The organism is Kitasatospora purpeofusca (assembly GCF_042691725.1).
Lineage (GTDB): Bacteria > Actinomycetota > Actinomycetes > Streptomycetales > Streptomycetaceae > Kitasatospora > Kitasatospora purpeofusca_B.
Window position 1 is genome coordinate 7,352,843 of sequence record NZ_CP170483.1, and the last position, 228,548, is coordinate 7,581,390.

At 73.8% G+C, this 228,548-nt stretch carries 182 protein-coding genes, 6 rRNA genes, 1 pseudogene and 3 riboswitches (2 of these 192 running past the window's edge); of the genes and pseudogenes, 106 read left to right on the forward strand and 83 right to left on the reverse strand.

Features of this window, described 5'->3' with window-relative positions; all coding sequences use genetic code 11:
• Positions 1-245, forward strand: partial view of a MarR family winged helix-turn-helix transcriptional regulator gene (locus ACFCLZ_RS31775; RefSeq protein ID WP_380281332.1) — the final stretch only. 622 nt of this gene lie to the left of the window's left edge; the window shows 245 of its 867 coding nt (coding positions 623-867); its start codon lies beyond the left edge, outside the window; its stop codon occupies positions 243-245.
• Positions 246-449: 204 nt separating this feature from the next.
• Here the strand turns inward: ACFCLZ_RS31775 and ACFCLZ_RS31780 are convergent, their stop codons facing one another.
• Positions 450-1,313: an aldo/keto reductase gene (locus ACFCLZ_RS31780; protein WP_380281333.1), complete on the reverse strand. Its 864-nt coding sequence runs from the start codon at positions 1,311-1,313 to the stop codon at positions 450-452.
• 271 nt (positions 1,314-1,584) lie between these two features.
• Between ACFCLZ_RS31780 and ACFCLZ_RS31785 the strand changes: the two genes are divergently transcribed.
• The 11 genes from ACFCLZ_RS31785 (at position 1,585) to ACFCLZ_RS31835 (ending at position 12,392) form a co-directional block, all read left to right on the forward strand.
• Positions 1,585-3,414, forward strand: a complete 1,830-nt coding sequence (locus ACFCLZ_RS31785) for an ABC transporter transmembrane domain-containing protein (protein WP_380281334.1) — start codon at positions 1,585-1,587, stop codon at positions 3,412-3,414.
• The gene (locus tag ACFCLZ_RS31790) at positions 3,411-5,183 is read left to right on the forward strand and encodes an ABC transporter ATP-binding protein (RefSeq protein WP_380281335.1); all 1,773 of its coding nucleotides are present in this window, start codon (positions 3,411-3,413) and stop codon (positions 5,181-5,183) included. Before ACFCLZ_RS31785 ends, ACFCLZ_RS31790 begins: the two co-directional genes overlap by 4 nt.
• A gap of 133 nt (positions 5,184-5,316) precedes the next feature.
• Positions 5,317-5,559 (forward strand): LapA family protein, encoded by a 243-nt coding sequence (locus ACFCLZ_RS31795; protein ID WP_380281336.1) that lies wholly within the window; start codon positions 5,317-5,319, stop codon positions 5,557-5,559.
• Positions 5,556-6,338 carry an amino acid ABC transporter ATP-binding protein gene (locus ACFCLZ_RS31800; protein ID WP_380281337.1) on the forward strand — a complete coding sequence of 261 codons (783 nt, stop codon included), beginning with the start codon at positions 5,556-5,558 and terminating at the stop codon, positions 6,336-6,338. Before ACFCLZ_RS31795 ends, ACFCLZ_RS31800 begins: the two co-directional genes overlap by 4 nt.
• 19 nt (positions 6,339-6,357) lie before the next feature.
• On the forward strand, positions 6,358-7,260 hold the full coding sequence (locus ACFCLZ_RS31805) for a glutamate ABC transporter substrate-binding protein (RefSeq protein ID WP_380286350.1): 903 nt from the start codon (positions 6,358-6,360) through the stop codon (positions 7,258-7,260).
• 14 nt (positions 7,261-7,274) lie between these two features.
• Entirely contained in the window at positions 7,275-7,919 is a 645-nt protein-coding gene (locus tag ACFCLZ_RS31810; protein ID WP_380281338.1) for an amino acid ABC transporter permease, read from the forward strand.
• Positions 7,916-8,785, forward strand: a complete 870-nt coding sequence (locus tag ACFCLZ_RS31815) for an amino acid ABC transporter permease (protein WP_380281339.1) — start codon at positions 7,916-7,918, stop codon at positions 8,783-8,785. The genes ACFCLZ_RS31810 and ACFCLZ_RS31815 overlap by 4 nt, the downstream gene beginning before the upstream one ends.
• A gap of 136 nt (positions 8,786-8,921) precedes the next feature.
• A complete protein-coding gene (locus ACFCLZ_RS31820) occupies positions 8,922-9,827 on the forward strand; it encodes a LysR family transcriptional regulator (protein WP_380286351.1) in 906 nt (301 codons plus the stop codon).
• Between the two features lie 100 nt (positions 9,828-9,927).
• Positions 9,928-10,494: a cysteine dioxygenase gene (locus ACFCLZ_RS31825; protein WP_380281340.1), complete on the forward strand. Its 567-nt coding sequence runs from the start codon at positions 9,928-9,930 to the stop codon at positions 10,492-10,494.
• Between the two features lie 7 nt (positions 10,495-10,501).
• Entirely contained in the window at positions 10,502-11,560 is a 1,059-nt protein-coding gene (locus tag ACFCLZ_RS31830; RefSeq protein ID WP_380281341.1) for a YeiH family protein, read from the forward strand.
• 124 nt (positions 11,561-11,684) lie between these two features.
• On the forward strand, positions 11,685-12,392 hold the full coding sequence (locus tag ACFCLZ_RS31835) for a spermidine synthase (RefSeq protein ID WP_380281342.1): 708 nt from the start codon (positions 11,685-11,687) through the stop codon (positions 12,390-12,392).
• Positions 12,393-12,425: 33 nt separating this feature from the next.
• On the opposite strand, the gene ACFCLZ_RS31840 is transcribed toward ACFCLZ_RS31835, so the two are convergent.
• The 4 genes from ACFCLZ_RS31840 to ACFCLZ_RS31855 all read right to left on the reverse strand — a co-directional run bounded on the left by ACFCLZ_RS31840 (position 12,426) and on the right by ACFCLZ_RS31855 (position 18,462).
• Positions 12,426-14,717 carry a glycosyl hydrolase family 18 protein gene (locus ACFCLZ_RS31840; RefSeq protein WP_380281343.1) on the reverse strand — a complete coding sequence of 764 codons (2,292 nt, stop codon included), beginning with the start codon at positions 14,715-14,717 and terminating at the stop codon, positions 12,426-12,428.
• Between the two features lie 299 nt (positions 14,718-15,016).
• A complete protein-coding gene (locus ACFCLZ_RS31845) occupies positions 15,017-16,903 on the reverse strand; it encodes a hypothetical protein (protein ID WP_380281344.1) in 1,887 nt (628 codons plus the stop codon).
• A 133-nt stretch (positions 16,904-17,036) separates the two neighbouring features.
• Complete coding sequence (locus ACFCLZ_RS31850; protein WP_380281345.1) at positions 17,037-17,906, reverse strand: TetR/AcrR family transcriptional regulator; 870 nt, start codon at positions 17,904-17,906, stop codon at positions 17,037-17,039.
• A 10-nt stretch (positions 17,907-17,916) separates the two neighbouring features.
• Positions 17,917-18,462, reverse strand: a complete 546-nt coding sequence (locus ACFCLZ_RS31855) for an NUDIX hydrolase (protein ID WP_380281346.1) — start codon at positions 18,460-18,462, stop codon at positions 17,917-17,919.
• Here ACFCLZ_RS31855 and ACFCLZ_RS31860 point away from each other — a divergent pair.
• A complete protein-coding gene (locus ACFCLZ_RS31860; RefSeq protein ID WP_380281347.1) occupies positions 18,461-19,744 on the forward strand; it encodes a serine hydrolase domain-containing protein in 1,284 nt (427 codons plus the stop codon). The two genes, ACFCLZ_RS31855 and ACFCLZ_RS31860, sit on opposite strands and share 2 nt — an antisense overlap.
• Before the next feature lie 18 nt (positions 19,745-19,762).
• On the opposite strand, the gene ACFCLZ_RS31865 is transcribed toward ACFCLZ_RS31860, so the two are convergent.
• From ACFCLZ_RS31865 to ACFCLZ_RS31875, 3 genes are all read right to left on the reverse strand, one after another.
• On the reverse strand, positions 19,763-20,086 hold the full coding sequence (locus ACFCLZ_RS31865; protein WP_380281348.1) for a nuclear transport factor 2 family protein: 324 nt from the start codon (positions 20,084-20,086) through the stop codon (positions 19,763-19,765).
• 231 nt (positions 20,087-20,317) lie between these two features.
• On the reverse strand, positions 20,318-21,841 hold the full coding sequence (locus ACFCLZ_RS31870) for an aldehyde dehydrogenase family protein (protein ID WP_380281349.1): 1,524 nt from the start codon (positions 21,839-21,841) through the stop codon (positions 20,318-20,320).
• A 238-nt stretch (positions 21,842-22,079) separates the two neighbouring features.
• Positions 22,080-23,027, reverse strand: coding sequence for a terpene cyclase (locus ACFCLZ_RS31875; protein ID WP_380281350.1), 948 nt, complete (start codon positions 23,025-23,027; stop codon positions 22,080-22,082).
• A gap of 294 nt (positions 23,028-23,321) precedes the next feature.
• Between ACFCLZ_RS31875 and ACFCLZ_RS31880 the strand changes: the two genes are divergently transcribed.
• The 7 genes from ACFCLZ_RS31880 (at position 23,322) to ACFCLZ_RS31910 (ending at position 34,101) form a co-directional block, all read left to right on the forward strand.
• Positions 23,322-26,366: an ATP-binding protein gene (locus tag ACFCLZ_RS31880; protein WP_380281351.1), complete on the forward strand. Its 3,045-nt coding sequence runs from the start codon at positions 23,322-23,324 to the stop codon at positions 26,364-26,366.
• 189 nt (positions 26,367-26,555) lie between these two features.
• Complete coding sequence (locus ACFCLZ_RS31885) at positions 26,556-27,641, forward strand: aldose epimerase family protein (protein WP_380281352.1); 1,086 nt, start codon at positions 26,556-26,558, stop codon at positions 27,639-27,641.
• A gap of 308 nt (positions 27,642-27,949) precedes the next feature.
• Positions 27,950-29,227 (forward strand): extracellular solute-binding protein, encoded by a 1,278-nt coding sequence (locus tag ACFCLZ_RS31890; protein WP_380281353.1) that lies wholly within the window; start codon positions 27,950-27,952, stop codon positions 29,225-29,227.
• Between the two features lie 110 nt (positions 29,228-29,337).
• On the forward strand, positions 29,338-30,339 hold the full coding sequence (locus ACFCLZ_RS31895; RefSeq protein ID WP_380281354.1) for a carbohydrate ABC transporter permease: 1,002 nt from the start codon (positions 29,338-29,340) through the stop codon (positions 30,337-30,339).
• 37 nt (positions 30,340-30,376) lie between these two features.
• Positions 30,377-31,288 carry a sugar ABC transporter permease gene (locus ACFCLZ_RS31900; RefSeq protein ID WP_380281355.1) on the forward strand — a complete coding sequence of 304 codons (912 nt, stop codon included), beginning with the start codon at positions 30,377-30,379 and terminating at the stop codon, positions 31,286-31,288.
• Positions 31,289-31,349: 61 nt separating this feature from the next.
• Positions 31,350-33,056 (forward strand): alpha-amylase family glycosyl hydrolase, encoded by a 1,707-nt coding sequence (locus ACFCLZ_RS31905; RefSeq protein WP_380281356.1) that lies wholly within the window; start codon positions 31,350-31,352, stop codon positions 33,054-33,056.
• Positions 33,057-33,081: 25 nt separating this feature from the next.
• The gene (locus tag ACFCLZ_RS31910; RefSeq protein WP_380281357.1) at positions 33,082-34,101 is read left to right on the forward strand and encodes a LacI family DNA-binding transcriptional regulator; all 1,020 of its coding nucleotides are present in this window, start codon (positions 33,082-33,084) and stop codon (positions 34,099-34,101) included.
• 58 nt (positions 34,102-34,159) lie between these two features.
• Here ACFCLZ_RS31910 and ACFCLZ_RS31915 read toward each other — a convergent pair whose 3' ends face one another.
• The gene (locus tag ACFCLZ_RS31915; protein WP_380281358.1) at positions 34,160-34,360 is read right to left on the reverse strand and encodes a hypothetical protein; all 201 of its coding nucleotides are present in this window, start codon (positions 34,358-34,360) and stop codon (positions 34,160-34,162) included.
• A 171-nt stretch (positions 34,361-34,531) separates the two neighbouring features.
• Positions 34,532-35,818 (reverse strand): transglycosylase family protein, encoded by a 1,287-nt coding sequence (locus tag ACFCLZ_RS31920; RefSeq protein ID WP_380281359.1) that lies wholly within the window; start codon positions 35,816-35,818, stop codon positions 34,532-34,534.
• Positions 35,805-36,003, reverse strand: a riboswitch (cyclic di-AMP (ydaO/yuaA leader). (Overlaps the previous gene by 14 nt.)
• A gap of 233 nt (positions 36,004-36,236) precedes the next feature.
• Between ACFCLZ_RS31920 and ACFCLZ_RS31925 the strand changes: the two genes are divergently transcribed.
• On the forward strand, positions 36,237-38,471 hold the full coding sequence (locus tag ACFCLZ_RS31925; RefSeq protein WP_380281360.1) for a hypothetical protein: 2,235 nt from the start codon (positions 36,237-36,239) through the stop codon (positions 38,469-38,471).
• Between the two features lie 60 nt (positions 38,472-38,531).
• On the opposite strand, the gene ACFCLZ_RS31930 is transcribed toward ACFCLZ_RS31925, so the two are convergent.
• Positions 38,532-39,446 (reverse strand): hypothetical protein, encoded by a 915-nt coding sequence (locus tag ACFCLZ_RS31930; protein WP_380281361.1) that lies wholly within the window; start codon positions 39,444-39,446, stop codon positions 38,532-38,534.
• Positions 39,447-39,959: 513 nt separating this feature from the next.
• On the opposite strand from ACFCLZ_RS31930, the gene ACFCLZ_RS31935 reads away from it, so the two are divergent.
• The gene (locus ACFCLZ_RS31935) at positions 39,960-40,214 is read left to right on the forward strand and encodes a DUF397 domain-containing protein (protein WP_380281362.1); all 255 of its coding nucleotides are present in this window, start codon (positions 39,960-39,962) and stop codon (positions 40,212-40,214) included.
• A 376-nt stretch (positions 40,215-40,590) separates the two neighbouring features.
• On the opposite strand, the gene ACFCLZ_RS31940 is transcribed toward ACFCLZ_RS31935, so the two are convergent.
• Positions 40,591-41,118: an ATP-binding protein gene (locus ACFCLZ_RS31940; protein ID WP_380281363.1), complete on the reverse strand. Its 528-nt coding sequence runs from the start codon at positions 41,116-41,118 to the stop codon at positions 40,591-40,593.
• A gap of 419 nt (positions 41,119-41,537) precedes the next feature.
• Here ACFCLZ_RS31940 and ACFCLZ_RS31945 point away from each other — a divergent pair, with 419 nt between their 5' ends.
• Complete coding sequence (locus ACFCLZ_RS31945) at positions 41,538-42,248, forward strand: helix-turn-helix domain-containing protein (RefSeq protein ID WP_380281364.1); 711 nt, start codon at positions 41,538-41,540, stop codon at positions 42,246-42,248.
• An 84-nt stretch (positions 42,249-42,332) separates the two neighbouring features.
• On the opposite strand, the gene ACFCLZ_RS31950 is transcribed toward ACFCLZ_RS31945, so the two are convergent.
• Together ACFCLZ_RS31950 and ACFCLZ_RS31955 are read right to left on the reverse strand one after the other, a co-directional pair.
• Positions 42,333-42,911 carry a TetR/AcrR family transcriptional regulator gene (locus ACFCLZ_RS31950; protein WP_380281365.1) on the reverse strand — a complete coding sequence of 193 codons (579 nt, stop codon included), beginning with the start codon at positions 42,909-42,911 and terminating at the stop codon, positions 42,333-42,335.
• A gap of 290 nt (positions 42,912-43,201) precedes the next feature.
• Positions 43,202-44,725 carry an MFS transporter gene (locus tag ACFCLZ_RS31955; RefSeq protein WP_380281366.1) on the reverse strand — a complete coding sequence of 508 codons (1,524 nt, stop codon included), beginning with the start codon at positions 44,723-44,725 and terminating at the stop codon, positions 43,202-43,204.
• 88 nt (positions 44,726-44,813) lie between these two features.
• Here ACFCLZ_RS31955 and ACFCLZ_RS31960 point away from each other — a divergent pair, with 88 nt between their 5' ends.
• Complete coding sequence (locus tag ACFCLZ_RS31960; protein WP_380281367.1) at positions 44,814-45,245, forward strand: MarR family winged helix-turn-helix transcriptional regulator; 432 nt, start codon at positions 44,814-44,816, stop codon at positions 45,243-45,245.
• 40 nt (positions 45,246-45,285) lie between these two features.
• Here ACFCLZ_RS31960 and ACFCLZ_RS31965 read toward each other — a convergent pair whose 3' ends face one another.
• The 5 genes from ACFCLZ_RS31965 to ACFCLZ_RS31985 all read right to left on the reverse strand — a co-directional run bounded on the left by ACFCLZ_RS31965 (position 45,286) and on the right by ACFCLZ_RS31985 (position 49,727).
• Positions 45,286-46,248 carry a M56 family metallopeptidase gene (locus tag ACFCLZ_RS31965; RefSeq protein WP_380281368.1) on the reverse strand — a complete coding sequence of 321 codons (963 nt, stop codon included), beginning with the start codon at positions 46,246-46,248 and terminating at the stop codon, positions 45,286-45,288.
• A gap of 161 nt (positions 46,249-46,409) precedes the next feature.
• Positions 46,410-46,991, reverse strand: a complete 582-nt coding sequence (locus tag ACFCLZ_RS31970) for a DUF5134 domain-containing protein (RefSeq protein ID WP_380281369.1) — start codon at positions 46,989-46,991, stop codon at positions 46,410-46,412.
• 191 nt (positions 46,992-47,182) lie between these two features.
• Positions 47,183-47,959, reverse strand: coding sequence for an amino acid ABC transporter ATP-binding protein (locus tag ACFCLZ_RS31975; RefSeq protein ID WP_380281370.1), 777 nt, complete (start codon positions 47,957-47,959; stop codon positions 47,183-47,185).
• A complete protein-coding gene (locus ACFCLZ_RS31980; RefSeq protein ID WP_380281371.1) occupies positions 47,956-48,858 on the reverse strand; it encodes an amino acid ABC transporter permease in 903 nt (300 codons plus the stop codon). The genes ACFCLZ_RS31975 and ACFCLZ_RS31980 overlap by 4 nt, the downstream gene beginning before the upstream one ends.
• Positions 48,855-49,727 (reverse strand): ABC transporter substrate-binding protein, encoded by an 873-nt coding sequence (locus tag ACFCLZ_RS31985; RefSeq protein ID WP_380281372.1) that lies wholly within the window; start codon positions 49,725-49,727, stop codon positions 48,855-48,857. The genes ACFCLZ_RS31980 and ACFCLZ_RS31985 overlap by 4 nt, the downstream gene beginning before the upstream one ends.
• 263 nt (positions 49,728-49,990) lie before the next feature.
• Between ACFCLZ_RS31985 and ACFCLZ_RS31990 the strand changes: the two genes are divergently transcribed.
• The 7 genes from ACFCLZ_RS31990 (at position 49,991) to ACFCLZ_RS32020 (ending at position 59,568) form a co-directional block, all read left to right on the forward strand.
• Positions 49,991-51,391 carry a DUF6421 family protein gene (locus ACFCLZ_RS31990; RefSeq protein ID WP_380281373.1) on the forward strand — a complete coding sequence of 467 codons (1,401 nt, stop codon included), beginning with the start codon at positions 49,991-49,993 and terminating at the stop codon, positions 51,389-51,391.
• Complete coding sequence (locus ACFCLZ_RS31995) at positions 51,388-52,146, forward strand: SDR family NAD(P)-dependent oxidoreductase (protein WP_380281374.1); 759 nt, start codon at positions 51,388-51,390, stop codon at positions 52,144-52,146. Before ACFCLZ_RS31990 ends, ACFCLZ_RS31995 begins: the two co-directional genes overlap by 4 nt.
• Complete coding sequence (locus tag ACFCLZ_RS32000) at positions 52,143-53,237, forward strand: threonine aldolase family protein (RefSeq protein WP_380286352.1); 1,095 nt, start codon at positions 52,143-52,145, stop codon at positions 53,235-53,237. The genes ACFCLZ_RS31995 and ACFCLZ_RS32000 overlap by 4 nt, the downstream gene beginning before the upstream one ends.
• 440 nt (positions 53,238-53,677) lie before the next feature.
• Positions 53,678-55,201, forward strand: a 16S ribosomal RNA gene (locus ACFCLZ_RS32005).
• A gap of 256 nt (positions 55,202-55,457) precedes the next feature.
• Positions 55,458-58,578, forward strand: a 23S ribosomal RNA gene (locus ACFCLZ_RS32010).
• 87 nt (positions 58,579-58,665) lie between these two features.
• Positions 58,666-58,782: ribosomal RNA gene (gene rrf / locus ACFCLZ_RS32015) — 5S ribosomal RNA — on the forward strand.
• The 16S, 23S and 5S rRNA genes sit together here, the layout of an rRNA operon.
• 96 nt (positions 58,783-58,878) lie before the next feature.
• Positions 58,879-59,568 (forward strand): hypothetical protein, encoded by a 690-nt coding sequence (locus ACFCLZ_RS32020; RefSeq protein ID WP_380281375.1) that lies wholly within the window; start codon positions 58,879-58,881, stop codon positions 59,566-59,568.
• A gap of 28 nt (positions 59,569-59,596) precedes the next feature.
• On the opposite strand, the gene ACFCLZ_RS32025 is transcribed toward ACFCLZ_RS32020, so the two are convergent.
• The 3 genes from ACFCLZ_RS32025 to ACFCLZ_RS32035 form a co-directional block, all read right to left on the reverse strand.
• A complete protein-coding gene (locus ACFCLZ_RS32025; protein ID WP_380281376.1) occupies positions 59,597-60,814 on the reverse strand; it encodes a hypothetical protein in 1,218 nt (405 codons plus the stop codon).
• 173 nt (positions 60,815-60,987) lie between these two features.
• Positions 60,988-61,758, reverse strand: a complete 771-nt coding sequence (locus ACFCLZ_RS32030) for a lysophospholipid acyltransferase family protein (RefSeq protein ID WP_380281377.1) — start codon at positions 61,756-61,758, stop codon at positions 60,988-60,990.
• Between the two features lie 234 nt (positions 61,759-61,992).
• Entirely contained in the window at positions 61,993-62,418 is a 426-nt protein-coding gene (locus ACFCLZ_RS32035) for a DUF4395 domain-containing protein (protein WP_380281378.1), read from the reverse strand.
• A gap of 259 nt (positions 62,419-62,677) precedes the next feature.
• On the opposite strand from ACFCLZ_RS32035, the gene ACFCLZ_RS32040 reads away from it, so the two are divergent.
• The 7 genes from ACFCLZ_RS32040 (at position 62,678) to ACFCLZ_RS32070 (ending at position 70,407) form a co-directional block, all read left to right on the forward strand.
• Positions 62,678-63,091, forward strand: a complete 414-nt coding sequence (locus tag ACFCLZ_RS32040) for a TlpA family protein disulfide reductase (RefSeq protein ID WP_380281379.1) — start codon at positions 62,678-62,680, stop codon at positions 63,089-63,091.
• 390 nt (positions 63,092-63,481) lie between these two features.
• Positions 63,482-64,267: an electron transfer flavoprotein subunit beta/FixA family protein gene (locus ACFCLZ_RS32045; protein WP_380284351.1), complete on the forward strand. Its 786-nt coding sequence runs from the start codon at positions 63,482-63,484 to the stop codon at positions 64,265-64,267.
• A 45-nt stretch (positions 64,268-64,312) separates the two neighbouring features.
• Entirely contained in the window at positions 64,313-65,275 is a 963-nt protein-coding gene (locus ACFCLZ_RS32050) for an electron transfer flavoprotein subunit alpha/FixB family protein (protein WP_380281380.1), read from the forward strand.
• 181 nt (positions 65,276-65,456) lie between these two features.
• Positions 65,457-66,881, forward strand: a complete 1,425-nt coding sequence (locus ACFCLZ_RS32055) for an acyl-CoA synthetase (protein WP_380281381.1) — start codon at positions 65,457-65,459, stop codon at positions 66,879-66,881.
• Positions 66,882-67,097: 216 nt separating this feature from the next.
• A complete protein-coding gene (locus ACFCLZ_RS32060) occupies positions 67,098-68,033 on the forward strand; it encodes a C40 family peptidase (RefSeq protein WP_380281382.1) in 936 nt (311 codons plus the stop codon).
• A 358-nt stretch (positions 68,034-68,391) separates the two neighbouring features.
• Complete coding sequence (locus tag ACFCLZ_RS32065; RefSeq protein ID WP_380281383.1) at positions 68,392-69,459, forward strand: NUDIX domain-containing protein; 1,068 nt, start codon at positions 68,392-68,394, stop codon at positions 69,457-69,459.
• A 93-nt stretch (positions 69,460-69,552) separates the two neighbouring features.
• Positions 69,553-70,407: a DUF4184 family protein gene (locus ACFCLZ_RS32070; protein ID WP_380281384.1), complete on the forward strand. Its 855-nt coding sequence runs from the start codon at positions 69,553-69,555 to the stop codon at positions 70,405-70,407.
• Positions 70,408-70,508: 101 nt separating this feature from the next.
• Here ACFCLZ_RS32070 and ACFCLZ_RS32075 read toward each other — a convergent pair whose 3' ends face one another.
• Positions 70,509-71,873 (reverse strand): dipeptidase, encoded by a 1,365-nt coding sequence (locus tag ACFCLZ_RS32075; protein WP_380281385.1) that lies wholly within the window; start codon positions 71,871-71,873, stop codon positions 70,509-70,511.
• A gap of 211 nt (positions 71,874-72,084) precedes the next feature.
• Between ACFCLZ_RS32075 and ACFCLZ_RS32080 the strand changes: the two genes are divergently transcribed.
• Entirely contained in the window at positions 72,085-73,332 is a 1,248-nt protein-coding gene (locus tag ACFCLZ_RS32080; protein ID WP_380281386.1) for a geranylgeranyl reductase family protein, read from the forward strand.
• Positions 73,333-73,407: 75 nt separating this feature from the next.
• On the opposite strand, the gene ACFCLZ_RS32085 is transcribed toward ACFCLZ_RS32080, so the two are convergent.
• Complete coding sequence (locus ACFCLZ_RS32085) at positions 73,408-75,705, reverse strand: glycosyl hydrolase family 18 protein (protein ID WP_380281387.1); 2,298 nt, start codon at positions 75,703-75,705, stop codon at positions 73,408-73,410.
• A 214-nt stretch (positions 75,706-75,919) separates the two neighbouring features.
• Positions 75,920-76,912, reverse strand: a complete 993-nt coding sequence (locus ACFCLZ_RS32090; RefSeq protein ID WP_380281388.1) for an ArsR family transcriptional regulator — start codon at positions 76,910-76,912, stop codon at positions 75,920-75,922.
• A 75-nt stretch (positions 76,913-76,987) separates the two neighbouring features.
• Between ACFCLZ_RS32090 and ACFCLZ_RS32095 the strand changes: the two genes are divergently transcribed.
• Positions 76,988-78,304 carry an MFS transporter gene (locus ACFCLZ_RS32095; RefSeq protein ID WP_380281389.1) on the forward strand — a complete coding sequence of 439 codons (1,317 nt, stop codon included), beginning with the start codon at positions 76,988-76,990 and terminating at the stop codon, positions 78,302-78,304.
• Between the two features lie 5 nt (positions 78,305-78,309).
• Here the strand turns inward: ACFCLZ_RS32095 and ACFCLZ_RS32100 are convergent, their stop codons facing one another.
• A complete protein-coding gene (locus tag ACFCLZ_RS32100) occupies positions 78,310-78,732 on the reverse strand; it encodes a RidA family protein (RefSeq protein WP_380281390.1) in 423 nt (140 codons plus the stop codon).
• A 107-nt stretch (positions 78,733-78,839) separates the two neighbouring features.
• On the opposite strand from ACFCLZ_RS32100, the gene ACFCLZ_RS32105 reads away from it, so the two are divergent.
• Positions 78,840-79,409 (forward strand): Uma2 family endonuclease, encoded by a 570-nt coding sequence (locus tag ACFCLZ_RS32105; protein WP_380281391.1) that lies wholly within the window; start codon positions 78,840-78,842, stop codon positions 79,407-79,409.
• Positions 79,410-79,539: 130 nt separating this feature from the next.
• Positions 79,540-80,313 carry an enoyl-CoA hydratase family protein gene (locus ACFCLZ_RS32110; protein ID WP_380281392.1) on the forward strand — a complete coding sequence of 258 codons (774 nt, stop codon included), beginning with the start codon at positions 79,540-79,542 and terminating at the stop codon, positions 80,311-80,313.
• A gap of 18 nt (positions 80,314-80,331) precedes the next feature.
• Here the strand turns inward: ACFCLZ_RS32110 and ACFCLZ_RS32115 are convergent, their stop codons facing one another.
• Positions 80,332-81,087: a maleylpyruvate isomerase family mycothiol-dependent enzyme gene (locus ACFCLZ_RS32115; RefSeq protein WP_380281393.1), complete on the reverse strand. Its 756-nt coding sequence runs from the start codon at positions 81,085-81,087 to the stop codon at positions 80,332-80,334.
• A gap of 128 nt (positions 81,088-81,215) precedes the next feature.
• Between ACFCLZ_RS32115 and ACFCLZ_RS32120 the strand changes: the two genes are divergently transcribed.
• Positions 81,216-81,974 carry an acyltransferase gene (locus ACFCLZ_RS32120; protein WP_380281394.1) on the forward strand — a complete coding sequence of 253 codons (759 nt, stop codon included), beginning with the start codon at positions 81,216-81,218 and terminating at the stop codon, positions 81,972-81,974.
• A 261-nt stretch (positions 81,975-82,235) separates the two neighbouring features.
• Here ACFCLZ_RS32120 and ACFCLZ_RS32125 read toward each other — a convergent pair whose 3' ends face one another.
• Both ACFCLZ_RS32125 and ACFCLZ_RS32130 read right to left on the reverse strand, forming a co-directional pair.
• Positions 82,236-82,817, reverse strand: a complete 582-nt coding sequence (locus tag ACFCLZ_RS32125) for a HutD family protein (RefSeq protein WP_380281395.1) — start codon at positions 82,815-82,817, stop codon at positions 82,236-82,238.
• Positions 82,818-82,860: 43 nt separating this feature from the next.
• The gene (locus tag ACFCLZ_RS32130; protein WP_380281396.1) at positions 82,861-84,132 is read right to left on the reverse strand and encodes an MFS transporter; all 1,272 of its coding nucleotides are present in this window, start codon (positions 84,130-84,132) and stop codon (positions 82,861-82,863) included.
• A 116-nt stretch (positions 84,133-84,248) separates the two neighbouring features.
• Here ACFCLZ_RS32130 and ACFCLZ_RS32135 point away from each other — a divergent pair, with 116 nt between their 5' ends.
• From ACFCLZ_RS32135 to ACFCLZ_RS32145, 3 genes are all read left to right on the forward strand, one after another.
• Positions 84,249-85,439 carry an ROK family protein gene (locus ACFCLZ_RS32135; RefSeq protein ID WP_380286353.1) on the forward strand — a complete coding sequence of 397 codons (1,191 nt, stop codon included), beginning with the start codon at positions 84,249-84,251 and terminating at the stop codon, positions 85,437-85,439.
• Between the two features lie 105 nt (positions 85,440-85,544).
• Positions 85,545-86,675, forward strand: coding sequence for a PLP-dependent cysteine synthase family protein (locus tag ACFCLZ_RS32140; protein WP_380281397.1), 1,131 nt, complete (start codon positions 85,545-85,547; stop codon positions 86,673-86,675).
• Positions 86,676-86,895: 220 nt separating this feature from the next.
• Positions 86,896-87,480, forward strand: a complete 585-nt coding sequence (locus tag ACFCLZ_RS32145; protein ID WP_380281398.1) for a TetR/AcrR family transcriptional regulator — start codon at positions 86,896-86,898, stop codon at positions 87,478-87,480.
• Between the two features lie 12 nt (positions 87,481-87,492).
• On the opposite strand, the gene ACFCLZ_RS32150 is transcribed toward ACFCLZ_RS32145, so the two are convergent.
• The 11 genes and pseudogenes from ACFCLZ_RS32150 to ACFCLZ_RS32200 form a co-directional block, all read right to left on the reverse strand.
• Complete coding sequence (locus ACFCLZ_RS32150; protein WP_380281399.1) at positions 87,493-87,813, reverse strand: DUF6191 domain-containing protein; 321 nt, start codon at positions 87,811-87,813, stop codon at positions 87,493-87,495.
• A gap of 58 nt (positions 87,814-87,871) precedes the next feature.
• The gene (locus tag ACFCLZ_RS32155; protein ID WP_380281400.1) at positions 87,872-90,277 is read right to left on the reverse strand and encodes a right-handed parallel beta-helix repeat-containing protein; all 2,406 of its coding nucleotides are present in this window, start codon (positions 90,275-90,277) and stop codon (positions 87,872-87,874) included.
• 317 nt (positions 90,278-90,594) lie between these two features.
• Positions 90,595-91,473: an MOSC domain-containing protein gene (locus tag ACFCLZ_RS32160; protein WP_380281401.1), complete on the reverse strand. Its 879-nt coding sequence runs from the start codon at positions 91,471-91,473 to the stop codon at positions 90,595-90,597.
• A 299-nt stretch (positions 91,474-91,772) separates the two neighbouring features.
• Positions 91,773-92,573 carry a DUF6643 family protein gene (locus ACFCLZ_RS32165; RefSeq protein ID WP_380281402.1) on the reverse strand — a complete coding sequence of 267 codons (801 nt, stop codon included), beginning with the start codon at positions 92,571-92,573 and terminating at the stop codon, positions 91,773-91,775.
• 538 nt (positions 92,574-93,111) lie between these two features.
• Positions 93,112-93,522 (reverse strand): annotated as a pseudogene (gene mscL / locus ACFCLZ_RS32170) (large conductance mechanosensitive channel protein MscL); the annotation flags it as partial.
• A gap of 138 nt (positions 93,523-93,660) precedes the next feature.
• Entirely contained in the window at positions 93,661-94,854 is a 1,194-nt protein-coding gene (locus tag ACFCLZ_RS32175) for a DegT/DnrJ/EryC1/StrS family aminotransferase (RefSeq protein WP_380281403.1), read from the reverse strand.
• On the reverse strand, positions 94,851-96,437 hold the full coding sequence (locus tag ACFCLZ_RS32180) for a hypothetical protein (RefSeq protein WP_380281404.1): 1,587 nt from the start codon (positions 96,435-96,437) through the stop codon (positions 94,851-94,853). Before ACFCLZ_RS32180 ends, ACFCLZ_RS32175 begins: the two co-directional genes overlap by 4 nt.
• Positions 96,437-97,513 carry a GNAT family N-acetyltransferase gene (locus ACFCLZ_RS32185; RefSeq protein WP_380281405.1) on the reverse strand — a complete coding sequence of 359 codons (1,077 nt, stop codon included), beginning with the start codon at positions 97,511-97,513 and terminating at the stop codon, positions 96,437-96,439. The genes ACFCLZ_RS32180 and ACFCLZ_RS32185 overlap by 1 nt, the downstream gene beginning before the upstream one ends.
• A gap of 91 nt (positions 97,514-97,604) precedes the next feature.
• Positions 97,605-98,777: a glycosyltransferase gene (locus tag ACFCLZ_RS32190; RefSeq protein ID WP_380281406.1), complete on the reverse strand. Its 1,173-nt coding sequence runs from the start codon at positions 98,775-98,777 to the stop codon at positions 97,605-97,607.
• A complete protein-coding gene (locus tag ACFCLZ_RS32195) occupies positions 98,774-100,597 on the reverse strand; it encodes a hypothetical protein (protein WP_380281407.1) in 1,824 nt (607 codons plus the stop codon). Before ACFCLZ_RS32195 ends, ACFCLZ_RS32190 begins: the two co-directional genes overlap by 4 nt.
• 414 nt (positions 100,598-101,011) lie before the next feature.
• Complete coding sequence (locus tag ACFCLZ_RS32200; RefSeq protein ID WP_380281408.1) at positions 101,012-102,142, reverse strand: glycosyltransferase family 4 protein; 1,131 nt, start codon at positions 102,140-102,142, stop codon at positions 101,012-101,014.
• A gap of 325 nt (positions 102,143-102,467) precedes the next feature.
• Between ACFCLZ_RS32200 and ACFCLZ_RS32205 the strand changes: the two genes are divergently transcribed.
• From ACFCLZ_RS32205 to ACFCLZ_RS32225, 5 genes are all read left to right on the forward strand, one after another.
• Positions 102,468-103,601 carry a glycosyltransferase family 4 protein gene (locus tag ACFCLZ_RS32205; protein WP_380281409.1) on the forward strand — a complete coding sequence of 378 codons (1,134 nt, stop codon included), beginning with the start codon at positions 102,468-102,470 and terminating at the stop codon, positions 103,599-103,601.
• Between the two features lie 104 nt (positions 103,602-103,705).
• Positions 103,706-104,389, forward strand: a complete 684-nt coding sequence (locus tag ACFCLZ_RS32210; protein ID WP_380281410.1) for a thiol:disulfide interchange protein DsbA/DsbL — start codon at positions 103,706-103,708, stop codon at positions 104,387-104,389.
• Positions 104,390-104,615: 226 nt separating this feature from the next.
• Positions 104,616-105,524, forward strand: coding sequence for an ABC transporter permease (locus ACFCLZ_RS32215; protein ID WP_380281411.1), 909 nt, complete (start codon positions 104,616-104,618; stop codon positions 105,522-105,524).
• A complete protein-coding gene (locus ACFCLZ_RS32220; protein ID WP_380281412.1) occupies positions 105,514-106,713 on the forward strand; it encodes a polysaccharide ABC transporter ATP-binding protein in 1,200 nt (399 codons plus the stop codon). The genes ACFCLZ_RS32215 and ACFCLZ_RS32220 overlap by 11 nt, the downstream gene beginning before the upstream one ends.
• Before the next feature lie 3 nt (positions 106,714-106,716).
• Positions 106,717-107,916: a glycosyltransferase family 4 protein gene (locus ACFCLZ_RS32225; RefSeq protein ID WP_380281413.1), complete on the forward strand. Its 1,200-nt coding sequence runs from the start codon at positions 106,717-106,719 to the stop codon at positions 107,914-107,916.
• Positions 107,917-108,228: 312 nt separating this feature from the next.
• Here the strand turns inward: ACFCLZ_RS32225 and ACFCLZ_RS32230 are convergent, their stop codons facing one another.
• The gene (locus ACFCLZ_RS32230; RefSeq protein ID WP_380281414.1) at positions 108,229-109,407 is read right to left on the reverse strand and encodes a glycosyltransferase; all 1,179 of its coding nucleotides are present in this window, start codon (positions 109,405-109,407) and stop codon (positions 108,229-108,231) included.
• A gap of 18 nt (positions 109,408-109,425) precedes the next feature.
• Here ACFCLZ_RS32230 and ACFCLZ_RS32235 point away from each other — a divergent pair, with 18 nt between their 5' ends.
• Positions 109,426-110,196 (forward strand): glutamate racemase, encoded by a 771-nt coding sequence (locus tag ACFCLZ_RS32235; protein WP_380281415.1) that lies wholly within the window; start codon positions 109,426-109,428, stop codon positions 110,194-110,196.
• A 1,859-nt stretch (positions 110,197-112,055) separates the two neighbouring features.
• Here ACFCLZ_RS32235 and ACFCLZ_RS32240 read toward each other — a convergent pair.
• Positions 112,056-113,207 carry a polysaccharide deacetylase family protein gene (locus ACFCLZ_RS32240; RefSeq protein WP_380281416.1) on the reverse strand — a complete coding sequence of 384 codons (1,152 nt, stop codon included), beginning with the start codon at positions 113,205-113,207 and terminating at the stop codon, positions 112,056-112,058.
• Positions 113,208-113,652: 445 nt separating this feature from the next.
• Between ACFCLZ_RS32240 and ACFCLZ_RS32245 the strand changes: the two genes are divergently transcribed.
• The 6 genes from ACFCLZ_RS32245 to ACFCLZ_RS32270 all read left to right on the forward strand — a co-directional run bounded on the left by ACFCLZ_RS32245 (position 113,653) and on the right by ACFCLZ_RS32270 (position 118,236).
• Positions 113,653-113,922: a hypothetical protein gene (locus ACFCLZ_RS32245; RefSeq protein ID WP_380281417.1), complete on the forward strand. Its 270-nt coding sequence runs from the start codon at positions 113,653-113,655 to the stop codon at positions 113,920-113,922.
• Between the two features lie 273 nt (positions 113,923-114,195).
• Positions 114,196-115,038: a polysaccharide deacetylase family protein gene (locus tag ACFCLZ_RS32250; protein WP_380281418.1), complete on the forward strand. Its 843-nt coding sequence runs from the start codon at positions 114,196-114,198 to the stop codon at positions 115,036-115,038.
• Complete coding sequence (locus tag ACFCLZ_RS32255; RefSeq protein WP_380281419.1) at positions 115,031-116,215, forward strand: glycosyltransferase; 1,185 nt, start codon at positions 115,031-115,033, stop codon at positions 116,213-116,215. Before ACFCLZ_RS32250 ends, ACFCLZ_RS32255 begins: the two co-directional genes overlap by 8 nt.
• Positions 116,216-116,258: 43 nt before the next feature.
• On the forward strand, positions 116,259-117,023 hold the full coding sequence (locus tag ACFCLZ_RS32260) for a sugar transferase (protein WP_380281420.1): 765 nt from the start codon (positions 116,259-116,261) through the stop codon (positions 117,021-117,023).
• Between the two features lie 26 nt (positions 117,024-117,049).
• Positions 117,050-117,676: an acetyltransferase gene (locus tag ACFCLZ_RS32265; protein WP_380281421.1), complete on the forward strand. Its 627-nt coding sequence runs from the start codon at positions 117,050-117,052 to the stop codon at positions 117,674-117,676.
• A gap of 71 nt (positions 117,677-117,747) precedes the next feature.
• Positions 117,748-118,236: an NUDIX domain-containing protein gene (locus ACFCLZ_RS32270; RefSeq protein WP_380281422.1), complete on the forward strand. Its 489-nt coding sequence runs from the start codon at positions 117,748-117,750 to the stop codon at positions 118,234-118,236.
• Positions 118,237-118,248: 12 nt separating this feature from the next.
• Here ACFCLZ_RS32270 and ACFCLZ_RS32275 read toward each other — a convergent pair whose 3' ends face one another.
• Together ACFCLZ_RS32275 and ACFCLZ_RS32280 are read right to left on the reverse strand one after the other, a co-directional pair.
• The gene (locus ACFCLZ_RS32275; RefSeq protein WP_380281423.1) at positions 118,249-119,178 is read right to left on the reverse strand and encodes an NAD-dependent epimerase/dehydratase family protein; all 930 of its coding nucleotides are present in this window, start codon (positions 119,176-119,178) and stop codon (positions 118,249-118,251) included.
• Positions 119,179-119,322: 144 nt separating this feature from the next.
• Positions 119,323-119,967: a PTS-dependent dihydroxyacetone kinase phosphotransferase subunit DhaM gene (locus ACFCLZ_RS32280; protein WP_380281424.1), complete on the reverse strand. Its 645-nt coding sequence runs from the start codon at positions 119,965-119,967 to the stop codon at positions 119,323-119,325.
• Between the two features lie 229 nt (positions 119,968-120,196).
• Between ACFCLZ_RS32280 and ACFCLZ_RS32285 the strand changes: the two genes are divergently transcribed.
• From ACFCLZ_RS32285 to ACFCLZ_RS32295, 3 genes are all read left to right on the forward strand, one after another.
• Positions 120,197-120,415 (forward strand): DUF397 domain-containing protein, encoded by a 219-nt coding sequence (locus ACFCLZ_RS32285; protein WP_380286354.1) that lies wholly within the window; start codon positions 120,197-120,199, stop codon positions 120,413-120,415.
• Positions 120,416-121,112: 697 nt separating this feature from the next.
• Positions 121,113-121,607 carry a hypothetical protein gene (locus tag ACFCLZ_RS32290; protein ID WP_344329109.1) on the forward strand — a complete coding sequence of 165 codons (495 nt, stop codon included), beginning with the start codon at positions 121,113-121,115 and terminating at the stop codon, positions 121,605-121,607.
• A 411-nt stretch (positions 121,608-122,018) separates the two neighbouring features.
• On the forward strand, positions 122,019-123,278 hold the full coding sequence (locus ACFCLZ_RS32295) for an acyl-CoA dehydrogenase family protein (RefSeq protein WP_380281425.1): 1,260 nt from the start codon (positions 122,019-122,021) through the stop codon (positions 123,276-123,278).
• Positions 123,279-123,302: 24 nt separating this feature from the next.
• Here the strand turns inward: ACFCLZ_RS32295 and ACFCLZ_RS32300 are convergent, their stop codons facing one another.
• On the reverse strand, positions 123,303-124,532 hold the full coding sequence (locus tag ACFCLZ_RS32300) for a phosphotransferase (RefSeq protein ID WP_380281426.1): 1,230 nt from the start codon (positions 124,530-124,532) through the stop codon (positions 123,303-123,305).
• 476 nt (positions 124,533-125,008) lie between these two features.
• Between ACFCLZ_RS32300 and ACFCLZ_RS32305 the strand changes: the two genes are divergently transcribed.
• Positions 125,009-126,493, forward strand: coding sequence for a hypothetical protein (locus ACFCLZ_RS32305; protein WP_380281427.1), 1,485 nt, complete (start codon positions 125,009-125,011; stop codon positions 126,491-126,493).
• Between the two features lie 13 nt (positions 126,494-126,506).
• On the opposite strand, the gene ACFCLZ_RS32310 is transcribed toward ACFCLZ_RS32305, so the two are convergent.
• Positions 126,507-126,857: a PAS domain-containing protein gene (locus ACFCLZ_RS32310; RefSeq protein WP_380281428.1), complete on the reverse strand. Its 351-nt coding sequence runs from the start codon at positions 126,855-126,857 to the stop codon at positions 126,507-126,509.
• Positions 126,858-127,138: 281 nt separating this feature from the next.
• Between ACFCLZ_RS32310 and ACFCLZ_RS32315 the strand changes: the two genes are divergently transcribed.
• A complete protein-coding gene (locus ACFCLZ_RS32315; RefSeq protein WP_380281429.1) occupies positions 127,139-128,659 on the forward strand; it encodes a HEAT repeat domain-containing protein in 1,521 nt (506 codons plus the stop codon).
• Between the two features lie 108 nt (positions 128,660-128,767).
• On the opposite strand, the gene ACFCLZ_RS32320 is transcribed toward ACFCLZ_RS32315, so the two are convergent.
• Entirely contained in the window at positions 128,768-129,613 is an 846-nt protein-coding gene (locus ACFCLZ_RS32320; protein ID WP_380286355.1) for an undecaprenyl-diphosphate phosphatase, read from the reverse strand.
• A 255-nt stretch (positions 129,614-129,868) separates the two neighbouring features.
• Complete coding sequence (locus tag ACFCLZ_RS32325) at positions 129,869-130,588, reverse strand: class I SAM-dependent methyltransferase (protein ID WP_380281430.1); 720 nt, start codon at positions 130,586-130,588, stop codon at positions 129,869-129,871.
• Between the two features lie 137 nt (positions 130,589-130,725).
• On the opposite strand from ACFCLZ_RS32325, the gene ACFCLZ_RS32330 reads away from it, so the two are divergent.
• The gene (locus ACFCLZ_RS32330; protein ID WP_380281431.1) at positions 130,726-131,274 is read left to right on the forward strand and encodes a DUF4396 domain-containing protein; all 549 of its coding nucleotides are present in this window, start codon (positions 130,726-130,728) and stop codon (positions 131,272-131,274) included.
• Positions 131,275-131,375: 101 nt separating this feature from the next.
• Here the strand turns inward: ACFCLZ_RS32330 and ACFCLZ_RS32335 are convergent, their stop codons facing one another.
• Positions 131,376-131,909: a PadR family transcriptional regulator gene (locus tag ACFCLZ_RS32335; RefSeq protein ID WP_380281432.1), complete on the reverse strand. Its 534-nt coding sequence runs from the start codon at positions 131,907-131,909 to the stop codon at positions 131,376-131,378.
• Between the two features lie 126 nt (positions 131,910-132,035).
• Here ACFCLZ_RS32335 and ACFCLZ_RS32340 point away from each other — a divergent pair, with 126 nt between their 5' ends.
• Entirely contained in the window at positions 132,036-132,797 is a 762-nt protein-coding gene (locus tag ACFCLZ_RS32340) for an alpha/beta fold hydrolase (protein ID WP_380281433.1), read from the forward strand.
• 46 nt (positions 132,798-132,843) lie between these two features.
• Positions 132,844-133,767, forward strand: coding sequence for an aminoglycoside phosphotransferase family protein (locus tag ACFCLZ_RS32345; RefSeq protein ID WP_380281434.1), 924 nt, complete (start codon positions 132,844-132,846; stop codon positions 133,765-133,767).
• On the opposite strand, the gene ACFCLZ_RS32350 is transcribed toward ACFCLZ_RS32345, so the two are convergent.
• The 4 genes from ACFCLZ_RS32350 to ACFCLZ_RS32365 all read right to left on the reverse strand — a co-directional run bounded on the left by ACFCLZ_RS32350 (position 133,764) and on the right by ACFCLZ_RS32365 (position 137,053).
• The gene (locus tag ACFCLZ_RS32350) at positions 133,764-134,654 is read right to left on the reverse strand and encodes a biotin-dependent carboxyltransferase family protein (protein WP_380281435.1); all 891 of its coding nucleotides are present in this window, start codon (positions 134,652-134,654) and stop codon (positions 133,764-133,766) included. The genes ACFCLZ_RS32345 and ACFCLZ_RS32350 overlap by 4 nt on opposite strands.
• Before the next feature lie 523 nt (positions 134,655-135,177).
• Positions 135,178-135,819: a 5-oxoprolinase subunit PxpB gene (gene pxpB / locus ACFCLZ_RS32355; RefSeq protein ID WP_380281436.1), complete on the reverse strand. Its 642-nt coding sequence runs from the start codon at positions 135,817-135,819 to the stop codon at positions 135,178-135,180.
• The gene (locus ACFCLZ_RS32360; protein ID WP_380286356.1) at positions 135,816-136,580 is read right to left on the reverse strand and encodes a LamB/YcsF family protein; all 765 of its coding nucleotides are present in this window, start codon (positions 136,578-136,580) and stop codon (positions 135,816-135,818) included. Before ACFCLZ_RS32360 ends, pxpB begins: the two co-directional genes overlap by 4 nt.
• Before the next feature lie 95 nt (positions 136,581-136,675).
• Positions 136,676-137,053, reverse strand: coding sequence for a hypothetical protein (locus ACFCLZ_RS32365; RefSeq protein WP_380281437.1), 378 nt, complete (start codon positions 137,051-137,053; stop codon positions 136,676-136,678).
• Between the two features lie 198 nt (positions 137,054-137,251).
• On the opposite strand from ACFCLZ_RS32365, the gene ACFCLZ_RS32370 reads away from it, so the two are divergent.
• From ACFCLZ_RS32370 to ACFCLZ_RS32385, 4 genes are all read left to right on the forward strand, one after another.
• The gene (locus ACFCLZ_RS32370; protein ID WP_380286357.1) at positions 137,252-138,787 is read left to right on the forward strand and encodes a hypothetical protein; all 1,536 of its coding nucleotides are present in this window, start codon (positions 137,252-137,254) and stop codon (positions 138,785-138,787) included.
• A gap of 97 nt (positions 138,788-138,884) precedes the next feature.
• Positions 138,885-139,760, forward strand: coding sequence for a hypothetical protein (locus ACFCLZ_RS32375; protein ID WP_380281438.1), 876 nt, complete (start codon positions 138,885-138,887; stop codon positions 139,758-139,760).
• Between the two features lie 109 nt (positions 139,761-139,869).
• A complete protein-coding gene (locus tag ACFCLZ_RS32380) occupies positions 139,870-144,453 on the forward strand; it encodes a hypothetical protein (RefSeq protein WP_380281439.1) in 4,584 nt (1,527 codons plus the stop codon).
• Between the two features lie 19 nt (positions 144,454-144,472).
• Positions 144,473-145,237 carry a metallophosphoesterase gene (locus tag ACFCLZ_RS32385; RefSeq protein WP_380281440.1) on the forward strand — a complete coding sequence of 255 codons (765 nt, stop codon included), beginning with the start codon at positions 144,473-144,475 and terminating at the stop codon, positions 145,235-145,237.
• Here ACFCLZ_RS32385 and ACFCLZ_RS32390 read toward each other — a convergent pair.
• Positions 145,213-145,644: a hypothetical protein gene (locus ACFCLZ_RS32390; protein ID WP_380281441.1), complete on the reverse strand. Its 432-nt coding sequence runs from the start codon at positions 145,642-145,644 to the stop codon at positions 145,213-145,215. The two genes, ACFCLZ_RS32385 and ACFCLZ_RS32390, sit on opposite strands and share 25 nt — an antisense overlap.
• A 215-nt stretch (positions 145,645-145,859) precedes the next feature.
• On the reverse strand, positions 145,860-146,555 hold the full coding sequence (locus tag ACFCLZ_RS32395; RefSeq protein ID WP_380281442.1) for a FadR/GntR family transcriptional regulator: 696 nt from the start codon (positions 146,553-146,555) through the stop codon (positions 145,860-145,862).
• Between the two features lie 150 nt (positions 146,556-146,705).
• On the opposite strand from ACFCLZ_RS32395, the gene ACFCLZ_RS32400 reads away from it, so the two are divergent.
• Both ACFCLZ_RS32400 and ACFCLZ_RS32405 read left to right on the forward strand, forming a co-directional pair.
• Entirely contained in the window at positions 146,706-147,260 is a 555-nt protein-coding gene (locus ACFCLZ_RS32400) for a gluconokinase (protein ID WP_380281443.1), read from the forward strand.
• Complete coding sequence (locus ACFCLZ_RS32405; RefSeq protein WP_380281444.1) at positions 147,257-148,657, forward strand: gluconate:H+ symporter; 1,401 nt, start codon at positions 147,257-147,259, stop codon at positions 148,655-148,657. The genes ACFCLZ_RS32400 and ACFCLZ_RS32405 overlap by 4 nt, the downstream gene beginning before the upstream one ends.
• Positions 148,658-148,737: 80 nt before the next feature.
• Here ACFCLZ_RS32405 and ACFCLZ_RS32410 read toward each other — a convergent pair whose 3' ends face one another.
• The 7 genes from ACFCLZ_RS32410 to mmuM form a co-directional block, all read right to left on the reverse strand.
• Positions 148,738-149,193, reverse strand: coding sequence for a hypothetical protein (locus ACFCLZ_RS32410; protein ID WP_380281445.1), 456 nt, complete (start codon positions 149,191-149,193; stop codon positions 148,738-148,740).
• Positions 149,193-153,212, reverse strand: coding sequence for a DNRLRE domain-containing protein (locus tag ACFCLZ_RS32415; protein WP_380281446.1), 4,020 nt, complete (start codon positions 153,210-153,212; stop codon positions 149,193-149,195). The genes ACFCLZ_RS32410 and ACFCLZ_RS32415 overlap by 1 nt, the downstream gene beginning before the upstream one ends.
• A gap of 281 nt (positions 153,213-153,493) precedes the next feature.
• A complete protein-coding gene (locus ACFCLZ_RS32420) occupies positions 153,494-155,089 on the reverse strand; it encodes an FAD-dependent oxidoreductase (protein WP_380281447.1) in 1,596 nt (531 codons plus the stop codon).
• A 146-nt stretch (positions 155,090-155,235) separates the two neighbouring features.
• Complete coding sequence (gene glpK, locus ACFCLZ_RS32425) at positions 155,236-156,756, reverse strand: glycerol kinase GlpK (protein WP_380281448.1); 1,521 nt, start codon at positions 156,754-156,756, stop codon at positions 155,236-155,238.
• Between the two features lie 91 nt (positions 156,757-156,847).
• Positions 156,848-157,585 carry an MIP/aquaporin family protein gene (locus tag ACFCLZ_RS32430; protein ID WP_380281449.1) on the reverse strand — a complete coding sequence of 246 codons (738 nt, stop codon included), beginning with the start codon at positions 157,583-157,585 and terminating at the stop codon, positions 156,848-156,850.
• 333 nt (positions 157,586-157,918) lie between these two features.
• On the reverse strand, positions 157,919-158,683 hold the full coding sequence (locus ACFCLZ_RS32435; protein WP_380281450.1) for an IclR family transcriptional regulator: 765 nt from the start codon (positions 158,681-158,683) through the stop codon (positions 157,919-157,921).
• Positions 158,684-158,858: 175 nt separating this feature from the next.
• Positions 158,859-159,806: a homocysteine S-methyltransferase gene (gene mmuM / locus ACFCLZ_RS32440; protein WP_380281451.1), complete on the reverse strand. Its 948-nt coding sequence runs from the start codon at positions 159,804-159,806 to the stop codon at positions 158,859-158,861.
• 152 nt (positions 159,807-159,958) lie between these two features.
• Between mmuM and ACFCLZ_RS32445 the strand changes: the two genes are divergently transcribed.
• The 3 genes from ACFCLZ_RS32445 to ACFCLZ_RS32455 are packed head-to-tail and all read left to right on the forward strand — an operon-like array spanning position 159,959 to position 163,661.
• On the forward strand, positions 159,959-160,915 hold the full coding sequence (locus ACFCLZ_RS32445; protein ID WP_380281452.1) for an NUDIX domain-containing protein: 957 nt from the start codon (positions 159,959-159,961) through the stop codon (positions 160,913-160,915).
• Positions 160,912-161,463 (forward strand): NUDIX domain-containing protein, encoded by a 552-nt coding sequence (locus tag ACFCLZ_RS32450; protein ID WP_380281453.1) that lies wholly within the window; start codon positions 160,912-160,914, stop codon positions 161,461-161,463. Before ACFCLZ_RS32445 ends, ACFCLZ_RS32450 begins: the two co-directional genes overlap by 4 nt.
• Positions 161,464-161,522: 59 nt before the next feature.
• Positions 161,523-163,661: an acetoacetate--CoA ligase gene (locus ACFCLZ_RS32455; RefSeq protein WP_380281454.1), complete on the forward strand. Its 2,139-nt coding sequence runs from the start codon at positions 161,523-161,525 to the stop codon at positions 163,659-163,661.
• 85 nt (positions 163,662-163,746) lie between these two features.
• Here ACFCLZ_RS32455 and ptsP read toward each other — a convergent pair whose 3' ends face one another.
• A complete protein-coding gene (gene ptsP, locus ACFCLZ_RS32460; protein WP_380281455.1) occupies positions 163,747-165,417 on the reverse strand; it encodes a phosphoenolpyruvate--protein phosphotransferase in 1,671 nt (556 codons plus the stop codon).
• 101 nt (positions 165,418-165,518) lie between these two features.
• On the reverse strand, positions 165,519-165,968 hold the full coding sequence (locus ACFCLZ_RS32465) for a PTS glucose transporter subunit IIA (protein ID WP_380281456.1): 450 nt from the start codon (positions 165,966-165,968) through the stop codon (positions 165,519-165,521).
• 670 nt (positions 165,969-166,638) lie between these two features.
• Between ACFCLZ_RS32465 and ACFCLZ_RS32470 the strand changes: the two genes are divergently transcribed.
• From ACFCLZ_RS32470 to ACFCLZ_RS32535, 14 genes are all read left to right on the forward strand, one after another.
• Positions 166,639-168,161, forward strand: a 16S ribosomal RNA gene (locus tag ACFCLZ_RS32470).
• 255 nt (positions 168,162-168,416) lie between these two features.
• Positions 168,417-171,536: ribosomal RNA gene (locus ACFCLZ_RS32475) — 23S ribosomal RNA — on the forward strand.
• A gap of 87 nt (positions 171,537-171,623) precedes the next feature.
• Positions 171,624-171,740: ribosomal RNA gene (gene rrf / locus ACFCLZ_RS32480) — 5S ribosomal RNA — on the forward strand.
• Positions 171,741-171,837: 97 nt separating this feature from the next.
• Entirely contained in the window at positions 171,838-172,458 is a 621-nt protein-coding gene (locus ACFCLZ_RS32485) for a CDP-alcohol phosphatidyltransferase family protein (protein WP_380281457.1), read from the forward strand.
• A gap of 124 nt (positions 172,459-172,582) precedes the next feature.
• Positions 172,583-175,078 (forward strand): sugar phosphate nucleotidyltransferase, encoded by a 2,496-nt coding sequence (locus tag ACFCLZ_RS32490; RefSeq protein ID WP_380281458.1) that lies wholly within the window; start codon positions 172,583-172,585, stop codon positions 175,076-175,078.
• 141 nt (positions 175,079-175,219) lie between these two features.
• The gene (locus tag ACFCLZ_RS32495; RefSeq protein ID WP_380281459.1) at positions 175,220-176,338 is read left to right on the forward strand and encodes a DUF881 domain-containing protein; all 1,119 of its coding nucleotides are present in this window, start codon (positions 175,220-175,222) and stop codon (positions 176,336-176,338) included.
• Positions 176,335-176,667, forward strand: coding sequence for a small basic family protein (locus tag ACFCLZ_RS32500; RefSeq protein ID WP_380281460.1), 333 nt, complete (start codon positions 176,335-176,337; stop codon positions 176,665-176,667). The genes ACFCLZ_RS32495 and ACFCLZ_RS32500 overlap by 4 nt, the downstream gene beginning before the upstream one ends.
• A 241-nt stretch (positions 176,668-176,908) precedes the next feature.
• Complete coding sequence (locus ACFCLZ_RS32505; RefSeq protein WP_380286358.1) at positions 176,909-177,805, forward strand: DUF881 domain-containing protein; 897 nt, start codon at positions 176,909-176,911, stop codon at positions 177,803-177,805.
• Positions 177,806-177,920: 115 nt separating this feature from the next.
• On the forward strand, positions 177,921-178,799 hold the full coding sequence (locus tag ACFCLZ_RS32510) for an FHA domain-containing protein (RefSeq protein WP_380281461.1): 879 nt from the start codon (positions 177,921-177,923) through the stop codon (positions 178,797-178,799).
• A 179-nt stretch (positions 178,800-178,978) separates the two neighbouring features.
• Entirely contained in the window at positions 178,979-179,674 is a 696-nt protein-coding gene (locus ACFCLZ_RS32515) for a MerR family transcriptional regulator (RefSeq protein ID WP_380286360.1), read from the forward strand.
• Positions 179,675-179,760: 86 nt separating this feature from the next.
• On the forward strand, positions 179,761-180,237 hold the full coding sequence (locus ACFCLZ_RS32520; protein ID WP_030062493.1) for a bifunctional nuclease family protein: 477 nt from the start codon (positions 179,761-179,763) through the stop codon (positions 180,235-180,237).
• Positions 180,238-180,498: 261 nt separating this feature from the next.
• Complete coding sequence (locus ACFCLZ_RS32525; RefSeq protein ID WP_380281462.1) at positions 180,499-181,161, forward strand: MerR family transcriptional regulator; 663 nt, start codon at positions 180,499-180,501, stop codon at positions 181,159-181,161.
• A gap of 108 nt (positions 181,162-181,269) precedes the next feature.
• On the forward strand, positions 181,270-181,986 hold the full coding sequence (locus tag ACFCLZ_RS32530) for a vancomycin high temperature exclusion protein (RefSeq protein WP_380286361.1): 717 nt from the start codon (positions 181,270-181,272) through the stop codon (positions 181,984-181,986).
• 52 nt (positions 181,987-182,038) lie between these two features.
• Positions 182,039-183,460, forward strand: a complete 1,422-nt coding sequence (locus ACFCLZ_RS32535) for a DNA polymerase IV (RefSeq protein ID WP_380281463.1) — start codon at positions 182,039-182,041, stop codon at positions 183,458-183,460.
• 160 nt (positions 183,461-183,620) lie between these two features.
• Here ACFCLZ_RS32535 and ACFCLZ_RS32540 read toward each other — a convergent pair whose 3' ends face one another.
• Together ACFCLZ_RS32540 and ACFCLZ_RS32545 are read right to left on the reverse strand one after the other, a co-directional pair.
• Positions 183,621-185,111, reverse strand: a complete 1,491-nt coding sequence (locus ACFCLZ_RS32540) for an MFS transporter (protein WP_380281464.1) — start codon at positions 185,109-185,111, stop codon at positions 183,621-183,623.
• Between the two features lie 147 nt (positions 185,112-185,258).
• Positions 185,259-186,506, reverse strand: coding sequence for a PRC and DUF2382 domain-containing protein (locus ACFCLZ_RS32545; protein ID WP_380281465.1), 1,248 nt, complete (start codon positions 186,504-186,506; stop codon positions 185,259-185,261).
• Between the two features lie 214 nt (positions 186,507-186,720).
• Positions 186,721-186,824: riboswitch (glycine riboswitch) on the forward strand.
• Between the two features lie 240 nt (positions 186,825-187,064).
• Here ACFCLZ_RS32545 and gcvP point away from each other — a divergent pair.
• The gene (gene gcvP / locus ACFCLZ_RS32550) at positions 187,065-189,965 is read left to right on the forward strand and encodes an aminomethyl-transferring glycine dehydrogenase (RefSeq protein ID WP_380281466.1); all 2,901 of its coding nucleotides are present in this window, start codon (positions 187,065-187,067) and stop codon (positions 189,963-189,965) included.
• 88 nt (positions 189,966-190,053) lie between these two features.
• Here the strand turns inward: gcvP and ACFCLZ_RS32555 are convergent, their stop codons facing one another.
• Both ACFCLZ_RS32555 and ACFCLZ_RS32560 read right to left on the reverse strand, forming a co-directional pair.
• Entirely contained in the window at positions 190,054-190,245 is a 192-nt protein-coding gene (locus tag ACFCLZ_RS32555) for a DUF5999 family protein (RefSeq protein WP_266273201.1), read from the reverse strand.
• A gap of 354 nt (positions 190,246-190,599) precedes the next feature.
• Positions 190,600-191,220, reverse strand: coding sequence for a hypothetical protein (locus ACFCLZ_RS32560; protein ID WP_380281467.1), 621 nt, complete (start codon positions 191,218-191,220; stop codon positions 190,600-190,602).
• A 369-nt stretch (positions 191,221-191,589) separates the two neighbouring features.
• On the opposite strand from ACFCLZ_RS32560, the gene ACFCLZ_RS32565 reads away from it, so the two are divergent.
• A complete protein-coding gene (locus tag ACFCLZ_RS32565) occupies positions 191,590-193,095 on the forward strand; it encodes a glutamate--cysteine ligase (RefSeq protein ID WP_380281468.1) in 1,506 nt (501 codons plus the stop codon).
• Positions 193,096-193,200: 105 nt separating this feature from the next.
• The gene (locus ACFCLZ_RS32570; RefSeq protein WP_380286362.1) at positions 193,201-193,995 is read left to right on the forward strand and encodes a CPBP family intramembrane glutamic endopeptidase; all 795 of its coding nucleotides are present in this window, start codon (positions 193,201-193,203) and stop codon (positions 193,993-193,995) included.
• On the opposite strand, the gene ACFCLZ_RS32575 is transcribed toward ACFCLZ_RS32570, so the two are convergent.
• The 6 genes from ACFCLZ_RS32575 to ACFCLZ_RS32600 all read right to left on the reverse strand — a co-directional run bounded on the left by ACFCLZ_RS32575 (position 193,973) and on the right by ACFCLZ_RS32600 (position 199,711).
• Complete coding sequence (locus ACFCLZ_RS32575; protein WP_380281469.1) at positions 193,973-194,503, reverse strand: HAD domain-containing protein; 531 nt, start codon at positions 194,501-194,503, stop codon at positions 193,973-193,975. The two genes, ACFCLZ_RS32570 and ACFCLZ_RS32575, sit on opposite strands and share 23 nt — an antisense overlap.
• Before the next feature lie 111 nt (positions 194,504-194,614).
• Positions 194,615-195,901, reverse strand: coding sequence for an MFS transporter (locus ACFCLZ_RS32580; protein ID WP_380281470.1), 1,287 nt, complete (start codon positions 195,899-195,901; stop codon positions 194,615-194,617).
• Between the two features lie 83 nt (positions 195,902-195,984).
• Complete coding sequence (locus ACFCLZ_RS32585) at positions 195,985-196,686, reverse strand: dienelactone hydrolase family protein (protein ID WP_380281471.1); 702 nt, start codon at positions 196,684-196,686, stop codon at positions 195,985-195,987.
• Positions 196,687-196,812: 126 nt separating this feature from the next.
• Positions 196,813-198,225: a sugar porter family MFS transporter gene (locus ACFCLZ_RS32590; RefSeq protein ID WP_380281472.1), complete on the reverse strand. Its 1,413-nt coding sequence runs from the start codon at positions 198,223-198,225 to the stop codon at positions 196,813-196,815.
• A gap of 118 nt (positions 198,226-198,343) precedes the next feature.
• On the reverse strand, positions 198,344-199,015 hold the full coding sequence (locus ACFCLZ_RS32595) for an FMN-binding negative transcriptional regulator (RefSeq protein ID WP_380281473.1): 672 nt from the start codon (positions 199,013-199,015) through the stop codon (positions 198,344-198,346).
• A 12-nt stretch (positions 199,016-199,027) separates the two neighbouring features.
• Complete coding sequence (locus ACFCLZ_RS32600; RefSeq protein WP_380281474.1) at positions 199,028-199,711, reverse strand: pyridoxamine 5'-phosphate oxidase family protein; 684 nt, start codon at positions 199,709-199,711, stop codon at positions 199,028-199,030.
• A 34-nt stretch (positions 199,712-199,745) separates the two neighbouring features.
• Between ACFCLZ_RS32600 and ACFCLZ_RS32605 the strand changes: the two genes are divergently transcribed.
• Positions 199,746-201,110: an aminotransferase class I/II-fold pyridoxal phosphate-dependent enzyme gene (locus ACFCLZ_RS32605; RefSeq protein WP_380281475.1), complete on the forward strand. Its 1,365-nt coding sequence runs from the start codon at positions 199,746-199,748 to the stop codon at positions 201,108-201,110.
• Between the two features lie 91 nt (positions 201,111-201,201).
• Here the strand turns inward: ACFCLZ_RS32605 and ACFCLZ_RS32610 are convergent, their stop codons facing one another.
• On the reverse strand, positions 201,202-202,560 hold the full coding sequence (locus tag ACFCLZ_RS32610; protein WP_380281476.1) for an NAD(P)/FAD-dependent oxidoreductase: 1,359 nt from the start codon (positions 202,558-202,560) through the stop codon (positions 201,202-201,204).
• A 191-nt stretch (positions 202,561-202,751) separates the two neighbouring features.
• Between ACFCLZ_RS32610 and ACFCLZ_RS32615 the strand changes: the two genes are divergently transcribed.
• The 3 genes from ACFCLZ_RS32615 to ACFCLZ_RS32625 all read left to right on the forward strand — a co-directional run bounded on the left by ACFCLZ_RS32615 (position 202,752) and on the right by ACFCLZ_RS32625 (position 204,603).
• On the forward strand, positions 202,752-203,507 hold the full coding sequence (locus tag ACFCLZ_RS32615; protein WP_380281477.1) for a HipA family kinase: 756 nt from the start codon (positions 202,752-202,754) through the stop codon (positions 203,505-203,507).
• Positions 203,508-203,671: 164 nt separating this feature from the next.
• Positions 203,672-204,064 carry a DUF3037 domain-containing protein gene (locus ACFCLZ_RS32620; RefSeq protein WP_380286363.1) on the forward strand — a complete coding sequence of 131 codons (393 nt, stop codon included), beginning with the start codon at positions 203,672-203,674 and terminating at the stop codon, positions 204,062-204,064.
• Between the two features lie 92 nt (positions 204,065-204,156).
• Complete coding sequence (locus ACFCLZ_RS32625; protein ID WP_380281478.1) at positions 204,157-204,603, forward strand: MarR family winged helix-turn-helix transcriptional regulator; 447 nt, start codon at positions 204,157-204,159, stop codon at positions 204,601-204,603.
• Here the strand turns inward: ACFCLZ_RS32625 and ACFCLZ_RS32630 are convergent.
• Positions 204,600-206,819 (reverse strand): HelD family protein, encoded by a 2,220-nt coding sequence (locus ACFCLZ_RS32630; RefSeq protein ID WP_380281479.1) that lies wholly within the window; start codon positions 206,817-206,819, stop codon positions 204,600-204,602. The two genes, ACFCLZ_RS32625 and ACFCLZ_RS32630, sit on opposite strands and share 4 nt — an antisense overlap.
• Before the next feature lie 118 nt (positions 206,820-206,937).
• Between ACFCLZ_RS32630 and purB the strand changes: the two genes are divergently transcribed.
• A complete protein-coding gene (purB, locus tag ACFCLZ_RS32635) occupies positions 206,938-208,368 on the forward strand; it encodes an adenylosuccinate lyase (RefSeq protein WP_380281480.1) in 1,431 nt (476 codons plus the stop codon).
• Positions 208,369-208,475: 107 nt separating this feature from the next.
• On the opposite strand, the gene ACFCLZ_RS32640 is transcribed toward purB, so the two are convergent.
• Positions 208,476-210,002 (reverse strand): MFS transporter, encoded by a 1,527-nt coding sequence (locus ACFCLZ_RS32640; protein ID WP_380281481.1) that lies wholly within the window; start codon positions 210,000-210,002, stop codon positions 208,476-208,478.
• 311 nt (positions 210,003-210,313) lie between these two features.
• Positions 210,314-210,480, forward strand: a riboswitch (cyclic di-AMP (ydaO/yuaA leader).
• Between the two features lie 3 nt (positions 210,481-210,483).
• Here ACFCLZ_RS32640 and ACFCLZ_RS32645 point away from each other — a divergent pair.
• Positions 210,484-211,455 carry a peptidoglycan DD-metalloendopeptidase family protein gene (locus tag ACFCLZ_RS32645; RefSeq protein ID WP_380281482.1) on the forward strand — a complete coding sequence of 324 codons (972 nt, stop codon included), beginning with the start codon at positions 210,484-210,486 and terminating at the stop codon, positions 211,453-211,455.
• A 385-nt stretch (positions 211,456-211,840) separates the two neighbouring features.
• The gene (locus tag ACFCLZ_RS32650; RefSeq protein WP_380281483.1) at positions 211,841-213,409 is read left to right on the forward strand and encodes an APC family permease; all 1,569 of its coding nucleotides are present in this window, start codon (positions 211,841-211,843) and stop codon (positions 213,407-213,409) included.
• A gap of 22 nt (positions 213,410-213,431) precedes the next feature.
• Here ACFCLZ_RS32650 and ACFCLZ_RS32655 read toward each other — a convergent pair whose 3' ends face one another.
• The 4 genes from ACFCLZ_RS32655 to ACFCLZ_RS32670 form a co-directional block, all read right to left on the reverse strand.
• Positions 213,432-214,193 (reverse strand): DUF2470 domain-containing protein, encoded by a 762-nt coding sequence (locus ACFCLZ_RS32655; RefSeq protein WP_380281484.1) that lies wholly within the window; start codon positions 214,191-214,193, stop codon positions 213,432-213,434.
• Between the two features lie 146 nt (positions 214,194-214,339).
• Positions 214,340-214,747 (reverse strand): RidA family protein, encoded by a 408-nt coding sequence (locus tag ACFCLZ_RS32660; RefSeq protein WP_380281485.1) that lies wholly within the window; start codon positions 214,745-214,747, stop codon positions 214,340-214,342.
• Between the two features lie 70 nt (positions 214,748-214,817).
• On the reverse strand, positions 214,818-215,570 hold the full coding sequence (locus ACFCLZ_RS32665) for an IclR family transcriptional regulator (RefSeq protein ID WP_380281486.1): 753 nt from the start codon (positions 215,568-215,570) through the stop codon (positions 214,818-214,820).
• Positions 215,567-216,808, reverse strand: a complete 1,242-nt coding sequence (locus tag ACFCLZ_RS32670) for a sugar kinase (RefSeq protein WP_380281487.1) — start codon at positions 216,806-216,808, stop codon at positions 215,567-215,569. The genes ACFCLZ_RS32665 and ACFCLZ_RS32670 overlap by 4 nt, the downstream gene beginning before the upstream one ends.
• A gap of 178 nt (positions 216,809-216,986) precedes the next feature.
• Between ACFCLZ_RS32670 and ACFCLZ_RS32675 the strand changes: the two genes are divergently transcribed.
• The 6 genes from ACFCLZ_RS32675 (at position 216,987) to ACFCLZ_RS32700 (ending at position 225,276) form a co-directional block, all read left to right on the forward strand.
• On the forward strand, positions 216,987-218,294 hold the full coding sequence (locus ACFCLZ_RS32675; protein ID WP_380281488.1) for an amino acid deaminase: 1,308 nt from the start codon (positions 216,987-216,989) through the stop codon (positions 218,292-218,294).
• A 62-nt stretch (positions 218,295-218,356) separates the two neighbouring features.
• Positions 218,357-219,973 (forward strand): amidohydrolase family protein, encoded by a 1,617-nt coding sequence (locus tag ACFCLZ_RS32680; protein WP_380286365.1) that lies wholly within the window; start codon positions 218,357-218,359, stop codon positions 219,971-219,973.
• 213 nt (positions 219,974-220,186) lie between these two features.
• Positions 220,187-220,840: a bifunctional 4-hydroxy-2-oxoglutarate aldolase/2-dehydro-3-deoxy-phosphogluconate aldolase gene (locus ACFCLZ_RS32685; RefSeq protein WP_380281489.1), complete on the forward strand. Its 654-nt coding sequence runs from the start codon at positions 220,187-220,189 to the stop codon at positions 220,838-220,840.
• Positions 220,841-221,120: 280 nt separating this feature from the next.
• A complete protein-coding gene (locus ACFCLZ_RS32690; protein ID WP_380281490.1) occupies positions 221,121-222,716 on the forward strand; it encodes an alpha-amylase family glycosyl hydrolase in 1,596 nt (531 codons plus the stop codon).
• Between the two features lie 142 nt (positions 222,717-222,858).
• Positions 222,859-223,971 carry a hypothetical protein gene (locus ACFCLZ_RS32695; RefSeq protein ID WP_380281491.1) on the forward strand — a complete coding sequence of 371 codons (1,113 nt, stop codon included), beginning with the start codon at positions 222,859-222,861 and terminating at the stop codon, positions 223,969-223,971.
• A gap of 324 nt (positions 223,972-224,295) precedes the next feature.
• The gene (locus tag ACFCLZ_RS32700) at positions 224,296-225,276 is read left to right on the forward strand and encodes a hypothetical protein (protein WP_380281492.1); all 981 of its coding nucleotides are present in this window, start codon (positions 224,296-224,298) and stop codon (positions 225,274-225,276) included.
• A gap of 34 nt (positions 225,277-225,310) precedes the next feature.
• Here the strand turns inward: ACFCLZ_RS32700 and ACFCLZ_RS32705 are convergent, their stop codons facing one another.
• Both ACFCLZ_RS32705 and ACFCLZ_RS32710 read right to left on the reverse strand, forming a co-directional pair.
• Positions 225,311-226,057, reverse strand: coding sequence for a (2Fe-2S)-binding protein (locus ACFCLZ_RS32705; protein WP_380281493.1), 747 nt, complete (start codon positions 226,055-226,057; stop codon positions 225,311-225,313).
• 215 nt (positions 226,058-226,272) lie between these two features.
• The gene (locus ACFCLZ_RS32710) at positions 226,273-227,622 is read right to left on the reverse strand and encodes a serine hydrolase domain-containing protein (protein ID WP_380281494.1); all 1,350 of its coding nucleotides are present in this window, start codon (positions 227,620-227,622) and stop codon (positions 226,273-226,275) included.
• Between the two features lie 228 nt (positions 227,623-227,850).
• Between ACFCLZ_RS32710 and ACFCLZ_RS32715 the strand changes: the two genes are divergently transcribed.
• Positions 227,851-228,548, forward strand: partial view of a sensor histidine kinase gene (locus ACFCLZ_RS32715; RefSeq protein ID WP_380281495.1) — the 5' portion only. It continues 574 nt past the right edge of the window; the window shows 698 of its 1,272 coding nt (coding positions 1-698); its start codon is at positions 227,851-227,853; the stop codon falls past the right edge of the window.

Below are 228,548 nucleotides of genomic sequence, written 5' to 3' on the forward strand. Positions count from 1 at the left end.
CCTCGCTGGACAAGGCCACGATGGCCGAGATGGTCAGCCGGCTGGTCCGGCGCGGCCTGGTCCAGCGGCGCCGCGACCCCTCGGACGGCCGGCGCAACCTGCTCTCGCTCTCACCGGCGGGACAGGACCTGTTGCACCGCTCGGCCGCGGGCGTGGCCCGGGTTCAGCAGCTGCTGCTGGCGCCGCTGGAGGAGGAGGAGCACGAGGCCGCGCTCGCGCTGATCGCCAAGGCGGGCCGGCTCTAGCCGGACCGCTGAGGTTGTCAGCCAAAACGATTCACCAGTCGGCCGCCGGTCGGTCGCCAGTCGTCCGCCGGTCGATCCGGGCCCGCCGACCCCGGGCCGGTGACGGTCTCCACGGGTCAACGCGGTGAAGGCCGCCCTCCCCCGAGCGGGGAGGGCGGCCTTCGCCGTTGACGCGCGGTCGGGCGGCCGGAGCCGCCGGGGCGGTCAGTTCCAGTCGAAGTCCTGCGGGTCCGGGCCGATCCGGGTGCCGGTGGCGATGCCGGCGATCGCGGCGAGGTCCTCGGCGTCCAGCTCGAAGCCGGCGACGTCCAGGTTCTCCTTGATCCGCGCGGGGGTGACCGACTTCGGGATCGCGACGATGCCGCTCTGCAGGTGCCAGCGGAGCACCACCTGGGCGACGGTGCGGCCGTGCTTGCCGGCGATCCGGGCCAGCTCCGGCTCGGAGAGCAGCTCCTTGCCCTGGCCGAGCGGGCTCCACGCCTCGGTGGCGATGCCGTGGCGCGCGTGGAAGGCGCGCAGCTCCTCCTGCGGGAAGTACGGGTGCAGCTCGACCTGGTTCAGCGCCGGGAGGAGCGAGGACTCCCCGGCGATCCGGGTGAGCTGCTCGGTGCCGAAGTTGGAGACGCCGACCGAGCGGACCCGGCCGTCGGCCTTCAGCTGCTCCATCGCCTTCCAGACGTTGAGGTAGCTGCCGTGCATGGGCCGGGGCCAGTGGATGAGGTAGAGGTCGAGGTACTCCAGGCCCAGCCGGTCCAGCGAGGCGTCGAACTCGCGCAGCACGGCGTCACGGCCCTGCTCGCCGGACCAGTCGCGGGTGCCGGAGTTCCACAGCTTGGTGGTGATGTAGAGGTCCTCGCGGGCCACGCCGCCGGCCAGGGCCTCGGCGATCGCCTTGCCGGTGCCGGACTCGTTCTCGTAGATCGCGGCGGTGTCGATCGAGCGGTAGCCGGCCTCGATCGCGGTGCGGACGGCGGCGGTGGCCTCCGCGTCCGGAACCTGCCAGACCCCGAAGCCGAGCTGGGGGATCCGGGTGCCGTCGTTGAGCGTGACGCTGGGGATGTTGCTCACGGAAGGAGTGCCCTCTCCTGGTCGTCCCTGTGGGTTCTGATGGGGCAACCGGCGCGGTGGCCGGAACTGTTCCCCGTCCGGGAAATTTTCCGGCGCGCGCTACCGGCGCATGCACAACCCTACGTCGCCGACCGGGCGCCCGGAAAACCTGTTGCGCAGGTCACATTCGAGTTGGCAGGCTCGCTGCCATGACCTCCTGACGAACCCACCGCCGTGACCCTACCGGCCGCCCTCCGCTCCCTCCGCCCGCACCGCCCCGCAACGGAGCGTCATGCTGCTCAAAACCCTCCCCCTGGCCGATCCGGGTCGGCCCGAACTCTCCTCCCCGTCCGCCTTCCTGCGCCGGCTCCAGCGCGACCAGCGGCGCGGGCAGGTGCTCGCCACCTGCTGGTCGCTGCTGGAGATGGGCTGTCAGGCCGCGCTGCCGGTGCCGGTCGGCCTCGGCGTCCAGGCCGTCGTCGACGGGGACTCCGGCGCCCTGTGGCGGGCCGGCGCGTTGGCCCTGGCGCTGGCCGCGGTGTCCGCGCTCGGTACCGTGCTGCTGCACCGCCAGTCGGTCTGGAACTGGATCCACGCCGTCACCCAGGTCCGTCAGCTGGTGTCCCGCCAGGCCTCCCACCTCGGCGCCGGGCTGTCGCGGCGGATCGCCACCGGCGAGATCGTCGCGGTCGGCAGCGGGGACGTCGAGAAGATCGGCTGGTACGTCGAACTCGTCGCCCGGCTGCGCGGCGCGGTCGCCGTCTGGCTGGCGACCAGCGCCGCCGTGCTCGTCGTCGAGCCGGCGCTCGGTCTGGCCGTGCTGCTCGGGGTGCCCGTGCTCGCCGCCTCGGTCTGGCCGCTGCTCGCGCCGTTGGAGCGCCGCTACGGCGAGCAGCGCGCCCTCGGCGGCAAGGCCACCGAGCTGGCCGCCGACACGGTGGCCGGGCTCCGGGTGCTGCGCGGGATCGGTGGCGAGGAGCTCTTCCTCGACCGCTACCGGGCCGCCTCGCAGAAGGTCCGCGCGGCGGCCGTCCGCTCGGCCCGGATCCGCTCCCTGATGCAGGCCCAGCAGGTGCTGCTGCCCGGCCTCTTCGTGGTCGGCGTCACCTGGTACGGCGTCCGGCTGGCGGCCGACGGGCGGATCTCGGTGGGCACCCTGGTCGCGGTCTACGGCGCGACCGCGTTCCTCGCCGCGCCGCTGCGGATCCTCGGCGAGGCGGCGCACGCCCGGAGCGTGGCCAAGGTCTCCGCCGCGCGCGCCGTCCGGGTGCTCTCGCTGGCCCGCACGGAGGGCGCCGGGGACGCCGGGCTCGCCGACCCGGCCCGCTCCGACCTGTTCGACCCGGTCACCGGGCTGACCGCCCGGGCCGGTGAGCTGACCGCGGTGGTCTGCGGCGACCCGGACTTCGCCGGCGCGCTCGCCGAACGGCTCGGCGGGCACGTCCCGCCGGGCGAGGAGGGGCCGGCGCAGCCGTCCGTCCGCCTCGGCGGCACCGAGCTGGACGCCGTCCCGCTGGCCGAGGCACGGGCCGCGGTGCTGGTGCACGACAAGGAGCCGGTGCTGCTGTCCGGCACCCTGGCGGCGCTGTTCGACGTTCCGGCCTCCGGCCGGGTCGATCCGTGGGAGGCGCTCGCCGCGGCCCGCGCGCAGGACGTGCTCGACGCGCTGGCGGACGGTTCGCCCGGGGCCTCGGCCGAGGTGATGGCGGCGGAGATCACCGAGCGGGGGCGGTCGCTGTCCGGCGGTCAGCGGCAGCGGCTGGCGCTGGCCCGGTCGCTGCTGGCCGACCCGCCGGTGCTCGTGCTGGACGAGCCGACCAGCGCGGTCGACGCGCACACCGAGTCCCGGATCGCCGCCGGGTTGCGGAAGAACCGCGAGGGGCGCACCACGGTGGTCTTCGCCACCAGTCCGCTGCTGCTCGACCGGGCGGACCGGGTGGTGCTGATCCGCGGCGGCCGGGCGGCGGTGGCCGGCGTCCACCGCGAGCTGATGCGCGAAGAGCCGGCCTACCGGGTGGTGGTCACCCGCGCCGAGGAGCCGGGCGCCGACGGCGGAGCGGCCGAGCGGGCCGTCCCCGCCCCGACGGGCGACCACCGGAGCGAGTCGAGGAGCGACGCATGAAGCCCCCCGCCCACCAGGAACAGCGGCCGGCCACCACCCTGCCGGTCGGCTCGCCCGCCGCCGTGCGCGCGTACGTGCGACTGCTGGCCCGGCGCCACCGGGGAGCCTTCTCGGCCGTGGTCGCCCTGCACTCGGTGGCCACGGTGACCGGGCTGGTCGGCCCCTGGGTGCTCGGCACGCTCGTCGAGTCACTGACCGCCGGAACCGCCGGGTCCACCCTCGCGGTCGCCGTGGCCTGGTACCTGCTCGCGCTGGCGGCGCAGTCCGCGTTCACCTGGTGGTCGCGGCTGCGCGGCGCGGTGCTCGGTGAACGGGTGCTGGCCGACCTGCGGGAGGACTTCCTGGTCCGTTCGGTGGCGCTGCCCACCGGGGTCCTGGAGCGGGCCGGTACGGGGGACCTGGTCTCCCGGGGCACCACCGACATCGACCGGCTGGACAAGTCGGTGCGCCAGGCGGTGCCGGAGCTGGCGGTGGCGATCGTCTCGCTGCTGCTGGTGCTCGGGGCACTGGTGGTCACCTCGCCGCTGCTGGCGCTCTCCTCGCTGATCGGCCTGCCGGTGCTGCTGGTCTCCTCCCGCTGGTACTTCCGGCGCGCCCCGCAGTCCTACCGCAACGAGTCGGCGGGGTACGCGGCGGTGAACTCCGTCCTGGCCGAGACGGTCGACGCGGGGCGGACGGTCGAGGCGCTGCGGCTGGGCGAGCAGCGGATCCGGCTGACCGACCGCAAGCTGACGGAGTGGATCGCCTGGGAGCGGTACACGCTCTGGCTGCGCTCGGCCTGGTTCCCGACCATCGACGCGACGTACACGCTGGCCGTGCTCGGCCCGCTGGTGCTGGGCGGGCTGTTCGCGCTCCGGGGCTGGATCACCGTGGGCCAGCTGACCACCGGGGTGCTGTACGCCCAGGCACTGGCGGCGCCCGCCGACCTGCTCCTGCGCTGGTACGACGAGCTGCAGATCGGCCAGGCCTCGCTGGCCCGGCTGGTCGGCGTCCAGGAGGTGCCGCGGGCACCGGGCGACGACGAGGTCCGCCCGAGCGGGCGCCGGGTCGAGGCGCGCGACGTGCGCTTCGGCTACCGGGAGGGCGCCGACGTACTGCACGGCATCAGCTTGGACGTCGCCCCCGGCAGCCGGGTCGCGCTGGTCGGGCCGTCCGGCGCGGGCAAGTCCACCCTGGGCCGGCTGCTGGCCGGGATCTACGCGCCCGGCCGGGGCAGCGTGACCCTCGGCGGGGCGGCGCTGTCGCGGATGCCGGCCGAGCGGGTGCGCGCCGAGGTCGCGCTGGTCAACCAGGAGCACCACGTCTTCGTCGGGACGCTGCGCGACAACCTGCGGCTGGCCGCGCCGGGCGCCGACGACGCCGAGCTGCGCCGGGCGCTGGACGCGGTGGACGCCGGGGCGTGGGTGGACGCGCTGTCGGCCGGGCTGGACACCGAGGTCGGCTCCGGCGGCACCGCGCTGACGCCGCCGCAGGCCCAGCAGGTGGCGCTGGCCCGGCTGGTGCTGGCCGATCCGCACACCCTGGTGCTGGACGAGGCCACCTCGCTGCTGGACCCGCGGGCCGCGCGGCACCTGGAGCGTTCGCTCTCCCGGGTGCTGGAGGGCCGGACGGTGATCGCCATCGCGCACCGGTTGCACACCGCGCACGACGCGGACGTGATCGCGGTGGTCGAGGACGGGCGGATCAGCGAGTACGGCAGCCACCCGGAGCTGGTGGCGGCCGGCGGTCCGTACGCGGCGCTCTGGCGCTCCTGGCGCGACGAACGCTGATGCCGGCCGCCGGCCCGCCGGCCGCTGACGGAGGGTGACGGGGGGTGGCCCGCGCGGGGCGAGATCGCGCCGCGCGGGCTCCTCCCGGCCGCGTATACGGGCAAATTCCCCCAAGCACCCTCAGAATGCTCGGGTGACCAAGATTTCGGACTCCTCCGGTGCCAAGCGCAGTGAGATCGGCGGGATTCCCACCCGCTACATCGGGATCGGCGTCATCGTCGTCCTCGCGGTGTGGTTCCTGTTCGCCAACCTCGACAAGGTGAAGATCCAGTTCTGGGTGTTCACCGTGACCGCTCCGCTCTGGATCGCCCTGCTGGCCACCCTGCTCGCCGGCGTGGCGCTCGGGTGGCTGCTGAAGGGACGGCGCGGGAAGTGAGCGCCGCCGCCGAGCCGCCCGCCGCGCCCGGGCCCGGCGGCTTCACCCCGCTGATCGAGCTGCACGGCGTCAACAAGCACTTCGGGACGCTGCACGTCCTGCAGGACATCGAGCTGACCGTTGGCCGGGGCGAGGTCGTGGTGGTGATCGGCCCCTCCGGCTCCGGGAAGTCCACGCTCTGCCGGGCCATCAACCGGCTGGAGCCGGTCGAGTCGGGCTCCATCGTGATCGACGGCCGGCCCCTGCCCGAGGAGGGCAAGGGGCTGGCGCGGTTACGTGCCGAGGTCGGGATGGTGTTCCAGTCCTTCAACCTGTTCGCGCACAAGACCGTGCTGCAGAACGTCTCGCTGGCGCAGATGAAGGTGCGCGGGCGGGGCCGGGCGGAGGCCGACGCCAAGTCCCGGGCACTGCTGGAGCGGGTCGGGCTGGCCTCGCAGGCGGACAAGTACCCGGCGCAGCTCTCCGGCGGCCAGCAGCAGCGGGTGGCGATCGCCCGGGCACTGGCGATGGACCCCAAGGCGCTGCTGTTCGACGAGCCGACCTCGGCGCTCGACCCCGAGATGATCAACGAGGTGCTGGACGTGATGCGCCGACTGGCGCACGAGGGCATGACGATGGTCGTGGTGACCCATGAGATGGGGTTCGCCCGCGCCTCCGCCAACCGGGTGGTCTTCATGGCCGACGGACGGATCGTCGAGGACCGCGCCCCGGAGGACTTCTTCGGTGCCCCGGAGAGCGAGCGCGCCCGGGACTTCCTCTCCAAGATCCTGAAGCACTGAGGCCGGGCCCGTGAAGAGGATCGTGACCCTGGCGGCCGCGGCCGTGCTGCCGGCGGTGCTGCCGGCCCTGCTGCTGTCCGGCTGCGGCAAGGCGGGCACCCCGCCGCCCAAGGGGCCGCAGCCCAGCGCGCTGCCCAGCTACCAGGTGGCGACCGGCACCCCGGTGAGCGGCTCGCCGACCCTGGACGCCGCCCGCGGGCGCGGGCACCTGGTGGTCGGCGCCAAGGAGGACCAGCCCTACCTGGGCCAGAAGAACCCGGCCACCGGCGAGTACTCCGGCTTCGACATCGAGATCGCCAAGATGGTCGCCGCCGACCTCGGGTTCGGCCCGGACCGGATCGAGTTCAAGACCATCGCCTCCGCCAACCGCGAGACCGCGCTGCAGAACGGCCAGGTCGACTACTACGTCGGCACCTACACCATCAACGACAACCGCAAGAAGCTGGTCGGCTTCGCCGGGCCGTACTTCCTGGCCGGGCAGTCGCTGCTGGTGCGCAGGAACAACAAGGACATCAACGGCCCCGAGGACCTGGACGGCAGGAAGGTCTGCTCGGCGGCCGGCTCCACGCCGTACCAGCGGATCCAGAAGCAGTACCCGAAGGCGAAGCTGATCGGCTACGACACCTACTCGGCCTGCGTGGACAACCTGATCACCTCCCAGGTGGACGCCGTCACCACGGACAACACCATCCTCCTGGGCTACGCGGCCAAGGTGCCCGACGAGCTCAAGGTGGTCGGGCCGCTGTTCTCCCAGGAGCCGTACGGGATCGGCACGCCGAAGAACGACACCGTGCTGCGCGCCGCCCTCAACGACGCGCTGGCGCACCACGAGCAGAACGGCGACTGGAGGAAGGCGTTCGACGCGACCCTCGGTCTGTCCGGGGAGCCGGCGCCCGCCCCGCCGCCGATCGACCGGTACTGAGGAGGGGCCGGGCTGTGAAAACGCTGACCGACAACTGGTCGACCTACTGGCATGGCTTCCTCGGCACCCTCGAGCTGTTCGCGGTGAGCGCCGTGCTGGCGCTGGTGCTCGGGGTGCTGATGGCGAGCTTCCGGGTCTCACCGGTGCGGCCGCTGCGGGTGTTCGGCACCGTGTGGGTGACCCTGCTGCGCAACACTCCGCTGACCCTGCTGTTCTTCATCGTCGTGCTGGGCCTGCCGCGGTTCGACATCACCCTGCCGTTCTTCACCTTCGCGGTGCTCGCGCTCGGCTGCTACACCTCCGCGTTCGTCTGCGAGGCGATGCGCTCGGGCGTCAACACCGTGCCGGTCGGGCAGGGCGAGGCGGCGCGCAGCCTGGGCATGACCTTCGGCCAGACGATGGGGCTGGTGGTGCTGCCGCAGGCGTACCGCTCGGTGGTGGCCCCGATCGGCAGTGTGATGATCGCCCTGGCGAAGAACACGGCGATCGCCGGCTCGTTCAGCGTCACCGAACTGCTCGGCACCTACCGGACCATCAACGAGCTGGGTTACAGCATCGTCTGGACCTTCGTCTGGATCGCCGTCGGCTACCTGATCATCACCCTGGCCATCAGCGCCGTGTTCAACCTGCTGGAACGACGACTGGCGGTGTCGCGATGACGGTGGAATCCTCGGCGCTCTACGACATCCCCGGCCCGAAGGCGCTGGCCCGGCACCGGCTGTACGGCGGCATCGCGCTGCTGGCGATCGCCGCGCTGATCGGCTGGATCGTCTACATGCTCTTCCACACCCACCAGTTCACCGCGGCCAAGTGGACGGCCTTCCAGTACGAGGGCGTCCAGGACCTGTTGCTGCGCGGGCTCGCCAACACCCTCAAGGCCTTCGGCTGGACGGTGCTGTTCGCCCTGCCGTTCGGCGCGCTGTTCGCGGTCGGGCGGCTCTCCGACCACCGGGTGGTGCGCGCGCTGTCCACCCTGGTGGTGGAGTTCTTCCGGGCCATGCCGGTGCTGGTGATGATCTTCTTCATCTTCGTCGCCCTCAAGGTCGCCCCGCTGTGGGCGCTGGTGGCCGGGCTGGTGTTCTACAACGGCTCGGTGCTCGCCGAGGTGTTCCGGGCCGGCGTGCTGGCGGTGCTCAAGGGCCAGCGGGAGGCCGCCTTCGCGCTCGGCCTGCGCAAGTACCAGGTGATGGCGTACGTGCTGGTGCCGCAGGCCGCGCGGGCGATGCTGCCGGCGATCATCAGCCAGCTGGTGGTGGCGCTCAAGGACACCTCGCTGGGCTTCCTGATCACCTACGAGGAGTTCCTGCACGCCGGCAAGCTGATCGCCACCAACCTGGACTACGACCTGCCGTTCATCCCGGTGGTGATGGTGATCGCGCCGGTCTACATCGGGATGTGTCTGCTGCTCTCCTGGTTCGCCCACTGGGTCGAGCGGCGCAGCCGGCGCAGCCCGAGCGCGCGCGGCGGGGCCCCGGTGGCGCCGGCCGAGGTGTCGATGGGCCTGCCGCCGTCCGCCCGGCCCTGAGCGGGCGGGGCGGACGGGGTCGGGCGGTTCAGCGGTAAACCATAGGTGCAGCCGAGGTCTGGATCGATACCTCCAAACTCTGCTTATGATTGCCGGGCAGCGACACGACGGCCGGGCGGAGGGACATATGGAGCCGGTGTTCGACTCACGGCACATCAGGACCTTCCACGAGGTCGTCCGGGCCGGCTCCTACTCGGCGGCCGCCCGCGAACTCGGCTACACCCAGCCCGCCATCACCCAGCAGATGAAGGCCCTGGAGCGCACCGTCGGCCTGCCGCTGTTCACCCGGGCCGGGCGCGGGCTGCGGCTCACCGAGGCCGGCGAGGCACTGGCCCGGCACGCCGAGCAGATCCTCGACAGCCTCTCCGCCGCCCAGCAGCAGCTCGCCGCGCTGGGCCGGCTGCGCGCCGGACGCGTCCGGGTCTGCGCCTTCCCCAGCGCCAACGCGACCCTGATACCGGAGGCGATGGCCCGGCTGCTCGCCGAGCACCCCGGCGTGCGGGTCGAGCTCCTGGAGGCCGAGCCGCCGGACTCGGTGCAGCGGCTGCTGCGCGGGGAGTGCGACATCGCGCTGGCCTTCCGCTATCCGGGAGCGCCCGCCGAGGTGCCGGCGGAGCTGGACGAGATCCCGCTGATGGAGGACCTGCTGACGGTGCTGCTGCCGGTCGGCCACCCGCTCGGGCGCCGGCACGCCGTCCGGCTGGCCGACCTCGACCGCGAGCGCTGGATCGCCGGCTGTCCGCGCTGCCGGGCCAACCTGCTGCAGGTCTGCGCCGAGCAGGGCTTCGCCCCGGACATCGTGTTCTCCACCGACGACAACCTCGCCGTGCAGAGCCTGGTCGCCGCCGGGGTCGGGATCGCGCTGATGCCCGCCCTGGTGCTCTCCTTCATGTGCCACCGCAAGGTCACCGGCCGGGCCGTCGAACCGCACCTGCGGCGCGAGGTCAGCGCGTACGTGCTCCGCGAGCACCGGCGGATCCCGGCGACCGCGCTCGTCCTGGACCACCTGCGGCAGGCCGCCGCGGCGCGGGTGGGCTGCTGAGCGGCGCCGCTCCTCGCGCGCGCATCGATAAGCGGTGATGGGGGGAGAGCGAAGGAACCCTCCTTGGACGTGATGGGTCGGCGGCGGCGAACCTGCTGGCATGACAACGTCAGCCACGGTCGGCCGCGGCCGGCTCACCGAGCGCATGACCGCACTCGTCGGCGAGATCCGCGCGGTCGTGGACCGCGGCCTGCCACCCGAACTCACCGCCTACCTGGTCGGCGAACGGCTCGCCCCGCACCTCGGCGACGCCGAACTGCTCACCGCGGACCAGCGCGAGGGCGACCCGGAGCGCTACCGCCAGCACGTCCTGCACGCCGAGAGCGACGGCTCCTTCTCCGTCGTCGCCCTGGTCTGGCTGCCCGGCCAGTACACCCCGATCCACGACCACGTCTCCTGGTGCGTGGCCGGCGTCCACCAGGGCCAGGAGAGCGAGACCCGCTACCGGCTGGTCTCCGACGGGCGCGCCGCCCACCTCGTCGAGACCGAGCACGTGGTCGGCCCGGTCGGCACCGTCGCCGCCTTCGCCCCGCCCGGGGACATCCACCGGGTGCGCAACGCCTGCGGCACCACCGCCATCTCCGTACACGTGTACGGCGCCGACGTCTCCCGGCTCGGCACCAGCATCCGGCGCGTCTACCGGCTGCCCGCCGGCGAACAGCGCTGAGCCCCGGATGGCCCTGACCCTCCGGGACCGCGCGGTCCGCCCGTCGCGCACCCGCGTCCTGCCCCCGCTCGGCGGGGACGCCCCCGGCCTGCTGCTCGCCGCGCTCGGCGTCGCCGCCGCGATCGCCGTCCACCAGGCCGTCCCCGCCGTGCCCAAGCTCACCGCCGCCGTGCTGCTCGGCGTCGCCGCCGCCCACCTGCCCGGCCTGCGGCCGGTGGTCCGCGGTGTCGCCCGGCCCGGGCTCTCCACCGCCGGCAAGCGGCTGATGCGCGTGGGCATCGTGCTGCTCGGCCTCAAACTCGGCCTGGACGATGTGCTCGGCCTCGGCTGGGCGACCGTCGCCATGGTGCTCGCGGTGGTCACCGCCACCTTCGCCGGCACCCTGTGGCTCGGACGCCGGCTCGGCCTGCCCGGCGACCAGCCGCTGCTGGTCGCCACCGGCTACTCGATCTGCGGCGCCTCGGCGATCGGCGCGGTCAGCCAGGCCGCCGGCAGCGAGGAGGAGGACGTCGCCGCCTCCGTCGCCCTGGTGACCCTCTGCGGCACCCTGGCCATCGTCGTGCTGCCGCTGCTCCAGCACCCGCTCGGCCTGGACGCGAGCGGCTTCGGGCGCTGGGTCGGCGCCGGCGTCCACGACGTCGGGCAGGTGGTCGCCACCGCGCAGAGCGGCGGGGCGGGCGCGCTGCGCGAGGCGGTGCTGGTCAAGCTGATGCGGGTGGTCCTGCTCGCGCCGCTGGTCGCCGGGGTCGCGGTGGCCGTCCGGCGCTCGCACCGGCGCGCCGGCACCGAGCCGGCGACCGGCAAGCGGCCGCCGCTGGTGCCGCTGTTCGTCGCCGGGTTCCTGGCCATGATCGCGCTGCGCACCACCGGGGTGCTGCCCGAACGGGCCCTCGCCCTCGCCGGGGACGCCCAGGAACTGCTGCTCGCCGCCGCGCTGTTCGGGCTCGGCAGCGCCGTCCATCTGCCGACCGTGGTGCGCACCGGAGGCCGGCTCGCCCTGCTCGGGCTGGGCTCCTGGGTGGTGGTCGCGGGCGTCTCCTACGCCGGGGTGCTGGCCACCACGTAAACGGGGGGCGTTGTGCGGTGGTCGGGGCTATTGTCGGGCGGATGGTCCGGTTCGCGGGCCCGAGGGGCCCGACCGCGAACCGGCCCGTGCACCCGTGTCCCCGAGCACCGTAGAGGAACGCCGCATGTCGACCGCACTGCCCGAACGGGACGGCTCCGCGGCCGTCGTCACGCTCGACCGGCGCGAGGGCCCGTTCGGGGAGGTGGTGCTGCGCCGCCGCGGCGGACACTACGAGATCATCGCCAACGGCTGCTTCCTGATGGACACCGTCGACGGGCGCTCCGAGCGGCTGCTGGTCACGGCGGCGCTGGACGAAATGGACCGCACCGGGCCGGTGGCGGAGCCCGCGGTGCTGATCGGCGGGCTCGGCGTCGGCTTCTCGCTGGCCCACGCGGCGGCCGAGCCGCGCTGGGGGCGGATCGCCGTGGTGGAGCGCGAGAGCGCGGTCATCGACTGGCACCGGGGCGGCCCGCTGGCGGCCTTCTCGGCCGGCGCGCTGGACGACCCCCGGGTCGAGGTGCTGCACACCGACCTGCTGGAGCACCTGGCCGGGGACGGCGGCGCCCGCTACCACGCGCTCTGCCTGGACGTCGACAACGGCCCGGACTGGACGGTCACCGACGCCAACGCCGGGCTGTACGGCGCGGACGGGCTGGCGCTGCTCCGGCGCCGGCTGGAGCCGGGCGGGGTGCTGGCGGTGTGGAGCGCGCGGCCGTCCGCGGCCTTCGAGGAGGCGCTGCGGGCGGGCGGCTTCACGGACGTGGCGACCCGTGAGGTCGCGGTGGCCCGGGGCGTTCCGGACGTCGTGCACCTGGCCCGCCGCGCGCGGTGAGCGCGTGACGGGCCAGGTGGTGGCGGGACGGGGCTACTTCAGGCCGTTGTCCACCGCGGCCATCAGCTCGCCGTTCGGCGTGTCACCGTCGAAGGCCCAGACCATCGCGCCGGCCAGCCCCTGGGACTTGATCCAGGCGGTCTTGCGGGCGATCTCGGTCGGGTCGTCGTAGGTGTAGAAGACGGTCCCGTTGTAGATGTAGGCATGGCCGGCCACCGGGTCGCGGTAGATGGTGTAACCGCCGCTGGTGGCCATCTCCTTGAGCTTCTTGTAGTCCTCGAAGCCCGCCTCGTAGGTGCCCGGGCCGGGGCCCGTCGCGGTCTGGAAGAGGCCGTTGGTGGTGCCGCGCGGCACGCCCGTCCAGCCGCGCCCGTAGAACGGGATGCCCAGCGTGAGCTTGCTCTTCGGGGCGCCGCCGTTCACGTAGGCGCCGATCGCGGCCTCGGAGCTGAACTGGCGGGCCGGCGGGTTCGGGTCGCCGGCGGCGACCTTGATGCCGGACTGCTGGTTGGTGACCATCTCCCAGCCGCCGTGGTAGTCGTAGCCCTGGATGGTGGCGAAGTCGAAGGCGCCGAACAGGCCCGGGATGTCGATGCCCGCGGTGACCTTCGCCGGGTCGGCCGGGAGGAAGGCGCTCAGCGTGTAGTGCTTGTTGGTGGTGGCGCCGAGGGCGTCCAGCTGGCGGCGGAACTCCTGGGCCAGCAGGGTGTAGTTGGCCTTGTCGGCGGGCCGGAAGATGTTCCCGGTGTGCCCGTCGGAGTTCGGCCACTCCCAGTCGAGGTCGATGCCGTCGAAGATGCCCGCCGCGCTGCCCGCGCCGCCGCGGCCGTCGATCACCGGCAGGTTGCCCTTGATGTACATGTCGATGCAGGAGCTGACCAGCGCCTTGCGGGAGGCGTCGGTGGCCGCCGCGTCGGAGAAGTACTTGCTGTACGACCAACCGCCCAGCGAGATCTGGACCTTGAGGTTGGGGTACTTGGCCTTGAGCTGCTTCAGCTGGTTGAAGTTGCCCGCCAGGTTCTGGTCCCAGGTGTCGGTGGTGCCGGCCACCGAGGTGCCGGCGTCCCAGCCCCTGCCGAAGTCGGCCCAGGCGTCACCGGCGCCGTCGCCCGCGTTCGGGTCGTTGTCCGGCCCGGCCGCCTTGTTGGTGATGAAGCACTGCTTGGTGCTCGGGTGGATGTTGGCGAAGGCGTAGTTGATCACCGAGAGCCGGCCGGCCGAGCCCGAGGTGTCGAGCTGCTTCACGCTGTAGCCGCGGGCGTAGATGCTCCACTGGGTGAAGTAGCCGATCTTCAGCGCGCCGCCGGTGCCGCCCTTCTTGGTGCGGGCGGTCACCGCGCCGGAGACCGGCGAGACGTTGCCGGCCGCGTCGCGGGCCTTGACGGTGAAGGTGTACTCGGTGTCCGGGGCGAGGCCGCCGACGGTGCCGGAGGGGCTGGTGACCGTGGTGACCACGCCGTTGCTCGCGGTGATGTCGTAGGCGGTGACGCCGACGTTGTCGGTGCTGGGCGTCCAGCTCAGCGAGACCGAGCTGGAGTCCGAGCCGGTGACCGCCGGGGTGCCCGGCGTGGTCGGCGCCTCCTTGTCGTCGATCGGCGGCGGGGTGGTGACGCTCACCGGGCCGGCCGCCGCCGAGCGGTTGCCCGCCGCGTCGAAGGCCTGGACGGTGAACTGGTAGGTGGTGCCGCCGGTCAGGCCCTGCACGGTGACGGCGGTGGTGGCGCCGTCGGTGGTGGCCACCTTGGTGCCGTCCTTGAAGACGTCGTACCCGGTGACGCCGACGTTGTCGGTGCTCGCCGTCCAGGAGAGGGCGGCCGTGGTCTGGGTGACGGCGCCGGACGTCAGGGCGCCCGGGACGGTCGGCGGGGTCAGGTCGTCGCCGCTGCCGTCGCACGGCTTGCCGTTCAGCTTGCAGTTCGCCAGGGGCTGGTAGGCGCCCGAGTAGGCGATGTTGAAGCCGACGTTGTAGGTGCCGCCGGCCGGCAGGGTCGAGGCCCAGCCGGGGTTCTTCACCGTGATGTGGGAGGCCGCGGCGGTGTACGAGGCGTTCCACAGGCCCGCGACGGTGTTGCCGGTGGGCAGGTCGAACTCCAGCGTCCAGCCGTTGACCGGGGCGCTGGAGCCGTTGGTGATGGTGTAGCTGCCCTCGTAGCCGCTGCCCCAGTCGCTGCCCTTGGTGAGGGTCGCGGTCACCGACCCGGCGGCGGCCTGCGCGGCCGCGTCGGCGGCGGCGTGGGCCAGGGTGGCGGGGAGGGCTGCGCCGAGCAGGGGAACGAGCAGGGTCCCGGCCGCGATGAGCGGCAGGCTGATCCGACGTCTGCGCATGGATGTGGCTCCTGTCCTGGGGTCCCGGGCAGGCCCGGACGCCCCGTAACCCGTGGGGAGGTGTCAGGTGCGTGGAGCAGCGTGCTCCGGGCCATGGGGGCGGCGCGGAACCGGTCCTCGGGCCGTCGGGGTGCCACGGAGGATCCTGAGCCGAGAGTAGGGAGCGGACGGGTGAACTGGCAATAGGTCTGTACCACTTGTCGATCGTGGACATGATCGCGGGGCGGACGGCGAACGCCCTGACGACGGGAATCGTCAGGGCGTTCGCGCTGCGGCGGCCGGGGTGCGGCGGTGTGGGATCAGCCGAAGGGGTCCCGCTCCGGAGCGGCGGCGGGCGGCGGCGGGGCCGGGGCGGCGTCGGGCTGCGGGGCGAAGGGGTCGAAGTCCGGCGGCGGGACCATCACCGGGGTGCCCTTGGCGGGGCCCGGGCCGGTGGCGGGGGCGGCCGGCGGGGTGCTGGGCGGTGGCGGGACGGCCGCCGGCCGGGGGGCCGGGACGGTGGTGCCGAACGGGTCGCCGGGCCGGTCCGCGGCGGTCACCGTGCCGAACGGGTCGGCCGCCGGGGCGGTCGCGGGCTGCGGGGCGGTGGGCTGCGGTTCGGCGGCCGGGGTCCCCAGGATGCCGAAGGGGTCGAAGTCCGGCGGAGGAACCGTCACCGGCGTGCCCTTGGACGGCCCCGGGGTCCCGGGGGCCTCCGGGGCGGCCGGTTCGGCGGCCGGGGTGCCGAGGATGCCGAAGGGGTCGAAGTCCGGCGGCGGGACCATGACCGGCGTGCCCTTGGGCGGGGCGGGCGGCCGCGCGGCGTCGTCCGGCACCAGGATCGGCTGGGCCGGGGTCGGGTCGGCGACCGGGGCGAAGGGGTTGAAGTCGGCCGGCGGGATGCGGACCGGCGTGGCGTCCTCCTCGGGCGCCGGAGCCGGAGCCGGAGCCGGAGCCGGGGCGGGCGCCGGGGGAGCCGGGGGCGCGGCCGGGGCGGGTACGGCGACGGGCGCCGGGGCGAGCGGGGTGGCGGGCACGCCGTCCCAGCCGAACTGCACGCTCTTCAGCAGCTCGGCGAAGACGTCCGTGTACAGCTCCCAGTCCTGCGGCTGGGCGGTGGTCAGCTGCACGCAGAGCACCGAGACGCCGTCCGGCAGCGGGACGAACGCCTCCACCACCGAGGTGACCGCCCAGCGGCGCCCCCCGTCGGCGGCCAGCGGGCCCGGCACCGGGACGCTGCGGGCCTCGACCAGGACGGCGGCCGGCCCGGCGGGCAGCAGCACCGTCCAGACCTCGGCGTGGCGCCGCACGGTGGCCAGTTCGGTGGCGAGCCCGGTGATCGGCAGCGGGTGGCGGGCCAGCGAGACGACCAGGGTCGCCTCGGTCGGCCGGCCGTCCAGGTGGAAGGCGCCGACGCCGGCGTAGACGGCGCCGGCGGCGGTGACGGTGTCCGCCAGGGCGGCGGCGATCAGCGCGAAGTCGCGGCGCTCGCCGGCGACGGCGCCGCTGAACAGCTCCTCGGCGGTCTCGGCCAGGTGCGCGGTCAGCGCGGCGGCGGCCGCGCCGGTGGCCGGGGCGACTGCGTGGCCGGCCGGGATGCCGTCCACCGGGCCGGTGCGCACGGTCCGGGCGGAGACCCCGGGCGGGCCGTCCGGCGCGGTGAGGGTGTGGAAGCCGGGCGGGACGACCAGGCGGACCTCGGCGCCCGCGCCGGTGGGCAGTTCGACCGGCCGGCGGGTCTGCTGCCCGCCGGCCAGGGCGGCCAGCGGAGCGGCGAACGGGGGGCGGAGCTTGGGGTCGGCGGGCTCGCCGGTCACCGGCAGCTCGAAGGACTCGGCGGTGAGCGCCTCGGCGGATCCCCCCGCCGCGCCGCGGACCGGCCCGGCGGCGCCGTAGCGGGCCAGCAGCGCGCCGGTCACCAGCGGGGCGAGCGCGGCGCCGGTGCCCGGGCGGGCGGTGCCGGCGGTGACCACGGTGCCGAGCCGGTCGACGGCGGTGTGCACCGGGCCGTTGGGCGCCAGCGGCAGGTGGAACAGGGCGTCGGCGGCCGGGTGCGCGGCGGCCCGCAGGGCGGTCAGCGCGGCCGCGGGGTGGCGCGAGGTCCGCGCGCCGAAGAGGGCGTCGGTGAGGCTGCCGAGCGTCGCGGAGACCCGCTCCGCGGCCGCGAAGGGGCTGGCCTCCGTGCTGAACTGGCCGTCCTGGGTCAACTGTTGAGCCCCCCGCTCCGCTCGCTGTGCGTTCGTGGTCCGTGGACCCCGGCCCGGGGGTGACCGGCGGGCCGTCAGATCCGTGCACATTCCTATCAGAGGCCGCCGACGCGGCAGAACCGGCCGTCCGGCGTCAGCCGGCGGCCTGCTCGGCGGGGCCGGGCCCCGCGGGGCTGGGCTTGGTGGGGCCGGGCTCGGTGGGTCCGGCGCCGGCGGCCAGGGCGGTGAGGGCGCCCGCCAGGCCCGGGACGGCCAGCAGGCCCGCCAGGTCGTGCACCAGCCGCCCGGTCGGGCCGTCCGGTCGCTCGTCGGCGAAGAAGCCGGCCAGCTCGGCGGCCAGCGCGGGCTCCCGGGCGGCGGTCAGGGTGAGCGCCGCCACGAACTCCTGCACCAGGTGCAGCTGCAGGTCCTCCAGCGGCACCGAGCGGTCGGCCAGCCACTCCAGCGAGGTGATCTCGGCGTTGGCGATCCAGGCCCGGACGGCCAGCCGCAGCCCCGGGCTGGGCGAGGGCAGCGCCAGGTGGCCGAGGATCTGGTCGTGCGCGGCCTTCCGGACCTCGTCGATCACCGCCGAGGTGTTGGTGCTGGCCGTCACCGAACCGCCGCGCAGCAGCGCCGCGAAGCCGGGGCCGTGGCTCTGCACGAAGTCCAGGTAGCGGCCCATCACCCGGTACAGGCGCTCGGAGAGCGGTCCCTCGGCCGGCTCCTCGAACCGCGCCGACAGCTCCCGGCCGGCCCGGCGCAGCGACTCCTCGTAGATCGCCTGCTTGCCCGGGAAGTAGTGGTAGACCAGCGGCCGGGAGGCGCCCGCGGCGGCGGCGATGTCGTCGATCGACACCTCCTCCGGCGGGCGGTGGCTGAACAGCTCCAGCGCCACGGCGATCAGCTGCTCGCGCCGCTCGTCCACGCTGAGCCGCCGGCGCGGCCGCCCGGCGGGCTCCGGACGGTCGCCGCCCGCGGGCACGGAGGCGGGGGAGGGGGCCGACGGCGTGCGGGGTGCCATGCGCGCCACCCTATCCGCCCGGTCGGGCCCGGTGGTGCTCCAGGTAGCGGCGGTAGGCCTCGCGGCCGTCGGGGACGAACACGTCGCGGTCCAGGCGGGCGGCCAGTTCGGCCGGGGTGAGCCAGGCGTGCCAGGCCACCTCGGACTCCTGCGGGGCGACCGGGCCGTCCCAGTCGGCCTCGTGGACGTCGGACCACCAGGCGAGGCCCTCGCCGCGGAACAGGAAGCGCAGCAGCGGGCGCGGGGCGATGCCGGTGACGCCCAGTTCCTCCTCGGCCTCGCGGACGGCGGCCTGCTCGTAGGTCTCGCCGGCGCCCACCACGCCGCCGACGAACATGTCGTGCGCGCCGGGGGCGAAGAGCTTGGTGTCGGTGCGCCGGTGCACGAAGATCCGCCCGGCCGGGTCGCGGACCAGGACGAAGACGCACCGGTGGAGCAGCCCGCGCCGGTACACCTCCCCGCGCGGCGCGGTGCCGATCACCCGGTCGTGCTCGTCGACGACGTCCAGCAGTTCGTCGGCGGGATCGGCGGGATCGGTCTGCGCAGGCTCGGTCATGACCGACAGGTTAGGGTTTCCGGGCGATCCATGGGCGGACGAACGACGGGAACGGCGCGCGGTGGTGGAGATCTGGGGCGAGACGGCCGGGGGCTTCGAGCCGGTGCGGGAGGCCTTCGCGCGCAACTTCCGCGAGTACGGGGAACTCGGCGCGGCGTTCGCGCTGTACGTGCGCGGCCGCAAGGTGGTGGACCTGTGGGGCGGCGACGCCCGGCCCGAGGTCGGCGGGCGGCCCGCGCCGGCGGTGCCGTGGACGGCGGACACCGCGCAGGTGCTGCGCTCGGTCACCAAGGGGCTGACCGCGGCCACCGCGCTGCTGCTCGCCGAGCGCGGGGAGCTCGACCTGGACGCCCCGGTGGTCGCGTACTGGCCGGAGTTCGGGGCGGCCGGCAAGGGCGGTGTGCCGGTGCGCTGGCTGCTGTCGCACCAGGCCGGGGTGCCCGCCCTGGACGTGCCGCTGCGGCTGGAGGACGTGCTCACCTGGGAGCGGGCGGCGGCCGCGGTGGCCGCCCAGGCGCCGGCCTGGGAGCCCGGCACGGCGCACGGCTACCACCCGTACACCTTCGGCTGGCTGGTCGGCGAGGTGGTGCGCCGGGTGAGCGGACGCACCGTCGGCCGGTACTTCGCCGAGGAGATCGCCCGGCCGCTCGGCCTCGACCTGTGGATCGGCCTGCCGGCCGGCGCCGAGCCCCGGGTCGGCCGGCTGGTCGACCTGCCCGCGCCGCCCGCCGCCCGGACCGGCCCGAGCGGGCTGCGGCTGCGGGCCAAGCAGTCGGTGCGGGAGGCGTACCGGAACCCGGCCTCGCTGACCGCCCGGGCGTTCGCCTCGGTGCGGCCCGGGGTGGACCTGAACGACCCGGCGGTGCAGGCCGCCGAGATCCCCGGCGCGGGCGGGATCGGCACGGCGCGCTCGGTGGCCCGGTTCTACGCGGCGCTGATCGGCGCGGTGGACCGGCACGGCAGCGGCGGCGGGACGCTGCCGCCGCTGCTCGGGCCCGAGGTGCTGGCCCGCGCGGTCGGGCCGGTGGTCAGCGGCCCGGACCGGGTGCTGATCGTCAACTCGACGTTCGGACTGGGCTTCTTCCGGCACAGCCCGACCGCGCCGATGGCCTCGCCGGCGAGCTTCGGCCACCCGGGGCGGGGCGGCTCGCTGGGCTTCGCCGACCCGCAGCTCGGGATCGGGTTCGGCTACGTCACCAACGGCATGCAGCCCGGGGTCACCGGGGACATCCGCTCCCGCACGCTGATCGGGGCGGCGCGGGAGTGCCTCGGGGTGTCCTGAGGCGGAGCGGGCCGGTGATCAGGCCTGGCCGGTCTCGAAGCGGCTGATCCGGCCGTCCTCGACGGTGAAGCGCCAGGCGGTGCGCATCTCGCCCCAGGTCTCGTTGCGGTAGTCGGCGATCAGCGCCCGGCCGCCGTCGGACTCGGTGCGGACCTCGATGTGGCCGCGGACGGTGAAGATCTCCCGGTCGATCCAGTCCTGGAGGTCGCGCTCGGAGCCGTCGTCGGCCATGGTCGCCCCCGGGGCGAGCAGGTCGACGAAGGCCTGCCGGTCGCCGGCGTTGATCGCGGTGACGGCGGCGCGCACGGTCGGGTCGGAGAGTTTGGCGGGGGCGATGGTCATCCGGTCTCCCAGGAGTCGCAGCGGGTCGGGACTCCTGTTTAGGGCGTCGGCCGGGACGCGCCGCGCATGTCGGCGGCGCGTCGGGGATTTCCCGGGATTCATGTGCTTGGATCCCGGTACGGGTGTTTTGCCCCCAGGGGTCCCCGGCCGGGCCACGGGGAGTGGCGTACGCAGTGGGAGGCCGGCCGGCCCGGCCTCCCACTGCGCGTTCGCGGCGCCGCGCGGCCGCGGCTAGAACAGGCCCAGGGCCTGCGGGGAGTAGCTGACCAGCAGGTTCTTGGTCTGCTGGTAGTGCTCCAGGACGGCCTTGTGGCCCTCCCGGCCGATGCCGGAGTTCTTGTAGCCGCCGAACGCCGCGTGCGCCGGGTAGGCGTGGTAGCAGTTGGTCCAGACCCGGCCGGCCTGGATGGCGCGGCCCGCCCGGTAGGCGGTGGTGCCGTCGCGGGTCCAGACGCCGGCGCCGAGCCCGTACAGGGTGTCGTTGGCGAGCGCGACCGCGTCGTCGAAGTCCTCGAAGCGGGTCACCGCGACGACGGGGCCGAAGATCTCCTCCTGGAAGATCCGCATCCCGTTGACGCCCTCGAAGACCGTCGGCGTGACGTAGTAGCCGCCGGACAGCGAGCCGCCGAGGTCGGCCCGCTCGCCGCCGGCCAGCACCTTGGCGCCCTCGGCCTGGCCGATCTCGACGTAGGAGAGGATCTTGCGCAGCTGTTCGTCGCTGGCCTGCGCGCCGACCTGGGTCTCGGTGTCCAGGGGGTTGCCCTGGCGCATCGCGCGCACCCGCTCCAGGCCGTCGGCGAGCAGCCGGTCGTACACCGAGGACTCGATCAGCGCCCGGCTGGGGCAGGTGCAGACCTCGCCCTGGTTGAGGGCGAACATCGCGAAGCCCTCGACGGTCTTGTCGTAGAAGGCGTCCTGCTCGGCGGCGACGTCGGCGAAGAACAGGTTGGGGCTCTTGCCGCCGAGCTCCAGCGAGACCGGGATGAGGTTGCCGCTCGCGTACTGCGCGATCAGGCGGCCGGTGGTGGTCTCGCCGGTGAAGGCGATCTTCCGGATCCGGTCGCTGGAGGCGAGCGGGCGGCCGGCCTCCAGGCCGAAGCCGTTGACCACGTTGAGCACGCCCGGCGGCAGCAGGTCGGCGGTCAGCTCGGCCAGCAGCAGGACGGAGGCCGGGGTCTGCTCGGCCGGCTTCAGCACGACCGCGTTGCCCGCCGCCAGCGCCGGGGCGATCTTCCAGACGGCCATCAGGATCGGGAAGTTCCACGGGATGATCTGGCCGACCACGCCCAGCGGCTCGTGGAAGTGGTACGCCACGGTGTCCTCGTCCAGCTGCGAAACGCCGCCCTCCTGGGCACGCAGCGCGCCGGCGAAGTAGCGCAACTGGTCGACCGCCAGCGGCAGGTCGGCGCCCAGGGTCTCACGGACCGGCTTGCCGTTCTCCCAGCTCTCGGCGACGGCGAGCTTCTCCAGGTTCTGCTCGATCCGGTCGGCGAGCCGCAGCAGCACCTGGGCGCGCTCGGCGGGCGGGGTGCGGCCCCAGGCTGGGGCGGCCGCGTGGGCGGCGTCCAGCGCGGCCTCGATGTCCTCGGCGGTGCCGCGGGCGACCTCGGTGAAGACCTCGCCGGTGACCGGGCTGGGGTTCTCGAAGTACCGGCCGAGGACCGGTGGCGTCCACCGGCCGCTGATCCAGTGCTCGTAACGGGGGCGGTAGCTGACGATGGATCCGGGCTGCCCGGGGGGCTGGTAGACCGGCATGCTCTGGTGCCTCCTCACGCTGTCGGGGCACCGCTGCGGCGCGCGGGCCGAAGCGGTGCGCCGGGCCGCGCAGGGAGCGGCCCGGCGGAGGGTACGGACACACGCGGGTCGGGCGCACCCCGTGCCGGGGGCGTCCGCCGGGCAGCACCCTAACCGGGGAAGGGCCGGTTCGGCTACGGTCCGTGCGGCCTCGGTCGACGGAGGGTGGCGCGTTCCGGCCGGTCCCGGTCACGGGTCGTCAGGCCTCCTGGTAGCGGCCGGTGCGACGCTCCCAGCTCAGGTAGCCGGCCAGCCAGGTGACCAGGCCGTCGGCGTAGCGCTGGGCGACGATCCGCTCCACCCGGGCCAGGCCGAGCTCCCGGTACACGTCGGGCAGCCCCTGGTACAGCTCGCGGGAGCGCTCGACCATCAGCTGCGCCTCGGCCATCACCACGGCGCACGCCTCCTCGGCCGAGCAGTCGCGCTCCCGCCGCACGATCATCACCAGGTTGTTGACGTCGCCGCGCGGCGCCTCCAGCGGGAAGGACCGCACGTCGTTGGTGAGCGAGGGGATGTCGGCGGCGAGCTGGCGCAGCTGACGCAGCACCGGGTGGTGCAGCACGGCCGGCGGCACCTCGAAGCGGCCGAGCCGCTCGATCATGTCGAAGATGGTCTCCATCGCGGCGGTGCCGCGCCGGAGCACCTGGTAGCCGGCCCGGTCCGGCGGGCGCGGGCTGATCCGCCCGGCCGCCTCGGCGGGGTGGGAGGCGAGGTAGTACTCCCAGTTGTACGCGGCGCGCGCCTGCCAGCGCGCCGGCATGCCCTGGACGCTGCGCTCCCACAGGTCGGCGAAGGCGGTCTCCACGGGGGAGCCGCGGTCGGCCTGCGCGCCGTGCAGGACGGCGATCAGCCGGTCGCAGATCGGGGCGACCTCGGTGGGGCGGCGGCCGAGCGGGCCGTCGAACTGGTCGTCGAAGAGGAAGTAGAAGCCCATGAGGTCCGCGGCGAGCGCGAGTTCGTCGGGCCCGGCGTCGGGGTAGCCGAGCGCGGCGAGGTCGACCACGTCCCAGTGGGCGTAGGACGGGTGGGTCGGGTCGGGCAGCAGGGGGTGGCGGGTCAGCCAGGCGCGGTGCAGTTCGGTGGCGTACGGCCCGTGGTCGCTGCGACGGTGCGGGAACGGAATCTGAAGTGAGGTGTCGTCAGACATCGGACTCCCGGGGCTGCGAAGGTTGGGGTCACTGATGGATATTGATCGTGTTCACGGAGGAGTTGGGGTGGCGGTGCCGGAAGGTGGGGCATGGCCATGGCATGATCAACTCGACTGGCGGGGCGTAGAGTATCTGATGCAATGATCCGACGTTAGGGATATAGGGCAATTGCCCTCGGCGGGCCCCCCAAACCCTTCAACTCGCCCCTCGCCAGCGTGAATGCAACGCACCAGGCCCCCTGCGGCGCTAACCTCGGCTCCACGAGCAGGGATCGGCGAGGCGGAGGCACGACGGTGACCGAGCGGGACAGGGATTTCCGGGCGGAGGCGACGCCCGGCGCGCGGGAGGCGGAAGGCGCCCCCAACCGCATCAGACTGCGCGACCGCGACGCCGAACTCCGCTCCGCCGAGGCCGCGGTGGACAAGCTCTGCCGCGACTTCGCGGCCGGCGGCACCGAGATCGGCGAGCTGCTCACCTTCTCCGGCCGGCCCGGCATCGGCAAGACCAGCCTGCTGCACGAGGTCCGCCGGATCGCCAAGCTGCGCGAGGGCGCCACCGTCCTGTTCGCACGCGGCGGCGAGCGCCAGTTCAACGAGCCGTACCACGTGCTGCGCCAGCTCCTCCAGCCGGTGCTCGGACGCCTGGAGCCGGACGAGTTCGGCCAGGTGATGGGCACCTGGGAAGAGGTCGTCGGACCGGCGATGGGCCTCAAGCAGCCCAGGAAGGGCGCCCGCCGCCTCGACCCGCAGGGCGTCCGCGACGGCCTCGACTTCGTCCTCACCCAGCTCGCCCCGCGGCGCGCCCCGCTGGTGATGATCGTCGACGACCTGCACTGGGCCGACCCCGAATCGCTCGGCTGGCTGGCCCAGTTCGCCGTGCGGGCCCGTGAACTGCCGGTCCTGCTGGTCTTCGCCTACCGCGACGACGGCGCCGACTGGCACGCGGAGTCCCAGGAGCACCAGCGCGCGGTCGCCGGGCTCGCCACCCGCCGGCACGAGCTGAGCCGGCTGTCGCTGGTCGCGGTCACCGACATGATCCGCGCCGAACTCGGCGAGAAGGCCGAGGACGCCTTCTGCTACGAGTTCTGGAACGTCGTCAACGGCAACCCCTTCCAGGTCGTGGCGCTGCTCGACCAGGTGCGCGACCAGGAGCTGGAGCCGGTCGAGGAGAACTCCCAGCAGCTGCGCGAACTCGCCGTCGACGCCACCGGGATGACCCTCAAGTCCTGGCTGGACCGGCTCGGCGCCGCCACCCTGCGCTTCGCCTGGGCCGCCGCGATGCTCGGCATCGACATCCGGCAGGACCTCGCCACCCGGATCTCCGCCCAGACCGCCGAGGGCGCCCGCGAGTCCGTCAAGGAGCTGCGCAAGCAGCGCGTCCTCACCACCACCCCGAACGGCAACCTCGAGTTCGTCCACCCGCTGATCGCCAGCTCGATCTACAACACCATGCCCGAGGCCACCCGCACCGGCATGCACGGCGTGGCCGCCGCCGAGATCGAGAACGCCGGGCTCGGCCTGCTCGCCGCCTCCCGCCACCTGGTGGAGACCTTCGCGGGCGAGGGCGACGACCGCACCGTCCGCAAACTCCGCCGGGCCGCCTCCGAACACCTGCTGATCGGCGCGCCCGAGGCCGCCCAGCGCTGTCTCCACCGCGCGCTCGCCGAGCCGCCGGACGACCAGGACCGCGCCGAGGTGCTGTACGAGCTGGGCTGCTCCGCCCTGCTCACCGACCCCGTCGCCACCGTCAACCAGCTGAAGCTCGCGCTCGACCCGGAGGAGGGACCGCTGCGCCCCTCGATGCGGATCGACGCCACCTTCCGGCTCTCCGAGGTGCTCGCGCACAGCGGCGAGCTGCGCCAGGCCGCGGTGGTCTGCCAGGAGGAGGCGGAGCGCACCACCGGGGACCCGGCGGGCCGGCTGCGGCTGGAGGCCGCGTCGTTCATGTGGCACGCCTACCGCAAGTCCGAGGAGGACGGTCCGGCCCGTTCCGCCCGGCTCGGCGCGCTGTGCGAGAGCCTCACCGGGCGGGAGGCGGCCGACCGGGCCGTCCTGGCGCTGCGGGCCTGGGACCTCACCCTGCGCGGCGAGCCCTCGGCCGAGGTGCTGCGGCACGCGGACGCCGTGCTGGACAACGGCCGGCTGCCCAAGGGCCTCGGCTGGACCGACAACACCTGGGGCTTCGAACTGCCCGCCACGCTCGGCCTGTCCTACACCTACAGCGACCGGATCGCCCAGGCCGAGCGGCTCTTCTCGGACGCCATCGTCCAGTTCGAGGTGGCCGGCTGGAGCGGTGCCCACCGGGGCTTCGCCTACTTCCTGATGGGTCTGGCCCGGTTCCGGCGCGGCCTGCTCGCCGAGGCGGAGGACTTCCTGCGCCGGGCGCTGCGGCTCTCCGAGCGGATCAGCGGCAAACTGCCGCTGGCCTGGGACGCGGTCGGTGTGCTGATCGACACCCTGATCGCCCGCGGCCGCAGCCGGGAGGCCTGGGAGCTCGCCCTGGAATTCGGCTTCCACCCGCCGTACCACCCCACCGCGATGGTGCTGCCCGATGCCGCCTCGCTGTACGGGAAGCTGCTGCTCGCCGTCAACCGGCCCGCCGGTGCGGCCGCCGCGCTGACCGAGGCCGGCGCCCAGCTGGACATCCGGGGCTGGCACAACACCGTCTGGGCGCCCTGGGCCGGGCACCTGGCCATCGCGCTCGCCCAGGACGAGCCGGAGCGGGCCCGCGCCTACGCCCGCCGCTCGGTCGTCGAGGCGGAGCGCTTCGGCACCGCCTCGGCGATCGGCACCGCGCTGCGGCTGCACGCCCAGATCGAGGACGGCCAGCAGGCGGTCGAGCTGCTGGAGCAGGCGGTGACCCACCTCGGCCAGTCGCCGGCGGGCTACGAGCACGCCGTCGCCCTGGTCGACCTCGGCGCCGCACTGCGCCGGGTCGGCCGGCTGGAGGACGCCCAGGAGTACCTGTACCAGGGCATCGAGCTGGCCCAGCACTGCGCGGCGGACGGGCTGGTCGACCGGGCCCGGCGGGAGCTGGCCAACTACGGCCTGCGGCCCAACCGGCTCGGCGACGCGCGCGAGACGCTCAGCCAGCCGGAGTGGGACATCGCCGAGCTGGCCGTGCGGGGCGTGCCGCCGCAGCGGATCGCCGATCACCTGGCCCTGCCGCTCAGCCTGGTCAACCGCCGGCTGGCCGCCGTCTACCGCAAGGCCGGCAGCGGCCCCGACGGCCTGGCCGCCGCGCTCGGCCTGCCCCCCGCGCAGCGGGACGGCTCCGACCCGCTCGACGGGCCGGGCGGGCCGGACACCGTCGGGGACGGGCTCGGCCTCGGCCGCTGACACTCCGGCCGCTGACTCCCCGGCCGCCGGCACCCCGGCGCACGCAGCACCGGACGGCGCGCGGGCACTCGATGAGCGCCCCCGCGCCGTCCGACCTGATTAGGCTGACGCCGACCCGGGCCCACGCGGGACCCGGTACCCCGGCGAAGGGCGGGCGCGCTCCCGTGGCCCGCCAGTGAGGAGCAGGCCATGGCGACGCCCCCGGCGAACGGGCCGCAGACCACCAGCGTGCGGCGCGAGCCCTTCGAACCCTCGGGCGCGGGCGCCGCGATCGAGCGGTGGACGCTGCGCGCCGGCCCGTACGAGGCGAGCGTGCTCACCCTCGGCGCCACCCTGCACACCCTGGTCGCCCCCGACCGCGACGGCCGCCCCGCCCAGCTGCTGCTCTCCACCGACCGGCTGGCCGACATCCTCGGCCCGGCCCGCCACTACGGCACCGTGGTCGGCCGCTACGCCAACCGGATCGACCGCAGCAGCATCACCGTCGACGGCGAGGAGCACCCGCTCGCCCCGACCGGCGGCGGGATCACCCTGCACGGCGGCCCGGACGGCTTCGCGCACCGGATGTGGGCGGCCGAGGAGGTGCCCGGCGGCGTCCGGCTGACGCTGCACAGCCCGGACGGCGACCAGGGCTTCCCGGGCGCGCTCGACGTCACCGTCGACTACACCCTCGACGCCGGCGGCGAGCTGGCGATCCGCTACCACGCGGTGACCGGCGCGCCGACCGTGGTCAACCTCACCAACCACGCGTACGTCAACCTGGCCGGCGAGGGCTCCGGGGACGTCCTCGGCCACCTGCTCACCCTGGACGCCGACGGCTACACCCCCGCCGACGAGCGGCAGATCCCGTACGGCCGGATCGAGCCGGTGGCCGGGACGCCGTTCGACTTCACCACCGCCCGGCCGATCGGCAAGTCGGTGCACGACGGCCACCCGCAGCTGACCGGGCCCGGCGGCTACGACCACAACTGGGTGCTGCGGCCCCGTCCGGCGGACGGCGGCCCGGTCCGGGCGGCGCGGCTGGAGGAGCCGGTCAGCGGACGCACCCTGGAGGTGCTGACCACCGAGCCCGGCATCCAGGTCTACACGGCCAACACGTTCCACGGTGCGGTCACCGGCGCGAGCGGGGTGCCCTACGGGCCGTTCGCCGGAATCGCGCTGGAGACCCAGCACTTCCCGGACTCCCCGCACCACCCGGCCTTCCCGAGCACCGAGCTGCGCCCGGGGGAGGAGTTCCGCTCGACCACCGTGCTGCGCTTCGGCACCACCGGCTGACGGGGGCGCTGCAAGCGCCTTTCACCACGGAGGGTGGCCCCGGCGGTCGAGGCCGACCGGGGCAAACCGGACAAAGTGCCGCCAACTCCTCGGCCGTCAACTACTGTGCGGCAACGTGGAGGACACGCGGGTGTAACGATCGCCGTTTCTTGCAGAAACTTGCTGCAAGGGGTTTCCGTCGCTGTTGCCCCGCTGTTAACTTCCTTGCGAGCCCGGCGGCAGCAACGGTGCGGTCGGCGTGAGGCAAGGCAGCCATTATGCGCCTGTCTCCGAACAATTCGGGCACCCCCACCCTCCAAGGAGTTCAAATGCGGCGTGGCATCGCGGCCTCTGCCCTCGTTGTGGCCCTCGCGGTCTCGATGGCTGCCTGTGGCAGCAGCGGCTCCAGCTCGGACGGCAAGGCCGACGGGCCGGTCACCCTCACGTACTGGGACACCTCGAACGCCACCAACGAGGCGCCCAACTACCAGGAGCTCGTCAAGAAGTTCGAGGCCGCCAACCCGGGCGTCAAGGTCGACTTCGTCAACGTGCCGTTCGACCAGGCGCAGAACAAGCTCCAGACCGCGATGGGGGCCAAGGGCGCTCCGGACGTGTTCCGCTCCGAGGTCGGCTGGACCGCCGCCTTCGCCAAGGCCGGCTACCTGTCGCCGCTGGACGGCACCCCGGCCGCCGCCGACTCCGCCAAGTTCCAGCCCAGCCTGATCCAGCAGGCCAGCTACGAGGGCAAGCTGTACGGCGTGCCGCTGGTGACCGACACCCTCGGCCTGCTCTACAACAAGGAGCTCTTCGCCAAGGCCGGCATCACCGCCGCCCCCACCACCTGGGACGAGCTGAAGACCGCCGCCGCCGCGGTCAAGGAGAAGGCCGGCGTCGACGGCTTCTGGCTGAAGGCCGCCGACGGCTACTACGCGATGCCGTTCCTGTTCGGCGAGGGCACCGACACGGTCGACGCCAAGGGCAAGAAGATCACCGTCGCCGGCCCGGAGGCCGTCAAGGCCGTCGAGACCTACAAGTCCCTGTTCACCGCGCCCGGCACCGCCAAGGCCGACGTCACCACCGACGCCTACGCGCACATGATGGACGCCTTCAACAGCGGCAAGGTCGCGGCGATCGTCCAGGGCCCCTGGGAGATCACCAACATCTACAAGGGCTCCGCCTTCGCCGACAAGGCCAACCTGGGCATCGCCCCCGTCCCGGGCGGCTCCGCGGGCAAGGGCGGCGCCCCGACCGGCGGCCACAACATCTCCGTCTACGCCGGCGCCGACAAGGCGCACAAGGCCGCCGCCGAGAAGTTCGCCGCCTTCATGACCTCGGCCGAGAGCCAGGCCTTCATCGCGCAGAAGAACTCCACCCTGCCGACCCGCGAGGACGCCTTCACCCCCGAGGTCAAGGCCGACCCCGGCATCGCCGGCTTCCAGTCCGTGCTGTCGAGCGCCAAGCCGCGCCCCGAACTGCCCGAGTACAGCTCGCTGTTCGCGTCGCTGGGCACCAACCTCGGCAAGATCGTCCAGGGCACCGCGACCCAGGACGGCCTGAACACCGTCGCCACCGACTACGCCAAGCTCCTCCCGGGCTTCGCCAAGTAGTCCCCGCCGCAGCCGCCCGGCCCGCCCTTCCCCGGCGGGCCGGACGGCCGGACCCGTAGCAGCAGTCGCCGAAGCGAGGCGGCGGACCTCCCCCGAGAAGGTGTCGAACAATGTCAGTCGCCGTGCAGGGCGCCACCGGCCAGGGCGGCCGGCAGCGTGATCCGCGTCCGGGCCTGATGGAGCGCGTCAAGCGCTCGTACGCCAAACACTGGTACGCCTACGCGATGATCGCACCGGTCGTGCTGGTGCTCGGCGTCCTGGTGCTCTACCCGCTCGCCGAGGGCATCTGGCTCACCCTCACCGACGCCAACAGCCTCAACGTCGCCCGCAAGATCGGCGCCAACGAGATCCCGGCCGGCTACAAGTTCGTCGGCTTCGACAACTACGCCGACATCCTCTGGGGCCCCGGCTCGTACGACCGCTTCTGGTCGCACTTCGTCTGGACCATCGCCTGGACCGCCCTGTGCGTCGGCCTGCACTACACGATCGGCCTGGGCCTCGCCCTGCTGCTCAACCAGAAGCTGCGCGGCCGCGCCGTCTACCGGATGCTGCTCATCCTGCCCTGGGCCGTGCCGACCTTCGTCACCGTCTTCTCCTGGCGGCTGATGCTCGCCGACGGCGGCGCCGTCAACGGCCTGCTCTCCGCCCTGCACCTGCCCGAGCCGGGCTGGCTGGACGACCCCACCGCGCAGAAGGCCGCCGCCGTCCTGGTCAACACCTGGGTCGGGGTGCCGTTCATGATGATCTCGCTGCTCGGCGGCCTGCAGTCGATCCCCGCCGAGCTGTACGAGGCCGCCGAGATGGACGGCGCCACCGCCTGGCAGCGCTTCCGCCACGTCACCCTGCCCGGCCTGCGCACCGTCTCCTCGACCGTCGTGCTGCTCGGCATCATCTGGACGTTCAACCAGTTCGCCGTCATCTTCCTGCTGTTCGGCAACGGCGCCCCCGACGCCCAGCTCCTGGTCACCTGGGCCTACCGGCTCGGCTTCGGCCAGCAGCCCCGGGACTACGCGCAGTCCGCCGCCTACGGCGTCATCCTGCTCTCCATCCTGGTCGTCTTCACCGCCTTCTACCGCCGCTGGCTCGCCCGCAACGAGCGGGCGAACGGCTGACCCCGGCGAATCCAGCGACCACGAAGGAGGCACATTGATGAGCACCACCACCGACCGACCCACCCCCCTCGCCGCCCGGCCCGCGGCCCCCGCCGCCCGGCCCGCCAAGGCCCGCCCGCGCGGCGAGAACAGCCCGCTCGCCCGGACCCTGATGCACGGCGCGCTGATCCTGGCCAGCCTGATCGCGCTGTTCCCGGTGGCGTGGATCCTCTACGTCTCGTTCGGCCCGGACAAGACCGACTACCTGCACCCCGGCGAGATCCTCGACAAGCTGACCCTCTCGAACTACCACACGGTGCTGTTCGACACCGACTTCTTCCAGTGGTTCGGCAACGCCTTCCTGGTCTCCGGCATCACCACCGTGTTCGGCGTGCTGATCGCCGCCTCCACCGGCTACGCCGTCTCCCGGATGCGCTTCCCCGGCCACCGGCCGCTGATGTGGTCGCTGCTGGTCACCCAGATGTTCCCGATCGCGGTGCTGATCGTGCCGATGTACACGATCCTGTCCGAGCTCGACCTGCTGGACAGCTACGCCGGCCTGATCCTGGTCTACTCGACCACCACCGTGCCCTACTGCGCCTGGCTGATGAAGGGCTACTTCGACACCATCCCGGTGGAGATCGACGAGGCCGGCCGGGTCGACGGGCTCACCCCGTTCGGCACCTTCTGGCGGCTGGTGCTGCCGCTCGCCCGTCCGGGCCTGGCGGTCGCCGCGTTCTACTCCTTCCTCACCGCCTGGGCCGAGGTCGCCTTCGCCTCCACCTTCATGCTGAGCTCCGACAAGTACACCCTCGCCGTCGGGCTCCAGACCTTCGTCAGCGAGCACGACGCCCAGTGGAACCTGATGGCCGCGACCGCCGTGCTGATCGCGATCCCCTCCTCGGTCCTCTTCTACCTGGTGCAGCGCCACCTGGTGACCGGTCTGACCGCCGGCGCATCGAAGTCCTGACCGACGTCCCCGCCGACGTCCCGACCGCTCCGCCCGCCCCACTTCCCAAGGGATACCGTCCATGACCCAGAACCTGGCCGACACCTCCCGGCCCGCCGCCGACGCCACCGCTCACGAGGCCGGGGCCGCCGCGGACAGAGGCTGGTGGCGGGACGCGGTCATCTACCAGGTGTACCCGCGCAGCTTCGCCGACTCCAACGGCGACGGCATGGGCGACCTGCCCGGCGTCCGCAGCCGCCTGCCCTACCTGCGCGACCTCGGCGTGGACGCCGTCTGGCTCTCGCCGTTCTACGCCTCCCCGCAGGCCGACGCCGGCTACGACGTCGCCGACTACCGCGCCGTCGACCCGATGTTCGGCACCCTGCTGGACGCCGACGCGCTGATCCGCGACGCCCACCGGCTGGGCCTGCGGATCATCGTGGACCTCGTCCCCAACCACTCCTCCGACCAGCACGAGTGGTTCAAGCGCGCCCTGCGCGAGGGCCCCGCCTCCCCGCTGCGCGACCGCTACCACTTCCGCCCCGGCAAGGGCGAGAACGGCGAACTGCCGCCCAACGACTGGGAGTCCATCTTCGGCGGCCCGGCCTGGACCCGCACCGGGAACCCGGACGGCACCCCCGGCGACTGGTACCTGCACCTGTTCGCCCCCGAGCAGCCCGACTTCAACTGGGAGAACCCGGCGGTCGCCGACGAGTTCCGCTCCATCCTGCGCTTCTGGCTGGACATGGGCGTCGACGGCTTCCGCATCGACGTCGCCCACGGCCTGGTCAAGGCCCCCGGCCTGCCCGACCTCGGCGGCGCCGACCAGCTCAGGCTGCTCGGCAACGACGTCATGCCCTTCTTCGACCAGGACGGCGTGCACGCGATCTACCGCAGCTGGCGCGAGATCCTCGACGAGTACCCGGGCCAGCGGATCGGCGTCGCCGAGGCCTGGACCCCGACCGTCGAGCGCACCGCCAACTACGTGCGCCCCGACGAACTGCACCAGGCCTTCAACTTCCAGTACCTCGGCACCTCCTGGGACGCCGCCGAGCTGCGCGCCGTGATCGACCTCTCGCTCGACTCGATGCGCCCGGTCGACGCCCCCACCACCTGGGTGCTCTCCAACCACGACGTCACCCGGCACGCCACCCGGTTCGCCAACCCGCCCGGCCTCGGCACCCAGATCCGCACCCCCGGCGACCGCGCGCTCGGCCTGCGCCGGGCCCGCGCCGCCACCCTGCTGATGCTCGCCCTGCCCGGCTCCGCCTACGTCTACCAGGGCGAGGAGCTCGGCCTGCCGGACGTCACCGACCTGCCCGACGAGGTCCGCCAGGACCCGTCGTTCTTCCGCCAGGCCGGCCAGGACGGCTACCGCGACGGCTGCCGCGTCCCGATCCCGTGGTCCGGCACCGAGGCCCCGTACGGCTTCGGCCCGGCCGCCGGCGGACCGTCCTGGCTGCCGCAGCCCGCCGAGTGGGCCGCGCTCAGCGTCGAGGCGCAGACCGGCGACCCGACCTCCACCCTGGAGCTGTACCGCTCGGCGCTGGCCCTGCGCCGGGCGCGGCCCGAACTCGGCGCCGGTACGGACGTCGAGTGGCTGGAGAGCCCCGAGGGAACCCTGGCGTTCCGCCGCGGCTCCTTCGTCTGCACCGTCAACACCACCGGCGCCCCGGTCCGGATACCGGCCCCCGGCCGGCCGCTGCTCACCTCCGCCGGCGCCGACCCGGTGGTGGCGGACGGCGAGGCGGTGCTCGCCGCCGACAGTACCGACTGGTGGGCGGTCTGACGTGGTTGCAATAGGCTCTGGGACCGTGACTACGGCGCGACTCTCAGACATCGCGGCGCAGGCGGGGGTCAGCGAAGCCACCGTCTCCCGCGTGCTCAACGGCAAGGCCAACGTCTCGGCCACCACCCGGCAGACCGTGCTGGCGGCCCTGGACGTGCTCGGCTACGAGCGGCCCACCCGGCTGCGCCGGCGCAGCGCCGGGCTGATCGGGCTGATCACCCCGGAGCTGAGCAACCCGATCTTCCCGGCGCTGGCCCAGGTGATCGAGCAGGCGCTGAGCCGGCACGGCTACACGCCGGTGCTCTGCACCCAGACCCCGGGCGGCTCCACCGAGGACGAACTGGTCGAGATGCTGGTCGACCGGGGCGTGGCGGGCATCGTCTTCGTCTCCGGTCTGCACGCCGACTCCACCGCCGACCACGACCGGTACGCCCGGCTGGCCGGGCGCGGGGTGCCGTTCGTGCTGATCAACGGCTACAGCGAGCGGATCGACGCGCCGTTCATCTCGCCGGACGACCGGGCCGCGATGTGGATGGCCGTCCAGCACCTCGCCGAACTCGGCCACGAGCGGATCGGCCTGGCCGTCGGCCAGCAGCGGTACGTGCCGGTGCTGCGCAAGATCGAGGGCTTCACCGCCGCCATGCGCGAGGTGCTGGGGCGCACCCGGGAGGAGGCCGCGGAGCTGGTCCACCACACGCTGTTCAGCGTGGAGGGCGGGCACGCGGCGGCCGGGGCGCTGCTCGACAAGGGCTGCACCGCGATCGTCTGCGGCAGCGACATGATGGCGCTCGGCGCGATCCGGGCGGTCCGGCAGCGGGGCCTGACGGTGCCGCAGGACGTCTCGGTGGTCGGCTTCGACGACTCGCCGCTGATCGCCTTCACCGAGCCGCCGCTGACCACCGTCCGCCAGCCGGTGGAGGCGATGGCCACCGCGGCGGTGGACGCGCTGCTGGAGGAGGTCGGCGGGAACGCCGCGCAGCGCGGGGAGTTCATGTTCCAGCCGGAGCTGGTGATGCGCGGTTCGACCGGCGCCCGCGCGCGCTGAGGGACCACGGCCGAGGGCCCGGGAGCACACTGCTCCCGGGCCGCTTCGGCGTTCCCGCTCAGCCCTCCTGGACGGTCGGGCGGTCCTGGGAGACCCGGTGGGCGTCGGCGGCGTCGCCGGTGCGGGTCCCGGTGCGCCGGCCCCGCTCCAGGTAGTCGCGGAGGATCAGTTCGACGGCGTCCTGAGGGCTGCTGGTGCCGGACAGCAGCATCGCGTCGATCGCGAGGTCGGCGTCGAGCGAGACGGTGACCTGGGCCATGGTGACTCCTTCTCCGATGCAGGACGCCAGCATGCCCGCTGCGGCCCGGATCCGGCCATGGCCGTCCGGTGCCCGGGCCTGGCGCTGCTGACCCGCGGCGGCGCGTCCGGGCGTGCCGCCGCCCCGGGGAGGAGCGACCGGACTCTCCCCGGGGGCGGCGGTGTGGCGGGATCAGACCCGGCCGGCGAAGTCCGGGGCCCAGTTGGCGACGCTCTGGACGCGCACGCCGGAGCTCGGGTTGGCGGCCTCGACGTACTTGCCGTCGCCGATGTAGAGCGCGACGTGGTAGACGCCGGAGTCCTTGCCGTTGTTGGACCAGAACAGCAGGTCGCCCGCCTTGAGGCCGTCCAGCGGGACGTGGGTGGACGCGGCGGCCTGGTCGGCGGCGATGCGCGGGACGGAGATGCCCGCGGCGCGCAGCGCGGCCTGGGTCAGGCCGGAGCAGTCCCAGCCGCCGTTGCCGGTGCCGCCGTAGACGTAGGCCTGGCCGACCTTCGACTGGGCGAAGGCGACGGCGGCGGCCATGCTGCCGGTGGCGGTCGGGGCCGGGGCCGGGGTCTCGGCCTGTGCGGCGGGCTTGCTCGCCGGCTTGGTGGCCGGCTTGGTGGCCGGCGCCTGGGCCTGGGGCTTGGTGGCCGGGGCCTGGGTCCCGCCCTGCGACCCGCCCTGGGCACGGTTGAACCAGTCGAAGCCCTGACGCTCACCGAGGGTCAGGTGCTGGCCCGGGTAGATGGTGTGCGGGCCGTCGGCCAGGGTGGCGCGGTTGAGTTCGTACAGGCGCTGCCAGCCGCCCTGGACCTGGTGCTCGTCGGCGATGCTGGACAGCCAGTCGCCGGCGGCCACGGTGTAGTCCTCGGCGCTCTGCGGGCCGGCCTGCTGACGCCCCTGCCGGCCGTCCTGGCGCTGCTCCGGGGCGGCGGCGGTGCCGGAGGCGGCCGGGGCCTGGCTCTGCGGCCCGGTGGTGGGCTTGGCGGCGGGGGTCTGCGCGGCCGGCTTGGCGGCCGGGGCGGGGGTCTCGGCGGCCGGCTTGGCGGCGGCGGAGGTGTCCACCGCGGCCGGGGTGCCGCCCTTGGTCAGACCGGCCTGGACCGAGCAGACCGGCCAGGCGCCGGGGCCCTGCGAGGCGAGGACCTTCTCGGCGGTCGCGATCTGCTGGTCCTTGGTCGCGAGGTCGGCGCGCGCGGCGTACGAGGTGCCGCCGAACGCGGACCAGGTGGAGTTGGTGAACTGGAGGCCGCCGTAGAAGCCGTTGCCGGTGTTGATGCTCCAGTTGCCGCCGCTCTCGCACTGGGCGACCTTGTCCCAGGTGGCGACGGAGGCGGCGGAAGCGGTGCCGGTGGTCAGGCAGGGGATGGTGAGACCGATGCCCGCGACGCCGAGGGTGGCGATCGCGCGACGGGTACGGCCGGACAGTCGGGTGCCGTTGGTGGGCAGCATGAAGACGCGGTCCTCTCCCACGCCTGCGAGGTGAGCTGTCGGATTCGGGCTGGAGTTGCCCGGCCGCGCTGTGGACGCGGCTTCACCCCTAGCCCGGGTCCGGTCCGTGGACCGGTCCTGGGCGAACTACCTGTGGTTCCCCCGCTCCTGCCGTGGTGCATTGCGCTGCCAGCGCGCCCGACGGCAGGACTCGGCGTCGCGGACGTGCTGGGTTCGTGTGGCCACGAACGGAGAGCACGTTAAGCAGAGGCGCATTCAAACCGCAAACATGTGTGACGCTCGTCACGGTTTACGGAATCCATGCGGAACGGCTGTCCTTCATGATCAGAAATGACCGATTTCCCGCAACGCCGGTCGCGGCCAACGCAACTGCCTATGCTTCAGAGCGTCGGCAGTGCGCCGGCACGCCGCAGCCGTCTGGGGAGAGGGCTACGCACCGATGGGCATCGACGAGGAGCCGGACGCCTCCCGCCCGGCCGCCCGGCCGCGTGGAGCACATCGCCGGGCAAAGCACCGCAGAGCGGACATCCCGCCCGAACTGTCCCGAACTCACCTGACCCGCCGGGCACTACTGCGCTGGCTCGCCGTCGGCACCGCCTTCGCGGCGATCAGCGGCGAGGAGGTCCTGCGCCGCTCGCTGACCGGCGAGACCCGGCTCGTCACCCCGGCCGCCGTCATCGGGACGACCCCGACCGAGGCGGCCGGCCCGATGGGCCCCGACGGCGGCCACGGTGGCACGCCGCCCGACGGCACCGGCCCCGCGGGCGACGGAGCCCCCGAACAGCCCGCCCCCGCGCCCACCGTCGACCAGGGCGGCCGCCGCTGGTCCGACCGGGCCGGCTGGGGCGGCAGCCCGCCGGGGCCGCGCAGCGCCGTGCGGATCACCGACCGGGTCCTGCTCGACACCGACGCCGAGGTCGGCTCCCTGCTGGTCGAGCCGGGCGGCGCGCTCACCTTCGCCGCCGACCGCACCGTCACCCTCGCCGCCGCCGGCAACGTCGAGGTCCGCGGCACCCTCGCCCTAGCCCCCGACGGCGGCCACGTCCACGCCCTGCGCTTCCCCGGCGTCGACGAGAAGCGTTTCCAGGGCGACGGCATGAAGGTGGTCGACACCGATGTCGGCCTCTGGGTCACCGGCGCCGGCTACCTGCGGCTGGACGGCGCGGCCAAGACCGCCTGGGTCCGCGCCGAGGGCGAGCTCAAGGCCGGCGAAACCGTCGTCAACCTGGCCGCCCCGCCCGCCGGCTGGCTGCCCGGCGACGAACTCGCCGTCACCCCGACCGGTCCGCCCGACCAGGAGGGCTTCGCCGCCCGCTACGACCTCGCCACCATCCGGTCCGTCAGCGGAGCCGCCGTCACCCTGGAGGCCCCGCTGCGGTACGCCCACCCCCGGGTCGCCGCCGGAGGGGGCGTCACCGTCGGCGCCGAGGTGCTCAACCTGACCCGCAGCGTCCGGGTCGAGGGCACCGCCGAGGGCCGCACCCACGTCCACCTCACCAGCTCCCGCCGTGCCGACGTCCGGCACACCGCGCTGCGCTGGGTCGGCCCGCGCGCCGACACCAAGGAGACCTGGAAGGGCCCCGACGGCGCCGCCCCGGTCACCGCACCGGTGCTCGGCCGCTACGGGCTGCACTTCCACCGGCTCGGCAACGCCACCCGCGGCACCGTCGTCGAGGGGGTCGTGGTCCGCGACGCCGGCAGTCACGCGTACGTCCCGCACGCCAGCCACGGCATCACCTTCCGCGGCTGCATCAGCCACGAGACCTGGGAGGACGCCTACTGGTGGGACGGTCCGCTGGACACCCGCACCCCCCAGCAGCCCTCCGACGACATCGTCTACGAATCCTGCGTGGCCTCCCGCACCCTGCTGGAACCCAACCCCCGCGCCTACCGGCTGACCGGCTTCAACCTCGGCGCCGGCACCGGCGGCAAGGCGCTGGACTGCGTGGCGGTCGGCGTGCAGGGGGCCAACGGCGCCTCCGGCTTCGAGTGGCCGGAGAACAGCGAGGGGGTCTGGACCTTCCAGCGCTGCCTGGCCCACAACAACCTGCAGGACGGCATCTTCGTCTGGCTCAACGCCAAGCAGCACCACGTGGTCACCGAGTTCGCCGCCTACCACAACGGCGGCTGGGGCATCGAGCACGGCGCCTACCTCAACGACTTCGACTACACCGCGAGCGTGCTGTACGGCAACGCGGGCGGGGGAGTGGCGCTGCACTCGCTCGGCCGGGACCGGGGCACCGTCTTCGACGGACTGCTGATCGACGCGGCCGGGCGCAGCGACTTCGCGGTCTCCACCGCCCGGCACGAACTCGCCGGGGAGTCCGTCACCTTCGGCCGCTGCCGGTTCACCGGCTACCGCCGGGCCGGGATCGCGTTCCGTGCCGGGGCCGACGGCAAGCCGGACGACGTGCTGGTGCTGGACTGCGAGTTCGGCGGCAACGAGCTGTGGCTGGACCCGGAGGCCGGACCGCCCAAGAACATCCTGCTGCGCCGGGCCGGGTCCACCGAGGTGCTCCAGGTGCGCCGGGCGGGCGAGGAGGGCACCGCCCAACCCCAGTGGAACGCCGCCGCGGTCCCGGTGCCCACCCTGGCCGGCCAGTCGCGGCCGGTGCAGGTGCCCGCGCTGAAGCTGAAGGACGCCGCCGCGCCCACCACCCGGGTGGGGCGGTAGGAACAGCGAGGAGGGCTCGGAGCGGTGCGTCCGTTCCGGGCCCTCCCGCGTGACGGGGTGCTACTGGGCGGCGTGCCGTCCGACGCCGCGCGGGCCGTCCGGCCCGTCGGCGTCGGCCTCGTCGGCCGCGGCCCCGGGGTCGGCGGCGGGCAGCGCGGCCAGGTAGGTGGAGGCGACCAGCTGACCCACCGCCTGGTAGGCGCCCAGCGGCGCGGCCGACGGGCAGCCGGACTCCTCGGCGGCCGCGGCGAGCAGCTCGGCGTCCGCCTCCGGGCCGATCACCAGCGGGGCCAGCGCCGGGTTCTGGGCGCCCATCTCCTTGAGGTGGGCGACGGCGTCGGCGACCGAGCCGGGCAGGTCCAGCGCGGCGGCGACGACCGGCACGGCGAGCCGGGCGGCCAGCAGCATGCCGGTGATGCCGGCGGCGTCGGCCGCGGCCTGTCCGCCGACGGTGGTGAGCACCACGCCGTCGGCGGCGGTCGCGATGGCGAACAGCCGGGCCCGGTCGGCGCGGGCCAGCCCGGCCTCGGAGAGGCGGACGTGGACGCCCTCGGCGAGCAGCGGGTGCGGGCCCAGCGCGTCGGTCACGTGGGCGCCGTAGCGGGCGGCGAGCGCGTGCAGTTCGGGCAGGAAGTCGTGCGGGCCGGGCACCAGCGGCACCACGACCGGCACGGGCAGGCCGGCGGCGGCCGCCTCGGCCAGCAGCTCGGCGACGGTGCGCTCGCCGTCCGCCCCGTCACCGGAGGGCAGGTAGCCAGCGGCGGTCCGCACGCCGTTCTGCTCGCTGCGGACGATGGACAGCAGCTCCTCGACGACGGGCCGGGAGTCCGGCCCGGCGGCCGCGGGGACGGCGAGCAGCAGGGCCGGGGAACCGGCCGGGATCTCGGGGCGCTCGGGACGGCGGTGGCGCCCCCGCGCACGGGAGCCTGGAGTGCGGACGGGCAGTGGCGCGCCCGGGATGGCTGCGGTGCTCATGGCGGAGATCGTAGGACATCGCTCCGCCCGGTCCGCAGTCGGCTGCCGAACCGGGCGGGACGGCCGCCGCGAAAAGCGGACATAACCGGCCCCTGGGCGGCAGTTCTCCCGGTACCCGGTCAGATGCGCCGGAACGGGAACCGCGTTGCCGCTTCCGCGCGTGAGATGTCTCACAGCGCGCGGGCGGCCTGACGGAGGGTCACGGAAGGGCGACTCCCGGCGTTCGAAGATCAACAATCGGCGGGTGGTCGCCTACGGGCGGTCATCGACGTCCGGCCGATTCAGTCGGCTATGTCCGTTTACGTACCGTCAGGCGGGGCCTCGTGATGAGTTCCGGTTCGGTGTCGAAAAGGCCGTGCACCTGCAACGTCCCGTGCTGATGCACGTGCACTGGAGCTATCATCACGTCAAGTGAGGCGGTGTACCGGGCCGGTACGGGGCCGGTCCGTCCGTTCGGCTGGGGCCGGGGCGCCGAGCTGAACGACCCACTCCGGAGCTCTTCGGGAGATTTCTATGCACGACACGCACGACACGTACGACACGTACAACGGGATGGCCGCTACCGACCTCGAGGGCGTGGTCTGGCAGAAGAGCCTGCACAGCAACTCCCAGGGCAACTGCGTCGAGTTCGCCGCCCTTCCGGGGGGCGAGGTGGCGATGCGCAACTCACGCTTCCCGGACGGTCCGGCCCTCATCTACACCCGGGCCGAGATCGCCGCACTGCTCCTGGGGGCGAAGGACGGGGAGTTCGACCACCTGGCGGTCTGACCGGCCGCCGGCTTCACCATCGGGGGGCCGTCGTGGGTGCTGACACCACGACGGCCTTTGTCTTTCTCCGGATCCCGGCTCGGGTGTTCGCCGGGATCCTCGTCCGGGCCGCCGTCCGGGGTCCGGTCGGGGACGCCCGGGGCCACGCCCCCGAACGCGCCGGGAACGCCACGGCTCCCGCCCGCCGCCGTGCCGAGCCGCCGCACGCGGATCGGAGGGACGTCACCGCCGGGGGCTGCCGGTGCCCGCTGCCCGAGGGCCGCCGGTCGCCGCTGCCGGGGTGTCGTTCGCCGTGCTGTGGTGGTTCCCGAGGTCGTGCTGCTCGGACGCGGTGCCGCCCGTGCGTCGCCGTACGTCGTCGCCGTACGTCGGCCGGTCAGGCCGAGCGCCGGTGCCGCCCGCCGAACTCCGCCACCGGGGCAGGAGTCGCCCGCTGCGCCTCCTCCGCCTCGAACAGCGCCCAGACGACCTTGCCGCCGCCCAGCGGGTGCCAGCCCCAGGAGCGGCTGAACGAGTCGACCAGGTGCAGGCCCCGGCCGGACTCCGCCACGAAGTCCGCCTCCCGGGCCACCGGGCCGATACTGCTGGGGTCGCTCACCGCGCAGACCACCTGGGGGGCGCGGTGCACGAGGCTTATTCGGATCGGCAGCCGGCTCTCCGCCGCCGGTTGCCCGGGAAAGTCGTAGTCGTCCGCCGCGGTGGGACACGCGCCGATCGCGTGCCGCAGCGCGTTGGTCACCAGCTCCGAGGCCACCAGCGCGACATCGTCGAAGAGCTCGCCCAGCCCCCAGCGCTGCAGGGCGGTTCTGGCGAAGTCGCGCGCGGTTCTGACAGCCTCATAGCGGGGAGCGAGCGTACAGGTGACCACATGGGGGTCGACTGCCAAAGCCGTTCCGGTGCTCATGAAGAGCTCCTCCCATAAGGGGGCGGACACGGCTGGACCCGCCGGGGTCATGCCGGTCACCTCCGACTCGCTCGGCCGCGCGGCCGCCCCTCGACCCGACCAGGCGCGCGCGCACGAGGGCCCGGAGGCGCGGGGGCGCTGCCGGGCCGGTGCACGGAATCGCGCGTGGGGTCGACGCGGAGCCCGCGGGATTGCCAGGGATGTGCAGGTGCACGTGCACCATCGTGCTCTGCGCTCACTGCAGATGCAAGAGTCGATTCACGTGCAGTCGTTCAAATGGCATATGCAAGCGCCGGATGCACGTGCATCCTGGTGCGTGGAGCGCAGAACTGATAGGAACATCCGTCAGTATCGGCACCGTGAGCGCTCAACTGATGGCAGACTGTGCGCTGTTTGCCCTAGGTGGAGGTTAGGACCGCATGACCACAGTTCAGCCGGGCGGCGGCTCGATGGTCCGCCGGATCCTCCTCGGCTCCCAGCTGCGCCGGCTCCGCGAGACGCGCGGCATCACCCGCGAGGATGCGGGCTACGCGATTCGCGCCTCCGAGTCCAAGATCAGCCGCATGGAACTCGGCCGGGTCAGCTTCAAGGAACGTGACGTCGCCGACCTGCTCAGCCTCTACGGCGTGGACGACGGCCTCGAACGCGAGGCACTGCTCGGCCTGGTCCGCGAGGCGAACAAGTCGGGCTGGTGGCACAGCTTCAACGACGTCCTGCCGGGCTGGTTCCAGACCTATGTCGGCCTGGAGGAGGCCGCTGCCCTCATCCGTACCTACGAGGTCCAGTTCGTCCCCGGCCTGCTCCAGTCCGAGGAGTACGCACGGGCGGTTTTCGGCCAGAGTCGGCCGGTGATCAGCGAGGAGGAGGTGGAGCGCCGGGTCAGCCTGCGCATGCGCCGTCAGAAGCTGGTCACCGAGGGCAACAGCCCGCGGCTCTGGGCGGTCATCGACGAGGCCGCGCTGCGCCGGCCGGTCGGCGGGCCCAAGGTGATGCGCGGCCAGGTCCAGTACCTGATCGACGCCGCCGAGCAGGCCAACGTGGTCATCCAGGTCATGGAGCGGCTCTGCGTGGACAGTCTCACGCCCGAGCGCACCATCGACCTGCTGGCCTCGATCCTGAAGGAGCGCTGAGCGGGAGCCGGGAGGCGACTGGGAAAGCGGGAAACCGGGAGACGACCGGAGCACGACGCAGGAGCGGCCGCCGGCCGCCGCGGGTCAGCCGCGGGCCGGCGGCCGCTCCCGTTCCGGCGGGAGGGGCTGTGGCGGGCGGCCCAGCTGCCAGGGCAGGTCGTAGCGGCGGAACAGATCGGCGCGGATCGGGGCCAGCGAAAGCTCCGCCCCGGGCAGCAGCACGCCTATGCAACCGCCCATCAGCGCGCTGCGCAGCACCGCGTGCTCGGCCGCCGGGTCCGGCGCCCCCCAGTCGCGCAGCAGTCCCTGGAGGATCGCGCCGAGCCGCTGCTGCTCCGGGTCCTGGACGAAGGCGCCGGTGTCCGGGTCGAGGATCAGCGCGAGGTGCGAGCGCATCACCCGCGGGTGGTCCATCGCCAGGCCGAGCACCGTGTCGATGGCCCTGGCCAGCCGGGCCTCCGGGCCCGCGTCGGGGGCCAGCTCGTCGAGCGCGGCGGAGAGCGACTGGTGCATCATCCGGTGGGTCGCGGACTGCATCAGCAGCCGTTTGCCGTCGAAGTAGTAGGACAGCAGCCCGCGCGCGAGTCCGGCCCGCTCGGCGATGTCGGTCAGCGTGGTGCCGGCGTATCCGCGCTGTTCCACCAGCTCGACGGTGGCCCTCATGATGCGTCGCCGGGAGCGCTGCCGCATCTCCTCATTGACCGAATCCCCGCGAGGTGCCATCGTGTCTGCTCCGTACGTTCGTTGGCTGGCGGCCAATATACTGGCCGGGCCGGCGACCGAACCGGGGCGGCCGGCCCTTGGTCGGGCGGCCCTGTTCGGTCCGTACGGAGGCGCCGGCCCTACCAACACGGGGGTTTGGTAGAGCCGGCGCCTGGTCCGACGGCGAGGTCCGGACTCCGGCGCGAGGCCCCTTCGGTCGAAGGGCCCCTGCCGTCGTCGGCGCTTGTGGGTCAGTTCTTGCTGAGGACCTCGCCGCGCCGCTCAGCCAGGTCTTCCCGGCCTACTGACGGATAATCATAATCCGGCACCTGCCGTGGAGTTGCCTTCTTCCGCCGGTCGAGCACGGCGCCGGCGGCGGCGATCACCAGACCGACCAGCGCGACCCCGGTGACGAAGAGCAGTGCGGGCCGGTAGCCGTCCAGCTGGGCCTGGGCGTCGGTGCCCCCGCCGGTGCCGGCGGTGATGATCGCGGTGGCGCCGGCCAGCACGACCGCGGTGCCCACCTGGATCGCGGTGTTCACCAGCCCGGAGGCGAGCCCCTGCTCGTCGTCGGCGACCCCGTCCGTGGCGGCGATGTTCACCGAGGGGAAGGCCAGCGCGAAGCCGATGCCGAGCAGCACGATCGACGGCAGCACCAGCACCGGGTAGGAGCCGTGCTCGTCCAGCCGCAGGAACAGCGCGAACGCGCCGGCCAGGGCCAGCAGGCCGATCGGCAGCAGCCGGCCGGTGCCGAAGCGGTCCACCACCGGCCCCATGAAGGGCGCGGAGAGGGCGACCATCGCGCCGGCCGGGAGCAGCCCGAGTGCCATCGTCAGGGCCGACCAGCCGAGCAGGTCCTGCAGGTAGAGGGTGACCACGAACTGGAAGCCGCCGTACGCGCCGGCCATCGCGAAGGCGATCACATTGGCCCGGGCGACCCCGCCGTTGCGGAAGATGCCGAGCCGCACCAGCGGGTGCGCGGTGCGGCTCTCGACGACCAGGAAGGCGGCGACGAGCAGCACCACGACGGCGAGCGAGCCCAGGGTGCGGGCGCTGAGCCAGCCCGCACCCTGCGCCTCGGTGGCGGTGAAGACCAGTAGCAGGACGGAGCCGGTGCCGGTGATGGCGCCGAGCACGTCGTAGCGGCCGTGCGCCTTCTCGTCGGCCGGGCGGGGGAGCAGCCGGACGGCGAAGACCAGCGCGATCAGCGCGATCGGGACCGGCACCAGGAAGGTCCAGCGCCAGCCGACCGAGGTGAGCAGCCCGCTGAGGACCAGGCCGAGCGAGAAGCCGCTGGCGCCGCAGGTGGTGTAGATCGACAGGGCCCGGTTGCGGGCCGGGCCCTCGGGGAACGTCGTGGTGATGATCGACAGGCCGGCCGGCGCGGTGAAGGCGGCCGCGACGCCCTTGAGGAAGCGGGTGACGATCAGCAGCCCGCCGTCGTCGACCAGGCCGCCGAGCAGGGAGGCGGCGGCGAAGACGGCGAGTGCGGTCAGGAAGACCCGGCGACGGCCGAGCAGGTCGGCGGCGCGGCCGCCGAGCAGCAGCAGGCCGCCGTAGCCGAGCACGTAGCCGGAGACCACCCACTGCAGGGTGGAGGTCGAGAGGTGCAGTTCGGAGCCGATGGACGGGAGGGCGACACCCACCATCGAGACGTCCAGGGTGTCCAGGAAGAGTGCGGCGCAGAGCACGATCAGGGTGCCCCAGAGGCGAGGTGTCCAGTGGCCCCCGGCGGCTGACGGTGCGTCGGGTGTCGTGGCGGTCGCTGTGGTCATGGCGCAAGACACTACATGCACATGCATCTAATGCAAGTGAATAAGATGTTAACGCATAAGTTGCTTCCGCTTGTGATACCGTGGCGGCGTGGCTGAACTCGACTCCCCGGCGGAGGCAGGTCTGGTCGCCCAGTGGCGCGACCTGCTGGCTCGGCATGCCCAGACCGCCTGCCTGCTCGACCGCGAACTCGGCGAGAAGCACGGCCTCGGCATGAGCGAGTTCGAGGTGCTCGAACGCCTCGTCGAGGGTTGCGACGGCACCGGCGGCGGGCTGCGGGTCCAGGAGCTGGCCCCCACCGTGCACCTCAGTCAGAGCGCGCTCTCCCGGCTGATCGGCCGGCTGGAGAAGGCCGGGCTGGTCGCCCGGGCGATGTGCGCCGCGGACCGGCGCGGCATCGAGGTCGCCCTGACCGGCGAGGGCCATCGGCGCTACCTCGAGGCGCGCCCGCTGCACCGCGAGGTGCTCTCGCTCACCCTGGCCGAGGGCCCGACGGGCGCCTGCGGCTCGATCGCGGACTGACCTACCGCCAACTCGCGGGCCGCGGGCGGCGGTTGTGCGGTCAGCGCAGGGCGAGCAGGCCCGGCGCGGCGGCCAGGGCGACGACCGCGGCGGGCGCCGCCACCGCGGCCAGGGTCAGCCGCAGCCGGTTCGGCACGGACAGCCGCGGCCGCCCCGCCAGCAGCCGGTCCACCCGCTTCGGGGACTGCGCCAGCCCCGGCGGACAGGAGCCGAAGACCCCGCGCCCCAGATTGATCTCGGCCAGCGCCAGGGCCGTGGTGTGCCGCCCGTGCCGGCGCGCCGCCCGGTCGTCCGCCGCCAGCTCCACCAGCTCGCCCACCTGGTCCCGGAAGGCGCTGAACACCCCGACCCCGGGGAACCCGGAGGCGAGGGCCTGGGCGCCCTGTGCCAGCCAGTGGTGCCGGGCCCGGACGTGCCCGCGCTCGTGGCTGAGAACCGCCGCCAGCTCCCGGTCGGTCAGCTGGCGCATCGCCCCGGTGGTCACCACCAGCCGGGAGTCGCTTCCCGGCAGCGACCAGGCCTCCGGGCGGACGTTCTCCAGCACCACCAGCCGCTCCCGGCGCGGCCGGGCGCCCTGGCCCGAGGGCGGCTCGATCGACTCGGGCAACGGCGGTGACAGCTCGGCCAGTTGGGCGTGCCGACGGGCACGCAGCGCCTTCGCCGTCCGGACCTCGCGGGTCAGCGCGACCACCGTCTGCAGACCGCCCGCCGCCAGTACCGCCGCGCAGAGCCGGCCCCAGCCCTCCGCGTTGTGCAGCCCGTACGCGGCCTCCACGCCGTTCGGCGCACAGGAGAACAGCACCCCGCGCAGGGCGGGGAGGGCGGCCATCGCGGCGAGCACCAGGCTCAGCGCGCAGCACAGCAGCACGGCCACCACCAGGCACTGCCAGACCAGCAGCGCCAGCACCGGTTCGCGCTCCACCCAGCGCGCCCGGGTCAGCAGCCGGGGAGCGGCGGTGGCGAGCAGCAGTCCGAGCAGCAGCAGGCCGAGCAGGGCCGTCATGGCATGGGCTCCCCGAGGACGCACGGAGCGCGACAGTGCGCTTCCCGCCAACTTATGCGCTGCCGGGGCGGGGCGGTACGACTTTCGGCCACCCGTGACCAACGCCACGGCCGCGCCCCGGCGTGGCGGGTTCCGGTGGCTGTCCGGGAGCTGTTCGGCGGCTACATGGTCAGGAGCATGGCGAACATGCCGATCACCACCGACAGCCGGCAGGCCCGGGGCAGTCCGGCCGCGGCCACCGGCACGGTGCCGCCGGACCCGCTCAGCAGCCGGCTGCCGGACCACAGCGCGTACCCGCCGAAGTAGGCCAGCAGCGCGCCGGTCAGCGCCGGCGAGCCCGCCGCCGCGTGGTGCCCGGCGTGGCCGGGGCCGGCCGTCATCGCCAGCGCCATGTACGTCATCGCCAGCGCGCCGACCGCGTGGTGCAGCCGGTGCGCGCGCCGGGCCGGGCGGCGGACGGCCGCGACCAGCAGGAGCACCGCGGGCGGGCCGTACACCCAGGCCCACACCTCGCCCGGCACGGCCGTCCCGGTCACCGCCATGGCCGCCGTCCCGCAGCCCATCAGTCCCTCGGCGAGGTCCGACTCGTGGGCGCGCAGCCGCTTCGGCCCGGCGTCCCGCGCGGAGCCGGCCGCGCCCTGCGCCGGTGCGCACGGGGCGCGGCGCAGCCGGGAGAGGCAGTAGCCCCCGGAGGCGGCGGTGAGGGCGGCGAGCAACCAGCTGACCAGGTTCGGACCGTGCAACGGCGGCCTCCCGGGCGGCGCGGACGGGCGTCCCGTCCACGGTCGCGGCTCGGCGTGGCCCGCAGCAGGGCGCGTACGGGGGCGCACGGAGGTGCCGGTCGTGGTGCGGCCGGCCGTCAGCGCCGGTCGCCCGCGCGGGTGGTGGCACGCCGGTCGGTCGCCCGCCCGCCCGCTCGGCCGGTCGCCCGCCGCTACCGGGCGAGCCGGCCCGAGGCGATCACCCGGCTGAGGAACCGCCGGGTCCGCTCCTGCCGCGGTTCCCCGAACAGCTGCTCCGGCGGCCCCTGTTCGAGCACCACCCCGCCGTCCAGGAAGCACACCCGGTCGGCGACCTCGCGCGCGAACCCCATCTCGTGCGTGGCGAGCAGCATCGTCATGCCCTGCTCCTTGAGGTCCCGCACCACCGCCAGCACCTCGCCGACCAGCTCCGGATCGAGCGCGGCGGTGATCTCGTCGAGCAGCAGCAGCCGGGGCCCGGTGACCAGCGCCCGGACGATGGCCACCCGCTGCTGCTGTCCGCCGGAGAGCCGGTCCGGGTACTCCCGGGCCTTCGCGGCCAGGCCCAGCCGGTCCAGCAGCTCCAGCGCCCGGTCCCGTGCCTCGCCGCGCGCCACGCCGTGCACCCGGCGCGGGGCGAGCGTCACGTTCTCCAGCACCGTCAGGTGCGGGAACAGGTTGTAGGCCTGGAACACCACGCCGATCCGCCGCCGGACGGCGTCCTCGTCCACCCGAGGGTCGGTGATCTCCGCGCCGTCCAGGAAGACCGCCCCGTCGTCGATCCGCTCCAGCAGGTTGACGCACCGCAGCAGCGTCGACTTGCCGCAGCCGGACGCCCCGATCAGCGCCGTCACCGAGTGCTCCGGGACGGTGAGGTGCACCTCGCGGAGCACCGGCGGGCCGGCGCCGAACCCCTTGCGCACGGCCTCCAACCGCAGGACCGGCCCGGCGCCGGCGGGAGCGGCCGTCACGACATCCCTCCTTGGTCCCGGCGGCGGTTCATCCGGGCGGTCAGCCAGCCGGTGAACCGCGTCAGCGGGATGGTCAGCACCACGAAGACGAGCGCCGCCACCAGGTACGGGGTGGAGTTGAACGAGCGGCCGTTGATGATCTTCGCCGCGTACACCGCGTCGATCACCCCGCCGATCGACACCAGACCGGTGTCCTTCTGCAGGCTGACCAGGTTGTTGAGCAGCGGCGGCACCACCCGTCGCACCGCCTGCGGCAGCACCACGAACCGCAGCGCCTGGGCGTGCGACAGGCCCAGCGAGCGGGCGGCGGCCAGCTGGCCCGGGTGCACCGACTCGATCCCGGCCCGGAACACCTCGGACACGTACGCCGTGTACGTCAGCACCAGCGCCGCGCCGCCCAGCCACAGCGGGTCGGTGGTCACCCCGGTCAGCCGCAGCGCCGGGACACCGGTGATCATCACCAGCAGGCAGATGATCATCGGCAGGCCGAGGAAGAAGTCCACGTACGCGGTGGCCAGCAGCCGCACCGGCAGGAAGACCGGCCCGCGCAGCGTGCGCAGGGCCGCGAGCACCAGGCCGAGCACCAGGATCAGCACCCCGCAGACGGCCATCAGCTCCAGGTTGATCCGCAGCCCCTTGAGCACCTCGGGCAGCGCCTGCCGGGCGTACTCGGCGCTGAGGAACGACCGCCGCACGGCCGGCCAGCCCGGCGAGCCGACCAGCAGCGCGAGCAGCGCGCCGGCCGTCACCATGGTCGAGGCGGTGGCGATCAGCGCCGAACGGCGGGCGCGCCGGCGGCGGTAGGCCTCGTGGGCCAGCCGCCGCGCCGAGGGCCGGTACCGGTCCGGGGCGGCCGCCTCCTTCGTGACGGACGCGCCCGCCGCCTCGTCGGCGCTCACCGGAGAACGGGGGCCGCGACGGCGTCGGACAGCCACTCCTTCTCCAGCCTCGCCAGCGTGCCGTCCGCCCGCAGCGCGTCCACCGCGGCCGAGACACAGCCTGTCAGCCGCGACCCCTTGTCCAGCACCAGCCCGAACTGCTCGCCGCCGCCCGCCCCGGCCAGCTGGCCGACGACCTGAGCCTGCGTCACCTCCGCGCCGGTGATGTAGAAGGCCGTCGGCAGGTCCACCACCAGCGCCTCGACCTGGCCGTTGCGCAGCGCCGCCTTCGCGAGGTCGTTGGAGTCGAAGACGGCGGGCTGCGCCGTCGGCCGGATGGTGCCGGTGATCGCCTCCAGGCTGGTGGTGCCGACCTGCGCGCCGAGCTTGACCCCCTTCAGGTCGGCCAGGCCGCGGGCCGAGGCGGCCTTGGAGTTCTTCAGCGCGATCACCGCCTGCCGGACGTCGTAGTAGCCGGAGGAGAAGTCGACCGCCTGACGGCGCTCGGCGCTGATCGACACCTGGTTGACGTCGAAGTCGAAGTCCTTGGGGCCGGGCGCGGTCGCCTTGCCGAACGGCGTGACCACCCAGGACACCTTCTCCTTCGGGTAGCCGAGCTTCGCCGCGACCGCGTACGCCACCGCCGACTCGAAGCCCTTGCCGTTCTCCGGCCGGTCGTCCGTGAACCACGGCTGGTAGGCGGGCTTGTCGGTGCCGACGGCCAGCGTCCCCGCCGTCCGGGTGGGCAGCGCGCCGGGCGCGCAGTCGGCGGCGCCCGAAGCCGACGCGCCAGGGCCGGCGGCGGGCTCCTCGGCGGCGCAGCCGGTGACCGCGGCCAGCACGGCTGTGGCGAGCAGGACGGCGACGGCGGAGGTGCGGGGGAGGGGCATGGCGGTGCTCCTGGGCGCGGAGGGTCGGACCGGTTGGGTGGGGAACCTCCCCCGGTGGCGGGGCCCGGACACGCGCGGCATCGTCGCCTTGGGAGGCTTCGCCCCGCGCTGTCCGGAAGATCCCGTCGACTGTTCACGCGCCCGCCACACGCGCTCCGGCCGCCGCTCACCGCAGATCCGCCGCCAAGACCCCCCTTGAACAGAAGAACCTTTCGTACTTATGGTGGTCTCGTTGAAAACCCTCCTGTCGAAGTGAGTCCCCGATGCAGAATCTTTCGCCAAGGCTCGCTGTGGCGGCCGACGCCCCGGTCCAGAACCTCGCCGAGCACCCGGCCTGGCTGCGTCTGAAGGACGCCGTCGAGTCCCTGCGCCCCCTGCAGTCCAAGGACGGCTCCATCGACCTGTCCGCCGTGCAGCGCCACACCGTCGACCCGCTGGTCGCGACCGTGCGCACCGCCGTCGCGGAGCTGGCCCCGCACTTCCCGCACGACGCCGGCTACCTGGCCGCCGTCGACGCGGACCTGGCCAAGTGGGCCGACACCGGCTACCGGGAGCCCGACTTCCTGGACTCGCTGCTCGCCTTCCAGCCCGCCGACCAGCGCGAGGACGGCCTGCAGCACCTGGTCGTCTTCCCGATGTACACCCAGAACGGCAACCCGGACCGCAACATCGAGGCCGTCCTGCTGAACGTCGTGTGGCCCGAGTGGCTGGCCGAGCTGGAGCGCACCCGCTTCGACAACCCGATGTTCGTGCCGATCACCTTCAATGACTTCACGGCCGGCTACGACACCAACTCCGCCGTCCTCTTCCCCGAGACCGTGGCCGTGCGCAAGGCGCCGGAACGTTTCACCTGGGGCGGCATCTTCTGCGACCGCGAGGCCGCCCGCTTCCGCGTCGTCTCCACCAACGCCGTCGAGCTGCTCGGCCTGGACATCCCCGCCGACGCCGCGAGCCTGCTGGAGGACCAGGAGCGCTCGCAGCAGACCTTCGTGCTCTGGGACCTCATCCACGACCGGACCCACAGCCACGGCGACCTGCCGTTCGACCCCTTCATGATCAAGCAGCGCAGCCCGTTCTGGATGTACGGCCTGGAGGAGCTCCGCTGCGACCTCACCACCTTCAAGGAGGCGGTGAAGCTGGAGTCCGAGGGCAACGAGCACGCCCGCGACGTCCAGTACGCGATCCTCTTCGACCGCCTCTTCCGCTTCCCGGTCACCGGCGACCGCGTGCGCAACTACGACGGCATGGGCGGCCAGCTGCTCTTCGCCTACCTGCACAAGCACGACGCGCTGACCTGGCGCGACAACCGCCTCAGCATCGACTGGGACCGCGCCCCGCAGGTCACCAACGCGCTGTGCGCCGAGATCGAGACCCTCTACCGCGACGGCATCGACCGCCCCAAGCCGGCCCACTGGATCGCCGCCTACGAGCTGGTCTCCCGCTACCTCACCCCGCACCCCGCCTCCACCTGGGCGAAGGGCACCGAGGCGCTCCCGTTCGACATCACCGACGGCAAGGCGCTCAACAAGGCGCTGTGCGACGCTGTGCTCCCCGACGAGTTCCCGCTGAGCATGTTCTACGAGGCCCTCTCGAAGAAGCTCGGCGGAGTCATCGCCTCGACCGCCGGCATCACCGGTGCCGGCCTGCAGGGAGTTGCCGCGTGACCACCGCACCCAAGGGACCGCTGACCGGCAAGGTCATCGCCGTCGCCGGAGCCAGCGGCCCGGCCGGCCAGGCCGTGCTGCGCCGCCTCGCCGCCGACGGCGCCACCGTCATCGGCGCCGACATCGACGCCCGGCGCCTGGAGTCCGCGCTCGACGGCGTGCGCGTCGCCGTGCGCGGAGCCCGGCTCAGCGGCCAGGTCATCGACCTCCTCGACCCGCAGGAGGTCCACGACTGGGCCGACCACCTGGAGGCCGAGCACGGCCACGTCGACGGCGTGTTCCACCTCGTCGGCGGCTGGCGCGGCAGCAAGACCTTCTTCGACAGCCGCCTCGACGACTGGGACTTCCTGCACGACACCGTCGTGCGTACCCTCCAGCACACCTCGCTGGCGTTCCAGCCCGCCCTGCTCCGCAGCGAGTCCGGCCGGTACGCGATGATCTCCGCCGCCGCCGCCCACAAGCCCACCGCGGGCGGCGCCGCCTACGCCGCCGCCAAGGCCGCCACCGAGGCCTGGACGCTCGCCATGGCGGACTCCTTCCGCAAGGAGACCACCGCCGAGGACGGCAAGCCCACCGCCGCGGCTGCCATCCTGGTGATCAAGGCGTTGGTCAGTCCCGAGATGCGGGCCGAGAAGCCGGACGCCAAGTTCGCCGGCTTCACCGACACCGCCGACCTCGCCGCACACCTGGCGGGCCTCTGGGACCGCCCCGCAGAAGAACTGAACGGACAGCACCTGTGGCTGACAGCCCAATGACCGACATCTCCGCGACCGACCCCTCCGGCCGCACGGACGCGGTACGGCGGCACGACCCCGCCGTCCGCGGTTTCGCCAGCGACAACTACGCCGGCGTGCACCCCGAGATCCTCACCGCGATAGCCCTCGCCAACGGCGGCCACCAGATCTCCTACGGCGAGGACGACTACACCGTCCACCTGCAGGACGTCTTCCGCCGCCACTTCGGCGAGCAGGCGGAGGCCTACCCCGTCTTCAACGGCACCGGCGCCAACGTCGTCGCCCTGCAGGCCCTGCTCCCGCGCTGGGGCGCGGTGATCGCGGCCGATACCGCCCACATCAACGTGGACGAGGGCGGCGCGCCGGAGAAGATGGGCGGCATCAAGCTGCTCACCGTTCCCACCCCGGACGGCAAGCTCACCCCCGAGCTCATCGACCAGCAGGCCTGGGGCTACGGCGACGAGCACCGCGCCCAGCCGCTCGCGGTCTCGATCACCCAGAGCACCGAGCTCGGCACCCTCTACACCGTGGAGGAGATCCGGGCGATCGTCGACCACGCGCACCAGCTCGGCATGCTGGTCCACGTGGACGGCTCGCGCCTGGCCAACGCGGCCGCCTCGCTCGGGGTCCCGCTGCGCGCCTTCACCACGGACGTGGGCGTCGACGTGCTGTCCTTCGGCGGCACGAAGAACGGCCTGCTGTTCGGCGAGTGCGTGGTCGTGCTCAACCCCGAGAAGGTCCGGAACATCAAGTTCCTGCGCAAGACCTCGATGCAGCTCGCGTCGAAGATGCGCTTCGTCTCGGTCCAGTTCGAGGCGCTGCTCTCCGGCGACCTCTACCTCCGCAACGCCGGCCACGCCAACGCCATGGCCGGCCGCCTGGAAGCGGCCGTCCGCGGGATCGACGGCGTGACCGTCGTCCGCCCGGCCCAGGCGAACGCGGTGTTCGCGATCCTCCCGCGCGAGGTGAGCGAGCGGCTGCAGAAGCGCTACCGCTTCTACTTCTGGAACGAGCACACGGGCGAGGTCCGCTGGATGTGTTCCTTCGACACCACGGAGGCGGACATCGACGCCTTCGCGGCGGCCATCGCCGAGGAGATGGCCCGCGCCTGAGGCCGGCTCCGACGGCCGATCGTCCCGTCCTGCGTCAGCAGGGCGGGACGATTTGCATGTGGCGTGCCGCCTCCCATACAGTTCCGGAGTCGCCGCGAGAGAGCGGGGACAAGCGGAAAGCGAAGTCCGATGAATGAAACTCCGGAAAACGGAGCGGAAAACATCTGATAAGCTGGAAACACGAAAGAACGAAGCGCCCGGAGGGCCGGTGTGAAAGCCGCCTGATGGAAGCGTCCGTTCCTTGAGAACTCAACAGCGTGCCAAAAGTCAACGCCAGATATGTTGACATCCCCGGCCTCGGACTTGTTTCGGGGTTGGAGATTCCTTTTGAAATAACACTAGCGAGGACGCAGTGCGCGGGATCACCTAATTCCGGTGGTTGCCGTGCCGCTCAACGCGGGTGTGAACCGGCTCGGTTAAATATCGGGGCCGGGTAATCATTCACGGAGAGTTTGATCCTGGCTCAGGACGAACGCTGGCGGCGTGCTTAACACATGCAAGTCGAACGGTGAAGCCCTTCGGGGTGGATCAGTGGCGAACGGGTGAGTAACACGTGGGCAATCTGCCCTGCACTCTGGGACAAGCCCTGGAAACGGGGTCTAATACCGGATATGACCTGGGACCGCATGGTCCTGGGTGTAAAGCTCCGGCGGTGCAGGATGAGCCCGCGGCCTATCAGCTTGTTGGTGGGGTAATGGCCTACCAAGGCGACGACGGGTAGCCGGCCTGAGAGGGCGACCGGCCACACTGGGACTGAGACACGGCCCAGACTCCTACGGGAGGCAGCAGTGGGGAATATTGCACAATGGGCGAAAGCCTGATGCAGCGACGCCGCGTGAGGGATGACGGCCTTCGGGTTGTAAACCTCTTTCAGCAGGGAAGAAGCGCAAGTGACGGTACCTGCAGAAGAAGCACCGGCTAACTACGTGCCAGCAGCCGCGGTAATACGTAGGGTGCGAGCGTTGTCCGGAATTATTGGGCGTAAAGAGCTCGTAGGCGGCCTGTCGCGTCGGATGTGAAAGCCCGGGGCTTAACCCCGGGTCTGCATTCGATACGGGCAGGCTAGAGTGTGGTAGGGGAGATCGGAATTCCTGGTGTAGCGGTGAAATGCGCAGATATCAGGAGGAACACCGGTGGCGAAGGCGGATCTCTGGGCCATTACTGACGCTGAGGAGCGAAAGCGTGGGGAGCGAACAGGATTAGATACCCTGGTAGTCCACGCCGTAAACGTTGGGAACTAGGTGTTGGCGACATTCCACGTCGTCGGTGCCGCAGCTAACGCATTAAGTTCCCCGCCTGGGGAGTACGGCCGCAAGGCTAAAACTCAAAGGAATTGACGGGGGCCCGCACAAGCAGCGGAGCATGTGGCTTAATTCGACGCAACGCGAAGAACCTTACCAAGGCTTGACATATACCGGAAACGGCTAGAGATAGTCGCCCCCTTGTGGTCGGTATACAGGTGGTGCATGGTTGTCGTCAGCTCGTGTCGTGAGATGTTGGGTTAAGTCCCGCAACGAGCGCAACCCTTGTTCTGTGTTGCCAGCATGCCTTTCGGGGTGATGGGGACTCACAGGAGACTGCCGGGGTCAACTCGGAGGAAGGTGGGGACGACGTCAAATCATCATGCCCCTTATGTCTTGGGCTGCACACGTGCTACAATGGTCGGTACAAAGGGCTGCGATGCCGTGAGGCGGAGCGAATCCCAAAAAGCCGGCCTCAGTTCGGATTGGGGTCTGCAACTCGACCCCATGAAGTTGGAGTTGCTAGTAATCGCAGATCAGCATGCTGCGGTGAATACGTTCCCGGGCCTTGTACACACCGCCCGTCACGTCACGAAAGTCGGTAACACCCGAAGCCGGTGGCCTAACCCGTAAGGGGAGGAGCCGTCGAAGGTGGGACCAGCGATTGGGACGAAGTCGTAACAAGGTAGCCGTACCGGAAGGTGCGGCTGGATCACCTCCTTTCTAAGGAGCAATATGCCGCTTGCAGGCGAATGTCCTGCACGGTTGCTCATGGGTGGAACGTTGACTATTCGGCACGGTTTCGGACTTGTCTCCTAGTACTGCTTCGGCGTGGAAGAGAGTCATGGTCTGGGTCGTGTCGGGCACGTTGTTGGGTCCTGAGGGAACGGAAACGTACCTCAGTGATGCCGGTCCCATGCTTTGTCAGGTGGGTGTCTGGTCGTTGTTTGAGAACTGCACAGTGGACGCGAGCATCTGTGGCCAAGTTTTTAAGGGCGCACGGTGGATGCCTTGGCACCAGGAACCGATGAAGGACGTGGGAGGCCACGATAGTCCCCGGGGAGCCGTCAACCAGGCTTTGATCCGGGGGTTTCCGAATGGGGAAACCCGGCAGTCGTCATGGGCTGTCACCCATACCTGAACACATAGGGTATGTGGAGGGAACGCGGGGAAGTGAAACATCTCAGTACCCGCAGGAAGAGAAAACAACCGTGATTCCGGGAGTAGTGGCGAGCGAAACCGGATGAGGCTAAACCATGAGCGTGTGAGACCCGGCAGGGGTTGCGCTGATGGGGTCGTGGGATTTTTCTTGATCGGTCTGCCGGCCGGTCGGCGAGTCAGAAACCGTATGGATAGTCGAAGGACATGCGAAAGGTCCGGCGTAGAGGGTAAGACCCCCGTAGGCGAAATCTGTACGGCTCGTTTGAAGAACTCCCAAGTAGCACGGGGCCCGAGAAATCCCGTGTGAATCTGGCGGGACCACCCGCTAAGCCTAAATATTCCCTGGTGACCGATAGCGGATAGTACCGTGAGGGAATGGTGAAAAGTACCGCGGGAGCGGAGTGAAATAGTACCTGAAACCGTGTGCCTACAAGCCGTGGGAGCGTCGTTGTGGTCTTCGGACCATGGCCGTGACTGCGTGCCTTTTGAAGAATGAGCCTGCGAGTTTGCGGTGTGTAGCGAGGTTAACCCGTGTGGGGTAGCCGTAGCGAAAGCGAGTCCGAATAGGGCGTTTGAGTTGCATGCCCAAGACCCGAAGCGGAGTGATCTAGCCATGGGCAGGTTGAAGCGGAGGTAAGACTTCGTGGAGGACCGAACCCACCAGGGTTGAAAACCTGGGGGATGACCTGTGGTTAGGGGTGAAAGGCCAATCAAACTCCGTGATAGCTGGTTCTCCCCGAAATGCATTTAGGTGCAGCGTCACGTGTTTCTTGCCGGAGGTAGAGCACTGGATAGGCGATGGGCCTCACCGGGTTACTGACCTTAGCCAAACTCCGAATGCCGGTAAGTGAGAGCGTGGCAGTGAGACTGTGGGGGATAAGCTCCATGGTCGAGAGGGAAACAGCCCAGAACACCGACTAAGGTCCCTAAGCGTGTGCTAAGTGGGAAAGGATGTGGAGTCGCAGAGACAACCAGGAGGTTGGCTTAGAAGCAGCCACCCTTGAAAGAGTGCGTAATAGCTCACTGGTCAAGTGATTCCGCGCCGACAATGTAGCGGGGCTCAAGCACATCACCGAAGTCGTGTCATTGCAGCATGAAGGGCCAACGCCTGCTGTGATGGGTAGGGGAGCGTCGTGTGCCGGGTGAAGCGGCGGTGGAAACCAGTCGTGGACGGTATACGAGTGAGAATGCAGGCATGAGTAGCGATACAAGAGTGGGAAACTCTTGCGCCGATTGACCAAGGGTTCCTGGGTCAAGCTGATCTGCCCAGGGTAAGTCGGGACCTAAGGCGAGGCCGACAGGCGTAGTCGATGGACAACGGGTTGATATTCCCGTACCCGCTTTGAAGCGCCAACGCTGAACCGAGTGATGCTAAGCCCGTGAAGCCGTCCCGGAGTCTTCGGACAAAGGGGAGTGGTGGAGCCGGCGATCCAACCTCGTATTAGGTGAGCGATGGGGTGACGCAGGAAGGTAGTCCAGCCCGGGCGGTGGTTGTCCCGGGGTAAGGGTGTAGGCCGTGAGGTAGGCAAATCCGCCTCACATTAAGGCTGAGACCTGATGCCGAGCCGATTGTGGTGAAGTGGATGATCCTATGCTGTCGAGAAAAGCCTCTAGCGAGTTTCATGGCGGCCCGTACCCCAAACCGACTCAGGTGGTCAGGTAGAGAATACCGAGGCGTTCGGGTGAACTATGGTTAAGGAACTCGGCAAAATGCCCCCGTAACTTCGGGAGAAGGGGGGCCATTCCTGGTGACGAGTCTTGCACTCCGAGCTGGGGGTGGCCGCAGAGACCAGCGAGAAGCGACTGTTTACTAAAAACACAGGTCCGTGCGAAGCCGTAAGGCGATGTATACGGACTGACGCCTGCCCGGTGCTGGAACGTTAAGGGGACCGGTTAGCTCCATTTCGGTGGGGCGAAGCTGAGAACTTAAGCGCCAGTAAACGGCGGTGGTAACTATAACCATCCTAAGGTAGCGAAATTCCTTGTCGGGTAAGTTCCGACCTGCACGAATGGCGTAACGACTTCTCGACTGTCTCAACCATAGGCCCGGTGAAATTGCATTACGAGTAAAGATGCTCGTTTCGCGCAGCAGGACGGAAAGACCCCGGGACCTTTACTATAGCTTGATATTGGTGTTCGGTTCGGCTTGTGTAGGATAGGTGGGAGACTTTGAAGCCGTGACGCCAGTCATGGTGGAGTCGTCGTTGAAATACCACTCTGGTCGTGCTGGATGTCTAACCTGGGTCCGTGATCCGGATCAGGGACAGTGTCTGGTGGGTAGTTTAACTGGGGCGGTTGCCTCCTAAAGAGTAACGGAGGCGCCCAAAGGTTCCCTCAGCCTGGTTGGCAATCAGGTGTTGAGTGTAAGTGCACAAGGGAGCTTGACTGTGAGACTGACGGGTCGAGCAGGTACGAAAGTAGGGACTAGTGATCCGGCGGTGGCTTGTGGAAGCGCCGTCGCTCAACGGATAAAAGGTACCCCGGGGATAACAGGCTGATCTTCCCCAAGAGTCCATATCGACGGGATGGTTTGGCACCTCGATGTCGGCTCGTCGCATCCTGGGGCTGGAGTAGGTCCCAAGGGTTGGGCTGTTCGCCCATTAAAGCGGTACGCGAGCTGGGTTTAGAACGTCGTGAGACAGTTCGGTCCCTATCCGCTGTGCGCGTAGGAGTGTTGAGAAGGGCTGTCCCTAGTACGAGAGGACCGGGACGGACGAACCTCTGGTGTGCCAGTTGTTCTGCCAAGGGCATGGCTGGTTGGCTACGTTCGGGAGGGATAACCGCTGAAAGCATCTAAGCGGGAAGCCTGCTTCGAGATGAGCACTCCCACCTCCTTGAGAGGGTAAGGCTCCCAGTAGACGACTGGGTTGATAGGCCGGATATGGAAGCCCTGTGAGGGGTGGAGTTGACCGGTACTAATAGGCCGAGGGCTTGTCCTCAGTTGCTCGCGTCCACTGTGTTGTTCTGAAACAACGACCCCCACACGTCTGGTCACGGTGTGGGTGCGGTTGACAGTTTCATAGTGTTTCGGTGGTCATAGCGTGAGGGAAACGCCCGGTTACATTCCGAACCCGGAAGCTAAGCCTTACAGCGCCGATGGTACTGCAGGGGGGACCCTGTGGGAGAGTAGGACGCCGCCGAACAAATTTTGAGAAGAACCCCCGCCGGTATTCCGGCGGGGGTTCTTTGCGTTCGGCAGCCCCCTGGTGGTGACGGCCCGTCAGTTCTAGTCTGGCGCGATGATGACGCGAACCGGTACTCGTAAAGGCGCGGCGATGCTCGGCGCTGCCGGGGTGATGCTGGCGGCGCTGACGGCGTGCAGCAGCAGCGGCGACGGGAAGGACCAAGGCGCGAAGCCGCCCGCGGGGTGGTACCGGGCGGCCGATGACCTCTGCAAGGAGATCGGTCGCGTCGGCCTGCCGGGGAAGGAGAGCGACGGGCGCGCCTCGGACGGGCCGCCGGGCGGGTCGGACGAGGGGATCTGGCGCTCGTGCCGGGCGGAGAGCACCGGCGGCGAGCGCGACGAGTACTGGAAGCTGGACATGGACGTCCGTACGTACGACAAGCAGGAGGTCGCGTTCGGCTGGTACCAGGCGGGTCTCCACAATGCCGAGTCGCCCAGGGAGACCCTTTCCCCCGACGCCCGCAGGCGGTTCGAGAGGACGGCTTCGATCGGAGAGGCCGGCCATCGCGTCGTGGTGCGGGACGAGACGAGGAAGGACCTGGTTTGGAAGGCCGCGTTCGTCGACGGGAACCTGATCGTCCGGCTGGAGCTGGAGTGCTACGCGGGCAGCACCGCCGACGCGGAGGCCGTGAAGGCGGTGAACACCTGTGAGACGCAGGCCCGTTCGCTGGGCGAGGAGCTGATGAAGCGGGTGCAGTCGAAGCTCCGGGTGGGGGATCTGACGGCTCGGCCGACGCTCTCCTGAGCGGGTGCCGGCCGAGCCGCCGTCGGGGTCAGCTCTGCGGCTGGGCCGTGCCCCAGTTGGGGCGGCCCTCCCCGGGGCCGGGGGTGTCGGTGACCCGGGCGACGCCGGAGCCGTCGGCGCGCATGGTGTAGAGCTCGGAGGTTCCGCCGGCGGGGGCCTGGGCGAAGGCGATCGCGGTGCCGTCGGGGGAGTAGGAGGCGACGCCGTAGGTGATGTCGGACGGGCCGGGGGTGAGCGCCTCGACGGCCGTGCCGTCGGGGTGGACGGTGTAGATGCCGCCGCCCGGGGCGTTGTCGGGGTCGGCCGGGTAGGTGGTGAAGACGATGCGGCTGCCGTCGGGGGACCAGTTGGCGCGGTCGCCGGCCCGCAGTTCCCACGGGGTGAGGCGGCGCAGGCCGGTGCCGTCGGCGTTGACGATGTAGAGCGCGCGGCTGTTGGCGGGCTGGCCGGTGGCGCTGGTCCGGTAGGAGAAGACGAGCTGCTTGCCGTCGGGGGACCAGGCCGGGTCGGTGACGGTGCCGGAGTACGGGGTGTCGTTGGTGAGGAAGGTGATCCGCTGGGCGGTGGTGCCGTCGGGGGCGATGACGTAGAGGTCGCTGTACTGGATCTGCTCGGTCGTCGGGTCCGAGGTGCCCCAGGTGCGGGTGAAGGCGAGCTGGTTGCCGTCGGGGGACCAGGAGGGCGCGGTCTCCGTCTCGTTGAGGCATTCGGGGGTGCCGGCCTCGCAGAGCGATCCCAGCTGACGGGCGTTCTGGCCGTCGGCGCTCGCGGTCCAGATCCGGCCGGGGGAGTCGCCGCCGGTGCGGTCGAAGGCGAGCGTGGTGCCGTCGGGGGACCAGGAGGGATGGTCGTCGCGGGTCCGGTCGGCCGGCTGGGTGAGTTGCCGGCGGGTCCTGCCGTCGGCGGTGACGGAGAAGATCGCGCTGGTGAGGCGGTCCTGGTCGAGGAAGACCCGGCCGGCGATGAGGCCGTTGAGGGCGGGCGGGGCGGTCGGGGTCGCCGCGTCGGCGCCGACCACGCCGGCGGTGGCGTCGGCGACGGCCGGTTCGACGGCCGGGGTCGGGGTGGGGGACGGGGATTCGGCGCGGATCTCGCTGAGCGGGATCTCGCCGGGCTGGGCGCCGCAGCCGGTGAGCAGGGTCCCGGCGAGCAGCAGGCCCGCACCGGCGCGGTGGCGGGTGCGGGCCCTGGTGGTGGTGCGGTGGGTGGTGGTGGTGTCCGAGAGCCGTGTCCGTGTGCGGGTCATCCGCGTCTCATCTCCGTCTCCGATCCGTCCGGCGAGGCCGGGCGTGAGCCCCCCGAAGGAGCTGTCACTGTGTCAGATCGGAGCGAGGCGGACGGGGCGACACGCGACGGTCCGCGTCCGCTCGGGGACGGAGAGTCATCCGTTCGCGGGGGCGGGGCCGGGGTCGGCCCCGGTCAGCCCCGGGCGGCGCGGCTTTCGGCCTTGGCGACGGCCTCCGCCTCGTCCTCGGCCTCGGCGACCTCCAGGGTGGGGGCCGTCCCGCCGAGCTGGGCCGGCAGCCACCAGGTGTCGTCGGGGCCGGAGGGCTTGCCGGGGTACTCGCGCTGGGCGCGGTCGAGCATCTCGGACATCGCGGCGCGCAGTCGGCGGGTGACCATGACGGGCTTGTCCTCGGGCGTCAGCACGATCGGTTCGCCGATCATGATGGTGACCGGGACGTGCCGCTTGGTGAGGGTCTTCGGGCGGCCCTTGGTCCAGAGCTGCTGGGTGCCCCAGAGGACCACCGGGAGCAGCGGGGCGCCGGAGTCGGCGGCCATCCGGGCGGCGCCGGTCTTGAACTTCTTCAGCATGAAGGAGCGGCTGATGGTGGCTTCGGGGAAGACGCCGACCACCTCGCCGGCCCGCAGGGCGCGGACGGCGGCCTCGTAGGCGGGCTGGCCGTCGGTGCGGTCGACCGGGATGTGCTTCATGCCGCGCATCAGCGGGCCGGAGACGGCGTGCTTGAAGACGTCGTCCTTGGCCATGAAGCGGGTCTTGCGCTTGCCGCCGCGGTAGGCGCCGAGGCCGGCGAAGAGGAAGTCGAGGTAGCTGATGTGGTTGCTCACCAGCACCGCCCCGCCCTCGGCGGGGATGTGTTCGGCGCCGACGATCCTGATGCGCACGTCGAGTGCGCGGAAGACGGTCAGCGCGGCGCCGATCACCGGCGGGTACACGAGGTCTGCCACGGTCAGTCCTGACTTCGACGGGCCTGGCGGCCCGGTACGGCGGGGACCCGCGTGCCGTAGGTGGGGGCCGACCGGGGGCACGGCACACCGCGGCGGCCACGGGCGATACACGACGATGATCCCCCGAACGGGTGCCCGCTGTCACCTGAGCCGTCCGGCCGGGGTGGCTCGGGCGGTGTGATGTGCGCGATGAGGCCGGGCGGGAACTTTTCCCGCCCGGCCGTCCGGTCGGTTTCAGGCGGCCAGGCCGGCCCTGCTGCGGGCGCGGTGGACCAGCGGGTAGAGCTCGCAGCCGAGGCAGTAGCCGAAGGCGGCGTTGAGGAAGGCGGCGGCCAGGGCGAACCCGGTGGCGAGCAGGCCGAGCCAGCCGATTCCGGTGAGCAGGCCGGTCGTGCCGACGGCGGCGAAGACCAGGCCGACGCCCTGGGCGAACCGGGGCGGGCGTTCGTCCTCCGTCTCGGCGGGCGGGGCCAGCCGGGGGCGGACCAGGGTGCGGTAGAGCCAGCCGTAGGGGGAGCGGCGCAGTCCGCCGAGGGCGCCGAGGGCGAAGACGAGGGTCTGGGCGGCGAGCAGGACGCCGCTGCCGGTGAGGAGGACGGCTGCCAGGACGACGGTGGTGAGGGCGGCGGCGAAGCGCGGCCCCCGGGGATCGATCTGCACGGGGACTCCGGGGCGGGGAGGGGTGAGGGGGCGCGCGGCGGCGCGGGCGCCCGGGGCGGCCTGGGGGCGCGTCAGCGACAGCGCGAGGCCGTGGCCCGGCACAGGTCGACCACCCGGCGGGTGGTCAGCAGCGGCTGTGCGGGGCGGTCGGAGTCCACGTGGTGATCGTACGCGGGCCCGGGCGCACCGGTCGAGGGGGTCGGGGCGGGACCGCCGGGCCCCCTGCCGGCGGCGCGCCGGGGCGGGGCAGACTGGGGGGATGACCGGGTTGGTGGTGTGCGTTGTCGCGCTCGTGGCCGCGAGCGCGTTCGGGCTGCTGCGGGCGAAGCGTGACGGGAGGCTGCGGGTGCGGGCGAGGGACGGGGCGGTGCGGCTGTCGGCGGCGGAGCTGGGGGAGCCGCTCGGGGCGCGGGCGACGCTGGTGCAGTTCTCCACCGCGTTCTGCCAGCCGTGCCGGGCCACCCGGCGGGTGCTGGCCGAGGTGGCGGGGATGGTGGACGGCGTGGCGCACGTCGAGCTGGACGCCGAGGAGCGGTTGGAGATGGTGCGGCGGCTGGACGTGGTGCGGACGCCGACCGTGCTGGTGCTGGACGCCGGGGGCCGGGTGGTGCGGCGGGCGGCCGGGCAGCCGCGGAAGGCGGATGTGATCGCGGCGCTGGGCGCGGCGCTCTGAGCCCCTGGGCGGCCGGGGCGGTCGGCGCCGGGGTGCGGGCGGGGGCGTGCGGGGTGCTCCCGAGGTGAATCGGGTGACGGAAGGGCAGCCCCGTCGGGTGGAGCCGGGGGCGGGCTGGGGCAGGATGGCTCCGACGGCGGCGCGGCCGTCCCGCGGTCCGTACCGGACCGGAGGTCTCCCCGGGGCTGCCGAGGGGGCCCGCGGGGCGCCCGGCCGGGACCGCGCGGCGTAAGCTACTGGTGAGTAGTGACCGTCGGGCTACTGGCGGGTATGCTGCCAGGAAGTTCCGGACCGGCACGGGAACGCGCTGCCGGGGAGCGGGCGCGAGCCGTGTTCGCGCCCGTTTGCACAGCCGCAGCCGCCGGACGAGACCAGTACAGGAGACAGGCCGTGAGCTTGAGGATCGTTGTCTGTGTGAAGTACGTGCCGGATGCGACGGGTGACCGTCGTTTCTCGGACGATCACACCACCGACCGGGAGGGCGTGGACGGCCTTCTGTCGGAGCTGGACGAGTACGGCGTGGAGCAGGCGCTGCGGATCGCGGAGGCCCATGAGGGTTCCGAGGTGACGGTGCTGACGGTGGGGCCGGACGACGCGAAGGACGCGTTGCGCAAGGCGCTGTCGATGGGTGCGGACAAGGCCGTGCACGTGAACGACGACGGCATCCACGGGTCGGATGCGGTCGGGACGTCGGCGGTGCTGGCGAAGGCGCTGGAGAGGACCGGGTTCGACCTGGTGGTCGGTGGTATGGCGTCGACGGACGGTTCGATGGGCGTGCTGCCGGCGCTGCTGGCGGAGCGGCTGGGGGTGGCGCAGGTGACGCTGCTGTCGGAGGTGTCGGTCGAGGGCGGTGTGGTGAAGGGCCGTCGTGACGGTGACGCGGCGACGGAGCTGGTGGAGGCGGCGCTGCCGGCGGTGGTGTCGGTGACGGACCAGTCGGGTGAGGCGCGGTACCCGTCGTTCAAGGGGATCATGGCGGCGAAGAAGAAGCCGGTGCAGTCGTTGGACCTGGACGATCTGGGTATCGAGGCCGGCGGGGTGGGCCTGGCGGGTGCGTGGACGGCGGTGGAGTCGGTGGCGGCGCGTCCGGCGCGTACCGCGGGCACGGTCGTCAAGGACGAGGGCGAGGGCGGCAGGGCGCTCGCCGGCTTCCTCGCCGACCAGAAGTTCATCTAGTCCCCCCCGTTCGCGCATCCAACGATCGATCAGGAGCAATGAATCATGGCTGAGATCCTGGTTCTCGTGGACCACGCCGACGGCGCGGTCCGCAAGCCGGCCCTGGAGCTGCTGACCCTGGCCCGCCGCATCGGCGAGCCCTCCGCCGTCGTCCTCGGCGCCGGTGACAAGGCGGCCGAGCTGGCCGCCAAGGCCGCCGAGTACGGCGCCGTGAAGGTGTACGTCGCCGACGGCGCCGAGTTCGCCGACCTGCTGGTCGTCCCGAAGGTGGACGCCCTGGCGCAGATCGCCGGGGCGGTGCGGCCGGCCGCGGTGCTGGTCACCTCCTCCGGCGAGGGCAAGGAGGTCGCCGCCCGGGTCGCCCTGCGGATCGGGTCCGGCATCATCACCGACGCCATCGACCTGGAGGCCGGTGACGGCGGTCCGGTCGCCACCCAGTCGGTGTTCGCCGCCTCCTTCCAGGTGAAGTCCACGGTGTCGCACGGCGCGGCGGTCATCACCGTCAAGCCGAACGCCGTCGCCCCGGAGGCCGCCCCGGCGGCCGGTGCGGTGGAGAGCGTGACCGTGGCGTTCACCGGCAACGCGGCCAGGGTCGTCTCGCGCACCCCGCGGGTCTCCACCGGGCGTCCGGAGCTGACCGAGGCCGCGATCGTGGTCTCCGGCGGCCGCGGTGTCGGTGCCGCCGAGGGCTTCGGTGTCGTCGAGGAGCTGGCCGACGCCCTGGGCGCGGCCGTCGGCGCCTCGCGCGCCGCCGTCGACGCCGGCTGGTACCCGCACAGCAGCCAGGTCGGCCAGACCGGCAAGCAGGTCTCCCCGCAGCTCTACATCGCGGCGGGTATCTCGGGTGCGATCCAGCACCGGGCCGGCATGCAGACCTCGAAGACCATCGTGGCCGTCAACAAGGACCCCGAGGCCCCGATCTTCGAGCTGGTCGACTACGGCGTCGTCGGCGACCTGTTCGCGGTGCTGCCGCAGCTCACCGCCGAGGTCAAGGCCCGCAAGGCCTGATCCGGCGCAACGCATCGGCGCGGGGGCGCGCCCGGGATTTCCCGGGCGCGCCCCCGTTGTCCTTCGCCCGGACGCCCGGCCGGTGGGCGGCGGCCCGTAGAGTCGGTCGGCGGCGCGGGTCGGGGACCGTCGCGCGCAGCGGACCATCGAGGACATCGTGGACAGGGGCGAGGGCGGACGCATGACACTCTTGACGGCACTCCAGGGCGGATCCGGCGACGCGGCCGACGCGCTGCGGATCTCCGACGGCCCCGGGCTCTCCCGCGAGCAGCTGCTCGGCGCGGCCACCGCCGTCGCCGACCGGGTGGCCGGCGCCCCCGCCCTCGCGGTGCTCGCCCGGCCCACCGCCGAGACCGTGGCCGCCGTCGTCGGCGGGCTGCTCGCCGGGGTGCCGGTGGTGCCGCTGCCGCCCGACTCGGGGCCCAAGGAGCGGGCGCACATCCTGCGCGACTCCGGCGCCGCCCTGCTCGCCCACGCCGCCGCCGACACCCCGCCGGACGACGCGGGGATCGCCGGCCTCCCGGTGGACCTGCGCGAGCGGTCCGCCACCACGTACGCCGAGCCGGACCCGGCGGCCACCGCCTTCGTGCTCTACACCTCCGGCACCACCGGCGCGCCCAAGGGGGCGATGATCGGCCGCGCCGCCGTCGCCGCCGACCTCGACGCGCTCGCCGACGCCTGGCAGTGGACCGCCGAGGACACCCTGGTGCACGGCCTGCCGCTGTTCCACGTGCACGGGCTGGTGCTCGGCGTGCTCGGCGCGCTGCGCACCGGCAGCCGGCTGGTGCACACCGGGCGCCCGACCCCCGCCGGGTACGCGGCGGCGGGCGGCAGCCTCTACTTCGGCGTGCCGACCGTCTGGTCCCGCCTGGCGGGCGACCCGGAGGCGGCCGCCCGGCTCGCCTCCGCCCGGCTGCTGGTCTCCGGCAGCGCCCCGCTGCCGGTCCCGGTGTTCGAACGGCTCGCCGCGCTGACCGGCCACGCTCCGATCGAGCGCTACGGCATGACGGAGTCGCTGATCACCGTCTCCACCCGGGCCGACGGCGAGCGCCGCCCGGGCAGCGTCGGCCTGCCGGTGGCCGGAGTGCGCACCCGGCTGGTCGGCGAGGACGGCGGGCCCGTCCCGCACGACGGCGAGAGCGTCGGCGAGCTCCAGGTGGCCGGTCCCACCCTGTTCCGCGGCTACCTCAACCGGCCGGACGCCGACGCCGAGGCCTGGACCGCCGACGGCTGGTTCCGCACCGGGGACGTCGCGGTGATCGGGCCGGACGGCTTCCACCGGATCGTCGGGCGCGCCTCCGTGGACCTGATCAAGAGCGGCGGGTACCGGATCGGCGCCGGCGAGGTGGAGGCGGCGCTGCGCGACCACCCGGCGGTGGCCGACGCCGCGGTGGTCGGCGTGCCGGATGAGGACCTCGGGCAGGCGATCGTGGCGTACGTCGTTGCGGACGGTTCCGTGACGGGTGACCAGCTGACGGCCTTTGTGGCGGAGCGGCTCTCGGTGCACAAGCGGCCCCGCCGGGTGGTGCTGGTGCCCGAACTGCCCAGGAACGCCATGGGCAAGGTGCTGAAGAAGCAACTGCTGGCGCAGTCGGCAGCCGAGTGACGGGCGGTCATCCGGCGCCGGGTCGGATGACGGCCGCTCACCTTCCGTGAGCCTTCCTTTGGCGCACTCCACTGCGCGCCGTGAGCGGACGCATGCCTAACGTGACAATCGGCGCGGCCGGGGCCGACGAGGTCCCGCGCACCGCGTCCAGCGTTCAGCTCCCAGCGTTCGGCGCGATCGTCGCGCCAGGCGCGATCAGCGAAGGAAGACAGCAGCATGACGACCGTCAACACCGGCGCACCGGATGCCGCCGACGACGCGACCGGGCAGCACACCGCCGCCTCCTCCCCCCGGCCGGCGGCGGGTGCCCGCCCCTCCCGTGCGGCGCGGATCCGCCGGGGGATAGGCATGGCGGCCGTGATCGCGGCCGGCGCCGGCGTGATCGGCCTCGGCACCGGCGTGGGGACCGCGGCGGCCGAGCCGGCGCCGGCCCACGCCGGGTGGGACGGCTCGCGGTACTGGTTCAAGGACAGCCAGGGCCGCTGGCGCTGGACGGCGCACTACGACGTCTACCTGGCGCGCAGCGGTGGATCGGCCCCGGCGGCGGGCACCGCCTCGGGGACGTCCACGGCGAAGGCCGCCGGCTCCTCCGGGGGGATCACCCAGGGGTGGGACGGGTCGCGGTACTGGTTCCGCAACAGTCAGGGCCAGTGGCGCTGGACCTCGCACTACGACGTCTACCTGGACCGTACCGGCGGGTCGGCCACGGGCTCGGCGTCCGCCTCCTCGTCGTCGGACCCGGCCTCCTCGTCCGACACGGCCTCCCCGGCCGCGGCTGCGGCGGCGGACGGTGACGTCGAGGCGGCGGTGCAGTACGCGCTCGCGCAGCTGGGCAAGCCGTTCCGGACGGCCGGCAACGGGCCGGACGGCTACGACTGCTCGGGTCTCGTCCAGCAGTCCTTCCGGCGCGGCGGCATCTCCCTGCCGCGGGTCGCCAACGACCAGTACGCGGCCACCACGCCGGTGACGGCCGGGCAGTTGCGCCGCGGCGACCTGCTGTTCTGGTCGGACGACCGCAGCGCGCGGGGCATCCACCACGTGGCGATCTACCTGGGCGACAACCAGTACGTGGAGGCCGCCCGGCCCGGTACCTCGATCCGGGTCTCGCGGATCAGCAGCGGCTACTACCCGACCCACATGGGCCGGCCCTGAGGCCTGTCCGCGCCGCCCCGCCGGTGCCTGGCCACGGCGGCCCGCGCACCGGCGGAGCGGGGGCCCTGCGCTCGATGGGGCGCGGGGGGTGCGGCGGGGGCGCGCGCGAAAGGGCCGGACTCCGGTGCCCAGGGGTGTGCGCTCCGGCGCGGCTGGGGTCGTACGGGAATCGTCGCAGGCACTCTGACCTGGTCACATGCCCCTGACAAACGGAACGGGGAACCGCCATGAGCGGCGTGGACGTAGAGGTATGGGGACCGGCGCGGCGCGGGTACCACCTCGGGTGGCGCTGGTTCGACTGACGGGGGCGCCGCCCGGTGCGATCGGCGCCGGGGGAGGTCGAGAACAGGGGGCGTGAGTGATCGTCTGGGTCAATGGGACGTTCGGGGCGGGCAAGACGAGCGCCTGCCGCGCGTTGGTGGAACTGCTGCCCGGCAGCATGCTGTTCGATCCCGAGCTGGTGGGCTTCGGACTGCGCACGATGCTGCCGGCCGACCGGATGGCGGCGGTGTCGGACTTCCAGGACCTGCCGGCCTGGCGCCGGCTCGTCCCCGAGACGGCGGCGGCGCTGCTCGGCGAGGTGCCAGGGCCGCTGGTGGTCCCGATGACGCTGCTGCGGGAGGACTACCGGGACGAGATCTTCGGGTCGCTGGCCTCGAACGGCATCGCCGTGCACCACCTCGTCCTGGACCCTGAAGAAACGATCCTGCGCCAGCGGATAGCCCAGCGCGAGGAGGTCCCGGACGACCCGGAGCGCAGCGAGCGGATCCGCCAGTGGTGCCTGGAGCACCTGCCGCGCTACCGCGCCGCCCGCCGCTGGCTGCGCCGCGACGCCCGGCTCGTCGACACCTCCGGCCTCACCCCGCGCGAGACCGCGGCCCGGCTCGCGCAGCTGGTGGACGACGGCTCGGCCCGCTGTCCGATCGTGCAGTCGCCCGACCCGACCGGGGACACCGTGGCCGCCGCCGTCCTGTTCTTCGACGAGCAGGACCGGGTGCTGCTCGTCGATCCGGTCTACAAGCCGGACTGGGAGTTCCCCGGCGGCGTCGTCGAGCGCGGCGAGGCGCCCACCGACGCCGCGCTCAGGGAGACCGCCGAGGAACTCGGCCTGCGCCTCGACCCCGCCGCGCTGCGGCTGCTCGCCGTCGACTGGGAGCCGCGCACCGGACCGCACTGCGGCGGGCTGCGCCTGGTCTACGACGGCGGGCTGCTGGACGCCACCGCCCGGCAGGGGCTGCTGCTTCAGCAGGAGGAGCTGCGCGGCTGGCGGTTCGTCGGCCTGGAGGAGGCCGCCGGGCTGCTGCCCCCGGGCCGGTACCGGCGGCTGGCCGCCGCGCTGGACGCCCGCCGCAGCGGGGAGCTGCGCTACCTGGAGGCCGGGCGCCGGGCCGGGGTGGGGCTGGCGTCGGCCGCCGACGCGGCGTGAGCGCGGGCCGCGCGCCGCGTACGGGCCGCGCGCGCCCCGCGGCCGGCCCGGCCCCGGGCGACGGCGCCCGCCGCGGGGCGGCAGGATGACGGCATGCCGTTCACACTGAGTCACCCCGCCGCCGTACTGCCCCTGCTGCGCGCGGCGGGGGAGCGCGGTCCGCTGGTCGCGTCGGCGCTGGTCGCCGGGTCGCTGGCGCCCGACCTGCCGTTCTTCGCCGAGTCGCTGCTGCCCGGGGTGTACCGGCACGGCGGCACGACGCACCGCTGGTGGGCGGTGCCGACGGTGGACGTGGTGCTCGCGGCCGGGCTGGTGGCGGGCTGGCACGGGCTGGTGCGCGGGCCGCTGGTCGCGCTGCTCCCGGGCCGGTGGGCGGGCGCGGCCGAGGCGCTGACGGCCCGCCGGGCCGGGCGGGGGCGGCCGTCGGGTGCCGACCTCGGGTGGTTCGCGCTCTCGGCGGCCGTCGGTGCGGCGAGCCACGTCGGCTGGGACGGCTTCACCCACGCCGGACGGTTCGGGTCCCGGCTGCTGCCGGCGCTGGAGCGGCCGGTGGCGGGCGGCCCGCCGCTGTACGAGGTGCTGCAGTACGGCACCTCGGCGCCCGGGCTGGCCGCGGTGGCGGGGTACGCGGTGCGGGCGGCCCGGGCGGTGGAGCCGGTCCGCCCGGGCGTCGAGCTGTCGGACCGGGCCCGGCGGGCGGGTGCGGCGGTGCTGGGGGCGGCCACCGCGGCGGGGGTGGTGCACCGGCTCGTGCCGCTGCGGCGCGGACCGCTCGCGGAGCTGTGCTTCGGGGCGGGGGCCGGCCTCGCGGCCGGTGCGGTCGGCTGGGCGCTGGGCCGGGCGGCCGTGGCGGGGGTGCGGGGGCGCGCGGGGAGTGGTTCGCCGCGGCCCACGGGCTCGTGGGCGCCGGTTCGCGCGGGCGCGTGGGGGCACGGAGGCGGCGTGTGACGGCAGGGGCCGCGCCGTCACGGGTGGACGGCGCGGCCCGGGAGCCCGAGGTGCGGGCGGGTGGTGGCACGGCTCCCCGTGCCGGACCGTGTGCCGGACCGTCAGACGGTGCGCAGCTCGGCGTAGCGGCGCAGGAAGAGCGCCTCGGTGAGGGCCATCCGCTCCAGCTCCAGCGGGTCGACGCTCTCGTTGACGGCGTGGATCTGGGTGGTCGGTTCCTCGACGCCGATCAGGATGATCTCGGCCTGCGGGTAGAGGGTGCGCAGCGTGTTGCAGAGCGGGATCGAGCCGCCCTCGCCGGAGGCCACCATCGCGGTGCCGAAGGCCTCGGCCATCGCCGCGCCCATCGCCTCGTAGGCCGGGCCGGAGGTGTCGGCGCGGAACGCGGCGCCGTTGCCCTGCCGCTCCACGGTGACCCGGGCGCCGAACGGCACCCGGCCCTCCAGGTGGGCGACCAGCGCCTCCTGGGCGGCCGCGGTGTCCATGCCCGGCGGCACCCGCAGGCTGACCGAGGCCTTGGCGGAGGCCTGCACGGAGGAGGTGGCGCCGATCACCGGCGGGGCGTCGATGCCCAGCACGGTGACCGAGGGGCGGGCCCAGAGCCGGTCGGCGACGGTGCCGGTGCCGGTGAGCGCGACGCCGTCCAGCACCTTGGCGTCGGCGCGGAACTGCTCGTCGGGGTACTGCACGCCGCTCCAGCTCTGGCCGGCGGCCAGGCCGGCCACGGCGACGTCGCCGTTCTCGTCGTGCAGCGAGGCGAGGACCTTGACCAGGGCCTGCAGGGCGTCCGGGGCGGCGCCGCCGAAGGCGCCCGAGTGCAGGTTGCCCGCCAGCGTGCGGACCGAGACGTCGACCACGGTCATGCCGCGCAGCGAGGCGGTGACGGTGGGCAGGCCGGGGGCGAAGTTGCCGGTGTCGCCGATCACGATGGCGTCGGCGGCGAGCAGTTCGGGGTGGGCCTCGGCGTAGCGCTCCAGGCCGCCGGTGCCCTGCTCCTCCGAGCCCTCGACGATGACCTTCAGCCCGACCGGGTAGCCGCCGTCCACCTGGCGCAGCGCCCGAAGGGCCGTCAGGTGCATGAGGATGTTGCCCTTGCAGTCGGCGGCGCCGCGTCCGTACCAGCGGCCGTCGCGCTCGGTGAGCTCGAAGGCGGGGCTGAGCCAGGCGTTCTCGTCGAGCGGCGGCTGGACGTCGTAGTGCGAGTAGAGCAGCACGGTCGGGGCGCCGGCCGGGCCGGGGAGTTCGCCGTAGACGGACTGGGTGCCGTCGGGGGTGTCCAGCAGCCGGATGTTCGTCAGGCCCTCGGCGGCGAAGGCGTCGGCGACCCAGCGGGCGGCCTTCTCGCACTCCTCGACCGGGAACTGGCGCGGGTCGGCGACCGAGGGGAAGGCGACCAGGTCGGCGAGGTCGGTGCGGGCGCGGTCCATGAGGGACCGGACGGCGTCGGCCAGGGGCTGCTGCGGCATCGGGTGCTCCGGGGAGGGCTGGTCCGTCCGAGGGGGTGGTGCGGGCGAACGGCGCTGACGGTGGGTAGTGCCGATCATAGGCGGAGCCGGTCGGGGGCCGTCGGGGAGCGTCGGCGGGCGCCTGGCCGGACCCGGCCGACCGGGAATTCGGTCGCGCGTTCGGGGCGGTGCGGCCGACGGCGGCGGGGGTGGCCGCATAGGATTGCTGCCCGTGACTGACTCCGGAAGCCCCGATTCTCGTAGCCCGCTCGACGCCGAGGCCGACGGGCCGGACCGGCCGGACCCGCTGGACGGCGTCTGGGACGTCGTCGTGGTCGGCGCCGGCCCGGCCGGCGCCTCTGCCGCGCACGCCGCGGCCGTGCAGGGCCGGCGCGTGCTGCTGCTCGACAAGGCCGAGCACCCCCGGTACAAGACCTGCGGGGGCGGCATCATCGGCCCCTCCCGGGACAGTCTGCCGCCGGACTTCAGCCTGCCGCTCCAGGACCGGGTGCACGCCGTCACCTTCGCGTACCGCGGCCGGTTCACCCGGACCAGGCGCTCCCGGCGGATGCTGTTCGGCCTGGTCAACCGGGACGAGTTCGACCTGCGCCTGGTCCAGGCGGCCAAGCAGGCCGGGGCGGTGCTGGTCACCGGAGTGACCGTCACCGGGGTCGAGCAGCGCGGCGGCGAGCACCGGACGGCGCTGGTCACCGCCTCCGACGGGCGCGGATTCGAGGCGCGCGCGGTGGTCGGCGCGGACGGCAGCGCGAGCCGGATCGGCCGGCACGTCGGCGTCTCCTTCGACCAGATCGACCTCGGCCTGGAGGCGGAGATCCCCGTCCCGGCGGACGTCGCCGCCGACTGGGCGGGCCGGATCCACCTCGACTGGGGCCCGCTGCCCGGCAGTTACGGCTGGGTGTTCCCGAAGACCGAGTCCAGCAGCCTGACCGTCGGGGTGATCTCGGCGCGCGGCGACGGCGAGCGGACCAAGCAGTACCTGGCCGACTACATCCGGCGGCTGGGCCTGTCGGGCTTCCCGCCGAGCGTGGAGTCCGGGCACCTGACGCGCTGCCGGGCCGAGGACTCGCCGCTGTCGCGCGGCCGGGTCCTGGTGGCCGGCGACGCGGCCGGCCTGCTGGAGCCGTGGACCCGCGAGGGCATCTCGTACGCGCTGCGCTCGGGCCGGCTGGCCGGGGAGTGGGCGGTCAAGGTGGCCGAGGCGGGCACGGCGGCCGAGGTCCGGCGCGAGGCGCTGAACTACGCGTTCGCGATCAAGGCGGGCCTGGGGGTGGAGATGCGGGCCGGCAAGCAGATGCTGAACGCCTTCGAGCGCCGGCCGTACCTGTTCCACGCGGCGGTCTGCCTGGTCGACCCGGCGTGGCGGGCGTTCGCCCGGACCACCCAGGGGCACACCACCTTCGCCCAGGTGCTGCGGCAGTACCGCTCGGCCCGCCGCCTCGCCGCGCTCGCCTCGCGCTGAACCGGCGGGGGGACGACGTGACGCCGGGTCGGGCGGGTGGTACCCGCCCGACCCGGCGTGCGCGGATCGCCGGGGCTACTTGAGGCCGCCGTCGAGGGCGTTGATCAGGGTGCCGCCCGGGGTGTCACCGGTCATGTCCCAGATCATCGCGCCGAGCAGGCCCTTCGATTTCAGCCAGGCCGTCTTCTTGCCGATCGACCAGGCGTCGTCGAAGGTCCACCACTGTCCGCCCGCTCCGGTGTAGCCGTAGGTCGCCACCGACTGTTCGTCGTGGTAGACGGAGAGGCTGGGGAAGGTGGTGATCAGGTTGTTGTACCCGCGGGTGCCGGCCTCCTCGGCGAACTGGCCGGGGGCGGCGCCGGTCGCGCTCTGCCACTCGCCCTTGACGCCGCCGTCCGCGACGCCCTGCCAGCCGCGGCCGTAGAAGGCCAGGCCGATGGTGAGCTTGCGCGGGTTGACCCCGGCGTCCAGGTAGGGCTTGACGGCCCCCTCGACGCTGAAGTGCGTGGTGTACGGGTCCTGGGCGTCCTGGTAGAGGTTGCCCTGGTGGCCGGTGCGGTTCGGCTCCCACGAGTTGTCGCTGCCGGCGCCGTGGAAGTCGTAGCCCTGGATGTTGGCGATGTCCAGGTAGTTGAAGATCTTCGAGAGGTCCCAGCCCTGGTTGACCTTGACCGGGTCGGCCGGGGTGAAGGCGGTCAGCAGCTTGTGCGAGCCGCCGAGCGCGTCGAGCTGCTTGCGGAACTCGGCGAGCAGCGCGGTGAGGTTGTCCTTGTCGTTGGCGCTGTAGTGGTTGCCGGCGTGGCCGTCGGGCGAGCCGGGCCACTCCCAGTCGATGTCGATGCCGTCGAAGATCCCGGCCGCGACGCCGTCGCCGCCCGCGCCGTTGTAGACCGGCAGGTTGCCCTTGATCCAGACGTCGATGCAGGACTTGACGAACTTCTGCCGGGACGCGTCGGTGGCCGCCGCGTCGGAGAAGTACTTGGAGTAGGTCCAGCCGCCGATGGAGGCGACGATCTTCAGGTTCGGGTACTTGGCCTTGAGCTTCTTCAGCTGGTTGAAGTTGCCGCGCAGCTTGCCCCAGCCGTCGTCGGCCACGCCGTCGATCGACTGGGCGGCGCTCATCGGGCGGGCGTAGTCGGCGTCGGCGTCACCCGCGCCGGTGCCCTGGTCGGGGTCCTGCGGGTTGGACGTGGTGCCCCTGGTGACGCCGGCCATGCAGGTGAGGTTGACCGGGTCGATGTTCTCGAACGCGTAGTTGATGACGTCGAGCTTGGCGGCGCTGCCCGAGGTGTCGAGGTTCTTCACGAAGTACTGGCGTCCGTAGATGCCCCACTGGGTGAAGTAGCCGACCCGGGCGTACTTGCCGGCGCCGACCAGGTCGGAGGTGGTGACCTTGAGCGCGGTGGAGGCGGGGGAGGCGTTGTCGGCGCCGTCCCGGGCCTTGACGGTGAAGGTGTAGGAGGTGGACGGGGAGAGGCTGCCGACGGTGGCGGTCAGGGTGGAGCCGGTCACCGTGCGGACCAGGGTGCCGTCCTGGTAGACGTCGTACGCCGCGACCTTCAGGTTGTCGGTGGCGGCGTTCCAGGCGAGCGTCACGTCGCTCGAACCCACCGCCGTGGTGCGGAGGTTGGTGGGCGCGGTGGGCGGCGTCGGGTCGGTGGCCGGGTCGAAGGTGGAGGCGGTGACCGGCGCGCTCGCCGGGCCGAGGTTGCCGCGGGTGTCCTTGGCGCGGACGGCCAGGGTGTAGCTGGTCGCCGGGGTGAGGCCGGTGACCAGCGCGTCGGTGGTGGTGCTGGAGCCGACCACGGTGCTGCCGTTCAGCACGTCGTAGGAGGCGACCGGGAAGTCGCCGCCGGTCGCGGCGGGCCACTTCAGCGCGAGGCTGTGGGCCGTCGAGTCGGTCACCGTCGGGGTGCCCGGGGCGGACGGCAGGACGTCCGAACTGCCGTCGCACTTGTCGCCGTTGATCCGGCAGCCGGTCGGCGCGCCGATCGGGCCGTTGGCGACGAACCAGAAGCTGTAGGGCTCGGTGGTGCTGTGGGCCGGGACGTTGGCGTTGTAGAACGCGGCGACGGCGGTGACGTGGCGGCCGTTGACCGTCGCGGTGCCGTTGTAGCTGTTCTGGATGGTCACGCCGGCCGGGAGGTCGAACTCCAGGGTCCAGCCGTTGACGGCGGCGGCGTTGTCGTTCTTGACGACGTAGGTGCCCTTCCACCAGGAACCGCTGTTCTCACTGGTGAAGGCGGCGGTGAGCTTGCCGGCCGCGTTGGCCGGGGTGGCCCCTGCGGTGATCGCGGCCACCGGGAGGAGCAGGACGGAGAGCAGCGCGAGCAGCCTGTGGCGTCCTCGGCGCATGCGGGATCGAACGGACATGGTTCTCCCTGCGACTGTGGGGGTTGGACAGGGTGACGCCGAACCGTACGGGGGTGGTGCAGGGGTGTGCGGGGTGATGCGGGGGTGATGCCGGGGTGGTGACATGCCCACCGCCGTGGGGAGACGGGGGCATGGGCACTGTAGGAGGTACAGACCAATGCGTCAACAGGTCTGTACCACTGAAGAGTTGGCCGGATCCGCCGGACCGGGCCGCTCAGCTGCGCCGCGGGCTGCCGGAGAGCTCGTCGCCGAGCGCGCTGCGGCTGTACAGCACCGAGCGGCCGTGCCGCGCCCGGGTCACCAGGCCGGTCGCGTGCAGCACCGCCAGGTGCTGGCTGACCGCGCCCGGCGTGACGCCCAGCCGGTAGGCGAGGTCGGTGGTGGAGGCCGGTTCGGCCAGCAGCGCGAGCAGCCGGGCCTTCGGCGCGCCGAGCAGCTGCTCCAGCGCGCGCGGGGTCGCCGGCGGCCGCGGGCCGGCCATCCCCGCCTGCCCGCGGGCCGGGTAACTGATCTGCGGCGGACGGTCGTTGCTGATCATCGTGATCGCGCCGCGGGCGAAGAAAGTCGGCACCAGGACCAGCCCCCGGCCGTCCACCGTGATCTCGCCGTCCCAGTCCTTCCAGCGACGGTCGATCGACAGGACGCCGTCCGTCCAGCGCAACCGGTGGTCGAGGTCGGCGAACAGCGCCGCCGCGCCCTGCCGGGTGAGCACCCGCGACCGGTAGACCAGGTCGGCCTCCAGCACCGCCCGCGCCTGCGGCCACCACGCGGGCGCCAGGCAGCGCTCCCAGTACTCCTCCAGCGCGTCGGCGATCCGCGCCAGCAACCGGGCCGGATCGGCCAGCCCGGCCGCCAGCACCGCGGGCAGCGGCTGGTGGTGCGGCAGGAAGGTCTGCTCCAGCTCCGGGCGCAGCTGCTCCGGCGGCAGCGCCCGGACCGTGCCCAGCTCGGTGCGGAAGTCCGGCCACGGGGTCGCCGGACGGGGCGTCAGGAAGTCCGGGACCCAGCGGTTGTCGGCGACCAGGGAGAGCAGCAGCGAGGAGTCCAGCCGCTCGAAGGCGGGCCGCAGCCGCTCGAACGCGGCGGACTGCAGGGCGTAGAAGCCCGGGTGGGTCCACATCCGCAGGCTGAGCGCGGCCTCCTGGATCGGCGAACAGGCGAACCAGGTGGTGGCGAGATCGGCCAGGCCGAGCTTGAACCGGTGCACGCCGTCCCCCTGGATGTTTGAGGGCCAGCCTAAATCAGTACGGCCCGGCGGCGGTGCCGGGGTGGGATCGTGGGCATGACCACCCCACCGGCGGCGACCGCCGCACCGAGTTCCGTGCTGCCCGCGTCCAGGGCCTCCCGCCTGCTGCACCCCGACCCGACGGTGCGCCGGCTCGCCCGGATCACCCTGCTCAACACCCTCGGCAGCGGCCTCTCGCTCTCCGTCGGCGTGCTGTTCTTCACCCGCTACCTCGGCCTGAGCGCGGCGCAGCTCGGCCTCGCGCTCACCGCCGCCGGGCTCTGCGGGGTCCTCGCGAGCGTCCCCGCCGGGCGGGCCGCCGACCGCTGGGGGAGCCGGCCGGTCCTGGTGGCGCTGGTCGCGCTCACCGGCCTCGGCACCGCCGGCTACACCGCGGTCGGCGGCTACCCGGCGTTCGTGGCGCTCGCCTGCCTGGTCGCCGCCGCCGACCGGGGCGCGGCCGCCGTGCGCAACGCCCTCTACGCCGAGGTGCTGCCCGCCGACAAGCGGGTGGCCGGGCGGGCCTACCTGCGGGTGGTGACCAACGTCGGGCTCTGCCTGGGCACCGGCGTCGGCGCGATCGCGCTCCAGGTGGACTCGCGCCCCGGCTACCTGGCGGCGATCCTGGCCGACGCGGCCTCGTACCTGGTGGCCGCGGTGCTGTTCCACCGGCTGCCGGTGCCGGGACGCGCGGGCGGGGCGGACGAGGCAGGTGGGGCAGGTGGGGCGGGCGGCGACCGGGGTGCGGCGCGGTCGGGCCGCGAGCGCAACCCGGCGCTGCGCGACGGGCCGTTCCTGCTGGTGACCGCGCTCAGCTCGGTGCTCGGCCTGCAGTTCGCGATGCTGGAGGTCGGTGTGCCGCTGTGGATCGTCCAGCAGACCGACGCCCCCCGGATCACCGTGGCCGCCACCCTGGTCGTCAACACCGTGCTGGTCATCGCGTTCCAGGTCCGCGCCACCCGGGGCACCGAGCACCCGGCGGCCGCCGCCCGGGCCTGCGGCCGGGCCGGGCTGCTCCTGGCCGCCTCCTGCCTGGTGATCGCCCTCGCCCACGGCGCGCCCGCCGCGCTCGCGGCGGTGGTGGTGCTGGCCGGCGTCGCGCTCCAGGCGGTCGGCGAGGTGCTGGGCCAGGCCGGCGCCTGGGCGCTCAGCTACGACCTGGCCGGCGAGCGGGCCCACGGCGCCTACCAGGGCGTCTTCAACGCGGGCACCGCCGCCGCCCTGATGATCGGCCCGGCCGTGGTCTCGACCGCCGTGGTCGGCCACGGCCTGATCGGCTGGGCCGCCCTCGGCGCGCTGCTCGCCGGCGCGGGCCTCGCGATGGGCCCCGCCGTCCGGTGGGCCGGGCGGCGCGGCGAGGCGGTGCCGAGCTGAGGGACCTACTCCGGGACCACCGCGAAGGCCTCGATCTCCATCAGCACCTCCGGCAGGAACAGCGCCGCGACCTGCACCGCCGAGGAGGCCGGCAGCGGCAGGTCCCCGAGCGCCTCGTCCCGGGCCTCCCGGACGGCGGGCATGTCCGCCATGTCGGTGACGAAGTACGTCAGCTTGACGACGTGCGAGAAGTCCGCCCCCGCGGCCGCCAGACAGCGCCGCAGGTTCTCGAACACCTGCCGTGCCTGCGCCTTCGGGTCCCCCACCCCCACCAGCCGCCGCTCCTCGTCGAACGCCACCTGCCCCGACACCGCCACCAGCCGCCCGCTCGCCGTGACGACCTGGGTGTACCCCGTCCCCGGAGCGACCCCGGGCGGCTCGGCGATGTGGGTCAGGGGGGCGGCGTTGCGCTGCGATTCCATGGTCATACGACCATCGTGGCCGACGGCTGATTGCCGCACCAGGTGTTTACAGTCGGTAGGCTGGTCCTGCACCTGCGGTGACGAGAGCGTCGAGCCGGGAGGAGAGTGTTTTCATGAGCACGGCCCCCCACGTCCCCGGCGACTACAGCACGGTGAGCGATCCCGAGCGGGCGCTGAAGTACGCGATCCAGCACGTCGCGGGCCGCCGCGCCGAGATCGTCGAAGGGACCGTCAGGCTGCTGTCGCCGTCGTGGGCGCACGAGAGCGCCGCCGAGGTCGTCCGCCGGCAGTTGACGCCGCGGTTGGAGGAGCTGGCGCTGGTGTCCTGCTCCGGCGATCTCGACCTGCCCGGGTCGGAGAACTGGTACGTTCCCGACCTCGCCGTCGTGCCGGCGGACCTGGCGGCGAAGACGGAGGGCGCGCTGCTCCCGGACCGGACGCTGCTGGTGGTGGAGGTCAGCTCGCCGTCGAACGCGGAGACCGACCGGACGGTCAAGCGCCGCCGCTACGGCCAGTACGGGGCGCCGCTCTACCTCCTGGTCGACCGCCAGGCCCGCACCTGCACGCTGTTCAGCGGGCCCACCCGGCTCGGCTACGCCGTCGAGGACGGGCCGCACCCGTTCGGGACGCCGGTCGGGCTGCCGGAGCCGTTCGGCCTCGACCTCGACACGTCCCGGCTCTGATCCGCCCCGGCCTTCCGAGGGGGCTGGTCCGGGGGAGGGTGGGCATGTCAGAGTCGTCCGGGCGCGCGCGGCTCACGGGCGGCGGGCGACCGTTGCGACCCACCCTCAGCCGGAAAGCAGGACCGCACCGATGACCAGCGAAGCGCCCCTCGTCCGTGTCGCCACCGAGGACGCCGTCACCACCCTGACGCTCGACTCGCCGCACAACCGCAACGCGCTGTCCACCCGGCTGATGGCCGAGCTGACGGCCGGGCTCGCCGGGGCGGCGGCCGATCCGGAGGTGCGCGCGGTGGTGCTGACGCACGCGGGCAAGGTGTTCTGCGCCGGGGCGGACCTCTCGGAGGCGACCGGCGCCGATCCGACGGTCGGGCCGCGCGGGCTGGTCGACCTCCAGCGGGCCGTCGTGGACTGCGCCAAGCCGGTGATCGCCGTGATCCACGGGCACGTCCGGGCCGGCGGGCTCGGGCTGGTCGGCGCGGCCGACCTGGCGCTCGCCGGGCCGGCCGCCACCTTCGCGTTCACCGAGGTCCGGCTCGGGCTCGCGCCGGCCGTCATCTCGCTGCCGCTGCGCCCCAAGCTGGACCCGCGCGCGGCCTCCCGCTACTACCTGACCGGCGAGGTCTTCGACGCCGCCGAGGCCGCCCGGATCGGCCTGGTCACGCAGGCCGTCGACGCGCCGGAGGCGGCCGAGGTCGCGCTCAAGGGCCTGCTGGACGCCGTGCGGCTGGGGTCGCCGCAGGGCCTCGCGCAGTCCAAGCGGCTCGCCAACGCCGAGGTGGTGCGCTCCTTCGAGCAGGACGCCGACGAACTGGTGGAGCTGTCGGCGCGGCTGTTCGGCTCGGAGGAGGCGCAGGAGGGCATGCGCGCGTTCCTGGAGAAGCGTCCGGCGCGCTGGGTGCGCTGACGCGCCCCTACACGCGGGTCAGCCGATGGCCGCGCCCTCGCGCCACAGGTCGAGCAGCGTGTCGTCCCCGGCGGCGGCCACCCGTCCGGTGCCGCCCGGCAGGCGGTTCCAGAGCAGCAGGTAGAGGTCGCGGGCCGGGCCGGTGAGCGTCAGGTCGGCCGGCCGCTCGGCGAGTTCGACGCTGATCGGCTCCGGGCCGATGGTCAGCAGCCATCGGCCCGGGCCGTCGCTCGCGCTGATCTGCATCGTCCGCGGGCGCTCGCTGCGGGCCTTGGAGCGGCCGAGGGTCAGGAAGCCGGCCAGCAACTCGTCGATGCCGTCGTGGGCGAACTCCGCGTCGACGTGCGGCCCCTCGACGCCGGCGGCCGCGTCGGCGTCGATCCGGTGCACGGCCGTCTCGTGCGCCTGGCGGCGGGCCCAGAACGCGAGCGGGCTCGGCGTCGGGAGGAAGGTCCAGCAGTCCAGGTCGGCCGGGGCGGCGGTGAGCGTGTCGACCAGCGTGGCGTGGCCGGTGCGGAACCACGCGACCAGGTCGGCGTCGTCCGGCTCCGGCCCCCAGGCGACCTGCTGGCGCTCGGCGTCCATCGGGGCGCTCAGCCGGTCGCGGACGGTGACCGTCGCCCAGCGGTGCACCTGGCCGAGGTGCAGCACGAGGTCGCGCAGCTGCCACTTCGGGCAGGTCGGGACGGGGGCGGTGAGGTCGGTGCGGGCGGCGGCGTCCGCGAGCAGGGTGCCCTCGCGGCGCAGTGCGTCGAGGTGCGTGGTGATCTCCATGACGGTGAGTCTGGCAGCAGTGGCGGATTCCGGACACCGTTTTCCGAACAAAGGTTCGAGACGGCCGGGGCGTGTGACCTTGGCCGCCCTCCCGTCGGACGGGCCCTACGGGCCGGTAACGTGAGCGCATGCCGATCACGCGTTCCCTGTTCAGCGCCGCCCGGGCCGGTGGCCGGCGAGCCGCGGGCCAGCTCGTCCACCGGGGCTGGCAGTGGGTGCAGCGGGCCGGCGCGGTGTCCAGCGAGAACCCCGGGCCGTACCGGTTCCGCGAGTTGGGCGCGGGGACGAAGCTGACCTTTCCGCTCGGCGCGGTCTTCAACGAGCAGTGGATCACCATCGGGCCGTTCTCGATCATCGGCGAGCGGGTGACCATCAGCGCGGGCTTCCTGCCCGGGCTCGACCTCGGCCCCGAGCCGATCGTACGGATCGGCGGCGGCTGCGTGATCGGCCGGGACAGCCACATCGTCGGCCACCAGTCGATCGTGCTCGGCGACGACGTGTGGACCGGCCCCGGCGTCTACATATCCGACCAGGCGCACGAGTACCGGGCCACCGATCTGCCGATCGGCAAGCAGTGGCCGCGCAACGAGCCGGTGGAGATCGGCTCCGGCAGTTGGATCGGCACCGGCGCGGTGATCCTGCCCGGCGCCCGGCTGGGCCGCAACGTGGTCGTCGCGGCCGGCTCGGTGGTGCGCGGCGAGGTGCCGGACCACACCGTGGTCGCGGGCGCCCCGGCCAAGGCGGTCCGCCGCTGGACGCCGGAGGAGGGTTGGCAGCCGCCGTTCCGCACCGAGCCGCCGCGGCCGCTGCCGGGCGACCTGACGGCCGCGCAACTGCGGGCGCTGGCCGGGTGGGACCTGCGGCCGCCGGGCGAGCCGGGGGCCTGAGCGGGCCTCGGGCGGGTCTGCGCGGTGCGTTGGGCGCGTTGGGCGGACCGCTCGGCGTCGCCCACCGGCTCATCGGGCCGGTGACGGCCGGGTCCGCTCCGCCGGGGAGGCGTTCGCGCAGCTCCGCTCCGGGGATTCCCGGCGCCCGGCCCACGGCCCGCACCGCATCCCACCCTCGCGGTGTCCGTGCAGGCCGGACCACTCCGGGCGGCGCGGTTCGCGAGCATCCGGAGCGGCTGCGGCTGCGGCGGTCCGAGGCCGTCAGGTCTGCGGTGTGCCGCGGAAGGTGACGACGGCGGTGAGGCCGCCGGGGCGCAGTTCGTGGGTGGCCGGGGTGGTGAGGAGGGCGGCGTCGTAGCGGGCGAGGGCGGTGTCGTCGAGGGCCGCGGTGCCGGAGAGGCAGACCAGCAGCACGGTGGCGTCGGGCGGGACGGTGACCGGGCGGGGTGTCCCGGCGAGGACGAGGTCGGCGGTGACGCGGCCGCGGCGGGTCATCACGTTGAAGTCGACGAGCGGGCCGCCGAGCGGCCGGCAGTCGGTGGCCGCGTCACCGGGGAAGGCGAAGGGGTGGAAAGGCGCGTCGACGACGTGCTCGACGCCGTCGACGGTCAGCGCCATGCCCGGGCCCTCGACCAGGGTGATCACCCGGTCGACGCCCGGGAAGGCGGAGAACGGGCCGGCGGAGGCGACGTCGGCGAGGCTGACCCGCCAGCCGAAGTCGTCCGGTCCGGAGCCGGCCGGGAACCCGGCGACCTCCCTGGTCACCCCGCCCCCGTTGCGCCACGCCGTGGCCGGCCGCTCGGCGGCGAGCAGGAACCGGACCGGAGCCGTGCTGTTCGTCATGGCGCGATCCTCGCACGACGGTTGACGGGGGCGGGGTGGCGGTTCAGCGGCGGCGGGCGATCAGCGGGAGGACGGCGGCGACGGTCGCGGCGGCGGAGACCGTGGTCAGCGCGATCGGCAGGCTGGTCGCGTCGGCGAGGAAACCGATCACCGGCGGGCCGATCAGCATGCCGGCGTAGCCGAGCGTCGAGGCGAGGGCGACGCCCTGCGGGCCGCCGATGACGCCGGCCTGGGCGATGGCGAGCGGGAAGATGTTGGCCAGCCCGAGCCCGACCAGGACGAACCCGGCCAGGGCCAGGGGCACCAGCGGTGCGAGCGCCGCCAGCAGCATCCCGGCCGCCGCGGTGAGACCGCCGAGGATCATCACCCGGTGCTGGCCGAGGCGCATGGAGAGCCAGGTGCCGCCGATCCGCCCGGTGGTCATGGCGAGCGCGTAGGCGGCGTAGGCGGCGGCGGCCACCCGCGCGCCGGCGTGGACGTCGTCGGTGAGGTGCAGGGTGGTCCAGTCGGCGACGGCGCCCTCGCCGTACGCGGTGCAGAGCGCGGTGAGGCCGAGCAGGAGGACCAGCACCCGGCCGGCGGAGCGAGCGGTGCCGGTGGAGGAGGCGGGGGAGGCGGGGGCGGAGCTTGCGGCGGAGGTGGTGGCGACCGGTCGCGCCGCCGGGCAGCGGAGCAGCGCGACGCCCGCCGTCGTGGTGACCGCGAGCCCGGCGAGCCCGGCCAGCGCGAGCCACTGGGCGGCCGTGAGCGGGCCGGCGAGCAGTCCGCCGACGCCCGCCCCGAGCAGGCCGCCGAGGCTGTACCCGGCGTGGAAGCTGGGCATCACCGGGCGTCCCAGTTCGCCGACGATCTCGACGGCGGCGCTGTTCATGGCGACGTTGGCCCCGCCGTAGCCGGCGCCGAAGAGCAGCAGGACGCCGCCGAGCGCCGTCACCGAGTGGGTGTGCGCGGGCAGGGGGACGGAGAGCGCGAGCACGGCGAGCGAGGCGACGGTGACCGGTCGGGAGCCGTACCGGAGGCAGAGCCGGCCGACGACCGGCATGGTGGCGACGGCGCCCGCCGAGACGCAGAGCAGGGCGAGTCCGAGGGCGCTGTGCGAGGCGTGGACCTGGCTGCGGACGTCCGGGATGCGGACCACCCAGGCGGCGAAGAGCAGGCCGTCGACGGCGAAGAAGGCGGTGAGGGCGAGCCGGGCGGTGCCCCAGGAGGCACGGGAGTGCGCGAACGGGCTGGGGGATTTCGCCGCGGTGCTGCCAGACTGGGGGAACGGTCGGCGGAGGGGGCGGGAGGGACGGATTTTGTTTCGGAGCGGCACAAAGTAACAATAGGTCCGTGCAGCTCTCACCTTCAAGCCCGAAGCCCGGGACCGCGGCCGACCACGACGCGCAGCGCGACGCCCACCGCCGCGCGGCCCCCGACCGGGGGCGGACGCTGCTCGGCCCCGCGCTCCAGCTGATCCACACCGGTCAGGCCCCGACCCGCTCGGCGCTGACCCGCGCGCTGGACGTCACCCGGGCCACCGCCGGCGCTGTCACCGCCGAACTGGAGGCGCTCGGCCTCATCACTGTCGACTCCCGCCCGGCCGGCGGCGGCCGCGGCCGCCCCTCGCACCGGCTTGCCATCGACCCCGCGGGCCCGGTGGTGGTCGCCGGCCAGATCCACGCCGACGGCCTCAGCGTCACCCTGGCGGGCCTCGGCGGGCTGCTCGACCCGCCCGTCCACCTGCCGCTGCCCACCGCCACCGACCCGGTCCGGATGCTGCGCGCCGTCGCCCAGGCGGGCGCCGAGCTCGCCCGCGGCACCGAACGGCGCTGCCTCGGCGCGGCGCTCGCGCTGCCCAACCCGGTCACCGAGCCGGACGGCACGGCGCTCGCCGCGCTGCACTTCGCCTGGCCCAGCGGCACGCCCGTCGCCGATCTGTACGACGTGGAGGTGGGGCGCGCCGACCACGGTCCGCGCGCGTTCGACCCGCTGCCCACCGCGATCGCCAACGACGCCAACCTGGCCGCCCTCGCCGAGTACCGGCACGGCGCCGGTCGCGGCGCGCGGCACCTGCTGCTGGTCACCTCCGGCCACCGCGGCGTCGGCGGGGCGCTGGTCATCGACGGCCGCCTGCACACCGGCAGTGCCGGACTCGCCCTGGAGGTCGGCCACCTGACCGTCGACCCGCAGGGCCGGCCCTGCGGGTGCGGCAACCGGGGCTGCCTCAACTCGGAGACCGACCCGGACGCGCTGTTCGCCGCCGCCGGGCTGACCCCGGACCCGGGCCGGCCGCTGCTCGACCAGGCCGGCGAGCTTTGCCGGGCCGCCGCCATCGACGAGCGGGCCCGGGCGGCCGTGGAGCACGTCATCGACCGGCTCGGCCTCGGCCTGGCCGGGGTCGCCAACATCCTCAACCCGGACCGGGTGGTGCTCAGCGGGCTGCACCTGGACCTGCTGGAGGCCGCGCCGGAGCGGCTGCGCGCGGTCGTCGCCGAGCGCAGCCTGTGGGGGCGCAGCGGCCGGGTGCCGATCGTCGGCGCGAAGCTGGAGCACAGCGCGCTGGCCGGGGCGGCCGAGCTGGGCTGGCTGCCGTACCTGGCGGACCCGCAGTCGGTGGCCGGCGGGCAGGCGGGCCGATAAGCGGAGCCTGGAGCTTCGGATAATGTTACTTATCGTGACACTCGTACACTCGTAGTGAGCAAAGGAGGAGGGGGGCTTCCAGGGGACTCGTACGAGGAGAGTGGCATGGGAACCGGACCGACCGTGGAGCAGGGTGTGGAACCGACCGTCGATGTGGACCGTTCCGACCCGGAGTACCGGCGCTGGCTCAAGGAGGCGGTCCGCAAGGTCCAGGCGGACGCGAACCGCTCGGCCGACACCCACCTGCTGCGCTTCCCGCTCCCGGCGGAGTGGGGCATCGACCTCTACCTCAAGGACGAGTCCACCCACCCGACCGGCTCGCTCAAGCACCGGCTGGCCCGTTCGCTGTTCCTCTACGGGCTCTGCAACGGCTGGATCCGCCCCGGCAAGCCGGTCATCGAGGCGTCCAGCGGTTCCACGGCCGTCTCCGAGGCGTACTTCGCGCAGCTCGTCGGGGTGCCGTTCATCGCGGTGATGGCCAAGTCCACCAGCCGGTCCAAGATCGACCTGATCGAGTTCCACGGCGGCGAGTGCCACCTGGTGGACCGGCCGGACGAGGTGTACGAGGCCTCGACCCGGCTCGCCGAGGAGACCGGCGGCCACTACATGGACCAGTTCACCTACGCCGAGCGGGCCACCGACTGGCGGGGCAACAACAACATCGCCGAGTCGGTCTTCGCCCAGCTGCGCCTGGAACCGCACCCCGAGCCGGCCTGGATCGTGGCCACCGCGGGCACCGGCGGCACCTCGGCGACCATCGCCCGGTACGTCCACTACATGCAGTACGACACCCGGATCTGCGTCGCCGATCCGGAGAACTCCTGTTTCTTCGACGGCTGGGTGCACGACGACCCGGACGCGGTGTGCGACCGCGGCTCGCGGATCGAGGGGATCGGGCGGCCCCGGATGGAGCCGAGCTTCGTGCCCGGGGCGATCGACCGGATGATGAAGGTCCCGGACGCCGCCTCGGTCGCGGCGGTGTGGCTGCTGGATCGGGTGCTCGGCCGGAAGGCGGGCGCGTCCACCGGCACGGGGCTGTGGAGCGCGCTGCGGATCGTCGCGCAGATGCGGGCGGCGGGGGAGCGTGGCAGCGTGGTCACCCTGATCTGCGACCCGGGTGACCGCTACCTCGACAAGTACTACTCGGACGACTGGCTGGCGGGCGAGCGGATCGACGTCGCGCCGTACCTGGCCGGTCTGGAGTCCTTCCTGGCCGGCGGCGACTGGACGGGCTGACGGGCTGACGGGCTGACGACGGGGCCGCTGGGCGGGCCCGTCGCGGGGTCAGGAGGCGGTGGACCGGCGCTCGGTGAGGAACAGGGCGCCGGTCGCCGCGACACATGATGAGGCCCCCCCGAGTTCATGGCGGTTGCCAGAACTCCTAGCGATGCCAGGCATCCGATGGAACACTAGAGCGAGCGTCGCTCGAATGTCTAGCACTGCTAGACTCTCTGGCATGACAGTCCACGCCCGCCGCGAGCGCGAACGCGCCGAACGGCATCAACTGATCGTCAGGACCGCCCGCGACCTCGCCGAGGAGGAAGGCTGGGAGGCGGTGACGGTCCGCCGGCTCGCCGCGCTGATCGAGTACAGCCAGCCCGTCCTCTACAGCCACTTCGCCAGCAGGGACGCCATCGTCGCGGCCGTCGCCGTGGAGGGCTTCGAGGAACTCGCCGCAGAACTGCGGGAGGCGCCCCGCGACGCCGAAGGACCGGTCGAGGCGTTCACCGCCGTCGTCGGTGCCTACGCGAGGTTCGCGGCGACCTACCCCGCCCTCTACGACGCCATGTTCACCCTCGCCACCGGCCTCCCCTTCGGCCGGCCCGAGGCCCCCGCGCCGCTGAAGGAGGCCTTCACCGCCCTGGCCACCCCGGTGGCCGAGGTGTCCGGCCCGCACGACCCGGACACCTTCACCGAGGTCGTCTGGACCGCCCTGCACGGCCTGGTCACCCTCACCCGCAGCGGCCGCCTGCGCCCCGAGCTCGCCAAGGACCGCCTGGACCTCCTGATCGCCCTCATGCTCGCCGGCGAACACGTCTGACCGGCACCGTCGCTACGACCGGCGGGCGCCGCCCCGGATCACCGCCCGGCCGCCCGCCAGGTCGATCCCGGTCCGGCGCGGTGCCCCGTCGTGCTCATCCTCCCGCAGCACCAACTCGACCCGCCGCTGCTCCAACTGCGCCCGCTTGCCCGGGTAGAGCAGCGCGTGCAGTTCCTCGGTGGCCGTCGCGCCGACGCCGCGCCCGTCGGCCGCGGCCCCGCGCCCGCCCGCCCGGGTGAACAGCCGCCGCCCGACGGCGCCGAGGAAGAAGAGCGCGACGAGGAAGGCCGGGAGCAGCAGGCCGCCGGCCGCGCCGGTGAGGAGGGTGCTCATGGCGGGTCCAACGGGCACGCACCGCCCGGAAGTTCCGACCCTGCGGCAGGCGGGCGACCTACGGCAGGCGGGGGGTCGGGAGGTCGGCGGGGACGAGGAGCTGGAGGTCCTCGGTGGACGCGTCGGGCAACTGGGCGATCCGCATGGCGTGCCGCTCGACCATGGTCTCGAAGACCTGGCGGGCGGTGCGCCCGTTGCCGAAGTTGGGGCCGCGCTCGATGCCGGCGAAGTGGTCGAGCAGGGCGTGCTCGGTGGCCTCGGCGAGCGCGTACTCGTGCTCGGCGCACTGGGCGCGGGCGATCTCCAGCAGTTCCCCGGCCGAGTAGTCGGGGAAGGTGATGGTGCGCGAGAACCGCGAGGAGACACCCGGGTTGGCGGAGAGGAAGCGTTCCATCTCGGCGGTGTAGCCGGCCACGATGACCACCACCTCGTCCCGGTGGTCCTCCATCAGCTTCACCAGCGTGTCGATCGCCTCCCGGCCGAAGTCGCGGGCGCCGTCCTCCGGTGCCAGCGCGTACGCCTCGTCGATGAACAGGACGCCGCCGCGCGCCCGGTCGAAGGCGGCGGCGGTGCGGATCGCGGTGGAGCCGATGTGCTCGCCGACCAGGTCGACCCGGGCCACCTCGACCAGGTGGCCGCGCTGCAGCACCCCGAGCGAGGCCAGGATCTCGCCGTACAGCCGCGCCACCGTGGTCTTGCCGGTGCCGGGGGCGCCCGTGAAGACCAGGTGGCGGCGGAGCGAGGGCGCCTTGAGCCCGGCCTGCCGGCGCCGCCGGCCGACCGAGATGAGGTCGATCAGCGTCCGCACCTCCTGCTTGACGGTGGCCAGGCCCACCAGCCCGTCGAGTTCGGCCAGCGCCTCGTCGGCGGGCCGGCAGTCCGGGATCGGCCCGATCACCGCCGCGGCGGCCGCGGAGGAGGCCAAGGGAGCCGCGGTGGCCGCGAGTTGGGCGCGCGGGGTGGGGATCTCGGCGGCCCCGGCCGGCGCGGCCGGCACGTCGTCCGAGGTGCACCCCTCCACCACCGGTCCGGGCTCGGAGAACTCGAAGCCGGCCCGCTCGTTCTGCTCGGCCCGGCACCGGGTGAGCACCGTGCGGCAGCCGTCGATGATGTGGAAGCCGAAGCCCTTGCCGTGCGAGACCCGGCAGTCCTCGAAGGTGCCCCGGCCCTGGGCGGAGACGTAGACACCGGCCTCCGAACCGGCCCGGACGGTGCAGTCCCGCAGCACCGGGTCGGCGCCCTTGGTGACGATCACACCGGTCGCCACGTCGGAGATCTCGCAGCCGGTCAGCACGCCCCCGCTGCCGTGGTCGCGGAACCACAGCCCGGTGCCCGCCTCCTGGACCCGGCAGCCGGTGAGCGTCACCGTCGCACCGCCGCTGACCGATACCGCCGAGCTGCGGATCCGGCTGAACGAGCAGCCCTCGGCGACGGCCGCGGAGTCGCGGTCCAGCACGAACAGCGCGTCCGGCAGGTCGTGCAGCGCGCAGTCGGTGAGCGTGAGCCGGGCGCCGTCGCTCACCCACAGCGCCGGGTACTCGCCGTTCGAGCTGTGGATCTGGCAGGACTCGGCGCTCGCCTCGGTGCCCTGGTCCCAGACCGAGAGCGCCCCGCGCCCGAAGTCCCGCACGGTGGAGTGGACGAGGCTGAGCCGGGCACGTCCGCGCAGGTCGGCGGCGTTCTCCGGCACGTCGTGCACCCGGCAGCCGGTGAGCACGAGCTCGGCCTCGCCGTCCAGGGTGAGCCCGTTGCCGGTGACCCGGTGGATCTCGCAGTCGACCAGCCGCCCGCCCGCCTGCGCCTCGGCCTGCACCCCGCTGCCGCGGATCTCGTAGATCTCGCAGCCGGTCAGCTCGGCCGCGCTGCCCGGGTCGGAGATCAGCACGCCCGCGCCGGAGGCGTGGTGCACCCGGCAGCGCTCCAGCGCGGCGGCGGCGCCGCCGAGCACCGCCAGCCCGGCCTGGCCGGCGGCGGCGACCTCGCAGTCCTCGAAGGCGGCGGCGGTGCCCGGGCCGCGCAGCCGCAGCCCGAGGCCGTCCGGGTTGGCCACCACACAGCCCTTCAGGGTCGGCCGGGCGCCGTCGGTCACCTCCACCCCGGCGGCCGAGTGGGTCTCCACCCGGCAGCCGGTGAACGCGGGGGTCGCCTCCTCGCCGGTGACCAGGACGGCCGGGGCGGACCGGTCGCTGCCCTCGATGACCAGGTCGCGGACGACCGCCGCGGCGGTGACGGTGAGCGGCACCCCGCCCGGCGGGTCGATCCGGACGCTGCCGGGGCCCTGGGCGGCGACGAGCGTCACCGCCTTGTCCACGACCACGTTCTCCCGGAAGGTGCCCGGTCGCACGGTCACCGTGTCGCCCGGTTCCGCGGCCGCCAGGGCCTCCGCGAGCGTGTCGTACTCGCCGGCGCGGCGCCGCCAGCGGGATGCGCTGTCCTGGGTGACCCGGACCCTGTGCTCAGCCATGACGGTCTGTCGTCCCCACCTTCATCGAGCCGGCGATCTGCGGACCGGACGCACGCGGACGCGGGTGCGCCCGGACGCGGCGCACCGCGGTGCGCGGGTCGTCCGCCCACCGTAGCGCGCCCGCGCGGGTGCTCCGGCCGCGCGGGCCGGGCGGGGCGGACGTCCGTCGCGGGTCCGCCGCGGGTCCGTCGCGTGCGTCAGCACCTGCTGCAACACCTGCTTCAACGAGCGCGCACACGTCCGGTTCCGGGACGCGGGTGCGGAGAGGGGAGCGGAAACGGGTGCGGAAAGGGGTGTGCGGGCGCGGGCGCCCGCCGTCAGACCTTGTGGTCCGCGGGCCAGTGCGCGCCGTCCTCCAGCACCTCGACCTCGTCGCCGAGCCGCAGCGTGCCGAGCACGTCGCCCTCGACGCCGGCCGGGCGCTCGGGGATCAGGTTCTGCCCGAACGCCGCCTTCTTCAGCAGCCGGTGGTGCCGGGCCAGGGTGCGCAGCGGCTCGGGGCCGCGCCGCTCGCCGCTCTCCTGGTCGGTGGTGGTGACCACGCAGCGTCCGCACGGCTTGACCACCCGGAAGGTCAGCTCGCCGATCCGGATCCGCTGCCAGCCGTCCTCCGCCCAGGGCTCGCTGCCGGAGACCACCACGCTGGGGCGGAACCGCTCCATCGGCAGTTCCTCGTGGCCGTCCGGGTGCTCGGCGGCGATCAGCTCGTTGAGGCGGGCCAGCGAAGCGGTGGTGGTGAGCAGCAGCGGGAAGCCGTCGGCCATCGAGACGGTGTCGCCGGGGGAGGAGAAGTTCGGGTCGACGGGCCGGGCGCGCGGGTCGTCCAGGTGCACCAGGCGGTAGTCGCCGAGGTGCTCGGCGATCCACAGCTGGGCCTCCTGGCCGGCCTCGGCGGCACGGAAGCGGGTGCCCCAGACCTCGACGTCGGCGAGCGGGTCGCCGACCGCGACGGCGGGGGCGGGGACCTCGGCGCGCGAGCCGTCGGGGGCGGTGAGGACGAGGGCCCCGGCGGGAGTGAGCTCGGTCCGGACCTGGCCCAGGGCGGCGTTCTCGCGCTGGCTGACGAACCGGCCGGTGGCGTCGGCGAGCATCCAGCGCCGGTCGCCGGCCAGGCCCCAGGGCTCGACGCGGGCGCTCTCGGGGCTCAGGCGGTACATGGACTTGACGGGGTAGACGTGGAGTCCGGTGAGCTGCATTCCCCCATCCTGCCAGCCGTGTCCGGAGCGGCGGCAGGCGCGGTCCCGTGCCCCGACCTGCCCGGACGCGGCCCGACTGCGGCCCGGAAGCGGTCCGGAAACGGTCCGGAAACGGTCCGACCGGGGCCGAACGCGGCCCGAATGCGCACGGACCGCCCGGAACGCCGGGGTGGGGTGGCGTTCCGGGCGGTCCGTGGATGACCCGTTTCTCCGTACGCCCGGCGGATGTGGGTGCGCCGGGTGGTGCTAGGTGGTGCGGGTGCGGGCCGGGTGGGGCCGGCCCGGAGGTGTCACCGGCCTCAGTAGCCCTGGGCCTGCGGCTGGTAGCCCTGCTGGAACTGCCCGGGCTCGCCGTACTGGCCGGGCCGCTGCGGCTGCATCGGGCGGACCGGGGCGACCGGGGTGACCGCCGGGCGCAGCTGGGCACCGCCGAAGGACTGGTCGCCGGAGCCACCGAAGCCGCCGGGCTGGCCGCCCTGGCCGGCGAAGCCCTGCGGGCCGCCGAAGGACTGCGGGCCCTGGGGCTGTCCGGCCATGCCCTGCGGACCGGCCGGGCCGCCGGCCGGCTGCGCACCGAAGGTCTGCGGGCCGCCGTGGCCGCCGACGAAGGTGTTCTGGCCGCCGAAGCTCTGGCCGCCGGACGGCTGGTATCCGCCGGTGGAGGCCTGGGTGAAGCCCGGGGCCGGGGTCTGCGGGCGCTGGCCGGGCAGGTACGGCTGCGGGCCGCCGTAGCCGGGGACCGGTGGCTGGGGCGCGGCGGCGTACGCGGGCGCGGGCTGCGCCGGGATGTACGCGGTGGCCGGGCCGGAGGACGGCGCGCTGCTCGGGCCGGGGCCCAGGGCGAGGCGGGCGGGCGGCAGGGCGGGGAGGTTGCCGCCGGGACTGTCGTACCCGGTGCCGTACCGGTTGTTCTCGTAGGACGGGCCGGACAGGCCGGATCCGTAACCGGTCGACAGGGCCGGCGGGAGAGCGGCCGGCACATTGATGGGGGCGATCTGCGGGACACCGCGCTCTGCGACGAGGCTGTCGTAGATGGGCGTGCCGGAGGAGAAGGACGGAGAGGGGTAGCCGACTCCGTCGTAGGAGCGGGGCGAGGTCATGGGGCATACGGTAAGCCCACAACGCGCCTGCTGAGGAGACTGGGAGGCGGAGCAGTTCGAGTGTTTACACAAGCTTCGCCCGAACAAAGGTTTCGAAAGTAGGAAGAACGGACATTTTGGCGGCGACTTCCGGCCACTGTCCGGCGACTCCGGAGGCTCGAACAGGGCCCGTACGGGGGTGTCGAAGACCCGTGTGGTGACGGGCCGGTGGACGGTTCGGGGACCGTCGAAGAAACTTCTGCGGGCGGGGCGCGGACCGGCGCATTCGAGCCCCCGCCGGGGGCGCGGCGGGGGCTCGTGAATGTTTCGGGAATAAAGTCCCCGTCAGGGCCGGTATGGGCCCGGCACAGGGTCGGCCGCGCTCCGCTCAGTGTGCCGGGGCGGCCTGCTCGGTGGTCTCGTCGGAGGTCTTTCCGGTGTTCTTCCCGGCGTTCTTCCCGGCAGTCTTCTCAGCGTTCTTCTCCGCGTTCTTCCCGGCGGCCTTTCCGGCCGACGGGCCCGCGGGCTGCTCGGCGGGGCCGCGCTGGGCCGGGAAGCCCGGCCGGCCGGCCACCTCGGAGGTGCAGAACGAGCAGCGCACCGCCGCGGCCGGGATCCTGCTGAGGCACTCGGGGCAGTCCGCCTGGGCGGCCGGGGCCGGCTTGGCGCCCTCCAGCTTCGCCTGGAGCCTGCCGACCGGCACCACCACGATGAAGTAGATCACCGCGGCCACCAGCACGAAGCCGATCAGCGCGTTGACGAAGACCCCGTACGGGAACCGGGTGCCGGCCACCTCGAAGGTCTTCTGGGTGAAGTCGCCGACCGCGCCCGTCGCCACGCCGATCAGCGGGGTGAGGAAGGCCGTCACGAACCCGGTGACCACGGCCGTGAAGGCCGCGCCGATCACGATGCCGACCGCCAGGTCGACCACGTTTCCGCGCAGCAGGAAGCTGCGGAATCCCTTGAGCACCGGGAACTCCATATCCGTACGGGGGAGGGTGGAACGGGACCGCGGGCCCCGGCGGGACATCCTGCCGACCCGGTGGGCCCGCGGTCCAACCGCGTTCACCCGATCCGCGTAACGGGCCGTCGGCCCGGCACGGTCGGGTCAGGCAGTGCGCAGACGCTCCGCGTACGGCTGGATGCGGGCCACCGCCTCCGCGATCCGGCGCACGGTGGCCGCGTCCATCTGCGACCAGAGCGGCACGGTGAGCACCGAGTCGGCGAGCCGGTCGGTGAGCGGCAGCGACTGCGCCTGTCCCAGGTGGGCGTAGGCGCGCTGGCGCTGCACCGGCGGGTGGAAGTAGCGGCGCGAGTCGATGCCCTCCGCCCGCAGCGCGTCGGCGAGTTGGCGGCTGGTGAGGCCGAACGCGACGTCGTCCAGGATGAGCGTGAGGTCCTTGAAGGTGGAAGTGTCGCCCTCCTCCGGCAGCGCTAGGCGCAGCCCGGGCAGTCCGGCGGTCACCGCGGCGAACTCCTTGACCAGCGCCGTCCGGTGGGCCACCCGCTCGGGCAGGCCGGCCAGCCAGTTGAGGCCGACGGCGGCGTGCAGCTCGCTCATCCGCGCGTTCAGGCCGGGGAACAGCGTGTCGTAGTCGCCCGGGTTGCCGTAGTCGCGGGCGGTGCGCAGCCGGCGGGCGAGGTCGGCGTCGCGGGTGGCGACCAGGCCGCCCTCGCCGGCCACCGCGACCTTGGTCGGGCTCATCGAGAACACCTCGGCGTAGCCGAAGTTGCCGATCGGCACGCCCCGGCGGCGGCTGCCGAAGCCGTGCGCCGAGTCGTAGACCAGCGGCACCCCGGCCGCGTCGGCGACCTCCTGGAGGCGCTCGACCTGGCAGGGCGTGCCGTAGACGTGGGTGGCCATCAGCGCGGCCGGGCGGTCGGCGGCGGCCAGTTTGGCGGCGGCGTCCTCGGGGTCGAGGGTGATGTCCCGCTCGCGGGCCTCGGCGAACAGCGGGGTGCCGCCGGCCCAGTGCGCGGCGTGCGCGGTGGCGGAGAAGGTGAAGCCGGGCATCACCACCGGGCGGCGGTCGTCGACGCCGGCGGCCTGGAGGACCAGCATCAGCCCGGTGGTGCAGTTGGAGAGCGCCACCACGTGCGGCACCTCCAGCAGTTCGGCCGCGGTCTCCTCCAGTTCGGCGACGGTGCGGCCGTTGGTGAGCTGCCCGCTGTCGAGCACGGTGGCGAGCCGCTCCAGCAGCGCGGCGCGGTCGGGAACCTGGACCCGGGTGAGCGGCAGCCCGTCGGCGAAGGCGGGTGTGCCGCCGAGGGCGGCGGGCAGGGCAAGGGTGTCGGTGGTCATGGCGCGGTCGATCCCCCCTGGGACGGTGACGGTGACGGTGGCACGGTTGACGACGATGGCGCGACGGACGACGGCGACGGCGACGGCGTGGGCGAGGGCGGCAAGGGCATGGGCGGCAGTGCCGCCGGCTCGGCGCGGCGCCGGGCGCCCCACTGGCCGGGCGCGGCCCGCCACACCGGTGGCGGCCGCCGGCCGGCGGCGGCCCCGCGGCCCGCGGCGGCCGGGACGACCAGCAGCACCAGGGCGAGCGGCAGCACCTGGACCCGCTCGCGGGACAGGATGCCCATGTTGTTGATGGTCGAGAAGGCCCAGCAGAACAGCAGCGTGTAGACGGCGGCGAACGCCACGTAGGAGCGCTGCACGAACAGCCGGGGCAGCCGGCTCAGCCGCGGCCAGGCCCGGATGAACATCACCAGCAGGGCGAAGCACTCCACCGACTGGATGAGGTTCTGGATGTTGGACGCCTCGAACGGGAACGGGCGGAACAGCACGCTGATCACCGCGACCGGCAGCCCCGCCGGGTTGAGGCTGAACTGCGGCGCGGCGTCCTCGGGCGCGGTCGCGTTGATCATCGAGTTGCCCTGGCTGGTGCGCCGGGAGGTCTCCGAGAGCACCTGGTTGACGGCGTCGCCGCCGGTCCCGTCGGTGCCGAAGAAGGTGGAGACCTGCTGGAGCATCAGCACCGCCATCGCGCCCAGCACCACCGCGGTGAGGATGGTGCGCAGCGGCCCCAGCGCGCTGACCTGCTGCGGACGGCGGCGCAGCACGTAGGCGACCATCAGCCCGGCCCCGGCCAGCGCGGTGACGTGCGGGCGGACCATCGCGGTGCCCAGCGAGCCGAGCGCGATGCAGGCGAAGGCGCCGAACCGGCGGTCCAGCAGTCGCGCGGTGCCGTAGGTGGTCAGGCCCAGGCAGAACATCATCCAGGCGTCCTTGCCGATGCTGGACGGCCAGAACAGCAGGGAGGGCAGGAAGAAGACCAGCTTGGCGTACTTGCGGGTGTCCGCCTCCGGGAAGGCGATCTGCAGCGCCCGCCAGAACAGCAGCAGGCCCCAGAAGCCCAGCCAGGAGAAGACCAGGAAGCCGCCGATCAGCGAGGGTCCGGTGATCGCGTAGACCACGCCGGTGATGATGATGACGAAGCCGGTGCCGGCCACCTTCATGCCCAGGTCGTAGTGGACGCCGCCGAGCAGGTCGGCCTGGTCGAGGTAGGCGGCGAGCTCGGTGCCCTTCTGGTGGTACATCTTGGCGTCGGCCGCGCCGCCGTAGAGCACGAAGGCCATCAGGTAGCGGGGGAAGGCGCAGAGCAGCTTGGCGGTCATCGCCAGCAGCAGCAGCCGGAAGACGTCCCGTTCGGGGTTGGCGGCGGCGATCCGGGCGAGGATCGGGGTGCCGACGGCCATCAGCGCCGGGAGGATCAGCAGCGCGCCCCAGGTGTCGTACGAGGTGTGCACGGAGGCGAGCACGAAGAGCGTGACGTAGCCGGTGACCAGGGCGGCGGCGACGGCGGACGGCCAGGGGACGCGGCTGAGCACCGCCGTCGCCGCCCCTGGCGCGCCCGGGTCCCGGGGCGCCCCCGGCATCAGAACACCTCCAGGTCGCCGAGGCTGAACCGCCAGTCGGCCAGGGTGAGCGGGGCGGGGCCGGTGGGCGTGCGGGCGACGAGCGTCATCCCGGTCCGCGGGGCGCGCAGGTAGCCGGTGCGCAGGGCGGCGTCGGCGGCCTCGGTGCCGGGGGAGAGGTGGGTGGCGACGTGGTCGCAGCCGCTCTCGTGGGCGGCGGCGCGCAGCAGCCGGGCGGCGCTGTCCCGGTCGCCGGGGCGGACGATCACGTCGGCGAGGGTGAACTCGGCGAGCGGGCCGCGCCGCCGGGGCCGGCCGACGGCCAGACCGGTCAGTTCGTCGCCGCGGTGGACGGTGAGCACCCGGTAGTCCAGGCCGGGGGCCTCGCCGTAGCGCCAGCGCAGGAACTCCGGGGTGCGGTGGACGGCGAGCCGGTGGTCGGCGGCGTCGGCGGCGGCGCGTTCGCGGAGCAGTTCGGCCAGCGGGCTGTGGTCCCCGGCGCCGGTGTGGGCGGCCAGCCAGGCGGCGGCGGTGGGCAGCCGGCAGTCCTCGCCGACGGGGCGCACGGGGCCGGCCGGGCGGCGGGCGAGGGCGGCGCGCACGCCCCGGGCGAAGGCGGCCGGGCGCACCGCGCGCACCGTGACCGGCACCCGGCCCAGCTCCTGCCAGCCCATCTTCCGGTAGGCGGGCAGGCTGTTGCCGTTGGGTGTGTTGAACACCAGCGCGGCCTCGTCGGCGACCTGGTCGAGCAGGTCGAAGGTGAGCCGTCGGAAGATGCCGCGGCCCTGGAAGTCGGGGTGGGTGGCGGTGTCGACCGGGCGGACGGCGGTGACCGGGGCGCCGTCCTCGCCGCCCCGCCGCCACTGCCAGCGCAGGAACAGCCGGATGCCGACGAGCCGGCCGTCGGGGGTCTCGGCGACCATGCCGGGGCTGGCGCCGAAGGGGTTGCGGCGGTGCTTCCAGGCGAAGAACCCGGCGGTGCGGGTGCCGGTGGGGCCGCCCGCCAGCGTGGTGGTGAGCAGGTCGAGCAGGGCGGGCAGGTCGGTCTCGGCGAGCGGGCGGAAGGTCAGCTCGGCGGGGGCGGGCAGGGCGCTCACGTCCGGACTCGCTCTCCCATCGGTGGTCGGGGGGCTAACGGGGAAACGTCGGTGGGTCGTTCTTCTCGGAGCGGGCCGCCGGGGCGTGCGGTCAGTGCCGCAGGACCCGCGCGTACACCGCCTCGACGGCGCGTTGGGCGCCGGCCACGTCGAAGCGCTCGGCGCGCTCCCGGGCGGCGGCGGCCAGCCGGGCACGCAGCTCCGGGTCCTCGGCCAGCCGGTCGAACGCGCCGGCCAGCGCGGACGGGTCGCCGGGCGGGACGAGGAGGCCCTGCTCGCCGTCGTCCAGCACCTCGGGCATGCCGCCGACCCGGGTGACCACGGCGGGCAGTCCGCTGGTCATCGCCTCCATCAGCGCGACCGGCAGGCCCTCCTGGCGCGAGCTCAGCGTGAACACGTCCAGGGCGGGCAGCAGCGCGGGCACGTCGGCGCGCGAGCCGGCGAACACGACGGTGTCCGCGACGCCCAGCTCGGCGGCCCGGGCGCGCAGTTGCGCGTCCAGCGGCCCGGCGCCGACCAGCAGCAGCCGGGCGTCCGGGCGGCGGCCCAGCAGCGCGGCGTGCGCGGCGAGCAGGGTCGCCTGGTCCTTCTTGGGGGTGAGGTTGCCGACCGTGCCGACCACGAACGCGTCGGCCGGCAGGCCGAGTTCGGCGCGGGCGGCGGCCCGGGCGGCCGGTCCCTCGGGCGCGCCGGCCAGGTCCGGGCCGTGGTGCACCACGGTCACCCAGTCACCGGGGCGGCGCCGGCCGGGCGGGATGCTCCCGGCGACGGCGTGCGAGACGGCGATCACCGCGTCGTTGCGCCGGTAGGTGAGCGCGTTGGCCCAGCGGGTGGCCGTGCGGTAGCGCTCCCAGACGTTGTGCTCGGTGTGCACCAGCCGCGGCGCGGCCCCCGCGAGGGTGGGGGCGAGCAGCCGGGCGGCGGCCGCCGGGACGGGCATGTGGGTGTGCACCAGGCCGTACCGGCGCGCGGCCAGCAGCGCGCGCAGCCGCAGCGGCCAGCGCGGGTCGGCCCGGCCCGGGGTGCCCGGGACGCCGCCCAGGCAGTGCACGCTCACCCCGGCCTCGGTGAGCGCGGGCGCGAGCGCGTCCTTCCACGGCAGGACGTAGGCGACCTCGATGCGGTAGCGCGAACGGTCCGCGTGGCGGGCGCAGTTGAGGAGCAGCTGTTCGGCGCCGCCGCGGCCGAGGCCCTTGGCCAGCCAGAGCACCCGGGTGGGCGCGCCGGCGGTGCCGTCCGCCGCTCCGGTCAGGGGGCCGTTCACCGCTCCTCCGCCTCGCGCAGCAGGGCCGGCTCGCCCTGGTCGCCGTCGGACGCGCCGTACGGCCGGTGGCCGTCGCCGTCGCCGTCCGCTTCGGGGGTGCGCCGCGCCCAGCTGGGCGTGGTGCGTCCGCCGCCGCGTTCGCCCGGCTGCTCGGAGCCCCGTTCCGCCGCGGGTCCCGCCGGCCCGCTCGGGCGCGGGGGTGCGGCGGCCTGCGGCCCGCCCCGGCCGGCCGGGGCGGGCGCCCCGGAGCCGCCCGCGGGGGCGCGCCGCCGCCCGCCGGACGGCCCGTAGGTGCCGAGCAGCGCCACCCCGGCCACCGGGACCCCGGTGCGGGAGAGCAGTTCGGCCACCCGGTCGGCCTGCTCCGGCGTGACGTTTCCGCTGCGCACCGTCACCAGCACCGCGTCCGCGTGCTGCACCAGGTCGTAGGCGTCGTTGGCGTGCAGCAGCGGCGAGGTGTCGACCAGGATGACGTCCGCGTGCCGCCGGGCCCGGCGCAGCACCTCGCCGGCCCGCAGGACCAGCGCCGCCGGGTAGGCGGTGGTGTTGCCGCCGGTGATCAGCGAGACGCCGTCGACGTTGGTCGGCCGCACCAGGTCGTCCAGCTCGCCGAGCCGTTCGCCGCTGAGCAGTTCGGCCATGCCCGGCCCGTCGCCGACGCCGAGGTGGGTGTGCAGCTGCGGGTGGCGGAAGTCGCAGTCCAGGACGAGCACCTCGCGGCCGGTCTCGGCGAGCGCGGCGGCCAGGTTGGCGATGGTGATGGTCCGGCCGTCGCGGCTGCCGCCGGAGGCCACCAGGACCACCGGCGCGGCGGGCTCGGCGAGCCGGCGCGAGACGGTCTGCGCCGGGTCCCGGTCCTCGCCGCCGCCCGGGCGGGCCAGCGTGTCCGGGCCGGTCAGCAGCAGGGTCGAGCGCAGCGAGCGGTACGCCTCGGCGGCCGGGTCGGACGGCCGGGCGCGCACCAGCGGTTCGCGCACCCGCCGCTGACGGCGCGACAGGTGCGGCACCTCGCCGATCACCGGCAGGTTGAACGCCTCCTCGACGGCGTTGCGGCTGCGCAGCCTGGTGTCCATCCGGCTGAGCATCAGCGCCGCGACCACGCCGAGCGCCAGGCCGAGCACCACCGCGAGGCCGAGGCGCACGCTGCGGCTGGGGGAGGAGAGCAGGTTGCCGGTGCCCTGGCGGGCGTCGATGCTGCCCCACTGCTGGATGGCGTCGGTCTGGGCGCTGTTGGCCAGCTTGCTGATCGTGGTGAGGGTGGTGGTCAGCGAGGTGGCGGCGGCGGTCAGCTTGGGCTGCAGCTTGGGCTGGTCGGCGGCCGAGGAGCGGTTGAACTGCGCCTGGATCTCGTTCAGTTGCTGCTGCTGGGTGTCCGCCTGGGCCTGCAGCTTCTTGATCGTCTCGGCGGCGCTGCGGGCCGACTCGTCGCTGTAGCCCTTGATGATCGCCGCCGAGTAGGCGGTGGCCAGGTCGGAGCAGGACTGCTTGGTCGGGCCGGTGGTGGCGATGGTCAGCATCTGCGGGCTGTCCGCGGTGACGGTCCGGCGGGCGATGACCTCGGAGGCGTCGGCGATGCCGACGGCCTTGGCGGTGGCCGCCGCGACGTCCGCGCCCTGCGCGTAGGAGAGCACCTGGTCGGCGCGGACGGTGTCGCCCGCGCCCGCGACCGGGGTGATCGCCACCTTGCACTTCCATTTGGCGTTGTCCACCGTGTCGCCGGTCGGGGTCAGCAGCCAGCCGACGACCAGCGCGGCGAGCGTGCAGCCGACGAGCAGCCGCCAGTAGCGCCGCAGGACGGTGAAGTGGTTTGCCGGTTCCACCGGTTGGATCCCCTCGCGTTTGTGGTGCGGTGGTGCTGTCAGCGCCCGTCGAGCCCCCGGCGGGAGCACGGTGGGACCGGGTACCGCTGGGGTGTCACGCCCCGGGGCATGACCGGAAGGCCCTCGCGGGCACGGTGGAATCCCTCGGCCGGTGTCGCAACCCGCCCCCCTGACGACTCGCGGCCGACGTCTCGACGACGCCGCGCTCCCCACGGCCCGGCCCGGCCCCGGCGGTGCACCGAGACCGGTGCCTGCCGACCGCCGCCCCCGCCGGTCCCCTTGCGATGCTTCCCGAGCCCCGACGTGCGGCGCAACCACTTTGGCGATACTCGTCCGGGAGATCCCCGGCGGCCGGGTCCGGAGCGCCGGGATCCGGACGGAGCGGACCCGGCCCGGCGCGGCCGGCGGGTGCGCTCAGACCGTCCGCAGCCGCAGCGAGCGCTCGTAGAACTCCACCATCTGGGCCGACACCTGGTGCAGCGTGAACGAGGTCAGGAACCGCGCCCGCGCCGCCTTCGTCCGCACCCGCGCCGAGGCCCGGTCCTCCAGGGTGTCGGTCAGCGCCGCCGCCAGCGCGGCCGGCCGCTCCGGCGGCACCAGCCGGGCGTAGTCCTCCGAGCCCACCGTCTCGCGCAGCGCCGGCACGTCGGCGGCGACCAGCGGCACCCCGACGCCCATCGCCTCCATCGCGGCGCTGCCCAGCCCCTCCCAGCGGGACGGCACGGCGAACGCGTCGGAGGCCGCCATCAGGTCGAACACGTCGTCGCGCGGCCCGAGGAAGCGCACCCCGGTCGTCGCCGCGGCCAGCGCCCGCAGCCGCTCGCTCTCGCTGCCCTCGCTGCCGGCCAGCAGCAGCACCGCCTCCGGCTCCGCGCGCAGCACCTGCGGCCAGGCCTCCAGCAGCACGTCCAGGCCCTTCTGGTACTGCTGCCGGGCCGCGGCCAGCACCACCGGCACGTCCGGCGGCAGCTCCAGCGCGGTGCGCACGGCGGCCCGCCGGTCCGGCGTCACCGTGCCGAGCCGCTCCGGGTCGCGCCCGCGCGGCACCACGTCGATCCGCTGGGACGGCACCCGCAGCCGGTGCGCCATCGCGCCCGCCACGTAGCGGGTCAGCGCGTGGAAGCGCCGGGTGCCCTGCGCGGTCGCCGCGTCCACCGTCTGCGCGGCCCGCACCTTCCACGGGCTCAGGCCGCGCGCGTTGCGGTGCTCCGGCCCGTACGACGCGTTGACCAGGCTGGTCACCACCGGGGTGCGGGCGGCCAGCGCGGCGGCCCGGCCGAGCACGTCCGACTCGTACAGCGTGGTGTGCACCAGGTCCGGGCGGCGCTCGCGGACCAGCCGGTGCAGCGCGGCGACCGTGCGCCCCCGGGTGGTCCGGCCGACCCCGAACACGTCGGCGCCGGCCGCGGTGAGCTCCGGCTGGAAGCCGCCGGGGGAGTCCTTGAGGTACGCGACGTCGAGCTTCACCCCGGCCCGCACCAGCTGGGGGGCCATCGCCACCAGGCCCTGCTCGGCCCCGCCGACCCGGCTCACGCTGTCGATCACATAGAGCACATGCACAGGCCAACCCCCGCCCTCCTGGGCGCGCCCGGTCTCCCGTGCCGGGACGGCACCCTGACTGCCGCTCAGCATCGCAGGTCGCGACCGGCACCCGCCAGCGATTCGGTCACACCGGGGACGGGGCCGGACGGCCGGTGGCGAACCGTCAGGGGGCGGACGACAGCGTGGAACAGGGCGCGCGGACCCTGCGAGGGGCGCACGACGGCGCCCGCCCGGCGCCTTTCGGGAGTACCCGCGCTGGCGCACGGACCACCGCCGGGTTGCGCGAAGGGGTCGTCCCAGGCCGGAGGGCTGTGCCAAGGTCTTTCCCATGCCTGAAGCGACACCGGTCAGGACGACCGGAACCCGCCCCCGCATCCTCCATCTCATCACCGATCCGCGCCGCCGCGGCGCGCAGGCCCTCGCCCGCGACCTCCACCGCGAACTGCGCCGCCGGGGCCAGGCCTCCGCCCTGCGCGCGCTGGCCCCGCACCCGGACGCCCACCCGGACGCCCCCGACACCCGCTCCACCACCGTCCTCGGCCCCGGCCGCCTCCACCCGCGCACCCTCGGCGCCCTGCGCGCCGCCGCCCGCACCGCCGACCTCGTCGTCGCCCACGGATCCTCCACCCTCCCCGCCTGCGCCCTCGCCCTCGCCGGCACCCGCACCCCGTTCGTCTACGTCTCCATCGGCGACCCCCGGCACTGGACGCCCGGCCCGGTCCGCCGGCTGCGCACCGGCGCCCTGCTGCACCGCGCCGCCGCCGTCACCGCCCTGGCCGACGAGGCCCGCGACCTGCTCGTCGAACGCTTCCGGCTGCCCGCCGCCAACGTCCGCACCATCCCCAACGCCCGCTCCGCCGACCTCTACCCGCCCGCCGACGGCGAGGCCGACCGGCGCGCCGCCCGCCAGCAGTTGGGCCTGCCGCCGGACGGCCTGCTGGTCGCCTGGGTCGGCGCGATCGCCCCCGAGAAGCGCCTGGACCTCGCCCTCGACGCCCTCGACCGGCTCCCCGACGTGCGGCTCGCCGTCGCCGGCGACGGCCCGCTGCGCACCGCCCTGGAGCGACATCCGGCCGCCGCCCGGGCCCACTTCCTGGGCACCCTCGCCGACCCGGCCCCGCTCTACCGGGCCGTCGACGCCGTCCTGCTCAGCAGCGACAGCGAGGGTGTGCCCGGGGTGCTGATCGAGGCCGCGCTGGCCGGCCTGCCGGCCGTCGCCACCGACGTCGGCTGGGTCGGCTCGGTGGTCCGGGACGGCATCACCGGCGCGCTGGTCGCCCCCGGCGACCCGCCCGCCCTCGCCGAGGCGCTGGCCAAGGTGCTGGCCGGCGACCGCGCCGGACTCGGCGCCGCCGCCCGCGCCCACGCGCTGGCCCACTGCGACCTCGACGTGGTGGTCGACACCTGGCAGCGGCTGTTCGGCGAGGTCTGCGGCCGCGGCGGACCGGGCGGACGCGGCTGACGCGTCCCGGTGCGCCGGGCCGGGTGCGCCGTTCAGGCGAATCCCGGCCCGACGCACCGGGACGACTGGCCGCTGACGTTCCGTCGCGGGTCACACTCCCCGGTGTGAAGTCGATCCTTCGAACCACCCTGCTGCTGGCCGTCGCCACCGGGATTGCCGTTTCCCCCCTCCAGGCCGCCGCCGCCAGCCACCAGCCGCCCCGCGAGGGCACCCCGTTCTCCCGTCTCGACACCATCCAGCCGGTGCGCGAGAGCGCCCGCACCGAGGCGCTGGAGTTCTTCTGGTACGACTGCGGGCACTCGCAGGCGCTGGAGCAGCCGCTCCAGAGCTGGACCGAGCGGCACCGCGCCGACGTCGACCTGCGCCGCGTCCCGGCGATCTGGCAGGGCAGCCGCGAGGAGGCCGCGCAGCGCGGCCACGCCCGGCTGTACTACACGCTGGAGCGCCTCGGCCTGGTCGAGCGCCTGCAGACCGAGGCCTTCCGGGCGGTGCACACCAACGAGCAGGACCTCATCACCGAGGACACCGCCGCCGCCTGGGCGCAGAGCCAGGGCGTCGACCAGCAGCGCTTCCGCGAGGCCTACGGCTCGGAGGCGGTGGGCCGGTCGGTCGACGAGGCCGCCGAGCTGTTCGTCCGCTACGGCATCAACGAACTGCCCACCGTGGTCGTCCAGGACGAGTACCGCACCTCGCCGACCAACGCCGGCGGCGTCGAGGCGATGCCCGAGGTGATGGACCACCTCGTCGCCCAGGACCAGCAGCGCCACCCGGCCCACACGCTGCACTGACCCTCCTCCCACCCCACCCGACCGCCCCGGCGGGCCGGCCGCACCGCGGCCGGCCCGCTCTTTTCCGGCCGCGCGGCACATCGCGATCCGATCACCTTCACCGAACCGACCCCCGGCGGCCACACTCTGTGCCAGAGTGGGCCCGGGCCGCGCCGCCGACGGTGTCAACAGCCGCTGCGCCGGGCCCACTTCTCGATACCGCCGGTACCGGAGAGGGCAGGTGTCCGTGGGGGGACAACGCGCGCAGCTCGTCGACGAGCGCGACAGCCAGACAACGCAGGCCCCGGGGCGGCGCCCGTCGGCCACCGACGGGCCGCCACCCGAACTGATCTTCAAACGCCGGCTCCGCCCGGCCCAGGTGGCCCGCGAACTGTGGGGCGCCCGTGAACTCGTCCGCGCGCTCGCCGAACGCGACCTGCGCGCCCGCTACAAGCAGGCCGTGCTCGGCTTCGCCTGGGCGGTGCTCACCCCGCTCGCGCTGTGCGCCATCTTCACCCTGGTGTTCCGCCGCGCCGTGCACGTCGACACCGAGGGCGCCGCGTACCCGCTGTTCGCCTACGTCGGCCTGATCGTCTGGCAGTTCTTCAGCAACACCATGAACCAGGGCGCGCTGAGCCTGGCCAACAACCTCAGCCTGCTCAACAAGGTGTACTGCCCGCGCGAGGTCTTCCCGCTCGCCACCATGCTGGTCGCCACCGTCGACATGCTGATCGGCACCGCCGTGCTGGGCCTGCTCTTCCTGGTCTTCTGGACCGCCCCCGCGGCGACCTTCCTGTGGGTGGTGCCGCTGCTGGGCATCCAGTTCGCCTTCACCTACGGCATCGCCCTGGTCCTGTCGGTGGCCGTGGTGTACCTGCGCGACGTCCGCCACCTGCTGCCGATCATCACCCAGATGGGCGTCTTCGCCACCCCCGTGGCCTACCCACTGGCCCAGATCCCGGAGCGCCTCCAGGAGGTCTACGTCGGCCTCAACCCGCTCGGCGCCGTGATCGAGGGCTACCGCAACGCCCTGCTGTACGGCCAGGCGCCCGACGCCGCGCTCACCACGATCGCCGCGATCTCCTCGGTGGTGTTCCTGGTCGGCGGCTACCTGCTGTTCAAGAAGCTGGAGACGGGGATCGCCGATGTCGCCTGACCAGACCCTCCCGCTGGGGACCATCCGCACCGACCAGGTGTGGAAGCGCTTCAAGGCCGACCAGCAGCGGATGCTGCTGCGCGACAAGGTCGAGTCGATGGCCCGTCGGCTGCGCGGCGAGAAGGGCGAGGACTGGCGCTGGGCGCTGCGCGACATCTCGATGCAGATCGAGCCGGGCGAGTCGGTCGGCCTCATCGGCTCCAACGGCTCGGGCAAGTCCACCCTGCTCAAGATGCTGACCCGGGTGATGTACCCCTACGGCGGGGTGATCGACGTGCGCGGCCGGATCGGCGCGCTGATCGAGATCCGGGCCGGCATCCACCCCGACCTGACCGGCCGGGAGAACATCTACCTGTTCGGCGCGCTGCTCGGCCTGCGGCGGCGCGAGGTGGCCACCCGCTTCGACGACATCGTCGAGTTCGCCCGCCTCGGCGGGGCCATCGACCGGCAGGTGAAGTTCTACTCCTCGGGCATGCAGATGCGCCTCGGCTTCGCCGTCGCCGCCTACCTGGAGCCGCACGTCCTGCTGGTGGACGAGGTGCTGGCGGTCGGCGACGCGGTGTTCCAGCAGCGCTGCCTGGACCGCATGCGCGAGGTCGCCGAGCAGGGCACCACCATCGTCTTCGTCTCGCACGACCTGCCCGCCGTGGAGTCCATCTGCCGGCGCGGCATCTGGCTGGAGCAGGGCTCGATCCGGGTGGACGCCGGGATCAAGGAGGCGATGGCCGGCTACCGCGACTCCATCGAGGCGCAGTCCGAGGCCGGCGGCCGCACCGGCGAGCCGATCCAGCTGCTCAAGCACGAGGTGCGCGGCGAGGAGCGGGAGAGCCTCACCACCGACGAGCCGATGACCGTCGAGCTCACCCTGGGCGGCGAGTACCGGGGCGACGCGACCCTGCACCTGGGCGTCAGCGAGGGCACCTCCAGCCCGATCTTCCAGATCAGCCACGAGATCCGGCTGACCGGCGGGGACCGCCGGGTGTCCTGCGTGATCCCCCGGCTGCCGCTGCCGCGCGGCCGCTACACCCTCTGGGCCGGCGTCTACAGCATCGGCAGGACCGACGGCGGCACGCTGATGAGCTGGCACTCGGCCGGCCAGTTCGACGTGTTCGGGCCGATGCTGGACTCCCCGCCGCGGGCCGTCGTGCTGGCCGCGCCGGTGTTCGTCCCGCACCACTGGGAGGAGTGAGGCGTGCGACCGGTCCGGGTGCTCGTCCATCTCAACAACCTGGCCCTCGGCGGCGCCCAGCTCAACGCGGTCGACATCGCCCGCACCCTGCGCGACCGCGGCCACGACCCGGTCCTGTTCGCCCAGGGGGTGGCCGGCCCGGCGCCGCTGGTCGAGGTCGCCGCCGGGCACGGCCTGGACGTGGTGGTGGCGGGCGGCCCCGACACCCCGCACGCCGACGTGCGGCGCCGGCTGGGCCGGCTGGCCGCCGAGCACGGCAGCCAGCTGCTGCACGCCTGGGAGGTCCGGGCGGCCCGCAACTCCTACTTCGGGCCCGGGCGGTACGGCCGGCTGCCGGTGGTCACCACCTTCTACGGCATCCGGATGCTGCGCGGCCTGCCCCGGCACCAGCCGCTGGTGCTGGGCCTCGGCGCGCTGATGGGCGACGGCCGGGCCTTCGGCCACCGGGACGTCAGCCTCATCGAACCGCCGGTCAACACCGCCACGGACGCCCCCGGACTGGCCGACGGGTCGGCCTTCCGGCACGAACACGGCATCGGGGACGACGAGTTGTTGCTGGTCATCGTCACCCGGCTGGTCCCCGCGCTGGAGAAGGACGCCGGCGCGGAGCTCACCGTTGACGCCGTCCGGCAGCTGGACGACCCGCGGGTGCGGCTGGTGATCGTCGGCGCCGGCCCCAGCCTGGAGTCGCTGCGCATCCGCGCGGCCGCCGTCAACGCGGCGCTCGGCCGCCGGGCGGTGCTGGTCCCCGGCCAGCTGGCGGACCCGCGCCCGGCGTACCAGGCGGCCGACGTCGTCCTCGGCATGGGCGGCTCGGCGCTGCGCGGCCTCGCCTTCGGCAAGCCGGTGGTGGTGCACGGCGCGGCCGGGTACACCGCCGTGCACGAGCCCGGCCCGCTGGTCGAGCCGCACGCCTCGCGCTGCATGTACGGCTTCGGCGACGGCTCGCGCGCCCCCGGGACGCTGGCCGCCCAGCTGCGCGGGCTGCTCGACGACCCGGCGCGCCGCGCCGATCTGGGCGCCTGGGGGCGGCAGTGGGTGGCCGGCCGGTTCTCGCTGGAGAGCGTCACCAGCGCCTTCGAGGACCTCTACACCCGGGTGCTGGCCCGGCCGGGCCGCACGGTGGGCTGGCTGAAGGACCTGGAGCAGATGACCCGGTACGAGTTCACCAAGCCGGCCGCCCTGCGACTGCTGGGGCGGTGAGCCGGCCGGGATCGCGTCGCTGGTCGACGACTTCCTCCTCCGCACCCGGAAGCGGCCGCGGGGCGCGGGGAGTTCAGCCGCGGCGCAGCACCAGCGTGACGAAGCCGGGCGTCCCCCGGTAGCCGTGCAGCCACTCGGTGCGGTGCAGGGCGGCCGACGCCCGGGCGTCCGCGGCGTCCGGGTCGAAGGGCCGGCGCGAGTGCCCGCCCCAGGAGGGATGCCACCGACCCGTCGGAGAGCGGCGCGGCGATCGGACGGTGGGCGTGCGCGAGCCGGGAGACCGTCCGTCCGGCCAGTGCGGCCCACCCCGGTTCAGTACGTCCGGCCCTTCCAGGCGGCGCCCCTGCCCCGCCAGTGCTGCACCGCCGAGTCGACCGTCATCAGGAGGTAGAGCGAGGCCGTGAACGGCAGCAGCAGCGCCGCCGCCGGCGGGCGGCCGTAGTAGCGCAGCATCGGCACGAAGGTCCCCGCCATCAGCGCCCAGGCCGCCGCGCCCGCCGCCGCCACCGGCCGGGCGCCCGCCACCAGCCCCGCCACCGTCGCCACCGGCGGCACCAGGTAGACGAGCGCCAGCCCCAGCACCGTCCCCAGCAGCAGCACCGGCGAGTGCCGCAGCTGGGCGTACGCGCTGCGCGACACCATCCGCCACAGCTGCGCGAGGCGCGGATACGGCCGCACGCTGTCCACCTGCTCGGCCAGCCCCAGCCAGGTCCGGCCCCCGGCCGCCTTCACCGCCCGGGCCAGCGACACGTCGTCGATCACCGCGCCCCGGATCGCCGCCACCCCGCCCGCCCGCTCCAGCGCCTCCCGCCGCACCAGCGAGCAGCCGCCCGCCGCCGCGGCCGTCCGCGCGCCGGGCCGGTTGCTCCACCGGAACGGGTACAGCTGGGCGAAGAAGTACACGAAGGCCGGCACGATCAGCCGCTCCCAGCCCGTCTCCACCCGCAGCCGCGCCATCTGCGACACCAGGTCCAGCCGGCCGCCCTCCGCCGCGGCCACCAGATCGGCCAGCGAGTCCGGCCCGTGCGCGATGTCCGCGTCGGTCAGCAGCAGGTACTCGGCGTCCGGCCCGGCCAGCTCCACCCCGTGCCGCACCGCCCACAGCTTGCCCGTCCACCCCGGCGGCAGCGGGGGAGGGGTGGCCACCGTCAGCTCCAGGCCCCCCGGGGCGGCGAGCGAGCGCGCCAGCGCGCCCGTCCCGTCCGAACTGTGGTCGTCCACCAGCACCACCCGGGCCCGCCCCGGGTACTTCTGCGCCAGCAGGCTCGGCAGCGACACCGGCAGCACCTCGGCCTCGTCCCGGGCCGGCACCACCACCGCCACCTGCGGCCAGCGTGCCGGCGGCCGGTGCGGCGGCAGCCGGACGTCGGTGCGCCAGAACAACCCGTGGCAGCCCGCCAGCCAGAGCCAGACCAGCAGGGAGAGCGCGGCGATCCACAGCAGGACGGTCACCCGGGCAGTCTGCCGCACCGGAGGCCCGTCGGGGGCCATCGACTAAAGTCTTGACCCGTGAAGATCGCACTGATGGACTCGGGAATCGGCCTGCTGGCCGCCGCCGCCGCACTCCGGGCGCTGCGTCCGGACGTCGATCTGGTGCTCTCCTCCAACCCCGCCTCGATGCCCTGGGGCCCCCGCACGCCCGAAGAGGTCACCGAGCTCGCCCTCGGCTGTGCCCGGGCCGCCGCCGCGCACCGGCCGGACGCGCTGATCGTCGCCTGCAACACCGCCTCGGTCCACGCGCTCGCCGCCCTGCGCGCCGAACTGGAGCCCGCGCTGCCGGTCATCGGCACCGTCCCGGCGATCAAGCCGGCCGCCGCCCTCGGCGGCCCGGTCGCCATCTGGGCCACCCCCGCCACCACCGGCAGCGCCTACCAGCGCGGGCTGATCCACGACTTCGCCGGGACGGCCGCGGTCACCGAGGTCGCCTGCCCCGGGCTCGCCGACGCCGTCGAGCACGGCGACGAGGCGGCCATCGAGGCGGCCGTCGCCGCGGCGGCCGCCCGCACCCCGGCCGGCACGGCGGCCGTCGTCCTCGGCTGCACCCACTACGAGCTGGTCGCCGACCGCATCCGCGCCGCCGTCGCCCCGAGCGCCCTGCCGTCGCTGACCCTGCACGGCTCCGCCGACCCGGTCGCCGCCCAGGCCCTGCGCCGCGTCCTCGACCCCACCCGCGAGGGCACCGCCACCCTCACCGTCCTCCACGCCGGCACCCCCGCCACCCTCCCTCCCACCGCCCTCGCCTACCCCCAGGCCCTCCCGCTCACCGCCCCCATGGCCTGACTCGCTCGGCGCATCGCCGGAGGCCCTGTCTCGGCGCCTTGTCCTATCCCAGGCCGTGCCGCTCACCGCCCCCACGGCCTGGACCCGCTCGGCGCACCGCCGGGAGGCCATGTCCCGGTGCCTTGGCCTATTCCCAGGCCGTGCCGCTCACCGCCCCCACGGCCTGGACTCGCTCGGCGCATCGCCGGTGCCCCTGTCCCGGCGCCCTGGCCTGCCCCCAGGTTCTCCCGCTCACCGCCCCCATGGCCTGACTCGCTCGGCGCATCGCCGGTGCCCCTGTCCCGGCGCCCTGGCCTGCCCCCAGGTTCTCCCGCTCACCGCCCCCATGGCCTGACTCGCTCGGCGCATCGCCGGTGCCCCTGTCCCGGCGCCCTGGCCTGCCCCCAGGTTCTCCCGCTCACCGCCCCCACGGCCTGACTCGTCCGGCGCACCGCCGGGAGGCCCTGGTCCCGGTGCCTTGGCCTATTCCCAGGCCGTGCCGCTCACCGCCCCCACGGCCTGACTCGCTCGGCGCATCGCCGGAGGCCACGTCCCGGCGCCCTGGCCTGCCCCCAGGTTCTCCCGCTCACCGCCCCCATGGCCTGACTCGCCCGGCACACCGCCGGAGCCCCTGCCCCGGCGTGCCGCGTGGGCGGGGAGGGCCGCCGCCGCGCCCTCGCCGCCGGCCCGGCGACGCTGCTGCTGTCCCGTCGACGGGCTGGTCGCCGGTTGGTGTGGCCTTGTTCGGGCGTGTTGGGTCGGTGGTGGGCCCGGACTCCGTACGCCGCCGCCAGCCCGGCGGGGCCGCTGCCGCTGTCCGCAACGTCCGTCGACGGGCTGGTCGCCTGCTGGTGTGCTCTGTTCGGACGTGTTGTGTCGGTAGTGGGGGCCGGAATCCGTATGCCGCCGACGGCCCGGCGACGCCGCTGCTGGCCGCAGTGCCCGCTGACGGTCGGCCGCCTGCTGGCGTGGCCCTGTCCGGGCGTGTCGCCAGGGCGGAGAGGGTTCGACCTCTCTAGGACCTCCAGCGGCCCGGCGGTCCCCTCGCCTATCCGGCTGCCGCCGTTCGCGCCGCCCGTGGGCTCACCTGTCAGGCGTGGCTTGCGCCGCAGTCTGCTGGGGGCGCGGCCCTCGCCCGGGTCGTAGCTGGAGGCGGCTGCTGACGCGCGGGGAAGGAAGCCGCGGCTCCCACTGGTCTCGGCCGCCCGGGTTCCCGTGGCATCCGCCCCGGCCGCGGCGACTCGTCAGGGGCGATGCCGAGGCGCGCGTTTCGCGGCCGGTTCAGGATCGGCGGCAGGGCGGCTGCGGGGAGGGTGGCGCGCCTTCGGCCTACGGCTCGGCGGTTCCCGCCGGGCGGGTTACTGCTGGGGGCCTCCCCGGCCTCTGGTCCGTAACCCGTGAGGCGGCGGTGCCACGGCAGGGCGGCTGTGGGGAGGGTGGCGCTCTTTCGGCCTACGGCTCGGTGGTTCCCGTCGGGCGGGTTACTGCTGGGGGCCTCCCCGGCCTCTGGCCCGTAGCCCGTGAGGCGGCGGTGCCACGGCAGGGCGGCCGCGGGGAGGCTGGCGGTCTTTCGGCCCATGGCTCGGTGGTTCCCGCCGGGCGGGTTACTGCTGGGGGCCTCCCCGGCCTTCGGCCCGTGACCCGCGAGGCGGCGGTGCCACGGCCGCAGCGGTACGGACGGCTGCCGTGGAGCAGGAAGTCGGCCGGTCCGACTTCTGGCGGCGGGCGTGCTGCTGTGTGGTGGCTGGTGGTGGGCTGTAGCGGGGGGTCTGTGGTGGTGGCGCAGGAAGTCGGCGGGCGCGCCGTGGTGGGGGAGGCGGCCGGGCCGGGGTGCGCGCAGGAAGTCGGTGGGGCGACTTCCTGCGCGGGGGAGGGGAGGGTCAGGCGGCCTGGCCGCGCCAGCGGCGGTAGGCGGGTTCGAGCCCGGAGAGGATGGTGTCGAAGCGCCGGGTGCTGGTCGTGGAGTCCACCTGGAGCCGACTGATCTGGAGAGGGTGGGAGGGGAGCCGGGGGCCGAGGCGGTGGTCGGAGAGGAAGCCGAGCCGGTAGCCCAGCTCCTGCAGGACGGTTTCGGCCCGGATGTCGTGGCCGCCGTCGGGGTAGGCGAAGGCGATCGGGGGCTCGCCGAGCCAGCGGGTGAGGGCTTCGTGGGCGCCGGTGATCTCCGCGCGGACGGTGGCGTCGTCGCAGCGGCCCAGGCACGGGTGCCCCTGGGTGTGGTTGCCGATGGCGACGCCGCCCTCGCGCAGTGCGACCAGGTCGGCGGGGGTGAGCTGGTCCTGGCCGGGCGGGCGCCGGTCGGCGCTGACCCGCAGTTCGTGGAGGCTGCGCCGGCGGTCCGGGTCGGGCATCGCCTTGAGCCGGCGGAGCAGTTGCGAGGGGTGCCCGCAGTCGAGGGAGCGGGCGCGCCCGCCGTGCCGGGCGAGGAAGTCGGCCTCGTGCCACCAGAACGGCTTCTCGGTGCCGATCAGCTCGGAGATGACGAAGGCGGCGGCCGGGATGCCGCGTTCGATCAGCGCGGGCAGCGCATGGGTGAGGACGCTGCGGTCGGCGTCGTCGAAGGTCACCAGCACGCTGCGGGCGGGCAGTGGGCGCCGTTCGGTGACGGCCTGCTGCACGGCGGCCAGTGAGACGGGGGTCGCGAGTCTTCGGAGCCGGTCCAGCTGGGCGCCGAACGAACGGGGGTCGGTCACCCCGTGGTAGGCGAGCACGGCGAGCCGCTGGGCCGCCCGGGCGCGGAAGAGCGGCTGGACGGGGGCGAACCGCAGCCACTCACCCCGCGCGTCGGCGGGGTGGCCGCCCGGTCGGTCGGCCGGCTCGGGCTCGGCCGGCAGGCGGACGGGGGCGGAGCAGGTGCGGGTGGCGGTGGACCTCAGGGCCCGGCCGCCCGGCGGAAGGACGGCGGGCGGGCGGACGGTCGGTGGCCGGACGGTCGGCGGGGTGACGATCGGCTGCCCGTCGGTCGTCACGGCGGCGGGCCCGGGCGGTGCGGCGGTGGTCGGCGGGGGCCGCAGATCCGACAGGGCGGTCACCACGGCCCTGGTCCCGGCCGTGGGGCTGGAGGTCGATGTCGTGGAATGGGACTGCGGCACGGTTCCCCCTCGGTCGCCGATGCGGCGTGGCGGTACCGCCGGAGGACGGAGCCCGGCCTCCGACTCCAGGGCACGGCGGCTCCGCCCCCTGGGTATGTCCGGCCCGCGGCGGGGACTCCCAACCCGCACCGCGGACGGCTCCTGGATCGCTCAATGTAATGGAGACAGCTACGCCCCGTTGAGGGTTGTACCGGACCGGCAAGGTTTTTTCGCAGATCGGGAACGATTCCGGGACGAGTCCGGAACGGGTTCGGGACGGGTTCGGGACGCCTCCGCAACACCGTGCCGAACACCGGCCGTTCCCCGTCGCGACCGTCACCGACCGTGTCCGCCCGATCGCGTCCCGCATGCTGCCCGCGCGGCGGCGCCGGGGTACCTTGGGCTCATGGCAGATGCGGAACGTGATCACTTCCACCCGCACGGCGCGACCCGGATGGCCCGGTACTGTCACGGCGGCCCGCTGGTCACCCACCAGGTGCCGCTCGCGCTGGTGGGCCTGGCCTGCCTCGCGCTGGGGATCGTGGTGGCGGTCGTGGTTCCGGACAGTGACGGTCCGGCCTGGGCGATGGCGGTGGCCGGCTGCCTCGCGGCCGGCGTGCTGCTGCTCGGCCGGATCGGCTTCGCGCTGTTCCGCCGCCGCCGCGCGACGGCCTGAGCGCGTACCGCGCGCCACCGGCGGACCACGCACGGACACGCACGGACACGGACGGACGAGGACGGGGCCGCTCGGGCACCGCTCACCCGATCGAGTCCAACCGGTCAGATCGGCCGGTTTTCAGCCCATCTGCCAACTCCTTCTCGCTTCTTTCACAATTCCGGGGCACCAGCCCCACAGTTCCCCCTACTGTGATTCTCGTCCGGGGCGCCAACAGCGCCGGATGCGAGGCCACTTGACGGTGCCGGGGAGGGCGCCGCAGAGGGGGGAACGATGAGCGGCACCGCCGCGCCCGGAACGGCCCCGGTCGGTGGGGGGATCCGGGCCCGGGTGAAACGCCAGCTGGCACGCCGGGTCGGGAACAGCCCCGGCGAGGGCGCCACCGTATTGATCTACCACCGGGTGGGCGGTGGGAGCCCGGACGAGCTGGACGTGTCCGCCGCCGACTTCGCCGCGCAGGCCGACCTGCTCGCCGCGCTGCCGCCCGGACGGGTGGTCTCCCTCGACGAGGCCACCGACCGGATCGAGGCCGGGCGCCGCACCCCGGGCGTCGTCCTCACCTTCGACGACGGCTTCGCGGACGTCTACGACAACGCCTGGCCGCTGCTGCGCGAGCGCGGACTGCCCTTCACCGTCTACCTGGCCAGCGGCCACGTCGGCGGTGAGATGCGCTGGGAGGGCTCGACCGCCAAGGCGGCCGGCGCCCCCGCGCTCAGCTGGGCGCAGCTGAGCGAGATGACCGCCTCCGGCCTGTGCACGGTCGCCAACCACACCCGCACCCACGCCCGCCCCGAACTGCTCTCCACCGCCGAGCTGGACGCCTGCAACGACGACGTCGAGGAGCACCTGGGCGTCCGTCCCCGCCACTACGCCTACACCTGGGGCGTGCCGGTCCCGCACATGGAGCCGGCCCTGCGGGCCCGCTTCCGGACGGCGGCGACCGGCGAGGTCGGCCGCAACACCCCCGGCGTGGACCCGGTCCGGCTGCGCCGGGTGCCGGTCCGCCGCACCGACCCGATCGACTTCTTCCGCGCCAAGCTGCACGGCCGGCTGATCCCCGAACTCGCCTACGCCCGGATCGTCGCCACCGCGAAGGCGGTGGGCGCCCGTGCCTGAGAGCCGGATACCGCCGCGGCTGCGCGGCCCGCGCGGCCGCCCGCTGCGGGTCGCCCACCTCACCACCGTCGACATGAGTCTGCACCTGCTGCTCGCCACCGAGCTGAAGGTCGACCTGGAGGCCGGCTTCGAGACGTACGGGATCAGCGCGCCCGGCCCGTACGTCCCCCAGCTGGAGGCGATCGGGGTGCGGCACGAGCCGCTGCACGCGCTCACCCGGGCCTGGGAGCCGCGCGCCGACGCCGCCGCCGCCCGCGAACTGCTCGCCGTCCTGAGCCGGATCCGCCCGGACGTGCTGCACACCCACAACCCGAAGACCGGCGTGCTCGGCCGGGTCCTCGGCCGCCTCGCCCGCGTCCCGGTGGTGGTCAACACCTGCCACGGGCTCTGGGCGCAGGCCCACGATCCGCTCGCCAAGCGGGCGTTCGTGCTGGGCGCCGAGGCCTTCGCGGCCCGCTTCTCGCACGCCGAGCTGTACCAGAACGGCGAGGACCGCCGCACCCTGGCCCGCGCCGTCCCGGCCCGCCGCTCGCGGGTGGTCGGCAACGGCGTCGACCTCACCCGTTTCGCCACCGACCCGGGCGAGCGCGCCCGCACCCGCGCCGCCCTTCGGGCCGAACTCGGCGTCGGGCCGGACGAGTTGTTGGTCGGCGGGGTCGGCCGGAGGGTCGCCGAGAAGGGCATCGGGGAGTACGCCGAGGCGGCCCGCGCGCTGGCCGGCAAGGCCCGGTTCGTGTGGATCGGCCCGGACGACCCGGACAAGCCGGACGCCCACGGCGCCGAGTCCGGCGTCGCCTTCCTCGGCCCGCGCGGCGACATGCCCGCCGTCTACGCGGCCCTCGACGTCTTCGTGCTCCCCTCCTACCGGGAGGGGTTCTCCCGCTCCGCCATGGAGGCCGCCGCCGGCGGCCTGCCGATGGTGCTCAGCGACATCCGGGGCTGCCGCGAGATCGGCACCCACGACGAGCACCTGCTCCTCGCCCCGCCCGGCGACGCCCGGGCCCTCACCAGCGCGCTGGACCGGCTTCTCACCGAGCCCGGCCTGCGCGAGCGCCTCGGCGCCGCGGCCCGCCGCCGCGCCACGGCGCAGTTCGACCAGCGCGCGGTCGCCGCCGTCTCGCTGGCCACCTACGCGGCCGTCGCCCGCGCCAAGGGACTGCCCTGGACGGTCGGCTGAGCCCGCCCACGACCACACCACCGCATCAGGGGGAAGGACCGTCATGAAGCGAGGGGGGGACCTCGCGATCACTGTCCTGGCCGGGATCGTTGCGATTCCGCTCGGCCTGGTGATCGCCCTGCTGATCCGCTGCACGACGGGCGGACCGGTGCTCTTCCGACAGACCCGGACGGGGCTGCACGGAAAGGAGTTCGAGATCCTCAAGTTCCGCACCATGCGGGACAGGCGTTTCCCGGAGGAGCCGGACGCTCCCCGGATCACCCGGCTCGGGGAACTGCTCCGCCGGACCAGCCTGGACGAGCTGCCGCAGCTGTGGAACGTCGTGCGCGGCGAGATGGGCGTGATCGGGCCCCGGCCCACGCTGCCCGAGCAGGTCGTCCACTACTCCGGCCGGCAGCGCGGCCGGCTCGACGTCCGGCCCGGCCTCACCGGCTGGGCCCAGGTGCGGGGCCGCAACTCCATCACCTGGCCCGAGCGGATCGAGCTCGACCTCTGGTACGTCCACAACCGTTCGCTCGGGCTCGACCTGCGGATCCTGCTGCTGACCGTCAAGGTGCTGCTGCGCCCGGCCGGGATCACCGCGGCCGGCGGCGTCAACCCGGGCTTCCCGGCGCCCACCGAGCCCACCGAGCCGGCCGACACCGGCGTGCCGGTGGCCGCGGGTGCGGGTGCGGGCGCGGCCGAGCAGCCGCCCGCCGTGATCGGCCTGCCCCGGCAGAGCACGGCTCCCCGGCAGGGCACGGCGTCCCGGTCGGCCCCGCCGGTCCGCACCGCGGCGGTCCACGCGGCCGTCGAGGAGGCGTCCTGACCGCCGGACCGGGCAGGATGGCCCCCGTGCCCTCCGCAACCGCCCCTCGCGGGCTCTGGATCGCCGGCGCCGGGGGCGTCGGCCGCGAGGCGCTGGACACCGCGCTCGCGGCCGGCGTCCCGGTCGCGGGCTTCCTCGACGACAGCCGGCACGGCGCCACCGTCCGCGGCCTGCCGGTCCGCAGACCCGCCGAGTTCGACCCCGGCGCCCGCTACCTGGTCGGGATCGCCGACCCGGCTGTCCGCCAGCGGCTCGCCGCCCTGCTGGACGGCCTGGGCGCGGAGCCGGCCACCCTGGTCCACCCCCGGGCGCTGATCGCCCCGGACACCGTGCTCGGCCCGGGCTGCCTGGTGATGGGCGGTGCCTATGTGTCCAGCAGCGTCCGGCTCGGCGCGCACAGCCAGGTCCACTACAACGCGACGGTCGGGCACGACGCGGTGCTGGGCGAGCGGGTGACGGTCTATCCGGGCGGGAACGTCTCGGGCGCCGTCCTGCTGGCGGACGGCGCCACGGTCGGCTCCAACGCCGTGGTCCTCCAGGGCCGCAAGGTCGGCGAGGGCGCCTTCGTGGGCGCGGCCGCCGTGGTGACCAGGGACGTGCCGCCCGGCGAGGTGGTGGTCGGCTCCCCGGCCCGCCCGCTGCGCAAGGACTGACCGGGCGGCGGGCCGACCGGGCGCCGGACGATCCGTCGGCCGGCGGCCCGCGTCCGGATAGGGTGCGGGCCATGGCCATTCCCGAGTTCCTCGCCGACCTCCGCGCCGTGGTCGGCCCCCGCATGCTCTGGCTCAGCGCCGTCGTCGCGGTCGTCCTGGACGACGACGGCCGGGTCCTGCTCGTGCAGCGCGTCGACGACGGCTGCTGGGCGCCGCCCGGCGGCATCCTCGACCCGGGCGAGCAGCCCGCCGACGGCGCGGTCCGCGAGTGCCTGGAGGAGACCGGCGTGGTCGCCGTCCCGGAGCGGCTGTTGACGATCACCGTCTCGCCGGAGATCACCTACCCCAACGGCGACCTGACGCAGTACCTGGAGGTCGTCTTCCGCTGCCGCCCGACGGGCGGCGAGGTCCGGCTGGACGAGGACGAGACGCTGGCGGTCGGCTGGTACGCCCTGGACGCGCTGCCGCCGATGGGCGAGAAGGAACTCGCCTGGATCCACCGGGCGGTGGCCGGCCACACCGAGGCCGCCTTCCAGTGGAACGGCGCGCTGCTGCCCTAGCCGGGGCGGGCCTCAGTGGCCGCGGAACCAGGCCGCGGTCCGCTCCAGGCCCTCGCGCAGCGGCACCGGCGTGACGTCCGGGAACAGGGCGCGCAGCCGCGCGTTGTCGGCCTGCGAGTCCCGGACGTCGCCGGGCCGCGGGTCGACGTGCGCCACCTCGACGGGGTGGCCGAGCACCGACTCCAGCTCGCCGATCAGCTCCAGCAGCGAGGTGCGGGTGCCGAAGGCGAGGTTCACCGGGTCGGCGTGCACCACCCGGCGCAGCACCGCCTCGGTGATCACCTGGGTGACGGTGCCGACGAAGGTGAAGTCCCGGCTCTGCCCGCCGTCCCCGTGCACGGTCACCGGCCGCCCGGCCAGCGCGGCGTCCAGGAAGGCCGGGACGACGGCCGCGTAGGCGTGCCCGGCGGGCTGCAGCGGGCCGAAGACGTTGAAGAACCGCAGCGGGAGCACACCCAGCCCGTAGCAGTGGTGGTAGGCCGCCAGATAGGACTCGGTGGCGAGCTTGCTGACCGCGTACGGGCTCATCGGCGCGGTGCGCATGGTCTCCCGCTTGGGCAGCTCGCGGTTGGCGCCGTAGACCGAGGAGGAGGACGCGGCGGCCACGTACAGGCCGCCGGCGCGGCGGGCCGCCTCCAGCACCTCCAGGGTCCCGGTGGCGTTGGCGTGGTGGCTGGCCAGCGGGTCGGCCACCGAGCGGGGCACGGAGGGCAGCGCGGCGAGGTGGACCACGGCGTCGGCGCCGGCGAAGGCCTCGTCCAGCAGCGCGGGATCGAGGATCGTGCCCTCGTAGAGCACGGCCCCGGTGTCGGCCAGGTTGCTCTTCCGCCCGGTGGAGAGGTCGTCCACGACCCGGACCTGGTCCACCTCGGGCCGGGCCAGTAGGGCCCGGACCAGATTGGCCCCGATGAATCCGGCTCCGCCGGTGACGACCACGCGCATGGCTGAGGTTCCCCCCTCACGACCACCCGGCCCCTCGGCCGGCCCTGCGCCGATGCTAGCCGTGTGGTCACCCGTGGTGGGCCGGAACCCCGAGAACGGCCGGAAGCGGCCGCGCACGGGCCGGGGCGGGCCGCGGACGGGTGGTCAGCCCTTGGGCTGGCGGTACGCCTCCTCGGCGGCGTCCAGCACCGCCGCGAGGTCGCCGCCGGCCGTGGCGGTGGCCACCGCGGCCACCGCGCCCTCGACGAACGGGGCGTTGGCGAACCGGACCGGGAACGGCAGGCCGTGCTCGTCGGCGTCGGCGAGCAGGGCCCGGACGGTGGTCACCGCGCCGCCGAGGTCGGCCAGGACGACCACGCCGTGGCCCTGGTCGACCCGCCGGGTGGCGGCGGCGACCAGGACGGCGCTGATGCCGGGGCCGGCCACCAGGTCGCCGCCGGTGGCGGCGACCGGGGCGGCGGAGTCGTCGCCGCCCAGCGCGAGGGCGAGGGTGCGTACGGCGTCGGCGAGTTCCTGGCTGTGCGAGACCAGGACGACGCCGACCCGGCCGTGCGCGGGCGGGCGGCCCGCCCCGGGCCGGGGCAGCGGTGCGGGCGGGGTGCGGGGCGCCGGGGGGTGGGCCGAGGGGGCGTCGGAGATGGGGATGACATCGGCGCGGGTGCCGTCCCGACGACTCATCGGCTGCTCCTCGGGGCGCTCGGTGGGGAACTCGGTGCGGAACTCGGTGCGGAACTCGGCCGGGAACCGGGTCGCGACCCGGTCGCGGACTCGGTGGGGGGCTCCCCACACTCTGGCAGTTCGCCCGCCGCCCGCCCGTACGGGACACGCGCCCGGCGGGGGCGGGCCGGGGCCGCCGGCGGCCCGTCGGCCCCGGTCGGGGGAGTCCTGCCGATCCCGCCGCCCGGGGCCGTGCGGGTGACTAGGCTGGGGCCGTTCAGGCCGTCGGGAGGAGAGACCAGCAGTGGCAGCCAACAGCGTGACCGGAGTGGAGTCGACCGGGGCGCAGGCCCCGGGAACGGTGGGGGTCGGCGCGAACGGGAAGCCGAAGGTGGACTTCACCGGGGCGACCTGGCTGTGCAGCAGCCAGGGTGTGGGCGACGTCCAGATCGCCTTCGTGGACGGCTACATCGGCATGCGGGACGGCCGTCAGGAGGACGGCCCGGTCCTGGTGTTCACGCCCGGGGAGTGGCGGGCCTTCGTGCTCGGCGCGCGGGACGGCGAGTTCGACCTCACCTGACCGGATCCGGCCGGACGCCCAGCGAGGGCGTCCGGCCGGAACCGAAGGTCTCCGTGGGTCATCGTTCCGATCACATTTGAACGTGCCCTGTCATGATTTCTGTTGACTGCTGGACAAACGCAGCTCAGAGTATGAGCACAGGCAGACGCCGTGCCCACCGCCCCCACGCGGCCAGACACGGCGCCTGCTGTGCGACCCGGCAGCGCTGCCGAGTCTCCTCCCAGTCATCCCCTGCGCACCGGGGGTGCGTCGGCCGGTCCCGGCCCACAAGGGGCCGGCAGTCGCCGGGAGGATGGCACCGAGGCCGAGAGCTACTCGGACGACGGTGCCGTTGCTCGGGACCCGCACGCCCCCACGCGGCGGCGTCCCGAGCAGATCCGCGGGAGCGACGGGCCGGGGCCCCGCGGACCTTGCTTGTGATGCATGGAACTGTTGGCTTGTGTGCTGTGCGGTGTGCGACGTCGAAGCTGGGTGCTCGGCGGATCGGCACGACGGTATGCACAGTGAGGGAAACGCGTGTAGGGCCGCGTTGCGACATGCCGTCCCCCCGAAGGGTGAAACCCAGAACGGCTGTCGTGCTGAACCGAACGTAGCCCGGACGGTTGCTCAGAGTCAACATTGGTCTCTGAGCGTGGATCTCCGTCCGGTGCCCCACCCACCCCGTGAGGGCGGTGTGCCGGGCACGTACGATGTTCCCATGTCTTTTCTCCGCCGTCGCTCCGGTCAGCCCACCGGCCCGGACTTCGACGTGCTCGCCATGGACCCGGGCGACTGGCCCGGCGACTTCGGTGCGGCCATGATGACCGGCCCGGACGGCTCCTGCCAGGGGATTTTCCTGCGCTACGACCTGTTCGGCGGCAGAGGCCCGGCGATGTTCATCGGCAACCTCCCCGAGGGTTCGCCGGCCCGGGACACCGGCGACAGCGTGCCCTTCGAGGTGCGCCAGCTGCTCGCGGCCCTGGGGGACGAGGAACCGGTCGAGTTCGTCTCGGCGGAGGACTTCCCGGTCATGCTCGGGGACGACCTGCTGATCGTGAAGAAGGTCAAGGTCAGCGAGGGCCGGGTCTTCTGTGCCCAGTTCGGCCGGAGTGACGGTGTGCAGGTCACCATCGCCTCCTGGGACCGACCGATTTCGGACGACCTCTACCAGTTGCTCAAACCGCTGCCCGCGGACATGTTCCAGCAGGGCTGACGGGTTCCGGAACCCCGCCCCGAAGGGCAGGGTTCCGCTTCCCGTTGCGGGACTCGTCGCCCTTGCGCCACCCCGCTCGTTCCGGGCCCCGGACGCTGCTTGACGGCCTCGATCACGGCTTCGTAAAGTCGCGGACATGTCGTGTCGTCCCCTGCTGCTGACCCGTCGCAGCTACCTCGACCTGCGACGCACCGCCAGCGCGGCGTGTCCGGGCCACTGAGGGGGATTCGTCCCCGAGGCGGCGGGCGGTCGGCCGAGCGGCCGGCGCCGGTCCGGGGGCGGGTGTTCCGCTGAGCCCGGGTTCCGGGGGCGGGCGTTCCGCCGACTCCGGGGTCGCCTACCGGTACCGCGCGCCCGTCCCGGCGTGTCGAGGAGTCAGAGCCCACGCTGCCGCCCGGAGGCACCAGCCCCATGAGCATCATCGCTGCCGACCAGCCGTCCGCCGCCCCGTCCCCCGTCGAGGCCGCCCTCGCCGGGCTGCCCCGGGTCGTCGACCTGCTGGCCGCCCGGGCCGAGGAGCACGACCGCGACGCGACCTTCCCCTACCAGGGCATCGAGGCCGTCCACGAGGCCGGACTGCTCACCCTGACCGTCGACCGCCGGTACGGCGGCCCCGGCGGAACGCTCGCCGACACCGTCCAGGTCCTGTCCCAACTCGGGCGCGGGGACGCCTCGGTGGCCGTGGTCACCGCGTTCACCCTGCTCCAGCACGCCGAGCAGGCGCGGACGGCGAACTGGCCGACGGCCGGCTACCGGCGGCTGCTCACCGAGTCCCGGCGCGGGCCGGCCCTGGTCAACACCCTGCGGGTGGAGCCCGGCGGCCGCAACGGCGAGCCGCCGGCCACGGTGGCCCGGTGGGACGGCACGGACTGGCGGCTCACCGGCCGGAAGACGTACTGCACCGGCGCCGAGGCGCTCGCCTGGCTGGCGGTGACCGCCCGGACCGACGAACCGGAGCCCCGGACCGGCACCTTCCTGGTGCGCGGCGAGAGCGACGGCCTGGAGGTCGACCCGACCTGGGACCAGCTCGGCCTGCGGGCCAGCGCCAGCCACGACGTGGTGCTGGACGAGGTGCGGGTGCCCGCCGAACTCGCGCTCGGCCTGAATCCGCCGAGGGGTGGCGCCGGAAAGGGCGCGGGCGGTTCCGCCGCGCGCCCCGGTTCTGCCGCGCGCGCCGCCGCCACTCCCGCCGCCGGGGTGGTCCCGGCGGCCGAACTGGCCCGGGCCTGGCACGATCTGGCGCTCTCCGCGGTGGCCGTCGGGGTCGCCCGTTCGGCCCAGGACTGGCTGGTCCGGTTCCTGCACCAGCGAACTCCGGCCAATCTCACCGAGCCGCTCGGCAGCCTGCCCCGCTACCGCAGCGCGCTGGGCGAGATCGAGGCCCAGCTGATCGGCGCCGAGGAACTGGTCCACGGACTGGCCCCCCGGGTCGACCGGGCCGAGCCGGACGCGGTCGCCCGGACCGGCCCGGCCCACCTGCTGGCCACCCGGGCGGCGATATCCGCCGTCCAGCAGGCCGTCTCGCTCACCGGCAACCCGGGGCTGAGCCGCCGTCACCCGCTGGAGCGCTACCTGCGGGACGTGCTCAGCAGCCGGGTCCACCTGGCCCCCGACGAGGCCGTCCTGGAGGCCGCGGGCCGGGCCGCCCTGGAGCGCGGCGCCCGGCACTGACCGGGCGCCGGCGGCCGGGCGGCCTCACCGCGTCCCGACGGCGGCCCGGACCGCGCGGCGGGCCAGCGCGGCGTCGTCGTACAGCCGGCGGATCATGATCCGCTGCTCCTCGCCGGCGCCCGGCACGTCGTACAGCCGGATCTCGCGCATCAGCACCAGCACCAGGTTCACCAGGAACGCGTCCCGGGCCAGGGTGCCGCCGCTCTGGGCGAGTTGGCTGATCTGGCGACGGGCCGCGGTGTCCCCGGACAGCACGCTCCAGAGCACCGCCAGGTCGTAGCCGGGCAGGTACCAGCCGGCCTGCTCCCAGTCGACCAGGACCGGACCGGACGGCGCCAGCAGCATGTTGCTGAGCAGCGCGTCGCCGTGGCAGAGCTGGAGCGGGGCGTGCCCGAGGCCGTGCAGCAGGCCGCGCAGGTCCCCGGCGTCCCGGTCGGTGAGCTGGCCCACCGAGTGGTAGCGGGCGATCTCCAACTGGTAGTCCAGCCGTGGCTGGAACACGTCGGTCGGCGGCCGCCACAGGTTGAGCGTCCGGACGGCGGTGAGCAGCGCCCGGACCTCGCCCGGCGTGGGCGCGTTGGCCGGGTGGCGCTCCCGCGCGGCCGGGCGGCCGGGCACCCGCTCCATGACGAGCACGCAGCGGTCGTGGTCGGCCGCCACCAGCCGGGGCAGCCGCACCGGCGGGCGGTGCCGGACGAAGGCCCGGTAGACCGCGACCTCGTGGTGGAAGTCGGCCGCCAGCTGGTCGAAGTACTCGCTCCGGACCGCCTGCGGGGCGAGGCACTTGGCCACCACCGGTGCCCGGCCGATGGTGCCCGCCACCAGGATGTGGCGGCTCCCCTCGCGCAGCACCTGGCGCGGGGTGAACGCGGGACATATCCGCGAGACCCCGGCGAGCGCGGCCCGCACGGACGGCGTCTGCAGCGCCGAGGGGTCGATCCGCTCCTGCGCCGCGGGCTGGCCCGGCCGGGTCGGCGGGCGCAGCAGCCGGCCGTCGCCGGGGCGGGCGGCGGGGATCCGGGCCCCGGGGACGCGGGGCCCGGCCGCAGCGGCGGTCTCGGGCGAGCGGAGCCCCAGCGCGGCCCGGGCGGCCTGGACCCGGGGGTCCGCGGGCCGGCCGTCGGCGGCGCGCGGCGCGACCGGCCGGGACGGCGGCGGGCCCTGCTTCGGGCCGGGACGGCCGGCCGCTGCGGTGGGTGGGCGCAGCGCGGTCCGGGTCGCGGTCGGCGTCGGGGAGGTCGCTGAGGAGTACATGGGGTGAGGGAAGTCCCTTCCTGGTCCGTCTCGGATGCCCCCCGCGGGGGCGGGGGAGGGCCGGTGCCGCCGGTCTCCTGGTCCGGCGGCGGGCCCTGTTCGGTCAGGCGGGTGGTGCGCGGGCGCCGGGCACGGACGCCGGGGCCGGAACCCCGTGCTGCGGCGGTGGACCGGCCGTCCGCACCCTGGGGAATGCGGTCGGCCGGTTCTGCCGTGGCCGTGCCCGGCGCCCCCGCGCCACCCGGCCGCGCCACCCCCTCGGGCGAGGAACCGGGGACGCCCCGTGACCCGTGCGGGGGAACCCCGAACCGGCCTGGGACGCCGCCCGACCCGGGGGCGAGGTGGCGCACCTCTACATCACACCCGCACGACGGTGGTTGGTAATGTGGCGGACCCTGGCGAAGCCTGGCGAATGCTCGCCGCGCGCATGACGGAAGCTCTAGCCTCGGATCAGCCGAGGAACCTGGGGGCTTCACGTGAGCAGGGGACCCAACACCCGACTCGCCGATCTGTTCGTCCTGACCGGATGGTCGAAGGGCGAGCTGGCGCGGCTGGTCAACAGGCGCGGTGCCGCGATGGGGCAGCAGCAGCTCTCCACCGACACCTCGCGGGTGCGGCGGTGGATCGAGCAGGGGGAGATCCCGCGCGATCCGGTGCCGAGGGTACTGGCAGCCGTGTTCACGGAGCGGCTCGGCCGTGTCGTCACCACTGAGGACCTCGGTCTGGAACGACACCGGCCCACCAGGACCGGAGCGGCGCAGTCCGCCACCTCGTCGCCGTGGGAGCCGGATCGGACGGCCGCGGTCCTCACCGAGTTCACGGGAATGGACCTCATGCTGAACCGACGTGGATTGGTGGGCGCGGGAGCCGCGCTCACGGCCGGGGCGGTCGTCGCCGACACGCTGAAGGGCTGGCTGGGCGGGGACGCGGTCGCGTACGCGGCCTCGGTGCCCGGACCGCGGCCGGTGGTCACCCAGGGCGGTGCCCGGCCGGCGGTGGACCTGTACGACGCGGGCCCGGTCGGGTCCGACGAGGTGGACGCGCTGGAGCACTCGGTGCAGGTGTTCCGGGCCTGGGACGCCGCCCGCGGCGGCGGCCTGCAGCGCAAGGCGGTGGTCGGCCAACTCAACGAGGTGGGAAGCCTGTTGACGCACCGCCACAGTCCGGCCGTGGAGCGGAGGTTGTGGCTGGTCGCGGCCAACCTCGCGGTGCTGGCGGGCTGGATGTCGCACGACGTGGGGCTGGAGCCGACCGCGCAGAAGTACTTCGTGCTCGCCGCCGAGTCGGCGAAGGAGGCCGGCGACCGGCCGCGCGCGGGGGAGGCGATCTCCCGGGCGGCGCGCCAGATGGTGCACCTCGGGCGGGCCGACGACGCGATCGACCTGATGGAGGCGGCGCGGGCGGGCGGCGGCCGGATGCTGCCGAGGACGCGGGCGATGCTGAACACCGTCGAGGCGTGGGCGTACGCGTCGGTCGGGCAGTCGCAGGCGACCTGGCGGCTGCTGGGCGAGGCGGAGGACCTCTTCGCGCAGGAGCCGGACGGCCCGCCGCCGTCCTGGATGCAGGTCTTCGACGAGGCGGAGCTGCACGGGATGCAGGCGCTGGTGCTGCGCACGCTCGCCGAGCACGACCTGTCGGCCGCCGCCGAGGCCCGCCGGCATGCCGAGCAGGTGATCCGGCTGCGCGAGGGGACCGGCCGGCTGCGCTCGGCGCTGTTCGACCGGATCACGCTGGCCTCGGTGCACTGGCTGACCGGGGAGCCGGACGCGGCGGACGCCGAGGTCAAGAGGGTGCTGGGCCTGATCGGCCAGAACTCCTCGCACCGGACGTGGGACCGGCTGCGGGAGATGTACCGGCTGACCGCGCGCTACCGGGGGGTGGCGGTGGTGGACGAGCTGCGGGACGAGCTGGGGCGGGAGCTGCGGTCGGTCGGGGTGAAGAACCGGCCGCTGTTCGCGTAGGCCCCGGCGGCGGTCACGGGCAGGGGTCCGCCGGGCGCAGCAGCATGCGCAGGGCGGTGACGGTGCCGTCGGTGCCCAGGACGGGCTCCCCGGCGCACTCCACCGTGCCGTGCCCGCCGCCGGGGTGGCGGACCCGGAGGGTGCCGACGGCGTACCGGCCGTGCACCAGCGCGTCGGTCATCATCCGGCGCAGCTGCGGCCGGTCCGCCTCGCTCAGCCGGTCGGGCAGCCGGTCCAGGCTGAGCGGGCCGTGGCCGGGGTCGCAGCCGAGCAGCCGGTAGGCCTCGGCGGACCAGCGCACGTCGTCGGTGCGCAGGTTCCATTCGGCCGCGGCGACCGTGTCGCGGCCGGGCGTCGGTGTCATGGGCATGGCGTGTCCACTTCCGTTCGCGGCGGTCGGCCGACGGTGGGAACGACTGTCGCACAGCGGTCCGACACCCGTGGGTGATTTGGACAGAACGCCGACAAAGTTCCCCCGGCATATGCCACTGCGCACAAAGGGTCGGTCGCCCTGTGTGCGACGGGTCGCCCGAGGCGGTAACCTTCGGTGATTCCGGCGCCCGGGCGCCCACCGCAGTACCGACCACAGACCCCGGCGACGGAAATCCCGTTGCCACTACGACCGCCGCAACGGATGCTGACCTCATGTTCGAGCCAGTGATAGCGCCCAGTGCCAGCCTCCTCGGCCTCCTGCAGCGAGGTCGCGGTGACGGGCAGCTCCATGCGCTGGCCGCCGACCGCACCGAGGCCATCACCGCGTTGGAGGAGTGCGTCACCAGGGATCCGCGAGCCGACTGGCAGGTCGAGAACCGCTCCCTCTACTACGCGCGCCTCTACATGGAGCTGGAGGCGCCGCTCGACGGCGTCGAGGACCACCTCCACTCCCCGGAGGACCTCCTCGACGAGGACGAGGCCCGCACCGGCCTCGCGCTCTCCGTCCTGGGCCACCTCGCCGCGTACGGCCGCAGGGACGCCCTCCTCATGCTCCGCGAGTACGCCGCGACCGGCACCAACTGGTCCTGGGCGCTGGACGAGCTGGCGCTGCGCGACGACGACCGCGGCCTGCTGCTGCTCGGAACGGCCGTGCTGGACCGCTTCGCGCCGGGCCCCGAGGGCGACGCCGAGCTGCGCGAGACCATCCGGGGCGCCTACGAGCCCCGGCCCTGGCGGCTCTGGGCGGCGTACCACCCGAGAGTCGCGGCGGCCAGCGAGCAGTCACCCTTCGACCTGTGGCAGCGCCAGCTGAACCGCGGCGGCGTCACCCCCGGCTGGTCCACCGCCGACGTACTGGCCTGGGCCGACCAGGGCGACCTCGGCGGCCTCGGCGCCGCCGCCTTCGCCGGCGGCCCGGTCCGCCCCGAGGCGCCGGCGTCCCGCGACGCCGACTCCCCGGCCCGCCCCGACGCGGTGGACCGCCGCGCCGCCGCGGCCGCCCGCTGCCTGGCCGCCGTGGTGCGCCCCGAGGACCGCGCGGCCGTCCTGGAGGCGGCCCGGGCCGGCCTGCCCGGCGCCCGCCGGGCCGCCCTGCGCCACCTCGTCGACCAGCGGGACCCGGCCGCCGCCGGCCTGATCGAGGCGGCCGCCGCCGAGGTGGACGACCGGATGGTCCGGTTCGCCCTGGAACTGCTCGGCCGGATGCGCGGCCCGGAGGCGCTGGCCCAGGCCCGCCGCTGGGCCGACCCGGCCACCGGCGGCGCCGACAGCGCCCTCGGCGAGGCCGCCGTGCGGCTGCTGGCCGACGCGGGCGAGCCCGCCGACGGCCCGCTGGTGGTGACCGGCCTGCGCCGCTGGGTCTCGCTCCACGGGGTGTCCGGGGCCGACGCCGGGCTCGGGACGCTGGTCGACGGCGCGGGGCGGCTGGCCGCCGCCGGGGCCGTCCCGGTCCTGCGCCACATCTACGGGGAGGCCGTCTCCTCGGAACTGCGCGGCCGCGCCGCCCGGGCGCTCGCCGTGACCGACGTGCACTTCCCCGAGGGGCCGGCCGTCGAGTGCCTCTGGGACTGCGAGGAGTCCACCCGGGAGCTCGCCGCGAGGCACGTCGCCACCACCGGCGACGCCCGCGTGCTGGAGCGCCTGCGCCGCCTCGCCGCCGACCCGGCCGAGGAGGCCGAGGTCCATGCCGCCGTCCGGGGCCGGCTGACCGCCGCCCGCGAGCGCCGCCGCTAGCGCGCGCCGCCGCGCCTGCGCGCGAATGCGACGAAGCGGGCCGGTCCACCGTCGGGGTGGAGCGGCCCGCTTCGTCGTTCCCGGGTGGAACGCCGTTCTCGTTCGCCGCTACTTGGCGACCACGCCGGCGTCCGGGGCCAGGGTGCCGACGGAGACCAGGACGATGATCAGGATGCCGAGCGCGATGCGGTAGATCACGAACGGCATGAAGCTGTTGTTCGAGATGTACTTCAGGAACCAGGAGATCGCCGCGTAGCCGACCACGAAGGCGATCGCGGTGGCCAGGATGGTCGGCCCCCAGGCCGGCGACGGCCCCTCGCCGATCTTGAACAGTTCCAGCACGCCGGAGGCCAGCACCGCCGGGATCGCCAGCAGGAACGAGTACCGGGCCGCCGCCTCGCGGCTGTAGCCGAGCAGCAGGCCGGCGCTGATCGTGCCGCCGGAGCGCGACACGCCCGGGATGAGCGCGAGTGCCTGGGCCATGCCGTAGCCGGCCGCGTGCGGCAGGGTCAGCTCGGTGATCGGCTTGGCGTACCGGACGGCCCGGGTGCGGTCGGCGACCGCGAGGATCACGCCGAACAGGATCAGCGTGGTGCCGATGATCCGCAGGTCGCGCAGGTCCTGCTCGATGGTGTCCTGGAACAGCTTGCCCAGGATGCCGATCGGCAGGGTGCCCATGATCACGAACCAGCCCATCCGGGCGTCCTGGTGCGAGCGGAGCGCGGGCCGGAACAGCGAGAGCGTCCAGGTCTTCACGATCGAGGCGATGTCGCGGCGGAAGTAGATCAGCACCGCGGTCTCGGTGCCGAGCTGCGTCACGGCGGTGAATGCCGCCCCCGGGTCCTGCCAGCCCAGCAGGGCGGGGAAGACCCGGAGGTGGGCGCTGGAGGAGATCGGCAGGAACTCGGTGAGCCCCTGGATCAGGCCGAGGACGGCCCCGTGGAACCATTCGATCACCGGACACCCGCCCGGGGTATCCGTCGCTCGATGCGCATGAAGCGTTCCTTGTTGGTCGGTGCGGGAGCGGCCCTGCGAACCGGCCGGCGCGGTCCAGCGGCGCGGCCCGATGGCAGGCGAACCACCGGTCCCGCCCGGCGCTCGGGCCGCGCGCGGGCCCGGCGTCCGCCTGATGCTACGCCGTTCAGGTGACGGCCTGTCGCCCGCCCCCACTCCCGGGGGCCGTTCCCGCGACCGGTGCGCCCGTGTCGGTCAGGCGGCCACGGGGCGGGCCCGCACCCAGATCCGGTCCTCCGTCAGGTAGTCGTCGACCGCCAGCCCGGCCTCGGCGAGCGCCTGTTCGAACTCCGCCCGGTCCATCGGGCGCGACAGGAAGGTCTGGGTCCACCTGGCGTCCGGGAACTCGTACTCGACGTGCACCCGGTTGACGCCCTCGGCCACCGGTGTGGCCGACGCCACCCGCACCAGCCCGTCCTTCCCGAGCGGGCGCTCGCGCGGCACGTTCGTCTGCCAGTTCTCGCCCTCGCGCTGGATCAGCACGCAGCCGTCCGCGGCGACGTGCCGGCGGCAGGCGTCCAGCAGGCCCCGGCGGACGTCCAGGCTGCCGGCGTGGATCAGGAAGGAGGCGAGCAGGACGACGTCGAAGCGCTCGCCGAGGTCGAGCCGCTCGATCGGACTGCGCACGGTGCGTGCCCCGCGGACCCGCGCCAGCATCTCGGCGGACTCGTCCACCGCCGTCACCCGAAAGCCCCGCTCCAGCAGCGGATGGGTCACCCGGCCCACGCCGCAGCCGAGTTCGAGCAGGCTCGCGCCGGGCGGGACGGCGCCCGCGATCACCTCGGGCTCGTCGCCGACCGGCAGCCGCGCGTACATGTCGACCGCGCAGCCGTCCGGGGTGATCACGCCCGGGCCGGTGCCCCGGTATCCCTCGCGGTGTTCGTTCTCTCGTTCGTTCCGTCGTTCGTCAGCCATGCGAACCATCCGAGCACGGCGGGCCCGGGGCTGGGAAGAGCGTGTGCGGAATTATGCTTGGCAGATACCCCAGGGGGGTATAGTGTCAACGACGAACCGGGCAGCACGGCCAAGGCGACGAGCACGTGGAGGACGACATGGCGCACCCCGCCCAGCACGACCACCGGCAGCACGCCGGGCACGAGCACCACGAGGGGCACCACGGCGAACACGCGCACCACGGCCACCACGGGCACGGCGGTGGGGCCGTGACCTGGGCGGCCGCGGCGCAGGCGACCCTGCACTGCCTCACCGGCTGCGCCATCGGCGAGATCCTCGGCATGGTGCTCGGCACGGCCCTCGGGCTGCACAACGGCGCCACCGTGGTGCTCTCGATCCTGCTGGCCTTCGTCTTCGGCTACGCGCTGACCATGCGCGGCGTGCTCAAGGCCGGCCTGGACGTCCGCACCGCGGTGAAGGTCGCGCTGGCCGCCGACACCGTCTCGATCATCGTCATGGAACTCATCGACAACACCGTGATGATGACCGTGCCCGGCGCCATGGACGCGGGCCTCGGCGACCTCCTGTTCTGGACGGCGCTGGCCGGTTCGCTGGCCCTGGCCTTCGTCCTGACCGTCCCGGTCAACAGGTGGATGATCGGCAAGGGTCGCGGCCACGCCGTGGTCCACGCCCACCACCGGCACTGACCGCTCCACCCGCGCCGCCCGCACCGCACGCCGCGGCCCGCACCGACCCCTCCGCAGGGGTGGTGCGGGCCGCGGCGTTTCTCCGTGCGTCCTGCGGGCGCTCAGGCCGCCCGGTCGAACTCCGCGAGGGTGGCGCGCAGCCAGTCCAGCTCGGCGGTGGTCGTCGCGCGGGCGATCAGCAGCATCCCGCGGCGGAACGGATCGGCGACCTCCTCGGCGCCCACCGGCCGGTCGCCGTCGTAGAAGAAGCTGGCCGGCTCGCTGAGGAAGGCCAGGCGGCGCCGGAGCACGGCGGCCTGCGCGGCCGGCTCGCCGTCGAGGTGGCGCAGGAAGGCGAGCACCGTGAACCAGCGGTTCTCGTCGCTGACGTCCAGGTCGTCCGGGGTGCGCAGCCGGTCCAGCAGGGCGGCCCGGCCGGCGTCGGTGAGCCGCAGGGTGTGCCGGGGTGCGGCCGCCGCGCCGGGCTCGGTGGCGCGCACCAGCAGGCCGTCGGCCTCCAGCCGCTTGATCGCCGGGTAGAGCGTGCCGTCGCTGATCGGCCGCACGTGGCCGGTGAGCGCGGCGAGGTGGCGCCGCAGCTCGTAGCCGTGCAGGGGCCGGTCGTGGAGGAACCCGAGGATCGCGAGCTTCAGCATGGGGCCACTCTCTCAGATCCGACCGTCGATATCTCGGTGCCGCTATACCTCGGAATCGAGGTATGGTCGTTCCCGGCGACCCGGGACGAGCCCCGGGCGCCGCCCCGACGACCACAGGAGGAGCACGTGCGCGACGCCACCGTCACCCCGAACGGCGACCGGATCCGCTGGGTGGAGATCCCCGGCCGGGAGCCCGTGCGGCTCTATCTGCACGGCCTCGGCGCCAGCTCGCCGGTCTACTACGCCGCGGCCGCCGCCCACCCGCTGCTCACCGGCCACCGCTCGCTCCTGCTCGACCTGCTCGGCTTCGGCATCAGCGACCGGCCCGCCGACTTCCCCTACACGCTGGAGGCGCACGCGGACGCCGTCGCCGCGGCCGTCCGCGCGGCGGGGGCGGAGCGGGTGGAGGTGATCGGCCACAGCCTCGGCGGCGCGGTCGCGATCCAGCTGGCCCACCGGCACCCCGGGCTGGTCGCCCGGCTGGTGCTGGTCGACGCCGTCATCGACCCGGTCGCGCCCGGCCGGGGCCCGGGCAGCAGCGGCATCGCCGGCTTCACCGAGGAGGAGTTCCTGGCCGGCGGCCTGGAGCAGGTGGAGCGGTGGTCGGGTCCGTTCTGGTGGGCCACGATGCGGCTCGCCGGTCCCGAGGCACTCCACCGCAGTGCCGTCCACCGCTGCCGGGCGACCGTGCCGAGCCTGCGCGAGCAGTTGGACGGCCTGGAGCTGCCGCGCACCTTCCTCCACCCCGAGGCCGACGGCGAGCTGCCCGGCGCGGACCGGCTCCGGGCGGCGGGTGTGGTGCTGGAGGCCGTGCCCGACTGCGGGCACAACATCATGATCGACAATCCGGAGGGCTTCGCGAAGGCCGTCGCCACCGCGTTGGCGTAGCGTCGTCCCGATGTTCCGATGTCCCGTTGTGAGGAGCGCGTCCGCCATGCCGATCCAGGTGCCCGAGGCGCTGGCCGTCTCCCTCGTCGACTTCTTGGGGCCGGACGGGCGGGCCTGGGTCGACCGATTGCCCGCGCTCGCCTCGGAGTTGGCGGACCGCTGGGAGCTGCGGATCGACGGCGCGCCCGCGCACGGCGTGGTCGGCCTCGTCCTGCCCGTCCGGCGGGCCGACGGCGCGGGCGCCGTGCTCAAGCTCCAGCCCGTGGACGAGGAGACGGCCGGCGAACCGCTCGCCCTGCGCGCCTGGGACGGCCGGGGCGCCGTCCGGCTGCTCGACCACGACCCGGCCACCGGCTCGATGCTGCTGGAGCGCCTCGACCCCGCGCGCTCCCTGCTCGCCGTCCCCGACGACCTGGCCGCCACCGGCGTCGTCGCCGACCTGCTGGCCGAGCTGACGCAATGTCAGGCGCCCGCCGGGGTGCGGACCTTGGCGGATGTCGCGGACGCCGTGCTCGCCGACGTCCCGGAGGCGCGCGGCGCGCTGGCCGAGGAGGCCGACCGCCGGCTGCTGGCCGATCTCGCGGCCGCCCTGCGCGAGGTCCGGCCCGAACCGGGCGACCGGCTGCTCCACTGGGACCTGCACTTCGGCAACGTGCTCGCCCCGTCCGGCCCCGACGCCCGTGCCCGCTGGCTCGCCATCGACCCCAAGCCCCTGGCCGGCGACCCGGGGTTCGAACTCCTCCCCGCCCTGCGGAACCGCTGGTCCGACCTCGCCGCCACCGGCGACCTTCCGCGCGCCCTGCGCCGCCGCTTCGACCTGATGACCGCCCGCCTCGGCCTGGACCGCGACCGCGCCGTCCGCTGGACCCTCGGCCGCGTCCTGCAGAACGTCCTGTGGGACGTGGCGGACGGCGCGCCGGTCATCGACGAGGGCCAACGGGCCGTCGCCTCGGCCCTGTTGGGGCGTTAGCCCGGCGGTCGGCCGCCGGTCGGGCGTCCCGGGAGGACGGCGAAGCGCACCGGCGTGCCCGGGCGGGCCTGCGCCGCGGCGGCGAGGTCGGCGGGCGGTACCACGCCGACCACCGGGTAGCCGCCGGTGGTCGGGTGGTCGGCGAGCAGGACCACCGGCCGTCCGTCCGGCGGGACCTGGACGGCCCCCAGCACCATGCCCTCGCTGGGCAGTTCGTCCTCCCGGGCGCGGACGAGCGGCGGGCCCTCGGTGCGCAGCGCGATCCGGTTGCCGGCCGGGGCGACCCGGTAGGGCGCGCGGGCGAGAAGGGCGGCGGCGTCCGGGGTGAACCAGTCGGCGCGCGGGCCGAGCCGCAGCCGCAGCACCAACTCGGCGGGGGGAGCGGGCAGCGGCACCAGCTCCGGCGCCGGCCGGTACGGCGGGCGCGGGCCGACCGGAAGGCGGTCGCCGACGGCCAGCGGCGCCGGGCCGAGCCCGGACAGCAGATCGGCCGAGCGGCTGCCCAGCACCGGCTCGACGGCCAACCCGCCCGCCACCGCCAGGTACGCGCGCACTCCGGCGGTCGCGGCGCCGACGTCCACCACCGACCCGGCCGCCACCGCCACCGGCGCCCCCCAGGCGGCGGGCCGGCCGTCCACCCGCACCGGCGACGGCGCGCCGGTCACCGCGACCACCAGCGGCCGCAGCGCACGCACCGCGATCCCGCCCATCGTGGTCTCCACGGCGGCGGCCCCGGGCTCATTGCCCACCAGCCGGTTGGCCGCCCGCAACGCCGGCCCGTCCAGCGCCCCCGCCCGCGGCACCCCGAGATGCGCCACCCCGCGCCGCCCGAGGTCCTGGACCGTGCTCAACGGCCCCGGCCGCACCACGACCATCGCGTCCGTCACGCCGCCCCTCCCGGGAGGTCTCGCAGTGCGCGAGTCGGCGCCGACCCGGTGGGGCGGCGCGGGGTTGTCGCGCTCGTCATGTGGCGCCGCCCTGCGGGGAGGCCGCCGCGACCCCGCGGGGGCCGCGCGCCGTTGCCGCGGTCGGCCGGCCCGCCGCACCGGTCGGGTCGCCCTCCCGTATCCCCACCGGGGCGCGACCCGTGGCCCCCGCGGCCCACCGGCCGCACGGGCGGCCCGCCCGTTCCGCGCCTCCGGACCGATCCCGGCATCCGGCCGCGCCGGGCATGAGAGCCCGGCGATCCGGGCGTCCGGAGGGGGCCGGCGGTGGCGTGCGTGGCGTTCGGCCGGGGCCGCCCGGTCGGCCGTGTGTGCGAGGGGGTGCGGCGGGCGGTCCGGGTCGCTCGGTCGCGTGCGCCCGGCCCGACGCGCGGGCGCTTCGGACGGCTGGGCGTTCGAGCCGCCGCGTGTGCCGGGGCGGCCGGCCGGTGCCGCGTGGTGCCCGCCGCGGGTGCCGGCCGCGCCGTCATGCCGTGCCTCCCCGCAGCGGGGTGAACCGGACACGGGTGCCCGGGGCGAGGAGGGCGGGCGGGGTGCGGGTGGCGTCCCAGAGGCGGAGGGCGGTGCGGCCGAGGAGCTGCCAGCCGCCGGGGGAGGGGTGCGGGTAGACGCCGGTGTAGGGGCCGGCCAGGGCGACCGAGCCCGCCGGGACGCTGCTGCGCGGGGTGGCCCGGCGCGGCACCTCGTAGCGCGGGGGCAGGCCGGTGAGGTAGCCGAAGCCGGGGGCGAAGCCGCAGAACGCCACGACGTACTCGGGCTCCGTGTGGATCCGGACGGCCGCCTCGGGGGAGACGCCCCAGCGGCGGGCGACCTCGGCGAGGTCCGCGCCGTCGTAGACGGTGGGCACCTCGACCAGCGGGCCGGACGCGGCGGACGCCGGGCCCGGGCGGGCTGTGCGCAGCACCCGGGTCAGCGCGTCGGGGTCCGCCACGCCGTCCAGCAGGACGGTGCGGGCCGCGGGCACGATCTCCCCGACCGGCGGCAGTTCGCCGGCCGCCTGCCGCTCGCGCAGCCAGCCGTAGAGGGCGGTGACCTCGGCCGTGCCCGCGAGCTCCACCAGCAGGGCGTGCTCGCCGACCGGCCGGACGGCCGGCCGGGGGTCGGTCACGTGAACGCCTCCACCCGGACGCCCGCCGAGGCGAGCGCGCCGCGGATGCGCCAGGCGAGCTGGGCCGCGCCGGGGGTGTCGCCGTGGACGCAGAGCGAGCGCGCCTCGACGGTGATCGGCTCGCCGCCGATGGCCTCCACGGACCCGTCGCGGGCGATGCCGACGGCCCGGGTGATGACCTTCTCGGGGTCGTGGATCACGGCGCCGTCCTCGCGGCGCGGGACGAGGGTGCCGGCCCAGGTGTAGGCGCGGTCGGCGAACGCCTCGGTGACCACCGGCAGTCCGGCGGCCTCGGCGGCGGCCAGCAGCCGGGAGCCCGGCAGGCCGAGCACCGGCAGCGGACCGTCGCTGACCGCCCCGGACCGCAGGATCCCGGCGACCACCGCCTCCGCCTGTTCGCCGTCCGCGACCACGCGGTTGTAGAGGGCGCCGTGCGGCTTGACGTAGGAGACCCGCGAGCCGGCGGCGCGGGCGAAGACCTGGAGGGCGCCGATCTGGTAGGCGATCTCGTCGGCCAGCTCGTCGGGCGGCACGTCCATCGCCCGGCGGCCGAAGCCCGCGAGGTCCCGGTAGGAGACCTGGGCGCCGATCCGGACGCCGCGTTCGGCGGCCAGCGCGCAGACCCGGCGCATGGTGGAGGGGTCCCCGGCGTGGAAGCCGCAGGCGACGTTGGCGCTGGTGACGACGGAGAGCAGGGCCTCGTCGTCGGTCAGCGTCCAGCGTCCGAACCCCTCGCCGAGGTCCGCATTGAGATCGATCACCGTATCGGCCACGCCGTCCGCCTTCCAGCAGCTGTTGAGCCAGATGGTAGGGCCTGGGCCGGTGCGCGCCGTGCCGCTCGTCCGTCCGGCGGCGGTCAGCCGGTCACCGCGGTCGGCGGGTGCCCGGCCGCCCCGGCGCGCTCGGCCCGCTCGACCAGCGGCCGCAGCGCGCGCAGCACGATCAGCAGCGGGACGACGCCCACGATCCCGAACGACATGTCGATAAACCGCCAGTAGAGCGGGATCCCCCGCAGCGGTCCGCAGATCAGCGCGAGCGGGATGGTCCCGGCGCAGGCGAGCACCGCCCAGCGGACCACCCAGACGTTGCGCACCGGGTCCTTGATCGGCCCCCGGAACGCCGCCGCGATCACCGGGTGGGCGAAGGCGAGCCAGTCGGTGCCGTAGGCGAGGAACCGGAGCAGGCGCCGGACCCGTCGCAGGGTCGCCCGCTCACCGTCGGTCGCATCGTTCATGTGCGTCCATCCCCACACGCGGGCATGTCGAGGACATGCCGAAGTGGCGGACCGGGCTCCTCCCGGCTGCGCGGCATGACTTTGGACCCTGAAATTGAACGTGTTCAACTAATGGTCGGCGGGCGCCGGACGGCTGTCCGGAAGGTCCGTTTCGGTCGATGTCGGCCCCTGCCTCTACTCTTGTCCCCCGTGACCGTCATCGCCGACCAGCCCACCGAGCACGGCCCCCGGCCGCCCGCCGGGTCCGCCGTCGCCGCCGCGCGGCCCGCGCCGGGCCCCGCCGCCGACGAGGGCCTGGCCCGCCGGCTCAAGGCGCTGGCCTGCACCGCCCCGCTGCACGACCTGGACAGCCGCAAGGTGATGCTGGCCGGCGAGTACGGCGGCTACGCGATGGCCGAGGTCGGACTCGCCGCCATCGACCTGGTCACCCTCAACATGGACTTCGACACCGGCGCCGACCGCGAGCTCGTGCTCGCCCGGCTGCTGCCCCGGGTCGCCGCCCAGGCGCCCGGCCGCTCCGCCGCCGAGCACCAGCGGGTCGGCCGCTGGGTGCTGGAGTCGCTGATCAACGTCGGCAGCGTCGACCGCGGCTTCCGCGCCGTCTACGGCACCTTCAACGCGGAGGGCGCGTACGTCCGCCGGGACTACGACTTCAAGCTGATCGAGGAGGTCCCGGGCCCCGACGGCGGCGTCTACCTGCGCACCACCGACGAGGCGGTCAACGTCCTGGTCGGCGCCCTGGACACCGACGTCACCTCCGCCCAGATCGCCGCCGAGGTCAAGCTGGAGGTGCTGATCCGGCGCGGCCGGCTGGCCGACGCCCAGCTCGCCGCCGAGCAGGCCCGCTACCGCACCGTCCAGTACGCCGAGACGCTGCGCCGCGCCCTGGAGGCCACCCGGCGCAACGTCCGCGCCGTCGACTGGATGCGGGCGATCCCGGACCTCATCGACGAGGCGCTCGACCACATCGCCGACCGCTACCGGCACGAGAACGCGATCCTCACCAACATCCGCAAGGCCCGCGACGAGGCCGAGGAGCCGGAGCACAAGCGCCGCGCCGCCGAGCTGGTCGACATCGTCAAGGACTGCATCCGCCGCCACACCCAGCTGCAGACCCGGCTGCTGGAGGCCGGCCCGCTGTTCCGCGCCGAGCAGGACCGGCAGGCCTTCGCCACCCCCGGCGCCCGCAGCGGCATCGACCTCTACGGCCAGCTGCTCGCCCCGGTGCTCCGGCTGCCGATAGCCCAGGCCGTCCGCCCCACCGGCGCGTTCTTCGCGCGCGGCACCGGCCTGCGCACCCCTGTCTCGGTCCGCGTCTGCGACCTGGTCGACCTGCTGCTCACCCCGCCGGTCGAGCGCGAGCACCTCGGCGCCGAGCTGCCCGACCCGGACCTCGTCGCCACCCCCGACGACAGCCGGTTCTCCGAGGCCCAGCTGGAAGCGGCCCTCGACCTGCTGGACCTGCCCGCCGACGCGCCCCGCCGGCTCTCCGGCCTGCTCGCCGAGGCCCGCGCACAGGACCCGGAACTCCCGTACCTGGTCGCCCTGCTGGCCGTGCACGCGGCCAGCCCGCCGGTCGGCACCGCCTACCGGCAGGGCGAGGAGCGGCTGCTCTTCGCCGTCGACGACGGCACGCCGCTGCGCGACCGGGAGTTCGGCGGCGCCGACCTCATCGTCGGCAGCGCCCTGCTCGACGCCGCCGGCATGGCCGCCGACCGCAAGGACGCCGGCTGACCCCCCGTCCGCATCGGCCGGCCACCCCGACCACCCCGACCACCCCGACCACCTCCCCACCCGCACCCCCCCGCAACGCCCCCGAGGAGCACCGCCCGTGACGACCCACCACGACGCGTCCTGGGCGCCCGAGACCGAACCGGCGGCCCCCGCGCCGATCACCCCGGCCGACGTCGCCGACGCCGCCCGCCTGGTCTCCTTCGGCCTCCAGGCCAAGCTGCTCCCCGCCCGCGACGCCGAGTACGCCGAACTGGTCCGCCGCCACCGCGAGGACCCGCCCTTCGCCCGCCTCGCCGACGCCGTCGCCACCGGCATGGGCCTGGTCGTCCTGGAGGTCTCCCCGCGCGCCGGCATGGCCGTCGCCGCCGCCGAGGACTCCGTCTTCGCCGTCCGGATGGGCGACTACTCGCGCCGCGCCGCCTCCGAGTCCACCGACCGCTTCCTGCACGGCCTCGCCCACCTGGCCGTCGCCGCGATGGCCTTCCCCCGCCCCGAGGACCTCGCCGACGACGGCTACCTCGGCCGGATCACCGTCAACGGCATCGACGCCTTCGTCCGCCAGGCCTGCCGCCGCCTGGAGGAGCAGGCCGAGGCCGACGGCGACAACACCGACCCGCAGAGCGACGCCCCCGGCCTGGAGGCCGCCTGGCGCGTCTGGGCCCGGCGCACCGCCACCGGCGCCACCAAGGACGCCCGCCGGCTCTCCGGCTCCACCATCGGCATCGTCGCCAAGGCCGTGCTGTTCCTGGTCGACTCCGGCTTCCTGCAGAAGGTCTCGGACGACGCCGGCGGCACCTACCGCACCACCGCCCGCTACCAGCTCCAGGTCCGTGACCTGGCCGGCACCGCCGCCATGGCCGAGCTGCTCGACCTCGGCGTCGTCCCGGTCTCCGACGGCACCGCCTCCCTGCTGCCCCCGGACACCGGGGACGACCTGGTCGCCGACGCCGGCCTGCCGTTCCACTCGCTCTAGCCCCGGCCGCACGAAAGCCCCGCCGACACCCCCGCGCCCGCCGAAACCCCGCGCCCCGCCGGCACCCCGTCACCCTCCGATCCACCCGCCTCCTGGAGAACCGCCGCACATGTACGAGCTCAACCGGGTCCGCCTCTACTCGATCGGACCGGCCGGCGCCCGCTACGCCGACACGGTGCTCGACCTGCGCGGCGTCGGCGAGCCCGTCGCCGACCCGGTGCCCCAGCAGATCGGCCTGTTCGGCGAGGACACCGAGGGCCCGGTCCGCCGCCCCGCCCCGGCCGGCGTGCTCTTCCTGGAGAACGGCGGCGGAAAGTCCGTCCTGCTCAAGCTGATCTTCTCGGTCATGCTCCCCGGCCACCGCAACACCCTCGGCGGCGCCAGCTCCGGCGTGCTCCGCAAGTTCCTGCTCGCCGACGACTGCGGCCACGTCGCCCTGGAGTGGCAGCACACCGTCACCGGCGAGCTGATCGTGGTCGGCAAGGTCAGCGAGTGGCGCGGCCGCCAGGTCTCCTCCGACCCGCGCAAGTTCGCCGAGACCTGGTACTCCTTCCGCCCCGGCGCCGGCCTCACCCTCGACTCCCTCCCGGTCGCCGAGCGGGTCAGCCTGGCCGGCGACCAGAAGGCCCGCGGCCGCCGCCGCACCATGAAGGGCTTCCGCGACGCCCTCACCGAGGCCGGCAAGGCCCACCCCCACCTCGACCTGGTCTTCGAGGACGGCCACGACCGCTGGACCGAACACCTCGGCGAACTCGGCCTCGACCCCGAACTCTTCCGCTACCAGCGCGAGATGAACGCCGACGAGGGCGAGGCGGCCGGCCTCTTCGCGGTCAAGCAGGACAAGGACTTCACCGACCTGCTGCTGCGCGCCGTCACCGACACCCGGGACACCGACGGCCTCGCCGACCTCGTCCACGGCTTCGCCGCCAAGCTCGGCCTGCGCTCCGAACTCACCGCCGAACGCGACTTCACCGCCGGCTCCCTGGAACTGCTGGAGCGGATCGCCGAGGCCACCGCCGCCCGCGAGAGCGTCCGCGAGGCCCACCGCACCGCCGAACGCCGCACCCGCCGGCTCGCCCACGCGCTCGGCTCCCGCGCCGCCGCCGAACGCGACCGCGCCCAGGACCTCGCCGTCGAGGTCGACGCCGCCGCGAGCGCCGTCACCGCCGCCGAGAGCGACCGCACCCGGCACACCCTGATCGCCGCCGAACTCACCCACCGGCACGCCTCGCTGGCGCTGGCCGCCGCCACCTCCGAGGCCGCCGCCCTGCGCCGCGAACTCACCGACGCCCGCACCCTGCACGCCGCCTGGCAGGCCGCCGAGGCCGTGCTGCGCCACCGCGCCGCCGCCGACCGGGTCGGCCGGGTCGCCGCCGCGATCCGCGAGGCCGAGCTGGACGCCGCCCCCGCGCTCGCCGCCCGGGCGCGCGCCGCCACCGCCCTGGCCCGCGCCCTGGAAGGCGCCGCCGCGGCCGCCGAGGACCGCGCCGACACCGAGGAGCAGCGCGCCGCCGAGCTCCAGTCCGACGGCTCCAGGGCCCAGACCGACGCCACCGAGGCCGCCACCGCCGCCCAGAAGGCCCGCAGCGAGGCCGAGCACCTGCGCCAGCGCCTCGCCGAGGTCGAGCAGGAGACCGCCGCCGCCGTCGAGGCCGGCTTCATCGACACCGACGGCGACGTCGACCCGGCCCGCGCCGCCCTGCACGCCGCCGACGTGGAGAAGGCCGCCGCGGCCGCCCTCGGCCAGGCCCGCACCGCCGCCGAGTCCGCCGCCACCCGGCTGCGGGAGGCCGCGGCCGCCACCGGCCGCGCCGAACTCGCCGCCGCCCGCGCCACCGACGCCCGCAAGGCCGCCGCCCGGGCCCTCGCCACCGAGCAGCGCACCGCCGCCCTGCTCGCCACCGAGTCCCGGCTCGCCGACCTGCTCTCCCTCACCCCGGCCCCCACCGTCTGGAGCGAGGACGGGGCCGGCGCCGAGGAGGACGCCGGCTTCCTCACCCCCGCCGTCCTCGACCGCAACGCCGAGTACCTGCGCGAACTCCTCGACGAGGCCATCGCCACCGCCGAACGCACCCTGTTCGACCTGCGCACCGCCGCCGCCGACGACTCCCGGATCCTCGCCGCGCTCGGCGACGGCGGCCTGCTGCCGCCCGGCCCGGACGTCCTCGCCACCGTCGAGTACCTCGCCGAGCACGGCATCCCGGCCCTGCCCGGCTGGCGCTACCTCGCCCAGTCCGTCGACCCGGCCGACCACGAGGCGATCCTCGCCGCCCGCCCCGAACTCGTCGACGGCGTCGTCGTCACCGACCCCACCTCCCTGGAGCGGGCCCGCGAGGCGCTGCGCTCCGCCGCCCTGCTGCCCCGCTCCACCGTCGCCGTCGGCGCCGCCGCCTCGCTGATCGCCCCGATCACCGACGAGCCCGCGTTCTTCCTGGTGCCGCCGAACCCGGCCATGCACGACGAGTCCGCCGCCGACGACGAGCGCCGCGAACTGCGCGCCCGCGCCACCGCCCGCGAGGAGCACATCCGCGAACTCGCCGCCCGCCTCGGCGGCGACCGCGCGCTCGCCGCCCGCCTCGCCTCCTGGCACGCCAGCTGCCCGCCCGGCACCCTCGCCGAACTCGCCGGCGCCGCCGAGGCCGCCCGCGAGCACGCCGAGCAGGCCGCCGCCGCCCTGGCCACCCTGCGCGCCGAGCACGACGAGGCCGAGACCGACCACGCCGTCGCGGCCTCGGCCCACGAGGAGCACCGGGAGGCCGCCCAGCGGGCCCGCCGCCGCGCCGACGCCCTCTCCGGCCTCGCCTTCCGGCTGCGCGAGCGCGCCAACTGGAGCCGCCGCCGGCGCGAACTCACCGAGGACGCCGCCGAGTGCGACCGCCGCCAGGCCGTCTGCGCCGAACGCGCCCGCACCTGCGACGAGGACCGCCGGGCTGTTCAGCGCGCCGCCGACGACGCCCGTCGCACGGGCCGCGCCCTGCGGGCAGAGCGGGCCGAGATCTCCGCCGCCGAGCAGACCGACGAGCCCGCCGAGGCCGCCCCCGCCGCGCTGCCCGAGCTGCGCGAGGCCTACCGCTCCGCCTCCCAGCTCTACGAGAAGGTCGGTGTCGGCGCCGACCTGCGCGCCGAACAGGCCCGCGCCGAGGGCGACGAGGCCGCCGCCGCGACCGAACTCGACCGCCTCACCAACAAGGTGCGCACCCGCGCCGAGGAACTGCTCAACAGCCCCGACGGCGCCGACGGCCCGGCCCGCCAGGCCGCCGCCGCCCGCGCCGAGGAACTCGTCGCCACCATCGAGGCCCGCGCCGCCGCCGCCAGCGAGCAGCTCGGCCGGCTGCGCGGCGAGGCCGAACGCTCCGCCCCCGCCGACGGCGAGGCGCACACCGAGCTGCCCGAGGACCTCGTCCCCACCGACCCCGAGCACGCCCAGACCCTGCTGCGCAGCGCCACCAGCCGGCTCGCCGAACGCCGCGAGGCCGTCGAGACCGCCCGCACCGCGCACGCCGACCTCCAGCGCACCCTCGACGCCGCCCAGGCCGCCGCCGCCGACTTCGACGAGCACGCCGGCCAGCTGCGCGACGGCCTGCGCGAGCAGCAGGACGACGCCGAGACCCTGGTCGAGCCCTACCTCGGCGCGCTCGCCGACGCCCGCACCGCCGCCGCCGAGGCCCGCCGCACCCTGCGCACCGCCGCCGGCGAGCTGTCCTCCGCCGAACTCGCCGTCCGCGACGCCTCGGACGCCCTCGTCCGGCACGCCAACGCGGCCCGCTACGAGGCCGTCCGCACCCCGGCCCGCCAGCAGATCCGCGAGCTGCCCGCCTCCGCGCTGCCCGACCACGCCGCCGACTGGGCCGTCGCGTTCGCGCCCCGGCTGCGGGTGCTCACCGACGAACTCGCCCAGCTGGAGCGCAACCGCGGCTCGATCGTCGACCGGCTGCGCGGCCTGGTCGAGTCCTCGCTGACCACCCTGCGCGCCGCCCAGCGGCTCTCCCGCCTGCCCGAGGGCCTGGGGGAGTGGTCCGGCCAGGAGTTCCTGCGGATCCGCTTCGAGGACCCGGACCACGCGACCCTGGTCGAGCGCCTCGGCGAGGTCATCGACGAGGCCACCCGCGCCGCCGTCCGCAAGAACAGCGACCTGCGCCGCGACGGCATGTCCCTGCTGCTGCGCGGCGTCGGCGCGGCGATCGGCCCCAAGGGCGTGGCCGTCGAGATCCTCAAGCCGGACGCGGTGCTGCGCGCCGAGCGGGTGAGCGTCGGCCAGATGTCCGACGTGTTCTCCGGCGGCCAGCTGCTCACCGCGGCCATCGCGCTGTACTGCACGATGGCCGCGCTGCGCGCCAACGACCGCGGCCAGTCCCAGCTGCGGCACGCGGGCACGCTGTTCCTCGACAACCCGATCGGCCGGGCCAACGCCACCTACCTGCTGGAGCTCCAGCGCGCGGTGGCCGACGCCCTCGGCGTCCAGCTGATCTACACCACGGGCTTGTTCGACACCACCGCGCTCGCCGAGTTCCCGCTGGTCATCCGGCTGCGCAACGACGCCGACCTGCGGGCCGGCCTCAAGTACATCTCGGTGGAGGAGCACCTGCGGCCGGGCCTGCCCGCCCCGCAGGACCCGGACGGCCCGGCCGTCCACGGCGAGATCACCGCCACCCGGATGTTCAAGCGCCCGGCGGAGGTTCCCGCCTCGTCGTGACGGTCGTAGCGTGGGGCCCATGCTGACGATCGCTCACTGCAGTGACACCCACCTGGGCCAGGACCACCACGGCGACGCGGGCGAGCGCGCCCGGCGGCGGGCCGAGCAGGTGGTGGCGTACCTCGACGCGCTGCCCGGCCCGCTGGACGCCGTCCTGGTCACCGGCGACCTCGCCGACCACGGGCTGGCCGCCGAGTACCGGGAGGTCGCCGAGGTGCTGGTCTCCCGGTACCCGGTGCTGCTGTGTCCCGGCAACCACGACGTGCGCGAGCCGTACCGGGAGGTGCTGCTCGGCGAGGCACCGTCCGGCGGTCCGGTCAACCGGCTGCACGCGCTGCCCGGCGTGGACGTGCTGATGCTCGACTCCTCGATCCCCGGCCGGGACGACGGCCTGCTCGACGAGGAGACCCTGGGCTGGCTGGACGGCACGCTCGCCGAGGGGGCGGCGGACCGCCCGGCGCTGGTGGCCTTCCACCACCCGCCGGCCACCCTGCACCTGCCGTACGTGGACCCGATCCGGCAGTTCGGCGAGGACCGGCTGGCGGAGGTGCTGGGCCGTCACCCCCGGGTGCGGGCGCTGCTCTGCGGGCACGCCCACACCGCGGCGGCCACCGTCTTCGCGGGGCTGCCGCTGCTGGTCGCGCCGAGCGTGGTCTCCACCGTCACGCTGCCCTGCGAGGGGGGAGCGGGCATCACCTTCGAGCAGCCGCCGATGGTCGCCTTCCACCTGCTGGACGACGACGGCCGGCTGACCACCCACTACCGGGTGGTCAGCCCCGCCTGACGCGGCGCCGGGCCGCCCGGGTACGGCGGCCCGGCCGGCGGCTGGTGGGGGCGCTGCGGGTGCTGCTGCTGGTACGGGGGATAGGGCTGCGGGTGCGGCGGCTGGGGGTGCTGCTGCGGGTACCCCGCCGGAGCGCGGCTGCCGGCCATCGGGGAGGCCGAGTTCGGCGCGCGCATCCGCTGGGCGGCGACCTGGCGCGAGATCAGGATCTCCAGCAGGCACCACATCGTGCCGAACACCCCCACCCCCATCGCCATCAGCGCCGGCGTCATCAGCCAGCTGTCGGCGTACGAGGACAGCGTCGCCACCACGATGCCCACCATGGTGAAGGCCAGGCAGAGCACCGCGCGGACGACGGCCCTGCGGACCTCGTCGGGAAGACGGCGGCGACGGCGGGCGGTTGGCATCGGGCGACCCCCAGGCGCGGACGGGCGGCGGACACGAGCGGGGCGGGCGCCGAGTCTACGCCCCCGCGCTCCACTCTGCCCCGTCGTACCCGGACTATGCGCGCGAATCCCCCGAACCGATACCAAATCGTGTGATCCGGCCCGGATCCTACCGAACGGGCTCGCCGAACTCCGGTCACCGTCGGGCGAGTTGCCCGCTCAGCAAAGTCGCCCGCTCAGGCGAGTTGCTCGTTCAGCTCGGCCAGCGCGCCCTCGACGATGGTCCGCATCGCCCGCTCGGCCCCCTCGGCATCCCCCGCGCAGACCGCCTCGGCGACCTCGCGGTGCAGCCGGATCGCGTACGGCTCCGGCTGATGGGGCATCAGATGGTACTCGGTCCGGCCGGTCAGCACCGCGCCGACGGTCTCCCGGAGATGGGCGAACATCTCGTTGCGCGAGGCCCGCAGCACGGTGGCGTGGAACTCGATGTCGTGCTCGAGGAAGGTGGCCAGGTCGGCGGCGCGCGCGGTCATCGTCAGCTCGACCGCCAGCGCGCCGAGTCGGCGCCGCTCGTCGTCGGTGGCGTGCCGGGCCGCGAGCGCGGCGGCGGCCGGTTCCACGGCGAGCCGCAGCGAGCCGAGCGAGCGCAGTTGGGCGGGCCGGTCGGCGCCGGCCAGCCGCCAGCGGATCACCAGCGGGTCGAAGACGTCCCAGTCGGACTTGGGCTGCACGGTGATGCCCACCCGGCGGCGGGAGGCCACCAGGCGCATCCCCTCCAGGATCCGGACCGCCTCGCGGACCACCGTCCGGGAGACCCCGAACCGCTCCTCCAGCTCCTCGGCGCGCAGTACCGCGCCCTCGGGGAGCTCCCCGGACGCGATGGCCGGCCCCAGTTCCGCGAGCAGTCGGCCGGGCAGCCCCTGGATCTCCATCCCGCCAGCCTAGACCTCCCCCGCCCGTCCGGTGCCGCCACCCCCGGCGTCGACTCAGCGGCATAAAAGTATGACGATTTGGTTTCCCCTACTTGAATACGTCATATCTTTGAGGCGATAGTGGCGCCAGGCAACGAAGGAGCACCACCCATGGCTCTCAGCGTCGAGAACCACGACACCCCTCACGCGCCCCTCACCATCGTGGTGATGGGCGTCTCGGGTGTCGGCAAGACCACCCTGGCCCGTCTGCTGGCCGACCGCCTCGGGCTCCCCTTCGCCGAGGCGGACGACTTCCACCCGCCGGCCAACATCGCCAAGATGTCGGCCGGCGTCCCGCTGGACGACCGCGACCGCGAGCCCTGGCTGCGCGCCATCGGCGCCTGGCTCAAGGAGCGCCACGAGGCCGGCACCGGCGGTGTGGTCACCTGCTCGGCGCTCAAGCACGGCTACCGCGACCTGTTGCGCGCGGCCTGCCCGGAGGCCTGGTTCCTGCACCTCAGCGGCCGGACCGAGCTGGTCGAGGACCGGCTCGCGCACCGCACCGGCCACTTCATGCCGCCGTCGCTGCTCGGCTCCCAGTACGCCGCCCTGGAACCCCTCGGTCCGGACGAGCGCGGCGCCGTCCTGGACGTCGGGCCGACCCCCGAAGAACTCGTCGAGAAGGCCGTCGCCCTGCTGCGGCCCGTCAATGGAGACCTCGCGTGACCCCGTCCCCCACCCTCGCGGTGCTCGCGGCCGCCCCACCGGCCCTCCCGCACACCGGCAGCGACACCCAGCTGCTGATCGCGGTGCTGCTCAGCATCGGCGCCATCGTGCTGCTGATCACCAAGCTCAAGCTGCACCCGTTCCTGGCCCTGACCCTCGGTTCGGGCCTGCTGGCCGCCGTCGCCGGCGCGCCGTTCGACAAGCTGCTCAGCAGCTTCTCCGCCGGCTTCGGCTCCACCGTCGCGGGCGTCGGCCTGCTGATCGGGCTGGGCGCGATGCTCGGCAAGCTGCTCGCCGACTCCGGCGGCGCGAACATCATCGCGGACACCGTGCTGTCCCGCTCCGGCCCGAAGGCGCTGCCCTGGGCGATGGCGCTGATCGCCGCTGTGCTCGGCCTGCCGCTGTTCTTCGAGGTCGGCGTGGTGCTGCTGATCCCGATCGTGCTGCTGGTGGCCCGCCGCGGCAACGTCCCGCTGATGCGGATCGGCATCCCGGCGCTGGCCGGCCTGTCCGTGCTGCACGGCCTGGTGCCCCCGCACCCCGGTCCGCTGGTCGCCGTCGACGCGCTCAAGGCCGACCTCGGCGTGACCCTGGCGCTCGGCCTGCTGATCGCCGTCCCGACCCTGATCATCGCCGGTCCGCTGTTCGCCCGCGTCGCCGAGCGCTGGGTCGGCCCGCTGGAGATCCCCGAGGCGGCCACCCCGGTGGAGACCGCCAAGCGCGAGCACACCCCGTCCTTCGGCGCGGTGCTGGCGACCATCCTGCTGCCGGTGGTCCTGATGCTCGGCAAGGCGCTGGCGGACGTCGTGATCGACGACCCCAAGGCGCTGCCGCAGCGGGTCTTCGACTTCATCGGCTCCCCGCTGATCGCCCTGCTCGCGGCGACCCTGCTCGGCATGGTGACCCTGGGCAGGGCGGCCGGCTTCGACAAGGCCCGGATATCCGACACCGTCGGCAAGTCGCTCGGCCCGATCGCCGGCATCGTCTTCATCGTCGGCGCCGGCGGCGGCTTCAAGCAGACCCTGATCGACGTGGGCGTCGGCAACGCGGTCAGCGAGTGGTCGTCCAAGTGGCACATCTCGGCGCTGCTGCTCGGCTGGCTGATCGCGGTGCTGATCCGCCTCGCCACCGGCTCGGCCACGGTCGCCACCATCACCGCGGCCGGCATCGTCGCCCCGCTGGCGGCCGACATGTCGTCCACCCACGCGGCCCTGCTGGTGCTGGCCATCGGCGCCGGCTCGCTGTTCCTGTCGCACGTCAACGACGCCGGCTTCTGGCTGGTGAAGGAGTACTTCGGGATGAGCGTCGGCCAGACGCTGAAGTCCTGGTCGGCGATGGAGACGGTGATCTCGGTGGTCGCGATCGCCCTGATCATGCCGCTCAGCCTGGTCATCTAGCCGGCCGGCCCCGGACACGACGCCGAACGGGCGGGCGCTCCACGTGGAGCGCCCGCCCGTTCGTCCGTGCCGGGGTGGGATCAGGCGACCAGCAGGACCCGCCAGCCGCCCCCGCCGTCCGCACCGTCCGGGCGGAGCGTCAGCTCCTTCACCTGGCCGGTCCGGTGGAAGGTCAGCCGCACGGTCTGGCGGTTCGCCGGGTCGTCGCCGAAGTCGGCGGTGACCTCCCCGGCGGCGCCGGGCCCGTAGGTCCGGACCCACTCCTCGGCCACCGTGCGGCGCGCGTCGGCCGGGCCCTCGGCGGCGGCCAGCTTCACCAGCCGCTCCGCGGAGCCGTCGGCCAGCCGCCACACCACCTGCTGGACCAGGCCCAGCGACTCGGGCACGGGGTAGCCGGTCACCGCGAGGTGCGGATGGGCGGCGTAGTCGGCCGCGTGCTCCAGCCGGGCGTCCTCGCCGGTGCTCGAACAACCGGCCAGCAGGGCGGCCGCGAGCACGGTCGCCAGCGCGGCCGCCACCGGCCGCCCCGCCGCCATCAGCTGGTCCCGAGCGGGCGGACGACGACGAACCACTCGATCGGGTCACCCTTCTGCCGGTAGTACGACAGCACCTCGTTCAGCGTGGTGACGCCCTGCCGGCCGTGCTGGCGCAGCTCCATCCGGGAGCCCCAGCTGACCACGATCGCGGCGTGGTTGATCCGCGACTCCTTGCGCCACTTGAAGAACACCACGTCGCCGGGGCGCGCCTCGGAGGTCCAGCGCAGCCAGGTCGAGTACCGGTGGTTCAGCAGGTGCCGGTGCAGGTTGGCCGCGCCGGCCCAGGTGTAGCTGCGGTTCTTGTGCCAGCCGAACATCCAGTAGTCGTTGGTCCACCAGGCACTGTCGAAGGTCTTGAAGCCGTACCGGGTGCGCATGCCGCCACCGTAGTAGAGGGCCTTGGAGACGAAGTTGGTGCAGTCCTGGGGGAAGTCCCAGCCGATGTTGACGTTGCGGCGGGCCCAGTCGGCCGTGCCGTTGTAGTTGTACCCGGCCTGGACGGCGCCGGTGGCGGGCTGGGCGGGCTGGACCGGGAAGCCGTTGGCGTCCAGCGGGACGGCCTTCTGGGCGTCCGCCGGGTCGGCCTGCACGCCGTCCGCCACGTCGACCTGGGCCTGCGCGGCCGCGGAGGAGGACAGCTTCTGCTGGGCCGCGAGGTCGTCGGCCTCGGAGACCAGCACCGCGGCGGTGCCGACGGCGAACTCGAACCGCTTGGAGCCCGCGCTCTCGCTCGGCGAGTCCACACCGCCGGACCGGATCATCACCGAGTCCTTGACGGTGGCCCGCACGACGACCTTGCCGGCCGTCTGCTGGTCGACCACCACGTCGGTCAGGGAGACCGCCGCGGCCGTGTACAGCTGGTTCTGGGTCGCCAGCGCCTCCCGGTTGGCGACCAGCGAGGCCTCCTGGGTGGCCAGCAGGTCGACGAAGACGGTGCCGTGCGCGGCCTCGGCGGCGGCGTCCGGCGCGGTGAAACCGGCCTTCATCTTCACCTTGTTGCGGGCGTCCAGGTACTCCTGCACGAAGCCGCGGTACTGCTCCGGGCCGCCGGCCGTCGGCGTGCCCTGGACCAGGGCCGAGGTGATCGGGGCGGCGGTGCCGTAGCTGTTCCGGGCGGTGACCACCGCGCGGTACGAGCGGGTGTTGTCCAGGCCGGTGAACGCGGCCCGCAGGTCGCCGGTGCCGACCTCCTGGACCGGCACGCCGGCCGAGGTCTCGACCCGCACGGTGTAGCCGACCTCGCCGACCGAGCCGCGGTCGGCCGGGGCGTTCCAGGTGACGGTCAGACCGGCGTCGCCGCCGGCGGCGGTGACCAGCTCGGCCGCGCCCGGCGCGGTCGGCGCCAGGTAGTCGAGGGTCAGCTTCGGACGCTGCGCCGGATCGGCGGCGGTGGCGGAGAAGTAGCGGGCCGCGCCGGTCCAGCCGGCCGGCGGACGCAGGGCCAGTCCGTAGGCCTCGCCCTTCTCGAACCACGAGCCGGCCAGCGTGGCCAGGTCGGTCTCGGACGGCTTGGCGGCGGAGGCGTAGCTCTCGGCGCCGGCGGCCGCGGTCAGCGCCGCGCCGCCCTGGCCGGGGGCCCAGGCCGAGCCCAGCTGGAAGACGTCCACGGCGGCCTCGTCGCAGCCCGCCGGGCAGTCCGAGCGGGTCAGCGCGAGCTTGGCGCCGACCACCCGGGAGCCGGTCGGCACGGCCGACAGGTCGGGCTTGAGCCAGCTGCTCCAGCTGCTGCCGTCGGCCGTGGTGCCGACCCGCAGCTCGGCCGGGTCGGCGGCCGGGCAGGCGCCGGTGTCACAGCCGCCGCCGGCGGTGGCCGCCGAGGCGTCCGCGAGGGCCGTGCCGGTGAGCACCACGGTGGTCGGCGCGGGCGGCGCCGGCGGGGCCTGGACGCGGACGGCCAGCGGCTGGTCGGCGCTCCAGGCGGAGCAGCCGACGGCGGCGCAGGCCCGCGCGGCCCAGGTGTAGTCGCCGCCGTCGGCCAGCGCGCCGTCCGGCACCTGGACCGAGGCGCGGGTGCCGCTCTCCGCCCACGCCGGGGCGATGACGGTCGGCAGCGGCTGGCCGTTCTGGCCCTTGACCACGAACTCGGTGCGGATCCGGCCCTGGTTGGGGTTGGTGACCAGGGCGGAGAGCACCGGGGTGAGGGTCTGCTGGGCGCCGGTCTGCAGCGCGGCCGGCACGTCCGGCAGCGGGCTGACGCTGAAGGTGGCCCAGGGGGACCAGCCCAGGTTGTAGTGCAGCCCGTCGTACGGCGAGGAGCGGAACCGGTAGGTGTGGCCGTACTGGAGCAGTCCGGCCGGGACGGTGACCTCGGAGGGGGTGCCGCTGGCCACGTAGCCGGAGACGTTGACGGCGCCGACCTGGGCGCCGGAGATGGCGTCGACCAGCTGGAAGGTGCCGGTCACCTTGTCGCCGTCGGGGTCGACGAAGGTGTCCCGGAGCACCGGGGTGGTGGTGTCGACGCGCCAGGTGCCGGTGCCGTCCTGCAGGAACGGCGGGCCGGCCTGCTGGTTGGTGCCGGTGCGCGGGCGGTAGTTGTAGTTCACCGTCAGCTTCGGCACGTTGGTGGCGGCGTTGGCGGAGTTCACCTCCTTCCAGTACTTGGTCGACACCTCGTCGGGGGCGCGCAGGCCCATGCCCGAGGTGCCGCTCTTGGCCGAGGCCCAGGTCTGGACGAGGTCGGTGACGTTGGCGTTGATCCAGCCGTCGCCGCCGCAGGCGTCGCGGCCCCTGGTCTCGGTGGAGGTGGCCTTCTTGGCCTTCCAGGCCGGCTGGGCGGTCCACCGCGAGGCGGTCGAGGCCAGGCCGGTGTCCCAGACCTCCCAGGTGTACGGCAGGCAGTCGCTGTTGCCGGAGTGGAAGTTGTAGAGCGAGAGGGTGGCGCTGGAGACCAGGGCGTCGGCGATGCCGGCGGTGTTCCAGTTGATGAAGGCGCGGGCCTCGCGGGAGCTGCCGTCGGCGTTCTTGGTGCCGGAGTTGCCCCAGTAGATCTCGGTGTCGGCCGACCAGTCGACCGTCTCGCCGTGCTGGACCCGGGTGTCGAAGGCGTTGCCGAGGGCGGCGGTGGCCGGGTCGACGGTCACCGGGTAGGCGGTGGCCGGGTCGGCGAGGAAGGCCGCGTCCGGGGTGAAGACCAGGTCGACGGTGTCGCCGTGCTGGACCACGGCCAGGCCCACCCGGGCCTGCCGGGCGTGCTCGCTCGATCCGGGCGCCGAGGTGGCGTCCCACATCACCGGCGCGGGCAGCACGGCGCGCTTCTGGCCGTTCTTCCGGTCGGTGAACAGCACCGAGCCGTCGGGCTGCGCCTCGGCCTTGATGCCCTTGGCGCGCAGCGGCATGGTGTAGCTGTAGCCGCTGGCCGCCGGGCGCTGGTTGAGCGTGACGTACTGCTCGAAGCCGGTGCGGGTGGCCTCGACGACCAGGTCGCCGGCGCCGTCGCCGATGGCGTCCCGGTAGGTGGCCCGGGTGCCGTTCAGCTCGGGCGCGGGCAGGCCGCCGCGCCACTCCAGGGCGAGCTGGTCGTCGCCGGAACCGAGCGAGACGAGGGTGCGGGCCGCCTCCGTGCCGGCCGGCGCCGCCTGGAGCGCGCGGGATTCGGCGAGCGAGCGGGGGCGCTTGCCGCCGGCCCCGGCGAGCTTGAGGCCGTTGGGGTGGGCGGCGGGGGCCACCGAGCCGTCGGCGGCGGCCTTGAGGGTGAGGTCGACGTCGGCCCACTTCCCCTCGCGCAGGAAGCGCACCGGGCCGGCCGACAGTTCGGTGGTGAGGGTGCCGTCCGGGTTGGCCCAGGTGGTGGAGGTCTCGTCGCGCTCGGAGAGCGCCTCGACCCGCTGGCCGGAGGTGCGGGCGGCGGCCCGGGCGGCGGCCAGGCTGCTGCCGGGGTCGAGGGCGGCGGCGGTGGGGGCCTTGCCGGGGGTGGGCCTGGGGTGGGGCTTGGCCGCGAAGGCGACCGGGGACCCGGCGGCCAGCGACAGCGCCAGCGTGAGGGCCAGCGGACCGGTCAGGGTCCGTCCTGAGACGTGCATGGGGGCTCCTTGCTCCACTGTCGATCAACAGTGTGGGGCGGAGCATATGGAAGATCACATGACAAGATGATCATGGCAAAGCGGACAAAAATACCCATTGCCTGAAGATTTCCTGAGAATGGTGACCCGATCGTGACGCGCTGTATGCGAACGATGGCGTTCCGGTCGTTCTCGCAGGTCAGCGGGCATGCCGACGGGCGGGCACCCCGGCCCCGGGGTGCCCGCCCGTCGCGTTGGAGGGTTCTTGCTCCTCCTTCGTCCCGCGCTGCGCGAGGCTGTGTCTACTTGGTTCCACGCTGCGTGAGGAAGGCGTCCACCTCGGCCCGGACCTCCGGGGTGTCCAGGCCGCGGACGGTCATCGTGGTGCGGCGGCGCAGCACGTCGTCCGCGGTGTACGCCCACTCGTGGTCGGCCGCGTAGGCGACCTGCGCCCAGACGTCCGGGCCGTCCTCGTGGATCGGCCGGCCGAGCTCCGGGTTCTCGTCGATCATCCGGGCGATGTCGAAGGACAGCGTGCCGTAGTGGCTGGCCAGGTGCTTGGCGACCAGCGGCTCCATCCGCGAGCCGGGCTCGCGGTCGATCAGCAGGCGGTGCGCGACGGCGTTCGGGGCGCCGACGCCCGGCAGCGGCACGGTCGGGGCGATCGGGGACATGTCCTCGCCGAGCGAGGTGCCGGGCACGTGGGCCAGCTTCTCCAGTACGGTGCGCCCGATGTGGCGGTAGGTGGTCCACTTGCCGCCGGCGACCGACAGCATGCCGCCCTTGCCCTCGGTGACGACCGTCTCGCGCTTGGCGGCGGCGGTGTCGCCCGGACCGCCGGGCAGCACCCGCAGGCCGGCGAAGGTGTAGGTGATCAGGTCGCGGTCGAGGTGCTCGTCGCGGATCGCGTGCGCGGCCTCGCCGAGGATCTGGTCGACGTCCGCCTCGGTGGCCCGGACGTCCTTCGGGTCGCCGGTGTACTCCTCGTCGGTGGTGCCGAGCAGGACGTGGTCCTCCCACGGGATGGCGAAGGAGACGCGGTACTTGTCGATCGGGATGGTCAGCGCGGCGCGCCACGGGGAGCGGCGCTTGACCACCACGTGGGCGCCCTTGGACAGGCGGATCGACGGCGCGGCGCCGGCGTCCTCCAGCCGGCGCAGGTGGTCCACCCACGGGCCGGTGGCGTTCAGCACCAGGCGGGCGTCGACGCCGAACTCGGTGCCGTCCATCCGGTCCTTCAGCTCGGCGCCGGTGACCCGGCCGCCGGTGAAGCGCAGGCCGGTGACCTCGGCGTGGTTGAGCACGACCGCGCCGGCCTCGACGGCGGCGCGCACCGTCATCACCGCGACGCGCGAGTCGTTCATCTGGTGGTCGCCGTAGACGGCCACCGAGCGCAGGCCCTCGGTGCGCAGCGCGGGCACCTGCTGGGCGGCGTGCGCGGCGGTGGAGACCCGGCCCATGCCGTCGCGGAAGGCGGAGAGCGCGGAGTACAGGAACACGCCGGCGCCGAGCTTGGGCGCGCTGTGCGGGCCGCCCTTGTAGACCGGGACGAAGAAGGTCAGCGGATTGACCAGGTGCGGGGCGACGTCGGTGGAGAGCGCGCGGCGCTCCTTGTGGTTCTCGGCGACCAGCTTGACCGCGCCGGTCTGCAGGTAGCGCAGACCGCCGTGGACCAGCTTCGAGGAGGCGCTGGAGGTGGCGCCGGCGAAGTCGCCGGCGTCGACCATGGCGACCTTGAGACCGGCCTGGGACGCGGTCCAGGCGACGGCGGTGCCGAGGATGCCGCCTCCGATCACCAGCAGGTCGTAGGTGGCCTTGCCGAGCAGTTCGCGGGTCTCGGCGCGGGAGGCGGTGCGGCCGGCGGTCAGCTCGGCGCCCAGGGTCGGAATGGTAGCCATGGTGTGTGTACGGCGCGCGGGTCGGGCGGCGCCGTTACTCCTCTCGGTGTGCGTACGGCCCCTGCGGAGAGGCCGGTGGCCCGGTGCGGCGGGCCGGTGGAACGGGAGCGGGCCGGCCGGGGCGGCTGCCCCGACCGGCGTCGCGGTCAGTCGGTCTCTTCCTCCTCCACCCAGCCCATGGTGCGCTCGACGGCCTTGAGCCACTTCTTGTACTCGCGCTCCCGGGTGGCCTCGTCCATCCGCGGGGTCCACTCGGCGGCGCGGTGCCAGTTGGCCCGCAGGGTGTCGAGGTCGCTCCAGAAGCCGACCGCCAGGCCGGCCGCGTAGGCGGCGCCCAGGGCGGTGGTCTCGGCCACGTACGGGCGCTCGACCGGGGCGTCCAGGACGTCGGCGATGTTCTGCATGAGCAGGTTGTTGCTGGTCATGCCGCCGTCGACCTTGAGGGCGGTGAGCTCGACCCCGGAGTCCTTCTGCATGGCGTCGACGACCTCGCGGGTCTGCCAGGCGGTGGCCTCCAGGACGGCCCGGGCCAGGTGGCCCTTGGTGACGTACCGGGTGAGGCCGGCGATCACACCGCGGGCGTCGGAGCGCCAGTACGGGGCGAACAGGCCGGAGAAGGCCGGGACGAAGTAGGCGCCGCCGTTGTCCTCGACCGTGTTGGCCAGGGTCTCGATCTCGGCGGCGGTGGAGATGATGCCGAGCTGGTCGCGCAGCCACTGGACGAGCGAGCCGGTGACGGCGATCGAGCCCTCCAGGGCGTAGACCGGCTTCTGGTCGCCGATCCGGTAGCCGACCGTGGTCAGCAGGCCGTGGTAGGAGTTGACGACCTTCTCGCCGGTGTTGAGCAGCAGGAAGGTGCCGGTGCCGTAGGTGGACTTGGCCTCGCCCTCGTCGAAGCAGGTCTGGCCGAACAGCGCGGCCTGCTGGTCGCCGAGCGCGGAGGCGACCGGCACGCCCGCCAGGTCGCCGACGGCCTCGCCGTACACCTCGGCGGAGGAGCGGATCTCCGGCAGGACGGCCATCGGCACGCCCATCGACTCGGCGATCTTCTCGTCCCACTCCAGGGTGTGCAGGTTCATCAGCATGGTGCGGCTGGCGTTGGTCACGTCCGTGACGTGCCGGCCGCCGTCGACACCGCCGGTGAGGTTCCAGATGACCCAGGTGTCCATGGTGCCGAAGAGGATGTCGCCGGCCTCGGCGCGCTCGCGCAGGCCCTCGACGTTGTCCAGCAGCCAGCGGATCTTCGGGCCGGCGAAGTAGCTGGCCAGCGGGAGGCCGGTCTCGCGGCGGAAGCGGTCCTGGCCGACGTTGCGGCCCAGCTCGCGGCAGAGGGCCTCGGTGCGGGTGTCCTGCCACACCAGCGCGTTGTGCACCGGCTCGCCGGTGTGCCGGTCCCACAGGACGGTGGTCTCGCGCTGGTTGGTGATGCCGACGGCGCGGATGTCGTCCCTGGTCAGGCCGGCCTTCTCCAGCGCACCGCGGACGACCGACTGCACCCGGGTCCAGATCTCGGTGGCGTCGTGCTCGACGTAGCCGGGCTGGGGGAAGATCTGCCGGTGCTCCTGCTGGTCGACGGAGACGATGCGGCCGTCGGCGCCGAAGATGATGCAGCGGCTGGAGGTGGTGCCCTGGTCGATCGCGGCGATGTAGTTGCCCGTGGAGGTCATGAGGGTCCTCGGCTCGAGAAGGTGTGCGGGGGAGGGTGGGCCTGACTCTCGGGTCAGTCCCCGGGGGCGGGCGGGGCACAAACCCCGTCGGTCAGAACGCGAGGTGGTACAGGCCGCCGGCCAGCAGACCGCCGATGACCGGGCCGGCCACCGGGATCCAGGCGTAGGACCAGTCCGAGCCGCCCTTGTTCGGGATCGGCAGCAGCGAGTGGACGATGCGCGGGCCGAGGTCGCGGACCGGGTTGATGGCGTACCCGGTCGGGCCGCCGAGGGACAGACCGATGCCGACGACGGTGAAGGCGACGATCAGGATGCCGGTGCCGGAGAGGCCGAGGCCCTTGGTCAGGCCCTGGGTGAGGATGGCCAGGGCGAGCACGAAGGTGCCGATGATCTCGGTGAGCAGGTTCTGGACCGGGTTCCGGATCTCGGGGCCGGTCGAGAAGATGCCGAGGGTGGGCTCCTGGTTGGCCTGGAACTGGCCGAGGTAGGTGAGCCACACGAGGACGGCGCCGATCATCGCGCCGATCAGCTGGGAGACGAGGTAGATCGGGACCTTGCTCCAGTCGCCGGTGTCGACGGCGATGGCCAGGGTCACGGCCGGGTTCAGGTGCGCGCCGGACTTCGGGGCCGACATGTAGGCGGCGATCATCACCGCGAAGCCCCAGCCGAAGGTGATCGCCAGCCAGCCGGCGTTGAGGGCCTTCGACTTCTTGAGCGTCACGGCGGCGCAGACGCCACCACCGAGGAGTATCAGCGCGGCGGTGCCGAGGGTTTCGCCGACGAAGATGTCGCCGTTGGAGAACGCGGACACAAAGACTCCCTTGTCCATATGGCCCGGAGGTGCGGGTGGGGGCAGGGGCCGGGCGATCGCTGGGCGGGTGAGCGCCTTGTGGGAGTGATCTGCACGGCCATCGTTCGACAATGTCGACCGTCATGCGGAAGCTTCCTCCCCGGGTCGCCCTCGCGTCAAGGCCGGGTTACGCAGCTGTGACCCTTGGCTCGCCGTGCTACCCGGTGTTGGCGGATGGATAGGTGGAATTTTGGACAAAACGGTAAGGCGCGGACGGGCATTTCGCCCGTCCGCGCCTCTGCGTGAACGTTTCTCCGGTGTGTCTCGGGGGTGCCTCCGGGGTGTTCTCCGGTGTGTCGGCGGGCCCGCGGCTCAGAACCGCCCGGCGCCCAGGTCCCGGGAGATCGCGCGCGCCGCGCTGCGCACCGACGCGACCAGCGAGGGCTTCACGAAGCCGTCCTCGCAGACCCGCTCGACCGCGCCGCTGATGCAGACCGCGCCCACCGGGTTGCGCCGCCGGTCCTGGATCAGCGCGCCGATCGAGGCCACGCCCTCCCAGGTCTCCTCCACCGAGTCCGCCCAGCCGCGCTCGCGGATCAGCGCCGCCTCGGCGTCCACGTCCGCCGGCTCGGTCAGCGTCCGCGCGGTGTACGACTCGAACGGACCCTCGCCCAGCTCGCCGCGCGCCACCGGGTCGTAGGCCAGCAGCACCTTGCCCAGTGCGGTCGAGTGCAGCGGCTGCATCGAGCCGACCTCCAGCACCTGCCGGGTGTCGTCCGGCCGGAACACGTGGTGCACGATCAGCACCCCGCGCTGGTGCAGCACCCCGAGGTAGACGGTCTCCCCGGCAGCCCTGGCCAGGTCGTCGGCCCACACCAGGGCCCGCGCCCGCAGCTCGTGGACGTCCAGGTAGCTCTGTCCGAGCCGCAGCAGCTCGGCGCCCAGCTGGTACTTGCCGCTCTCCGGGTCCTGCTCCACGAACCCCTCCTGCTGGAGGGTGCGCAGGATGCCGTGCGCGGTGCCCTTGGCGAGGCCCAGCGCCGTCGCGACCTCCGACAGGCCCAGACGGCGCTCGCCGCCGGCCAGCAGGCGCATGATCGCGGCGGCCCGGGAAAGCGACTGGATCGGGCCGGGCATGGGTACCTCCGCGCTGAGAGGCGGTCGACAATGTCGACCGCAGTGGTGACGGCACGAGTCTGCCAGGCCGTCGCCGTTCCGTGCACCTTCCCCCTCGGTAACCCCGCCCCGGCCCGCCGGCCGGGCGCCCGGACCGCCCGCGGCCCCGGACGGTCCGCGCGGCCGGTCCGGGGGATCAGCCCGCCCGTCCGGCGGCCGCCACCTCCGCCGCCACCTCCGCGGCCACCGCCCGGATCGCGTCCGGCCCGACCCGGCAGCAGCCGCCCACCAGCCGCGCCCCGGCCGCCAGCCACCCGGCCACCCGCCGCGCCTCGAAGGTCGGCTCGCCGCACCACGCCCCGGCCGCCGCGTCCCAGCCCTCACCGCTGTTCGGGTACACCACCACCGGCTTGCCGGAGACCCGCGCCGCCAGCGGCACCGCCCGGTCCGCCTCCTCGGGCGCGCAGCAGTTCACCCCCACCGCCACCACCTCGTCCGCCTCCGCCGCCAGCGCGAACGCCTCCGCCAGCGGCTGCCCGGCCCGGGTCAGCCCGCCCGCCGCGCCGAACGACAGCCAGGCCGGCACCCCCAGCCCCCGCACCGCCCGCAGCAGCACCCGCGCCTCCTCGACGTCCGGCACCGTCTCCAGCGCCAGCACGTCCGGGCCCGCCGCCGCCAGCGCCTCCAGCCGCGGCCGGTGGAACGCCTCCAGCTCGGCCGCCGTCAGCCCGTACCGGCCCCGGTACTCCGAGCCGTCCGCCAGCACCGCCCCGTACGGCCCGACCGACGCGGCCACCCACCGGCGCGGCCCCGGCAGCCCGCGCGCCGCCTCCCGCGCCAGCTCCACGCTGCGCGCCAGCAGCCGGGCCGCCCCGTCCCGGCCGATCCCGCGCCGGGCGAAGCCGGCGAAGCCCGCCTGGTAGCTCGCGGTGATCGCGACCTGCGCGCCCGCCGCGAAGTACGCCCGGTGCGCCGCCAGCACCGCCTCCGGCGCGTCCGCCAGCAGCCGCGCCGACCACAGCTCGTCCGCCAGGTCGTGGCCGGCCGCCGCCAGCTGGTCGGAGAGTCCGCCGTCCAGCACCAGCGGCCCGGCCGCCAGCGCGGCGGCGAAGCCGGGTGCACCGGGTGTGCGGGGCGCTTCCATCGCGGCCTCCTCGGGTGAACGTCCTGGTCACAGGGTAGAAGCCGGTGGGCGGGGGAGTGGTGCGGAAAATGATTTGCCGCAGAGTCAAGAGGTCGCTACGTTGTGCTCATTCCGAGAAGGACGCCCGTCCGGCGGCAGAGAGGAGCGCGCCCGTGGACACCACCGAGCAGGAGTGGCTCGCCGCCTACGACCCGCGCGCCTTCACCCCGGTCGCCGTCACGGTCGACGTCGTCGCCCTCACCCTGCGCCACGGCCGCCTGCACGTCCTGCTCGTCGAGCGCGCCCTGCCGCCCTACCAGGGCCGCTGGGCCCTGCCCGGCGGCTTCCTGCGGGCCGGCGAGGAGAGCCTCGACGAGGCCGCCGCCCGCGAGTTCGCCGAGGAGACCGGCCTGCACGGCACGGTCGAGGCCGAGGCGGCCCTCAGCCGCATCCACCTCGAACAGCTCGGCAGCTACGGCATACCCGAGCGCGACCCGCGGATGCACGTGGTCTCCGTCGCCTACCTCGCCTTCGCCCCGGACCTGCCCGACCCGCAGGCCGGGACCGACGCGGCCCACGCGGCCTGGCACCCCGTCACCGCCCTCGACCTCCGGCCCGCCGGCCGGTCCGAGACCGCCGGTGCGCCCGCCGACACCCACGGGGGTGGCGTCGACGGGCGCACCGGCTCCGCCGAGCCGTCCGAGCCCGCCGAGCCGCTCGAACCGGGCGGCCTCACCCCCATCGAGCTCGCCTTCGACCACGCCCGGATACTCGCCGACGGCCTCGACCGCGCCCGCGCCAAGATCGAGTACAGCCCGCTGGCCACCGCCTTCCTCCACCACGACTTCACCATCCCCGAGCTGCGCGCCGTCTACGAGGCCGTCTGGGACGAGAAGCTCCACCCCGGCAACTTCCACCGCAAGGTGCTCTCCGTCCCCGGCTTCGTCGAGGGCACCGGCAGCACCACCGACCGCGGCGGCGCCCGCGGCGGCCCCCGCGCCCGCACCTACCACGCCGGCGACGCCTGCCTCCTCCACCCCGCGCTGCTGCGCCCCACCCGCAGTGATCCCCGCCCGGATCCCGCGACCCCCGCCCCGCCCCCGTCCGCCCGCACTACCATCCGGCCATGACGACTCACGAGGCCGGTACGGTGCGCCACCAAGCCAACTCCCACTGCCACTTCTGCGGCACCCCCTACCCGCCCGGCACCTGCGCCTGGCCCCGGACCTGCCCCCGCTGCACCGAGATCAGCTACCGCAACCCGCTGCCCGTCGTCGTCACCCTCCTCCCGATCACGGCGCCCGCCGACACCGCCCCGGGACTCGTGGTGATCCGTCGCACCATCGAGCCCGGCTACGGCGAACTCGCCCTCCCCGGCGGCTACGTCGACTACGGCGAGAGCTGGCAGCAGGCCTGCGTGCGCGAACTGCGCGAGGAGACCGGCATCCTCGCCGAGGCCGCGGACATCACCCTGGTCGCCACCGACTCCGACACCAACGGCGGCTTCCTCTGCCTCTTCGGCCTGCTCCCCGCCCGCCCGCTCGCCGCCCTCCCGCCCTCCGTCCCCACCGACGAGACCGACGGCTGGCAGCTCGCCACCCCCGAGACCCCGCTCGCCTTCCCCTTCCACACCCGCGTCTCCCGCTCCTGGTTCAACGGCGAGTTCACCCGCCTCTGACCAGGCAACCAGGCCGCCGACCGACCGGCAGGGCAGACCCTGGCGCACCGGCCGATCACATGGCAGGGTCTGCACCGACAGCCCCCAACCGGACGCGGGCCCTGCCACAAGCATCCCCGTCCGCCCTCATCACCGGCCGGGAGACCACCACCGTGAGCACCCCACCCCAGAACCAGCCACTCTGGCGCCCCAACCCCGCTCGTGCCGCCGGCACCGGGATCGTGGCCTTCCAGGCCTGGGCCGCCGAGCACCACGGCGCCCCGGCCGCCCCGCTCGCTCCCGCTGCCGACGACGACCAGGCCGCCGCCCGCTACGCCGCCCTGCACGCCTGGTCGGTCGAGGACCTCGACCGCTTCTGGACCGCCGTCACCCAGTGGTACGACGTCCGCTTCACCGAGGCGCCCGACGCCGTCCTCGCCGACCCCGCGATGCCCGGCGCCCGCTGGTTCCCCGGCGCCCGCCTCAACTACGCCGAACACGCCCTGCGCGCCGGCGAGGACGGCCCCGACGCTGAGAAGGGGGCCAACGCCGACCGCCCGGCGATCCTCCACCTCGACGAGACCACCGACGAGCCCGTCGTCCTCACCTGGGCCGAACTCCGCCGCCAGGTCGGCTCCCTCGCCGCCGCCCTCCGGGCCCGGGGCGTGCGCCCCGGCGACCGGGTCGGCGCCTACCTGCCCAACATCCCGCAGGCCGCCGTCGCCCTCCTCGCCACCGCCGCCGTCGGCGCCGTCTGGACCAGCTGCGCCCCCGACTTCGGAGCCCGCAGCGTCCTCGACCGCCTCCAGCAGATCGAGCCCGTCGTCCTCTTCGCCGTCGACGGCTACCACTACGGCGGCAAGGACCACGACCGCACCGAGGTCGTCGCCGAACTCCGCCGCGAACTCCCGTCGCTGCGCACCGTCGTGCACGTCCCCCTGCTCGGCGCCCCCGCCCCCGAGGGAGCCCTGACCTGGGACGACCTGGTCGCCGCCGACACCGCGCCGGTCTTCGAGCAGGTCCCCTTCGACCACCCGCTCTGGGTCCTCTACTCCTCCGGCACCACCGGCCTGCCCAAGGCCATCGTGCAGAGCCAGGGCGGCATCCTCGTCGAGCACCTCAAGCAGGCCGGCCTCCACCTCGACCTCGGCCCCGCCGACCGCTTCCTCTGGTACACCTCCACCGGCTGGATGATGTGGAACTTCCTCCTCGCCGGCCTCCTCGTCGGGTCCACGATCGTCACCTACGACGGCAGCCCCGGCCACCCCGACACCGGCGCCCTCTGGTCCGTGGCTGCCCGCACCGGCGCGACCGTCCTCGGCACCTCCGCCGCCTACGTCATCGCCAGTCGCAAGGCCGACCTGCACCCCGGCCGCGACCTCGACCTCTCCGCCGTCCGCTGCATCGGCACCACCGGCTCCCCGCTGCCGCCCGACGGCTTCCGCTGGATCTACGACGAGGTGAAGGAGGACGTCTGGCTCGCCTCCGTCAGCGGCGGCACCGACGTCTGCTCCTGCTTCGTCGGCGGCGTCCCCACCCTCCCCGTCCACCTCGGCGAGATCCAGGCCCCCTGCCTCGGCGCCGCCGTCGAGTCCTGGGACGTCAACGGCCGGCCGCTCACCGACGAGGTCGGCGAACTCGTCGTCACCAAGCCCATCCCCTCGATGCCCACCGGCTTCTGGAACGACCCCGAGGGAACGCGCTACCACGACAGCTACTTCGACATGTACCCCGGCGTCTGGCGCCACGGCGACTGGATCACCGTCACTTCCCGCGGCACCGTCGTCATCCACGGCCGCTCCGACTCCACCCTCAACCGCCAGGGCGTCCGGATGGGCTCCTCGGACATCTACGAGGTCGTCGAACGCCTCCCCGAGATCGCCGAATCCCTGGTCATCGGCCTCGAAGAGCCCGACGGCGGCTACTGGATGCCGCTCTTCGTCGTCCTCACCCCCGGCGCCGAGCTCGACGACGACCTCATCGGCCGCATCCGCACCTCGCTGCGCACCGAGCTCTCCCCGCGCCACGTCCCCGACGAGGTCATCGCCGTCCGCGGACTGCCGCACACCCTGACCGGCAAGCGCATCGAGGTCCCGGTGAAGCGCCTGCTCTCCGGCACCCCGCTCGACCAGGCCGTCAACCCCGGCTCCGTCGACAACCTCGACCACCTCCGCTGGTTCGAGCAGCTCCGCCGCGACCGCGCCGCCGCCGCGCAGTAGCCGGGAAGCTGCCGGACACACCGGAGGGGCCCTTCCACTGTGGCTGTGGAAGGGCCCCTCCTGGTGTTCTCCGGCGGCTTCCCGGCTACTCGCCCGACAGCACCTGCTGCGCCGCGGCCCGCGCCTCCTCGGCGCTGTCCGCCGCCCGCGCCGCCTCGGCGGCCCGGCGGCACTGCGCCAGCGTGTACTTGGCCAGCGCGGTCCGCACGTAGGGGATCGACGCCGCGCCCATCGACAGGCTGGTGACACCGAGACCGGTCAGCACCACGGCCAGCAGCGGGTCCGACGCGGCCTCGCCGCAGACGCCGCAGCTCTTGCCCTCGGCCCGCGCGGCGTCGGCCGCGAACGCGATCAGGTCGAGCAGCGCCGGCTGCCACGGGTCCTGGAGACGGGCCAGCGCACCGACCTGGCGGTCGGCGGCGAAGGTGTACTGGGCGAGGTCGTTGGTGCCCAGCGACAGGAACTCGACCTCCCGGAGGATCGAGCGCGCCCGCAGCGCGGCCGACGGAATCTCCACCATCGCGCCGAACTTGGCGCTCAGTCCGGCCTCACGACACGCCTCGGCGAACTCCTTGGCGTCCTTGCGGTCGGCCACCATCGGGGCCATCACCTCGAGGTGCACCGGCAGGCCCTCGGCGGCCGTCGCCAGTGCCCGCAGCTGGGTCCGCAGCACCTCCGGGTGCTCCAGCAGGGTGCGCAGACCGCGCACGCCCAGCGCCGGGTTCGGCTCGTCGGCCGGGGTGAGGAAGTCCAGCGGCTTGTCCGCGCCCGCGTCGAGCACCCGGACGACGACCCGGTTCTCCGGGAACGCCTCCAGCACCTTGCGGTACGCCTCGACCTGCTTCTCCTCGCTGGGCGCCTTCGCCGAGTCGTCCAGGAAGAGGAACTCGGTGCGGAACAGCCCGACGCCCTCGGCGCCCGCCGCCAGCGCGGCCGGCAGATCGCCCGGACCGCCGACGTTGGCCAGCAGCGGCACCTTGTGGCCGTCGGAGGTGGCACCCGGGCCGGAGGAGGCGGCGAGCGCCGCCTTGCGCTCGGCGGCGATCCGGCGCAGCTCCTCCTTCTTCTCCTCGCTCGGCTCGATCAGCACGTCACCGGAGCTGCCGTCCACGGCGACGACCGTGCCCTCGGCGACATCGGTCGCCGCCGGCAGGGCGACCACGGCCGGCACGCCCATGGCCCGCGCCAGGATGGCGCTGTGGCTGGTCGGGCCGCCCTCCTCGGTCACGAAGCCGAGCACCAGCGTCGGGTCCAGCAGCGCGGTGTCGGCCGGCGCGAGGTCCCGGGCGAACAGCACGTACGGCTCGTCGCTGTCCGGCACACCCGGCATCGGCACGCCCAGCAGCCGCGCGACGATGCGGTTGCGCACATCGTCCAGGTCGGCCACCCGGCCCGCCAGGTACTCCCCGGCGGAGGCGAGCAGCGCCCGGTAGGAGGCGAAGGCGTCGTAGACGCCGCGCTCGGCGCTGCTGCCGACCGCGATCCGGCGGGCGACGTCGGCCATCAGCTCCGGGTCCTGCGCCATCAGCGCCTGGGCCTCCAGCACGGCCTGGGCCTCGCCGCCGGCCAGGTTGCCGCGGGCGATCAGGTCCGCGGCCACCGCCTCGACGGCCGCCTGGGCACGGGCCTGCTCGCGCGGAGCGTCCTCGGTCGGGATCTGGGAGGCCGGGGGCTCCAGCACCGCCGTCCCCATGTGCCGCACCTGGCCGATCGCGACCCCGTGGCTGACACCCACGCCGCGCAGCGTCTTCTCCATGTCTGTCTCCGTGAGTGAGGCGGCCCCGCCGGGTACCGCTGTGTGCCGGGCCGCCCCGGCCTGGACGGCGGGGCGGGTGTGTAGCGAAGGAAGGGGAGAGGTCAGCTCCAGTCGAACAGGGCGTCGCCGACGGCGACCTCCCCGCTCTCCAGCAGTCCGCCCAGCGCGTCGGCGGAGGCCTCCAGCGCGACGATCGGCGAGATCGGCGACTTGCCGGCGGCCTCGACGGCGGCCGGGTCCCACTTGATGACGGCCTGGCCGCGGGTGACGGTGTCGCCCTTGCTGACGAGCAGTTCGAAGCCCTCACCGTTCAGCTGGACGGTGTCGATGCCCAGATGCGTCAGGACACCGTGCCCGTCCGCGTCGACGACGACGAACGCGTGCGGGTGCATCGACACGACCACGCCGTCCACCGGGGCAACGGCCTCGGTCTGCTCGCGCACGGGGTCGATCGCGGTGCCGGGGCCGACCATCGCACCCGAGAACACGGGGTCCGGCACGCCGGCGAGCCCGACGACCTTGCCGGTCAGCGGCGACGTCACAGTGGTCATGGTTGAGCCTCCCAAGTGCGCAATACAGGCGAGCGGCCGCGAAGGCGGCAGGGCGATCGACTGAAGCCTAAATCATGTCAACTTCGGACATCCGCTGACATTCCCGGGTGGTCGACCGTGCCGCCCACCCGCACCGGCCGGCCATCTCGCCGACCTCTAGTGGTCTAGTCCTCTTGGCCGATGCGCCGCACTCTACAGGCATCTTGGCGAATCGGGACCATTGCTGTATATGCTCGCGAGAGCAACAAATCACGCGTCCGGGCGGGTGAACCTCGGCGCGGCTCGATTCGCGCTCCGGCCGGGGACCCGCTATGGTTGGTCGAGTCGCCGCGAGTCGGCGGTTAACACCAGATTTCGGATGCGAAAAGCACCGGTTAAGCGCCGGGAAACGGATCTGGTAAGCTCGAAACACGAAAGAACGAAGCGCCCGGAGGGCCGGTGTGAAAGCCGCCTGATGGAAGCGTCCGTTCCTTGAGAACTCAACAGCGTGCCAAAAGTCAACGCCAGATATGTTGACATCCCCGGCCTCGGACTTGTTTCGGGGTTGGAGATTCCTTTTGAAATAACACTAGCGAGGACGCAGTGCGCGGGGCCGCCTAATTCCGGTGGTTGCCGTGCCGCTCAACGCGGGTGTGAACCGGCTCGGTTAAATATCGGGGCCGGGTAATCATTCACGGAGAGTTTGATCCTGGCTCAGGACGAACGCTGGCGGCGTGCTTAACACATGCAAGTCGAACGGTGAAGCCCTTCGGGGTGGATCAGTGGCGAACGGGTGAGTAACACGTGGGCAATCTGCCCTGCACTCTGGGACAAGCCCTGGAAACGGGGTCTAATACCGGATATGACCTGGGACCGCATGGTCCTGGGTGTAAAGCTCCGGCGGTGCAGGATGAGCCCGCGGCCTATCAGCTTGTTGGTGGGGTAATGGCCTACCAAGGCGACGACGGGTAGCCGGCCTGAGAGGGCGACCGGCCACACTGGGACTGAGACACGGCCCAGACTCCTACGGGAGGCAGCAGTGGGGAATATTGCACAATGGGCGAAAGCCTGATGCAGCGACGCCGCGTGAGGGATGACGGCCTTCGGGTTGTAAACCTCTTTCAGCAGGGAAGAAGCGCAAGTGACGGTACCTGCAGAAGAAGCACCGGCTAACTACGTGCCAGCAGCCGCGGTAATACGTAGGGTGCGAGCGTTGTCCGGAATTATTGGGCGTAAAGAGCTCGTAGGCGGCCTGTCGCGTCGGATGTGAAAGCCCGGGGCTTAACCCCGGGTCTGCATTCGATACGGGCAGGCTAGAGTGTGGTAGGGGAGATCGGAATTCCTGGTGTAGCGGTGAAATGCGCAGATATCAGGAGGAACACCGGTGGCGAAGGCGGATCTCTGGGCCATTACTGACGCTGAGGAGCGAAAGCGTGGGGAGCGAACAGGATTAGATACCCTGGTAGTCCACGCCGTAAACGTTGGGAACTAGGTGTTGGCGACATTCCACGTCGTCGGTGCCGCAGCTAACGCATTAAGTTCCCCGCCTGGGGAGTACGGCCGCAAGGCTAAAACTCAAAGGAATTGACGGGGACCGCACAAGCAGCGGAGCATGTGGCTTAATTCGACGCAACGCGAAGAACCTTACCAAGGCTTGACATATACCGGAAACGGCTAGAGATAGTCGCCCCCTTGTGGTCGGTATACAGGTGGTGCATGGTTGTCGTCAGCTCGTGTCGTGAGATGTTGGGTTAAGTCCCGCAACGAGCGCAACCCTTGTTCTGTGTTGCCAGCATGCCTTTCGGGGTGATGGGGACTCACAGGAGACTGCCGGGGTCAACTCGGAGGAAGGTGGGGACGACGTCAAATCATCATGCCCCTTATGTCTTGGGCTGCACACGTGCTACAATGGTCGGTACAAAGGGCTGCGATGCCGTGAGGCGGAGCGAATCCCAAAAAGCCGGCCTCAGTTCGGATTGGGGTCTGCAACTCGACCCCATGAAGTTGGAGTTGCTAGTAATCGCAGATCAGCATGCTGCGGTGAATACGTTCCCGGGCCTTGTACACACCGCCCGTCACGTCACGAAAGTCGGTAACACCCGAAGCCGGTGGCCTAACCCGTAAGGGGAGGAGCCGTCGAAGGTGGGACCAGCGATTGGGACGAAGTCGTAACAAGGTAGCCGTACCGGAAGGTGCGGCTGGATCACCTCCTTTCTAAGGAGCAATATGCCGCTTGCAGGCGAATGTCCTGCACGGTTGCTCATGGGTGGAACGTTGACTATTCGGCACACAGGATTGGCTTTCGCTAGTACTGCTTCGGCGTGGAACGCGGTTGATCGATTCTGGGTGTCGGGCACGTTGTTGGGTCCTGAGGGAACGGAAACGTACCTCAGTGATGCCGGTCCCATGCTTTGTCAGGTGGGTGTCTGGTCGTTGTTTGAGAACTGCACAGTGGACGCGAGCATCTGTGGCCAAGTTTTTAAGGGCGCACGGTGGATGCCTTGGCACCAGGAACCGATGAAGGACGTGGGAGGCCACGATAGTCCCCGGGGAGCCGTCAACCAGGCTTTGATCCGGGGGTTTCCGAATGGGGAAACCCGGCAGTCGTCATGGGCTGTCACCCATACCTGAACACATAGGGTATGTGGAGGGAACGCGGGGAAGTGAAACATCTCAGTACCCGCAGGAAGAGAAAACAACCGTGATTCCGGGAGTAGTGGCGAGCGAAACCGGATGAGGCTAAACCATGAGCGTGTGAGACCCGGCAGGGGTTGCGCTGATGGGGTCGTGGGATTTTTCTTGATCGGTCTGCCGGCCGGTCGGCGAGTCAGAAACCGTATGGATAGTCGAAGGACATGCGAAAGGTCCGGCGTAGAGGGTAAGACCCCGTAGGCGAAATCTGTACGGCTCGTTTGAAGAACTCCCAAGTAGCACGGGGCCCGAGAAATCCCGTGTGAATCTGGCGGGACCACCCGCTAAGCCTAAATATTCCCTGGTGACCGATAGCGGATAGTACCGTGAGGGAATGGTGAAAAGTACCGCGGGAGCGGAGTGAAATAGTACCTGAAACCGTGTGCCTACAAGCCGTGGGAGCGTCGTTCATCAGCTTGCTGGTGGGCCGTGACTGCGTGCCTTTTGAAGAATGAGCCTGCGAGTTTGCGGTGTGTAGCGAGGTTAACCCGTGTGGGGTAGCCGTAGCGAAAGCGAGTCCGAATAGGGCGTTTGAGTTGCATGCCCAAGACCCGAAGCGGAGTGATCTAGCCATGGGCAGGTTGAAGCGGAGGTAAGACTTCGTGGAGGACCGAACCCACCAGGGTTGAAAACCTGGGGGATGACCTGTGGTTAGGGGTGAAAGGCCAATCAAACTCCGTGATAGCTGGTTCTCCCCGAAATGCATTTAGGTGCAGCGTCACGTGTTTCTTGCCGGAGGTAGAGCACTGGATAGGCGATGGGCCTCACCGGGTTACTGACCTTAGCCAAACTCCGAATGCCGGTAAGTGAGAGCGTGGCAGTGAGACTGTGGGGGATAAGCTCCATGGTCGAGAGGGAAACAGCCCAGAACACCGACTAAGGTCCCTAAGCGTGTGCTAAGTGGGAAAGGATGTGGAGTCGCAGAGACAACCAGGAGGTTGGCTTAGAAGCAGCCACCCTTGAAAGAGTGCGTAATAGCTCACTGGTCAAGTGATTCCGCGCCGACAATGTAGCGGGGCTCAAGCACATCACCGAAGTCGTGTCATTGCAGCATGAAGGGCCAACGCCTGCTGTGATGGGTAGGGGAGCGTCGTGTGCCGGGTGAAGCGGCGGTGGAAACCAGTCGTGGACGGTATACGAGTGAGAATGCAGGCATGAGTAGCGATACAAGAGTGGGAAACTCTTGCGCCGATTGACCAAGGGTTCCTGGGTCAAGCTGATCTGCCCAGGGTAAGTCGGGACCTAAGGCGAGGCCGACAGGCGTAGTCGATGGACAACGGGTTGATATTCCCGTACCCGCTTTGAAGCGCCAACGCTGAACCGAGTGATGCTAAGCCCGTGAAACCGTCCCGGAGTCTTCGGACAATGGGGAGTGGTGGAGCCGGCGATCCAACCTCGTATTAGGTGAGCGATGGGGTGACGCAGGAAGGTAGTCCAGCCCGGGCGGTGGTTGTCCCGGGGTAAGGGTGTAGGACGTTGCGTAGGCAAATCCGCGCAACACATAGTCTGAGACCTGATGCCGAGCCGATTGTGGTGAAGTGGATGATCCTATGCTGTCGAGAAAAGCCTCTAGCGAGTTTCATGGCGGCCCGTACCCCAAACCGACTCAGGTGGTCAGGTAGAGAATACCGAGGCGTTCGGGTGAACTATGGTTAAGGAACTCGGCAAAATGCCCCCGTAACTTCGGGAGAAGGGGGGCCATTCCTGGTGACGAGTCTTGCACTCCGAGCTGGGGGTGGCCGCAGAGACCAGCGAGAAGCGACTGTTTACTAAAAACACAGGTCCGTGCGAAGCCGTAAGGCGATGTATACGGACTGACGCCTGCCCGGTGCTGGAACGTTAAGGGGACCGGTTAGCTCCATTTCGGTGGGGCGAAGCTGAGAACTTAAGCGCCAGTAAACGGCGGTGGTAACTATAACCATCCTAAGGTAGCGAAATTCCTTGTCGGGTAAGTTCCGACCTGCACGAATGGCGTAACGACTTCTCGACTGTCTCAACCATAGGCCCGGTGAAATTGCATTACGAGTAAAGATGCTCGTTTCGCGCAGCAGGACGGAAAGACCCCGGGACCTTTACTATAGCTTGATATTGGTGTTCGGTTCGGCTTGTGTAGGATAGGTGGGAGACTTTGAAGCCGTGACGCCAGTCATGGTGGAGTCGTCGTTGAAATACCACTCTGGTCGTGCTGGATGTCTAACCTGGGTCCGTGATCCGGATCAGGGACAGTGTCTGGTGGGTAGTTTAACTGGGGCGGTTGCCTCCTAAAGAGTAACGGAGGCGCCCAAAGGTTCCCTCAGCCTGGTTGGCAATCAGGTGTTGAGTGTAAGTGCACAAGGGAGCTTGACTGTGAGACTGACGGGTCGAGCAGGTACGAAAGTAGGGACTAGTGATCCGGCGGTGGCTTGTGGAAGCGCCGTCGCTCAACGGATAAAAGGTACCCCGGGGATAACAGGCTGATCTTCCCCAAGAGTCCATATCGACGGGATGGTTTGGCACCTCGATGTCGGCTCGTCGCATCCTGGGGCTGGAGTAGGTCCCAAGGGTTGGGCTGTTCGCCCATTAAAGCGGTACGCGAGCTGGGTTTAGAACGTCGTGAGACAGTTCGGTCCCTATCCGCTGTGCGCGTAGGAGTGTTGAGAAGGGCTGTCCCTAGTACGAGAGGACCGGGACGGACGAACCTCTGGTGTGCCAGTTGTTCTGCCAAGGGCATGGCTGGTTGGCTACGTTCGGGAGGGATAACCGCTGAAAGCATCTAAGCGGGAAGCCTGCTTCGAGATGAGCACTCCCACCTCCTTGAGAGGGTAAGGCTCCCAGTAGACGACTGGGTTGATAGGCCGGATATGGAAGCCCTGTGAGGGGTGGAGTTGACCGGTACTAATAGGCCGAGGGCTTGTCCTCAGTTGCTCGCGTCCACTGTGTTGTTCTGAAACAACGACCCCCACACGTCTGGTCACGGTGTGGGTGCGGTTGACAGTTTCATAGTGTTTCGGTGGTCATAGCGTGAGGGAAACGCCCGGTTACATTCCGAACCCGGAAGCTAAGCCTTACAGCGCCGATGGTACTGCAGGGGGGACCCTGTGGGAGAGTAGGACGCCGCCGAACAATTCTTATGAGAAGCCCCCGCCGGGTCGCCGGTCGGGGGCTTCTCTGTTGTAGGGTCAACATGCAGTAGTTGCTAGACGTGACAGGAGGCCCCCGGGTGGAGGTCCAGGAGACGCGGGTCCAGACCGATCGCGTCCTCACCATCCCCAACCTGCTGAGCATGGGCCGGCTGGTCGGTGTTCCGCTCTTCCTCTGGCTCATTCTCTGGCCGGTGTTCGACGGACCGAACAACGACGGTTGGGCCTTGCTGATTCTGATGCTCAGTGGCATCAGTGATTACCTGGACGGGAAACTCGCCCGGAGATGGGGTCAGATCAGCCGGGTCGGGCAGTTGCTCGACCCGCTGGCGGACCGGCTCTATGTGTTCTCCACCCTGGTCGGGCTGACCTGGCGTGAGATCCTGCCGTGGTGGCTGACGGGGATCCTGCTGGCCCGTGAGGTGTTTATCGCGGCGCTTCTGCCGATTCTCAACCGGCACGGCTACGGACCGTTGCAGGTGAGTTTCCTGGGGAAGGCGGCGACATTCAACCTGATGTACGCCTTTCCGCTTCTGCTGCTCGGCTCCGGGGACACCTGGATCGCCCAGCCGGCCGAGATCGTGAGCTGGGCGTTCATCTGGTGGGGCACCGTCCTGTACTGGTGGGCCGCGATTCTCTACGCGGTCCAGGTGCGACAGATCATCCGCGGCGGCACGGGCTCCTCGGTGTCCACGGTCTGAGACGTGATCTGAGAGAATTCCCACGGCGCCACGGTGCGTCGGACGATACCTTCCGGGTAGACCACCTCTGGAACGGTTTGATGGACCCGCAGGGCCCACCACCGCGAAGGAGGACGCACCCGTAATGAAAGCCGTTGTTATGGCAGGGGGCGAAGGCACTCGGCTTCGCCCGATGACCTCCAGCATGCCGAAGCCGCTGCTTCCGGTCGCCAATAGGCCGATCATGGAGCACGTGCTTCGGCTGCTGAAGCGGCACGGTCTCTCCGACACAGTCGTGACCGTCCAGTTCCTGGCCTCACTGGTGAAGAACTACTTCGGTGACGGTGAAGAGCTGGGCATGCATCTCACCTATGCGAACGAGGAGACCCCACTAGGCACTGCGGGGAGTGTCAAGAACGCCGAGGACGCTCTGAAGGACGACTCCTTTCTGGTGATCTCCGGCGACGCGTTGACGGACTTCGACCTCTCGGAATTGATCGAGTTTCACCGCAGTAAGAACGCACTGGTCACCGTCTGCCTCACCAGGGTGCCGAATCCCCTGGAGTTCGGGATCACGATCACCGACGACGAGGGCCGGGTCGAGCGCTTCCTGGAGAAGCCGACCTGGGGACAGGTCTTCTCGGACACCGTGAACACCGGTATCTACGTGATGGAACCCGAGGTCTTCGACTACGTCGCGGCCGGCGAGTCCGTGGACTGGTCGAGTGACGTGTTCCCGCAGTTGCTCAAGGAGGGCAAGCGGGTCTACGGGTACGTGGCCGAGGGCTACTGGGAGGACGTGGGCACCCACGAGAGCTACGGCAAGGCCCAGGCGGACGTCCTGGAGGGCAAGGTCGACGTCGAGCTCGACGGGTTCGAGATCTCCCCGGGCGTCTGGGTGGCCGAGGGCGCCGAGGTGGACCCGGAGGCCGTGCTCCGCGGCCCGCTGTACATCGGCGACTACGCCAAGGTCGAGGCCGGCGTGGAGATCCGCGAGCACACCGTGCTCGGCAGCAACGTCGTGGTGAAGCGGGGCGCCTTCCTGCACAAGGCGGTCGTCCACGACAACGTGTACGTCGGGCCGCAGAGCAATCTGCGCGGCTGCGTCGTCGGCAAGAACACCGATGTGATGCGGGCCGCGCGGATCGAGGACGGCGCGGTGATCGGGGACGAGTGCCTGGTCGGCGAGGAGTCGATCATCGCGGCCAACGTCCGGGTCTACCCGTTCAAGACCATCGAGGCCGGGGCGGTCGTCAACACCTCGGTGATCTGGGAGTCCCGGGGCCAGGAGCACCTGTTCGGGGTGCGCGGCGTCTCCGGCATCCTCAACGTCGAGATCACCCCGGAGCTGGCCGTCCGGCTGGCCGGGGCGTACGCGACGACCCTGAAGAAGGGGGCGACCGTCACCATCGCGCGTGACCACTCGCGTGGTGCGAGAGCGCTGAAGCGGGCGATGATCTCCGCCCTGCAGACCAGCGCGATCGACGTCCGCGACCTGGAGAACGTGCCGATGCCGGTGGCCCGGCAGCACACGGCGCGGGGCAGCGCGGGCGGGATCTTCCTGCGCACCACGCCCGGGGTGCCGGACTCGCTGGACATCCTGTTCTTCGACGAGCGCGGGGCCGACCTCTCCCAGGGCGGCCAGCGCAAGCTCGACCGTGTCTACGCGCGCCAGGAGTACCGGCGGGCCTTCCCCGGCGAGATCGGCGACCTGACCTTCCCGTCCAGCGTCTTCGACTCCTACGCGGGCAACCTGCTGCGGACCGTGGACACCACGGGTGTGCGGGAGGCGGGGCTGAAGGTGGTCGTGGACACCGCGCACGGCAGCGCGGCGCTCGTCCTGCCGAGCATCCTCGGCCGGCTCGGAGTGGAGGCGCTGACCGTCTCCAGCGGGCTCGACGAGGCGCGGCCCACCGAGGACGCCGAGGAGCGGCGGGCCGGGCTGGCGCGGCTCGGTGCGCTGGTCGCCTCCTCCCGCGCGGCCTTCGGCGTGCGCTTCGACCCGGTGGGCGAGCGGGTGGCCTTCGTGGACGAGCTGGGCCGGGTGATCGACGACGACCGGGCGCTGCTGGTCCTGCTGGACCTGGTCGCGGCCGAGCGGCGGAGCGGGCAGGTGGCGCTGCCGGTGACGACGACCCGGATCGCCGAGCAGGTCGCGGCGTACCACGGCACGCAGGTCATCTGGACCACCACGACGCCGGACGACCTGGCCAAGGCGGCCTCCGCCGAGGGCACGGTGTTCGGCGGCGACGGGCGCGGCGGCTTCGTGGTGCCCGAGTTCAGCGGGGTGCTGGACGGGGCGGCGGCGTTCGTCCGGCTGGTCGGCCTGGTGGCCCGCACCCAGCTCACGCTGAGCCAGATCGACGCGCGGATCCCGCAGGCGCACATCCGCCGGCGGGACATCGCGACGCCGTGGGCGGCGAAGGGCATGGTGATGCGCTCGGTGGTGGAGGCGGCCGGCAGCCGGCGGCTGGACACCACGGACGGCGTCCGGGTGGTCGAGGCGGACGGGCGCTGGACGCTGGTCCTGCCGGACCCGGCCGAGGCGGTCACCCACCTGTGGGCGGAGGGCCCGGACGACGCGGCGAGCGAGGCCCTGCTCGACGAGTGGGCGGCGGTGGTCGACGGCGCCGGGCGGTGAGCCCGCGGCGGGGCGGGACGGCTCGGGCCGCCCCGCCCCGCCGTCCGTTTCGCGCGGTTGGTCACGGTCCGCCCGGTTTGGCATGTTTGCAGGTCAGGGGGCGTGCGCGGGGCCCTCGTGCGACATGGGACGATGGTCCGCATGTCAGCGACGCCGGGGCAGGGTGCCAGCAGTGGACGGTTCAACCGTCCGGATGCCTCGATGTCCCTGCTGACCAACGTCATGGACCACAGCCTGGACGAGGGCTACGCCGAGGCGGCGGCCGCGCGGGGCGGGGACGGGCCGTACCGGATACCGGGGACGGCCCGTGGCCTGCTGACGCTGGGGGCCGGGCTGGCGCTCGTCGGCGCGGTGGTCACGGTCGGGGCGGTGAACGCGCACAAGGCGGAGCCGACGCTGGCCAAGGAGCGCGACGCCCTGATCCACCGGATCAACGATGCCAACGGCTCCGCCGACCGCCTCCAGCAGCAGGTCCAGGACCTGCGCCGGAAGGTCGAGAGCACCCAGCAGCAGGCGCTCGCCTCGGGCGACGGCGACGCGGCGGCGGTGGCCGGCGTGGTCGGCCTCGGCGAGGTGACCGGACCCGGCGTGAAGCTGGTGGTGGAGGACGCGCCCGGCACCGGCACCGGCGGGAACGTCGATCCGCGCGCCGGGCAGGGCTTCTCCAACAGCGGACGGTTGCGTGACCGGGACCTCCAGCTGGTGGTGAACGGACTCTGGGCCTCGGGCGCGGAGGCCGTCTCGATCAACGGGCAGCGGCTCACCGCGCTCTCGGCGATCCGTGCGGCCGGTGAGGCCGTGCTGGTGGACAACCGGCCGCTGGTGCCGCCGTACACCGTGCAGGCGCTCGGGGACGGGACCCGGCTGGTGAGCGCCTTCGAGAGTGCCATGGCGGGCCAGTACCTGCGGTTGCTGCAGGAGAGGTACGGCATCAAGTCGACCATCTCGGCGCAGAAGAGCCTCACCCTGCCGGCCGCCGTCGGTGTCACGCTGCGGACCGCCCAGCCCGCCACCCCCGAGGCCTCGCCGACCGCGAGCCCGACCGGGAGTTCGCCGGCGAGCCCGACCGGCAGTCCCGCCGCGGGCCCGGCTCCGACGGGAGGTTCGTCCGCGAGCCCGTCCGCCGAGGCGTCGCCGTCGGCGAAGGCGAGCGGGAAGCGCTCGCCGAGTGCCCCGGCCTCCAGAAGCACGGCCCCCCGCCCGACCACCTCGACCACCACCGGGTCGTCCTCCGCAGCGACAGGAGCAGCTACACCGTGATTGCCGTACTGGGTCTCGTGATCGGGGTCGTCGTCGGACTCTTCGTCCAGCCCGAGGTGCCCGACGTCGTGGTGCCCTACCTGCCGATCGCGGTGGTGGCGGCGCTGGACGCGGTGTTCGGCGGCGTCCGCGCGATGCTGGACGGGATCTTCGACGACAAGGTGTTCTTCGTCTCGTTCCTGTCCAACGTGGTGGTGGCGGCGCTGATCGTCTTCCTCGGCGATCAGCTCGGCGTCGGCTCGCAGCTGTCGACGGGCGTGGTCGTCGTCCTCGGCATCCGCATCTTCTCCAACGCCGCGGCCATCCGGCGCCATGTCTTCCGTGCCTGAGCCGGACCGCGGGCGCGCGGCGGAGGAGAAAGTGGACGGATCGGCGGGAGAAGTTGTGCAGGACGCGAAGCGCGGGGAAGGGCCCGCGGGCGAGGCGGTGACCGCGCCGGTCGACGAGGCCGCGGTGCGGAAGACCCCCGAGGCGGTGCCCGGGCGGTCCGCGGAGGCTCCGCGCGCGGGGTCGGACGCCGGGCCCGGGGCCGAGGCCGCCCCGCCTGCTCCCGAGCGCGCCCCCGCGGTGATGCCTGTGCCCGCGCGTGCGCCGGAAGTGGCGGCGGAGGCGCCCGCTGCGGACTCCGGGACTCCGGAACCCGCGGAGGAGCCGGAGCCCGAGGAGGAGCCGGAGACCGAGGGCGACCAGGAGGAGCCCGAGCACGCGCCGATGTCGGTGTCCGCCCAGACCGTCGACCGGCACGCCGGACGGCGGCGGCTGATGGCCGCGCTGTGGCCGCCGCGGCTGTCGCGCGGTCAGCTGGTGGTGGCCCTGCTGCTGTTCTCGCTCGGCCTGGGGCTGGCGATCCAGGTCCGCTCGACCAACGACCACCACAGCCAGCTGCGCGGGGCGCGCCAGGAGGACCTGGTCCGGATCCTGGACGAACTGGACAGCCGTCAGCAGCGTCTCCAGCAGGAGAAGGCGGAGTTGGAGCAGTCCCTGGCCAAGTTGGAGAACAGCTCCAACCAGGCCAAGGAGGCCCAGGAGCAGACCAGGAAGAAAGCGACGGAACTCGGTGTTCTCGCCGGGACCGTCCGGGCCACCGGTCCGGGCATCGTACTGACGGTCGATGATCCCCAAGGGCAGGTGAAGGCAGATATGCTGCTGGACACCCTGCAGGAACTCCGAGCGGCGGGGGCGGAGGCGATTCAGATCAACGATGTGCGCGTGGTGGTCAACACCTACTTCACGGACGTGTCCGGCGGCGGTGTGCAGATCGATGGCAAGAAGGTCTCGGCGCCCTACCGCTTCACCGTCGTGGGGAATCCGCAGGACCTCACGCCCGCGTTGAACATTCCGGGCGGTGTGGTCCGTACCCTGGAGAGTCACCAGGCGCGCGCGACGATCTCCGAGCAGCAGAAGGTGGTCGTCGACGCCCTCGTCGATCCGAAGACGCCGCAGTACGCCAAGCCGGCTCCGAAGTGACCGTCATGTTCGGAGTGCCGTTCCTGCCGGCCCGATCCACGACCGGGCCCGCACCCTGTCCGAGGTTCTCACCCTGCCCCACGGGCGGGTCTGTCACACGCAAGGGGATTCGCCCGTGAGTTTCTTCTCGAAGTTGTTCGGTCGCAACAAGGGCCGCAACGCGGCCGCGGCGGAGGCGCCCACCGCGCTGCACCGCCGGGACGACGAGCCCGCCGTGCCGGGCATGCGCTCCGCCCCCGAGGGCGCGGAGTACGCCGAGCGTCCGCTGTTCCGGGACGGCGCCGGAGCCCAGTACGCGGGGAATCAGGCGGGCTACGGCGCGTCGGTTGACCCCTCCGGCGCCCCGCGCATAGGTTTCCCGACAGGACCCTCAACCTCTGGTGGAGGGTTCGCCCCGGACCCGTACGCCGGGCACAACCCGTCGGGTGTGCCGCGCCAGGAGGGTGTGAACATGGCTGGCCCCACTCCGTGCCCCAGGTGCGGCAACCCGAACCCGGCCTCGGCGCGCTTCTGCTCCAACTGCGGTACGGCGCTGCGCGGCGGGCTGCTGCCCGAGGGGTCGGCCGAGACCACCTCGACCATCTCGATCTCGGGCCTGGAGTCCTACGACCCCAACACCACGACCGGGACCGGCACGCCGGCGCTCTCGGCCGAGGTGCTGGCGGCGATCGACGCGCTGCCCCCGGGCTCGGCGCTGCTGATCGTCCAGCGCGGCCCGAACTCCGGCAGCCGGTTCCTGCTGGACTCGGACAAGACCACGGCCGGGCGTCACCCGCAGGGGGACATCTTCCTGGACGACGTCACGGTCTCCCGCAAGCACGTGGAGTTCCGCCGGACGCCGGGCGGCGGCTTCACCGTGGCCGACGTCGGCAGCCTGAACGGCACCTACGTCAACCGGGAGCGGATCGACGAGGTCGCCCTGAACAACGGCGACGAGGTGCAGATCGGGAAGTACCGGCTGGTCTTCTTCGCCAGCCACAACCGGGGGTACTGAAACCAACGTCGGCAGGAGCCCGAGTGAGTCCGAACACCCCTTCCTCTCCTCTCGGGGCGGCCGCCCCCGCGTCGTCCGGTCCCCGGCCGGACCAGGGCGCGCGGGCGGTGGTCGCGGCCCCCAGGCAGCCGGTCCGGCCGGACCGGCCCGCCGGGCGGCGGCGCGGTGGTGACGAGCTGTTGAGCATCGGCGCCGTCCTGGCCTTCCTGCGCGACGACTTCCCCGAGGTCACCATCTCCAAGATCCGCTTCCTGGAGGCGGAGGGGCTGGTCGAGCCGCAGCGCACACCCTCGGGGTACCGCAAGTTCAGCCCGGCCGACGTCGAGCGGCTGGCCTACGTGCTGCGGATGCAGCGCGACCACTACCTGCCGCTGCGGGTGATCCGCGAGCACCTCGACGCGATCGAGCGCGGCGAGAGCCCGCCCGCGCTGCCCGCGGCCGCGGACACCCGGCCCGGGCCGCTGGAGGAGGCGGACCGCGAGCTGACCGCCTCGGTTGAGGCCTCCGCCGGGGTCCGGCTGGGCCGGGCCGAGCTGCTGGCGGCCGCCGAGGCCGGTGAGGCAGCACTGGCCGAGTGGGAGTCCTACGGGCTGGTCGCGGCCGGGCCGGACGGCGGTTACGACGGCGAGGCGCTGCAGGTCGCCCGGCTGGTCGCCGAGCTCGGCCGGTTCGGTCTCGAGCCGCGCCACCTGCGGGCCATGAAGGCGGCGGCGGACCGGGAGGTCGCGCTGGTCGAACAGGTGGTGGCGCCGCTGCGGCGGCACCGCAACCCGCAGACCAGGGCGCACGCCGAGGCCACCGCCAGGGAGCTCGCGACGCTGTCCGTCCGACTGCACGCGGCGATGGTCCAGGCCGGTCTGCGGATCCGTTCATAACACCGACCCCTTCGTATCCAACGCCCTGACCAGCGGCGTCGGCGCTGCGCTTTCATATCCGGGTCGGGAGCCATAGGGTTGCCTGTGTGAATGAGCTCGACGTCGTGGGTGTCCGGGTGGAGATGCCTTCCAACCAGCCGATCGTGCTGCTGCGGGAGGTCGGGGGCGATCGGTACCTGCCGATCTGGATCGGCCCCGGCGAGGCGACCGCGATCGCCTTCGCCCAGCAGGGCATGACGCCGGTGCGCCCGCTGACGCACGACCTGTTCAAGGACGTCCTGGAGGCGCTCGGCCAGCAGCTCACCGAGGTCCGGATCACCGATCTGCGCGAGGGCGTCTTCTACGCCGAGCTGGTCTTCGCCGGCGGGGTGGAGGTGAGCGCCCGGCCGTCCGACGCGATAGCGCTGGCGCTGCGCACCGGTACGCCGATCTACGGGAGCGAGGAGGTGCTCGCCGAGGCGGGCATCGCGATCCCGGACGAGCAGGAGGACGAGGTCGAGAAGTTCCGCGAGTTCCTCGACCAGGTGTCGCCGGAGGACTTCGGCGGGGGCGGCCCGCAGTAGCGGCGCGGAGCGGCCCCGGGCGCTGCGGAACCGGCCGGAGGGCCGCTGTGTCGCAGGCGCTGCGGCTGTTTTGCCAAAATGCCTCCACCTACCCACACTAGGGGCACGAAAAACCACCCTCCTGAGTGATCCGGTCTGTTCGGCTCGGCGTGGCGATCGTTGACGGGCCATAGGGGACTGCCTACCGTCAGGAGGGGCTGCCCGGGTGTTCCGATCGCCCGCGGTCGGGGTTGCCCGTAGCACGAGTGGACGGAGGTAGGCATGACCGGCACTGGCGATGAAGTGGCCGCGGGAGGCCTGTGCGCCGTACACCTGCCGCGCACCGCCCGCACGGTGACCGAACTGCCCCGGACGACGGAGCTGCCGAGGGTGGGTCGGTTCCCGGCGGTGCAGCCCGGCCAGCCGGCCCTGGAGCGGCTCTCGCCGACGTCCGAGCTGATCGGCTACCGGGGCCCGACCGCCTGCGCGGCGGCCGGGATCACCTACCGCCAGCTGGACTACTGGGCCCGTACCGGCCTGTTGGAGCCCAGCGTCCGTTCGGTGTACCCGGCGAGCAGCCAGCGGCTCTACAGCTTCCGCGACATCCTGTTGCTGAAGATCGTCAAGCGGCTGCTGGACGCCGGCGTCTCGTTGCAGAACATCCGGGTGGCGGTCGCCCATCTGCAGGCCGCCGAGATCGCCGATCTGGCCGGACTGACGCTGATGTGCGACGGCGCGACGGTGTACGAGTGCACGACGCCCCAGCAGGTGATCGACCTGATGAAGGGCGGCCAGGGGGTCTTCGGGATCGCGGTCGGCGCGGTCTGGCGGGAGCTGGAGCTGACCCTGGTGCGGCTGCACGCGGAGCGCACCGACACCGGGGAGACGGTGGTCGGCCAGGACCCGGCGGACGAGCTGGCGCAGCGGCGCAACCGGGCGGTCTAGCAGTCGTCGAGTGACGCCGTGGGCCCGGACGGGGAACCGTCCGGGCCCACGGCGTCGTCGTGCCCGGTGACCCCAGACGAGGGAGGGCACGTGCGGTTCGGATCCGGGATCCCCGGCCTGCCGGCGCGCCGGGCGGCGCGGCTCGGCCTGCGGTTGCGCCGGCGGCCGGTGCAGCGGCGGCTGTTCCAGCTGGTGACGGTCGGCTGCGTGGTGGCGCTCGCGCCCAGTGCGTGGCTGTGGCTGGCGGCGGGGGACCGGGTGGGCACGGTGGCGAGCGCGCCCCCGGCCCCGGTGGCGGTGGTGTTCGGCGCCGGGCTGTTCGACGGCAAGCCCTCGCCGTACCTGGCGCACCGCCTGGACGCGGCGGTGGAGCTGTACGGGACGGGGAAGGTCCAGGCGATCCTGGTGACCGGTGACAACAGCCGGGTGAGCTACGACGAGACCGACGCGATGCGCGGCTACCTGATCGAGCACGGGGTGCCGCAGGCGCGGGTGGTCGGCGACTACGCGGGGTTCGACACCTGGGACTCCTGCACCCGGGCGCACCGGATCTTCGGGGTGGACCGGGCGGTGCTGGTGAGCCAGGACTTCCACGTCCGCCGGGCGCTGGCGCTCTGCGAGGCGGCGGGCATCGAGTCGTACGCGGTGGGGGTGCCGGAGGTGCGGGACGCCACCTGGCTGTACGGCGGGTTCCGGGAGATCCCGGGGGCCGGGAAGGCGGCGCTGAACGCCTGGCTGCGGCCGGACCCGCTGTTCCTCGGCCCGAGCGAGCCGGGCGTACCGAGGGCGCTGGCCGAGGCGGGCCGGGAGCAGGCGGCGCGCTGAGGCGGCGGCCGGGTTCGGCGGCGTTGTCGGACCGGTACGGCATGATCGGCGGGTGCGGTCACTGCCGAGCATCATCCACCTCGACATGGACGCCTTCTTCGCGTCGGTGGAGCAGGCGGCCAAGCCGAGCCTGCGCGGCAAGCCGGTGATCGTCGGCGGGCTGGGCGGGCGCGGGGTGGTCTCGACCGCCTCCTACGAGGCGCGGCGGTTCGGGGTGCACTCGGCGATGCCGATGGCCCAGGCGCGCCGGCTCTGCCCGAACGCGGCCTTCCTGACCGGACGCTTCGAGGCCTACCGGCAGGTGAGCGAGCTGGTGATGGCGCTGCTGCGGGAGCTGTCGCCGCTGGTGCAGCCGCTGAGCCTGGACGAGGCCTTCGTCGACCTGGAGGCCGGCCCCTACGGCCCGGTGCTGGCGGAGGCGGAGCACGGCACGGGGGAGCGGCTGGTGCTGGCCCTGGCGGAGGACCTGCGGGCGGACATCGAGCGGCGCACCGGGCTGACCGCCTCGGTCGGCGCGGCCGGGTCGAAGCTGATGGCCAAGATCGCCTCCGAGCGGGCCAAGCCGGACGGGCTGGTGCTGATCGAGCCGGGCCAGGAGCGGGCGGTGCTCGGGCCGATGCCGGTGCGGGCGCTGCCGGGGATCGGCCCGGCGACCGAGCAGGTGCTGCGCCGGGCGGGGCTGAGCACGGTGGCCGAGCTCGCCGAGGCGGGCGAGGCGGAGCTGGTGCAGCTGCTGGGCAAGGCGCACGGGGCCGGCGTCCACCAGATGTCGATAGGCCTGGACGACCGGCCGGTGGTGGCGGACCAGGACGCCAAGTCGGTCTCGGTGGAGGACACCTTCGAGGTGGACCTCGCGGACCGGGACCGGGTGCTGCGCGAGGTGGAGACGCTCGCGCTGCGCTGCGTGCGGCGGCTGCGCGGAGCTGGGCGTTCGGGGCGGACGGTGGTGCTGAAGGTCCGGCGCTTCGACTTCTCGACGCTGACCCGTTCCGAGACGCTGCGCGGCCCGACGGACGACGAGACGGTGATCGTGGAGACGGCCCGGCGGCTGGTCGCGCAGGTGGACATCACGGGCGGGGTGCGGCTGCTGGGCGTCGGCGTGGCGCAACTGGCCGACTACACCCAGGAGGACCTGTTCGCGCAGGCCGTCCGGGAGGAGGCGCAGGCCGCGGCGGCGGGGGACGGCCCGGAGGGGGAGCCGGAGGCGTCCGAGGAGGAGGCCGCGGTGGTGCGGCGCTGGCTGCCCGGGCAGGACGTGCACCACGCGGAGCACGGGCCGGGGTGGGTGCAGGGCAGCGGGGTGGGCCGGGTGACGGTGCGCTTCGAGACGCCGTGGAGCGGGCCGGGGCGGGTGCGGACCTTCGCGATCGAGGATCCGGCGCTGGAGCCGGCCAGGCCGCTGCCGCTGCGCGAGGGGTGGCCGGTCGCGTCGGACGAGGACGGGAACGGGGACGGGAACGAGGACCAGCCGTAGCCGGGCGGCAGGCAGCGGCGGGACGCGAAGCGGCCCCACCCGGCGGGGGAGCCGGGTGGGGCCGCGTGCGGTTCCGGGCCTCGGACGGTCGCGATGCCCTCGGCGACCGTCCGGGTCCGGCCCCCGCGCCCTGTCCCTGGGCACGGGGTCGGACGCCTCGTCAGGCGTCGGTCTTCACCGGCTCCCGGCCGGAGGTCAGGTCCGCGGTCCGGTTGCCCTCGGTCACGAGGGTGACCGGCTTGACGGTGCGGATGAGGAAGGGGACGGCGCCGGCCACGGCGCAGACCACCGCGGCGGTCCAGAACGCGTGCTCGTAGGCGTCCAGGGTGGGCAGCGAGACCGGGATCGGCAGCTTCATGGTGTCGCCGGTGAGGATGGCGGCCATGACGGCGGTGCCGATCGCACCGCCGACGGTGCGCAGCACGGCGTTCATGCCGTTGGCGATGCCGCTCTGCTCGGCCGGGACGGCGCCGTTGATGTAGGCGGGCATCGCCGAGAAGGCGAGGCCGATGCCGAGGCCGAAGATCGCCGAGGAGAGGTAGATGTCGCCCTCGTGGCTGTGCCGCAGGGCCAGGTAGGCCATCGAGACGGCGCCGAGGACGCCGCCGAGGACCAGCGGCAGGCGCGGGCCGCGGCGGGCGATCAGCAGGGCGCCGAGCGGGGCGGCGATCATCGAGCCGAGGGCGGAGGGCAGCAGCATCACGCCGGCGTGCAGCACGGTGGCGGTGAAGCCGTAGTGGGCGAACTTCTCCGGGGTCTGGGCGAAGTTGCTGATGACCATGAACGAGCCGTACATGCCGAAGCCGATCAGCAGGCCGGCGAGGTTGGTGAAGGCGACGGCCGGACGGGACATCATCTTCATGTCGACCAGCGGGTGTGCGACCTTGACCTCGATGACGCCCCAGATCAGGGCGACCACGGCGGCGACGGCGAACAGGCCGAGGGTCTTGGTGGAGGTCCAGCCCCAGTGGTTGCCCTGGCTGACCGCGACCAGCAGGGCCGAGAGCCAGCCGGCCAGGGTGAGCGCGCCGAGCGGGTCGGCGCCGCCGTCCTTGTCGGTGACCGGGTCGGTGGGCACCCGCAGGGCGACCAGGGCGACCGCGATCAGGCCGAAGACCAGGCCCATCCAGAAGATCGACTTGTAGCTCCAGTGCTCCAGCAGCAGGCCGGTGGCGACCAGGCCGAGGCCGCTGCCGACGCCCATCGAGGCGCTGATGGCGGCGACGCCGCCGGTCACCTTCTGCTTGGGCAGCTCGTCGCGGACGATGCTGATGGCGAGCGGCAGCACGCCACCGCCGGCGCCCTGCAGCACGCGGGCGACGACCAGCCAGGTGAAGGAGTGGGTGGAGACCGCGAGCGCGGAGCCCGCGACCAGGCCGGCGAGGGAGATCAGCAGCATCGGCTTGCGGCCGCGCAGGTCGCCGAAGCGGCCCAGCAGGGGGGTCAGCACGGCGGCGGACAGCAGGTTGGCCGTCATCAGCCAGGTGATGCTGGAGCCGGAGACGCTGAGTTCCTTGGCGAGCGAGGGCAGGATCGGGACGACCGCGGTCTGCACCACGCTGAACGACAGCATCGCCAGGATGAGGGCCGGCAGGACCCGGGCGCTGCTCTGCTTCTCGGCCGCGGTGGTGGGCTGTGGTGCCTCACTCACGGTTGCTTCCTCCCGTACATAGTGAATGAACTGAAGTAACCATGCAGGGAGATACTTCAGTGTGTCAAATATTCATTGGTTAAGCCTTGGTAAAAAGGAAGGACCCCGGCCGTGGCGGCCGGGGTCCTGCGGCAAGGGGGAGCGGGGTCAGGCGAGCGGGCGGGCCGGCACCGGGCGGGCGGGGGCCGGGGCGGCGGACGGCGGCGAGGTCGGGGCGGCCGGTGCCGCCGGAGCGGCCGGGGAGGCCTGGGCGCTGTCGTGGACCTCGACCTGCTCGCGCCGCAGCTCCTCGCGGATCACCTCCTCGGTGGTGTACCGCTCGACCACCAGGCGGACCCGTTCGAGCGGCGTCAGGTACTTGCGGACCACCGGGCGCTCCTCGCGCAGGGTGACCTCCTCCACCGCCTCGGCGATCTCCTTGTCGTCCAGCGCGGCGCGCTCGGCCTCGCCGACCGGGATCCGTTCGACCCGGACCCGCTCGCGGACCACCGGGACCCGGCGCTCCACCTGTTCGGTGGTCACGTACTTGCGCAGTCGGGCGGTGCCGACCACGTGCCACTCGGTGGTGATGTCCAGGCGCTCCTCGCGGCAGGTGATCTCCAGCGGGCCGGAGCGGGAGGAGGCGGCCGGGCCGCTCTCCGTCCGCGGCGTCCGTGGCTGTGGCTGTGGCTGTGGCTGTGGCTGTGGCTGCGGTTGTGGTTGCGGCTCGACGGCCGGCGGCGGTGCGGTGGGCGCCGCGGCGGCGGGAGCGGGAGCGGTGGGGGGTGCCGCGGGGGTGGCGGGCGCGGGAGCGGCGGCCGGGGGAGCCGCGGGGGCGGCGGGCGCGGGGGTGGTGGGGGACCGCACGGGGGCCTCCGGGGTGGGGTCGGCCGGCTTGCCGAGGTCGGCTGCCCGGTGGAAGGTGAGCTGCTTGGCCGGGCGGGACGCGTTGGTGCCGCCGGTCGCGCCGGTCCTGTTGGTCGCGCCCGTGCCGTTCGCGGCGGGCGGGTGCACCGCCGCGGTGCCGGCGCCCGCGGTGGTGCCGAAGTCGAGGTCGGCCGGCTCCGCCCCCGGGCCCTCGCCCGGCGAGGTCCGTCCGGCCGCCGGGGTGTCCAGCCCGTAGTAGCGGTAGAGCTGGAGTTCCTGGGCGGGCGACAGGTGCTGGCCCACGCCGAAGTCCGGTGACTCCTTCACCAGGGACTTGTCGTAGGGCACCCGCAGCTCCTCGCCGGAGAACTCGCTCGTGGTCAGGGGGACGAAGGCGTCCCGGCCGAAGATGCCGGTCCGGACGGCGGCCCATTCGGGCCGGCCGGTGGTGTCGTCCAGGTACACCTCGTCGATGGTGCCGATCTTGTCCCCGTTGCGGTCGACCGCCTTGTGGCCGATGAGGTCCCGGGGGTCGATGTCGGTCTGCACTCTTTTCCTCCAGTGCGGTGAGCTCGCGGAACGCCCGCAGGACGGCGCCACTTCACACCAAAAGCCATGAACCGGACGCGCGCGAGCGGGGTGCGGCCGGACGGGCCCGGTGCTGCGCCGACCGGGTCACCGCCGCCGTCAGCCGCGAAGTCGCCGAAGGACCTGACGCACCCGTGATCGCGGTGCCTCCCGCTGGTACCCTGGGCGCGACCGCCGAGCCCGCTCGGGAGAGTCCCCGACAGCGGAAGCCGCTGGTCGGGGCGCCGAAGGAGCAACTCCTCCCCGGAATCTCTCAGGCATCCGTACCGTGCGGGATAGGTCACTCTGGAAAGCAGGGCAGGATCGCGGGCGAGGGAGCCGGCGGACCCCACCCTCACCGACGGTGCAAGCCGGCGGGGCGTCCCACGGCGCTCCGTGCGGGCGAAGCTCTCAGGTCCCGATGACAGAGGGGGAGGCCTGTCGGGTACGTCCGACCGGGCCGCTCCGCTGTTGTCCGCAACGGCGAGGCGCCCGGCGTGCGCACCCCCGCCGGTCCGTGACCAGGAGGCCTCGACCACCATGAACGCCCAGCCGAACTCGGGACGCCCCATCACCCCCGCGACCCTCACCGAGCTCGAACAGGCCAGCCCCTTCGAGACCCGCCACATCGGCCCCGACGCCGCCGCGCAGGAGAAGATGCTGGCCCAGGTCGGCTTCGGCTCGCTGGACGAGCTGGCGACCGCCGCCGTCCCCGAGGCGATCCGCTCGATCACCGCGCTCGACCTGCCCGCCGGCCGCAGCGAGGCCCAGGTCCTCGCCGAACTGCGCGAGCTGGCCGACCGCAACACCGTGCTCACGTCGATGATCGGCCTGGGCTACTACGGCACCTTCACTCCGCCGGTGATCCTGCGCAACGTCATGGAGAACCCGGCCTGGTACACCGCGTACACCCCGTACCAGCCGGAGATCTCGCAGGGCCGCCTGGAGGCGCTGCTCAACTTCCAGACCCTGGTCTCCGACCTGACCGGCCTGCCCACCTCCGGCTCCTCCCTGCTGGACGAGGGCACCGCGGCCGCCGAGGCGATGGCCCTGGCCCGCCGCGTCACCAAGGTCAAGGGCGGTGTCTTCCTGGTCGACGCCGAGACCCTGCCGCAGACCGTCGCGGTGATCAACACCCGCGCCGTGCCCACCGGCGTCGAGGTGGTCGTCGCCGACCTGTCCGGGGGCATCCCGGTCGAGATCGCCGAGCGCGGCGTCTTCGGCGTCCTGCTCCAGTACCCCGGCGCCACCGGTGTGGTCCGCGACCTCGCCCCGGTGATCGAGCAGGCCCACGGCCTGGGCGCGATCGTCGCCGTCGCCGCCGACCTGCTCGCCCTCACCCTGCTGAAGTCCCCGGCCGAGCTCGGCGCCGACATCGCCTGCGGCACCTCCCAGCGCTTCGGCGTGCCGATGGGCTTCGGCGGCCCGCACGCCGGCTACCTCGCGGTGCGCGCCGAGTACGCCCGCTCGCTGCCCGGCCGCCTGGTCGGCGTCTCCGTCGACTCCGACGGCAACCGCGCCTACCGCCTGGCCCTGCAGACCCGCGAGCAGCACATCCGCCGCGAGAAGGCCACCAGCAACATCTGCACCGCCCAGGTGCTGCTCGCCGTGATGGCCTCGATGTACGCCGTCTACCACGGCCCGGACGGCCTGGCCGACATCGCGCGCCGCACCCACCGCTACGCCGCCGCCCTCGCCGAGGGCCTGCGGGCCGGCGGCGTCGAGCTGCTGCACGGCGAGTTCTTCGACACCGTCACCGCGGTCGTCCCCGGCCGGGCCGCCGAGATCGCCGCCGCCGCCCGCGCCCAGGGCATCAACGTCTTCCAGGACGGCGCGGACCGGATCTCGGTCTCCACCGACGAGACCACCACCCGCGAGCACCTGGCCGGCGTCTGGGCCGCGTTCGGCGTCGAGGGCGTCGAGGTGGCGGAGAGCGCCGACGCGCTGCCCGCCGCGCTGCTGCGCGAGGACGAGTACCTGACCCACCCGGTCTTCCACAGCCACCGCTCGGAGACCGCCATGCTGCGCTACCTGCGCCGCCTGTCGGACCGGGACTACGCGCTGGACCGCGGCATGATCCCGCTGGGCTCCTGCACCATGAAGCTCAACGCGACCACCGAGATGGAGTCGGTGACCTGGCCGGAGTTCGGCCAGCTGCACCCCTTCGCGCCGGTCGACCAGGCCGAGGGCTTCCTCACCCTGATCCGCGGGCTGGAGCACCAGCTGGTCGAGGTGACCGGCTACGACGCCGTCTCCATCCAGCCGAACGCCGGCTCCCAGGGCGAGCTGGCCGGCCTGCTGGCCGTCCGCGCCTACCACCACGCCAACGGCGACACCCAGCGCGACGTCTGCCTCATCCCGTCCTCCGCGCACGGCACCAACGCCGCCTCCGCGGTGATGGCCGGCATGCGCGTGGTCGTGGTCAAGACCCTGGTCGACGGCGACGTCGACGTCGAGGACCTCAAGGCGAAGATCGAGCAGCACCGCGACAGCCTCGCCGTGCTGATGGTCACCTACCCGTCCACCCACGGTGTGTACGAGACCCAGATCACCGAGATCTGCGGCCTGGTGCACGAGGCCGGCGGCCAGGTGTACGTCGACGGTGCCAACCTGAACGCGCTGGTCGGCCTGGCCAAGCCGGGCAAGTTCGGCGCCGACGTCTCGCACCTGAACCTGCACAAGACCTTCTGCATCCCGCACGGCGGCGGCGGCCCGGGCGTCGGCCCGGTGGCGGTGCGCGCGCACCTCGCGCCGTACCTGCCGAACCACCCGCTCCAGGAGGAGGCCGGCCCGGCCACCGGCGTCGGCCCGATCTCGGCCGCCCCGTGGGGCTCGGCGGGCATCCTGCCGATCTCCTGGTCGTACGTCCGGCTGATGGGCGGCGAGGGCCTCAAGCGCGCCACCCAGGTCGCGGTGCTGAACGCCAACTACATCGCCAAGCGGCTGGCCCCGCACTTCCCGGTGCTCTACACCGGCCCCGGCGACCTGGTGGCGCACGAGTGCATCATCGACCTGCGCCCGCTCACCAAGGAGACCGGCGTGACGGTGGACGACATCGCCAAGCGCCTGATCGACTACGGCTTCCACGCGCCGACGATGTCCTTCCCGGTGGCCGGCACGCTGATGATCGAGCCGACCGAGTCCGAGGACCTGTACGAGATCGACCGGTTCTGCGACGCGATGATCGAGATCCGGGCCGAGATCGACAAGGTCGGCTCGGGCGCCTGGGTGGCGGACGACAACCCGTTGCGCAACGCCCCGCACACCGCCGCCGCGCTGGCCGGCGACTGGGCGCACGGCTACACCCGTCAGGAGGCGGTCTTCCCGGCCGGGGTGAACCCGGCGGACAAGTACTGGCCCCCGGTCAGCCGGATCGACGGCGCGTACGGCGACCGCAACCTCGTCTGCTCCTGCCCGCCGCTGGAGGAGTACGGCGTCTGACCGGCGTACGGCACGCGGCAGGGCCCCGGCGGATCCGTCCGCCGGGGCCCTGCCCGTTGCGCTCGTTCCCCCGTGCCGGTCCGGCGGCTCAGACCGCGCTCGCGGCCGGGCGGCGCGGGGCGATCACCCGGCCGTCGGGCAGCAGCTCACCGGTGTCCTCGAACAGCAGGACGCCGTTGCAGAGCAGGCTCCAGCCCTGCTCGGGGTGACAGGCCACCGGGACGGCGGCCTCGCGGTCCTCGGACTCGGCCGACGGACACTCAGGACGGTGCTGGCACATGCGTACCCTCGCTTCGCTCTGCGATCCTCCCCGTGAGGCGGTGCCGCCGGTGGCCGGCGGGCGCCGCCGCGGTGGTCGGATCCTGTCCGGCGCCGGGCCAGGTGTGGACCGGCGCTCGAGTGGGTAGGACAGGAGGTCCTTCCACGCTGGTTCCCAGTGTCGGCATCTGCGGACGCGCGCGCAGCGATTTCGTGACATGCGCCACAACCCCCGGGCAGAGATCACCCGTTCAGGTGGTCGGGGGCCCGGGGCGGCACCGACCGGGCCATCCGGTGGACGGCCCGGTCGGGCCATGCCGGATGGCCCGACCGGGTGGTCGCGGGCCGGGTGTCGGGCGGCCCGGGGAGCGGGACCTCAGAGTGCCCCGGAGGTGAGCGGGGCGGAGTCCGGCGCGCCGAGCAGCAGCGGCCGTGGGGTGACCGCGGCGCGGGCGACGGGGGTCCGCGCCAGCAGCGGCAGCACGTCGGCGGCCGGGTGGGCGCGGTGCGCGGTGACGCCCATCGGTGCCGGGGCCAGGGGGATCAGCAGGTCGGCGCCGGGGCCGCCGTCCGGGCTGTGCAGCCACAGGGCCGTCGCGTACTGGCCCGGGAAGGTCAGCAGCCGCGGCTGGCGGCGGGAGCGGGCGGACTGGGCGAGCTGCCAGGCCTCGCGCAGCGCCCGGAGCGTGGAGTCCAGGTACGGACCGGCGGTGAAGTGCGAGAAGGTGTGGCCCTCCGCGCCCTGCACCACCTCGGCGGCGGCGGCCACCTCGGTGCCGTCCTTGATGAGGAAGCGCCACCCCGTCCGGCGGGCGGCGGCGAGTTCGGCCCGCGGCCCCTCCAGGACGTGGACGGCGAGCGGGTGCGCGGGGAGGAGCGGCCCGGTCGGATGACGCAGCGCGGCGGCGGCCGGTTGGCGCAGCGCGGTCTCCGAGTCGAGCGCGGCAAGGACCGCGCGCAGGGCACTGGGCGGGGGCTGTGGGGTCTGCAGAGTCATGGCAAGGTCGCCTCTCCGTGCGAGATCGGCGTGCGAGTGCGGCATACCGGCATGGCTGGCTGGTGCGTCGGCGGTGACGGGGCCTGGGCCTTGTCCGGTTGGGCAGGATCGCGGTGCCGGCGCGGCCGTGGTCGCCGGGGGTCTCGCGGCGATGGCGGGCCGGGCCTTGACGCAGTGCGAATTCTACTCGAACAGGTGCGCAGGGTGACCTGTTTATCACAGGCGGTGGCCCCGGGCAAGTCGGCAGATGCACTGAAACGGCATCAGTTTCCTTGCAATGCAAGCCAATCGAAGCGTTCGGGTATCGATCTTCGGGGTGGGCATGATGCTTGCACGGTCGGGGACCGGCCGGCTCAGGAGGAGGAGACCATGGGCGAGAAGGTCGTGGCGACCCGGGCGGACCTGTCGGACCGGCAGATGTACCGGCGCAAGCTCCAGTCCTGCCTCGACGCGCTCGGCCGGATGCTGCGCGAGGACCGCTTCGACCGCCCGAAGGGCGTCATGGGCGTGGAGATCGAGCTCAACCTCGCCGATGAGCAGGGCCTTCCGTTGCTGAACAACGCCCAGGTGCTCACCGCGATCGGCTCCGCCGACTTCCAGACCGAGCTCGGCCGCTTCAACATCGAGGTCAACATCGCGCCGCACCGGCTCTGCGGGCACGTCTTCGAGGAACTGCGCGAGGAACTCGACACCGGGCTGAAGTACGCCGACCGGCGGGCCGCGGAAGCCGGCGCGCGGATCGTGATGGTCGGCATCCTGCCGACCCTGGAGCTCGACCACACCGGGCTCGACGCGATGTCCCACAACCAGCGGTACAGCCTGCTCAGCGACCAGATCCTGGCCGCCCGGGGCGAGGACATCACCCTGGACATCGAGGGCGTCGAGCACCTCCAGCTGGAGTCGATCACCATGGTCGCCGAGGCCGCCGCGACCTCGCTGCAACTGCACCTCCAGGTGACGCCGCAGCGCTTCTCCTCGGTGTGGAACGCCGCCCAGGCGATCTGCGGGCCGCAGCTCGCGCTCGGCGCCAACTCGCCGTTCCTGTTCGGGCGGGAGCTGTGGCGCGAGACCCGGCCGGTGCTCTTCCAGCAGGCCTGCGACACCCGTTCGGCGGAGCTCAAGGCCCAGGGCGTGCGCCCGATCACCTGGTTCGGCGAGCGCTGGGTGGACTCGGCGTACGACCTGTTCGAGGAGAACCTGCGGTACTTCCCGGCGCTGCTGCCGATCTGCGACGACGAGGACCCGGCCAAGGTGCTGGCCTCCGGCGGCGCGCCGCGGCTGGGCGAGATGCGGCTGCACAACGGCACCATCTACCGCTGGAACCGGCCGGTGTACGACGTCAGCGGCGGGGTGCCGCACCTGCGGGTGGAGAACCGGGCGCTGCCGGCCGGGCCGACCGTGGCCGACACGCTCGCCAACGCCGCGTTCTACTACGGCGTGGTGCGGGTACTGGCCGAGCAGTCCCGGCCGATCTGGACCAGGCTGCCGTTCGAGCGGGCCGACGAGAACTTCCAGCAGGCGGCCCGGTACGGCATCGACGCGGCGTTCCAGTGGCCGCGGTCGGGCCGGGCCGGGCGCGGCGGCGGGCTGACCACCGTGTCCGCCGTCGACCTGGTGCTCAACGAGCTGCTGCCGATGGCGTACCAGGGCCTGGACGCGTGGGGCGTCGAGCCGGCCGACCGGGACCGCTACCTGGGCATCATCGAACAGCGCTGCCTGCGCCGCACCAACGGCGCGTCCTGGCAGAGCGCGACCTTCCACCGGCTGTGCGAGCAGTACGGGATGGAGCGGCCGGCCGCGCTGGCGGCGATGACCCGCCGGTACATGGAGCACATGCGCGGCGGCGAGCCGGTGCACACCTGGCCGGTCGGGTAGCGCCCCGGGCCCGCCGGGCGCGCTGTGGAAGGATGATCGCTCCGGTCCGCCGACGGCCGTCCGCCGGCGCCCGGAGCGCCGCCCGTCCGCCGCCCGTGCTGGAGCATCCCCGTGACGACCGTCCCGACCGCACCGGAGACCGCGAAGCCGACCCGCCGCCTGCTCGGGGCGGAACTGCTGATCGTCCTCGGCCTCTCGCTCGGGGCGAGCGGCATCAGCGCGCTGATCAGCTTCACCGGCTCGCTCACCGAAACGATCCGGCTGGGCCAGCAGGTGGCGACCCTGAACGGCTCGCGCGCCCCCGGCCGGCCCTGGCTGGACCTGGTCTGGCAGCTCTACTACATCGGCCGCGGCCTGATGCCGGTCGTGCTGGTCGGCTACCTGCTGGTGCGCGAGGGCGCCTCGCTGCGGGTGCTCGGCTTCGACCTCGGGCGCAAGCTGGGCGACCTCGGCCGGGGCGCGGCGGTCGCGGCGGCGATCGGCGGCTCGGGGCTGGCGCTCTACCTGGCCTCGCAGGCGGCCGGCTACAACCTGACGGTCGCGCCGTCCGGCCTGCCCGAGGTCTGGTGGCGGATCCCGGTGCTGGTGCTGTCGGCCTGGCAGAACGCGATCCTGGAGGAGGTCGTCGTCCTCGGCTACCTGCTGCGCCGGCTGGGGCAGCTGGGCTGGTCGTGGCCGGCCGCGCTGGCGGCGAGTTCGCTGCTGCGCGGCTCGTACCACCTGTACCAGGGGGTCGGCGGGCTGGTCGGCAACATCGTGATGGGCGCGGTGTTCTGCCTGCTGTACCGGCGGTGGGGGCGGGTGATGCCGCTGGTGGTGGCGCACGCGCTGATCGACACGGTGGCGTTCGTCGGGTACGCGCTGCTCGCCGGGCACGTCAGCTGGCTGCCCACCGGTTGAGCGAGGACACCGCCCCGGGGCGCGGCGGGCGGGACAGCAGCCGGTCCACGTGGCGGCGCGCCAGGCCCTGGCCGGGGTCGACGGTCAGCAGCAGGCGGTCGCGGCGCAGCAGGGAGTTGCGGACCAGCCGGGGCGGGATGACGTCGTCGACCCAGGCGAACGGGCGGCCGGCGGCGTGGCGCAGCAGCGGCGCCCACTTGCGGGCGGAGAGCGGTTCCATGATCGGCACGCGCGGGTCGCCGGGCTGCGGGACGTAGCCGGTGAAGCGGACGAAGGGCAGCTCGGGCAGGCCGATCGCGGGGGAGATGTGGGTGTTGGCGTGCTCCTCCCAGGTGGTGGCCCAGACGAGTTCGTAGCTGCCGGCCAGCTCGCGCAGCCAGGCGCCGTGCCGGGCGGAGAGCAGCACGGTGTAGCCGAACAGGGTGTGGGCGTCGAAGTCGGCCTCGGGTGCGGGGCAGACCGGGTTGAGCACGCCGTCGACGTCCAGGAACAGCAGTGGCTTGGGCATCGGGTGTCCCCCAGGTCTCATCCGTCGTCACACGGTCGGACGTGCCGCGCCCGCCGGCGGTTGCCCGCCGGAGGGCGCACATGGGGGCGCACGGGGTGCGCCCGGGCGGTTTCAGCCGGTGGCGGCGGGTGCGGGGTGCGGGTCGGCGGGCGTCACCGGGTCCGGGACGGGCCGGCGCCGGGAGAGCCGGCGGACCTCCGGTTCCAGCAGCACGGCGGCGCTGAGCACCAGGGAGATCACCGCGCAGGCCCAGAGCGCGCCGGACAGGCCGAGCCGGTCGGCGACCGGGCCGGCCATCGCGGTGCCGAGCGGCGCCAGCGAGAGCGAGCCCAGCTCGTCGTAGGCGGTGACCCGGGAGAACGTCTCGGCCGGTATCTCCTGCTGCAGGGCGATCATCCAGTTGACGCCGAAGACGGTGACGCCGACGCCGGAGAGGAACATCGCCGCGCAGAGCACCGGCAGCGGGGCGGACACCGCGAGGGCGAGCGCGGGCACGCCGAACAGGAAGACGCCCCAGTTGCCGACCAGCAGGATCCGGCGCGGCTGCCAGCGGGCCATCAGCACGCCGGTGGCGACCAGGCCGACGCCGTAGGCCGCCATCGCCAGGCCCCAGTCCCCGGCGCCGCCGAGCCGCTCCTTCGCGGCGGCGGGCCCGTACACCGCCTCGACCGCGCCGACGCAGGCGACCAGCACCGAGAACTGGAGGACGATCACCCAGAGCCAGCGGCGGGAGGAGAACTCGTGCCAGCCCTCGCGCAGGTCGCGGAGCATGCCGCCGCCCTGGGCCGGGGCGGCGGGGGCCTGCGGCTCCAGCAGGAAGCGCAGTGCGGCGGCGGCCAGGAAGCAGACCGCGTCCAGGGCGAGCACCCAGCCGGCGCCGACCGCGGCGGTCAGCGCGCCGCCGAGCGCGGCGCCGCCGATCTGCGAGCCGTTGAAGCCGATCCGGTAGAGCGAGAAGGCCCGGGCGGCGTGCTCGGGGGCGACGCTCTCCAGGATCATGCCGCCGGCGGCGGGGGAGTAGAAGGCGTAGCCGGCGCCGGCGCCGGCCGAGAGCAGCATCAGCTGCCAGCGGGCCGGATCGCCGGTCAGCACCACGGCGGCGAGGGCGCCCTGGAAGACGGCGCTGAACACGTTGGCGGCGACCATGACGTGGTGGCGCGGCAGCCGGTCGGCGAGGGCGCCGCCGAGGACCAGCAGCAGGACGGTCGGCAGCAGCCGGGCGGCGGTGACGAAGCCGACGTCGCCGGTGGAGCCGCCGCCGTCCAGGATGGCGAAGGCGGTCGCGATCGGGGCGCCGGCGTTGCCCAGGCCGCTGACCACGGTGGCGGTGGTCTGGATCCGGAAGTTGCGGCTCGCCCAGGCGAGGCGGGCGGGAGGAGGGGGCGGTTGGCTCTGCACCCGGTGACTATGCCGGGGCCGATGGTCCGTGTCCATCCGATTCCGGGCCGCCCGGGTGGATGCCGCCGGGGCGGCGCCCGGGCTCAGCCGAGGTGGCCCCAGAGGAAGGTGACGGTGCGCAGCCAGGCGATCTCCGCCTGCAGCGGGTCGTAGGTGCCGAGCAGGTCTTCCTCGTTCATGAAGGCGTGCCCGGCGGGGTAGAAGTGGATCTCCGGGCGGACGTCGGTGGCCTCGCCGATCCGGATCGCGGCCTCGTCCACGGCCGCCATCGGGATCGAGCGGTCGTGCTCGCCGTAGTGGCCCAGCACATGGGCGGTCAGGCCCCGGTACTCGAAGTCCGGGTCGGGCGGCAGACCGTAGAACGGGACCGCCGCGGCCACCCGGTCGCCCTCGGCGGCGGCCAGCAGCAGGGCGAATCCGCCGCCCATGCAGAAGCCGACCACCCCGACCGCGTCGCCGACCACGCCCTCCAGGCCGAGCAGCAGGTCGACCGCGCCGCGCAGGTCCCGCACCGCCCGCCCGACCGGCAGCTCGCGCCTGAGCCGGGCCGCCTCGGCACTGTCGTGGGTGGTCGCGCCGCCGAAGAGGTCCGGCGCGAGGACGGTGAAGCCCTCGGCGGCGAACCGGTCGGCCACGCCGGCCAGGTACGGGGTCAGGCCCCACCACTCCTGGACCACCACCAGGCCGGGGCCGACGCCCTGCGGCGGGCGGGCCAGATAGCCGTGGGCCTCGCGGCCGTTGCTCGGGAAGGTCACGTTCTGCCGGGAGCCGCCCTGGTCAGGCATGGCTTCCTCTCGGGGGACGGGGCCGCCGGGCGCGGCGGCGGGTCGGTGGCGGGTCGGTGGCCGGGTGCGTGGAGCGGCGGGGCCCGTCGGCCCGCCGGGGAGGAGGGGGCGGCGAAGGCCCGGGGGTCAGCCCATCTCCTCCAGGGCGCGGCCCTTGGTCTCCTTGATGCAGAAGGCCACGAAGGGGATGGAGAGCAGCGCGAAGGCCGCGTAGATGACGTAGGTCGCCGACAGGTTCCAGTCGGCGAGGTCGGGGAAGCTCACGGTGATCGCCCAGTTGGCGAGCCACTGGGCGGAGGCGGCGACGGACAGGGCGAGCGCCCGGATCCGGTTCGGGAACATCTCGCCGAGCAGCACCCAGACCACCACGCCCCAGGAGAAGGCGAAGCAGAACACGAAGACGTGTGCGGCGATCAGCGCGACCACCGCGTGGGTGTTGTCCAGGGTCGCGGTGTCGCCGGTGCCCTCCCGGTAGGAGAAGGCCCAGGCGGCGGTGCCCAGCGCGGCGGCCATGCCGGCCGATCCGGCCAGCGCCAGCGGCTTGCGGCCGATCCGGTCGACCAGGGCCATCGCGACCACCGTGCCGATCACGTTGATGATCGAGGTGGAGAGGCTGATCAGCAGCGAGTTGGACTCGTTGATGCCGACCGACTGCCACAGGAAGGAGGAGTAGTAGAAGATCACGTTGATGCCGACGAACTGCTGGAACACCGAGGCGCCGATGCCGACCCAGACGATCGGCAGCAGGCCGAACCGGCCGCCCAGCAGGTCCTTGAGCCGCGGTTTGCGGGCGGACTCCAGCACCGAGCGGATCTCGGCCACCCGCGCGTCGAGGTCGACGTCCGGGCCTTCGACCTCCACCAGCACCCGGCGGGCCTGCTCCTCCCGGTGGTCGGCGATCAGGTAGCGCGGCGACTCCGGGATCGCCAGCGCCATCAGCCCGTAGACGAGGGCCGGGATCGTCTCCACGCCGAGCATCCACTGCCAGGCCTGGATGCCGCCGAGGTGGCCGGTGGACTCGCCGCCGGCGGCCTGGTTGAGCGCCCAGTTGGCGAGCTGGGAGACGGTGATGCCGAGCACGATCGCCATCTGCTGGAAGGAGGCCAGCCGGCCCCGGTAGGCGGTCGGGGCGACCTCGGCGATGTAGGTCGGGGCGATCACCGAGGCGATGCCGATCGCCACGCCGCCGACCACCCGCCAGACGGCCAGCACTTCGATGTTCGGCGGGAACATCGAGCCGATGCCGCTGGCCGCGAAGAGGCCCGCGGCCAGCAGCATGGTGCGCACCCGGCCCAGGTGGTCGGCCAGCCGCCCGGCCGCGACCGCCCCGGCGGCCGAGCCGAGCAGCGCGATGGCCACCACGAACGCGGTCGTGCCGTGGCCCACCTGGAAGTGCTTCTGGATGCCCGTCACCGCGCCGTTGATCACCGCGCTGTCGTAGCCGAACAGGAAGCCGCCCATCGCGGCGGCGGCGGAGATGAACACGACGTGCCCGAGGTGCGCCTCGCCGGAAGCCGGATGGGTGTGGGTACCGGACACGCGCGCTCCCCGGGTCGACGGTCCCGCCCGCACGGCCGAGAGGGCAGGGTTCGTCTCACATTCGATCAGCGCCGGGGGGCCCGCGTCGCGGTGGCTGGGCCGAACGGGTGACGGGGCGTCAGGTGGACGCGCGGTTCCCGGGCGCGGGGGGCGCGGGGGGCGCGGTGCGCGCCGTCCGGCGTCCGTTGCGGCGCAGCAGCTGGGCGCGGGCGGCGGCGTCCAGGGGGCGGGCGCGATCGGCGAGGCGGGCGGCCAGTGCGAGCTGTTCGGCGGCCGGCTTCTTGTCGTCGTACTTGAACTTGGCGCGCACCTCGCGGACCGTCAGCCGCAGCCCGGTCAGGCCGCTGAGCAGCCGGCCGAACTCCCCCTCGCCGGGGGCGACCCGGACCTGCGGGGTCTCCGGCTGGAAGTGGGCCAGCTGGCGGTTGAGGATCTCCGCCTTGCCGGCCGCGTCCTCGACGAGCGCGGCGGTGGCGTGGAACTGCACGGAGGCGTAGAAGCTGGTCGGGGTGCCGGGCTCGCCGCGCCAGTGGCCGGGGGCGAAGGCGTAGTCGTCGGTGACCGCGAGGGTGACCTCCGGGTCCGCCCGGACGGCGGCGAGCAGCGGGTTGGGCGCGGCCAGGTGGAGCAGGATCTCGCCGCGGTCGGCGTCCAGCAGGAAGTGGGTCGGCACGAGCACGGGGCCGCGGCCGGGCCCGCCGTTGGCGGCGAGCAGCCCGAAGTCGCGGCCCTCGGCGAGCCAGGCGCGCCACTCGTCCTCGTCGCCCCGGTCCCAGGAGCGGATCAGCATCGGGGCCTCCGGTCAGGCGTCGCGCGCGGCGGTGAGCGCGGCGAGGTTCGCGGGCAGCGGCACGGCGGTGGAGGCGTCCGGCACGGGCGTGCCGTAGCCGGTGGTGACCGGGACGACGCCGGCCCAGTGCGGCAGGGCGAGGTCCTCGGGGTCGTCGTCGGCGAGGTCGGCCCGGCTCTTGGCGGAGACCTCGTCGAGGTCGAGGCGGATCACCGCGGTGGCGGCGAGCTCCTTGGCGTTGGCCGGGCGGACCTCGGCGGAGCGGCCCGGGACCACCTGGTCGACCAGCGCGTCCAGCGCGACCGTCAGCTCCTCGGGGTCGGTGACCTGGTGCGCGGTGCCGTGGGCGACCACCGAGCGGAAGTTGACCGAGTGGTTGAACGCCGACTTGGTCAGCACCAGGGCGTCGACCAGGGTGACGGTGACGCAGACCGGCAGGCCCTGTTCGCCCCTGGCCCCGCGCAGCGGCCGGCTGCCGGTGGAGCCGTGCACGTAGAGGCGGTCGCCGACCCGGGCGTGGATGGTGGGCAGCACGACCGGCGCCCCGTCGGCGACGAAGCCGAGGTGGCAGAGGTAGGTGGCGTCCAGGATCGCGTGGATCGCCTCGCGCTCCCAGGTGGCGCGGTCCTTGTAGCGGGTGGGGGTGGTGCGAGGGGTGCGGGGGTAGGACGTGTCGCCGTCCGGCGTGGTCGACATGACAACCTCTATGTACTAGTGCATACTATGTTTTGTGCTAGGAGACTATCGGATCACCGGGCGGCGTGCCAGCGATATCGCGGCCGAGGTCGAGCGGGGCGTCAGCGCCGGCCACCTCGCCCCCGGGACGGCGCTGCCGCCGCTGCGCGACCTCGCCGCCGAACTCGGCGTCAACCCCAACACGGTGGCCGCCGCCTACCGCCTGCTCCGCGACCGCGGCGTGATCGAGACCGCCGGCCGCAAGGGCAGCCGGATCCGACCGCGCCCCGCCCACACCCCGCGCGACCAGATCCGGCTGCCGGTGCCGCCGCACGCCCGCGACCTCGCCGACGGCAACCCCGACCCGGCGCTGCTGCCCGACCTCACCGCGGCCCTCGCGGCCGCCGCCGAGGCCGCCCGCCGCGCCCCGGTCCGCTACGGCGACCCGGCCGCCGACCCCGGGCTGCTCGCCCTGGCCGGCGCGGCCTTCGCAGCCGACGGCCTGCCGTCCGGGCCGATCGCCGTCGCCTCCGGCTCGCTGGACACCATCGAGCGGATCCTGGCCACCCGGCTGCGCCCCGGCGACGCCGTCGCCGTCGAGGACCCGGGCTGGGGGAGCCTGCTCGACCTGCTGCCGGCGCTCGGCCTGCGCACCCTGCCGGTCCGGCTCGACGACGCCGGCCCGCTGCCCGGGGCGCTCGCCGAGGCCCTGGACGCCGGCGCGCGGGCGGTGGTCGTCACCAGCCGGGCGCAGAACCCGACCGGCGCCGCGCTCACCGCCGGGCGGGCCGCGGAGCTGCGCGCCGTGCTGGCCGACCACCCGGAGGTGCTGCTGATCGAGGACGACCACGGCCAGGGCATCGTCGACCAGCCCTACCATCCGCTGGCCGGCGCGGGGTCGACGCACTGGGCCGTGGTGCGCTCGGCGGCCAAGGCGTACGGGCCGGACCTGCGGCTGTCGGTCGCGGTCGGGGACGCGGACACCGTCGGCCGGGTGCTCGGGCGCCAGCGGCTGGGGGCCGGCTGGGTCAGCCACCTGCTCCAGCACACGGTGGCCGAGCTGTGGCGCGCCGACGCGGCGCCGGTCGAGCGGGTGGCCGCCGCCTACCGGGCGCGCCGGGAGGCGCTGATCGGCGCGCTGGCCGAACGGGGGATCGCGGCGCACGGGGCGAGCGGGCTGAACGTCTGGGTGCCGGTGGCGGACGAGGCCGTCGCGCTAGCCGCGCTGGTCCAGCGCGGCTGGGTCGCGGCGCCCGGCGCGCGCTACCGGTTGCAGTCGCCGCCCGGGCTGCGGATCACCGTCGCGCGGCTGGACCCGGCGGACGCCCGGCGGCTGGCCGGTGACCTCGCGGCGGTGCTGGGCGGGGCGGACGGGATCGCCGGGTCCGGCGCGGAGGGCACGGTGTCGCGGCTGATCTGACACCGGCCGCTCGGCGGGCACCGGCGACGGGCCGCCGCGCGGGTGCGCCCCTCCTCCCGTGACGCCCGGGAGGAGGGGTGTCCGCGGCCGGTCAGCCCTTGGCGAGCAGCGCCTGGGCGTGCTCCCTGACCTGGTCCTTCGTCAGATAGGCGTCGGTGTACTCGAAGTCCCGCAGCCGGGCGGGCTGGCGGGCGAGGAAGCCGGTCCGCACGAAGTCGTCGCCGGCGGTCGCGTTGAGCAGCCAGTTGGCGCCGACCCGGAACTTGGCCGCGTTGGTGCGCATCGCCATCAGGTGGTAGCCGCGCGCCACCAGCTGGGCCGGCACGCCGCGCAGCTCCACCCCGACCGGCTTGGAGACCGCGTCCTTGCCGCCGAGGTCCACGACCAGGCCCAGGTCCTTGTGGTAGTACGGCTCCAACGGCTGGTTGCGCAGCGCCGCGATCACGTTGCCGGCCACCGCCCGGCCCTGGCGGGCCGAGTGCTGGGCGGTCGGCGGGCAGACCGCGCCGTCGCCCTTGGAGAGGTCCGGCACGGCGGCGGCGTCGCCGAGCGCGAAGACGCCCTCGAACTGCGGCACCCGCATCTCCGCCGTCACCGCGATCCGCCCGCGTACCGTCTCGGCGTCCAGGGTGGCGATCAGCGGGCTCGCCGCGACGCCGGCCGTCCAGATCAGGGTCCGGCAGGGCAGCACCCGGCCGTCGGTGAACTTGACCGACTCGGCGCCGACCTCGGCCACCGAGACGCCCAGCGACACCTCGATGCCGCGCGCGCGCAGCACCTCCAGGGCGGCGGTGCCGAGGGCGTCGCCCAGTTCGGGCATCAGCTTGGGCGCGATGTCGATGAGGTGCCACTTGATCTGCCGGGCGTCCAGCCGCGGGAAGCGGTGGGCGGCCGCCGTGGTGAGCCGCTGCAGGCAGGCGGCGGTCTCGGTGCCCGCGTAGCCGCCGCCGACCACCACGAACTGCAACCGGGACTCGCGCTCCTTCTGGTCCGGGCTGGCCGAGGCGAGGTCCAGCTGGGCGATCACGTGGTCGCGGACGTAGGCCGCCTCGGCGAGCGTCTTCATGCCGCGCGCGTAGTCGGTCAGGCCGGGGATGTCGAAGGTGCGGGTGACGCTGCCGGGGGCCAGCACCAGGTAGTCGTACTTCTGCGCGACCACCTCGTCGGTGATCTTGCGCACCACGCAGACCTTGGAGACCGGGTCCACCCCGATCGCGCCGCCGGGGACGATGTGGGTGCGCCGCAGCGAGCGGCGCAGCGAGACGGCCACCGACTGGGGCGTGAGCACGCCGGCCGCCACGTGCGGCAGCAGCGGCAGATAGAGCTGGTAGCTGAACGGGGTGACCAGGGAGATCTCCGCCTCCGCGGGGGAGAGCTTGCGCTCCAGGCGGCGCGCGCACTCCAGTCCGGCGAAGCCGCCGCCCACGATCAGGATCCGGGCTCGTTCCATCGTGCGTCCCTCACAGTGCAGGTCGTTGCCTCACGGCGCAGCCGTCGTGCTGGGGGTCGTGGCCGTCGGGTGCCCCGACTACTGTCCGCCACACTCGCACGGAGCAGCCGGGCCTGCCACCGGGACGACCCGGGCGGGCGAGTGCGCCGAGCGTCACCCGCCCCGTGCATATGCCCGATAGGCTGTCCGGCGTGCTCCCCGAGGTGACGGCGGTCCGTTATGTGACGCCACTGCGAGAAGGCGGCTCGATGCCGGGCCTGGTCGAGGCCGACGACCGGCGGCTCTACGCGCTGAAGTGGGTCGGCGCGGCCCAGGGCCGCAAGGCGCTGGTCGCGGAGGTGCTGGCCGGCGAGCTCGGCCGGCGGCTCGGCCTGCCGGTGCCGGAGCTGGTGACCGTCGACCTGGACCCGGTGCTGGCCCGCAGCGAGCCGGACCCGCAGATCCAGGACCAGATGCGCGCCAGCGGCGGGCTCAACCTGGGCATGGCCTTCGTCAGCGGCGCGCTCAACTTCGACCCGCTCTGCTTCGACGTGGACGCCGGGCTGGCCGGGCAGGTGCTCTGGTTCGACGCGCTGATCGGCAACGTCGACCGCTCCTGGCGCAACCCCAACCTGCTGGTCGCCACGGGCGGCCTGCGGCTGATCGACCACGGCGCGAGCCTGATCTTCCACCACCACTGGGCGGGAGCCGCCGGCTGGACCCGCCGTCCGTACGACGCCTCCGACCACGCGCTGCTGGGCGCGGAGCCGGACCTGCTCGCGGCCGACAAGGCGCTCGCCCCGCTGGCGGAGGCCGCGATCGAGGAGGCGGTGGCGCAGATCCCGGACGTCTGGCTGGCGGACGAGCCCGGGTTCGACTCGCCCGGGGCGGTGCGCGAGGCGTACCGGGCCCGGTTGACCGCGCGACTGGCCGGTCCGCGCGACTGGCTGCCGGAGGTGTCCGCATGACCGACTCCCGACTGTCCGGCCCGTTGGACCACGGGCTGTCCGAGTCGCGGCTGGCCGATTCCGGGTTCGGCGATTCCGGGTTCGGTGGTGCCGGGTTCGGTGGTGCCGGGCCGTCCGATGCGGGCTTCTCGGAGCTCCGGGCCCCCGGGCCGGCGCGGTCGCCGGTGTCCGCCCGGGCCGAGCTGCACGACTACGAGTACGCGGTGATCCGGGCGGTGCCCCGGGTGGAGCGCGGCGAGTGCGTCAACGTGGGCGTGCTGCTGTACTGCCGGCAGAGCTCCCACCTGGCCGCGCGGACCCACCTGGACCAGGCGCGGCTGCTGGCGCTGGACCCGGTCGCCGACGTGGCCGCGGTGCGGCGGGCGCTGCAGGGGATCGAGGCGGTCTGCGCGGGCGGTCCGCAGGCCGGTCCGGCCGCGGCGGACAGCCCGGGGCAGCGGTTCCGCTGGGTCACCGCGCCGCGCAGCGCGGTGGTGCAGCCGGGACCGGTGCACACCGGGCTGACCGCCGATCCGGAGACGGAGCTGCGGCGGTTGTTCGACCAGCTGGTGCTCTGAGCGGACGGCTTGCCGGTCCGGCGGTTTGGCCGCCGGACCTTTGCCGTGCTCAAATCTTGAGTTACTGAAGCAGTCGGTCGTAGGCTGACCTCATGGGTTCGACGACGACCACGACCGTACCGACCAACGCCCAGCTGATGGAGGCGCTGGCCGCCGTCGGCAGTGCGTACTTCCAGGACTTCGCGGCCGCCGCGGCCCGGCACGGTCTCTCCTCCTCGCAGGCCAAGGCGCTCGGCGCCGTCCAGGAGCCGGTGCCGATGCGCGCGCTGGCCGGGCGGCTCGGCTGCGACGCCTCCAACGTGACCGGGATCGTCGACCGGCTGGAGGCGCTGGGCCTGGCCCGCCGGGAGGCCTCGGCGGGCGACCGGCGGGTCAAGATCGTGGTCATCAGCGAGCAGGGCCGGGAGATCCTGGCGCTGATCCGCGGTGAGATGGCCCGCACCCACCAGGCCTTCGAGCGTCTGAGCGGCGAGCAGCGCGCGGCGCTGCACTCGATCTGCGTCCAGGTCCTCCCGGTGCTCAGCGGGCGTACCGCCTAGCCGTCGGCCGGCTGCGCCGACTGCGCTGTCAGGGCCGCCGCGAGGACGGGCGGCAGCGGGGTGTGGTGGAGCAGGGTGAGGCGCTTGGTCGCGCGGGTGAGGGCGACGTAGAGGTCCGGCGCGCCCTGGGCGAGCAGGGCGGCGGGGTCGACCAGGACGACCGCGTCGAACTCCAGGCCCTTGGCCGCCCGGACGGTCAGCGCCCCCAGGGCGGCGGCGTCGGCGTCCGGGGCGATCACCCCGAGGGTGCCGGGGCCGGTGGGCAGGGCGGCCAGGGCCGCGGCGTAGCCGCCGTCCGGGACGGACAGGACGCGCGGGCGCTCGGCGGTCTCCCGGACGGCCTCGGGAGGTTCCTGGCCGGGCGCGTGGGCGCGCAGCACCGCCGCCGCCGGCGCCATGATCGCGGCGGGGGTGCGGTAGTTGACGGTGAGCCGCTCCTCGCGCCAGCGGCCCGGCAGTTCGCGGTCCAGCACCTCCGCCCAGGACGACCGGGCCCCGGCCGGCGAGGCACTCTGGGCGAGGTCGCCGACGATGGTCAGCGAGCGGGTCGGCACCCGGCGCAGCACGGCGCGCCAGGCCATCGCGGACAGCTCCTGCGCCTCGTCGACCACCACGTGCCCGTACGCCCACTCGCGGTCCTCGGCGGCGCGTTCGGCGGTGGTGCGGTCCGGGCCGGTGTCGCGGAACCGTTCGGCGAGCAGCCCGGCGTCCAGGGTGGCGTCGTTCTGCTGGCCGGTGACGGTGAGCACGCCCTCGGCGTAGGCGCGTTCCTCCTCCAGCGTCCGTTCGGCGGCGCGGGAGCGGGCCCGGGCCGCGGTGCCGTCCTCGCCGAGGAGTTCCGCCGCCTCGTCGAGCAGCGGGACGTCCCCGGTGGTCCACGGCGCGCCGGCCGGGCGCAGGACGGCGGCGCGTTCGGCGGGGGAGAGGCCGGGGGCCGCCAGGGCCAGCAGGGCGGGGTCGCCGAGCAGCCGGTCGATCAGCCGCCGGGGCGTCAGGACGGGCCACAGGGCGTCGAGTGCGGCGCGGATCCCGGGCTGCGCCCAGAGTTCGCGCGGTGCGTAGCGGGCCTCCTCCTCGTCGTACGGGCGGCCGAGGGAGAGCGCCTGCGCCACCGCGAGGGCGTCGAGCAGGGTGCGCAGGAAGAACGTGCGGGCCCGGTTGTGGGGCAGGTGCAGGCCGCGCGCGGCCCGCCGGGCCTCGGCGCAGACCCGGCGGGGCAGTCGCAGGCCCTCGCCGAGCAGCAGGTCGCCCGCGGGCAGCGACTGGTGGGTCTCGACGGCGCGCCGGACCGCGTCCGCCATCCACGGCCCGCCCTTGACCACCGCGGCGGCCGGCGTGTCCTCGGCGGTGGCCCGGACGCCGGGGAACAGTTCGCCGACGGTGCGCAGCACCACCTCGGTCTCGCCGAGCGCGGGCAGCACCTGGTCGATGTAGCGCAGGAACGCCGGGTTGGGGCCGAGGATCAGGACGCCGCGCCGTTCCAGCACCGCGCGGTGGGTGTACAGCAGGTAGGCGGCGCGGTGCAGGGCGGTGACGGTCTTGCCGGTGCCCGGGCCGCCCTGGACGACCAGGGCGCCGGGCAGCGGGGCGCGGATCACCCGGTCCTGCTCGGCCTGGATGGTGGCGACGACGGTGGCCATCCGGCCGGTGCGCTCGCGGTCGAGGGCGGCCAGCAGCGCCGCCTCGCCGACCAGGCCGCGCCGGCCGCGCTCGTCCAGGCCGGCCAGGTCGAGTGCCTCGTCGTCCAGCCCGGTGAGGGTGCGGCCGCGGGTGTGCAGATGGCGGCGGCGGACCAACTCGCCCGGGTCGGCCGGGGTGGCGGTGTAGAACGGGCGGGCGGCCGGGGCGCGCCAGTCGACCAGCACCGGCTCGTAACTCTCGTCCAGTTCGTCGCGCAGGCCGGTCCGGCCGATGTAGCGGACGGTGCCGTCGCGGTGGTCGAGGCGGCCGAAGCAGAGGCCGCGCTCGACGGCGTCCAGCCGGGCGGCGCGGCGGGCGGCCTCGGCGGCGCGCAGTTCGCGCTCCAGCCGGGCCTGGTGGGTGCCGCCCGGGCCGGCTTCGCGGCCGGCCGCCGCGAGGGTCCGGCGGGCGCGCTCGCGGGCGGCGTCCAGGTGGGCGTAGAGGCCGGTCAGCCGGGCCTGTTCGGCGTGCAGCGCCTCGGCGAGGCGGTCGTCCGGGTCGGCCGGCCGGGCGGGATCCGCTGGAAATCCGTTCACAGGTGTGGTATCCTTGCGGTGAGGAGTTCGTAGGGCGCTTGGTGACGACTGCTCAAGTGCCCCAGCCTACCCGAGCCCGGGCCGTTCCGGCTGACCTCGGCTGTTAGGCTTGCGAAGCGTGAGCGCGAAGCCCCAGATCCCCAATGTCCTGGCCTCCCGGTACGCCTCGGCGACCCTGGCCCAGCTGTGGTCCCCCGAGCACAAGGTGGTCCTCGAGCGCCACCTGTGGCTCGCCGTCCTGAAGGCCCAGCAGGACCTCGGTGTCGAGGTGCCCGCCACCGCCGTCGCCGACTACGAGCGGGTCGTCGACCAGGTCGACCTCGGTTCCATCGCCGCCCGTGAGCGGGTCACCCGGCACGACGTCAAGGCCCGGATCGAGGAGTTCAGCGAACTCGCCGGCCACGAGCAGATCCACAAGGGCATGACCTCCCGGGACCTGACCGAGAACGTCGAGCAGCTGCAGATCCGGCAGTCGCTGGAGCACGTGCGCGACCGCACCGTCGCCGTGCTGGTCCGCCTGGGCCGGCTCTCCGCCGAGCACGCCGAGCTGGTCATGGCCGGCCGCTCGCACAACGTGGCCGCGCAGGCCACCACCCTGGGCAAGCGCTTCGCGTCGATCACCGACGAGCTGCTGGTCGCCTTCCGCCGCCTGGAGGAGCTGATCGCCCGCTACCCGCTGCGCGGGATCAAGGGCCCGGTCGGCACCGCCCAGGACATGCTCGACCTGCTCGGCGGCGACACCGACCGGCTCGCCGAGCTGGAGCGCCGGGTCGCCGCGCACCTCGGCTTCGAGAACGTGTTCACCAGCGTCGGCCAGGTCTACCCGCGCTCGCTGGACTTCGAGGTGCTGACCGCCCTCGTCCAGCTGGCCGCCGCGCCGTCCAGCCTGGCCAAGACGATCCGGCTGATGGCCGGCCACGAGCTGGTGACCGAGGGCTTCAAGGAGGGCCAGGTCGGCTCCTCGGCGATGCCGCACAAGATGAACACCCGTTCCTGCGAGCGGGTCAACGGCCTGGCCGTGATCCTGCGCGGCTACGCGTCGATGACCGGCGAGCTGGCCGGCGACCAGTGGAACGAGGGCGACGTCTCCTGCTCGGTGGTCCGCCGGGTCGCGCTGCCGGACGCCTTCTTCGCCTTCGACGGCCTGCTGGAGACCTTCCTGACCGTCCTCGACGAGTTCGGCGCCTTCCCGGCCGTGATCGAGGCCGAACTGGACCGCTACCTGCCGTTCCTGGCCACCACCAAGGTGCTGATGGGCGCGGTGCGCGCGGGCGTCGGCCGGGAGACCGGGCACGAGGTCATCAAGGAGCACGCCGTCGCCTCCGCGCTCGCGATGCGGGCCGGTGCCCGGGAGAACGAGCTGCTGGACCGGCTGGCCGGCGACGACCGGATCCCGCTGGACCGGGCCGCGCTGGACGCGCTGCTGGCCGACCGGCTCTCCTTCACCGGTGCGGCCGGCGCGCAGGTCGCCGAGGTCGTCCGCCAGGTCGAGGCCGTCGCGGCCGCGTACCCGGAGGCCGCCAAGTACGCCCCCGGCGACATCCTCTGACATACCGCCGCCCGCCCCTTCGGTTCGGGGCGGGCGGCGCCGCCGACCGTCGGCGCCGGGTCCGAGCGCCCCGGAGCCGAGCGGGCGAACAGCGGCCCCGTCGCCGGTCAGGCGGCGGGGCCCTCGCCGTGTTCCGCCGGGACGGCGGCCGGGTGGCCGGGGTCGAGCGGCGGGCCGTTGGTGGCGCAGGCGTAGCGGCAGTCCGGCTCGGCCACCGGGTGCTCGTCCTCCGGGGCCAGCACATTGCCGTGCACGGTGGCCAGCGCGATCAGCCCGCCGGCCACCAGTAGCCCGGCGCAGATCAGCATCGAGGTGCGGAAGGCGGAGTCGACCGCGTCCGGCACCCGGTAGGCGTCCCCGCTCAGGCCGGCCAGCGCGGGCAGCGCGGCGACCGCCAGCAGCCCGGCCGCCCGGGCCGCGGCGTTGTTGACCCCGCTGGCGATGCCCGCGTGCCGCACGGCCACCGCCGCCAGCACGGTGGCGGTCAGCGGGGCGACCAGCAGCACCATGCCGAAGCCCATCACCGCGGCGGCGGGCAGCACGTCCGTCCAGTAGGAGGCGTCCGGGCCGATCCGCAGCATCAGCAGCACGCCCGCCGCGCAGAGCAGCGGGCCGACGGTGAGCGGCAGCCGGGGGCCGATCCGCTTGCCCAGCCGGCCGGCCCGGGCGGACAGCACCAGCATGATCACCGTGATCGGCACCAGGGCCAGCCCGGAGACCAGCGGGGAGAAGCCGGAGACGATCTGCAGCTGCACGACCAGGAGGAAGAAGACCCCGCTGAACGCCGCGTAGACGGCGAGGGTGACCAGGTTCACGGCGGTGAACAGCCGGGATGAGAAGAGGCCGAGCGGCAGCATCGGCTCCGGGGTACGGCGCTCGACGGTGATGAAGGCGGCGCCCAGCAGCAGGCCCGCCACCCCGGTGACCCAGACCGCGGGGGACAGGCCCTTTCCGGCGGCGGTCAGCGCATAGGTGACGGCGCCCAGCGCCAGGGCGGCCAGCACCGCGCCGAGCACGTCGAAGCGGCCGGTCGCCGACTCGTCCCGGGTCTCCGGCACGTGCCGGACGGACACCGCCACCACCAGCGCCGCCAGCGGCAGGTTCAGCAGGAAGATCCAGCGCCAGCCGGGGCCGTCCACCAGCCAGCCGCCGAGCAGCGGGCCCACCGCCGCGGACATCCCGCCGAAGCCCGACCAGAGGCCGACGGCCGCCGAGCGGTCCTCCGGGTGGAAGACCGCCTGGAGCATCGCCAGCGAGCCGGGGGTGAGCAGCGCCCCGCCGACGCCCTGCACGGCGCGCGCGAGGACCAGCACCTCGATGGTGGGCGCGGCGGCGCAGGCGGCGGAGGAGGCGGCGAACCAGACCACACCGAGCAGGAAGACCCGGCGCCGGCCGTACCGGTCGCCGAGCGCGCCGCCGAGCAGGATCAGGCCCGCCAGGGTGAGCAGATAGGCGTTGAGCGTCCATTGCAGGGCGTCGAGTTGGGCGCCGAGGTCGGCGCCGATCCGGGGCAGCGCGACGTTCACGACGGTTCCGTCGAGCATCGCCATGCTGGAGCCGAGCACCGTCGCCAGAAGTACCCAGCGACCCTGCGCGGTGCCCAACCGCAGGGTGCCGGCCTCGGAGGTGGCCACGGCTCATGGTCCGTCCCACGGGTCGACGTGACAAGGGTCACCGGGGGCGTGTCGGGGAATGTCCATTCCGTGAGTGATCGTATGCGTACTGATTCCGACATCGGCGCAGGGTTGCGGATCACATGCGCACCGTCAATGGAGTGTGTACGTACTGTGCATGCCTTCCCTGCGGAGCGTCACGGCAATGCGGACTTTGGTCCCGGGGCGCGGAGATCGACATTGCTTCACCCGAACGGATGAGTTTTAGTTCAGCGACCGCCCGGCGTCAGCCCGGGTGGCCACCGGGTGGAACGCCTAGTCCTGCCGCTGCCCGGTGGTACGCAACGAACTCTGTACGGCAGGAGCGGGGGACCCACAGGTAAGTCGCCGGACCCGGATTTCTCGCGGTCCGGCTTGGGGTGAAGCCGCCATTGTGTGCGGCCGGGCAACTCCAGCCCGAACCCGACAGCTCACCTCGCAGGCGTCGGAGAGGACATTTTCCATGCCCGCACAGGCTCGTCGTATCGCCCTGCCCCGCGCCGCCCGCATCGGCATCGCCACCGCTGTCACCGGTGCCGCCTTCGCCCTCCCGCTGGTGACCACCGTCACCGCCCAGGCCCACGAGGTCCCGGCCGCGAAGGCCGCCGCTCCGGCCGCCGCCCCGGCCGCGCAGGCCCCCCAGGCCGCCCCGGCCGCCGCCCCGGCCGCTTCGGCCGAGGAGAGCTACAAGGTCGTCGGCGGGGACACCCTGTCGAAGATCGCCGCCGCGAAGAACGTCGACGGTGGCTGGCAGGCGCTGTACGAGCACAACCGCTCGGTCGTCGGCGCCAACCCGAACCTGATCTTCCCGGGCCAGCAGCTCGCGCTCGGCACCAAGGCCGCTCCGGCCGCTCCGGCCGCCAAGCCCGCCGCGCCCGCCACCAAGTCGGCCGCCCCGGCCGCCAAGCCCGCGGCCCCGGCGACCAAGCCCGCGGCCCCGGCCACCCAGCCGGCCACCCTGGCCGTCAAGCCGGCCGTCCAGCCCGTCGCCGCCCCGGTGACCGCGACCCCGGTCGTCGCCGCCACCTCCGGCTACGTCGCCCCCGTGGCCAACCCGAAGCTCGGCACCGCCTACGGCGTGGCCGGCTCGATGTGGTCCTCCGGCCACCACACCGGCGCCGACTTCGTCGCCTCCACCGGTACCCCGCTGCGCGCCATCGCGAACGGCACCGTGGTGAAGGCCGGCAACGGCGGCGCCTACGGCAACGAGGTCGAGATCAAGCTCGCCGACGGCAAGTACGCCCAGTACGCGCACCTGTCCTCGATCGGCGTCAAGATCGGCCAGACCGTCACCGTCGGCCAGCAGATCGGCCTCTCCGGTGCCACCGGCAACGTGACCGGCCCGCACCTGCACTTCGAGGTCCGCACCGGCTCGGAGTACGGCTCGGACATCAACCCGATCGCCTACCTGCGGGCGCACGGCGTCGCGATCTGACCCTCCGGTCGGATCATTTCCGCCACCACTGGGTGCGGGGCGAAACGACTCGCCCGGAATGGTCATGTCGGGTGACCGCTCGACCGGGTGATCGCCGCACGTCCAGTGGATCGACGGGCGCGGGACACGCCCGTCCGGCCGGCCCGGCTCGCGAGACCTCTCTCGCGAGCCGGGCCGGCCGTCGTCGTCCACCGTGGTCCCGCCGTCGCCCACCGTCCTGCGCGGTCGAACGGGACGGCTCCCGCTCGAACACGGCGTCAACCCGGCGGTGGTGACGCCGGGTCGCCTCTCGTTGCGGCCCCCGCGCCGCGCCCCGATGCTGGCGGGCAGTCATCGCCCGGCCGGACCGGCGGGCGGCACAGCCACGGCGGGTGAAGGGGGCCGGATGGCCATCCAGCGCGGGGACGCGGTCGAGGACGCGGGGCGGTGGCCGGGGGCGGGAGTGGACCGGCTGAAGGCGGACTCGGTCGGTCTGCCGGGCGTGGTGTTCATGGCGGTCGCCACGGCGGCGCCGATCACCGCGATGACCGGCAACCTCCCGATCGTCATCGGCCAGGGCAACGGCGCCGGCGCGCCCGCCGCGTACGTCTTCGCGACCCTGGTGCTCACCGTCTTCTCGGTCGGCTACGTGGCGATGGCCCGTCACATCACCGCGGCCGGGGCGTTCTACGGCTACATCTCGCACGGGCTGGGCCGGGTCCTCGGGATGGCCTCGGGGCTGCTGGCCCTGCTCGCCTACATCGTCTTCGAGGCCGCGGTCGTCGGCTTCTTCGCGTACGCGCTGCGCGGGCTGGTCGCGGCGCAGCTGGGGGTGGAGCTGCCCTGGGGCTGGTACGCGGCGCTCGGGCTGCTGGTGATCGCGGTGATGGCCTGGTTCGACCTGCACCTGACCGCGCGGGTGCTCGGGGTGGCGCTGGTGCTGGAGGTCACCGTGCTGGGCGCCGTCGCGCTGGCGGTGCTGTTCACCGGTGGCGGGCCGGACGGGATCGTCGGGGAGTCGCTCGATCCGCTGAACGCCTTCCGCGGCGTGGACGGGACGGGGACGGGCGGTGCCGGGCTGGGGCTGTTCTTCGCGTTCTGCTCCTGGGTCGGCTTCGAGTCCACGGCGATGTACGGCGAGGAGTCCCGGGACCCGAAGCGGGTGGTGCCGAGGGCGACGCTGATCTCGGTGGTCGGGGTCGGGGTGTTCTACGTCCTCGTCTCCTGGATGATCGTCTCCGGCAACGGCGTGCGGCGCGCGGTCGACGTGGCCAACGGCCTGGTCCCCGGCAAGGGCGGCAACAGCCTGTTCTTCGATCCGCTCGGCGCGCACCTCGGCGGCTGGGCGGTCACGGTGTTCCAGTGGCTGGTGGTGAGCGGTTCCTTCGCCTGCGCGATGGCCTTCCACCAGTGCGCGGCCCGGTACCTGTACGCGATCGGGCGCGAGGGCTTCATCCACCCCGCGCTCGGGCGCACCCACCCGCGGCACGGATCGCCGCACGTCGCCTCGCTGGTCCAGTCGGTGATCGCGGCGGCGCTGGTGGCCGGGTTCCTGGCGGCCGGGATGGACCCGTACGCGCACCTCTACACACTGCTGGCGCTGCTCGGGACGATGGCGATCCTGATCGTGCAGACGCTCTGCTCGTTCGCGGTGGTCGGCTGGTTCCACGTGCAGGGGCGGCATCCGGGGACCCGGCACTGGTTCCGGACGCTGGTCGCGCCGCTGGCCGGCGGGGTGGCGATGGCGGGGGTGGTGGCCCTGCTGGTGGTCAACAAGGACGCCGCCGCCGGGGCGGCCGCCGGCACGCTGCTCTTCCGGCTGATCCCGTACCTGGTGATCGGCACCTTCCTGGGCGGGATCGGGCTGGCCCTGTGGATGCGCGCCCGCCGCCCGGACCGGTACGCCCGGATGGGGCGGATCGTCCTGGAGGACGCGGCGGAGCGCTCCGAGGAGGCTGCCCCGGTGGGGACATGACGGTGCGTCGGGCGGCGGTATCTCAGGAGTGCCGGGCGGGCAGCACCTGCTCGGCGGCGGCCACCAGTTGGTGCACCCGGTGGCCGAACTCGTCGGCGTCGCGGGCCGGTTCGGGGAAGACCAGGCGGACGTCCCGGTGGCCGTGCGGGTGGTCCAGGCGGAGCACCAGGCCGTACCGGTCCAGGGCGAGCGGCCGGACGGCCGGGTGCGCGGCGAGCAGCGCCGGGTCGATCAGGCGGGTGAGCACGGCGAGCGCGTCCGGGTGGCCGTCGGCCAGGTGGGTGAGCAGGCCGGCCTCGTAGCGGGCCAGCGGGTCGGGGGCGGCGGCCGCGAGGTCGGCGCCGGTGATCGCGGTGGTGCCGTACGGGGTGGAGAGCACCGCGTGGGCGACGTCCAGGCGGAGGTGGACGCTGAGGCCGTCGTCGGCGAGGTGGGCGAGGTGGAGCCGGCCGGCCAGGGTGAGGCGGCCGCGGACCCGGTCGCGGACGGCCACCGGGGCGATGTCGGTGAGGTCGAGCACGACGGCGAGGCCGTCCTGCTCGCGGGCGGCGGCGACGGTCAGCGGGGCGTCGAGCGGGGCGCGCAGCCGCAGCCGGGAGCCGTGCACCGAGACGGCGGTGGTGAGTTCATGGTGCTCGCCGCAGGCCCGGAGGACCACCGAGGAGGTGGCGGTGAGCAGGCTGCCGATCCGCTCGGCGGCGCTCGGCTCGGCGACCTCGGTCTCGGGGGCCTCGGGGGTCGCGGCGGTTGCGGCGGTCTCGGCGTCGAGGGGGTGCGGGCTCATGGGTGCGGGACCTCCGGCTGGCTGCCTGCCTGTTGGTTAGGTGAGCCTAACCTAACGATTCGGAGGGAGGCGGGCAAGGCGCCGGGTGGGCGGATGCGCGAAGGGCCCGGACGCGAGGTCCGGGCCCTTCGGTCGCGCCGGTGAGGTCAGCCGACGACGGCCTGGGCGTCGATCTCCACCAGCATCGGCTCCTGCGGCAGCTCGACGAAGATCGTGGTGCGGCACGGCTTCACACCGCCCGGCTTGATGTTCTCGTCGATGAACTCGGCGTAGACCTCGTTCATCAGCGGGAAGTCGGCGCGCTTGGTGAGGTACACCCGGAACATCACGACGTCCTCGACGGTGGCGCCGCCCGCCTCGACGATCGCCTTGACGTTCTCCAGGGTGCGGCGGGTCTGCGCCTTCACGTCGCCGTGGTGCAGGTACTCGCCGGTGGCCGGGTCCTGCGGGCCCTGGCCGGAGACCTGGAGGATCGGGCCCTTGCGGACGCCCTGGGAGAACATCCAGGCCGGGGCGGGGGCGCCGTCGGTGCGGATCTCGGTCTTGTCGCTCATGCGTGTGTGTTCGCTTCCTCGGTGGGGTGCGGTCGGGGTGGTGCGGTCGGTCGGGGTGGTGACGGTCGGATCAGGGGTGGTTCGGGGCCTGGCCGCAGTCGGCCGAGACCGCCCGGGTGGTGGCGAGCAGCTGCGGCAGCAGCTCCAGCACCTGCTCGTACGGGAGCACGACGTCCGGGACGGAGATCGAGGCGGCGGCGACCACCCGGCCGCTGGCGTCCCGGATCGGCGCGGCCACGCAGTTGATGAAGGCCTCGTGCTCGGCGTGGTCCTGCGCCCAGCCCTGGGCGGCGACCTTCTCCAGCTCCGCGAGCAGCGCCTCGGGCGTGGCCAGGGTGCGGGGGGTGTGCGGGACGAAGTCGATACCGGCGACCACCCGGCGCCGCTCCGGCGCGGGCAGGTCGGCGAGCAGCACCTTGGAGACGGCGGCGCTGTGCAGGGCGGCGCGCAGGCCGATCCGCGAGTACATCCGCACCGGGTGGCGGGAGTCGTACTTGTCGATGTACACGACCTCGCCGCCCTCGTACGCGGCCAGGTGCACGGTCTGGCCGGTGGCGGCGTTCAGCTCGGCGAGGTGAGGGGCGGCGATCCGGCGCACCCCGCGCTGTTCCAGGGCCAGGCCGGAGAGGGCGAACAAGCCGGCTCCCAGGTGGTAGCGGTAGCCGGCGTCCCGGTAGACGAATCGTTCCTCCTCGAGGGACTGGAGCAGCCGCAGCACGGTCGTCTTGTGCACGCCGAGCACCTCGGCCAGCTGGTCCAGGGAACGCTCGCCCTCGCCGAGTTCGGCGAGGATGCGCAGGGCGCGGGTGACGGTCTGGCTCATGGCTCTCCAAGGGCCGGGGCGGCGGCCGGTCGAGGGTCGGCGGCACCGCCCCCGGCGGCGGTCTCCGTGGTGTGCGCGGGGGCGGTCGGTGCGGACAGGACAGGAGACACGATGCCATCCGCCGAGACCCGGGTGGCCGCCCAGTCCTCGGGCGAGGCGTCGAGCAGGGCGGCGACCACCGCGGCGGGCGGCAGCTCGGCCTGGTCGCCGTGCGCGGTCAGCGCGCAGGCCGCGCTCAGGTGGCCCAGCCGCAGCCGGCGCCGCTGGTCGAGGCCGCGGACGGTGCCGGCCAGGTAGCCGGCGGCGAACGCGTCGCCCGCGCCGGTCGCCTCGACCACCTCGACGGCCAGCGCCGGTTCGCAGACGGCGGTGCCGTCGCGCTCGACCGCGGTGACCAGCCGGGCGGCGTCCTTGACCACCAGGGTGGCGGGGGAGGGGAAGCGCCGGCGCAGCGTGAGCGGGTCGCCGGTGCCGAAGGCCGTCTCGGCCTCGTCGGCGCCGAGCAGCAGCAGATCGGCGGCGTCCAGCAGCGGCGGCAGGACCGAGGGGTCGCGCTCGCGCCAGAGCGCGGGGCGCCAGTTGAGGTCGAAGCTGACCAGCCGGCCGGGGCGGCGGTCGGCGAGCAGGGCGCGGAGCAGGGCGAGGCAGTCGTCGGACAGGGCCGCGGTGATGCCGGACAGGTGCAGCAGCCCGGCTCCGGCCAGCAGCCGGGCGGCGGCCGGATCGGCCAGCAGGGCGGGGGAGAGGGCGGCGGCGGCCGAGCCGCGCCGGTGGTAGTGCAGCCGGCTGCGGCCCGGGCCGAGGTCGTGGCGCTCGCCGGTGGCGCCGCCGACCTCCTTGAGGTAGAGGCCGGTCGGGCGGTGCGGGTCGACGGCGACCGCGGAGACGTCCACCCCCCGGGCGGTCAGCTCGCCGAGCAGGCGGCGGCCGAAGCCGTCGTCGCCCACCCGGCTGATCCAGGCGCTGGGCACCCCCAGGGCGGCCAGGGCGCCGGCCACGTTGGACTCGGCGCCGCCGACCGAGAGGCGGAAGCTCTCCACGGACTCCAGCGGTCCGGGCCGGTCGGGGAGGAGGACGGCCATCGACTCGCCCACGCAGACGGCCACCGGGGCGGTGCGCGGCGCGGGGGCGGGCTCCGGGGCGTCGACGGCGGATGCCGGGCCGGGGGCGAACGGGGCGGCCGCCGGACGGCCGGGCAGTGGGGTGCCCGGGCTCACGGCGGCGTCCTGGCGTGGCATCTGCTGGGCTCCTCGGAGTGCTGCGGCCGGCCGGGTGGGGGTGCTGTGGCGAGCCTGCCTGACCCGCGTGCGGCGGGCGGCTGTCGTTGACCTTCGTCCGGCGCCGATGCTAGAACCGTGTTGCCAGCATGTGCAACCCTCATTGCGCATGTTGCAACATGGCAGATGGAGGAAGACGGTGGACCAGACCTTCGCAAGCAGCGGCACCGGCCCCGGCCTCGACACCCGAGCGGTGGCGGCCCTGGCCGAGGAGGTGCTCGACTGGCGGTTCAAAGCGCTGCCACCGGCCGCCGCGGGGCTGACCGTCCGCCAGTACCTGGACACCGGCCCCGGCCTCGCCGACCTCGGCACCCCGCTGCTCACCCTCGACGCGGGCGCGCTCGACCACAACCTGCGCACCATGGCCCGCTGGTGCGCCGACGCCGGCGTGGCGCTCGCCCCGCACGGCAAGACCACCATGGCGCCCGCGCTCTGGCAGGCGCAGCTGGCCGCCGGCAGCCACGGCATCACCCTCGCGAACCTGCCGCAGCTGCGGGTCGCCCGGGCCTTCGGCGTGCGGCGGGTACTGCTCGCCAACTCCCTGCTCGACCCGGCGGGCCTGCGCTGGCTGGCGGGCGAGCTGGCCGCCGACCCGGACTTCGCCTTCGCCTGCTGGGTGGACTCCGTCGAGAGCGTCCGGCTGATGGACGAGGCGCTGCACGCGGCCGGGGCCGGGCGCCCGGTCGAGGTGCTGGTCGAACTCGGCGGCCCGGGCGGGCGCACCGGTGCGCGCGGCGTCGACGCGGCGGTGGAGATCGCCGCCGCCGTCGGGAACGCGCCGACCCTCCGGCTGGCCGGCATCGGCGGCTACGAGGGCGCGCTGGCCCACGACGCGAGCGAGGGCGGCCTCACCGCCGTGCGCGGCTACCTGCGATCGCTGGCCGAGCTGCACGGACGGCTGGCCGGCCGGTACGCGGACGGGGCCGCGCCCGTGGTGACGGCCGGCGGCAGCGCCTACTTCGACCTGGTGGCCGAGGAGCTGGCCGCGCTGCCGGAGGCGTTCGTGGTGCTGCGCTCGGGCGCGTACATCGCGCACGACGACGGCTTCTACCGGGGGATCTCGCCGCTCGCCCGCGGGGCCGGACACGGCGGCGGGGCGCTGCGCGCCGCGCTGCACGGCTGGGCCCGGGTGGTCTCCCGGCCGGAGCCGCAGCTGGCCCTGCTGGACGCGGGCAAGCGCGACCTGCCGTTCGACGAGGGCCTGCCGGAGCCGCAGTCGGTGCGGGGCGGCGCGCAGCTGACCGGCACGGCGGCGCGGATCACTGCGCTCAACGACCAGCACGCCTTCCTGCGGGACGCGGGCGACCTCGCCCCGGTCGGCGCCGTGCTGCGGCTCGGGATCTCGCACCCGTGCACCGCCTTCGACAAGTGGACGCTGATCCCGGTGCTGGACGACGCCTCGGCGGCCGAGCCGAAGGTCACCGGGCTGGTCAGGACGTTCTTCTGATGGGCGGGCCAGCGGACGGCGCACCGGGAGGCGGTCGCGGCACGGTGCTGCGGGGGACGGTGCTGCGGGGGACGGTGCTGCGGGGCGCCACGGTCGTCGACGGGACGGGCGCCGGGCGCTACCGGGCGGACGTCCGGATCGCCGACGGGCTGATCGTCGAGATCGCCGACGCCGGAACCGCGGTGGGCGGCGCGGCCCGGACGGTGGACGCGGACGGGCTGGTACTGGCCCCCGGGTTCATCGACATGCACGCCCACTCCGACCTCGCCCTGCTGCGCGAACCCGAGCACCCGGCCAAGGTCACCCAGGGCGTGACCTGCGAGGTCCTCGGCCAGGACGGCCTCTCCTACGCGCCCGTCGACGACACCACGCTGCCCGCGCTGCGCCGCCAGATCGCCGGCTGGAACGGCGACCCGGACGGCTTCGCCTGGGACTGGCGGACCGTCGGCGGCTACCTGGACCGGCTCGACCGGACCGGCCCCGCCGTCAACGCCTGCTACCTGGTGCCGCACGGCTCGTTGCGGATGCTCGCCATGGGCTGGGAGAACCGGGCCCCGAGCGAGGCCGAACTCGACCGGATGCGCGAGCTGTTGGCGCAGGGCCTGGCCGAGGGCGCGGTCGGCATGTCCAGCGGCCTGACGTACACCCCCGGGATGTACGCCGGGACGGACGAGCTGGTCGAGCTCTGCCGGGTGGTCGCCGGGTACGGCGGCTTCCACGCACCGCACCAGCGCTCGTACGGCGCGGGCGCGTTGGAGGGGTACGCGGAGATGGTCGAGATCGCCCGGCGGTCCGGCTGCCCGCTCCACCTCACCCACGCCACCATGAACTTCGGCGTCAACGAGGGCCGGGCCGGCGAGCTGCTGGACCTGGTCGACCGGGCGCTCGACGACGGCGTGGACCTCACCCTGGACAGCTACCCCTATCTGCCCGGCTCCACCACCCTGGCGGCCCTGCTGCCGAGTTGGGCCACCGAGGGCGGCCCGCAGGCCACCCTGGACCGGCTCGGCGACCCGGCGGCGCGCGAGCGGATCCGCTACGAGGTGGAGGAGAAGGGCAGCGACGGCTGCCACGGCGTGGTCACCGACTGGGCCACCATCCAGCTCTCCGGCGTCGGCGCCCCCGCACTCGCCGACGCGGTCGGCCGGACCGTCGCCGAACTCGCCGCCGAGCAGGGCCGCACCGGCACCGAGGTCTTCCTCGACCTGCTGCTCCGGGACGGCTTGGCCACCACCATCCTCCAGCACGTCGGCCACGAGGAGAACGTCCGGGCGATCATGCGCCACCGCGCGCACACCGTCGGCAGCGACGGGCTGCTGGTCGGTGCCCGGCCGCACCCGCGTGCCTGGGGCACCTTCCCGCGCTACCTGGCCCGCTACGTACGGGAGTCGGGCGTCCTGACGCTGGAGGAGGCGGTCGCCCGGATGACCGGCCGGCCGGCCGCCCGGCTGCGGTTGCGCCGACGCGGGCGGATCGCCGCCGGGTACCACGCCGACCTGGTCCTGTTCGACCCCGACCGGGTCCAGGACACCGCCACCTTCGAGCAGCCCCGGCGGCCCGCCGCGGGCATCGAGCAGGTCTACGTCAACGGGACCGCCGTCGTCGACCGGGGCCGCGCCACGGGTGCGCGCCCCGGGCGGGCGCTGCGCCGGACCGGGCGGGGGGTGGAGGCCGGATGAGCTCCGAGCGTCGTGGGACAGCGCGTGCGACACCCCGGGGAACGCGGCGCCCCCTGACGACACCCCCTGACGACATCCCCCGACGGCACCCCCTGAACCGGAGTGCCCTGTGAATCCGAGCGATTGGACGCGAACCCCGTGAATCCGAGCCCTGAGAATGCGAGTCCTGGGACTGCGAGTCCCGGTAGTGCGAGCCCGGCGAGCCCGGCGCCCGTGAACCGGAAGGCCCCCGCCGCGGCCGTGGTGGCGGAGGCGCGGGCCGCACTCGCCGCCGAGCCGGTGATCGCGGTCGTCCGCGCCCCGCGGATACCGGACGCCGCCGCGCTCTGTGCCGCGCTGGCGGAGGGCGGCATCACCTGGACCGAGTTCACCTTCACCACCCCGGAGGTGACGACCCATCTGGCCAAGGCGGCGCGGGCCGGCCACCGCGTGGGCGTCGGCACGGTGCTCACCGCCGAGCAGGCCGAAAGCGGCCTGGCCGCCGGTGCGTCGTTCCTGGTCACCCCCGGGCTGCGGCCCGAGGTGGCGGACGCCGCGCACGCCGCCGGGGTCCCGGTGGTGCTCGGCGCGCTCACCGCGACCGAGGTGGCCCAGGCGGTGGACCTCGGCGCCGCCGCCGTGAAGATCTTCCCGGCCCGGGCCTTCGGCCCCGGCTACTTCAAGGACCTGCGCGGACCGTACCCGGACGTCCCGCTGGTCGCCTCCGGCGGCGTCAACGCGGGCAACGCGGCGGAGTTCCTGGCGCACGGCGCGCTGGCGGTCTGCGCCGGGACGGACGTGGTGGCGCCGGAGGCGGTGGCGGCCGGGGACTGGGCCGAGATCACCCGCCGGGCGCGGGCGTTCACGCAGGCCTGCGCGGCCCGCTAGCGGCGGTCACCGGCGGCCGGCCCCGGGTGCGGAGCGGGTCGCCCGCCGCCGCCCGGGCGCCGGTCCCGGCGGTCCCGGTGAGGCCCGGCGGCCGGGCGGGAACGGGCGGGCGGCAGGGGCGCGGGGGAGCGGAAGGGGCTCGGGAGGGCGCGCGGCACGGCCCGGGCTGCTTCCGGGAACCGCGCCACGGGAGACCGGGAGTGGCCGGGCCGGGCTGTCGGGGCGGCCGGGATTCGACGAGAATCGGTAGCCCCCGGCACCCGGCAGGAGGACTCCACCCATGACCTCGACCCGCCCCGGCCCCGCGTGGCTGACCGACGCCGTGCTCTACCAGATCTACCCCCAGACCTTCGCCGACTCCGACGGCGACGGCATCGGCGACTTCGCGGGCATCACCGACCACCTCGACCACCTCGCCTGGCTGGGCGTGGACACGGTCTGGCTGAACCCGTGCTTCGCCTCGCCGTTCCGCGACGCGGGGTACGACGTCACCGACTACTTCACCCCCGCCCCGCGCTACGGCACCGCCGCGGACCTCGCCGCCCTCGTCGAGGCGGCGCGGCACAAGGGCATCCGGGTGCTGCTGGACCTGGTCGCCGGCCACACCTCCGACCGGCACCCCTGGTTCCGGGCCTCGGCGCAGGACCCGTCCGACCACCGCTACATCTGGTCCGAGCGGCCGGTGGACGGCTTCGTCGCCTCCCCCGGCAGCCGGGCCGGCTGGTACCGGCCGAACTTCTTCGACTGCCAGCCGGCGCTCAACTTCGGCTACGCGCGCGAGAACCCGGACGAGCCCTGGCGCCTGCCGGTGGACGCCGAGGGCCCGCGCGCCAACCGCGCCGCGCTGCGCGAGATCATGGCCCACTGGCTCGGCCTCGGCGTGGCGGGCTTCCGGGTCGACATGGCGTCCTCACTGGTCAAGGACGACCCCGGCTTCGTGGAGACCGGCAAGCTCTGGAGCGAACTGCGCGACTGGCTCGACCGCGACCACCCGCAGGCCGCCCTGTTCGCCGAGTGGGGCGACCCGGCCGCCGCCGTCGCCGCCGGCTTCCACGCCGACTTCTTCCTGCAGTTCGGCGGCGCGGACGGCCTGCCGCTGCGCTCGCTGTGGAACAACAACGCGGGGACGGTGAAGGAGTACTGGAAGCAGGGCCCGTGCTACTTCGAGGCCGAGGGGCGCGGCACCCCGCAGGTGTTCCTGGACGCCTGGCGCTCGGCGGCCGAACTGACCGAGGGCGCCGGGCACATCGCCCTCCCCACCGCCAACCACGACTTCTCCCGGCTGGCCACCGGCCCGCGCACCGCCGACCAACTGGCCCCGGCCTTCGCCCTGCTGCTCACCTGGCCGACCCTGCCCGCGGTCTACTACGGCGACGAGATCGGCATGCGGTTCGTGCCGGACCTGCCGGACGCCGAGGGCAGCGTGCTCGGCCCGACGTACAACCGGGCCGGCTCGCGCACGCCCATGCAGTGGACGCCCGGCCCGAACGCGGGCTTCTCCGCGGCGCCCGCCGAGCGGCTCTACCTGCCGGTCGACCCGGACCCGCACCGGCCGGACGTCGCGACCCAGCGGGCCGACCCGACCTCGCTGCTGCACACCGTGCGGCGGCTGATCGCCCTGCGCCGGGCGCACCCGGGCCTGGGCGCGCGGGGCGCGGTGGAGGTGCGGCAGGCCGGGTACCCGCTGGTGTACACCCGGGCCGGACGCTACCTGGTGGCGATCAACCCGCGGCGGGAACCGGCGGTCGTCCCGGCGGCGGTGGCGCTGGGCGGGTTCGACCGGGCCCGGCCGCTGGACGTCCAGGGCGTGCGGGTCGATGCCGGCGGCGAGCTGCGGGCGGAGGGGTTCTCGTACGGCGTGTTCGAGCTGGGGTAGACGGCGGCGTGCGGGTGGGCGGCGTGCGGCGGGTGTGAGACCTCGATCACCGGGGGCGGACTTCGGTCCGCCCCCGAAGTGGTTGTAGACTGCATCCAGATAGTTGCATTTACCATCCGTCATGGAAGGGGATGGCCGGAGGATGGATCGAACCCCCGTGCGGACACCCCGGACGGCCACCGCCGCAGCGCCCGCCCCGGGGCACGCGCTCAAGCACCTCGCGGTCCACCTGCTCACCCCGCTGCTGATGTGCCTCGGCATGGCGCTCGCCTACCAGGGCGCCTTCCACCAGCCCGAGCCGCACCACCTGAAGGTCGCCGTCGTCGGCACCACGCCACAGGCCCGGGAGCTGGCCGGCGCCGTGCAGGGCGCGGCGGGCGACGCGCTGGACGTCGCCACGCTGCCCGACCGCGCGGCCGCCGAGCGGCAACTGCTCGACCGCGACCTGGTCGGCGCGTTCCTGCCGGACCCGGGCCACCCGGAGCTGCTGGTCGCCAAGGCCAACTCGGACACCTCGGCGATGGCGGCCGAGAAGGTGTTCCAGCGCGTCGCCGGACAGCAGGGCGTGCCGCTGGCCGTCACCGACCTCACCACGCCGAGCGAGGGCGACCCGACCGGCCAGGGCCTGTTCTTCCTGCTGGTCGCGCTCAGCATCGGCTCCTACGGCAGCGTGGCCGTGATCGGCGCGGCCGGCGCGGCGCTGAGCATGCGGATCCGGGTCCTGGTCGGCCTCGGCGTCTCGCTCGCGGTGAGCCTGATCGGGATCGTCACCGCCGGGCCGCTCTTCCACGTCGTGGACCACGACCTGGCCGGGGTCTGGGCGCTGGGCTGGCTGTACGCGGCCGGGGTGATCGGCATCGGCCTCGGCCTGCACAGCTTCCTCAAGCGGTGGACCACGCTGGCCATGATGGTGCTGTTCGTGATGCTGAACTTCACCAGCTCGGGCGGTGTCTACCGGCCGGACCTGCAGAACGGGTTCTTCGGCGGGCTGCACGCCTTCTGGACCGGCGCCGGCTTCCTGGAGGGCGCGCGCAGCCTGCTGTACTTCGACGGCGGTGCCGGGTTCGGCGGGAACCTGCTGGTGCTGGTGCTCTGGCTGGTGGCCGCGGGCGTGCTGGTGACCGGTGCGGCGTTGTACGAGAAGCGCGGCCGGTCGGCGGTCGGGGCCGGGCGGGAGACCGGGGCCGGGACGGGGGCGGGCCCGGCGGCCGAGGAGGAGTTGGAGGAGCTGGAGGAGTCGGCGGTCGCGGTCTGACCGCTGCCCGGACGGGCCCACCGCCGCCGGAAGGCTTCACCGGGTGCCAGGGCATCGGCCCCGGTGGGGGTCGGAGGCCCGTGACCGGCCCTGGACAGGCCGGTCACGGGCCTCGCTGCGGGGCCGCGGCTCTTCTGCCGCGGTGCCCGCGGGTGTGCGCGGTGCCTGCGGGTGTGCGCGGTGCCTGCGGGTGTGTGCGGTGCGCGGCCGACCGGGGGATCCTCGCGGCGGCGCTGCCCGGCGGCGCCGGGGCGGCCGGGCGCGGCGTGCTCTGCTGACGAAGGCCGCTGCCCGGCCGTCCGCAGCCTCCCGAGGAGTACCGCCGTGCCCCGACCGTTCCGCCGCCCCGCCCGCCTGGCCCCGGCCGCCCTGCTGTCCGGCGCGTCGGCCGCCGCCCTCGCGCTGGCGCTGCTCGCCGCCACACCGGCCGTGGCCGTGGCGCCGCCGCTCTCCGACCCCAGGATCGTCGCCCACTTCGACATCGCCGAGCACCTCCAGCCCGAGAACATCGCCGTGGAACCCGACGGCTCGGTGGACCTCACCTTCTCCTTCGCCCGCCAGGTCGGCCGGGTCGACCCGGACGGCCGGCTCACCGTCCTGGCCACCCTGCCCGAGCCCGAGCACCCGGCGACCCCCTTGCTCGGCCGGGCCGCCGTCTCCGGCCTGGCCCGCGCCCACGACGGCACGCTGTACTTCGCCTACGCCACCGGCACCGCGGACCTGACCGGCATCTGGCGGCTCTGCCCCGGCGGCGAGCCCGAGCGGATCGCCGCGCTCCCGGCGGACAGCCTGCCCAACGGCCTCGCGCTGGACGAGCGGGCCGGGGTGCTGTACTCCTCCGACTCGGCGCTCGGGCTGGTCCGGGTAATCCCGCTGGACGGCGGCGCCCCGGCGGTCTGGTCGGACGACGCCCGGCTCAAGCCGGTCAGCGCCTTCGGCGCCAACGGTCTCAAGGTGCACCGCGGCGCCGTGTGGGTCGGCAACACCGACACCGGCTCGCTGCTGCGCATCCCGATCCGGGCCGACGGCGCCGCCGGGCCGGTGGAGGTCCGCGCCGGAGGCCTCGACGGGCTCGACGACTTCGCCTTCGTCGGCGCCGGCGACGACCTGCTCGCGGCGCTCAACCCCGCCAGTGAGGTGGTGTACCTCGGCTCCGACGGCTCGCGCCACACCGTCCTCGACGCGGCGGACGGCCTCTCCAACCCCACCTCGGTCGGGATCGGCGGCGACACCGCGTACGTGCCGAGCGCCGCCTACTTCACCATGGCCGACCCGAACCTCCTGGCAGCGACGCTGGAGCGGTAGCGGGGGGCGTCGGGGTGTGTCGGCGGGCCCGGTTTCAGCGGCGGCCCGGGGCGCGGGTGAAGCAGCAGTCGCCGCAGATCCCCGCCCGCGGGCCGACCCGGTAGTACAGGCAGCAGCTGGTGCGCCGGAACGCGCTGCCGCCCGGCGTCCCGGTGAGCGTGCCGGTCCCGGCCAGCGGTGGGCGGCCCAGCACCTCGGCGACGAGTGCGCGGGCCGGGGCGGCCGTCCCGGGGGCGGCGTGGGCGTCCAGGACGCGCAGCGCGCCCGCCAGGGCGGAGGCCGTGTTGCCCCGCAGCAGTCCGGCGGAGAGCGGGACCGCGGCCCGGACGGCCGCCGCCAGGTCCGCCAGCTGCCCCTCGACGACGGTCCGCCGGAAGCGGTCGGCGAGCGGGGCCCGGTCGGCCGGGGCGGGCTCGGCCGTGGGCCGGTACGGCAGCCACAGGTCGATCGGCCCCTGCTCGGGGACCCGGACCCGGGCCCGGTCGGCGCCCAGGTCGGGCACCTCGCCGAGTAGGACGGCCGCGCCCAGGCCCACCGAGCAGAACCGGGCGGCCAGGCCGAGGTGCAGGACGGAGGCCGCCACCCGGGGCTCCGCGGTGCCCAGCCGCCGGGCCACCTCCCGCACCCGGCGCGCCAACGGACCGTCCGGGCCCGGGGCGTAGAACTCCCGCAGCGGCCGGAAGCCCGGCGGTGGGTCCTCGCCGGGCGCGGTGGCGGCGTCCAGGGCGAAGTACGGGCCGACGGCGGCGAGCCGGCCGTAGTCGGGCGGCGCGTCGTTCATCGGGCTGGTCCTCCGGTTCCGTCTCCGGGCCGGGGCGGGGCGGGATCGTCGGCGCCGGTCCGGACGAACGGTACCGCGCGGGGCCCCGGACCGTCTTCCGAGCCGCAGGACGCCGGGGCCGTGCTCCTGGGGACCGTCGCCGCTCGGCCACGGACGGTCGGCCACGGACGGTCGGCCGCGGACGGTCGGCCCGCCGGGCCGCCCCCGCCCCGGCGTCAGCGGGACCGCAGCACGCAGGGGTGGACCAGGTAGGCGCCCAGCCGGCCGTCCCGGTCGCCGTCCTTGAAGGCGGTGGCCCGGCCGGCCAACCGGCCCGGCTCGGCGCGCAGTTCGAGACCGAGGCAGGGGCTGTTCAACCGGGCGTCGGTGGTGGGCAGTTGCAACGGGGCGGTCACGCGCAGGTCCCAGCGCCGGGAGGCGACGGCCGGTACGGCGACCGGCGGGCCCTCGGCCAGCCGGACCTCCACCCGGCCGTCGGCCAGGATCCTGATCCGCAGCGGGACGTCCCCCTCCGAGGTGCCGATCTCCCCGGCCCACTCGCTCTGCGTCAGCGCCGTCGGACGGGTCTCGTCGGTCACCGGGTTGAGGTGGTCGCCGGAGAAGCCGGGTGCCAGGACGCCCATGAGGTGGCCGACGATCGCGTCGCGGGCCGCCTTGTCGGTGGAGTTGGTCAGGACGGCGACCGAGAGTTCGCGCTCGGGGACCTCGATCATCATCGTGGCGATGCCGCCCATGCCGCCGCCGTGGCTGCGGATCACCGGTCCGGCGCCGCGCGAGACGATCCGGCCGAGCCCGTAGCCGAGCCGCTCGCTGATCGGCACGGCGTCGTGCATGGCCGCGAGCGTGGCGGGCCTGAGCAGCCGGGAGGCGGTCCGGGCGAACAGCGCGACGTCGCCGGCGGTCGCCCAGGCGGCCCCCGCGGCGGGGTGACCGGTGAAGCAGGTGGTGTACGCGCGGCCGTCGGCGGAGTAGCGCTGGGCGACGGGCCCCGCCCCGGGGTAGGTCGGCCCGTAACCGAAGCTGGTCAGGCCGAGCGGCTCGAAGATCCGCTCGCGCAGGTGGTCGCCCAGGTCCTGGCCGGTCACGGCCTCCACCAGCGTGCCCAGTTCGTGGTAGCCGATGTTGGAGTACTCGAAGTCGGTACCCGGCTCGCGGACGAGCGTGCGGTAGCGGTCGATGTCGATGGGCAGCGGACCGGCGCCGTAGTGGAAGTTGTAGAACGCCGGGAAACCGCCGCGGTGTTGGAGCAGCTGACGTGGTGTGGGCGCGGTCCACGGGAAGCTGCCGGGGATCGGGGCGTCGAGGTCCAGCAGGCCCTCGTCGGCGGCCAGGCAGACGGCGGTGGCGGTGAAGGCCTTGGTGACGGAGGCCAGCCCGTAGACCGTCTCCGCAGTGGCCGGTCGCCGGTCGGCGACGTTCGCCCGGCCGTAGGCGCGGGTGAGCACGAGCCGGTCGCGTTCGGCCACCGCCACGGAGGCGGACGCGCAGCCGTGTTCGGCCAGCGCCCGCGCGCAGAACTCGTCCAGTCCGTCCAGTGCGTCCGGTGCGTCCAAGCCGTTCAGCATGCGGTCGACCTCCCGATCGGATTCGTCGTCGGTCGAACGATAGTGCTCCGTCCCCGAACGGTCGTCGGCGGGGATGCCGTGGAGCGGACGCGCCGTCAGAGGTGGCCGTGGGACGGACGTTCGCGTCACCGGGCCCGCCCCGTGAAGCCGGCCGGTACGGTCCAGGGGCTCCCGCCCTGCGCGTCGACCCCCGGAAGGCCTCCGGACGGGACCGCTTAGGCTCGGGGCATGCCAGTCGAGTCCGGTCCCGTGCCCAGTGCTTCCGGTGCGTCCTCCGTTCCCGGTGCGTCCTCGGCCCGCGGGGCGCGGCTGCGTCGGCCGGTGGGTGTGGCGGCGGCGGTGGCCGTGCTGCTGCCCGTCGTGCTGGCGCACCCGGGACAGCGCGCGGCAGCGCTGCTGCCGGCGGTGCTGGCCGCCGTGGCCGCGCTGGCGGCGGCAGCGCCGTGGCCGTGGCGGCGGGTGACGCTCGCGGGGGCGGCGGGCGGTGTGGCGGCACTCTCGCTGCTGCTCGACCTCCTCTACTCGGGCCCGTACCGGCTGCCCGCCTTCTGGCTGCCGTTCGAGTGGACGGCGCTGCTGGTGCTGGCGGGGCGGGTGGCCCGGCGCACCCGCGGCCGGTGGGCGGGCGTGGTCGGCGCGCTGGCGGTCGCGGCGGTGGTGGCCGTGCCGCTGCGTTGGACCCTGAGGCAACCGGACTCGGCCTGGTCCGGTTCGGTGGCCGTCGTGCTGGTCTCGCTGCTGCCGCTGACCTTGGTGGTCGGGGTGTGCCTCTACCTGCGGGTGCTGGACGCGCGGCGCGAGCGCGCGGTCGTCCGGGCCCGGCGCGAGCAGCGCTTGGAGGTGGCGCGCGGGCTGCACGACTTCGTGGCGCACGAGATCACCGGCATCGTGCTGGAGGCGCAGGCCGGGCAACTGCCGGGCCAGGG

What these genes read in the sequence shown, in the direction of transcription:
- ACFCLZ_RS31785 (WP_380281334.1), top strand. Translation starts at nt 1,585, where the DNA reads ATGCTGCTCAAAACCCTCCCCCTGGCCGATCCGGGTCGGCCCGAACTC.
- ACFCLZ_RS31790 (WP_380281335.1), top strand. Translation starts at nt 3,411, where the DNA reads ATGAAGCCCCCCGCCCACCAGGAACAGCGGCCGGCCACCACCCTGCCG.
- ACFCLZ_RS31815 (WP_380281339.1), top strand. Translation starts at nt 7,916, where the DNA reads ATGACGGTGGAATCCTCGGCGCTCTACGACATCCCCGGCCCGAAGGCG.
- ACFCLZ_RS31825 (WP_380281340.1), top strand. Translation starts at nt 9,928, where the DNA reads ATGACAACGTCAGCCACGGTCGGCCGCGGCCGGCTCACCGAGCGCATG.
- ACFCLZ_RS31830 (WP_380281341.1), top strand. Translation starts at nt 10,502, where the DNA reads ATGGCCCTGACCCTCCGGGACCGCGCGGTCCGCCCGTCGCGCACCCGC.
- ACFCLZ_RS31835 (WP_380281342.1), top strand. Translation starts at nt 11,685, where the DNA reads ATGTCGACCGCACTGCCCGAACGGGACGGCTCCGCGGCCGTCGTCACG.
- ACFCLZ_RS31840 (WP_380281343.1), bottom strand. Translation starts at nt 14,717, where the DNA reads ATGCGCAGACGTCGGATCAGCCTGCCGCTCATCGCGGCCGGGACCCTG.
- ACFCLZ_RS31850 (WP_380281345.1), bottom strand. Translation starts at nt 17,906, where the DNA reads ATGGCACCCCGCACGCCGTCGGCCCCCTCCCCCGCCTCCGTGCCCGCG.
- ACFCLZ_RS31860 (WP_380281347.1), top strand. Translation starts at nt 18,461, where the DNA reads ATGACCGACAGGTTAGGGTTTCCGGGCGATCCATGGGCGGACGAACGA.
- ACFCLZ_RS31855 (WP_380281346.1), bottom strand. Translation starts at nt 18,462, where the DNA reads ATGACCGAGCCTGCGCAGACCGATCCCGCCGATCCCGCCGACGAACTG.
- ACFCLZ_RS31865 (WP_380281348.1), bottom strand. Translation starts at nt 20,086, where the DNA reads ATGACCATCGCCCCCGCCAAACTCTCCGACCCGACCGTGCGCGCCGCC.
- ACFCLZ_RS31870 (WP_380281349.1), bottom strand. Translation starts at nt 21,841, where the DNA reads ATGCCGGTCTACCAGCCCCCCGGGCAGCCCGGATCCATCGTCAGCTAC.
- ACFCLZ_RS31875 (WP_380281350.1), bottom strand. Translation starts at nt 23,027, where the DNA reads ATGTCTGACGACACCTCACTTCAGATTCCGTTCCCGCACCGTCGCAGC.
- ACFCLZ_RS31885 (WP_380281352.1), top strand. Translation starts at nt 26,556, where the DNA reads ATGGCGACGCCCCCGGCGAACGGGCCGCAGACCACCAGCGTGCGGCGC.
- ACFCLZ_RS31890 (WP_380281353.1), top strand. Translation starts at nt 27,950, where the DNA reads ATGCGGCGTGGCATCGCGGCCTCTGCCCTCGTTGTGGCCCTCGCGGTC.
- ACFCLZ_RS31895 (WP_380281354.1), top strand. Translation starts at nt 29,338, where the DNA reads ATGTCAGTCGCCGTGCAGGGCGCCACCGGCCAGGGCGGCCGGCAGCGT.
- ACFCLZ_RS31900 (WP_380281355.1), top strand. Translation starts at nt 30,377, where the DNA reads ATGAGCACCACCACCGACCGACCCACCCCCCTCGCCGCCCGGCCCGCG.
- ACFCLZ_RS31905 (WP_380281356.1), top strand. Translation starts at nt 31,350, where the DNA reads ATGACCCAGAACCTGGCCGACACCTCCCGGCCCGCCGCCGACGCCACC.
- ACFCLZ_RS31915 (WP_380281358.1), bottom strand. Translation starts at nt 34,360, where the DNA reads ATGGCCCAGGTCACCGTCTCGCTCGACGCCGACCTCGCGATCGACGCG.
- ACFCLZ_RS31925 (WP_380281360.1), top strand. Translation starts at nt 36,237, where the DNA reads ATGGGCATCGACGAGGAGCCGGACGCCTCCCGCCCGGCCGCCCGGCCG.
- ACFCLZ_RS31930 (WP_380281361.1), bottom strand. Translation starts at nt 39,446, where the DNA reads ATGAGCACCGCAGCCATCCCGGGCGCGCCACTGCCCGTCCGCACTCCA.
- ACFCLZ_RS31935 (WP_380281362.1), top strand. Translation starts at nt 39,960, where the DNA reads ATGCACGACACGCACGACACGTACGACACGTACAACGGGATGGCCGCT.
- ACFCLZ_RS31940 (WP_380281363.1), bottom strand. Translation starts at nt 41,118, where the DNA reads ATGAGCACCGGAACGGCTTTGGCAGTCGACCCCCATGTGGTCACCTGT.
- ACFCLZ_RS31945 (WP_380281364.1), top strand. Translation starts at nt 41,538, where the DNA reads ATGACCACAGTTCAGCCGGGCGGCGGCTCGATGGTCCGCCGGATCCTC.
- ACFCLZ_RS31950 (WP_380281365.1), bottom strand. Translation starts at nt 42,911, where the DNA reads ATGAGGGCCACCGTCGAGCTGGTGGAACAGCGCGGATACGCCGGCACC.
- ACFCLZ_RS31955 (WP_380281366.1), bottom strand. Translation starts at nt 44,725, where the DNA reads ATGACCACAGCGACCGCCACGACACCCGACGCACCGTCAGCCGCCGGG.
- ACFCLZ_RS31965 (WP_380281368.1), bottom strand. Translation starts at nt 46,248, where the DNA reads ATGACGGCCCTGCTCGGCCTGCTGCTGCTCGGACTGCTGCTCGCCACC.
- ACFCLZ_RS31985 (WP_380281372.1), bottom strand. Translation starts at nt 49,727, where the DNA reads ATGCCCCTCCCCCGCACCTCCGCCGTCGCCGTCCTGCTCGCCACAGCC.
- ACFCLZ_RS31990 (WP_380281373.1), top strand. Translation starts at nt 49,991, where the DNA reads ATGCAGAATCTTTCGCCAAGGCTCGCTGTGGCGGCCGACGCCCCGGTC.
- ACFCLZ_RS32000 (WP_380286352.1), top strand. Translation starts at nt 52,143, where the DNA reads ATGACCGACATCTCCGCGACCGACCCCTCCGGCCGCACGGACGCGGTA.
- ACFCLZ_RS32020 (WP_380281375.1), top strand. Translation starts at nt 58,879, where the DNA reads ATGATGACGCGAACCGGTACTCGTAAAGGCGCGGCGATGCTCGGCGCT.
- ACFCLZ_RS32025 (WP_380281376.1), bottom strand. Translation starts at nt 60,814, where the DNA reads ATGACCCGCACACGGACACGGCTCTCGGACACCACCACCACCCACCGC.
- ACFCLZ_RS32040 (WP_380281379.1), top strand. Translation starts at nt 62,678, where the DNA reads ATGACCGGGTTGGTGGTGTGCGTTGTCGCGCTCGTGGCCGCGAGCGCG.
- ACFCLZ_RS32050 (WP_380281380.1), top strand. Translation starts at nt 64,313, where the DNA reads ATGGCTGAGATCCTGGTTCTCGTGGACCACGCCGACGGCGCGGTCCGC.
- ACFCLZ_RS32055 (WP_380281381.1), top strand. Translation starts at nt 65,457, where the DNA reads ATGACACTCTTGACGGCACTCCAGGGCGGATCCGGCGACGCGGCCGAC.
- ACFCLZ_RS32060 (WP_380281382.1), top strand. Translation starts at nt 67,098, where the DNA reads ATGACGACCGTCAACACCGGCGCACCGGATGCCGCCGACGACGCGACC.
- ACFCLZ_RS32070 (WP_380281384.1), top strand. Translation starts at nt 69,553, where the DNA reads ATGCCGTTCACACTGAGTCACCCCGCCGCCGTACTGCCCCTGCTGCGC.
- ACFCLZ_RS32075 (WP_380281385.1), bottom strand. Translation starts at nt 71,873, where the DNA reads ATGCCGCAGCAGCCCCTGGCCGACGCCGTCCGGTCCCTCATGGACCGC.
- ACFCLZ_RS32085 (WP_380281387.1), bottom strand. Translation starts at nt 75,705, where the DNA reads ATGTCCGTTCGATCCCGCATGCGCCGAGGACGCCACAGGCTGCTCGCG.
- ACFCLZ_RS32095 (WP_380281389.1), top strand. Translation starts at nt 76,988, where the DNA reads ATGACCACCCCACCGGCGGCGACCGCCGCACCGAGTTCCGTGCTGCCC.
- ACFCLZ_RS32100 (WP_380281390.1), bottom strand. Translation starts at nt 78,732, where the DNA reads ATGACCATGGAATCGCAGCGCAACGCCGCCCCCCTGACCCACATCGCC.
- ACFCLZ_RS32105 (WP_380281391.1), top strand. Translation starts at nt 78,840, where the DNA reads ATGAGCACGGCCCCCCACGTCCCCGGCGACTACAGCACGGTGAGCGAT.
- ACFCLZ_RS32110 (WP_380281392.1), top strand. Translation starts at nt 79,540, where the DNA reads ATGACCAGCGAAGCGCCCCTCGTCCGTGTCGCCACCGAGGACGCCGTC.
- ACFCLZ_RS32115 (WP_380281393.1), bottom strand. Translation starts at nt 81,087, where the DNA reads ATGGAGATCACCACGCACCTCGACGCACTGCGCCGCGAGGGCACCCTG.
- ACFCLZ_RS32120 (WP_380281394.1), top strand. Translation starts at nt 81,216, where the DNA reads ATGCCGATCACGCGTTCCCTGTTCAGCGCCGCCCGGGCCGGTGGCCGG.
- ACFCLZ_RS32125 (WP_380281395.1), bottom strand. Translation starts at nt 82,817, where the DNA reads ATGACGAACAGCACGGCTCCGGTCCGGTTCCTGCTCGCCGCCGAGCGG.
- ACFCLZ_RS32140 (WP_380281397.1), top strand. Translation starts at nt 85,545, where the DNA reads ATGGGAACCGGACCGACCGTGGAGCAGGGTGTGGAACCGACCGTCGAT.
- ACFCLZ_RS32145 (WP_380281398.1), top strand. Translation starts at nt 86,896, where the DNA reads ATGACAGTCCACGCCCGCCGCGAGCGCGAACGCGCCGAACGGCATCAA.
- ACFCLZ_RS32150 (WP_380281399.1), bottom strand. Translation starts at nt 87,813, where the DNA reads ATGAGCACCCTCCTCACCGGCGCGGCCGGCGGCCTGCTGCTCCCGGCC.
- ACFCLZ_RS32155 (WP_380281400.1), bottom strand. Translation starts at nt 90,277, where the DNA reads ATGGCTGAGCACAGGGTCCGGGTCACCCAGGACAGCGCATCCCGCTGG.
- ACFCLZ_RS32160 (WP_380281401.1), bottom strand. Translation starts at nt 91,473, where the DNA reads ATGCAGCTCACCGGACTCCACGTCTACCCCGTCAAGTCCATGTACCGC.
- ACFCLZ_RS32165 (WP_380281402.1), bottom strand. Translation starts at nt 92,573, where the DNA reads ATGACCTCGCCCCGCTCCTACGACGGAGTCGGCTACCCCTCTCCGTCC.
- ACFCLZ_RS32175 (WP_380281403.1), bottom strand. Translation starts at nt 94,854, where the DNA reads ATGACCACCGACACCCTTGCCCTGCCCGCCGCCCTCGGCGGCACACCC.
- ACFCLZ_RS32180 (WP_380281404.1), bottom strand. Translation starts at nt 96,437, where the DNA reads ATGCCGGGGGCGCCCCGGGACCCGGGCGCGCCAGGGGCGGCGACGGCG.
- ACFCLZ_RS32205 (WP_380281409.1), top strand. Translation starts at nt 102,468, where the DNA reads ATGCCTGAAGCGACACCGGTCAGGACGACCGGAACCCGCCCCCGCATC.
- ACFCLZ_RS32220 (WP_380281412.1), top strand. Translation starts at nt 105,514, where the DNA reads ATGTCGCCTGACCAGACCCTCCCGCTGGGGACCATCCGCACCGACCAG.
- ACFCLZ_RS32230 (WP_380281414.1), bottom strand. Translation starts at nt 109,407, where the DNA reads ATGGCCCCCGACGGGCCTCCGGTGCGGCAGACTGCCCGGGTGACCGTC.
- ACFCLZ_RS32245 (WP_380281417.1), top strand. Translation starts at nt 113,653, where the DNA reads ATGGCAGATGCGGAACGTGATCACTTCCACCCGCACGGCGCGACCCGG.
- ACFCLZ_RS32250 (WP_380281418.1), top strand. Translation starts at nt 114,196, where the DNA reads ATGAGCGGCACCGCCGCGCCCGGAACGGCCCCGGTCGGTGGGGGGATC.
- ACFCLZ_RS32260 (WP_380281420.1), top strand. Translation starts at nt 116,259, where the DNA reads ATGAAGCGAGGGGGGGACCTCGCGATCACTGTCCTGGCCGGGATCGTT.
- ACFCLZ_RS32270 (WP_380281422.1), top strand. Translation starts at nt 117,748, where the DNA reads ATGGCCATTCCCGAGTTCCTCGCCGACCTCCGCGCCGTGGTCGGCCCC.
- ACFCLZ_RS32275 (WP_380281423.1), bottom strand. Translation starts at nt 119,178, where the DNA reads ATGCGCGTGGTCGTCACCGGCGGAGCCGGATTCATCGGGGCCAATCTG.
- ACFCLZ_RS32290 (WP_344329109.1), top strand. Translation starts at nt 121,113, where the DNA reads ATGTCTTTTCTCCGCCGTCGCTCCGGTCAGCCCACCGGCCCGGACTTC.
- ACFCLZ_RS32295 (WP_380281425.1), top strand. Translation starts at nt 122,019, where the DNA reads ATGAGCATCATCGCTGCCGACCAGCCGTCCGCCGCCCCGTCCCCCGTC.
- ACFCLZ_RS32300 (WP_380281426.1), bottom strand. Translation starts at nt 124,532, where the DNA reads ATGTACTCCTCAGCGACCTCCCCGACGCCGACCGCGACCCGGACCGCG.
- ACFCLZ_RS32310 (WP_380281428.1), bottom strand. Translation starts at nt 126,857, where the DNA reads ATGACACCGACGCCCGGCCGCGACACGGTCGCCGCGGCCGAATGGAAC.
- ACFCLZ_RS32315 (WP_380281429.1), top strand. Translation starts at nt 127,139, where the DNA reads ATGTTCGAGCCAGTGATAGCGCCCAGTGCCAGCCTCCTCGGCCTCCTG.
- ACFCLZ_RS32325 (WP_380281430.1), bottom strand. Translation starts at nt 130,588, where the DNA reads ATGGCTGACGAACGACGGAACGAACGAGAGAACGAACACCGCGAGGGA.
- ACFCLZ_RS32330 (WP_380281431.1), top strand. Translation starts at nt 130,726, where the DNA reads ATGGCGCACCCCGCCCAGCACGACCACCGGCAGCACGCCGGGCACGAG.
- ACFCLZ_RS32335 (WP_380281432.1), bottom strand. Translation starts at nt 131,909, where the DNA reads ATGCTGAAGCTCGCGATCCTCGGGTTCCTCCACGACCGGCCCCTGCAC.
- ACFCLZ_RS32345 (WP_380281434.1), top strand. Translation starts at nt 132,844, where the DNA reads ATGCCGATCCAGGTGCCCGAGGCGCTGGCCGTCTCCCTCGTCGACTTC.
- ACFCLZ_RS32365 (WP_380281437.1), bottom strand. Translation starts at nt 137,053, where the DNA reads ATGAACGATGCGACCGACGGTGAGCGGGCGACCCTGCGACGGGTCCGG.
- ACFCLZ_RS32380 (WP_380281439.1), top strand. Translation starts at nt 139,870, where the DNA reads ATGTACGAGCTCAACCGGGTCCGCCTCTACTCGATCGGACCGGCCGGC.
- ACFCLZ_RS32385 (WP_380281440.1), top strand. Translation starts at nt 144,473, where the DNA reads ATGCTGACGATCGCTCACTGCAGTGACACCCACCTGGGCCAGGACCAC.
- ACFCLZ_RS32390 (WP_380281441.1), bottom strand. Translation starts at nt 145,644, where the DNA reads ATGCCAACCGCCCGCCGTCGCCGCCGTCTTCCCGACGAGGTCCGCAGG.
- ACFCLZ_RS32395 (WP_380281442.1), bottom strand. Translation starts at nt 146,555, where the DNA reads ATGGAGATCCAGGGGCTGCCCGGCCGACTGCTCGCGGAACTGGGGCCG.
- ACFCLZ_RS32400 (WP_380281443.1), top strand. Translation starts at nt 146,706, where the DNA reads ATGGCTCTCAGCGTCGAGAACCACGACACCCCTCACGCGCCCCTCACC.
- ACFCLZ_RS32410 (WP_380281445.1), bottom strand. Translation starts at nt 149,193, where the DNA reads ATGGCGGCGGGGCGGCCGGTGGCGGCCGCGCTGGCGACCGTGCTCGCG.
- ACFCLZ_RS32415 (WP_380281446.1), bottom strand. Translation starts at nt 153,212, where the DNA reads ATGCACGTCTCAGGACGGACCCTGACCGGTCCGCTGGCCCTCACGCTG.
- ACFCLZ_RS32420 (WP_380281447.1), bottom strand. Translation starts at nt 155,089, where the DNA reads ATGGCTACCATTCCGACCCTGGGCGCCGAGCTGACCGCCGGCCGCACC.
- glpK (WP_380281448.1), bottom strand. Translation starts at nt 156,756, where the DNA reads ATGACCTCCACGGGCAACTACATCGCCGCGATCGACCAGGGCACCACC.
- ACFCLZ_RS32430 (WP_380281449.1), bottom strand. Translation starts at nt 157,585, where the DNA reads ATGGACAAGGGAGTCTTTGTGTCCGCGTTCTCCAACGGCGACATCTTC.
- ACFCLZ_RS32435 (WP_380281450.1), bottom strand. Translation starts at nt 158,683, where the DNA reads ATGCCCGGCCCGATCCAGTCGCTTTCCCGGGCCGCCGCGATCATGCGC.
- mmuM (WP_380281451.1), bottom strand. Translation starts at nt 159,806, where the DNA reads ATGGAAGCGCCCCGCACACCCGGTGCACCCGGCTTCGCCGCCGCGCTG.
- ACFCLZ_RS32450 (WP_380281453.1), top strand. Translation starts at nt 160,912, where the DNA reads ATGACGACTCACGAGGCCGGTACGGTGCGCCACCAAGCCAACTCCCAC.
- ACFCLZ_RS32455 (WP_380281454.1), top strand. Translation starts at nt 161,523, where the DNA reads ATGGCAGGGTCTGCACCGACAGCCCCCAACCGGACGCGGGCCCTGCCA.
- ptsP (WP_380281455.1), bottom strand. Translation starts at nt 165,417, where the DNA reads ATGGAGAAGACGCTGCGCGGCGTGGGTGTCAGCCACGGGGTCGCGATC.
- ACFCLZ_RS32465 (WP_380281456.1), bottom strand. Translation starts at nt 165,968, where the DNA reads ATGACCACTGTGACGTCGCCGCTGACCGGCAAGGTCGTCGGGCTCGCC.
- ACFCLZ_RS32490 (WP_380281458.1), top strand. Translation starts at nt 172,583, where the DNA reads ATGAAAGCCGTTGTTATGGCAGGGGGCGAAGGCACTCGGCTTCGCCCG.
- ACFCLZ_RS32495 (WP_380281459.1), top strand. Translation starts at nt 175,220, where the DNA reads ATGTCAGCGACGCCGGGGCAGGGTGCCAGCAGTGGACGGTTCAACCGT.
- ACFCLZ_RS32505 (WP_380286358.1), top strand. Translation starts at nt 176,909, where the DNA reads ATGCCTGTGCCCGCGCGTGCGCCGGAAGTGGCGGCGGAGGCGCCCGCT.
- ACFCLZ_RS32525 (WP_380281462.1), top strand. Translation starts at nt 180,499, where the DNA reads ATGACCGGCACTGGCGATGAAGTGGCCGCGGGAGGCCTGTGCGCCGTA.
- gcvP (WP_380281466.1), top strand. Translation starts at nt 187,065, where the DNA reads ATGAACGCCCAGCCGAACTCGGGACGCCCCATCACCCCCGCGACCCTC.
- ACFCLZ_RS32555 (WP_266273201.1), bottom strand. Translation starts at nt 190,245, where the DNA reads ATGTGCCAGCACCGTCCTGAGTGTCCGTCGGCCGAGTCCGAGGACCGC.
- ACFCLZ_RS32560 (WP_380281467.1), bottom strand. Translation starts at nt 191,220, where the DNA reads ATGACTCTGCAGACCCCACAGCCCCCGCCCAGTGCCCTGCGCGCGGTC.
- ACFCLZ_RS32565 (WP_380281468.1), top strand. Translation starts at nt 191,590, where the DNA reads ATGGGCGAGAAGGTCGTGGCGACCCGGGCGGACCTGTCGGACCGGCAG.
- ACFCLZ_RS32575 (WP_380281469.1), bottom strand. Translation starts at nt 194,503, where the DNA reads ATGCCCAAGCCACTGCTGTTCCTGGACGTCGACGGCGTGCTCAACCCG.
- ACFCLZ_RS32585 (WP_380281471.1), bottom strand. Translation starts at nt 196,686, where the DNA reads ATGCCTGACCAGGGCGGCTCCCGGCAGAACGTGACCTTCCCGAGCAAC.
- ACFCLZ_RS32595 (WP_380281473.1), bottom strand. Translation starts at nt 199,015, where the DNA reads ATGCTGATCCGCTCCTGGGACCGGGGCGACGAGGACGAGTGGCGCGCC.
- ACFCLZ_RS32600 (WP_380281474.1), bottom strand. Translation starts at nt 199,711, where the DNA reads ATGTCGACCACGCCGGACGGCGACACGTCCTACCCCCGCACCCCTCGC.
- ACFCLZ_RS32610 (WP_380281476.1), bottom strand. Translation starts at nt 202,560, where the DNA reads ATGGAACGAGCCCGGATCCTGATCGTGGGCGGCGGCTTCGCCGGACTG.
- ACFCLZ_RS32625 (WP_380281478.1), top strand. Translation starts at nt 204,157, where the DNA reads ATGGGTTCGACGACGACCACGACCGTACCGACCAACGCCCAGCTGATG.
- ACFCLZ_RS32645 (WP_380281482.1), top strand. Translation starts at nt 210,484, where the DNA reads ATGCCCGCACAGGCTCGTCGTATCGCCCTGCCCCGCGCCGCCCGCATC.
- ACFCLZ_RS32650 (WP_380281483.1), top strand. Translation starts at nt 211,841, where the DNA reads ATGGCCATCCAGCGCGGGGACGCGGTCGAGGACGCGGGGCGGTGGCCG.
- ACFCLZ_RS32655 (WP_380281484.1), bottom strand. Translation starts at nt 214,193, where the DNA reads ATGAGCCCGCACCCCCTCGACGCCGAGACCGCCGCAACCGCCGCGACC.
- ACFCLZ_RS32660 (WP_380281485.1), bottom strand. Translation starts at nt 214,747, where the DNA reads ATGAGCGACAAGACCGAGATCCGCACCGACGGCGCCCCCGCCCCGGCC.
- ACFCLZ_RS32665 (WP_380281486.1), bottom strand. Translation starts at nt 215,570, where the DNA reads ATGAGCCAGACCGTCACCCGCGCCCTGCGCATCCTCGCCGAACTCGGC.
- ACFCLZ_RS32670 (WP_380281487.1), bottom strand. Translation starts at nt 216,808, where the DNA reads ATGCCACGCCAGGACGCCGCCGTGAGCCCGGGCACCCCACTGCCCGGC.
- ACFCLZ_RS32690 (WP_380281490.1), top strand. Translation starts at nt 221,121, where the DNA reads ATGACCTCGACCCGCCCCGGCCCCGCGTGGCTGACCGACGCCGTGCTC.
- ACFCLZ_RS32695 (WP_380281491.1), top strand. Translation starts at nt 222,859, where the DNA reads ATGGATCGAACCCCCGTGCGGACACCCCGGACGGCCACCGCCGCAGCG.
- ACFCLZ_RS32705 (WP_380281493.1), bottom strand. Translation starts at nt 226,057, where the DNA reads ATGAACGACGCGCCGCCCGACTACGGCCGGCTCGCCGCCGTCGGCCCG.
- ACFCLZ_RS32710 (WP_380281494.1), bottom strand. Translation starts at nt 227,622, where the DNA reads ATGCTGAACGGCTTGGACGCACCGGACGCACTGGACGGACTGGACGAG.